Source organism: Roseateles puraquae (assembly GCF_002205845.1).
Taxonomy (GTDB): Bacteria; Pseudomonadota; Gammaproteobacteria; order Burkholderiales; family Burkholderiaceae_C; genus Pelomonas; species Pelomonas puraquae.
In genome coordinates this window covers 1-187520 of record NZ_NISI01000011.1, presented here as the reverse complement: position 1 = coordinate 187520, position 187520 = coordinate 1, and the positions used below count along the sequence as shown (strand labels likewise).

165 protein-coding genes and 2 pseudogenes are annotated in these 187520 nt (G+C 69.4%); 85 read left to right on the top strand and 82 right to left on the bottom strand.

Translation table 11 applies throughout. The annotated features are described in order from the left end of the window. Nucleotides 1-367 precede the first annotated feature (367 nt). Complete coding sequence (locus CDO81_RS22315) at nucleotides 368-1486, top strand: hypothetical protein (RefSeq protein WP_088485449.1); 1119 nt, start codon at nucleotides 368-370, stop codon at nucleotides 1484-1486. Nucleotides 1487-1874: 388 nt separating this feature from the next. Here the strand turns inward: CDO81_RS22315 and CDO81_RS22310 are convergent, their stop codons facing one another. From CDO81_RS22310 to CDO81_RS22290, 5 genes are all read right to left on the bottom strand, one after another. Then, on the bottom strand, nucleotides 1875-3245 hold the full coding sequence (locus CDO81_RS22310) for a YfjI family protein (protein WP_088485448.1): 1371 nt from the start codon (nucleotides 3243-3245) through the stop codon (nucleotides 1875-1877). Beyond that, nucleotides 3245-4126, bottom strand: a complete 882-nt coding sequence (locus CDO81_RS22305) for a plasmid partitioning protein RepB C-terminal domain-containing protein (protein ID WP_088485447.1) — start codon at nucleotides 4124-4126, stop codon at nucleotides 3245-3247. The genes CDO81_RS22310 and CDO81_RS22305 overlap by 1 nt, the downstream gene beginning before the upstream one ends. Next, nucleotides 4123-5022 carry a plasmid partitioning protein RepB C-terminal domain-containing protein gene (locus tag CDO81_RS22300; protein ID WP_088485446.1) on the bottom strand — a complete coding sequence of 300 codons (900 nt, stop codon included), beginning with the start codon at nucleotides 5020-5022 and terminating at the stop codon, nucleotides 4123-4125. Before CDO81_RS22300 ends, CDO81_RS22305 begins: the two co-directional genes overlap by 4 nt. Beyond that, a complete protein-coding gene (locus CDO81_RS22295; RefSeq protein WP_088485445.1) occupies nucleotides 5019-6581 on the bottom strand; it encodes a recombinase family protein in 1563 nt (520 codons plus the stop codon). The genes CDO81_RS22300 and CDO81_RS22295 overlap by 4 nt, the downstream gene beginning before the upstream one ends. Nucleotides 6582-7851: 1270 nt before the next feature. Next, nucleotides 7852-8721, bottom strand: coding sequence for an alpha/beta hydrolase family protein (locus CDO81_RS22290; protein ID WP_088485444.1), 870 nt, complete (start codon nucleotides 8719-8721; stop codon nucleotides 7852-7854). 90 nt (nucleotides 8722-8811) lie between these two features. Between CDO81_RS22290 and CDO81_RS22285 the strand changes: the two genes are divergently transcribed. Then, nucleotides 8812-10179 (top strand): ethanolamine ammonia-lyase subunit EutB, encoded by a 1368-nt coding sequence (locus tag CDO81_RS22285; RefSeq protein WP_088485443.1) that lies wholly within the window; start codon nucleotides 8812-8814, stop codon nucleotides 10177-10179. Beyond that, nucleotides 10176-10985, top strand: coding sequence for an ethanolamine ammonia-lyase subunit EutC (gene eutC / locus CDO81_RS22280; protein WP_088485442.1), 810 nt, complete (start codon nucleotides 10176-10178; stop codon nucleotides 10983-10985). The genes CDO81_RS22285 and eutC overlap by 4 nt, the downstream gene beginning before the upstream one ends. On the opposite strand, the gene CDO81_RS22275 is transcribed toward eutC, so the two are convergent. From CDO81_RS22275 to CDO81_RS22265, 3 genes are all read right to left on the bottom strand, one after another. Continuing rightward, a complete protein-coding gene (locus CDO81_RS22275; RefSeq protein ID WP_088485441.1) occupies nucleotides 10967-11170 on the bottom strand; it encodes a hypothetical protein in 204 nt (67 codons plus the stop codon). The genes eutC and CDO81_RS22275 overlap by 19 nt on opposite strands. 96 nt (nucleotides 11171-11266) lie before the next feature. After that, nucleotides 11267-11617 carry a PRC-barrel domain-containing protein gene (locus CDO81_RS22270; protein WP_088485440.1) on the bottom strand — a complete coding sequence of 117 codons (351 nt, stop codon included), beginning with the start codon at nucleotides 11615-11617 and terminating at the stop codon, nucleotides 11267-11269. 164 nt (nucleotides 11618-11781) lie between these two features. After that, nucleotides 11782-12474, bottom strand: a complete 693-nt coding sequence (locus CDO81_RS22265; RefSeq protein ID WP_088485439.1) for a hypothetical protein — start codon at nucleotides 12472-12474, stop codon at nucleotides 11782-11784. A 108-nt stretch (nucleotides 12475-12582) separates the two neighbouring features. On the opposite strand from CDO81_RS22265, the gene CDO81_RS22260 reads away from it, so the two are divergent. After that, nucleotides 12583-13074 carry an MOSC domain-containing protein gene (locus tag CDO81_RS22260; RefSeq protein WP_088485438.1) on the top strand — a complete coding sequence of 164 codons (492 nt, stop codon included), beginning with the start codon at nucleotides 12583-12585 and terminating at the stop codon, nucleotides 13072-13074. A gap of 8 nt (nucleotides 13075-13082) precedes the next feature. Here the strand turns inward: CDO81_RS22260 and CDO81_RS22255 are convergent, their stop codons facing one another. Both CDO81_RS22255 and CDO81_RS22250 read right to left on the bottom strand, forming a co-directional pair. Then, entirely contained in the window at nucleotides 13083-14534 is a 1452-nt protein-coding gene (locus tag CDO81_RS22255) for an aminotransferase-like domain-containing protein (RefSeq protein ID WP_088485437.1), read from the bottom strand. Next, nucleotides 14534-15118 carry a LysE family translocator gene (locus CDO81_RS22250; protein WP_088485436.1) on the bottom strand — a complete coding sequence of 195 codons (585 nt, stop codon included), beginning with the start codon at nucleotides 15116-15118 and terminating at the stop codon, nucleotides 14534-14536. The genes CDO81_RS22255 and CDO81_RS22250 overlap by 1 nt, the downstream gene beginning before the upstream one ends. Before the next feature lie 323 nt (nucleotides 15119-15441). On the opposite strand from CDO81_RS22250, the gene CDO81_RS22245 reads away from it, so the two are divergent. Further along, nucleotides 15442-16104, top strand: a complete 663-nt coding sequence (locus CDO81_RS22245; protein ID WP_088485435.1) for an MSMEG_1061 family FMN-dependent PPOX-type flavoprotein — start codon at nucleotides 15442-15444, stop codon at nucleotides 16102-16104. On the opposite strand, the gene CDO81_RS22240 is transcribed toward CDO81_RS22245, so the two are convergent. Continuing rightward, the gene (locus CDO81_RS22240) at nucleotides 16098-17339 is read right to left on the bottom strand and encodes a hypothetical protein (protein ID WP_088485434.1); all 1242 of its coding nucleotides are present in this window, start codon (nucleotides 17337-17339) and stop codon (nucleotides 16098-16100) included. The two genes, CDO81_RS22245 and CDO81_RS22240, sit on opposite strands and share 7 nt — an antisense overlap. Before the next feature lie 58 nt (nucleotides 17340-17397). Continuing rightward, nucleotides 17398-20967 carry an L-glutamate gamma-semialdehyde dehydrogenase gene (locus tag CDO81_RS22235; protein ID WP_088485433.1) on the bottom strand — a complete coding sequence of 1190 codons (3570 nt, stop codon included), beginning with the start codon at nucleotides 20965-20967 and terminating at the stop codon, nucleotides 17398-17400. An 87-nt stretch (nucleotides 20968-21054) separates the two neighbouring features. Between CDO81_RS22235 and CDO81_RS22230 the strand changes: the two genes are divergently transcribed. Continuing rightward, nucleotides 21055-21519 carry an Lrp/AsnC ligand binding domain-containing protein gene (locus tag CDO81_RS22230; protein ID WP_088485432.1) on the top strand — a complete coding sequence of 155 codons (465 nt, stop codon included), beginning with the start codon at nucleotides 21055-21057 and terminating at the stop codon, nucleotides 21517-21519. Between the two features lie 39 nt (nucleotides 21520-21558). Then, on the top strand, nucleotides 21559-21852 hold the full coding sequence (locus CDO81_RS22225) for a hypothetical protein (protein ID WP_088485431.1): 294 nt from the start codon (nucleotides 21559-21561) through the stop codon (nucleotides 21850-21852). A gap of 82 nt (nucleotides 21853-21934) precedes the next feature. Here CDO81_RS22225 and CDO81_RS22220 read toward each other — a convergent pair whose 3' ends face one another. Beyond that, complete coding sequence (locus CDO81_RS22220; protein WP_088485430.1) at nucleotides 21935-23584, bottom strand: HDOD domain-containing protein; 1650 nt, start codon at nucleotides 23582-23584, stop codon at nucleotides 21935-21937. Between the two features lie 180 nt (nucleotides 23585-23764). Between CDO81_RS22220 and CDO81_RS22215 the strand changes: the two genes are divergently transcribed. After that, entirely contained in the window at nucleotides 23765-24304 is a 540-nt protein-coding gene (locus CDO81_RS22215; RefSeq protein ID WP_088485429.1) for a hypothetical protein, read from the top strand. Between the two features lie 3 nt (nucleotides 24305-24307). On the opposite strand, the gene CDO81_RS22210 is transcribed toward CDO81_RS22215, so the two are convergent. Continuing rightward, nucleotides 24308-25003: a dienelactone hydrolase family protein gene (locus CDO81_RS22210; RefSeq protein WP_088485428.1), complete on the bottom strand. Its 696-nt coding sequence runs from the start codon at nucleotides 25001-25003 to the stop codon at nucleotides 24308-24310. A 145-nt stretch (nucleotides 25004-25148) separates the two neighbouring features. Between CDO81_RS22210 and ribA the strand changes: the two genes are divergently transcribed. The 6 genes from ribA (at nucleotide 25149) to CDO81_RS22180 (ending at nucleotide 36253) form a co-directional block, all read left to right on the top strand. Continuing rightward, on the top strand, nucleotides 25149-25754 hold the full coding sequence (ribA, locus tag CDO81_RS22205) for a GTP cyclohydrolase II (protein WP_088485427.1): 606 nt from the start codon (nucleotides 25149-25151) through the stop codon (nucleotides 25752-25754). Between the two features lie 127 nt (nucleotides 25755-25881). Beyond that, on the top strand, nucleotides 25882-28146 hold the full coding sequence (gene bglX, locus CDO81_RS22200; RefSeq protein ID WP_088485426.1) for a beta-glucosidase BglX: 2265 nt from the start codon (nucleotides 25882-25884) through the stop codon (nucleotides 28144-28146). A 102-nt stretch (nucleotides 28147-28248) separates the two neighbouring features. After that, nucleotides 28249-29976, top strand: coding sequence for an ABC transporter permease (locus CDO81_RS22195; RefSeq protein WP_088485425.1), 1728 nt, complete (start codon nucleotides 28249-28251; stop codon nucleotides 29974-29976). A gap of 128 nt (nucleotides 29977-30104) precedes the next feature. Next, nucleotides 30105-31400: an ABC transporter ATP-binding protein gene (locus CDO81_RS22190; protein ID WP_088485424.1), complete on the top strand. Its 1296-nt coding sequence runs from the start codon at nucleotides 30105-30107 to the stop codon at nucleotides 31398-31400. 102 nt (nucleotides 31401-31502) lie between these two features. Beyond that, nucleotides 31503-33431 (top strand): acetyl-CoA hydrolase/transferase C-terminal domain-containing protein, encoded by a 1929-nt coding sequence (locus tag CDO81_RS22185; RefSeq protein ID WP_088485423.1) that lies wholly within the window; start codon nucleotides 31503-31505, stop codon nucleotides 33429-33431. 224 nt (nucleotides 33432-33655) lie between these two features. Next, complete coding sequence (locus CDO81_RS22180; RefSeq protein WP_088485422.1) at nucleotides 33656-36253, top strand: hybrid sensor histidine kinase/response regulator; 2598 nt, start codon at nucleotides 33656-33658, stop codon at nucleotides 36251-36253. Between the two features lie 7 nt (nucleotides 36254-36260). Here CDO81_RS22180 and CDO81_RS22175 read toward each other — a convergent pair whose 3' ends face one another. The 3 genes from CDO81_RS22175 to CDO81_RS22165 form a co-directional block, all read right to left on the bottom strand. Beyond that, nucleotides 36261-36539: a hypothetical protein gene (locus tag CDO81_RS22175; protein ID WP_088485421.1), complete on the bottom strand. Its 279-nt coding sequence runs from the start codon at nucleotides 36537-36539 to the stop codon at nucleotides 36261-36263. Nucleotides 36540-36740: 201 nt separating this feature from the next. Then, the gene (locus tag CDO81_RS22170) at nucleotides 36741-37286 is read right to left on the bottom strand and encodes a PEP-CTERM sorting domain-containing protein (protein WP_088485420.1); all 546 of its coding nucleotides are present in this window, start codon (nucleotides 37284-37286) and stop codon (nucleotides 36741-36743) included. A gap of 166 nt (nucleotides 37287-37452) precedes the next feature. Beyond that, nucleotides 37453-38223, bottom strand: coding sequence for a helix-turn-helix domain-containing protein (locus CDO81_RS22165; protein WP_158218386.1), 771 nt, complete (start codon nucleotides 38221-38223; stop codon nucleotides 37453-37455). A gap of 111 nt (nucleotides 38224-38334) precedes the next feature. Here CDO81_RS22165 and CDO81_RS22160 point away from each other — a divergent pair, with 111 nt between their 5' ends. Continuing rightward, nucleotides 38335-38646, top strand: coding sequence for a DUF2834 domain-containing protein (locus CDO81_RS22160; RefSeq protein ID WP_088485418.1), 312 nt, complete (start codon nucleotides 38335-38337; stop codon nucleotides 38644-38646). Between the two features lie 147 nt (nucleotides 38647-38793). Beyond that, on the top strand, nucleotides 38794-40494 hold the full coding sequence (locus CDO81_RS22155; protein ID WP_088485462.1) for an AMP-binding protein: 1701 nt from the start codon (nucleotides 38794-38796) through the stop codon (nucleotides 40492-40494). A gap of 51 nt (nucleotides 40495-40545) precedes the next feature. Here the strand turns inward: CDO81_RS22155 and CDO81_RS22150 are convergent, their stop codons facing one another. Next, nucleotides 40546-41451: a LysR family transcriptional regulator gene (locus CDO81_RS22150; RefSeq protein ID WP_088485417.1), complete on the bottom strand. Its 906-nt coding sequence runs from the start codon at nucleotides 41449-41451 to the stop codon at nucleotides 40546-40548. 157 nt (nucleotides 41452-41608) lie between these two features. Here CDO81_RS22150 and CDO81_RS22145 point away from each other — a divergent pair, with 157 nt between their 5' ends. After that, complete coding sequence (locus tag CDO81_RS22145) at nucleotides 41609-43783, top strand: malate synthase G (RefSeq protein WP_088485416.1); 2175 nt, start codon at nucleotides 41609-41611, stop codon at nucleotides 43781-43783. Between the two features lie 78 nt (nucleotides 43784-43861). On the opposite strand, the gene CDO81_RS22140 is transcribed toward CDO81_RS22145, so the two are convergent. Together CDO81_RS22140 and CDO81_RS22135 are read right to left on the bottom strand one after the other, a co-directional pair. Beyond that, nucleotides 43862-44260 carry a hypothetical protein gene (locus CDO81_RS22140; RefSeq protein WP_158218385.1) on the bottom strand — a complete coding sequence of 133 codons (399 nt, stop codon included), beginning with the start codon at nucleotides 44258-44260 and terminating at the stop codon, nucleotides 43862-43864. Between the two features lie 131 nt (nucleotides 44261-44391). Continuing rightward, the gene (locus CDO81_RS22135; RefSeq protein ID WP_088485414.1) at nucleotides 44392-47364 is read right to left on the bottom strand and encodes a TonB-dependent receptor; all 2973 of its coding nucleotides are present in this window, start codon (nucleotides 47362-47364) and stop codon (nucleotides 44392-44394) included. 400 nt (nucleotides 47365-47764) lie between these two features. Here CDO81_RS22135 and CDO81_RS28440 point away from each other — a divergent pair, with 400 nt between their 5' ends. Further along, on the top strand, nucleotides 47765-48313 hold the full coding sequence (locus CDO81_RS28440) for a hypothetical protein (RefSeq protein WP_088485413.1): 549 nt from the start codon (nucleotides 47765-47767) through the stop codon (nucleotides 48311-48313). A gap of 15 nt (nucleotides 48314-48328) precedes the next feature. Here CDO81_RS28440 and CDO81_RS22125 read toward each other — a convergent pair whose 3' ends face one another. Then, complete coding sequence (locus tag CDO81_RS22125; protein WP_158218384.1) at nucleotides 48329-50155, bottom strand: tetratricopeptide repeat protein; 1827 nt, start codon at nucleotides 50153-50155, stop codon at nucleotides 48329-48331. Between the two features lie 101 nt (nucleotides 50156-50256). Next, a complete protein-coding gene (locus CDO81_RS22120; RefSeq protein WP_206602152.1) occupies nucleotides 50257-53157 on the bottom strand; it encodes a TonB-dependent receptor domain-containing protein in 2901 nt (966 codons plus the stop codon). 375 nt (nucleotides 53158-53532) lie between these two features. Between CDO81_RS22120 and CDO81_RS22115 the strand changes: the two genes are divergently transcribed. Beyond that, nucleotides 53533-54768 carry an NAD(P)/FAD-dependent oxidoreductase gene (locus CDO81_RS22115; RefSeq protein ID WP_088485410.1) on the top strand — a complete coding sequence of 412 codons (1236 nt, stop codon included), beginning with the start codon at nucleotides 53533-53535 and terminating at the stop codon, nucleotides 54766-54768. Between the two features lie 92 nt (nucleotides 54769-54860). Here the strand turns inward: CDO81_RS22115 and pcaF are convergent, their stop codons facing one another. Genes pcaF through CDO81_RS22100 form a run of 3 tightly spaced genes read right to left on the bottom strand, consistent with a single transcriptional unit; the run spans nucleotide 54861 to nucleotide 58305 of the window. After that, entirely contained in the window at nucleotides 54861-56063 is a 1203-nt protein-coding gene (gene pcaF / locus CDO81_RS22110; protein WP_088485409.1) for a 3-oxoadipyl-CoA thiolase, read from the bottom strand. Further along, entirely contained in the window at nucleotides 56060-57511 is a 1452-nt protein-coding gene (locus CDO81_RS22105; protein ID WP_088485408.1) for a 3-hydroxyacyl-CoA dehydrogenase, read from the bottom strand. Before CDO81_RS22105 ends, pcaF begins: the two co-directional genes overlap by 4 nt. After that, nucleotides 57508-58305, bottom strand: a complete 798-nt coding sequence (locus CDO81_RS22100) for an enoyl-CoA hydratase-related protein (RefSeq protein WP_088485407.1) — start codon at nucleotides 58303-58305, stop codon at nucleotides 57508-57510. Before CDO81_RS22100 ends, CDO81_RS22105 begins: the two co-directional genes overlap by 4 nt. A gap of 115 nt (nucleotides 58306-58420) precedes the next feature. Between CDO81_RS22100 and CDO81_RS22095 the strand changes: the two genes are divergently transcribed. From CDO81_RS22095 to CDO81_RS22085, 3 genes are all read left to right on the top strand, one after another. Next, complete coding sequence (locus CDO81_RS22095; protein ID WP_088485406.1) at nucleotides 58421-59479, top strand: sensor histidine kinase; 1059 nt, start codon at nucleotides 58421-58423, stop codon at nucleotides 59477-59479. Beyond that, nucleotides 59476-60237 (top strand): LytR/AlgR family response regulator transcription factor, encoded by a 762-nt coding sequence (locus CDO81_RS22090; protein ID WP_088485405.1) that lies wholly within the window; start codon nucleotides 59476-59478, stop codon nucleotides 60235-60237. The genes CDO81_RS22095 and CDO81_RS22090 overlap by 4 nt, the downstream gene beginning before the upstream one ends. A gap of 120 nt (nucleotides 60238-60357) precedes the next feature. Further along, nucleotides 60358-62076: a M14 family metallopeptidase gene (locus CDO81_RS22085; protein ID WP_088485461.1), complete on the top strand. Its 1719-nt coding sequence runs from the start codon at nucleotides 60358-60360 to the stop codon at nucleotides 62074-62076. On the opposite strand, the gene CDO81_RS22080 is transcribed toward CDO81_RS22085, so the two are convergent. Beyond that, nucleotides 62073-63071 carry a substrate-binding domain-containing protein gene (locus tag CDO81_RS22080; protein WP_241517097.1) on the bottom strand — a complete coding sequence of 333 codons (999 nt, stop codon included), beginning with the start codon at nucleotides 63069-63071 and terminating at the stop codon, nucleotides 62073-62075. The genes CDO81_RS22085 and CDO81_RS22080 overlap by 4 nt on opposite strands. 711 nt (nucleotides 63072-63782) lie before the next feature. After that, on the bottom strand, nucleotides 63783-64640 hold the full coding sequence (locus tag CDO81_RS22075) for a 23S rRNA (adenine(2030)-N(6))-methyltransferase RlmJ (RefSeq protein ID WP_088485404.1): 858 nt from the start codon (nucleotides 64638-64640) through the stop codon (nucleotides 63783-63785). A gap of 148 nt (nucleotides 64641-64788) precedes the next feature. Here CDO81_RS22075 and CDO81_RS22070 point away from each other — a divergent pair, with 148 nt between their 5' ends. Continuing rightward, nucleotides 64789-65865: an alkene reductase gene (locus CDO81_RS22070; RefSeq protein ID WP_088485459.1), complete on the top strand. Its 1077-nt coding sequence runs from the start codon at nucleotides 64789-64791 to the stop codon at nucleotides 65863-65865. Here the strand turns inward: CDO81_RS22070 and CDO81_RS22065 are convergent, their stop codons facing one another. Both CDO81_RS22065 and CDO81_RS22060 read right to left on the bottom strand, forming a co-directional pair. Then, nucleotides 65866-67014 (bottom strand): right-handed parallel beta-helix repeat-containing protein, encoded by a 1149-nt coding sequence (locus CDO81_RS22065; protein ID WP_088485403.1) that lies wholly within the window; start codon nucleotides 67012-67014, stop codon nucleotides 65866-65868. Then, nucleotides 67011-67577: an MOSC domain-containing protein gene (locus CDO81_RS22060; RefSeq protein ID WP_088485402.1), complete on the bottom strand. Its 567-nt coding sequence runs from the start codon at nucleotides 67575-67577 to the stop codon at nucleotides 67011-67013. Before CDO81_RS22060 ends, CDO81_RS22065 begins: the two co-directional genes overlap by 4 nt. 101 nt (nucleotides 67578-67678) lie before the next feature. On the opposite strand from CDO81_RS22060, the gene CDO81_RS22055 reads away from it, so the two are divergent. The 3 genes from CDO81_RS22055 (at nucleotide 67679) to CDO81_RS28240 (ending at nucleotide 70789) form a co-directional block, all read left to right on the top strand. Continuing rightward, nucleotides 67679-68950, top strand: coding sequence for a cation:proton antiporter (locus CDO81_RS22055; protein ID WP_088485401.1), 1272 nt, complete (start codon nucleotides 67679-67681; stop codon nucleotides 68948-68950). Further along, nucleotides 68947-70065, top strand: a complete 1119-nt coding sequence (locus CDO81_RS22050; protein ID WP_088485400.1) for a YbdK family carboxylate-amine ligase — start codon at nucleotides 68947-68949, stop codon at nucleotides 70063-70065. Before CDO81_RS22055 ends, CDO81_RS22050 begins: the two co-directional genes overlap by 4 nt. Before the next feature lie 115 nt (nucleotides 70066-70180). Beyond that, the gene (locus tag CDO81_RS28240; RefSeq protein WP_158218383.1) at nucleotides 70181-70789 is read left to right on the top strand and encodes a hypothetical protein; all 609 of its coding nucleotides are present in this window, start codon (nucleotides 70181-70183) and stop codon (nucleotides 70787-70789) included. Between the two features lie 159 nt (nucleotides 70790-70948). On the opposite strand, the gene CDO81_RS22040 is transcribed toward CDO81_RS28240, so the two are convergent. Both CDO81_RS22040 and CDO81_RS22035 read right to left on the bottom strand, forming a co-directional pair. Then, nucleotides 70949-73810, bottom strand: coding sequence for a protein kinase domain-containing protein (locus tag CDO81_RS22040; RefSeq protein ID WP_088485398.1), 2862 nt, complete (start codon nucleotides 73808-73810; stop codon nucleotides 70949-70951). 159 nt (nucleotides 73811-73969) lie between these two features. Beyond that, nucleotides 73970-75205, bottom strand: coding sequence for a cysteine desulfurase-like protein (locus tag CDO81_RS22035; protein WP_088485397.1), 1236 nt, complete (start codon nucleotides 75203-75205; stop codon nucleotides 73970-73972). 172 nt (nucleotides 75206-75377) lie between these two features. Here CDO81_RS22035 and CDO81_RS22030 point away from each other — a divergent pair, with 172 nt between their 5' ends. Beyond that, nucleotides 75378-75611, top strand: coding sequence for a hypothetical protein (locus CDO81_RS22030; RefSeq protein ID WP_088485458.1), 234 nt, complete (start codon nucleotides 75378-75380; stop codon nucleotides 75609-75611). A 24-nt stretch (nucleotides 75612-75635) separates the two neighbouring features. Here the strand turns inward: CDO81_RS22030 and CDO81_RS22025 are convergent, their stop codons facing one another. Further along, on the bottom strand, nucleotides 75636-76916 hold the full coding sequence (locus tag CDO81_RS22025) for an MFS transporter (RefSeq protein ID WP_088485396.1): 1281 nt from the start codon (nucleotides 76914-76916) through the stop codon (nucleotides 75636-75638). A 49-nt stretch (nucleotides 76917-76965) separates the two neighbouring features. Here CDO81_RS22025 and CDO81_RS22020 point away from each other — a divergent pair, with 49 nt between their 5' ends. Next, the gene (locus tag CDO81_RS22020) at nucleotides 76966-77442 is read left to right on the top strand and encodes a MarR family winged helix-turn-helix transcriptional regulator (protein WP_088485395.1); all 477 of its coding nucleotides are present in this window, start codon (nucleotides 76966-76968) and stop codon (nucleotides 77440-77442) included. 260 nt (nucleotides 77443-77702) lie between these two features. Here CDO81_RS22020 and CDO81_RS28235 read toward each other — a convergent pair whose 3' ends face one another. After that, a complete protein-coding gene (locus tag CDO81_RS28235; protein WP_241517096.1) occupies nucleotides 77703-78110 on the bottom strand; it encodes a Fic family protein in 408 nt (135 codons plus the stop codon). On the opposite strand from CDO81_RS28235, the pseudogene CDO81_RS28910 reads away from it, so the two are divergent. From CDO81_RS28910 to CDO81_RS21990, 6 genes and pseudogenes are all read left to right on the top strand, one after another. Further along, a pseudogene (locus tag CDO81_RS28910) lies at nucleotides 78063-78290 on the top strand (hypothetical protein); the annotation flags it as partial. The gene CDO81_RS28235 and the pseudogene CDO81_RS28910 sit on opposite strands and share 48 nt — an antisense overlap. Before the next feature lie 67 nt (nucleotides 78291-78357). Beyond that, on the top strand, nucleotides 78358-80667 hold the full coding sequence (locus CDO81_RS22010) for a DUF5682 family protein (RefSeq protein WP_144397355.1): 2310 nt from the start codon (nucleotides 78358-78360) through the stop codon (nucleotides 80665-80667). Beyond that, nucleotides 80664-81785, top strand: a complete 1122-nt coding sequence (locus tag CDO81_RS22005) for a VWA domain-containing protein (RefSeq protein WP_088485392.1) — start codon at nucleotides 80664-80666, stop codon at nucleotides 81783-81785. Before CDO81_RS22010 ends, CDO81_RS22005 begins: the two co-directional genes overlap by 4 nt. After that, nucleotides 81782-82585 (top strand): SWIM zinc finger family protein, encoded by an 804-nt coding sequence (locus CDO81_RS22000; protein WP_088485391.1) that lies wholly within the window; start codon nucleotides 81782-81784, stop codon nucleotides 82583-82585. The genes CDO81_RS22005 and CDO81_RS22000 overlap by 4 nt, the downstream gene beginning before the upstream one ends. Then, nucleotides 82509-83873 (top strand): hypothetical protein, encoded by a 1365-nt coding sequence (locus tag CDO81_RS21995; protein ID WP_088485390.1) that lies wholly within the window; start codon nucleotides 82509-82511, stop codon nucleotides 83871-83873. The genes CDO81_RS22000 and CDO81_RS21995 overlap by 77 nt, the downstream gene beginning before the upstream one ends. Before the next feature lie 334 nt (nucleotides 83874-84207). Continuing rightward, nucleotides 84208-86082 (top strand): phosphoenolpyruvate carboxykinase (GTP), encoded by a 1875-nt coding sequence (locus CDO81_RS21990; RefSeq protein WP_088485389.1) that lies wholly within the window; start codon nucleotides 84208-84210, stop codon nucleotides 86080-86082. Nucleotides 86083-86157: 75 nt separating this feature from the next. Here CDO81_RS21990 and CDO81_RS21985 read toward each other — a convergent pair whose 3' ends face one another. The 4 genes from CDO81_RS21985 to CDO81_RS21970 form a co-directional block, all read right to left on the bottom strand. Continuing rightward, nucleotides 86158-86373, bottom strand: a complete 216-nt coding sequence (locus CDO81_RS21985; protein WP_088485388.1) for a hypothetical protein — start codon at nucleotides 86371-86373, stop codon at nucleotides 86158-86160. A 142-nt stretch (nucleotides 86374-86515) separates the two neighbouring features. Next, nucleotides 86516-88261 (bottom strand): coagulation factor 5/8 type domain-containing protein, encoded by a 1746-nt coding sequence (locus CDO81_RS21980; protein WP_193466529.1) that lies wholly within the window; start codon nucleotides 88259-88261, stop codon nucleotides 86516-86518. A gap of 107 nt (nucleotides 88262-88368) precedes the next feature. Next, on the bottom strand, nucleotides 88369-88911 hold the full coding sequence (locus CDO81_RS21975; protein ID WP_088485387.1) for a DUF924 family protein: 543 nt from the start codon (nucleotides 88909-88911) through the stop codon (nucleotides 88369-88371). Next, nucleotides 88908-89129 (bottom strand): hypothetical protein, encoded by a 222-nt coding sequence (locus CDO81_RS21970; protein ID WP_088485386.1) that lies wholly within the window; start codon nucleotides 89127-89129, stop codon nucleotides 88908-88910. Before CDO81_RS21970 ends, CDO81_RS21975 begins: the two co-directional genes overlap by 4 nt. A 124-nt stretch (nucleotides 89130-89253) precedes the next feature. Here CDO81_RS21970 and CDO81_RS21965 point away from each other — a divergent pair, with 124 nt between their 5' ends. The 8 genes from CDO81_RS21965 (at nucleotide 89254) to CDO81_RS21930 (ending at nucleotide 99392) form a co-directional block, all read left to right on the top strand. Then, nucleotides 89254-90024, top strand: a complete 771-nt coding sequence (locus tag CDO81_RS21965; RefSeq protein ID WP_158218380.1) for a CPBP family intramembrane glutamic endopeptidase — start codon at nucleotides 89254-89256, stop codon at nucleotides 90022-90024. A gap of 48 nt (nucleotides 90025-90072) precedes the next feature. After that, nucleotides 90073-90966, top strand: coding sequence for an AAA family ATPase (locus tag CDO81_RS21960; RefSeq protein WP_088485384.1), 894 nt, complete (start codon nucleotides 90073-90075; stop codon nucleotides 90964-90966). Nucleotides 90967-90985: 19 nt separating this feature from the next. Next, nucleotides 90986-92164, top strand: coding sequence for a vWA domain-containing protein (locus CDO81_RS21955; RefSeq protein ID WP_241517094.1), 1179 nt, complete (start codon nucleotides 90986-90988; stop codon nucleotides 92162-92164). A 115-nt stretch (nucleotides 92165-92279) separates the two neighbouring features. Further along, complete coding sequence (locus CDO81_RS21950; protein ID WP_088485383.1) at nucleotides 92280-92603, top strand: BON domain-containing protein; 324 nt, start codon at nucleotides 92280-92282, stop codon at nucleotides 92601-92603. Between the two features lie 85 nt (nucleotides 92604-92688). Further along, a complete protein-coding gene (locus tag CDO81_RS21945; protein WP_088485382.1) occupies nucleotides 92689-93255 on the top strand; it encodes an SRPBCC family protein in 567 nt (188 codons plus the stop codon). A gap of 209 nt (nucleotides 93256-93464) precedes the next feature. Beyond that, the gene (locus CDO81_RS21940; protein ID WP_088485381.1) at nucleotides 93465-94550 is read left to right on the top strand and encodes an acyltransferase family protein; all 1086 of its coding nucleotides are present in this window, start codon (nucleotides 93465-93467) and stop codon (nucleotides 94548-94550) included. An 80-nt stretch (nucleotides 94551-94630) separates the two neighbouring features. Then, nucleotides 94631-96610 carry a ferritin-like domain-containing protein gene (locus CDO81_RS21935; protein ID WP_088485380.1) on the top strand — a complete coding sequence of 660 codons (1980 nt, stop codon included), beginning with the start codon at nucleotides 94631-94633 and terminating at the stop codon, nucleotides 96608-96610. Then, entirely contained in the window at nucleotides 96591-99392 is a 2802-nt protein-coding gene (locus CDO81_RS21930; RefSeq protein ID WP_088485379.1) for a PAS domain-containing hybrid sensor histidine kinase/response regulator, read from the top strand. The genes CDO81_RS21935 and CDO81_RS21930 overlap by 20 nt, the downstream gene beginning before the upstream one ends. Nucleotides 99393-99440: 48 nt before the next feature. On the opposite strand, the gene CDO81_RS21925 is transcribed toward CDO81_RS21930, so the two are convergent. Then, nucleotides 99441-100130 (bottom strand): helix-turn-helix transcriptional regulator, encoded by a 690-nt coding sequence (locus CDO81_RS21925; protein WP_088485378.1) that lies wholly within the window; start codon nucleotides 100128-100130, stop codon nucleotides 99441-99443. Between the two features lie 81 nt (nucleotides 100131-100211). Here CDO81_RS21925 and CDO81_RS21920 point away from each other — a divergent pair, with 81 nt between their 5' ends. Then, complete coding sequence (locus CDO81_RS21920) at nucleotides 100212-100421, top strand: hypothetical protein (protein WP_088485377.1); 210 nt, start codon at nucleotides 100212-100214, stop codon at nucleotides 100419-100421. Here CDO81_RS21920 and CDO81_RS21915 read toward each other — a convergent pair. Together CDO81_RS21915 and glpK are read right to left on the bottom strand one after the other, a co-directional pair. Continuing rightward, nucleotides 100367-100762, bottom strand: a complete 396-nt coding sequence (locus CDO81_RS21915; protein ID WP_088485376.1) for a VOC family protein — start codon at nucleotides 100760-100762, stop codon at nucleotides 100367-100369. The genes CDO81_RS21920 and CDO81_RS21915 overlap by 55 nt on opposite strands. A gap of 83 nt (nucleotides 100763-100845) precedes the next feature. After that, complete coding sequence (gene glpK / locus CDO81_RS21910; RefSeq protein ID WP_088485375.1) at nucleotides 100846-102312, bottom strand: glycerol kinase GlpK; 1467 nt, start codon at nucleotides 102310-102312, stop codon at nucleotides 100846-100848. Between the two features lie 27 nt (nucleotides 102313-102339). Between glpK and glpD the strand changes: the two genes are divergently transcribed. Together glpD and CDO81_RS21900 are read left to right on the top strand one after the other, a co-directional pair. Further along, the gene (glpD, locus tag CDO81_RS21905; RefSeq protein WP_088485374.1) at nucleotides 102340-103818 is read left to right on the top strand and encodes a glycerol-3-phosphate dehydrogenase; all 1479 of its coding nucleotides are present in this window, start codon (nucleotides 102340-102342) and stop codon (nucleotides 103816-103818) included. Between the two features lie 94 nt (nucleotides 103819-103912). Beyond that, a complete protein-coding gene (locus tag CDO81_RS21900; protein WP_088485456.1) occupies nucleotides 103913-104878 on the top strand; it encodes a DMT family transporter in 966 nt (321 codons plus the stop codon). On the opposite strand, the gene CDO81_RS21895 is transcribed toward CDO81_RS21900, so the two are convergent. Together CDO81_RS21895 and CDO81_RS21890 are read right to left on the bottom strand one after the other, a co-directional pair. Next, nucleotides 104865-105623, bottom strand: a complete 759-nt coding sequence (locus CDO81_RS21895; RefSeq protein WP_088485373.1) for a metallophosphoesterase — start codon at nucleotides 105621-105623, stop codon at nucleotides 104865-104867. The genes CDO81_RS21900 and CDO81_RS21895 overlap by 14 nt on opposite strands. Nucleotides 105624-105809: 186 nt before the next feature. Further along, nucleotides 105810-106571, bottom strand: a complete 762-nt coding sequence (locus CDO81_RS21890) for a YecA/YgfB family protein (protein ID WP_088485455.1) — start codon at nucleotides 106569-106571, stop codon at nucleotides 105810-105812. A gap of 209 nt (nucleotides 106572-106780) precedes the next feature. On the opposite strand from CDO81_RS21890, the gene CDO81_RS21885 reads away from it, so the two are divergent. From CDO81_RS21885 to CDO81_RS21870, 4 genes are all read left to right on the top strand, one after another. Further along, complete coding sequence (locus tag CDO81_RS21885; protein WP_088485372.1) at nucleotides 106781-109300, top strand: TonB-dependent receptor; 2520 nt, start codon at nucleotides 106781-106783, stop codon at nucleotides 109298-109300. Between the two features lie 649 nt (nucleotides 109301-109949). Continuing rightward, nucleotides 109950-111188, top strand: a complete 1239-nt coding sequence (locus CDO81_RS21880; RefSeq protein ID WP_088485371.1) for an MFS transporter — start codon at nucleotides 109950-109952, stop codon at nucleotides 111186-111188. Next, nucleotides 111181-112686 (top strand): alpha,alpha-trehalase TreF, encoded by a 1506-nt coding sequence (gene treF / locus CDO81_RS21875; protein WP_088485370.1) that lies wholly within the window; start codon nucleotides 111181-111183, stop codon nucleotides 112684-112686. The genes CDO81_RS21880 and treF overlap by 8 nt, the downstream gene beginning before the upstream one ends. Before the next feature lie 13 nt (nucleotides 112687-112699). Continuing rightward, on the top strand, nucleotides 112700-113395 hold the full coding sequence (locus CDO81_RS21870; RefSeq protein WP_088485369.1) for a CAAX prenyl protease-related protein: 696 nt from the start codon (nucleotides 112700-112702) through the stop codon (nucleotides 113393-113395). A gap of 22 nt (nucleotides 113396-113417) precedes the next feature. On the opposite strand, the gene CDO81_RS21865 is transcribed toward CDO81_RS21870, so the two are convergent. The 7 genes from CDO81_RS21865 to CDO81_RS21835 all read right to left on the bottom strand — a co-directional run bounded on the left by CDO81_RS21865 (nucleotide 113418) and on the right by CDO81_RS21835 (nucleotide 121500). Then, the gene (locus tag CDO81_RS21865) at nucleotides 113418-115088 is read right to left on the bottom strand and encodes a long-chain-fatty-acid--CoA ligase (RefSeq protein ID WP_088485368.1); all 1671 of its coding nucleotides are present in this window, start codon (nucleotides 115086-115088) and stop codon (nucleotides 113418-113420) included. A 16-nt stretch (nucleotides 115089-115104) separates the two neighbouring features. Beyond that, nucleotides 115105-115962, bottom strand: a complete 858-nt coding sequence (locus CDO81_RS21860) for a DMT family transporter (protein ID WP_088485367.1) — start codon at nucleotides 115960-115962, stop codon at nucleotides 115105-115107. Between the two features lie 39 nt (nucleotides 115963-116001). Beyond that, nucleotides 116002-116259: a cysteine-rich CWC family protein gene (locus CDO81_RS21855; protein WP_241517093.1), complete on the bottom strand. Its 258-nt coding sequence runs from the start codon at nucleotides 116257-116259 to the stop codon at nucleotides 116002-116004. Continuing rightward, nucleotides 116256-116669, bottom strand: coding sequence for a DUF1801 domain-containing protein (locus tag CDO81_RS21850; RefSeq protein ID WP_088485365.1), 414 nt, complete (start codon nucleotides 116667-116669; stop codon nucleotides 116256-116258). The genes CDO81_RS21855 and CDO81_RS21850 overlap by 4 nt, the downstream gene beginning before the upstream one ends. Before the next feature lie 6 nt (nucleotides 116670-116675). Further along, on the bottom strand, nucleotides 116676-119348 hold the full coding sequence (locus CDO81_RS21845; protein ID WP_088485364.1) for a DUF3857 domain-containing protein: 2673 nt from the start codon (nucleotides 119346-119348) through the stop codon (nucleotides 116676-116678). Between the two features lie 40 nt (nucleotides 119349-119388). Beyond that, entirely contained in the window at nucleotides 119389-120090 is a 702-nt protein-coding gene (locus CDO81_RS21840; RefSeq protein ID WP_088485363.1) for a hypothetical protein, read from the bottom strand. Nucleotides 120091-120189: 99 nt separating this feature from the next. Beyond that, nucleotides 120190-121500 (bottom strand): DUF4397 domain-containing protein, encoded by a 1311-nt coding sequence (locus tag CDO81_RS21835; RefSeq protein WP_088485362.1) that lies wholly within the window; start codon nucleotides 121498-121500, stop codon nucleotides 120190-120192. Between the two features lie 190 nt (nucleotides 121501-121690). Between CDO81_RS21835 and CDO81_RS21830 the strand changes: the two genes are divergently transcribed. After that, nucleotides 121691-123742: an oxidoreductase gene (locus CDO81_RS21830; RefSeq protein WP_088485361.1), complete on the top strand. Its 2052-nt coding sequence runs from the start codon at nucleotides 121691-121693 to the stop codon at nucleotides 123740-123742. Nucleotides 123743-123946: 204 nt separating this feature from the next. Here the strand turns inward: CDO81_RS21830 and CDO81_RS27795 are convergent, their stop codons facing one another. The 3 genes from CDO81_RS27795 to CDO81_RS28905 all read right to left on the bottom strand — a co-directional run bounded on the left by CDO81_RS27795 (nucleotide 123947) and on the right by CDO81_RS28905 (nucleotide 125663). After that, nucleotides 123947-124162: a hypothetical protein gene (locus CDO81_RS27795; protein ID WP_144397353.1), complete on the bottom strand. Its 216-nt coding sequence runs from the start codon at nucleotides 124160-124162 to the stop codon at nucleotides 123947-123949. A 160-nt stretch (nucleotides 124163-124322) separates the two neighbouring features. Beyond that, entirely contained in the window at nucleotides 124323-125012 is a 690-nt protein-coding gene (locus CDO81_RS21820; protein WP_088485359.1) for a DNA alkylation repair protein, read from the bottom strand. 33 nt (nucleotides 125013-125045) lie between these two features. Further along, entirely contained in the window at nucleotides 125046-125663 is a 618-nt protein-coding gene (locus CDO81_RS28905; protein ID WP_088485358.1) for a PEP-CTERM sorting domain-containing protein, read from the bottom strand. A 155-nt stretch (nucleotides 125664-125818) separates the two neighbouring features. Here CDO81_RS28905 and CDO81_RS21810 point away from each other — a divergent pair, with 155 nt between their 5' ends. From CDO81_RS21810 to CDO81_RS21795, 4 genes are all read left to right on the top strand, one after another. Beyond that, nucleotides 125819-127384, top strand: coding sequence for a thioredoxin family protein (locus CDO81_RS21810; protein ID WP_088485357.1), 1566 nt, complete (start codon nucleotides 125819-125821; stop codon nucleotides 127382-127384). A 7-nt stretch (nucleotides 127385-127391) separates the two neighbouring features. Further along, nucleotides 127392-128501, top strand: coding sequence for a DUF3667 domain-containing protein (locus tag CDO81_RS21805; protein WP_144397352.1), 1110 nt, complete (start codon nucleotides 127392-127394; stop codon nucleotides 128499-128501). Nucleotides 128502-128654: 153 nt separating this feature from the next. Then, nucleotides 128655-128972 carry a hypothetical protein gene (locus CDO81_RS21800; RefSeq protein ID WP_088485355.1) on the top strand — a complete coding sequence of 106 codons (318 nt, stop codon included), beginning with the start codon at nucleotides 128655-128657 and terminating at the stop codon, nucleotides 128970-128972. A gap of 5 nt (nucleotides 128973-128977) precedes the next feature. Beyond that, nucleotides 128978-129346 (top strand): hypothetical protein, encoded by a 369-nt coding sequence (locus CDO81_RS21795; protein ID WP_144397351.1) that lies wholly within the window; start codon nucleotides 128978-128980, stop codon nucleotides 129344-129346. A gap of 18 nt (nucleotides 129347-129364) precedes the next feature. Here CDO81_RS21795 and CDO81_RS21790 read toward each other — a convergent pair whose 3' ends face one another. Continuing rightward, nucleotides 129365-129574, bottom strand: a complete 210-nt coding sequence (locus CDO81_RS21790) for a hypothetical protein (RefSeq protein WP_088485353.1) — start codon at nucleotides 129572-129574, stop codon at nucleotides 129365-129367. A gap of 157 nt (nucleotides 129575-129731) precedes the next feature. Between CDO81_RS21790 and CDO81_RS21785 the strand changes: the two genes are divergently transcribed. From CDO81_RS21785 to CDO81_RS21770, 4 genes are read left to right on the top strand one after another with little or no spacing between them, the layout of a single operon-like run. Then, nucleotides 129732-131219 carry an alpha/beta fold hydrolase gene (locus CDO81_RS21785; RefSeq protein ID WP_088485352.1) on the top strand — a complete coding sequence of 496 codons (1488 nt, stop codon included), beginning with the start codon at nucleotides 129732-129734 and terminating at the stop codon, nucleotides 131217-131219. After that, nucleotides 131216-131998, top strand: coding sequence for an ABC transporter ATP-binding protein (locus CDO81_RS21780; RefSeq protein ID WP_088485351.1), 783 nt, complete (start codon nucleotides 131216-131218; stop codon nucleotides 131996-131998). Before CDO81_RS21785 ends, CDO81_RS21780 begins: the two co-directional genes overlap by 4 nt. After that, nucleotides 131995-133158, top strand: coding sequence for an ABC transporter permease (locus CDO81_RS21775; protein ID WP_088485350.1), 1164 nt, complete (start codon nucleotides 131995-131997; stop codon nucleotides 133156-133158). Before CDO81_RS21780 ends, CDO81_RS21775 begins: the two co-directional genes overlap by 4 nt. Nucleotides 133159-133169: 11 nt before the next feature. After that, on the top strand, nucleotides 133170-133670 hold the full coding sequence (locus tag CDO81_RS21770) for a hypothetical protein (RefSeq protein WP_088485349.1): 501 nt from the start codon (nucleotides 133170-133172) through the stop codon (nucleotides 133668-133670). Here CDO81_RS21770 and CDO81_RS21765 read toward each other — a convergent pair. Both CDO81_RS21765 and CDO81_RS21760 read right to left on the bottom strand, forming a co-directional pair. Beyond that, a complete protein-coding gene (locus CDO81_RS21765) occupies nucleotides 133667-134482 on the bottom strand; it encodes a PEP-CTERM sorting domain-containing protein (RefSeq protein WP_158218379.1) in 816 nt (271 codons plus the stop codon). The two genes, CDO81_RS21770 and CDO81_RS21765, sit on opposite strands and share 4 nt — an antisense overlap. Before the next feature lie 8 nt (nucleotides 134483-134490). After that, on the bottom strand, nucleotides 134491-135138 hold the full coding sequence (locus CDO81_RS21760; protein ID WP_158218378.1) for a PEP-CTERM sorting domain-containing protein: 648 nt from the start codon (nucleotides 135136-135138) through the stop codon (nucleotides 134491-134493). Nucleotides 135139-135271: 133 nt separating this feature from the next. Between CDO81_RS21760 and CDO81_RS21755 the strand changes: the two genes are divergently transcribed. The 3 genes from CDO81_RS21755 (at nucleotide 135272) to CDO81_RS21745 (ending at nucleotide 138968) form a co-directional block, all read left to right on the top strand. Continuing rightward, on the top strand, nucleotides 135272-135802 hold the full coding sequence (locus CDO81_RS21755; protein ID WP_158218377.1) for an ECF-type sigma factor: 531 nt from the start codon (nucleotides 135272-135274) through the stop codon (nucleotides 135800-135802). Nucleotides 135803-135861: 59 nt separating this feature from the next. Further along, entirely contained in the window at nucleotides 135862-138651 is a 2790-nt protein-coding gene (locus tag CDO81_RS21750; RefSeq protein ID WP_088485346.1) for a serine/threonine-protein kinase, read from the top strand. Between the two features lie 92 nt (nucleotides 138652-138743). Beyond that, a complete protein-coding gene (locus CDO81_RS21745; protein ID WP_088485345.1) occupies nucleotides 138744-138968 on the top strand; it encodes a DUF2061 domain-containing protein in 225 nt (74 codons plus the stop codon). On the opposite strand, the gene CDO81_RS21740 is transcribed toward CDO81_RS21745, so the two are convergent. The 3 genes from CDO81_RS21740 to CDO81_RS21730 form a co-directional block, all read right to left on the bottom strand. After that, on the bottom strand, nucleotides 138956-139234 hold the full coding sequence (locus CDO81_RS21740) for a YkgJ family cysteine cluster protein (protein WP_088485344.1): 279 nt from the start codon (nucleotides 139232-139234) through the stop codon (nucleotides 138956-138958). The genes CDO81_RS21745 and CDO81_RS21740 overlap by 13 nt on opposite strands. A 34-nt stretch (nucleotides 139235-139268) precedes the next feature. Then, nucleotides 139269-139463: a YgaP family membrane protein gene (locus tag CDO81_RS21735; RefSeq protein ID WP_088485343.1), complete on the bottom strand. Its 195-nt coding sequence runs from the start codon at nucleotides 139461-139463 to the stop codon at nucleotides 139269-139271. A 67-nt stretch (nucleotides 139464-139530) separates the two neighbouring features. Then, nucleotides 139531-140169: a Crp/Fnr family transcriptional regulator gene (locus tag CDO81_RS21730; protein ID WP_088485342.1), complete on the bottom strand. Its 639-nt coding sequence runs from the start codon at nucleotides 140167-140169 to the stop codon at nucleotides 139531-139533. A 122-nt stretch (nucleotides 140170-140291) separates the two neighbouring features. Between CDO81_RS21730 and CDO81_RS21725 the strand changes: the two genes are divergently transcribed. Together CDO81_RS21725 and CDO81_RS21720 are read left to right on the top strand one after the other, a co-directional pair. Next, nucleotides 140292-141110 carry an SOS response-associated peptidase family protein gene (locus tag CDO81_RS21725; protein ID WP_088485341.1) on the top strand — a complete coding sequence of 273 codons (819 nt, stop codon included), beginning with the start codon at nucleotides 140292-140294 and terminating at the stop codon, nucleotides 141108-141110. Between the two features lie 14 nt (nucleotides 141111-141124). Next, a complete protein-coding gene (locus CDO81_RS21720) occupies nucleotides 141125-141397 on the top strand; it encodes a hypothetical protein (RefSeq protein WP_088485340.1) in 273 nt (90 codons plus the stop codon). Nucleotides 141398-141487: 90 nt separating this feature from the next. Here the strand turns inward: CDO81_RS21720 and CDO81_RS21715 are convergent, their stop codons facing one another. Then, entirely contained in the window at nucleotides 141488-141751 is a 264-nt protein-coding gene (locus CDO81_RS21715; protein WP_088485339.1) for a hypothetical protein, read from the bottom strand. Between the two features lie 154 nt (nucleotides 141752-141905). Beyond that, nucleotides 141906-142361, bottom strand: a complete 456-nt coding sequence (locus CDO81_RS21710; protein WP_088485338.1) for a MerR family transcriptional regulator — start codon at nucleotides 142359-142361, stop codon at nucleotides 141906-141908. 658 nt (nucleotides 142362-143019) lie between these two features. On the opposite strand from CDO81_RS21710, the gene mnmG reads away from it, so the two are divergent. The 7 genes from mnmG to CDO81_RS21675 all read left to right on the top strand — a co-directional run bounded on the left by mnmG (nucleotide 143020) and on the right by CDO81_RS21675 (nucleotide 149614). After that, the gene (gene mnmG, locus CDO81_RS21705) at nucleotides 143020-144969 is read left to right on the top strand and encodes a tRNA uridine-5-carboxymethylaminomethyl(34) synthesis enzyme MnmG (protein ID WP_088485337.1); all 1950 of its coding nucleotides are present in this window, start codon (nucleotides 143020-143022) and stop codon (nucleotides 144967-144969) included. 118 nt (nucleotides 144970-145087) lie between these two features. Continuing rightward, complete coding sequence (gene rsmG / locus CDO81_RS21700; RefSeq protein ID WP_088485336.1) at nucleotides 145088-145714, top strand: 16S rRNA (guanine(527)-N(7))-methyltransferase RsmG; 627 nt, start codon at nucleotides 145088-145090, stop codon at nucleotides 145712-145714. A gap of 124 nt (nucleotides 145715-145838) precedes the next feature. Continuing rightward, nucleotides 145839-146612 carry a ParA family protein gene (locus tag CDO81_RS21695; protein ID WP_088485335.1) on the top strand — a complete coding sequence of 258 codons (774 nt, stop codon included), beginning with the start codon at nucleotides 145839-145841 and terminating at the stop codon, nucleotides 146610-146612. 20 nt (nucleotides 146613-146632) lie between these two features. Further along, nucleotides 146633-147148: a GNAT family N-acetyltransferase gene (locus CDO81_RS21690; RefSeq protein WP_088485334.1), complete on the top strand. Its 516-nt coding sequence runs from the start codon at nucleotides 146633-146635 to the stop codon at nucleotides 147146-147148. Nucleotides 147149-147158: 10 nt separating this feature from the next. Further along, on the top strand, nucleotides 147159-147899 hold the full coding sequence (locus CDO81_RS21685; RefSeq protein WP_088485333.1) for a GNAT family N-acetyltransferase: 741 nt from the start codon (nucleotides 147159-147161) through the stop codon (nucleotides 147897-147899). Beyond that, nucleotides 147896-148396 carry a GNAT family N-acetyltransferase gene (locus CDO81_RS21680; protein ID WP_088485332.1) on the top strand — a complete coding sequence of 167 codons (501 nt, stop codon included), beginning with the start codon at nucleotides 147896-147898 and terminating at the stop codon, nucleotides 148394-148396. Before CDO81_RS21685 ends, CDO81_RS21680 begins: the two co-directional genes overlap by 4 nt. A gap of 186 nt (nucleotides 148397-148582) precedes the next feature. Beyond that, complete coding sequence (locus CDO81_RS21675; RefSeq protein WP_088485331.1) at nucleotides 148583-149614, top strand: OmpA family protein; 1032 nt, start codon at nucleotides 148583-148585, stop codon at nucleotides 149612-149614. A 3-nt stretch (nucleotides 149615-149617) separates the two neighbouring features. On the opposite strand, the gene CDO81_RS21670 is transcribed toward CDO81_RS21675, so the two are convergent. From CDO81_RS21670 to argC, 4 genes are all read right to left on the bottom strand, one after another. Continuing rightward, on the bottom strand, nucleotides 149618-150139 hold the full coding sequence (locus tag CDO81_RS21670) for a DUF6622 family protein (protein ID WP_338139993.1): 522 nt from the start codon (nucleotides 150137-150139) through the stop codon (nucleotides 149618-149620). 117 nt (nucleotides 150140-150256) lie between these two features. Next, on the bottom strand, nucleotides 150257-151627 hold the full coding sequence (locus tag CDO81_RS21665) for a DUF7379 domain-containing protein (protein ID WP_088485329.1): 1371 nt from the start codon (nucleotides 151625-151627) through the stop codon (nucleotides 150257-150259). Continuing rightward, nucleotides 151624-154041 (bottom strand): hypothetical protein, encoded by a 2418-nt coding sequence (locus tag CDO81_RS21660; RefSeq protein WP_088485328.1) that lies wholly within the window; start codon nucleotides 154039-154041, stop codon nucleotides 151624-151626. The genes CDO81_RS21665 and CDO81_RS21660 overlap by 4 nt, the downstream gene beginning before the upstream one ends. 73 nt (nucleotides 154042-154114) lie before the next feature. After that, nucleotides 154115-155062, bottom strand: coding sequence for an N-acetyl-gamma-glutamyl-phosphate reductase (gene argC, locus CDO81_RS21655; RefSeq protein WP_088485327.1), 948 nt, complete (start codon nucleotides 155060-155062; stop codon nucleotides 154115-154117). A 51-nt stretch (nucleotides 155063-155113) separates the two neighbouring features. On the opposite strand from argC, the gene CDO81_RS21650 reads away from it, so the two are divergent. Both CDO81_RS21650 and CDO81_RS21645 read left to right on the top strand, forming a co-directional pair. Then, nucleotides 155114-155653 carry an RBBP9/YdeN family alpha/beta hydrolase gene (locus CDO81_RS21650; protein WP_088485326.1) on the top strand — a complete coding sequence of 180 codons (540 nt, stop codon included), beginning with the start codon at nucleotides 155114-155116 and terminating at the stop codon, nucleotides 155651-155653. A 16-nt stretch (nucleotides 155654-155669) separates the two neighbouring features. Then, complete coding sequence (locus tag CDO81_RS21645; protein ID WP_088485325.1) at nucleotides 155670-156578, top strand: ParB/RepB/Spo0J family partition protein; 909 nt, start codon at nucleotides 155670-155672, stop codon at nucleotides 156576-156578. 22 nt (nucleotides 156579-156600) lie between these two features. On the opposite strand, the gene CDO81_RS21640 is transcribed toward CDO81_RS21645, so the two are convergent. Next, a complete protein-coding gene (locus CDO81_RS21640) occupies nucleotides 156601-158817 on the bottom strand; it encodes an SUMF1/EgtB/PvdO family nonheme iron enzyme (RefSeq protein ID WP_088485453.1) in 2217 nt (738 codons plus the stop codon). Between the two features lie 454 nt (nucleotides 158818-159271). Here CDO81_RS21640 and CDO81_RS21635 point away from each other — a divergent pair, with 454 nt between their 5' ends. The 3 genes from CDO81_RS21635 to CDO81_RS21625 all read left to right on the top strand — a co-directional run bounded on the left by CDO81_RS21635 (nucleotide 159272) and on the right by CDO81_RS21625 (nucleotide 164193). Then, nucleotides 159272-161194, top strand: coding sequence for a PrkA family serine protein kinase (locus tag CDO81_RS21635; protein ID WP_088485324.1), 1923 nt, complete (start codon nucleotides 159272-159274; stop codon nucleotides 161192-161194). Nucleotides 161195-161314: 120 nt separating this feature from the next. Beyond that, nucleotides 161315-162595 carry a YeaH/YhbH family protein gene (locus tag CDO81_RS21630; RefSeq protein WP_088485323.1) on the top strand — a complete coding sequence of 427 codons (1281 nt, stop codon included), beginning with the start codon at nucleotides 161315-161317 and terminating at the stop codon, nucleotides 162593-162595. Then, nucleotides 162592-164193, top strand: coding sequence for a SpoVR family protein (locus tag CDO81_RS21625; protein ID WP_206602150.1), 1602 nt, complete (start codon nucleotides 162592-162594; stop codon nucleotides 164191-164193). The genes CDO81_RS21630 and CDO81_RS21625 overlap by 4 nt, the downstream gene beginning before the upstream one ends. Before the next feature lie 50 nt (nucleotides 164194-164243). Here CDO81_RS21625 and CDO81_RS21620 read toward each other — a convergent pair whose 3' ends face one another. From CDO81_RS21620 to CDO81_RS21590, 7 genes are all read right to left on the bottom strand, one after another. Further along, a complete protein-coding gene (locus CDO81_RS21620; protein ID WP_144397349.1) occupies nucleotides 164244-164879 on the bottom strand; it encodes a hypothetical protein in 636 nt (211 codons plus the stop codon). A 70-nt stretch (nucleotides 164880-164949) separates the two neighbouring features. Beyond that, nucleotides 164950-165273, bottom strand: a complete 324-nt coding sequence (locus CDO81_RS21615) for a TM2 domain-containing protein (protein ID WP_088485321.1) — start codon at nucleotides 165271-165273, stop codon at nucleotides 164950-164952. An 87-nt stretch (nucleotides 165274-165360) separates the two neighbouring features. Next, nucleotides 165361-165675 carry a quaternary ammonium compound efflux SMR transporter SugE gene (gene sugE, locus CDO81_RS21610; RefSeq protein ID WP_088485451.1) on the bottom strand — a complete coding sequence of 105 codons (315 nt, stop codon included), beginning with the start codon at nucleotides 165673-165675 and terminating at the stop codon, nucleotides 165361-165363. Nucleotides 165676-165677: 2 nt separating this feature from the next. Further along, nucleotides 165678-166349 carry an energy transducer TonB gene (locus CDO81_RS21605; protein WP_088485320.1) on the bottom strand — a complete coding sequence of 224 codons (672 nt, stop codon included), beginning with the start codon at nucleotides 166347-166349 and terminating at the stop codon, nucleotides 165678-165680. A 46-nt stretch (nucleotides 166350-166395) separates the two neighbouring features. Continuing rightward, nucleotides 166396-167109 (bottom strand): ArsR/SmtB family transcription factor, encoded by a 714-nt coding sequence (locus CDO81_RS21600; protein ID WP_088485319.1) that lies wholly within the window; start codon nucleotides 167107-167109, stop codon nucleotides 166396-166398. After that, nucleotides 167106-167429 (bottom strand): antibiotic biosynthesis monooxygenase family protein, encoded by a 324-nt coding sequence (locus CDO81_RS21595; RefSeq protein WP_088485318.1) that lies wholly within the window; start codon nucleotides 167427-167429, stop codon nucleotides 167106-167108. The genes CDO81_RS21600 and CDO81_RS21595 overlap by 4 nt, the downstream gene beginning before the upstream one ends. After that, the gene (locus CDO81_RS21590) at nucleotides 167426-167737 is read right to left on the bottom strand and encodes an NIPSNAP family protein (protein WP_088485317.1); all 312 of its coding nucleotides are present in this window, start codon (nucleotides 167735-167737) and stop codon (nucleotides 167426-167428) included. The genes CDO81_RS21595 and CDO81_RS21590 overlap by 4 nt, the downstream gene beginning before the upstream one ends. 278 nt (nucleotides 167738-168015) lie before the next feature. On the opposite strand from CDO81_RS21590, the gene CDO81_RS21585 reads away from it, so the two are divergent. Continuing rightward, nucleotides 168016-170220: a TonB-dependent receptor gene (locus CDO81_RS21585; RefSeq protein WP_088485316.1), complete on the top strand. Its 2205-nt coding sequence runs from the start codon at nucleotides 168016-168018 to the stop codon at nucleotides 170218-170220. A 59-nt stretch (nucleotides 170221-170279) separates the two neighbouring features. Here the strand turns inward: CDO81_RS21585 and CDO81_RS21580 are convergent, their stop codons facing one another. Continuing rightward, entirely contained in the window at nucleotides 170280-170678 is a 399-nt protein-coding gene (locus CDO81_RS21580; protein ID WP_088485315.1) for a VOC family protein, read from the bottom strand. A gap of 100 nt (nucleotides 170679-170778) precedes the next feature. After that, nucleotides 170779-172185, bottom strand: coding sequence for an FAD-binding oxidoreductase (locus CDO81_RS21575; protein ID WP_088485314.1), 1407 nt, complete (start codon nucleotides 172183-172185; stop codon nucleotides 170779-170781). 89 nt (nucleotides 172186-172274) lie between these two features. On the opposite strand from CDO81_RS21575, the gene CDO81_RS21570 reads away from it, so the two are divergent. The 3 genes from CDO81_RS21570 (at nucleotide 172275) to CDO81_RS21560 (ending at nucleotide 173584) form a co-directional block, all read left to right on the top strand. Further along, entirely contained in the window at nucleotides 172275-172499 is a 225-nt protein-coding gene (locus CDO81_RS21570) for a hypothetical protein (RefSeq protein ID WP_088485313.1), read from the top strand. A gap of 69 nt (nucleotides 172500-172568) precedes the next feature. Then, on the top strand, nucleotides 172569-173153 hold the full coding sequence (locus CDO81_RS21565; protein WP_088485312.1) for a cob(I)yrinic acid a,c-diamide adenosyltransferase: 585 nt from the start codon (nucleotides 172569-172571) through the stop codon (nucleotides 173151-173153). A gap of 14 nt (nucleotides 173154-173167) precedes the next feature. Continuing rightward, nucleotides 173168-173584, top strand: coding sequence for a GFA family protein (locus tag CDO81_RS21560; RefSeq protein ID WP_088485311.1), 417 nt, complete (start codon nucleotides 173168-173170; stop codon nucleotides 173582-173584). Nucleotides 173585-173600: 16 nt separating this feature from the next. On the opposite strand, the gene CDO81_RS21555 is transcribed toward CDO81_RS21560, so the two are convergent. The 4 genes from CDO81_RS21555 to CDO81_RS21540 all read right to left on the bottom strand — a co-directional run bounded on the left by CDO81_RS21555 (nucleotide 173601) and on the right by CDO81_RS21540 (nucleotide 175668). After that, nucleotides 173601-173903 (bottom strand): hypothetical protein, encoded by a 303-nt coding sequence (locus CDO81_RS21555; RefSeq protein WP_088485310.1) that lies wholly within the window; start codon nucleotides 173901-173903, stop codon nucleotides 173601-173603. Continuing rightward, nucleotides 173900-174286: a phage holin family protein gene (locus tag CDO81_RS21550; protein WP_088485309.1), complete on the bottom strand. Its 387-nt coding sequence runs from the start codon at nucleotides 174284-174286 to the stop codon at nucleotides 173900-173902. Before CDO81_RS21550 ends, CDO81_RS21555 begins: the two co-directional genes overlap by 4 nt. Before the next feature lie 13 nt (nucleotides 174287-174299). Further along, a complete protein-coding gene (locus CDO81_RS21545; protein WP_088485308.1) occupies nucleotides 174300-174608 on the bottom strand; it encodes an ElaB/YgaM/YqjD family protein in 309 nt (102 codons plus the stop codon). 91 nt (nucleotides 174609-174699) lie between these two features. Next, entirely contained in the window at nucleotides 174700-175668 is a 969-nt protein-coding gene (locus CDO81_RS21540; protein ID WP_088485307.1) for a helix-turn-helix transcriptional regulator, read from the bottom strand. A 39-nt stretch (nucleotides 175669-175707) separates the two neighbouring features. On the opposite strand from CDO81_RS21540, the gene CDO81_RS21535 reads away from it, so the two are divergent. From CDO81_RS21535 to CDO81_RS21510, 6 genes are all read left to right on the top strand, one after another. Beyond that, entirely contained in the window at nucleotides 175708-176835 is a 1128-nt protein-coding gene (locus CDO81_RS21535) for a hypothetical protein (RefSeq protein ID WP_088485306.1), read from the top strand. Between the two features lie 95 nt (nucleotides 176836-176930). Continuing rightward, nucleotides 176931-177707: a PEP-CTERM sorting domain-containing protein gene (locus CDO81_RS21530; RefSeq protein ID WP_158218376.1), complete on the top strand. Its 777-nt coding sequence runs from the start codon at nucleotides 176931-176933 to the stop codon at nucleotides 177705-177707. Between the two features lie 203 nt (nucleotides 177708-177910). Beyond that, nucleotides 177911-179089, top strand: a complete 1179-nt coding sequence (locus CDO81_RS21525) for a tyrosine-type recombinase/integrase (RefSeq protein WP_206602149.1) — start codon at nucleotides 177911-177913, stop codon at nucleotides 179087-179089. Next, on the top strand, nucleotides 179086-179559 hold the full coding sequence (locus CDO81_RS21520) for a helix-turn-helix domain-containing protein (protein ID WP_088485303.1): 474 nt from the start codon (nucleotides 179086-179088) through the stop codon (nucleotides 179557-179559). Before CDO81_RS21525 ends, CDO81_RS21520 begins: the two co-directional genes overlap by 4 nt. A gap of 13 nt (nucleotides 179560-179572) precedes the next feature. Next, nucleotides 179573-180862: a hypothetical protein gene (locus CDO81_RS21515; protein ID WP_144397347.1), complete on the top strand. Its 1290-nt coding sequence runs from the start codon at nucleotides 179573-179575 to the stop codon at nucleotides 180860-180862. Nucleotides 180863-180875: 13 nt separating this feature from the next. After that, nucleotides 180876-181160: a GIY-YIG nuclease family protein gene (locus CDO81_RS21510; RefSeq protein ID WP_206602148.1), complete on the top strand. Its 285-nt coding sequence runs from the start codon at nucleotides 180876-180878 to the stop codon at nucleotides 181158-181160. Here the strand turns inward: CDO81_RS21510 and CDO81_RS21505 are convergent. From CDO81_RS21505 to CDO81_RS21490, 4 genes and pseudogenes are all read right to left on the bottom strand, one after another. Next, nucleotides 181107-181907, bottom strand: coding sequence for a hypothetical protein (locus tag CDO81_RS21505; RefSeq protein ID WP_088485300.1), 801 nt, complete (start codon nucleotides 181905-181907; stop codon nucleotides 181107-181109). The two genes, CDO81_RS21510 and CDO81_RS21505, sit on opposite strands and share 54 nt — an antisense overlap. A gap of 6 nt (nucleotides 181908-181913) precedes the next feature. Then, on the bottom strand, nucleotides 181914-185039 hold the full coding sequence (locus tag CDO81_RS21500; protein WP_277596124.1) for a type I restriction endonuclease subunit R: 3126 nt from the start codon (nucleotides 185037-185039) through the stop codon (nucleotides 181914-181916). Beyond that, the gene (locus CDO81_RS21495; protein ID WP_088485299.1) at nucleotides 185036-186325 is read right to left on the bottom strand and encodes a restriction endonuclease subunit S; all 1290 of its coding nucleotides are present in this window, start codon (nucleotides 186323-186325) and stop codon (nucleotides 185036-185038) included. Before CDO81_RS21495 ends, CDO81_RS21500 begins: the two co-directional genes overlap by 4 nt. Next, a pseudogene (locus tag CDO81_RS21490) lies at nucleotides 186315-187436 on the bottom strand (N-6 DNA methylase); the annotation flags it as partial. The gene CDO81_RS21495 and the pseudogene CDO81_RS21490, both read right to left, overlap by 11 nt. Between the last annotated feature and the right edge of the window lie 84 nt (nucleotides 187437-187520).

The window sequence follows — 187520 nt, the reverse complement described above, 5'->3', positions numbered from 1 at the left end:
CCGTCTTCCTGCGCTTCCCGGGACACGCTCACCTCGTTAGCGATCTGCGCGTCCCCTAAACGCGGCCGTCAACATGACTTCGCTGAGCGCTTACCCTGCTTTAGCTCGGCCTGACAGAGCTGGGCGTAGTGGCGGCGAGCACCGTCCGCTAACGTCATAAGCGCGGTCTCTCGCCCATGGCGTGTCCGCGGCAGGGTGAAGTCAGGACTTCGATCACCTGAGCCGCCAGCGCATCCACCCGATCTCGCGGTGCACGTCTTGGGAAGGCTTCGATTCGCGTGCGCTCACCACAGACCATCAGGAATCGGCGACGAAGGACTCGTGACTGCGCGGTTAAAGTGCTGCACCACACCGCCGCTGACCGGAAATGCTGTTCTGGAACGTCAAACTTCCCATCTTCGAGCACCAATCTGCTGACGTTCGTGCGAAGGATGGGAAGGCGCTCGTGAGTGTCCCCGCCGGCAAAGCCCTTTCGGCGGGTCCGCTGCGCATCGCCGGTGCCATCGCGAAGACACTCTACGCAAATCCGCAGATGTCAGTTGGAACTCAGGCGACGCTTTCGGGGCTCGCGTTGGCGCAGTTGCAATGGCTGTCGACATCCACTGCGGCCAGCGAACTCCGACTGCTTGCACAGCACACCACCAACGAGATCGGGTTGCGCGACTTTTCTCGCGGCAGTCGCATTGGCGAGTACGGGCAGGGCCTTTGCGCGCTCTTCGTGCAGGATGAGCTGGGACTGCCCATCGTGCTGGACTTCGGTGTTTTATGTGATCTGCTCGCCGTACCAAGGCCGAAGAAGACCGATCCACAGCCCGACTTTGGTGGGTGGTTGGGGCCGCGTTACGCATTGGTTGAGTCCAAGGCGAGTCTGGAGGCCGGATCGATCAAGACTGAGTTGAGGGAGGGTCTTGAGCAATGTGATGCTGGAGTGGACCACCTCGACGCGTACACAAAGTTTCTGCCCGTCAACATCTATTCGGTACTCACCGCCTTTCAGACGGACATGGCGGCCAGTGGAAGTGCGATCCACTTTGCCGATCCGACGCGCGACGTACCGTCGATTCCGGACAAATTGCATGACCTCGTCGCCAAGCACTACTACCGAAGCGCGTTGACTGCATTAGGTGCGCGGCAGCGCACACTCGACGACATGCTAGCGAACCGGCCGTTCCGAGCGTTCACCAGGCGATCGCTGCCGGCTTCCTCGTTCGAAGGGGTCCCGTCCCGTCAGCCGCCAGCTTTCTTGCTTGGCTCTGGTGTCCCATTAAGCGACTTTGGAACGGCACGCGTCTACGTCGATCGGCAGATCATGGATGCATTGCGCTCCGGTGTGGCCGCCCGATATGAAGCTGCTGTCAAGCAGTGGCGCGCCGCATTGGATGAGAGCGATTTGCAGCCTGATGGCCATGTGGTGGCGTGGGGCGATGGAATTGTTTTGGAACTCCAAGCAGGTCGCGGAGAACGGCTTCCCGAGTTCCTGAGGTGAAGTTGCAGCGGGGCCGCTATCGGTAGCGCCATCATTAAACGTGACGCCGCACTCATCTGCCTGCAACGTGATCCTGGCGCCCTCGCTGCTCGGCAACTTCTTTGCTCACCCGACGACGCCAACGTCGAGTACCTGGGCCCTCCTTGCTGGTTCGCGCAGTGGCTCCGTTCGTGCTTGGCGTAGCGCACGGAACCAGATATGGCTAGGCATGACCTCGGCATCGTATTGCGCGGGCCGTGTATGGGGCTGTCGTAGGCGGCATCTCGTTCAAGATGGCTTTGCCGGACGTTGAGTCTGCAACGTTCGCGCATTGCATGCGCGCGAACTTTGCGAACATTGCGAACTTAGTCGCCTGACAACGACTTACGCGAGACCGATGAGGTGCGAACTAATTCGGCTCTCGCGGCCTCACGAAGCGGTACACGGTTGCAGGCCGACCGGGACCAGATCGCGACCTTGCCTGCACCTCAACTTGGACGGTGGCAGGTGCGGTATCGATCAGATGCGCGATCGCCGCATCGACAACCGCTGCAGGCTGGTGTCGACCAAAGCAATCCACCACCAAATCTCTCCGCGATGCAGAGCCCTTCGATGCCAAGAAGGCCGAGATACGTTCTGCTGCCCACTCAACCTGATGCTGTGATGGCGACCCCTTGCCACCTGCCAAAACGAAGCCTACCGAGTAGGTCGCATAGTTGATCCAGGCCATCGCTGCCTCGATGTGCCGCGCCTCGATGAGCCATTGCCGGTCGGTCAGCGCGAAGACCATGGCAAGCCGCAGCAGCATCGGCGCCCTTCTCTCCAGCACGCTATCGACCAACGCGCTCCCGAAGTCTTGATTGAGTTCAGCGTGGTAAAGCTGGGCGTAGCGTCGGCGAGCCTCGTTGGTCATTGTCATCAACGCGGTCTCCCGGCTGTTCTCCGCCCGAGGACGTGTGAACTCCAAAATGTCCATGACCGCTGTGGCAAGCCCCTCCACGCGTGCCTGCGGTGCCCGGCGTGGGAAAGCCTCGATCCGCGTGCGCTCACCCCAGATCATGAGGAAGCGGTTCACGAAGCCGTTGAGCAGGTCCCGTCGCTGCACCAGCGCCAAGAGCTCGACAGGAGAGATCGCGGCGCTCAGGCAGACGTGCGGCTCGGTCGCATGCACCCGGTTCGTCTTGGTCGCAGGCTTGAGATCGACCCCGTCCCAGCAGTCCCGCAGCGCTGCCGACAACGTGTTGCCGCCTCGCCTGCTCTGCTGCAGAACGTTCGCGAATTCGGACTCGACTACCCAGAGCCGCTTGTCCGCGATCGCCGGGACCTCCTGCTGGCCGACTCGGTAGCCGTCGTGGATCAGGGTAGCCAAGCCTTCCCGCGTCGACAAGCCGCCTCGATGGATCTGTGGTGCCAAATGGGGACGCTGCGCCCTGACGGCCTCATCGATACGCGTGACCAGCGAGACCGCATCCCCCTTCCTGCCCCGCCCTGACCGACCGACGTGCAGGAAGAACAGGCGCGCGTGATGGCTGGTGTTGCCCACCGCTAGATACGGCATGCGCCCGATCGCGCACGACAGGTAGGCGATGAAATTGCCGGCTATCGCGATGGGATTGGTCTCGGTCCGATCGCTGCCCTCCCTGGCCACCTCGCCGATCAGGCCATACAGGCAAGTCGGGTCGGGAACCGGCTGCGGCCTGTTTGAGTCCGCGCCATCCGACCATCGAAGCAGGGCATCGGCCTGAGCGGCGCTCAGCGTCCTGCGAGGTGGATCGTCCATCACTTGTCCAATGCATCGACCTCGACGAGGCTGGAGAACTCCCTCAGCACGTCAGGCTGGCGCATGGACAGGAACCGGAAAATCGCCTGGTTGTCCAGCAAGTTCTTGAGGTAGCCCTTGGCCAGCACCAGGTTCAGGACATCCTGGCCGTAGGTGTGCTCGATGGACTTGTACTGCCCCTGCAGGTTGCCCATCTCCTTCTCCATCTTGGCCATCTGCTCGGCGCTGACGCCGGACATTTTCCGGGGCTTGCGCTCACTGACGAGCATGGCGGCGGGCGTCGCGGCCAGCAGCGCGTTTGCGTAGGCCGTCGTCACGTTGTTGGCGGCCACCATCAACTCGACGCACTCGATCTGCCGCGTCGGCTTCATCTTGCGGATCACGGCGCCGAGGTTGGGAGAGAAGCGCTGGTCCTTGAGCAGGCCAGCCGCCTCGGCGCAGATGCCATCGAGCAAGTTGAGCTTCTTCTGAATGTGACTGATGTCGACCTTCAAGTCGTTGGCGATCCGCTCCGGCGTGACACCGCGCTCGACGGCGCGGCGGATCATCATGTGCTCCTGGATCGTAGATAGCCGATTGACCCGGTTGTTGTAGGTGTAGCTCTCGTCGTCCAGCGCGACCAAGCAGGGTGCGTCGTGGAAGTCCAGCTCCTTCATCGCATGGACGCGGATGTGTCCGTCCCTCAAGACATGCATGCCGGTGGCCTTGTCGGCTGCACCAATCGTCAGCGGCTCAATGAGCCCGATCGACTCGATCGAGGCCTTGATCTGCAGGTATTTCTTGGAGCCATCCAACCCGAGGGGAAGCTTCTTCGACGGAAGCAGCTTGTCGAACGGCACGGTGATCGGGTCGGGCACGAAGCCCAGCAGTGGATTGCTCATGCAGCCCTCCCCAGCGGCCAGACGCGGTCGTTCAAGTACTTGGGTAGCGTGTCGAGGCCTTCTGCCCTCAGGAGGTTGCCGAAGTCTTCGTCGGTCAGCAGTTGACGCAACGCCTCGGTCACGAAGAGAAGCCTGTGATGGACCAGTTCCGCCTTCTTCACCATGCGCTTCTGACGGTCGACTTCCTCCTGATAGGTGCGGATCAGACTGGCCGACGTGACGTTGGTGCCCTTGCGCGGAGCGTTGCGGGCCACGGAGCGGCCCAAGGTGCGACGCCGCTCGATGATCTTGCGGGCCTGCAGCAGCTGGCTGCCACGCAGCTGGCCGGTCTCGTAGGCCTCCTGCAGCGCGGCCTGGATGTCCTTGTCGTTGGAGCCGGCCCCGGCGATCGCGAGGGCCGCATTGAGCGGGATGTGCCCGCGCTCGACGGCGACCAGCAGCCGCTCCTCGCCGTTCTCCAACAGTTGCAAGATGCCGTAGACGTATTCCTGGCTGAGTCCGGTCTTCTTCGCGATCTCGCGTTTGTCGTAGCCCTGCTTCTTGAGCTGGTCGATGCCGGCCAGCAGCTCGAGCGGCCGCCCCTGGCGCCGGGCGATGTTCTCGGCCAGGCTCATGATGAAGGCGTCCTCGTCGGTGACGTGGACGACCATGGCCGGGATCTCGGTCTGTCCGAGGGTTCGGAACGCTTTGAGCCGTCCCTCGCCACAGATCAGCAGGAAGTACTGCCCGCCCGCGTCGGTGCGCGGCGTGACCGTCACAGGCTTTTTCAGTCCCAGTGCCTTGATGTTGCCGACGATTTCCTCGAAGACCTGCGTGTTCCGATCCCTTGGATTGAGCACGCGGATTCGGTCGATGGGGATCATCTGCAGCTCACCGGGTGGGTGTTCCCGGCTCATGCCACCCTCCTCAACCGGGCGCGCTCGGCCATGCGGTACAGATAGTCCAGCGTGTCAAACCGATAGCTCTCGAACTCGATGCCGTTGTGGTCGGCCAAGCTGATCCTCGGCAGCCCGAAGTCCAGCCTCGGCAGCAGGTAATAGTCCTGGATGCTTTGGTTGCCCGGAGCAAGCCGCACGGCCACCGTGATGTCGGGCGCCAGGCTGGTGTCAAAGCGGACCTTCCAGCGCCTGCGGCCGTCGTCATGGCTCTGGCAGCGCGCCAGCACGATGGACACGCTGAACTCGCGGTTGACGTCCAGCAGGTCGGTCGCCGGGTCGCGGACTAGCGTCCCGCCTAGGTTCGCGATCTCGCGCTCCGTGCCCGCGACGACCTCCGGATGCAACCGGCGCAGGAACTTGTTGACCTCGAGGAACTGGTAGTCACGGTCGGGCGTGAAGCCGACGGCCTGGTAGGCCCTGATGAGGCTGCCGAAGCGATGGATGTACGCCGCCGCGGACGGCATGCCTTCCGTCTCGTCGATGACCAGGCCAGACAGGAAGCCGCGGCGCTCGTAGAGCCCGCGCAGCTTCTCGATCAGTTCCGCATCGCTGAACCGACGGGCGCGTGCCCGAATGATTCCTTGCGCCGTGTAGAACGCCTCTTGCGACACGACCGCCTCGAAGGCGCTGTCCTTGCGGATCCACATGTCCGGCCCGTTGATGACGCGCAGCTTTTTGAGCTTGAACGAGATGCGGTTGTAGACGTTGTTGCCGATGTACTTCTCGTTGGTCAGGATCTCCCGCACAGTGGCGCGTGTCCAGTTGCGCCCCATGTCAGTAAGTACTCCCTGGTCGTTAAGTCGTTTGGCAATCTCGACTTCGTGCTGCCCCTCGTCGGTGAACCAGCGATAGATGTCCCGCACGATGCGGATTTCCCGGTCCGGGCCTGGCGTGAGGATCACCCGATCGGTCTGCAGGCTCTTGTGCTCGCCACGCGAAAGCTCGCTCTTCACGTTGCCGGCCTGGTCGACCAGCACGCGGCGCAGGCCGAAGCCTGCCGGGCCCCCTTGCCGAAACCCCATCTCGATGAGCCGGCACTGGCCGGCGAACACCTTGGCCGACAACTCGCGGCTGTACTCGCCAGCCATAGCCCGCTTGACGCCCTTCACGATCGTCGACACCGGCGAGCCGTCGTTCTCAAACTGCTCGGCGCAGTAGCAGACCTGGATGCCTGCTCGCCGGCAAACGTACTCGTAGTACGCGCTTTCGTCGGCGTCCTGGAAGCGCCCCCAGCGGCTGACGTCATAAACGAGGATCACGTTGAAGTCCGCGTTGCCGGACTCGACGTCGCGCAGCAGGGCCTGCAGCGCTTCGCGGCCATCGATCCTCAGCCCGCTCTTCCCCTCGTCGGCGTAGGTCCGGATGATGCGGATGCCGCGCCGTTCGGCGTACTCGCGGATCTTGTCCGCCTGGTTCTGGGTCGAGTACTGCTGGTGCTCCGTGGACATGCGAACGTACTCGGCAGCGCGGAAATCGCTGGTTCGTTCTTCGCCGGGTTGTAGGTCTTCTGGCTGCATGACCGTCTCCGCTCAATGAGCGACGTGGAGGCACGCACCTCGGACCTTGAGAGGCAGATCAGGCGTCCCGCCGAACGCTCACCGGGATTTCGAAGCCGTGCAACGGGACATTAGGCGGCGATCACGTCGCCATCCACGAGTCCTCTCTTTGCACGCGTCCATCTTTGCAAACCTGAGGACGCGTCATTGCCATCTCGATTCGCCAGGCCAGAGGTTTTCCGTCCCTGTCATAGGAGAGAACGTCGATCCAGCAGCGGCCGGCGGCGGGGTCTGCTCCGCAAAATGACGCGTCACTTGTTGCACGCGCCGTCCGAGGTGCCCTCGGCGGGGCGGCCGGCTGCTTTCGCCCGCGGTAAGCTTGCCAGTACCCTGGGTTGCGGGCGTGCCAGGCTCGCTGAGCTGCCAACTGGTTGGCCCGATAGTCGTGGTCGGCTTCGAGCTTGGCCCGATTCCAGCACCGGCGCCGCTCGCGTTGGCATTCGGGTGCCGAGCAGTAAGTCTGCTTCGGCGATTGCGGACGAACCGTGACCTCGCGGCCGCAGGAAGCGCAGACGATCTGAGCCATGGCTGCTCCTATCGGAACTGCAGGCTCGATAGCGTTGATTCTTCGGGGGAGCCTGGGAAGGCGACCTCCCCGTTTGACCCACGAACTTTGCCCGTCTTGGTGGACCGGCTCAAGCACGCGTTCGCCCGTTCGGCCTGGTCAAAACCCGCGCTTGAAGACGCGCCAAGAAGCGTGTGCAAGAACTTTGGCGCGCTCGTAGGTCAGTCGCAAGAACTCGTGCTTCGCCTGGTTGAAGGCTGTGGCGCGGGACCCGCCAAGTCCTTGATCCACAATCCGCGCCAGTGCAAGTACTTTGGCGCCCTACGGAATCCGTAGGGCGCCAGATTAATTGCGACTGGCGCCACTCAAATGCGACTGTGTGCCAGGGTTGTTGCGACCGGCCGACGCGCTTTTGCGAGAAGGAAATTGCCCCTAGTAGCGGCGCGTCGGTTCGTGGCTGAACGCGCCGTTCCGCTTTAGACCCTCCGGGGGCCGCCGCAGCTGAGGTGCAACGCTGGTTCTACGGGCGAGCCGTGAACGCTCGCTAACATCGCTTTCATTGAAAGGGAGCGACATGACGGAGCCGGCGAAGCTGTACGGGTCAGGGCTTGGAAGTAGCTGAGGCTGTTGCAAGGCGGCACTGACCTGCTGCTCCAGTGCCCCATGTGCCCCATGTGCCCAGTGTGCCCACCGCCCGCCCGCGCGCAAGCCGCTCGGGCTGATCACTCAAGCGCTTGACTGCCGCGCCTCGGCGCCCGCGGGCAGCGACAGCCAGCGCCCGAGGCAGCCCATGGCTTGCGGCGTGCGCGCGAGGCTGCGGTGGTTGGTGCCCGGCAGCTGCGCCACCGTCACTGCACAGCCGGCGTCGCGTAGACGTTGTGCCAGGCGCAGCGAATGGCGATGGGGCACCTGGCGGTCGCGCGCGGCCAGCAGCACGAGCACGTCGCAGGCCAGCGCTTGAGCCGCAGCCCCCGAGTCCATGGGCGAACGCAGCAGCGGCGCCACCGGCATCAACAAGGGGTTGCGGGCGAGCAGGCCCTTGAGGCTGAGGAAGGGCGAGATCAGGCAGAGGCCGCTCGGCGGGTGCCCGCGTGCGGCGCGGCGCGCCGCCAGCTGCATCGCCACCCCGGTGCCCAGGCTGCGGCCGGCCAAATGCAGCGCTGCCGGCGGCAGGCCGAGCTCAGCGAGCCCCCAGGCGGCGATGGCCTCGGCGTCGTCCACGCAGGCAGTCTCCCCAGGCCAGCCGGTGCTGCCGCCCAGGCCGCGGTAGTTGAAGGCGAGCAGCGCACAGTCATCGGGCAGCCAGCCGGCGAGGTCGGGCGTCCAGGCCACGTGTTCGTTGCGGCCGCCGAACCACAGCAGCAACCGGCGCGGCGCGTGCCCGGTGGGCAGCGTCAGCCAGCCCTTCAGGCGCACGCCGCCGGGCCGTTCAACGCTCGCGGCCCGGGTGCGGCGCCGGTGGGCCGCCGGGCCCGGGTGCGTGCGACGGATGCGCCAGGTGCGGCCGAACAGCAGGCGACCCTGGGCCAGCACGATGAACAGCATCAGCAGGGCCCACGCCAGCGTGGCCCAGGCCCAGACAGGGAGGGTCGACATCAGCGGCGAGCCTAGAGCTGCGGCGTGACAGCCGCATGAGGGTCACCGAATCGTCATGCAGCCGCCGCCGGGCCGGCGCACACTCGGCGCATGGCCTACACGCACACCGTTGGCGGCGAGCGGTTCCGCTTCGATGACCTGCGCACCCTGCTGGCGCGCGCCAGCCCCCGCCGCTCGGGCGACGAGCTGGCCGGCGTGGCCGCCGCCTCGGCGCGTGAGCGGGTGGCCGCGCAGCTGGCCCTGGCCGACCTGCCGCTGCAGGCCTTCCTGAACGACGCGGTCGTGCCCTACGAGACGGACGAGGTCACGCGCCTCATCCTCGACACCCACGACGCCGCCGCGTTTGCGAGCTTCAGCCACCTGACCGTCGGCGGCCTGCGCGACGCCCTGCTGGCTGGCACGCTGGCGCCGGCCGACATCGCGCCGGGGCTGACGCCCGAGATGGCCGCCGCCGTCAGCAAGCTGTGCCGGGTGCAGGACCTGCTGCTCGTCGCCCAGCGCTGCGAGGTGGTGACGGCCTTTCGCAGCACCCTCGGCCTGCGCGGGCGCCTGGCTACGCGGCTGCAGCCCAACCACCCGACCGACGACGAAACCGGCATCGCCGCCAGCCTGCTCGACGGCCTGCTGATGGGCGCGGGCGACGCGGTCATCGGCATCAACCCCGCGACTGACAACCTGCCGCAGGTCATGCGCCTGCTCACGCTGCTGGACAACGTCATCTCGCAGTACGGCATCCCCACGCAGAGCTGCGTGCTGACACACGTGACGACCACGCTGGAGGCCATTCGCCGCGGCGCGCCGGTGGATCTGGTGTTCCAGTCCATCGCCGGCACCGAGGCGGCCAACCGCGCCTTCGGCATCGAGCTGGCGCTGCTGCAGGAGGCGCGCGACGCGGCGCTCGCCCTGCGCCGCGGAGGGCTGCAGGTCATGTACTTCGAGACGGGCCAGGGCAGCGCGCTGTCCAGCGCAGCTCACCACGGCTGCGACCAGCAGACGCTGGAATGCCGCGCCTACGGTGTGGCGCGCCACTTCCAGCCGCTGCTGGTGAACAGCGTGGTGGGCTTCATCGGGCCGGAGTATTTGTTCGACGGCAAGCAGATCCTGCGCGCGGGCGTGGAAGACCACTGCTGCGGCAAGCTGCTCGGGCTGCCGATGGGCGTGGACGTGTGCTTCACCAACCATGCCGAGGCCGATGTCGACGACCTCGACAGCCTGCTCACGCTGCTGTGCAGCGCCGGCTGCAACTACGTCATGGGCGTACCGGGTTCGGACGACATCATGCTGGGCTACCAGAGCACCAGCTTTCATGACGCGCTGGCCATGCGCCGCATGCTCGGGCTGCGGCCGGCGCCTGAGTTCGAGGCCTGGCTGCAGCGCGTGGGCATCTTCGACGGCGCGCTGGCGCTGGCTGACGGCCTGCCCGAGCGCTTTGCCGCGTTGCTGGAGGCGGCGCCATGAAGCCGCCCGTCACACCGCAACCCTGGGCCGCGCTGCAGCGGCACACGGCCGCACGCATCGCCCTGGGCCGCGCGGGTGCGAGCCTGCCCACCGCTGCGCACCTGGCCTTCCAACAGGCCCATGCCGCCGCGCGGGACGCCGTGCACCGGCCGCTGGACGACGAGGCGCTGCGGGCCGCCCTGCGCCGGCTGGGTGAGGCGCCGCTGCAGGTGCACAGCCAGGCGGCCGACCGCGCCACCTACCTGCAGCGGCCCGACCTGGGCCGGCGGCTGAGCGACGCGAGCGCGGCACAGCTGGCCGCTGTGCAGGCCCCGACTGTGGACCTGGCCTTCGTGCTGGCCGACGGCCTCTCGGCGCTCGCCCTGGAGCGCCAGGCCCCGCCGTTGTTCGAGGCTTTGCGTGCGCGCCTGGTGGCCGAGGGCGACTGGACCTGGGCACCGCCCGTGGTGGCGCATCAGGCGCGTGTGGCGCTGGGCGACGAGGTCGGTGCGCTGCTCAATGCGCGTTGCGTGGTGGTGCTGATCGGCGAGCGACCCGGGCTCTCGGCACCGGACAGCCTGGGCGTGTACTTCACCTGGGCCCCCCGTCCGGGGCGGACGGATGCCGAGCGCAACTGCCTCTCCAACGTGCGGCCTGAAGGCCTCTCGCCCGCGGTGGCCGCCGTGCGCCTGCTGACCCTGCTAAGGCAGGCGCGAACGCGCCAGCTCAGCGGTGTGCTGCTGAAGGATGAGTCCGACGAGCCCAGGGTGCCGGCCGCATCGGCCGCCCCTGCGCTGCTGCAGCTGCTCTACCGGGGTGGCGACTGACGTGCGTTCGGCTTCGGCGTGAGGGTGTCGACGCCAGCGCCGGGGTCTTCCTCACCGGCCACGGAGTCGTCAAAGGCCCCCTCCTTCACCTCTCGTGCGGGATGGGTGGGCGTGGCCGGCCGATCGGGCTGCACCGGGGGCGGCGGCGGGTCGGTCGGCGGGGTGCGGGTGGGATCGTGGTGCATGCGTCCGCTCCAACAAAAAAGGGGCGGCCAGGCCGCCCCGTCAATTGAACTCATGCGAGCTCACCGAAGGGATTGGGAGACGAGCGAAGGTCTGGCTTACATCCACCAGGTGGAGCCGTAGTAGTCGTAGACCTTGCGGCCGTACTCGTCGTTGTAGTTGGGCGTCTCGTCCATCGCGTAGCGCGGGGCGCGTTCGAGCTGGGCCTTGTCGATGTTGACGACATAGCCGTCCTTGGCGGTGTCGTACTTGAGCTGGTCCCAGGGCAGCGGGTAGCGGTCGGTGCCCATGCCGAGGAAGCCGCCGAACTCCAGCGCCGCATAACGGACGCGGCCCGACACCTTGTCGATGACGAGGTCGTCGATGGAGCCGAGCTTGTCGCCGCTGGGGCTGTAGACGTTGGTGCCTTCGACCTTGGACGAGGAAATGGTGGGGCTGACGCTGGCCATGGTGGGTCTCCTGAAGCGGTTGAACACAGGGCACGGGGCCGGGCCCCGCGGGGTGAAGATCACCCATGCGCTCACTGTGCCCGCCACCGCTCGACCGATCGGTCAGGCCAGGCGCCCCGGGCCTGTAGGAGGTGGCTGATGACGAGGTGACCCGCGCGGCGCGGTCAGTCCCCCAAGCCCTGTCGCCACACCCGCTCGGCCCCGTCGAACAGGCTGCTGCCGGCGAGGGCCGCGGGTGTGGCCGCGAGGCGCAGCCAGGCCAGGGTGTCGTGGTGGCTGCCCGGCAGGCCTTCAGCCTCGCGCTGCTGCACCAGCCAGGCGTGCAGCGGGCCGTACAGCGAGGCGTGGCGCTCGCGGGTCCAGGCCAGGCCGACCAGGTCGCCATAGGCTTCTTCGCGGCGGGTGGTGCGCATGTCCAGCCAGGCCTGCTGCAGCTCGGGGCTCAGGCGCGCGGGCGCGGCGGCCGCCACGAAGCCGGCGGGCATGCCGTGCCAGGCACCGTCGAGGTAGCGGCGGCAGTGGCCCAGCTCGTGGGCGGCCATCAGCTCCAGCGCCGGGCCGCGCAGCTCGGGCGGCAGCGACTCGACCGGGCGCTCGGCCTCGGCATTGCCGCGCATCGACAGCACGAGCTTGCAACGCCCGTCAACAAAGCCCAGCGCCAGCGGCGCCGCGCCGGGCGCGTCCTGCGGCTGCACGATGACGTCCAGCGGCAAGCCGAGCTGCTGCCGCGCATGCTGCACGACGGGCGCGATGCCCTGCAGCCAGCGCATCTCAGGCGCGGTCAGTTCAGCCGCGGGCGCGGCCAGCGGGCAGGCCGCCACCGCGAAAGACAGTGCAAGGGACAGGCGACGCAACACGACGGACACTCCTTGCCGTCGATCTTCGGGCGAAGGCGCCGCGCGCTGAAGGCGCCACCCGAGGCCCTCCGTGAACTATGCGGCTCCGCGCGGGGCCAAGGTGTATCCATGAAGAGCGTGCGCGACCTGATGATCCCGCCGGCCCACATCCAGGGTCGGGTTGAAGCCCTGGTGGTGCGCGGCCAGCCGCGCGAGCGCGCCCGGCGCATCGAGCAGACGGTGGCGCTGGCCGACATCGGCCTGGCCGACGACCGGCTGGGCCAGCGCGGCGAGGCCGAGCTGTCCACGCGCCAGGTCACGCTGATCCAGCACGAGCACCTGCCGCTGATTGCCGCGCTGGCGCGCAGTGCGCCGCTGGACCCGGTGGACCTGCGCCGCAACATCGTGGTGTCGGGCATCAACCTGCTGGCGTTGAAGAAGGCCCGGCTGCGGGTGGGCGAGGCGGTGCTGGAGATCGTCGGGCCCTGTGCGCCGTGCTCGCGCATGGAGGAGGTCATCGGCCCGGGCGGCTATGCGGCCATGCGCGGCCACGGCGGCATGACGGCGCGCATCCTGGAAGGTGGTGCGATCCGGGTGGGCGACACGGTCAGCGTCGGCTGACGCTGGCATCAGCGGGCTTGAGCCCGCTCCCGGGCGCGCTCCACCACGCGCTGCGCGCTGGTGGCGGCGCTGAGCTGCTCGCGCAGGAAGTCGGCGAGCCGCGGCTGCTGGCTGAAGGCGGCGTTGAAGCGCAGGTGCGGGTCGGCCGCGCCATCGGCCGCGAAGGTGGCGCCACGCACCAGCAGGATGCCGCTGCGAAACGCGTCGCGTACCACGCCGTCCACGTCCACCCCCGCTGGCAGCGCGCCCCACAGGAAGAGCCCGCCTTCGCCGGGAGGCTCCAGCAGCACGCCGGCCTCGCCCAGCTGCCGGGCGGCCTCCACCCGCGCCTTGGCCAGGCGCTGCTGCAGCCGCTCCAGGTGCTTGCGCCAGCGGCCGGCGGCCAGCACCTCCAGCAGCACGCATTCGCTCAGGGCCGAAGTGGTCAGCACCGACACGATCTTCTCGCGCAGCAGCGCCTTGATGAGGGCCGGCTCAGCGGCCACATAGCCCAGGCGCAGCGCCGGGCTCATGGCCTTGCAGACGCTGGAGTAGTAGATGACCCGCTGCAGCCCCGACAGCTGGGCCAGCCGCGTGGGCGAGCCGGGGTGGAAGTGGCCCTGCACGTCGTCTTCGGCGATCAGCAGGTCGTGCCGCTCGGCCAACATCAGCACCCGGTGCAGGTTGGCCGCGGTGCTGCCCCAGCCGGTGGGGTTGTGCAGCACGCTCTGCAGGAAGAGCAGGCGCGGCCGGTGGCGGGTGCAGGCGGCGTCCAGCGCGTCCAGGTCGATGCCGTCGGGCCGGCGCGGCACGGGCACCACCGTCACGCCGGCCTGGCGCAGGCGGTCGAACAGCAGGAAGTAGCCCGGCGACTCCACCACCACCGCATCCCCCGGGCGCAGGAGGGCGCGGCAGATGAGGTCGATGGCATGGGTGCCGCCATAGGTGGTGAGCACCCGGCTCGCATCCACCGCGATACCTTGCCCGCGCAGCAGCGTGGCCAGGCGCTCGCGCAACTCGGGCAGGCCCTGCGGCGGGCAGCGCGAGGCCATGCCGGCGGAAGCCCGCGCCAGGCCCCGCTGCACGGCAGTGGCGGGAATGGCGTCTTCCAGCCACGTGGCCGGCAACGCGCCGCTGCTGGCCAGCAGCACGCCGGCCTTCTGGTCATTGGCCTGCTGGGCGAGCCACACAGCCTCCTGCTCCTCGCCGGCCTCCACGCGGTTGGCATCGGGCATCACGCCGGCCGGGCCGTCATGCACGAAGAAGCCAGCGGTGCCGCGTGAATCGACCAGGCCGGCGGCCACCAGCCGGTCGTAGGCCACGACCACGGTGTTGGGGCTCACGCCCAGGCGCTGCGCCAGCTGGCGGATGGAATTGAGCCGTGCGCCCGGCGGCAGCTGGTGCGTGGCGATCAGGCCGTGCAGGCGCTGTTCGATCTGGTCGGCCAGCGGGGTGGGGGAATCGCGGTCCAGCGAGAACATCAGCGCATCAACGACAGGGCGAGCAGCACCAGGGAGGCGGCCATGATGACATTGAAGACCCGCCGCCGCCCCGGGCTCGACAGGAAGCGGCCGATGCCGGTGCCAAACAGCGCCCACATCGAGATGCACGGGAAACCCACCACCGCCCCGAGGCCGCTGGCCAGCAGCGCGCCGGGCAGCAGGCCCAGCTCGGCCGGCATGAAGACCGACGCCACCGTCACCGCGCGAATCCAGCTCTTGGGGTTGACCACCTGGAAGGCCGCCGCGCGCACAAAGCCCAGCCGCTCAGGCGCCCGATCGGCCGCCACCGGCGCGCCGGCCAGCTGCCAGGCCAGCCACAGCATGTAGGCGGTGCCGGCCAGCTTGAGCGCCGCATGCAGCGGCGGCCACGCCAGGAAGAGCGCACCCAGCCCCAGGCAAGCCGCGAGGGTGAGCGTGGCCACACCACACACCATGCCCAGGATGGCCGGCACCGTGCGCCGGTAACCATGGTGAGCCCCGCTGGCCACCAGCATCATGTTGTTCGGCCCGGGGGTGCCCGACATAAGCGCGCAATAGCTCAGCAGGGGCAGCAGCTCGTTCATGCCGCCATTGCAGCGGCGGGGCGCCGCGCCGTGAAGCGACAAGTCCCGCAACGGCGCACTGCGCTGTATCAATGCCCGCGCCGACACAGCCGGTGCGGACTGTGAACAACTCCTCAACTCGTGGGGGTTTTGTCACACTAAACAAGCCGTGTTCGTATATGCTGCATCGCAACATTGCAACGCTGCAATGACCGCTTGTCTCCTCCACCGCCTTTTGGTGGATTTGGCCCTCTCCCGTGGCTCCGCCGCAGCAGAGGGCCTTTTTCTGGGCGCTCGCCGGGTACGGGCCAGAATCGGCCACCCCCACCCCACCAGCCGCGCCCATGACTGCCCCGCTCCCCCAACGGCTGACGCACCGGCTCACCGCCGACATCCTGCAGGACGAGGCGCAGCTGCGCGCGCTCATCGGCGAGCCCGCGCCACTGACCTGCGCCAAGATCACCGACCGCCTCAACCACGCCACGCGCGTGTTCGTCGAGCGCGCGCCGCTGGTCTGCCTGGCCACCAGCGACGCCCAGGGCCGCTGCGACGTGAGCCCCCGCGGCGACCCGGCCGGCTTCGTGCGCATCCTGGACGACCGCACCCTGCTGCTGCCCGAACGCCCCGGCAACCGCCTGGCCGACTCCCTGCGCAACCTGCTGGCCAACCCGCGCCTGGGCCTGCTCTTCATCATCCCGGGCGCGACCGAGACCTTCCGCGTCAACGGCCGCGGCCTGCTCACCACCGACGCCGCGCTGCTGGCCCCCAGCACGCTGGAGGGCAAGGCCCCGCGGCTGGGCGTGATCGTCGACATCGAGGAGGCCTACACGCAGTGCTCCAAGGCCTTCCTGCGCTCGCACTTCTGGAACCCGAGCCGATTCATCGACCCGGCCGAGCTGCCCACCGGCGGCCAGATCCACCGCGCCATCCAGGGCGACACCTTTGACGCCGCCCAGTACGACGCCGAACGCGCCGAGCGCTACCGGCGGCGGGAGGGCTTCTACTGAACTGGGTCCACGCGCGCGTCAGGCCCGCAGTTGCCCATCGCGTCGCGACCCTCGCCGGCATCGAAACGCGCTCGCAGCGCGTCCTGCGCTGAGGCCGTGGGCGACACTGCCTGACCCGGGTCGAACACCACCACCTCCGCCCCCCGGGCCGACAAGGCGCGCGTGACGCTCGCCTGCTGGGCTGACGAAGCGGCGACGTACAGCCGCGAACCCTGGAGCGCCGCCGCCGGCAGCGTCGCCAGCACGCGCTGGGCGGCGGGCCACAGCACCGCGGGGTCCGGGGCGATCAGCAACACCTCGCTGGGGGTCTCGCGCGCCGCCTTGAAAGCCGCGCGCAGACAAGCCTCGACCTGGTGGCGATCGGCCAGGGTCTGGGCATTGAACACGCAGGTTTCCAAGGGCAGCTCCGACCCCGGCCGCAGGCGCTTGATGACGTCGTAGCCGTACTGTGTCCAGTCCGCCTGCGAGGCCCGAGGCGACGGGGGCAGGCGCGGCGCGAGTTCACGTTGGAACCACGCCACCTCTTCGGCGCACAGCACCGCGTCGGCCTGCCGGGCCTGCGCCAGCGCCTGAGCCCAGGCCACGGGCGCTTGCGGGGCCACACGGCCGGTGTCGGCCTCGACGAGCAGAGTCACCAGCGGCGGCCTCTCGTCGCCGGGCCGCGGCCTGGACGGATCGGCGTCGGGCACCACCACCTGGAGCTGCAGCGACTGGCCGTCTGCCGTGAATGCGTGCTCGCCCCCCCACAAGATGGAGCTCACGGACTGCGGCAATGCATGCACGTAGGTGCGGGGCAGGAAGTCCGCCAGGCCCATCTGCCGCACGAGGCGGCCCTGCGTGTCGAACAGCACGACCACATCGTCACCCCAACCCACGCCGTGCCAGTTGTCGAACGTGGCCACGCGGCCCGTGTCCGACACGGCGGCCTGGACCGGGCTCACCTCGTTCGAAAGCTCGTGCGCCCAGACGGGCACCCAGCGCCCGCCCGTCTGCCTCTCCAAGGTGCCGGTGGCTCGATGCAAGCTGGTCAGACGACCGACGAACTCGGGCTGATCGGCCGCGCGCGTGCAGCTCAGGGTATCGAGCGGGCCACGGGGCATCACGATGAACCGATAGGCCCCCGAAGGCGCCAGATAGGCCTTGGGGCAGGCGGGCAGCCAGCTGTCCGCACGCGCAGCGCCCAGGCTGGCCAGGCCCAGGCAGGCGGCCAGGGTCCATCGTCTTGCTGCTGTCATCCCGCCTGCTCCGCTGCCGTCATGGCGCAAGGTTAGCGCAGGCGGGCGACACCGTGCCTCAGTGCACGCCCGCCAGCAGCGCCGCGTTGCCGCCGGCAGCGGCGGTGTTGACGGTCAGGGTCTGCTCGGCCGTGAAGCGGTAGAGCTGGCGTGAATGGCCGGCTGCGGTCACGAGCGGCAGGATGGCGCCGGGCCGGGCCGCCAGGGCCAGGGCCAGCGGGTGGGCCAGGGCGGGGTCCGACGAGGCCAGGGCCACGCCCGCGAGGTGGCTGGCCGCCAGCAGGCGCGGCAGCACCGCGTCGGGCAGCAGGGTCAGGGCGTTGGCCGGCAGGCCCGCACGCAGCAGGGCCTGGCGGGTACGCTCGTCACCGCCCAGCCAGATGGCGCTGTTGCCAGCCAGCAGCGCGCTGACCGCCGCAGCCAGGCCGGCCTCACCGCGGCCCAGCACCGCGAACACGCCCCGCGCATGGTGGCGCAGGGTGTTGCTCTCGCCGGTGGGGCCGGGCAAGGTCTGGTCGGCAAACAGCGCCTGGGCGGCCGGAAAGAGGCTGCGCAGGGCCAGGGCTGCCGGCGCGTCCAGCGTGTCGGCCGCACGGCGCAGCGTGGCGATGCGATCGGCCAGCGGCGTGTCGCGCCAGGTGGCGTCGGCCGCCACGGCCAGGGCGCCTGCATCCGCCGAGGGCAAGGCGTCCAGCACCACGGCCGGGGCCGGGGCGTCGAGATGCGGCTCGGTGCAGAAGCGGCGCAGGTAGTCCGGCCCGCCAGCCTTGGGGCCGGTGCCCGACAGGCCCTCACCGCCAAAGGGCTGCACACCAACCACCGCGCCAATGATGTTGCGGTTGACGTAGACGTTGCCGATGCGCGCGGCGTCGGCCAGGCGCTGCGCGCGGCTGTCGATGCGGGTCTGGATGCCGAGCGTCAGCCCATAGCCCAGCGCATTGATGTCGGCAATGACCTCGTCCACCGAGCTCTCGAAGCGCACCACGTGCAGCACCGGGCCGAAGATCTCCTCGCCCAGGTCTGCGATGCGCTTGAGCTCGAAGGCCACCGGCCGGATCTGCCGCGGCAGCGGCTCGGCCACGGGCGCCTCGGCGATCAGCCGGGCCTCGCGCTTCAGGCGCTCGACATGGCGGGCGATGTTGGCATGCGCCTCGTCGTCGATGACCGGGCCGACGTCGGTGGCCAGACGCGCCGGCTGGCCGACGTGCAGTTGTTCCAGCGCACCCTTGAGCATCTCGATGACGCCGTCGGCGATGCTGGACTGCACGCACAGCAGGCGCAGCGCCGAGCAGCGCTGGCCGGCGGAGCGGAAGGCGCTTTGCACCACCGCGTCGATCACCTGCTCGGGCAGGGCGGTGGAGTCCACCACCATGGCATTCAGGCCGCCGGTCTCAGCGATCAGCGGGATGGGCGCGTTGGGCTTGCGGGCCAGGGCCTTGTTGATGATCTGCGCGACCACCGTCGAGCCGGTGAAGCACACGCCCGCGGTGTGCGCATGGGCCACGAGGCCCGCGCCCACGGTCTCGCCGGCGCCATGCAGCAGCACGAGCGCATCGGCCGGCACGCCGGCCTCGTGCAGCAGCTCGACCATCTTCAGCGCCACATAGGGCGTCTGCTCGGCCGGCTTGGCGGCCACCGTGTTGCCCGCCACCAGCGCGGCCACGACCTGGCCGGCAAAGATGGCCAGCGGGAAGTTCCAGGGGCTGATGCAGACGAACACGCCGCGGCCCTGCATGGCACCGGCATCGGCCTCGGCGTTGTCCGCGTAGTAACGCAGGAAGTCCACGGCCTCGCGCACCTCGGCCACGCAGTCGGCCTGGGTCTTGAAGGCTTCCTTCACGAGCAGGGCGCAGAACTCGGCCAGGCGCGCATCCAGCGCATCGGCGGCGCGGCGCAAGATGGCCGCGCGCTGCGACACCGGCGTGGCGCTCCAGGCCGGGAAGCCCGCCTGCAGGCGCGCCATGGCGGCATCCACCTGCTCGGGCGTCGCCTCGGCCACCGGCTGCACCACCACGCGGTCAAGCGCAGCCTGCAGCGGGGCACGGTGGGCCGGGGCGGTCAGGTCCAGGCCTGTGGAGTTGCGGCGGCCCCGGCCATCGGCGTCCAGGTAGAGGGCCGGCGGCAGCGGCAGCGCGCCGGTGCTGCGGATGTCGGCCAGCGGCGAGCCGAGCAGCTCGGGCACCTGCACGGCCGGGTCGGCCAGCTGGTGCACGAAGGAGGAGTTGGCGCCGTTCTCCAGCAGGCGGCGCACCAGGTAGGCCAGCAGGTCGCGGTGCTCGCCCACGGGGGCGTAGACGCGGCAAGGGATGCTGCCGTCCTTCAGCACCTCGCGGTACACCCCTTCGCCCATGCCGTGCAGGCGCTGCATTTCGAAGGCAGCACCGGCAGCGCGCGCCATCTGCACGATGGCCGCGATGGTGCCGGCGTTGTGGCTGGCGAACTGCGGGTAGATGACGTCGGCATGCTGGATCAGCGCGCGGGCGCAGGCCAGGTAGGACACGTCGGTGTGCTGCTTGTGCGTGAACACCGGGTAGTGGGCCAGGCCCAGTTCCTGGGCGCGCTTGATCTCGCCGTCCCAATAAGCACCCTTGACCAGCCGCACCATGAAGCGCAGCCCGTGCTTGCGCGCGATGGCAGCCACTTCGTCCACCACGGCCAGCGCGCGGGTCTGGTAGGCCTGCACCGCCAGGCCGAAGCCCCGCCATTGCGGGTAACGCTGGGCGATGCCGGCAGCCAGGGTGTCCAGCACGTCGAGCGACAGCTCCAGGCGATCGACCTCCTCGGCGTCGATGGTGAGGTTGATGTTGGCCTCGGCGGCCAGCTCGATCAGCTGCCACACGCGCGGCAGCAGCTCGGCAAACACGCGCTCGCGCTGCAGCACCTCGTAGCGGCTGAAGAGCGCGCTGAGCTTGATGGAAATGCCGTCCGAGCCTTCGGGCGACTCGGCCTGGCGGCCGGCACTGATGGCCTTGATGGCGTTGACGTAGGCGGCCTGGTAGCGGCGCGCGTCGTCTTCGGTGCGGGCGCCCTCGCCGAGCATGTCGTAGCTGAAGCGGAGTTGACGCTGCTGCTTGCGCGCGTCGTCCGCCTCGCCCATCGCCTCGCCGATGTTGCGACCCAGCACGAACTGCCGCCCCAGCAGCTGGATGGCCCGCACCGTGGCGGCCACCACGGTCTGCGCACCCAGGCGCTTGAACAGGCCGCCGTCGTCGTCGGCGCCCGGCAGGAAGCGCTTGGACATCGAGATCGCCGAGGCCGACAGCGCGGCCAGCATCTTGTGCGGGCTGCCTTCGCTGGCACCGTCGAAATCCGCGCGGCCGAGCTGGTCGGCGGTCAGCGCGATGGCGGTGGGCGCGTCGGGCACGCGCAGCAGGGCTTCGGCCAGGCGCATCAGGGCCAGGCCCTCGGCGCTGGTGATGGGGTATTCGCGCAGCAGCGACTCCATCGCCCAGAACGGCGCCGGGTTGCGGCGCACCTGCTCCACCCACGGGCCGGCCATCGCGATGACCTGGGCCCAGTCCAGCGCCCCGCCCACGCGGTCGGCCAGGGCCTGCACCACGCCGGCTTCAGCCCGGTAGGGGTCGGGCAGGCGGGTCTGTTCGGTGGGGGCGGCGAAGGGGATGGACATGACGGCTCCTGGTGAGAACTCGCACTCTATCGACGGTGAAGGTGGATTAAATTCCAAGCATTCGCATTCCCGCCGAGGAAAATCCAGATGACCGACGAGCTGGACAAGATCGACCAGCGCATCCTGCGGGTGCTGCAGGCCGATGGCCGCATCTCCAACCTCAAGCTCGCCGAAGCCGTGCACCTGTCGCCCACCGCGGTGCTGGAACGCGTCAAGCGCCTCACGCGCGACGGCTTCATCCTGGGCTACGAAGCGCGCCTGAACCCGGCCAAGCTCGGCGCCGCGATGCTGGTCTTCATCGAAGTGCACCTGGACCGCACCGTACAGGACGTGATGGACACCTTCAAGGCCGCCGTGCAGGCCCGCCCCGAGATCCTGGAATGCCACCTCGTGGCCGGCGGCTTCGACTACCTGCTCAAGACCCGCGTGCGCGACATGGGCGCCTACCGCGAGTTCATCGGCAGCGTGATCTGGAGCCTGCCGGGCGTGCGCGAGACGCGCACCTACGCGGTGATGGAGGAGGTGAAGTCGACGAATGCGTTGCCGATCTGAGGCCGGCCTGCCCATCAGCCCTTACCCAGGTACCGCGCCATGAATGCACTCGCTCGCTACCTTCTGCTCAGAAACTGGTCAAACACGGCGGGGGATTTCGGCAGCAGCGTCTTTCGCGCCGGCAAGGTGATCGGCATCCTGGGCCGGGTGCTCGGCCTCTTGTTCCTGCCGCTGGCGATCGTGGGGTCGATGGCTTCAACGACCGTGTTGTTCTTCGTCGGCTACGGCACCACCCTGGTGGCCATCGCGGCGGTGCTCGTCGAGCTGTTCGCGCGCCTGCTGATGCTGGCCGGCAATGCGCTCTCGCAAGCACGGCAGCGGCGCGGCCCTTAGGCCTCGTCGATCCTGCAGGTCTCGGGTGTTCATCGAGAACGCCTGTTGGGCTCTGGAGCCCACGCGGGCTGGCGTAGCGCCCTCATCGCCTGGGCATCACCACCGCATTGAGCACTTGCTGCCGCAGATCCCGCAGCAGGGCCAAGCCGCGGTCGTGCAGGACGAGGTCGCCGGGTTGGCGCTGGTCGCCGTAGAGCATGCCCAGCACCTGCTGGTTGGACGTGACCAAGGGCAGCACGAGGAAGGTGCCCGCACGCACGCGCTCGCCGAACCAGGCGGGCAGGCGCTGGGCAATGACGGGGTCGCCGACGTCGCGGATCAGGGTGTCGGCGTTCTTGGCACACAAGAGTCCGAAGAGGTCGGCGGGCGGTCGAAGCGGGATGTCGAAGAAGGGCGCGAGCACCACCGCTTTGTCGCCCACGCCCATGCGCCCGCGCAGAGCGCCCGCGGCGGGATCAACCAAGCAAGCCACGGCGCGCTGCAGGCCCAGCGCTTTGGTGAGAAGTTCGAGCGCTGCCTCCAGCACCTCAGGCAGCGGAGCCGCGCGGCGGTTCATGCGGCGCAGATGCTCGATGGCATCCGCCAGTTCGTCGGCAAGGTTCTGGCGGTAGGCGCGTGAGTTGGGGTCAAGCTTCGTTCGAGCCACCACCACCGCCCCCCCCGGCGCCAGCAAGGTCACGCCCAACGCCTTGAGCAGCTCGAGCCAGCCGGCATGGGTCTGCTCGATGACGTCGGGCAAGGTCTCGGGGTCCAGTCCCAACGGCTCGGACAGACGCACCGCAAAGGCACGTGCCAGGCGTGCACGCGCTGCGGCCTGTTCCTCCGGCGTGCCCGCGCGGGGCAGGCGCATCAGCTCGCCAGCCAGCGTGTTGGCGCCGGTGCACAGCGCGCGGGCGTAGTCATCGCCACCCAGCAGCTCATCGGCAGACTCCGGATGCAGGCTGCGCATGAGGGCCAGCAGATCGGGCGGCCAGCCCCAACTCCGTGCCACCTCGTGACCCATCTCCTCGATGGTCAGCCCCCAGCGCGCGCGGGCCAGGCGGTCGCGCTGGCGATGGCGTTGGGGGGACTCGGGCGGCAGCTCCTGCAGGTCGAGCTGATCATCGATGACCTGGGCCTCGTCGCGGAAGTGAAGGCCCGCCAGCAAGTCGCCCAGGCGCTGGAAGAGCGCGGCCAGCGGCACGTTCTCGGCGTGCCGGCGGCTGACACACAGTTGCTGGGCCAGCAAGGCCGCGAGTTGCGCCCTCGCGAACTCCTGCTGCAGTCGCTGCCCCTGGGCTGTTGGCGGCAGCGTCTCGAACAACCTCAGCGAGCTGGCCAGCATGCCCACCTTCTGGAAGCCGAGCAGGTGCACGGCGCGCGCCATGCTTGTGATCTCGCCGCCGCCCACCGAGCGGTAGAAGGCCGCGTTCACCAGGCGCAGCAACTTGGCGAGCATGGCGGGGTCGTCGTGGATCAGCGCAGTCAATGCGCGCACGTGCGAGCGCTCGGACCGGCTGAGCTGCTGCAGGTTCAACATCGAGACCTTGACCGCCGTGAGGTCAGGTTGGGCCTCAATGCTCTGCATCACGCGCACACGTCGCTGCTGACGCAGCCGCTCCTGCTCGGCCTCACGCGCTTCGTCGGCCGTCGGGGCCGCTGAGGTTGCCGGCGGAACGCACACAGGTTCAGGCGAGGCGAAGGCCTCGGCGCCCGCCAGGTCCTGAATTTCGCTGTCGCGATCGTCCTGCATGCTAGGTAGAAGCGCGTTTGTATCGCTTTTATCGTTTATATGGGCGCGACACTATCATATTTGTGTTGAATGCCGGTGTGGCTGAACCCGGCGCACGACACCGGGTGAGAACAATGCACGGCCGCGGTGGGCCTCCGGCGGTCGGCAGAATCGCGAGGTTGTCGCTACCCTGCCCTGCCCATGTCCGTCCGCTCCATTGCGCTGGCTCCTTGCCTCGCCGCCCTGCTCGCCACCGCGGCCGGTCCCGCCGCGGCGGTGTCGGTCACCGCCGAAGTGACGGCGGAGTCGGCCTTGGTGGGGCTCAAGCTCGCCGCGCGCCAGAGCGCGGCTCGCGGCACGCTGACCGCGGCGCAGAACGACTGCTTCCAGGCGCTGGCACCGAGCGAGTACTTCGAGGCGGCCGAGCAGATCGTCAACGCGGCGCTGAGCCCGGCGGAGTTGGCGGCGGCCGACACCTTCTTCACTTCGGCCACCGGCCGCAAGTACGCGCTGCACGGCCTGCTGGGCCTGTACGTCGCCCTCAACCTGAAGACGCCCGAGCCGCTGCCTCGCTTCACCGCCGAAGACATCCAGGCCATCGAGGCCTTCACCGCCACACCGGTGGGCGAGGCGCTGGTCAAGCGCCAGGTGCTGGAGTCCCCGGCGGCACGGGCGGCGCTGGATGGGCGATCGCAAGCGCTGGTGAAGCGCTGCAAGCCGCCCGTGGCGGCGGCGAACTGAGGGTCAACCGAGCTGCTGCCCGAAGAAGCGCATCGTGCGGTCCCAGGCCTGTTCGGCCCAGGCGGCGTCGTACTGGGTTTGCGGCAGGCGGTGCGGGCCCTGGGCGGTTTCGTTGGCGAAGGCGTGGTGAGCCAGGTAGCGGTGGGCCTCGTAGCGCACGCCGGCCTCGGCGAACTTGGCCTCCAGCGCATCCACGCCCTCGATCTTGAAGAAGGCGTCCTGCGTGGCCCAGTGCGCCTGCACGGGGATCTTGATCTGGCTGGCGTCCACGAACTCCAACGGCGGCATGCCGTACCAGACGACCGCGGCCGCGGCTTCCGGCACCATCGTGGCCGACAGCACGGTCAGTGCGCCGCCCATGCAGTAGCCGGTCACGCCAACCTTGCCGCTGCCGACCTTCAGGCCCTGCAGGTACTGCACCGCGCCGCGCACGTCCTGCGACGCGGCCTGGCCGAAGTCCAGGCCCGACATCAGGTGATGGGCCTCCTCGGCTTCCACGGTGGCTTTGCCCCGGTAGAGGTCGGGCACCAGGGCCGTGAAGCCGGCACGGGCGAAGCGGTCAGCCACGCCGCGGATCTGGTCGTTCAGGCCCCACCACTCCTGGATGACGACGACGGCGCCGACGGGGCGGTTGGCTTCGGCGAGATAGCCGGTCACGGTCTGGCCATCGGGGCGCTGGAAGTGGACGGTCTGGCTCATGAAGGATCTCCTGATTGCTGAGGGCCGGCAGGCTAACGCAGGACCGCCGTCCGAGGAGGATGCCCGGCTTTTGCCCGCCTCCCCACCGCTGGGCTGCGGGTTTCTCCCGGGGCGGCGACAATGCGCCCTCGTCTGCCCTCGCGCCATGAAACTCGAACACATCGTCTCCACCCGCCTGCCGACCCCCTACGGCGAGTTCGTCATCCACGGTTTCCGGGAGGACGACAGCGGCCAGGAGCATGTCGTGCTCAGCATGGGCGAGCTGACGGGCGACGAGCCGCCGCTGGTGCGGGTGCACTCCGAGTGCATGACCGGCGAGGTCTTCGGCTCGCTGCGCTGCGACTGCCGGCCCCAGCTCGAAAGCGCCATGAAGCGCATCGCCGCGCAGGGTCGCGGCGCCATCGTCTACATGCGCGGCCACGAGGGCCGGGGCATCGGGCTGGTGCAGAAGCTGCGCGCCTACGCCGAGCAGGACGCGGGCAAGGACACCATCGAGGCCAATGCGGCGCTGGGCCTGCCCATCGACGCGCGCCGCTATGACGCCGCCGCCTGCATGCTGCGCGCGCTGGGCGTGCACCGCATCCGGCTGCTGACCAACAACCCGCTGAAGATGGCCGCACTCGCCGAGTTCGGCATCGAGGTGGTGGTGCGCGAAGCCTCCCTCACCGCGCCGGGCCCCGAGAACGAGAAGTACCTGCGCACCAAGGCCGAATCCATGGGCCATCACGACCTGGGGCATCTGTTCGAGTGAGGCGCCCGATTCGCTGGCGCCGCCCTGGCCGATAACGCCATATCCCGCGGGCAGTCTTCCCTGTAGGCTTGCGGCCAGCCGCCATTCGAGCGGCCCCTGCTGACAAGACCCCGAGGAGACACCCCCCATGGCCCGAACGTTCCTGCCGGCGGCAGCCCTGCTCGCCGGCGCGCTGCTGGCCGGCCCGGCCGCCGCCCAGTCCGACCCCATCACCCGCCGCGCTGACGCCCTGATCGCGCGCATGACGCTGGACGAGAAGCTCGGCCAGCTGACCCAGCTCGGCGCCGAGGTGCCCGGCCCGAACGGCGAGACGGCCGAGCAGCTCATCCGTGCGGGCAAGGCGGGCTCGGTGCTGTGGACGTTTGATTCCGACCTGATCGCCCGGCTGCAGCGCGTGGCCGTGAAGGAGAGCCGGCTGGGCATCCCGCTGCTGTTCGGCTACGACGTGATCCATGGCTACAAAAACGTGTTCCCGGTGCCGCTGGGGCTGGCCGCGACCTGGGACCCGGCGCTGGTCGAACGCGCCCAGGCGATGGCCGCCAAGGAATCGTGGGTGGCCGGTGTCAACTGGACCTTCACGCCCATGGTGGACATCGCCCGCGATGCGCGCTGGGGCCGCATCGTCGAGGGCGCGGGCGAGGACACCTTCCTGGGTGTGGCCATGGCGCGCGCCCAGGTGCGCGGCCTGCAGGGGCCGCAGCTCGGCACGCCCGAGCGGGTGCTGACCAGCGTCAAGCATTTCGCCGCCTACGGCGCGGCCGACGGCGGGCGGGACTACGACTCGGTCTACGTGCCCGAGGTGCAGTTGCGCAATGTCTACCTGCCGCCCTTTCAAGCCGCGATCGACGCGGGCGCGGGCACGGTGATGTCGGCCTACATGACACTCAACGACGTGCCCGCTTCGGGCAACCGCTGGCTGCTGCGCGACCTGCTGCGCGGCGAGATGGGCTTCAAGGGCTTCGTCATCAGCGACGCCTTTGCGGTGCAGTCGCTTCAGAACCACGGCTTCGCCGCCGACAACCCCGATGCGGCGCGACGTGGCCTGCTGGCCGGCGTGACCATGGACATGGCCAGCAACAGCTATCTGCGCCAGCTCCCTGCCCTCGTGAAGGCCGGCAAGGTACCGATGCGCCAGGTGGACGAGGCCGTCCGCGAGGTGCTGCAGGTCAAGCTGCGCATGGGGCTGTTCGAGCGGCCCTACGGCGCCCCCGAACGCAAGGCGGCGGTGTTCAACGACCCCGCCCACCGCGCCGCCACGCGCGAGGCGGCGCAGCGCTCGATGGTGCTGCTGCGCAACGAGGGCGGCGCGCTGCCGCTGGCGGCCTCGCTCAAGCGCATCGCGGTGATCGGGCCGCTGGCGGACAGCGGCGAAGACATCCTCGGCTCGTGGACCGTCGAGAAGGGCGTGGGCGTGACGGTGCTGCAGGGCATCCAGGCGCGCTGGCCGCAGGCGCAGGTGACGTTCTCGCGCGGCGGCGACATGCAGCGTGCCTATCCCCTGCCCTGGGACGCCGACCAGGGCAAGCCCGCACCGGCGCTGATGCCCGCGGTGGACCAGCAGACCGAACTTGCCCGCGCGGTGGACGCCGCACGCCAGGCCGAGGTGGTGGTGCTGGTGCTGGGCGAACGCGCCAACATGAGCGGCGAGGCGGCCTCGGTGGCGTCACTGGCCCTGCAGGGCAACCAACAGGCGCTGCTGGAGGCGGTGGTGGCCACGGGCAAGCCGGTGGTGCTGGTGCTGCTCAATGGCCGGCCGCTGGACATCAGCTGGGCCAGCAGCCGGGTCCCGGCCATCCTGGAAGCCTGGTTCCCGGGCAGCGAGGGCGGGCACGCGGTGGCCGACGTGCTCAGTGGCGCCGTCAACCCCGGCGGCAAGCTGCCGGTCACCTGGCCGCGCAGCACCGGCCATGTGCCGGCCTACTACAACCACAACCGCACCCATGCCGACGAGACCGCGCGCACCTTCACGTCGCGCTACTCGACGGACGCGCCCTCCTCGCCCCTCTACCCCTTCGGCCACGGCCTGAGCTACACGAGCTTCAGCTACGGGGCGGTGACGCTCGACCGCAGCAGCGCCCGCGTCGGCGAGCCGGTGACGGTGAGCGTCACTGTGCGCAACACCGGCGCGGTCGCGGGCGACGAGGTCGTGCAGCTCTATACCCACCAGCGCTCCGGCAGCGCCGCGCGGCCGCAGCGTGAGCTCAAGGGCTTTCAGCGCGTGCACCTCGCGCCGGGCGAGGCGCAGACGCTGCGCTTCACGCTGGGGCGGCGTGAGCTGCAGTTCTGGAGCCCCGTCACGCGCGCCTGGGGTGCGGAGCCGGCGGGCTTCGACGTGTGGGTGGGCGGCAGCTCGGCGGCCACGGCCCATGCCGAATACACGCTGACCCGCTGAGGCCGGCACCCCGGCGCAAGCCGGATGCAAGCCCGCGGACAGCGGATGTCACGGCGGGGTGACACTTGGCCTCTAGGCTGGCGGGCTTCGCTCGTGCCGACCATGTCCAATCGCCGCTTCTTCCCGCGCCCTGCCATCGAGGCCAGCTTCAACCGCTGGGACTGGGCCCTGCTGCCCTTGGTGCTGGCGGTCCTGGTGCTGCTGGCCATGGCCGCGGCCCAGATGGCCAAGCCCTTTCACCTGGGCGAGGCGCTGCCGCTGTCGCTGGACCCGGCGCACCTGCCCTACTACTTGCTGCGCACCACGCTGCGCATGTTCATCGCGCTGGGCGCCTCGGTGGTGTTTGCCTGCGTCTTCGCGGTGCTGGCGGCCAAGGTGCGGGCGGCCGAGAAGGTGCTGGTGCCGCTGCTGGACATCCTGCAGTCGATTCCCATCCTGGGCTTCCAGGCGATCGCGGTGGCCCCCTTCATCGCCCTCTTCCCCGGCAACCTGTTCGGGGTGGAGCTGGCCGCGTTGTTCGCCATCTTCACGAGCCAGGCCTGGAACATGGCCTTCAGCCTGTACCAGTCGCTGCGCACGGTGCCGGGCGAACTGCAGGAGGCCGCGCGCATCTTCCAGCTCTCGGGCTGGCAGCGCTTCTGGCGGCTGGAGCTGCCGTTCGCGATGCCCGGCTTGCTGTGGAACATGATGATGAGCATGAGCGGCGGCTGGTTCTTCGTCGTCGCCTCCGAGGCCATCTCGGTGGCCGGGCAGGACATCAAGCTGCCGGGTGTGGGCTCCTACATCGCGGTGGCCATCGAGGCCCGCGACCTGGGCGCCATTGGCTGGGCCATCCTCGGCATGCTGATCGGCATCCTGCTGTACGACCAGCTCTTCTTCCGCCCGCTGCTGGCCTGGGCCGACAAGTTCCGCTTCGAGGGCAGCAGCAGCGACCAGGCGCCGCAGTCCTGGCTGCTGACCTGGCTGCGCCGCACGGCTCTGCTGCAACACCTGGGCGCCTGGCCGGGACGCTGGATCACGGCGAGCTTCGTGCATTTCAGGAAACGCTTCGACGGCCGCTCCATCCGCGCCCGCGCTGAAGCGCCCAACCCGCTGTGGTCGCGCGCCTGGGATGCCCTCATCGCCGCCCTCGTGCTGTTTGCCATCTGGCGGCTGGTGAGCTTCATCCACTCCGAAGTGGGTTGGGGTGAGGCGGCACATGTGTTCAAGCTGGGCTTCTACACGCTGGCGCGGGTGCTGCTGCTGATTGCGGTGGCCTCGGTCATCTGGGTGCCCATCGGGGTGTGGATCGGGCTGAACCCGCGCATTGCCGGCCGGGTGCAGGCGGTGGCGCAGTTCCTGGCGGCGTTCCCGTCCAACCTGGTGTTCCCGGTCGCGGTGCTGTTCATCGTCAAGTACAAGCTCGACCCCGACCTGTGGCTGTCGCCGCTGATCATCCTGGGCACGCAGTGGTATTTGCTGTTCAACGTGGTGGCCGGCGCGGCCACCATCCCGACCGAGCTGCGCCTGGCCGCGCAGAACCTGGGCCTGAAAGGTTGGCTCGCCTGGCGGCGCTACCTGCTGCCGGCCATCTTCCCGAGCTTCGTCACCGGCGCCATCACCGCCAGCGGCGGCTCCTGGAACGCCAGCATCGTGGCCGAGTACGTGAGCTGGGGCGACACCCAGCTGCAGGCCGCCGGCCTGGGCAGCTACATCCAGCAGATGACCACGGCCGGGGACTTCCCGCGCATTGCGCTGGGCATCGGCGTGATGTGCGTGTTCGTGATGGCCCTGAACCACTGGGTCTGGCGCCGGCTGTACCGCATCGCCGAAGAGCGCATGCACTTTTAGCCCACCCCGTACCGGCTGCGCCGGCCCCCTCAAGGGGGCGCTCCCGGCAGCCCGGCAAAGCCGGATCTGCGGGAGCCGCTGGAGAAACGGCCTGCCTGCGGCGGCCTCGAAGAAGCAAGGATGAACGCATGGAAGCACTCCTCGAACTCAAGCAAGTCGCCAAGGGCTTCAAGTCGGCCGATGGCAGCCTGCGCAGCGTGCTGCAGGGCGTGGATTTCACGCTGGCCAAGGGCGAGATCGTGGCGCTGCTGGGGCAGAGCGGGTCGGGCAAGAGCACGCTGCTGCGCATCATGGCCGGCCTGATCACGGCGGATGCGGGTGACGTGCACTACGGCGGCCAGCCGCTGTTCGGCCCGGCGCAGGGCATTGCGATGGTGTTCCAGAGCTTCGCGCTCTTTCCCTGGCTCACGGTGCAGCAGAACGTGGAGCTGGGCCTGGAGGCCGCAGGCGTGCCGGCTGCGGAGCGGGCGCGCCGGGCGGCCGACGCCATCGAGCTGATCGGCCTGGCCGGCTTCGAGGGCGCGTTGCCGCGCGAGCTGTCGGGCGGCATGCGCCAGCGCGTGGGCCTGGCGCGGGCCCTGGTCATGCAGCCGGCGGTGCTGCTGATGGACGAGGCCTTCTCGGCCCTGGACGTGCTGACCGGCGAGCGGCTGCGCAACGAGATCCTGGAACTCTGGGACGGCGGGCAGATGCCGACGCAGGCGATGCTCGTCGTCTCCCACAACATCGAAGAGGCCGTGATGATGGCCGACCGGGTGCTGGTGTTCGCGAGCAACCCGGGCCGGGTGCGCGCCGAGCTGCCGATCACACTGCCCCGGCCGCGCCGGGCCGACAGCGCCGAGGTGAGGCTGCTCATTGACGAGGTCTACCGCCTGATGACCAGCGCCACCGCCGCCCCAGGCGCGGTGGAAACGGCGCCCAAGCCCCACCTGGGTGAGCGCCTGCCCGAGGCCGAAGTCGGCCGCATGGAGAGCCTCTTGGAGCTGCTGGCCGACGAGCCCTTCCAGGGCCGCGCCGACCTGCCGCAGCTGGTGGAGGAGAGCGAGCTGACCGACGAGGCCGTGCTACCCCTGGCCGATGCGCTGCACCGCCTGGGCCTGGCCCAGCTCAGCGGCGGCGACCTGCTGATGACCCCGCTGGGCCGCAAGTACGTGGAAGGCACGCACGAGTTCCGCCGCGAGATCTTCGGGCAGCAGTTGCTGGCGCATGTGCCGCTGGCCGCGTTCATCCGCCACAGCCTGGAGCAGGAGGCCGATGGCCAGCTGAAGGAAGAGCCCTTCCTGAAGCTGCTGTCCGCCCACATGGAACCGGCCGAGGCCGAGCAGGTGCTGCGCGTGGCCATCGAATGGGCGCGCTATGGCGAGGTGTTCGAGTACGACTTCCACACCGGCCTGATCCACCTGCCTGAAGCGGGCGAGGACTGAAGCCGGTGGGGACTGAAGCGCGCGGCGACTGACGCAGGGCTTGCCCCAGCGCAAGCCCTGGCCCCGCGCCAGCGGGCACACTGGCCGGCGAGGAGACATCGCATGACACACGAGAGCCTGCCCACGGTGGACGCTGCCGTGGACGCCGTGCTCGCGCGCATCCCCGGCACGCTGGTGCTGGCGCTGCCGCTGGGCATCGGCAAGCCCAATCCCTTCGTCAACCGGCTGTACGCGCGCGTCGCGGCCGACCCGTCGCGCCGGCTGGTCATCGTCACGGCGCTGAGCCTGGAGGTGCCCACCGGCGCGAGCGAGCTGGAGCGGGCATTCCTGGCGCCCATCGTCGAGCGTGTGTTCGGCGGCTACCCGGATCTCGACTATGTGAAGGCCGCCCGGGCCGGCCGGCTGCCGCCCAACATCGAGGTGCGGGAGTTCTTCCTGAAGACGGGCGACTACCTCGGCAACGCCGCGGCCCAGCAGCACTACATCAGCACCAACTACACCTTTGCCGCCCGCGACATGCTGGCCCACGGCGTGAATGTGCTGGCCCAGGCGGTGGCCTCGCAACACCAGAGCACGCCGGGCTGGCAGCTGAGCCTGGCGTGCAACCCCGACGTCACGCATGAACTGAAGGAGCGCGCCGCGGCGGCCGGTCAGCCGGTGCTCAGCGTGGGCTGCATCAACCGCGAACTGCCCTTCATGCACGGCGATGCGGTGGTGGCACCGGGCTTCTTCGACCTGATCGTGACTGACCCCGCGTGCAGCCACACCTTGTTTGCGCCGCCCAATGCCAAGGTCAGCACCACCGACCACGCCATCGGCCTGCATGCCAGCCGCCTGGTGCAGGACGGCGGCACGCTGCAGATCGGCATCGGCTCGCTGGGCGACGCGATTGCGCATGCGCTGCTGCTGCGCCACGAGCGCAACGCCGACTACCGCCGGCTGCTGCAGGCGCTGGACGGACCGGCACCGCCCCGTGAGGCGCCTGAGGCCGACCTCGCACCTTTCCGCCGGGGCCTGTACGGCTGCTCGGAGATGTTCGTGAACGGCTTCCTGAAGCTGATGACCGCGGGCGTGGTGAAGCGGCGGGTGTTCGACGACCTCGCCACCCAGCAGGCCGTCAACCGCGGCGAGCTGGACCCGGCCAGCCTGCCCGGCGGCGTGGTGATGACGGGCGGCTTCTTCCTCGGGCCGACCGACTTCTACGCCGCGCTGCGTGCGCTCACCCCGGCGCAACGTGCGGCCATCCGCATGGACCGCATCGACCGCATCAATCAGCTCGACGGCCCCGGGCCACTGGACAACGCGCTGCGCCGCGCCCAGCGCGTCCAGGCCCGCTTCATCAACACGACGATGAAGGTGACGCTGCTCGGCGCCGCCGCCTCGGACGCGCTGGAGTCGGGCCAGGTGGTGTCGGGCGTGGGTGGACAGTACAACTTCGTGGCGATGGCGCATGCGCTGCCGGATGCGCGTTCCATCCTCGTGCTGCGCGCCTGCCACGACACGCCCGACGGCCCGGTCAGCAACATCGTCTGGCAGTACGGCCACTGCACCATCCCCCGCCACCTGCGGGACATCGTGGTGACCGAGTACGGCGTGGCCGACCTGCGCGGGCAGAGCGACGCCGAGGTCATCCGGCGCCTGCTGCGCATCGCCGACTCACGCTTTCAGCCCGCGCTGCTGGAAGCCGCGCAACGCGCCGGCAAGCTGCCGGCCGATTGGACCTTGCCCGTCGCCTGGACCCGCAACACGCCCGAACAACTCGACGCGGCGCTGCATCCGCTGACCCAAGCCGGCCTGCTCCCCGGCTTCCCGTTCGGCACCGACCTGACCGACGACGAGCTGCGCATCGTGGCGGCGCTGCGACGCTTGAAAAAGAGCCTGCAGCATCCGGTGACGCTGGTGACGACGGCCCTGCGCGCCGTGTGGACCGGCCAGACCGCGCCCCCCGCCTACCTCGAGCGCCTGGGGCTGGACGAGGCGCGCGGCTTCAAGGCTCTGCTGCTCAAGCGGCTGTTCGCGGGCAATCTCTGAGGCTCGCCAGCGCCGCGGTGGCGGCTGGCGGCTGGCGGCTGGCGGCTGGCGGCAAGCCGCGCATAAGGAGTTCTTCAAATTCTGTCAATGAACCCCCACGCCCTGAGCGCGGGGGCGCCACCGCCCCATCGACCGTGAGACGCTGAGCGCCTTGCGGGCCGCCCGTGCGCGACGCGGCCCAAGACACCGTCGATGTGTTGGGCAGGCTGACAAGGGGGCTGGCGATGGCGAGGTATGAATCGAGGCGGGCAGGCGGGCGCTGGCGCGGCTGGCTGGCCTGCCTGCTGTTGCCGGCGCAGGTGGCGCTCGCGGCACCGTCGGGGGGCTCCATCGATCAGGCATGGCGGGATCGCTTCGTGATGGGCAGCTTTGCCGATGCGATGCGGCATGCCGCACGCGCCGAGAAGCGAGCCGCAGCGGCCCTGGAAGCGGCCAAGGGCAGCAGCGATCCACGCACCCGCCTGCGCGCGGCCGCTGACTACCTGATGGCCACCAGCGCCACGGCCACGGATTGCCGCCTGACCGATGAATCCCTCGCCCTGGCCCGGTCCCTGGGGCCCGCGTACGAGCGGGAGCTGTTCGACCTGTCAGCCGCGGCCAGCATCGTCAACCGCAAGCCTTGCAAGACTGAACTGACGGTGACCGAGTTCGACGCGCTGGGCCAGCGCCTGGGCGACCCGGCACGCCAGTACTTCGTGCTGCAGGCCAAGGCTGCCGAGGCAAGCCGCGCCGGCCGCTTCAATGACGCCATTCAGTTCACCGCCCAGCAGCGCGAGCAGGCGATCACCGACGTCCAGACCGCCTACGCGCTCTACCAGATGGCCCTCACCGACTCCGTGAGCACCACCCTGGGCGACCGCACCGACAACATGCGGGGCTGGCTGCAGCAAGCGCTGGCGTTGGTGGAGCACAGCGACTTCGAGGCCATCCGGGCCTCGATCATGTTCCTGCTGTTTCGGGTTGAATTCGGCGCCGGCCATCGGGACACCGCCTTCGCCTTGATGAACCAGGTGCAGCCCCTGCTGCGCGGCGGGGCGCTGGGCGACGAAACCGGTGCCTTCACCGCCATCCAGTTCGCGCTCGCGCTGGCCATCGCCGGCCGGCTGCCGCAAGCCCTGGCCCTGTACGACGAAGGCGCCCGCTGGCCCACCCAGGAGCCGAACACACTGGCCATGCGCAACTCCACGCTGCTGGAGATCCTGGGCCGCGTGAAGACGCCCGAGGCCCACCGGCGCGGCCTGGAGGCCTTGCAACAACTGCAGCAGGTGATGGCCGATCCGGCTTTTGGCATCCCCTCCCGGGTAGCCATGAGCAAGCGCTACGCGGCCCGGTTCCATGAGGCGTTTGGCGACTACCGCGAGGCGCTGGCCGCGCTGAAGGCGGCCAACGAGGCCAGCACCGAGGCGCAGGCGCTTGCCAACGAAACGGCGCGCGCGGAGTTGCGTGAGAAGCTGGACGTGGCGGCCAAGGAGCAGGAGAACGCCCGGCTCAAGGCCGACGCCGAGCTGCAGGCGGCCCGCCAGCGCGGCTGGATCGTCGCGTTTGCCATCGCCGCCGTGGGCGTGCTCGCCACCGGCGCGGCCCTGGCCCTGGCGGTGCGGCGCGGACGGCGGCTGGCCGCGGTGTCTGCCGAGCTGGCGCAGCGCAACACCGAGCTGGAGCAGCTCAGCGCGTCGCGCATCCGGATGCTGGCCGCCGCCTGCCACGACCTGCGCCAGCCTGCCCATGCCTTGGGCATGCTGGCGGAGCTGGGGGCCGACGCCCAGCGCGATCCGGACCGCTTCGGCACCTGGCTGGCGCGCGTGCAACGCAGCACCGCGGCCTTGGCCGAGATGCTCGATGAACTGATGGACCTCGGCCGCCTGGACGGCGGCCACTACGCCCCGCAGCTCAGTCCGGTGTCGATGCACGAGCTGCTGCAGGAGGTGAAGCTGCACTTCGAGGGGCTGGCCGCGCGCAAGGGCTTGAGGCTGGAGGTGCTGCCGGCGCCGGGCCTGGCGGAGGTCGACATCGTCTCCGACCGCCATCTGCTGCGCCGGATCGTCTTCAACCTGGTGTCCAACGCCGTGAAGTACACCGACACGGGCTTCGTGCGCGTGAAGCTGAGTGCCGACGCGACCGGCCGTGCGGTGCAACTGGCGGTGCAGGACAGCGGCCCGGGCATCCCGCCCGACAAGCTGGACGACGTCTTTCGCGACTATGTGCGGCTGAACCCGATGCAGGCTGCAGAGGGGCTGGGCATCGGACTGTCGATCGTGCGCCGGGCCTCGGAGCTGCTGGGGCATTCGCTGCAGCTGGTGTCACCCCCCGGCGAAGGCACGACCGTGAGCCTGCGCCTGCCCCTGAGCGACGCCCCGCATGCCGCGGCAGCGGCCCCCGTCAGCACCCCGGTCGCCACGGGCCACGGGCCCCGGGGCGTGCTGGCGGTGCTCGAGAACGATGTCGACGTGCGCGAAGCGATGGCGGCCCTGCTGCGGCGCTGGGGTTACACCGTGCACGCCGGCGGCGATGCGCAGGCGCTGCTGGCGCAGTTCGGCGGCGGTGAAACGCCAGACCTGGTCGTCACCGACCTGCACCTGGACGGCAGCGACGGACTCGCCGAGCTGGCGCGGCTGCGGCAGGCGCTGCACTTGCCGGGCCTGCCCGCGCTGCTGGTGACCGGCGACCTGGACGCTGCCATCACCGAGCAGGCGCAAGCCGCCCAGGTGTGCGTGGCGCACAAGCCGCTGGCGCCTCGCAAGCTGTCGGCGCTCGTGCAGCGGCTGCTGACGCCCCCCGCGGGCGACGGCAACGGCCCGGGCGCCTTGACGGCGTCGGCCTGAGCGGCCGTCAGCTCAGCAGGTGGCCGATGCCGGCATGCGCATAGACGTCGCGCACGGGGTCCGGCACGGGATGGTGGGCGTCGGGGGCCATGCAGCGCACGAGGCCGCCTTCCGCCACGATGCGACGCAGCTCGGTGGCGCGAGCGGCGGCATCGGCCCGGGCGCGGGCGGGGTCGGCAAAGGCGTCCAGCAGCGGCTGGGTGTCGGCCCACCAAGGTGCCGGGTACCAGGTCTCATCGCCCGCCTGCAGCCAGTACCGGGGGGTGAATGTGATGCCGCTTGCCATGGACTGCCTCCTCTCCTGCGTCGCGCCAACCGGGCGCCTGCAGTCATTCTGAAGAGGCGCATGCGCCGCGGGTGGTGAACATCACCCAGGCCAGGCCCCGCGAATGGGGCGGGCGGGCGCGCCACGCCGCATCGCCTCACACCGGGCCGCGCCATGAAAAACGCCGCCCGCAGGCGGCGCTGTCCAGCAGGGCCGGGCCGATCAGGCGCGGCGGCGGCCGGCGAAGCCCAGGCCGGCCAGGGCCAGACCCACCAACGCCAGGCTGCCCGGCTCGGGCAGCGGGGTCTCGGTCACGGTGGCAAAGGTCACGAAGGACCAGGGCGTGCCGGCGCTGCGCAGGGCGCTGGCTTCGGCACTGACGCCGACGTCGATGTTGTCCTCGACGTCCGGACGGACCGTGTAGAAGCTGTAGTTCGTCGGCGTGAGCCCAAAGACCACGTTGAAACCGATGACCTCGGTGCCGCTGTAGCCCGGTGCCGAGTCGAAGCCCGTGGCCTCGACGGCGGCGCGGAGTGCGTTGGCAGCGACCAGGCCGGTGACGTTGTTCTCGAAGGTCAGCGCCGGCGAGGTGCCCGCACCGAACACATCGTCGAACGAGGTGGTGCCCGAGTCATCCTGCGTGAAGGTCACGTTGTAGGTGGTGCCGCCGATGACCACGTTGCTCAGCGTCGTGCTGACGAGGGCGGCTTGGGCGCTGGCGGCGAGGGCCAGGGCGGCCAGGGCGGCGGCGATGCGGGACAACTTCATGATGTGCGACTTCCGGATTTCAGTTGCCTGGTCAAAAGCAAATTTCGCGCCACAACGGCCGAAAGCCGTCCACACGCCTGGGGAAAGGCCGCTCAACGGGCGCAACGGGGTCGGGTCGGTCGCCTGACATTGTCAAGAAATCCGACACCACGCCAGGCGCATCGCGTCAGTCGCTCTCGGCCGCCAGCAGGGCCTGCCGCGTCAGGTCATCGGTCGGGAACAGGTGCTCCACCTTGAGGGACGCCAGCGTGATGTCCAGCGGCGTCCCGAAGCTGGTCAGCGCGGAGAAGAAGCTCAGCACCCGGCCGTCCGCGGCACGCAGGCGAAAGGCCAGCACGGGCAGCTGGCCCGCCGGCTCGGCCGCAAACCAAGGTTGCAGACCTGGGCGCAGCTCATCGAGCAGCGCGCGCAGCCGCGGCAGATGCTCGGACTCGCGCACCGCCCGCGCCCACATCTCGTTGCATAGCCAGGCCTCGTCCACGCACAAGGTCCTGAGGCCGCCCGGCGCGAAGACGGCGCGCAGCAGGTTCATCGGCCCCTGCAGCATCTGCGGCGGCAGGCCCAGCAGACCGAGCAGCCGCGACAGGCCCGCGTTCGCCATGACGACGTTGTACTCGCCATCGAGCACGAGGGCTGGCGTGGCGGCACCGCTGGCCTGCAGCAGCTGCTCCAGCGCGCGGCGCACCGGCGCCATCTCGGGTGCGTCCAGCGCGCGCTCGGCGTGGGCGGGCGCGTAGCCGGCGGCCAGCAGCGCCTGATTGCGCTCGGTCAGGGTGGCGCCCATCGCGTCCAGCAGCGCGACGAGGGTTTCGCGGCCGGCGCGGGCGCGGCCGGTCTCGATGCAGCTCAGGTGGCGTTGCGAAACCCCGGCGCGCAGCGACAGCTCCAGCTGGCTGAGGCGGCGGGCCCGGCGCAGGGTGGCGAGGGTGGCAGTCATGCGGCGCATTCTGGGCTGCGGCCGCCACGGCGGCGATGACCTCCGACGTCATTGCGGCCACGCGCGCCGCTGCCGAGCATGAAGGCCTGTTCAACCCACTGGAGACTTGTCATGCGAACCGTTCTCTTCCTCACCCTCGCCGCGTTCGGCGCCTTCTCGACCTACGTGATGTGGCAGGTCGGCTACCTCGGGATCTGGCAGGCGGGCATGGCCAGCCTCGGCGCGTGGCAGGTGCTGCTGGACCTGGTGCTGATGTCGTGCATCGCGCTGGGCTTCCTGTGGCAGGACGCGCAGCGCAGCGGCCGCACCTGGTGGCCCTTTGCGCTGCTCACGCTGGCGGCCGGCTCTTTCGGGCCGTTGCTCTACCTGCTGCTGCAGCCGTCGGGCGCCGCCCGCAACCCTCGACCGGCCACGGCGTCTTGACCCCATGCCAAGACAGGGCTTCTAGAGCCCTGCCTCTAGGCCTCCTGGGCAGCAGGTCACGATGCAAGGTGTTTTCCCGTAGGAACTGGGTGTTTAACCCGGTTAACTTTCGGGATCCGAAAAATGAACCTTGAGGAGACGCTGTTCATGGCCACCATCGCCGCCGACCATCTCGCCCTGCAACGCCTGTATCACTGGGAGCGCACGGCCGGCAACCAGGTCACGTTGACCCAACCCATGGGCGGCGCTGCCGTGCAGGACTTCACCTGGGCCCAGGTGGGTGACCAGGTGCGCCGCATGGCGGCCTTCCTGAAGGCCAAGGGCCAGGCGGAGGGCTGGCCGGCGGATGCCAAGGTGGCCATCCTCTCCAAGAACTGCGCCTGGTGGCTGATGACGGACCTGGCCATCTGGATGGCGGGTTATGTCAGCGTGCCGCTGTACCCGACGCTGGCACCCGAGACCATCACGCAGATCCTGGAGCACAGCGAGTCGCGCTTCATCTTCATCGGCAAGCTCGACGGCTGGGAAGGCATGAAGCCCGGCGTGCCGGCGGGCCTGCCCGGCGCGAGCTACGCGCTGTCGCCCGACGACGCCAAGAAGACCTACGAAGGCTGGGACGCCATCTGCGCCCGCACCCAGCCCCTGAAGGACTCGCCGGTGCGCGGCGCCGACGAGCTCTGCACCCTCATCTACACCTCCGGCACCACCGGCCTGCCCAAGGGCGTGATGCACACCTTCGGCGCCTTCGCCTGGGCAGTGGACGCGGGCCTCAAGCGCATCCCGATGAGCGGCTCCGACCGCATGCTGTCCTACCTGCCGCTGGCCCACGTCGTGGAGCGCACGCTGGTGGAGCACGGCTGGCTGGCGCGCGGCATCAAGATCTTCTTCGCCGAGTCGCTGGACACCTTCGCGGCTGACCTGCAGCGCGCACTGCCCACCGTGTTCTTCTCGGTGCCGCGCCTGTGGGTCAAGTTCCAGCAGGGCGTGCAGGCCAAGATGCCGCAGCAAAAGCTCAACAAGCTGCTGCGCCTGCCGATCATCGGCGGCCTGGTGCGCAAGAAGGTGCTCAAGGCCCTGGGCCTGAACGAATGCAAGTTCGCCGCCGGCGGTGCGGCGCCCATGCCCGTGGCACTGCTGGAGTGGTATGCGGCCCTGGGCCTGCACATCAACGAGGGCTACGGCATGACCGAGAACCTGGCGCTGTCGCACCTGACCCTGCCCGGCAAGAACCAGCGCGGCACCGTGGGCCCGGCCTACGAAGGCGTGCAGGTGCGCATCGACGCCACCACGGGCGAGCTGCAGATGCGCAGCCCGGCCGTGATGCTGGGCTACTACAAGGCGCCCGAGCAGACCCGCGACAGCTTCACCGAAGACGGCTGGCTCAAGACCGGCGACAAGGCCAGCCAGGACAAGGACGGCTGCGTGCGCATCACCGGCCGCGTGAAGGACCTGTTCAAGACGAGCAAGGGCAAGTACGTGGCACCCGCGCCCATCGAAGACCGCCTGGGCATGAACCCCAACGTGGAGGCCTGCTGCGTGGCCGGCGCCAACATGGGCCAGCCGCTGGGCATCGCGATGCTGTCACCCCAGGGCCTGCAGCGCGCCAGCAGCGAGGCCGAGCGCACCGCGCTGATGGCCGAGCTCTCCAAGCACCTGGACGACGTCAACGCCCGCCTGGACCCGCACGAGCAGCTGGATGCACTGGTGCTGATCAAGACCCCCTGGACGGTGGACAACGGCTTCATCACCCCGACCTTCAAGGTCAAGCGCAACCGCATCGAGGAAGCCTACTCGGGCAGCTTCGAGGGCTGGGTCAGCAAGAAGAGCAAGGTCCTCTTCGGCGATTGAGCGACGCCAGGCGGGCGGTGCTTTGTGCACCGTCTCGCAGGGGCCGAGGGATCAAGCCTGCCAGTACGCTGCCCGCCCGTAATGCGCCCGCAGATGCTCCACCCACAGCCGCGTGCGCAGCGGCAGGTGGCGTGACTGCGGAAAGATCGCGTAGATGCCGTTGGGCGGCGCCGCGAAGTCGTCCAGCACGCTGACCAGCCGGCCGGCGGCCAGGTCGGCCTCCACCTCCCAGGTGCTGCGCCAGGCCAGGCCCAGGCCGGCCACGCACCAGTCGTGCAGCACCTGGCCGTCGCTGCAGTCCAAACGCCCGGTGGGGCGCAGGTGTTGCACGGCGCCGTCGATCTGGAAAGCCCAGCCACGCGTCTGGCTGGCTTCGGAGCTGAGCGTCAGGCAGGCGTGGCGGGCGAGGTCGTCAGGGTGGCGCGGGATGCCGGCGCGCTTGAGGTAAGCCGGCGCGGCCACGCACAGCCGCCGGTTGTCGGCCAGCCGGGTGCTCACCAGGCTGGAGTCAGGCAGGTCGCCCACGCGCACCGCGCAGTCGAAGCCCTCGTGCACGATGTCGACCACACGGTCGCTGAGGTTGAGCGACAGGCTCAGGTCGGCATGCGCGGCCAGGAAACCGGGCACCAGCGGTGCCACGTGGCGGCGGCCGAAGCCGGCCGGCGCAGTCACGCGCAGATGGCCGCTGGCCTTCAGGCCGCCGGCGCTGACCGCCGCCTCGGCATCGGCCACCGAGGCGATCAGCCGCTGGCAGTCCTCCAGAAACGACTGCCCCTCGGCCGTCAGCGTGAGCCGCCGCGTGGTGCGCAGCAGCAGCTTCACGCCCAGGCGCGCCTCCAGCGCATCCAGCCGCCGGCCCATCACGGCCGGGGCCACGCCTTCAGCCTGCGCGGCAGCGGTGAGGCTGCCTTTGGCCGCCACCAGCACGAAGGACTCCATCTGCTTGAGCTTGTCCATGCCGCCGATTGTGCTGGGAGGGAAGCGCAAAGGAAGCGTTTTCAAGGCTCATCTTTGCGTTTTGGTCACAGATTCCTTGCAAGCCCCACAGCGAATCGGCCCACGCAAGCCGGCTAGATTGGCACCATTCGTCGTTGCCTCTCGCAGGAGCTCCACCATGCCTCGCACCTCCCTTCACCGCCTGCAGGTCGATGCCGACCTGGCCCGCTTCATCGACACCGAAGTGCTGCCCGGCACCGGCGTGGCGCCGGACGCCTTCTGGGCCGGCTTCAGCGCACTGGCGCATGAACTGGCGCCCAAGAACCGCGCGCTGCTCGCCGAGCGTGACCGCCTGCAGGCCGAGCTCGACGCCTGGCACGAGGCCCACCCCGGCCCGATCACCGACATGCCGGCCTACCAGGACTTCCTCAAGCGCATCGGCTACCTCGTCGACGCGCCCGCACAGGTCAAGGCCACAACCGCGAACGTGGACGCCGAACTCGCCATCCAGGCCGGCCCGCAGCTCGTGGTGCCCATCCTGAATGCGCGCTATGCGCTGAACGCGGCCAACGCCCGCTGGGGCTCGCTGTACGACGCCCTGTACGGCACCGATGCCATCCCCGAGACCGACGGCGCCACCCGTGAGGGTGGCTACAACCCGGTGCGCGGCGCCAAGGTCATTGCCTTCGCCCGCCAGGTGCTGGACCAGGCCGCACCGCTGGCCAGCGGCTCACATGCCGACGCGACCGGCTACCGCGTGGAGGGCGGCCAACTCGCGGTGACGCTGGCCTCCGGTGCCACCACCGGCCTGCAGGACCCCACCGCCTTCGCCGGCTACCAGGGCGAGGCCGCCGCGCCGAGCAGCGTGCTGCTCGTGCACCACGGCCTGCACCTGGACATCCGCATCGACCGCAGCACGCCCATCGGCAAGACCGACGCCGCCGGCGTGGCCGACGTGGTGCTGGAAGCCGCCCTGTCCACCATCCTCGACCTGGAAGACTCGGTCGCCGCGGTGGACGCCGAAGACAAGCTGCTGGCCTACCGCAACTGGCTCGGCATCCAGCTCGGCACGCTCACCGAAGAGGTCGCCAAAGGCGGCAAGACCTTCACCCGTCGCCTGAACGCTGATCGCGTCTACACCGCCCCGAACGGCGGCACGGTCACGCTGCATGGCCGCTCGCTGATGTTCGTGCGCAATGTCGGCCACCTGATGACCAACCCGGCCATCCTGCTGGACGACGGCAGCGAGATCCCCGAGGGCATCATGGATGCAGTCGTCACGACGACCATCGCGATGCACGACCTGAAGCGCCGGGGCAATTCGCGCACCGGCTCGGTCTACATCGTGAAGCCCAAGATGCACGGCCCGGCCGAAGTGGCCTTCGCCGCCGAGCTGTTCACACGCGTGGAGCAGCTGCTGGGCCTGCCGGACAGCACCGTCAAGCTCGGCATCATGGACGAGGAGCGTCGCACCTCCGTCAACCTGCAGGCCTGCATCGCCGCCGCCGCCAGCCGCGTGGCCTTCATCAACACCGGCTTCCTGGACCGCACCGGCGACGAGATGCACACCGCCATGCGCGCCGGCCCCATGCTGCGCAAGGGCGACATGAAGACGTCGAGCTGGATCCAGGCCTACGAGCGCAGCAACGTGCTCACCGGCCTGGCCTGCGGCCTGCGCGGCCGCGCCCAGATCGGCAAGGGCATGTGGGCCATGCCCGACCTGATGGCCGAGATGCTGAAGCAGAAGATCGGCCACCCCAAGGCCGGCGCCAACACCGCCTGGGTGCCCTCGCCCACCGCCGCCACGCTGCATGCGCTGCACTACCACCAGGTCAGCGTGGCGGCGGTGCAGCAGGACCTGGAGAAGGTCGACCTCGCCGCCGAGCGCGAGGGCCTGCTCCACGCGCTGCTGACCATCCCGGTCGCGCCCGAGGCGAACTGGACGCCCGAGCAGCGCCAGCAGGAGCTGGACAACAACGTGCAGGGCATCCTCGGCTATGTGGTGCGCTGGATCGACCAGGGCGTGGGCTGCTCCAAGGTGCCCGACATCAACGGCATCGGCCTGATGGAAGACCGCGCCACGCTGCGCATCAGCAGCCAGCACATCGCCAACTGGCTGCGCCACGGCGTGGTGACGCCCGAACAGGTGCGCGAGACCTTCACGCGCATGGCCAAGGTGGTGGACGCCCAGAACGCGGGCGACGCGGCTTACCGGCCCCTCGCGGCCAACCCGCAGGGCGCGGCCATGCAGGCGGCGCTGGACCTCGTCTTCAAGGGCGAGGCGCAGCCCAGCGGCTACACCGAGCCGCTGCTGCATGCGTGGCGGTTGAAGGTGAAGGCCAGCCAGCCGTGAGGTGGCGGGCACGTTGAACGCGGCTCAGGGGTGTGCCCGGCGCCGCGCCTGAACGCGCCGACCGCGCGCCCCAAGCGGTCAGGTCGCGCTCGCCCGCGGCAGCCCGTCGATTTCGCTGATGGTTTCAACCGTCAGCACCACGTTCACGATGAAGAGCTCATCCGCGAACAGGCCTGTGAAGCACCAGACGTTCTGCAGGCCGTTCAACGCCACCGGATCGGGCGCCGCCTTGAGCAAGGCCTTCACGAAAGCCGCCGTTCTGCGCTGCAGGGGCTTGTCTTGGCGCAGCTGAGCGGCCCACGCATCGCAGGCCTGTGAAAACGTATCGCCGGCACCTTGGCCGGTGTAGTTGCCGCCGTCGTAGTCGACGAGGAATGTCCAGAGTGGCATGGCGGGCGCGTGTTGTTGTTGCGGGATCAACCCCTGAACACTATCAACGACATTGCCAGGCCGCTCGACGTCCGAGCGATGCGACACCACAGGCGTGACATCCCGTTCGCTGCGCGGTGAGTCCCAACAAGTCGTGCATGAAAAAGGCCCGCTCGATGAGCGGGCCTTGCTGCCTGGCCTCGCCCACCGACAAGCGGCGGGCAAGGCTACAGCTGGACTCAGAACTCGTACTGCGCCAGGAAGCGCACGCGGCGCGGCGCCTGGATGCTGGACGCACCGGGCTGACCGTAGCTCGGCGACGGCGTGCCCAGGGCTTCTTCGCCGGCTTCGTTGATGGCGCGCACAGTGCGGGTGTTGAAGACGTTCAGCAGGTCGACCGACAGCGTCGCACCCTTGAGCCAGTTCGGCGTGTAGGTGGCTTGCAGGTTGACTTCCTTGAACCACTTCAGGCGACCAACGCTGCCACGCGGCACCAGCTTGCCGCCGCAGTAGAACGACGACGAGCCGTAAGCGATGGACACATCGTCCAGCGTACCGGCGTAGTAGCCCAGGCAGTTCTTGGGACGGCCGCTCTGGATCATCACGTTGGCACCCACGCGCACTTCATCCGTGGCGGCATAGCTGCCCCAGAATTTGAAGGTGTGGCGACGGTCGTTGGGCAGATAGCCGTTGGCACCTTCCATCAGGCCGGGGTAGTCCCAGTCCTGGCTGATACCGGCGTCATCCTGGCCGATGTCGGACTTCACATAGCCCTCGGTGTTGCCCTTGCTGAAGGCCAGCACGTAGGAGCCTTGGAAGCTCCACTTCTTGTCCCAGGCGCGCTCGAAGGTGAACTCGAGAGCGTCATAGGTACGCTTGGGCTTCTCGGGGAACAGCAGCGCCGAGTTGGGGATGGTGACCGCCACCAGCTTGCCGTCGCCATTGAGGTCGACGTTGGCCGTCAGGTCGCGGCCGGGATTGCCGAGGAAGCAGTGGTCGACGGTGTCGCCGATCGCAGCGGCCTGGTCGGCGGTGTAGCCGTTCTTGGCCGCCCAGGCGGCCGCGCCAGCGCCGAAGCAGATGTCGTCCATCGAGCTCTTCAGCACGCGGTGCGTGTACTTGACGCCCACCGACCAGCGGTCCGCCAGCGCCTTCTGGAAGCCGGCGATGAACTCGTCCTGGTACATCGGCTTCAGGTTGGGGTCGACGATGGTGCGCGGATCGGGCGCTGCACCCGGCGAGTTCACGACCTCGCCGCCCAGCTTGGTACCAAGGCCCGGCACCTGGAACTTGTCGTTGCTGTTGGTGCCGGTGTAGGCGTAGAAGTTGGTCTTGTCGAGCTGCTGGCCCGACAGGCGCACGTTGGTGTTGGCATACACCGGGATGTAGTAACGGCCGACGTTGGAGTAGACCTTCAGGTCGGCATTGCCCATCACGTCCCAGGCAGCCGCCAGACGAGGTGCGTAGGTGTTCTTGACCTTCACGAACGGAATGCCATCCGCATTCTTGTTGGTGAACGACTCATTGCGCAGGCCGATGTTGACCAGCAGGTTCTTGGTCACCTGCCAGTTGTCCTCGACGTACCAGGCGGCGTTTTCGGTCTTGAAGGTACCGCCGTTGAAGTACTCGCGCACCTGCACGTAGTCGATCGGCGTGGCACCGTTGACGTAGCCGTTGGACAGGCGGGAACCCGCGCCCAGGCGACGGATCTGGTAGAGCTTGCGCTCGGGGCCAGGGTAGACCGAGCCGTCGACCGTGTCGTAGACCTCGGAGTCCAGACCGGCGCGCAGGGTGTGCTGGGCGTTGATCGAGTACTCGGCATCCACGCGGTAGGCCGTGCGCTTGTCGTTGGCGTTGGGGTCGCTGATGGGAATGGTGGTGGCGCAGCCGAGGATCTTCGTCGGGGCGGTGCGGCGGTCTTGCACGTAGGGGCAGCCGGCCGATTCGACGACGGAGGTGCGCTTGTACTTGCCCACGCCGTACAGGGCCGAGAGGGTCAGGTCATCGGTCAGCCAGCCGGTCCACTTCAGGATGTTGGTATCACCGCCGGTCGTGTACTCGTCGGTACCGAGCGAGTCGCCCTTGGCCGTACCGTTGGCCGTGACCTGCTTCCAGTTCTGGATCTTGTCGGTCGACTTGTCGCTGAACGAAGTGAACTCGAGCGTGTTGTTCTTGTTGATGTTCCAGTCCAGCTTCAGCAGGTACTGGGGCGTGTCGTTCTTGGTCTCCGACTGCTGGCTGGTGCCGTAGGAACGGATCTTCTGGCCACCGGCCTGCACCAGGGCGAACGCGTAGAGCGTGTCGGCAATCAGCGGGCCACCCGCCCACAGATTGGTGCGCAAGGTCTCGTTGTAGCCCGGGCCCTTGGCCAGGTACCAGTCGTTGGGATTGGTGCTGGTCGGATCGTCCTTCTTGGAAAAGACGGCTGAGCCGCGCAGGGAATCAGGCTCCCAGGTCACGTTGGCGCCACCGTGCCATTCATCGGTGCCGCGCTTGGTGGTCACCGAAATGACGCCGCCCAGCGAACGGCCGAACTCCGCACCATAGCCGCCGGTCTTGACCTGCTGCGAGCCCACGCCTTCGAAGGGCACCGAGTTGAACGCCACACCGTTCACGATGTTGGTGACGTTGAAGCCGTTGATGTAGTAAGCGTTCTCGGCCGGGGATGCGCCGCCCAGCGAGGGCACATTGCCCGCGCGCGAACTGGTGGAGCCGATTCGGCCGTCGCCCAGCGTGGCGCCCGGGGCGAGCATCGCGATGGCGGTGGTGTTGCGAGCCACCGGGATGCGGTCGATTTCAGACTTGGACAGGATCTGCACCGACTCGGCCGACTTGACGTCGATGGTCTTGGTGGCCAGGCCGGTCACGACGACCTGCTCCAGCTGCTGCACATTCACATTGGCGCTCTGGCCCGGCTGCACGCTGACGTTGCGGGTCACGGTCGAACCGTCTGCGCGCTTGATGGTGACGACATAGTCACCTGCGGGCAGCTGGCTGAAGGAGACAGCACCGTCCTTGTCGGCCACCTGCTCACGGGTGATACCGATGGCCTTGCTGACGATGGTGACCTTGTCACCCTTGCCGGCCAGCGCGTTCAGGGAGCCGCTGGTCTGCTGGGCCTGGGCGGCGGAGAACATCAGCAGGCCGACTGCCAGCGCGGTGGACGACAGTGCGCAACTGCGTCGCGGGAACAAGCGCGATGAATATGACATCGGAGGGTCCTTTCGGTGTTGGATGGAGAACAAGAGCACCCGCGCCTCGTAGGCGCGTTCGGCTTTGCCGTGACGAGTTTCATGGGTTACTTCTGTCACCTCCGAGGGGGAAAGCCCTCGCGCTGGTCGGCGGCGTTTCCGAGCGCGCCGGCCGGGTTAACGCGCTGTTTGCAGGCGCTGATCAACCTAACTCCTTGCTGCTGAAGGATTTCTGCAAGCTTGCGCGTCTCGCTGACATGGCCGCGCCATGGCGCCGTGTGCCTGCTCGATCAAGGCAAACCCCGAGGAGGGCATTGATGTATGCGTGCAACGCTCCGGGTTTGCATCCCACTGCGACGGCGCGCAGCCTCATTCAACGCCGGACCGACGACAACGCCCGGCCCCTGCTAGCCTCCCCCCCATGCGCACACTGACCCTCCTCTCGCTGGCCCTGGCCAGCCTGCCCGTCCTGGCCCAGGACGGCCTGCAACGCTGCCGCGCGATGAGCGATGGCGCGGCCCGGCTGGCCTGCTACGACGCCCTGGCCGACGCGGCCCGTGCCGCGGCTGCGGCGCCCGCGAGGCCGCCGGTTGCAGCCGCCCCGGCAGCGCCCCCTGCTGCGGCAGCCGCACCGGCGGCGGCTGCGGCGCCGGCAGCGCTGGCCACGCCGGCTGCGGCCACTGCCCCCGCGCCATCACGCACGGCCGAGGCCACGTTCGGCCTGCCTGAGACGCGGCGGCCGGATGCGGTCGATGCGGTCAACAGCACCGTCGGCCCCCGCTTCAGCGGCTGGGGGCCCAATTCGCGCATCCGGCTGGCCAATGGCCAGGTCTGGCAGGTGACGGACGGCACGTCGGTCGAACTGCCCGAAGGGCCGCGCAAGGTCAGCGTGAAGCGCGGCGCGCTCGGCTCCTACTACCTGGACTTCGAAGGCCTGAACACGTCGCCGCGCGTGCGCCGCGTGGAGTAACCGCGGCGGCCGGTCTCAGTCCGGCACCACGTCAAAGGCCACCGTGAGGCGGAAGGCGTCGTCCTGGAAGGGCGTGGTGCCATGCCACAGGTAGGACGGGAACAGCGCCAACCGCCCCGGCTGCGGTGCTTCCATGCGCCCGGGCGGCAGGCGCTCGCGCAAGGGCGCGGGGAGGTCGGGCTCGCCGAACTTGATCCAGCCATCGCGGCTGCCCTCGCGCAGGGCGCTGGGCGGCGTGGCGACGTAGTAGCAGCTGCTCAGCCAGCCGTGGCCGTGGATGTGGTTGGTATGAAAGCCCGCGCTGCGCAGGCGCGAGCTCCAGCTGTCGGTGAAGTGCCAGGCGCCGGCGGGCTGCGGCAGGCGGCCGAAGAAGGGGTGCCCGGGCTCCGCTGACCGCGTGGCCAGCCAGGTGGTGATGGCCTGGGCGATCTGGTGCTTGAGCGCCTGCACCAGCGGCAGGTCGAGGTCGAAGAGGTTGCCGCGCGTCTGCGTGCCGTGGCGCAGGGTCTGGTCGATGGGCGCTTCGGCGTCGGTGTGCAGGCGGGTCAATTCCTCGGCAAGCGCGGCGTTGAAGCTGTGGATGTCAGGCCAGCCGGGCGGCGGCGAGATGTCGAGCACGGCCACGCAGCGGTCCAGGTCGTTCAGCCACGCTGCACGAGGGTCGCCCGTCAACCGCCAGCCGGTGCCGAGCAGGGCGATGGCGTGCTGGTCGGCCGGCGCCGCGGCGCAGGCGCGCTCCGCCAGGGTCAGGCCTTCGGCGGCATGACCCGCCGCGTAGAGGCTGCGGGCCGCGTTGCTGAGCACGGCCGCGTTGTCGGGCGCCAGGGCCACCGCCTGGCGGTGCGCGGCACAGGCCGCGTCGTGCTGGCCCAGCAGGCTCAGCGACTGGCCGAGGCCATCGGCGTAGGCTGCATTGGTGGGCGCCAGCGCCGCCGCGCGGCGGTAGGCGGACGCCGCGGCTTCGGCGCGCTCGGCCCGCAGCAGCAGCAACCCGAGCAAGCTGGGCGGCACGTCGGACTGCGGGGCGGCGCGCTCAGCCGCTTCGAGCTCGGCCGTGAAGTCGCCATGCCCCAACGCCCAGCGCAGCTTGGCCAAGTCGTACAGGCTCAAGGCATGCAACGGCTGCAGCACCAGCGCGCGCCGGTAGGCGGCGAGGGCTTCGTCAGCCCGGCCCAGCGCCTGCAGCGTGTTGCCCAGGTTGTAGTGCGCCTCCGCCACGTCCAGGCCCAGGCCGTGGGCGCGCTGGTGCGATGCCAGGGCCTGGGCATGCCGGCCCAGGCGGTACAGCACGACGCCACGGTTGTGATGCAAGGCTGCACGGTCAGGGGCCAGCAGCAGGGCTGCATCGAGCGTGGCCAGGGCCTCGGGCAGCTGGCTGCACTCCTCCTGCAGCATGGCCAGCAGTTGCAAGGTGTTGGCATCCTGCGGCGCCAGCCGGGCGGCCTGCTGGGCGGCATGCAGGGCACGCTCCCGCTCGCCCAGGTCGCGCCGCAGGCGGGCATGCTGGTAGTGGGCAGCGGCCAGTTCCGGCGCATGGCGGGCCGCCTGGTCGAAAGCCTCGGCGGCCGCGGCGGGCTGCTGCAGCATCTCCAGCATCTGGCCGCGCGCCAGCCAGACGCGCGGCTGGTTGGCCTGCAACTGCAGCGAGCGCAGGAACCAGGCCTCCGCCTCGGCCCACTGCTGGCGCTGGGCAGCGAGCTGCCCCAGGGCGGCGGGAGGTTGCGGTGCCGCGGGTTGCTCGCGCAGCGCCTGCTCGAGCAGCGAGCGGGCGGCGTCGAGTTGACCGGCCGCCATCGCGCGCAGGCCTTGGCCGAGGGAAGAAGCGGGTGAGATGCCAGCCATGGTCAAGGAGTTGATGCGCAGATTCTGCGCGCCCATGAAAAACGGGCCCCGAAGGGCCCGTCGATGGTGCCACCCCGAAGAGTGGCCCTGCCTGACTTCGATCAGAAGTTGGCTTGCAGCGTGGCCGTGTAGCGGCGGCCGATCACGTCGTACATGCTCGGGAAGGTGTTGCCGAAGTTGGTGGCACCGGCACCGATACCCGTGCCGACCAGCGGCGGCTGCTTGTCGAACAGGTTGTTGACGGTCATCGACAGCTTCCAGTTCTTGGTGATCTGCCAGGAACCGTTCAGGTCGAAGTAGTCGTAGGCCTTGATGCTGTTGGCCGGGGTGTAGGTGGACTCGCTGCCCGGGGCGACGCTGGTGCCGCCGATGTGGCGCCAGGCCAGGCCGACGGTGTAGTCACCCAGCGTCCAGCTGGTGCGCTGGTTGAAGCGCAGCTTGGCGTACGGGTTGCCGTCGTCGAAGGCGGTGCTGTAGTAGCCGGCCTGCTCCAGCGTGGCGACGCTAGGCAGCGACTTGAAGTCAGCCTTCTTCATGTAGGCAACCTGCATGGACAGATCCACGCGACCCCAGTTGGGCAGACCCACCTTCTTCAGCGGCAGACGGTAGTTCGCACCGACGTCCACGCCCGAGTAGTTGTAGGTGCCCAGGTTGGAGGACTGCGTGCTCACGCCACGGCTGCCCGTGCCGTTGAGGCCGCCGTTCAGCGGGTCACGCTGGATCAGCTGGCAGAAGCTGTTGTAGGTGAAGCCGGGGTTCAGGGCGGCGGTGTAGCAGCCGTCCACCACCTGGCGAGCCGACGGCGACGAGACGGCGCCGTTGATCTTGATCTTCCAGAAGTCCAGGGTGACCGACAGGCCGTCCACGAAGTCAGGCTCCCACACCAGGCCGAGGGTCGTGGTGTCAGCCTTCTCGGGGCCGAGGTTGGGGTTGCCGCCAGAGGTGTTGTTGATCTGGTTGGACGACGGTGCGGCGACGTTGCCGATCTGGGCCGCCGGCACGCCGGTGAGTTGGCACAGATTGGTCAGCGTGCCGGCCTGGCCCGCCTGGCCAGCGCTGATGCTGGCGCCCTGGCAGGGGTCGACCTGCAGCGTGGCCAGACCGGTCGTGACGGGCGCGTAGAGCTCGTTCACGTTCGGAGCGCGGGTGGCGCGCTGGCTTTCGCCGCGGAAGCGCAGGCCCTTGATGGGGGCGTAGTCGAACGACTTCTTCCAGCTGCCGTAGCTCTTCACACCGCCGATGGAGTCGAACTCGGTGTTGCGGTAGCCGTAGCCGATGTTCATCGAGTAGATGAACGGCTTGTTGTTGACCAGCGGCAGGGTGGCTTCGCCGTACAGCTCGCGGAACTTCAGCGTACCGCTGCGGTCAGGCGTCGGAGCGCCGGAGCCCAGCAGTTCGCCCTGCGTCTGCACCACGGCGTCGGAAGCATTGCCGCCGAACACCTTGCGGTCTTCGTAACCGATGGCCACGCCCAGCGGGTTCTTGGCCCAGGGGCTCTTGGCGATGGCGACTTCACCGCTGGCCGAGCCGGCGATGACGGTCTGCTCGACGCGCGTCGTCTGGAAGGTCGGCGTGGCGATGAAGGCCAGCATGGCCGGCGTGATCGTGCCGGCGGCGCCGAACAGGTTGATCGGCACGCAGCCGCCCGTCGTCACGGTACAGGCCGTGGTGCTGGTGGCGCGCACGGCCTGCTGCAGCTTGCTGGCCGAGAAGCCGTTGCCGGTGCGCTGGATCTGGTCCGAACGACCCGTCTGGTAGTAGGTGTCGTAGGTCCAGCCTTCCAGGATCGGGATGTCACCGCGCACGCCAGCGGTGTACTGGGTGGTGGTGTTGTCGTAGCTGTAGATCCGCGGGCCGGCTTCAACGAAGCGGCGGGCGATGTTGGCGCGGAACTCGGTCGTGCTGCCCGGCACGCAGTTGGAGGCCGAGATGTTGTAGGCCGCGCACAGCTGGGCGCGAACCGCCGGCGTGATGTAGGGGTTGCCGATCGGGATGTTCAGCGCCGCGCCGAAGGTGCCCGAGGGTGCCAGGTTCAGCGTGACGTTGGAGCGGGTGTGGAACACCTCGCCGTAGACCTCGGCGTAGTCATTGATCTGGAAGCGGCCCATGCCGGTGGCCTGGGTGCGCGTCAGCGGCGTCTCGAAGTAGTTCGGCGGGTTGGTGTTGTAGCCGTCCGGCGGCCCGCTGGAGACGGCGTTGCGGAAGACGCCGGAGGTGGCGTCGATCACCTTCGAGCCGGCGAGCGTGCTGGGCATGCCCGACCAGATGGCCGGCACCGAGGTGCCCGAGAAACCGCCCGGCAGACCGGTGCCCGACGAGATCGCGGTCACGGCGTAGTCACGCTGGGCGAGCTGCAGGGGGCTGGTGCGGGTGGTGCCCACGTGCACGACGACGTTGCCGCGACCGTCGGCCAGGTTGGCACCGATGGTCAGGTCGTTCTTGTAACGCTGGGCGTCACCCTTCTCGGAGGCGCTGTACAGCGAGGTGGCCTCGACGCCGGAGAAGTTGCGCTTGGTGATGAAGTTCACCACGCCGGAGACCGCGTCCGCACCGTACACAGCGGAGGCGCCGCCGGTGACCAGGTCCACGCGCTCGAGCAGCGAGACCGGGATGGTGTTGGTGTCGACCACGCCGCCCAGGGTGGCGGGCACGATACGGCGGCTGTTGACCAGCACCAGGGTGCGGTTGGAGCCCAGGCCACGCAGGTTGATGGAGGCCGTGCCGTTGGAGCCGTTGTTCACGTTCGGGCCGATGGCCGGGTAGGCCGAGGGCAGGCCGCGCACCAGCTCTTCAACCGCCACCGGCTGCTTGATGCTGATGTCTTCCTTGCCGACCGAGGTGATCGGGCTGCTGGACTCGGCACCGACCGACTTGATGCGGGAGCCGGTGATCTCGATGCGCTCGAGCTTCTCGGGCGAAGCCTCCTGGGCGAAGGCGGAGACGGCACCCAAGGTGCCGATCATCGCCAGCGCGGCGGCGCTTCGGGCGTTTCGTTTAAACATGACTACTCCTTCGTGAGGACGTTCTCAACGCTGTTGTTGCAGGTGATTTGGAAATGCGAGTCCAGAGCGGAAAAACGCTTTTTCGCGTCGCGAGTCTGGCGACTGCCACACCCCCCACCGATCCGGGTAGCCCCCAATAGACCTCGTTACAACCCCATCAAACAGCTTTACACGCCAGAAACCTAGGGGAATCCCCGTCCCTCTGAAGGGTGACTGAAGGCATGGGCGTTGTGACATGACCACACAAATCCAAAACCCCCAGTTCGAGCAGGGCGGCCACCGGTGCCGACACCCCGGAAGCGGGGGCGGACCGGGCGTTCCAGGCGGTTGAAGGGCACTCCTAGAATCCCCGACCTTTCTCCCCTGCCCTCGCCCGTGACCCCTGAACGACAGCCCGATGGCGCCGCCCACTCGCCGGATTGCGATGTGCTCATCGTTGGCGCCGGCCCGGCCGGCAGCGCCTGCGCGCGCGTGCTGGCCCTGGCCGGTTGGCGCGTGCGGCTGGTCGACCAGCACCCGGCCGGCCGCGACAAGACCTGTGGCGACGGCCTGATTCCCGACGCCCACAAGGCCCTGCAACGCCTGGGCGTGCTGGACGAGGTGATGCGCATGGCGCAGCCGGTGACGCACGTGGGCTGCATCGGCCCGCGGGGCGGACGCATCGACGTGCCGGGGTCGCTGGCCGTGCTGCCGCGCCGCGAGCTCGATGCGCTGCTGTTGCGCGCGGCGCAGGCCGCTGGCGCCGTGTTTGAGCAGGCCCGTTTCGAGGCGCCGCTCGAAGACGCCGGCCGCGTGGTGGGCGCCCGCCTCAAGCGCGGCGATGACCTCATCGAGGTGCGCGCCCCCTGGGTGGTGTTGGCCACCGGCGCCGTGCCCAAGGCCCTCACCGCCGCCGGCATGTGCGAGCGTCACACGCCCAGCGGCGTGGCGCTGCGCGGCTACGTGAAGGCGCCGCAGATGGTGGGCAAGATCACCGCGCTGGAGGTGGTGTGGGACAAGTCCGTGCGCCCCGGCTACGGCTGGATCTTCCCGGCGCCCGGCGGCCACTTCAACATCGGCGTCGGCGTCACCGACAGCCATCGAGACCTCGGCGGCGGCAAAGGCCAGAAGAAGGACGTGAACCTGCGCGCCATCTTCGACGCCTTCGTGGCCACCTACCCGCCGGCGGCGGAGCTGATGCGCGTGGGCGAACTGGTCGGCGAGCTCAAGGGCGCGCCGCTGCGCTGCACCCTGACCGGCGCCCGGTGGAGCCGCCCGGGCCTGCTGGTCACCGGCGAGGCCGCCGGCAGCACCTACAGCTTCACGGGCGAAGGCATCGGCAAGGCGATGGAGACCGGCATGCTGGCGGCCGACGCGCTGCTGGCCCACCGGGTGGACGATGCCGCTGCGCGCGCGCAGTACGAAGCAGCGCTCACCGCGCTCAAGCCCAAGTTCGACCTCTACGAACGCGCCAACCGCGTGAACGCCCACCCCTGGCTGGCCGACCTGCTGATCTGGCGCGCCAAGAAGAGCCCGCGGCTGCTCCAGCGCATGAGCGGCGTGCTCAACGAGACCAGCAACCCAGGCAATCTCGTGAGCCTGAAGGGCATCTCCAGGCTGTTCTTGGAATAGCAGGAACACAGCCACAGAGGCACAGAGACACAGAGGAACCTCGCTGTCTCTGTGCCTCTGTGTCTCTGTGGCTGTGTTGATTCAGTCGTCGTTCAAACGCGCTCGAGGATCAGCGCGATGCCTTGGCCAACGCCGATGCACATCGTGCACAGCGCGTAGCGGCCGCCGGTCACTTCGAGCTGGTTGACCGCCGTGGTCACGAGCCGTGCGCCGCTGGCGCCGAGCGGGTGGCCCAGGGCGATCGCACCGCCGTTCGGGTTCACACGCGCATCGTCGTCGGCCAGGCCCAGGTCGCGCAGCACGGCCAGGCCCTGGGCCGCGAAGGCCTCGTTGAGCTCGATGACGTCCATCTGGGCCAGCGTCAGGCCCGTCAGCGCCAGCACCTTGCGCGTGGCCGGTGCCGGGCCGATGCCCATGATGCGCGGCGCCACACCCGCTGTGGCCATGCCCACCACGCGGGCCCGTGGCGTGAGGCCGTGGCGGGCCGCCTCGGCTTCACTGGCCAGCAGCAGTGCGCAGGCACCGTCATTCACGCCGCTGGCATTGCCGGCCGTTACGCTGCCCTCGGGGGTGACCACGCCTTTCAACTTGGCGAGGGCCGCCAGGCTGGTCTCGCGCGGATGCTCGTCGAGCAGCACCTGCACCGGCTCGCCCTTCTTCTGCGGCACGTCCACCGGCACGACCTCGCGCGCGAAGAAGCCGCGCTGCTGGGCCGCGATGGCCTTGGTCTGCGAGGCCAGGGCCATGCGGTCCTGCGCCTCGCGCTCGATGCCGAAGTCGCGTGCGACGTTCTCAGCCGTCTCGGGCATGGAGTCCACGCCGTACTGCGCCTTCATCAGCTTGTTGACGAAGCGCCAGCCGATGGTCGTGTCGTAGACCGCATTGGCGCGGCTGAACGCCGATTCGGCCTTGGGCATGACGAAGGGCGCGCGGCTCATGCTCTCCACACCGCCGGCGATCATCAGGCCCGCCTCACCGGCGCGGATGGCCCGCGCGGCGCTGCCCACCGCGTCCAGACCCGAGCCGCACAGGCGGTTGATCGTGGCGCCGGGCACGTCCACCGGCAGGCCGGCCAACAGCGCGGCCATGCGGGCGACGTTGCGGTTGTCTTCACCCGCCTGGTTGGCGCAGCCGTAGAGCACGTCGGTGACCTGGGACCAATCCACCTTCGGGTTGCGGGCCATCAGCGCCTTGAGCGGCAAGGCGCCGAGGTCATCGGTGCGGATGCTGGACAGCGCGCCGCCGTAGCGGCCGAAGGGCGTGCGGATGGCGTCGCAGATGTAGGCGTGGGTCATGGCGTGGTGTGGCGGAGGTAGGGGCTCACGCGGTAGCGCTCGCCGCGGTGAAAGGCATCGAGTCGGTCCAGCAGGGCGGTGACGGCCGAGCCGCCCCAGAGGCCCAGCCACTCGAAGGGCCCGGCGGGGTAGTTCACGCCGAGCTTCATCGCCGCATCGGCGCCGGCTTCGTCGCAGACGCCCTGCTGCACGGCGTCTGCGGCTTCGTCGATGAGCATGGCAATGGTGCGGGCGACGATGAGGCCGGGCACATCCGCCATCTCGACGGGCTGAAAGCCCGCTGCGGCCAGCCACGCCACCGGATTGCTGACGTCGCCCGACTTGGCGTAGGCCAGATGCGAAGGCTCGCCCAGCGGCAGGTCGAACACCACCACCGGCGCCTGCAGCTCGCGCGCAGCCGCGATCTCGCGGGCCGTGCGGCCGTCGGTCAGGCGCAGCTGCGCGAGGTCGGCCTCCAGGCCCACCCAGTCGCTGGCCGGCTGGCGCTCGGCCTGCGGGAAGGCGGCGGCGAAGCGATCTGCAACAAAGCCCTGGCCGTGCACCACGAGCCGCTGTGCGGTCGGTGACGCGAACCTCTCGACGGGCACCGGCGGCGCGCCTTCGGGGTAGCGGTAGAACCCCCGCCCGCTCTTGCGACCGAGAAAGCCCGCATCCACCAGCTCCTGCTGCACCAGGCTCGGCGTGAACCGGCGGTCGAAGAAGTTGGCCGCGAACACCGAGTTCGTCACCGCAAAATTGGTGTCGTGCCCGATCAGGTCCATCAGCTCGCACGGCCCCATGCGAAAGCCTGCCGCGCGCAGACAGGCGTCGATCACCTCGGGGGCCGCCGCGCGCTCCTGCAGCAGCATCAGCGCCTCGGCGTAGTAAGGCCGGGCGATGCGGTTGACGATGAAGCCCGGCGTGGAGCGCGTGTGCACCGGCGTCTTGCCCCAGCGGGCCGCCAACGTCTCGATGGCCTGGGCCACGTGGGGGTCGGTGCCCAGCCCCGAGACCACCTCCACCAGCTTCATCAGCGGCACCGGGTTGAAGAAGTGCATGCCCACCAGGCGCTCCGGCCGCTTCATGCCCCGCGCCAGTGCCGTCACGGAGATGGAGGAGGTGTTGGTGGCGATGATGGCGTCGTCCGCCAGCAGCGCTTCCAGCTCGGCAAAGAGCGCGCGCTTGATGTCGAGGTGCTCGACGATGGCTTCGATGACGAGGTCGGCTGGCTGCAGGGCGGCCACCGGCGTGATGCGGGCCAGCGTCGCCGCCACGGCGTCGGCGGTGAGCTTGCCCTTGGCGACCAGACCGTCCAGCGTGCTGGCAAGCTTGGCCTTGGCGGCCTCGGCAGCGCCGGCGCGGGTGTCGAAGAGGGCGACCTCATGGCCGGCCTGGGCGGCGACCTGGGCAATGCCGGCGCCCATCAGGCCGGCACCGACGACGAGGAGGCGGGCAGAGTCGAGATTCATTCGGAGGCGTTCCAGTTCGGCTTGCGTTTGCCCAGGAAGGCGGCGAAGCCTTCGCGAGCCTCGGGCGTGGTGCGCACGCGGGCAATCGTCTGCGCGGTCAGCTCGCGCACCTCGGGCGTGATCGGGCCGGGGGCCAGGCGCGCGTAGAGCTGCTTGATCTCGGCCTGCGCGGCGGGGCCGCAGGCGAGCAGGTCGGCGACACAGGCTTCGACGGCGGCGTCCAGGCCCTCGGCCGGCACCACGCGCTGCACGAGGCCCACGCGCAGCGCCTCGGCGGCATCGATTCGGCTGGCCGTCAGCGCAAGCCGCCGCGCCTCGCGCAGACCGACCGCGTTCACCAGATGCGGCCCGATGACGGCCGGCAGGATGCCCATGCGGGCCTCGCTGACCGAGAAGGTCGCCGCGTCGGCGGCCACGGCCATGTCGCAAGCGCAGGCCAGGCCCACGCCGCCGCCGAGGGCCGCGCCCTGTACACGGGCCAGCGTGGGCTTCGGGCATTCGGCGATGCGCGCCAGCATGGCCGAGAAGCGCCGCGCGTCGGCCAGGTTGTCGTCCTGCGAGGCGGCGGCGGCGCGCTGCATCCACTGCAGGTCAGCCCCGGCGCTGAAGTGCTTGCCGGCTCCGGCCAGCACGATGACACGCACGGCAGCGTCGGCGCCCAGCGTGGCGAAGGCATCGTCCAACTCGGCGATCAGCGTCTCGTCGAAGGCATTGAACACGGCAGGCCGGTTCATCGTCAGCACGGCGACACCGTCGGGTCGGCGCGCGAGGTCGAGGGAGGTCCAGGCAGGCATCCGATGATTCTGCCTTTTCCCGACCGAGCGGTCGATTAACCATTCATGCGCCCCGGGCTGCCATTCGCCGCAGGCCCGGCCGCGCGCCCCGAGGCGCCCCCTAGACTCCGCCGCCATGGCCTCCTTCCTCGACAGCCTGCACTGCAGCCAGTGGCTCTATCCCGGGCCCAAGCGGGTGTTCACGCCTGAAGAAATGGCCAACGCAGGCCAGCAGCCCTGGCCGCGGGCCGTGGACAGCTACCTGACGATCAACATGATCACGCTGCTGCCCGCCATGCTCTACACCCGCCACGGCCGGGGCTGGATGACCGAGTTCGGTTGGTGGCTGTTCTGGTGCGCGCTGGCCGCCCTCGCACTGGTGGGCGCCCGCTCGCTGTGGCGCCACCCCACGCGCAAGCGGCTGAACCTGTACTGCTACGGCGTGATGTTCGTGCTCGGCCTCGTGGTGGGCGTGCTGCTCAAGCGCGGTGTCGTGGAGGTGCGTTGGGTGCTGGACCAACAGATCACCATGATTGCCGCCATGACCGCCGTGCTCGGCGCCTGGTGGATGGTGACGCTCTTTCGCGTGCAGCAGATCGAGGCACGGCTGCGCGAACTGGCTGACCAGGACGCCGCCCTGCGCCTGTCCACGCGGCTGGCGGCGGCGCAGATCCAGCCGCATTTCCTGTTCAACACCCTGGCCTCGCTGCAGCACTGGGTGGACACCGGCGACGCTCGTGCCGCGCCGCTGCTGCGCGACTTCACCGCCTACCTGCGCGCCACGCTGCCCATGTTCGAGCGCGAGCTGCAGCCGCTGGCCGACGAGATCGAGATGGTGCGGCGCTACCTGGCCATCATGCAGGCCCGGCTGGGCGCTCGGCTGCACTTCGAGATCGACTTGCCGCCCGATGCCGCCGCCGACCTGCCGCCTGGCATCGTGCTCACGCTCGTGGAGAACGCGATCGCGCACGGCATTGAGCCGCAGCTGCGGGGTGGCGAGATCCAGGTGGCAGCACGTCGCGAGGGGGATCGGGTGGTGGTCACCGTGCGGGACGACGGCCCCGGCCTCGCCCCCGGCAGCAGCGACGGTGTGGGCCTGTCCAACACCCGCCGCCGGCTGACCGCCGCCCTGCCCCGCGCCACCCTCCACATCACCGACGCCGCCCCCGGCTGCCTGGCCACGCTGACCCTATGAACCCGACCCTCACCGCGCTGATCGCCGACGACGAAGAAGCCCCCCGCGAGCAGCTGCGCGCCGCCCTGGCGCGGCTGTGGCCCGAGCTGGCCATCGTGGCCGCCAGCACCAATGGTGTCGAGGCCTGGGACGACTGCCTGGCCCACGAGCCGGCCATTGCCTTCCTGGACATTCGCATGCCGGGCCTGACCGGGCTGGACGTGGCCCGGCGCCTGTCTGCGCTGGCCACGCCGCCGCTGATCGTCTTCGTCACCGCCTATGACGACCATGCGCTGGCCGCCTTCGATGCCGGCGCCATCGACTACGTGCTCAAGCCCGTGGACGACGAGCGCCTGGCGCAGGCCCTCGCGCGACTGCGGGCCCGCGTGGCCCAGCCGGCGCCTGACGTGACGGCGCTGCAGCGCCTGCTGGCCAGCCTGCCGCAGGCGCGGCCGGCCGCGCGGCCCATCCAGGCCAGCGTGGGTCGCGAGGTGCAGCTCATCCAGCCCGAGGACGTGCTGTTCTTCGAGGCCGACCAGCGCTACACCCGCGTTGTGCACCAGGGCGGCGACGCCCTCATCCGCACGCCGCTGCGCGAGCTGCTGACCCAGCTCGACCCCGACCAGTTCTGGCAGATCCACCGCAGCGTGCTGGTCAACAGCCGCTGCATCGCCAAGGCCATCCGGGTCGATGAAGGCACCATGGTCGTGACCCTGCGCGGCCGCGAGGAACGGCTGCCGGTGTCGCGCCAGTTCCAGGCCCTGTTCAAGGGTCAGTAGGCCGTCCGCGAACACCCGCCAAGGGCAAACCCTTGGGTGGGCGCTCAGGCGGGGTCCACACAATCCGCGGCAATCCAAAGACCCCTAGTTTTGGGGTTGTCGCCACCGGACCTTGACGCCATGCCCAGCCCCTTGCCCACGCCGCGCTTCGACCACTTCTACCGCTACGAGGAGCTCACCGCCCTGCTCTTCGCCTACGCCGAGTCGCGGCCCAACCTGGTGTCGGTGCGCTCCATCGGCAAGAGCTACGAAGGCCGCGACATCTGGGTCGTGGTGCTGACCAACCTGGCCAGCGGCATGGATATTGACAAGCCCGCGCTCTGGGTGGACGGCAACATCCACGCCGCCGAACTGACCGCCTCCACCACCTGCCTGTACTACCTGCACCAGCTGGTGAGCCTGCATGGCGGCAGCGGCCCGGAGAGCGCCCAGATCAACCGCCTGCTGGACACGCGCACCGTCTACCTCGTGCCGCGCCTGAACCCCGACGGCGCCGAGCTCGCGCTGGCCGACCGGCCGCGCCACATCCGCAGCTCCACGCGCCCCTATCCCTACACCGAAGAGCCGGTGGACGGCCTCACGCCGGAAGACATCGACGGCGACGGCCGCATCCTGACGATGCGTGTGCCCGACCCGCACGGCGGCTACAAGAAGCACCCCACCGAGCCGCGCCTGATGGTGGCGCGCGAACCGGGCGAGTTCGGCGGCGAGTACTACCGCCTCATCCCCGAGGGCTTCATCAAGAACCACGACGGCCTGACCGTCAAGGTCAACCCCGACCGTGAAGGCCTGGACCTCAACCGCAACTTCCCCGGCGAATGGCGCCAGGAGTTCCAGCAGCTCGGCGCCGGCCCCTACCCGACCAGCGAACCCGAGGTGCGGGCCATGGTGGACTTCATCGTCCAGCATCCCAACATCGGCGCGGCGGTGAGCTTTCACACCCACAGCGGCGTCATCCTGCGGCCCTGCGGCACCCGCAGCGACAAGGACATGACGCCGGAAGACCTGTGGCTGTTCCAGAACTTCTCGGCCCTGGGCGAGAAGCACACCGGCTACACGGCCATCAGCATCTACGAGGACTTCCGCTACCACCCCAAGGAAGTGATCACCGGCACGCAGGACTGGGTCTACGAGCACCTGGGCGCGCTGTTCTGGGTGGTGGAGCTGTGGTCGCCCAACAAGGAAGCCGGCGTGCACACCGACAAGTGGATCGACTGGTACCGCCAGCACCCCGTCGAAGACGACCTCAAGCTGCTGAAGTGGAGTGACGAGCAGTGCGGCGGCCAGGCCCATGTCGACTGGACGCCCTTCCAGCATCCGCAGCTCGGCGCCGTCGAGATCGGCGGCTGGGACAAGATGAACTACTGGCGCAACCCGCCGCCCGCCCTGCGTGAGCGCGAGGCGGCGCGCTTCCCCGGCTGGCTGAGCCAGATCGCGATGAGCCTGCCCCAGCTGGAACTTATCCGCACCGAAGTGCGGGCCCTGGGCCCCGACATGTGGCGGGTGCGCATGGCGGTAGCCAACGCCGGCTACCTGCCGGCCTACGTGACCCAGCGGGCGCTGGAGCGCAAGACGGTGCGCGGGGTGATGTTCGAGATCCACATGCCCGTGAACGACCCGGCCATCAGCCTGGTCAACGGCAAGGAACGCATCGAAGGCCCGCAGCTCGAAGGCCACGCGCCCAAGCAGAGCCAGCTGGCCTTCCTGTTCAACAAGCATCCCACCGGCGACCGCGCCGTGGCGGAGTGGGTCGTGCGTGCGCCGGTGGGCACACGGCTGGCGCTGTCAGCCAGCGCCGAGCGGGCGGGTGTGGTGCGGACGGAGGTGGTGCTGGACTAAGTCCCGCGCACCACCAACTCCGTCGGCATGATCTCGCTGGCCGCGTCGTGGCCGGCGATCAGGTCCAGCACCTTGCGCGCCAGCAGCACGCCGCCGTGGTGCCAGTCCTGGCGCACGCTGGTCAGCGGCGGCGCGAAGCTCTGGGCGGCGGGCGAGTCGTCGTAGCCGATCACCGAGACCTGCTCGGGCACGGCCAGGCCGGCGTCGGTGAAGGCACGCACGGCGCCCATGGCCAGCAGGTCGCTGGCGGCGAAGAGGCCGTCGGGCACCTTGCCGCTGCGCCCCAGGCCCGCCAGATGGGCCTGCACCGCCGTAAAGCCGGCGCCGAAGGTGAAGGCGGCGGGCGTCAGGGTTTGGGCCTTCAGGCCAGCCTTCTTGAGGGCCTTGGCGAAGCCCTGCTGGCGGTCGCGGATCTCGGCATGGCGCACATCGCCCAGGAAGAGCAGCTCCCGCCGACCCAACGCCATCAACCGCTCGGCGGCACTCGCACCGCCATGGGCGTTGTCGCCTCCGACGACCACCGCATCGCCGCGCCCATGTTCGGCACCCCACACCACCAGCGGCAGGCCCATGGCCGCCACCGACTTCACGGCCGAGCCATGCGCGCCCTGGCCCAGCAGGATGACCCCGTCCGCCGACGCCGCCATGCCCTGGCCCGGGCTCTGCAGGGCCGACAGCAGCACGCTGTAGCCGCGCGAGGTCAGCTCCTGGGTGATGCCCCCGAGCAACTGCAGCGGGTAGGCGTCGGTCATGGGGCGGTCGGTGTCGGGCTGCATCTCCAGCATGACGGCCACCATGTGGCTGCGCCGCAGCCGCAGGTTGCGCGCATGGTGGTTGAAGCGGTAGCCCGCCGCCTCGGCCAGTGTCTTGATGCGCTCGCGCGTGGCCGGCGTCACCGACGGGCTGTCGCGCAGCGCCCGCGAGACGGTGATGGTGGACACCCCCGCCAGGGCGGCGATCTGCTCCATCGTGACGGGTTTGGTGGGGTCGCTCATGGGACGGCGGGGCGGGGGAACTGTGCGGGGCGCAGCTTAATTCAGCCGCTGGGAGGGGCGCGGGATCCTGGAGGGGTGGGTGGGTCGCTGGGGGCTTTTGCGGAGAGCCTTTCGACTCGGTGCACCGTGCCGGGAGTTCGCCCCGGCGGGCGAGTAACTTTTCTCTGTCGCGCCAGAGAAAAGTCACCAAAAGAGAGGCGCTGAACCGCAAGTCATCGGGCTGGCGCTGAAGCTCACGCGCGAAAACTCCTGCTCGGCTTGTGCGCCGAAGCGACCCGCTTCGCTCTCGCTGCTGTCCCTCTCACGAGCACCATCCATCGCACCTTCACGCCCGTTAACGCCGGCTGCACGCCGGGCTCACCAGTGAATGCGCCACATGCCTCGACGCGCCGTCGACGGCGCTTGACTTCAACTCGTGAGTTCGGCGTGCAGCCGACGTTGACCGCACCGGCGGTGGATGACGCAGGCTCTGGATAGGGTCAGCAGCGAGAGCGCAGCGGCTCGCCTCGGCTAAGGCTCTGAGCATTTGTTTTCGCGCGATGTCCGTCGCAGGCCAGAGGCGACTTGCGGTTCAGCGCCTCTTCTTTGGTGACTTTCTTCTGGCGCAGCAGAAGAAAGTTACTCGCCCGCCGGGGCGAACTCCCGGCACGGTGCACCGAACGGCAAAGGCTCCCAGCAAAAGCCTCCCGACACCGAACGCCAATCGCAGCGTCAAACCGCCTTCTGCTCCAACACGTAATTCGCCCCGTCATACTGCCCCAACCGCTCCACCAACAGCGGCAGGCACTCGGCCAGCTCGTCATGCAGCGTGAACGGCGGGTTGGCGATGAACATGCCGCTGCCCATCATGCCGAAGCCGCGCTCGTCGGCCTGGGTCACGGTCAGGCGCACATGCAGCCAGCCCTTCTTGGCCGCGGCATCGGCGCTGGCCTTGAGCCGCGTGGCGAGCTGGGTGGACTCCAGCAGCTGCAGCTGCGGGTACCAGACCATGACGACCGTGTCGGGCGCGCGCTCCAGCGCCTCGCGCAGCGCAGTCAGCACCTTGGCGTAGTCGGTCTTGATCTCGTAGGGCGGGTCCATCAGCAGCGCCGCGCGCCGCGTGGGCGAGGGCAGCTCGGCCTTGATGGCCGCGAAGCCGTCACGGTCGCTGACCTGGGTGTTGGGCCGGCTCTCCAGGTAGCTGGCCAGGATGCGGTGGTCGGTCGGGTGCAGCTCGTAGGCGCGCAGGCGGTCGGTGTCGCGCAGCACGAAGTTCGCGATGGCGGGCGAGCCGGGGTACTGGCGCAACTGGCCGTCGGGGTTGAAGTCGCGCACCAGCTGCACGTAATCGGCCAGCGGGGCGGGCAGCTCGTCGACATCGTCGTAGAGCTTGGCGATGCCGGTGCCGTACTCGGCGTTCTTCTGCGCGTAGCGGCCCTCGACCGAGTAGCCGCCGGCGCCGGCATGCGTGTCGATCAGGGTGTAGGGCTTGTCCTTTTCGCCCATGTAGCGCAGCACGCGGGTCAGCACGAGGTGCTTGAGGACGTCGGCATGGTTGCCGGCATGGAAGGCGTGGCGGTAGGCGAGCATGAGGTGATTGTCGCCAAGGTGGCGGCTTGTCTTTGGCCAAGTTGCCAGCATCTGTGGGCGTACCACACGCCGAAGCAACCGCACGAGCCGCAGGGATGGTGCGGTCTGCTTAGGCTTCGCCCCCTTGTCTTACCTGCTCTACAACTCCATGCCTACGCTTTTCGACCCCGTCCGCCTCGGTGACATCGAGCTTGCCAACCGCCTCGTCATGGCCCCGCTCACGCGCAACCGGGCGCGCAACCAGGTGGTCGGTGACCTGCACGTCGAGTACTACCGCCAGCGCGCCAGCGCCGGCCTCTTGATCACCGAGGCCACTCAGATCCGCCCCGATGGCCAGGGCTACTTCGACACCCCCGGCATCTACACGCCCGAGCAGGTCGCTGCCTGGAAGCGCGTGACCGACGCGGTGCATGCCGAAGGCGGCAAGATCGTCGTGCAGCTGTGGCACGTGGGCCGCATTTCCGTGAAGCGCCTGCAGCCGGGCGGCCAGGCGCCGGTGTCGTCCACGAACCGTGCCGCCAAGACGCGCACCTATGCCGCCCACGGCGAACTGGTGCCGACCGATGAGCCCCGCGCCCTGGCCACCGACGAGATCCCGCAGCTGGTGGCCGACTACGCCCAGGCCGCCCGGAACGCCATCGCCGCCGGCTTTGACGGCGTGGAGGTGCACAGCGCCAATGGCTACCTGCTGGAGCAGTTCCTGCGCGACAGCACGAACGACGGCACCGATGCCTATGGCGGCTCCATCGAGAACCGCGCCCGGCTGCTGATCGAGGTGATGACGGCCGTGGCCGTGGCCATCGGCCCGGGCCGCACCGGCTTGCGCGTGTCGCCGGTCACGCCGGCCAACGACATCGGCCAGGACAGCAACCCACAGGCCCTGTTCAACCATGTGGCGGAGCGCCTGAGCACGCTCAAGCTGGCCTTCATGGAAGTGGTGGAAGGCGCCACCGGCGGCCCGCGTGACAACGCGCCGTTCGACTACGCCGAGCTGCGCCGCCGCTTCAACGGCCCGTGGATCGTCAACAACGGCTATGACCGCACGATGGCGCTGGATGCCATCAGCGGCGGGCATGCCGACGCGGTGGCCATCGGCCGGCCCTTCATCAGCAACCCCGACCTGGCAGAGCGCATCCGCGCCGACCTGCCCTGGGCCGCCCCGCAGAAGGAGACCTTCTACGGCGGTGGCGAGCAGGGCTACACCGACTACCCGCGCGCGGCCTGATCAGCGCTGGAAGGCCCCCGGGCTCAGCGGCGCGCTGCCGTCCCACGGCAGGGTGCCGCGGGGGTGCCGGTACTCGCGGGTGGGGGTGAGCTTCAGGCCACCGCCCTCGCCCGCTGGCTGGGCCTTGCCGCGCAGCGATGAACCCGGCTTCAGCCGGAAGTCGTCGCGCGCGGCGAGCACGAACTCGTCCCAGTCGGCCTCCAGGTTGGCGCGCCGCACCCAGTGGCCGTCGGCCGCGAGCTTCGGCCCGCCGACGAGCAGGTTGTTGGCCAGCACCACCTCGGCCTGGGGCGGTGACACGCGCAGCCAGATGCCGCCGCTGGGCCGCTGGTCCACCAGCGTGTTGTTGACGAGATAAAGCGCCTGCTTCTCCCAGGTGGCGCCCTCGGCACCGAAGGAGATCACGTGCGGGTTCTCGGTGGTGGAGCTCTGCGCGATGAGGTTGCCCATCACGACCGCCACCCCGCCGTTGGCGAACTCCAGCTCGTAGCTCGCCCGCCCGCCGATCTCATCAGTCAGGCGGTTGTAGAGGATGTGATTCAGCGCCGCGCGGCTCTTGAGCAGATGGCCCTTGAAGCCGTGGTGGAACCAGCTGCCGCTGACCGCCAGTCGCTTGATCGCGCCGACATACAGGTTGTGCGTGCGCCCCTCGCCCGGCAGGATGGGGCCGAAGTCGCAATCGATGATGTCCAGCTCGATGCTGCCCTCGTTGGCCGACAGCAGGCCGTTCTGGTTGTCCTTGAAGGTGCAGTCCACCAGCGTCAGCGAGCCCGCCTCCAGCCGGATGCCGGCGCCGTTGCGTTCAGGCACGGTGGCGCCGCTGAAGTCGAAGCCCTCGATGCGCTGGCGCCGCCCGCTCGTCACGAACAGCCCCTTGCCCTGCACGTGCGCGCCCGCGCCGATGACGCGCACCCGGCCGCCCACGGCGCGCAGGGTCAGGTCATGCTGGGGCCAGGCGGCGACGTCGGCGGTGTAGTCGCCGGCGTCCACCTCGATCACGTCGCCATCACGCGCCTGGCGTGCGGCCGCAGCGAGCGACTTGATCGGCCGCGTGGGCCCCACGCGCAGCACCGGCGCTGCGCCGGCCGCCCAGGGCAGCGCACCGGCTGCGAGCAGCAGATGGCGCCGCAGCCAGCGCGCACCGCTCACGCCTTCTTCCTCATCTTGGCCTTGAAGAGCTCGACGATGCCCACCTCGCGCGGGCCGGGGACGAGCTCGAAGGTCTGGCCTGCCGCGATCGAGCCCTCACGCTTCACCGCGAGATAGAAGCCGCAATAGCCGCTCTGCACCATCAGCTTGGCGGCCTGGTTGAAGCCCATGTGGGCATTGAACTTGAAGCAGGGGTAGCGCGGCTCCGACACGAGCAGCTCGCAGTCGGGGAACCGCAGCACATCGCCGATCCAGACCTGGCTTTCGAGCAGGCCCGCCAGCGTGAGGTTCTCGCCGCAATCGCCCGGCTGCAGCTCGCCCGCCACCTTGGCCTGGCCGCGCACCGTCTGCCAGAAGGCGTAGTGGGCCTGCGGGTAGGCATACACCGCCTTGGCCAGGCCGCCGTGCACGCTCGGGTCGGCCTGCTCATCGCCGGCCAGGCCCAGCGGGCCCACGGCCACGGCGCCGTCGCGGGCGCGTTTGCGGATGGCCGAGGTCACGGCCTCGCCGTTGGTGGCGACGAAGGATTCGACCCGTGCGGTGTTGAGGCTGATGAGCTGCATGGCGCGCAATTGTCCAGGAAGCTTTCGGCGTGTTGGCCTACACGCGGCCGCGCCTGCGCCCCCTAGGCTTGCAACCAAATCTTTCAAGACCAGGGAGACGCATGAACGCTCTCGATACCGGAGCCCGCATCTGGGCCGGTCTCGCCGTCGCCCCGTCCAGCGCACTGATGTTTGTCGTCGGCGTGTTGCTGGCCGGCGCACTGGCGGGCGAATTCATCGCCGCCACGACCCGCCTGCCCCGCGTGGTGGGCTACACGCTGGCGGGCTGCGTGGCCGCCGCCTTCGGGCATGGCGTGGGCATGCCGCTGTCCGGCGCCGCGCAGACGGTGACCGACCTCGCCCTGGGCCTGCTGCTGTTCGAGATCGGCAGCCGCGTGCACCTGCGCTGGCTGCGCCGCAACCCGGGCCTGGCCGCCACCAGCCTGCTGGAGGCCTCGCTCAGCGCGGTGGCCGTGGCCGTGGTGCTGCGCTTCTTTGACGTGAGCTGGCAGACGGCCATCGCCTGCGCCATCCTGGCCATGCCCGCACCGGCCGCGGTGTCCGGGCGGGTGTCGATGGAACTCGGCGCCGAGGGTCAAGTCACGCAGCGCGCTTCGCTGCTGACGGCGCTGAACACGCTTTACGCCGTGATTGCACTGACCCTGATGCGCACCTGGTGGGCGGCCGACGACGGCGGCAGCCTGCCCCAGGCGCTGGCGGGCTTGTCGATCTCGCTGATCACCACGCTGGGCCTGGCCGCGCTGCTGGCCGGGGCGGTGTACCTCGTCGCCCGCCGGCTGGACCTGCGCAACGAAAGTGCGGTGCTGCTGCTGTTCGGCCTCGTCGCGTTCTCCATCGTCGCGGCGCGGGCGATTGGCGTGTCCACGCTGCTGATGCCGCTGGTGGCCGGCCTGCTGCTGCGCAACACCAGCGACCGCCCCTGGGTGTGGCCGCGCCACTTCGGCACCTCGGGCGGCGCGCTGGTGCTGATGCTGTTCGTCATCGTCGGCTCGGCCTGGTCGCCCAAGATCCTGGTGGCCGGCGGCTTTGCTGCGCTGGCGCTGATGGCGGCGCGCTTCGTCGCCAAGACCATCGCCATCGTGGCGCTCGCACCGTGGGCCAAGGCCAGCTGGCGGCAAGGCCTGGCCCTGTCGATCACGATGACGCCGCTGTCCGCCACGGCCCTGGTGATGCTGAGCGAGCTGATGCGGGCCGAGCCTGAGCTGGCTGCGGGCGCCGTACCCATCATCCTGGCCAGCATTGCGGTGCTGGAGTTGATCGGGCCGATTGCGGTGCAGTTCGCGCTGCGCCTGGCGGGTGAGCTGCCCCCGGCACCGCCGCGCCGCCGCCGCAACGAATCTGGCAAGCAACCTGGCACGGAGGGCCGCCCATGAGCCTTGGCGTCTTCGCCCAATCGCAGCCGCTGACGCTGGGCGTCGAGCTGGAGCTGCAGATCGTCAACAGCGACGACTACGACCTGGCCCCCGTGTCAGCCGACCTGCTGCGCCTGATGGAAAAGCGCAGCATCCCCGGCGACGTGAAGCCCGAGATCACCAGCAGCATGATCGAGCTGTCCACCGGCGTGTGCGCCGGCTTCGGCCAGGTGGTGTCGGAGCTGGGCCAGATCCGCGATGCGCTGGTGGATTGCGCCGAGACGCTGGACGTGATGCTCTGCGGCGGCGGTACCCACCCCTTCCAGCACTGGACGCGCCGGCGCATCTTCGAGACCCCGCGCTTTCATGAGCTGTCGTCGCTGTACGGCTACCTCTCCAAGCAGTTCACGGTGTTCGGCCAGCACGTGCACATCGGCTGCCCGAGCGCCGACGAGGCGCTGGTGCTGCTGCACGGCATGAGCCGCTTCATCCCGCACCTGATCGCGCTGGCGGCCTCCTCGCCCTTCGTGCAGGGCGAGGACACGGGCTTTGACTCGGCACGGCTGAACTCGGTGTTTGCCTTTCCGCTGAGCGGCCGCGCGCCTTTCGTGCAGACCTGGAGCGACTTCGAGGTCTTCTTCAACAAAATGACCCGCACCGGCGTGGTCTCGGGCATGAAGGACTTCTACTGGGACATCCGCCCCAAGCCCGAGTTCGGCACCATCGAAGTCCGCGTGCTGGACACGCCGCTGACCATCGAGAAGGCTGCGGCCCTGGCCGGCTTCATCCAGTGCCTGGGCCAATGGCTCACGCGCGAGAAGCCCTTCAAGCTCAGCGAGGACGACTACCTGCCCTACACCTTCAACCGCTTCCAGGCCTGCCGCTTCGGGCTGGACGGCACCTTCGTCGACCCCGAGACCGGCGAGCACCGCGTGCTGCGCGACGACCTCATCCGCGTGCTCTCGCGCCTGGACAGCCACGCCGGCGACCTGCATGCCGAAGGCGCCTTGCAGTACCTGCGCCGCGAGATCAACGGCCTGGGCAACGATGCCGCGTGGCTGCGGCAGGTGGAAGACGAGCAGCACCTGCTGCCCGAGATGGTGAGGCGCGCCGCGATGCGCTGGCACGGGCGCTAGCGCCCCGCACCTTCGGTGCGCCGGGCTGGCCGCTCGGTGGGCCATGTCTGACTTTCCTGCCGCGTTGCGTACTTCGAAGAAGGGAATCCCCTTCACCGATGACAGGAGCTCTGACATGTCTCATTCACTTGCTCACCCTCGCTCGGCCCTGCTCGCCGCGGGCATGGCCGCCCTGCTCGGCGCATCGCCGCTCGCGCAGGCCCAGGAAACGTTCACGCCGGCCTTCGGTGGCACCGGCGGGCAACAGTTCATCGCCAGGTGCCCGGCCGGCACCCAGGTCACCGGCGTATTCGCGCGCACCGGGGCCTACGTCAACTACATCGCGCCGCTGTGCAACGGCCAGCCGATTGCTGGCGGCGGCGGCAGCGGCACGCGGCGCAGTGCGGCCTGCCCGGCCGGGTCAGTGGTGCGGTCCATGGCGGTGACGTCGCTGCGCAGCGACAACCACCTGCTCAAGGCGCTGGTGCTGGACTGCGCCGCGCGCGGCAGCGAGACCCGCACCGCCTCCGTGCCGCTGAACACCCCGGGCGCCTTCACCTCCCCGACGGGCCCAATCGGCAACATCGCCCTCTTCGTCACCGGGCCGGTTGGCGCGCTACGCATGATGGACAACGTGAACTCCCACTACCCCAAGGGCACCCTGACCTGCGACGACAAGGCCATCGTCGGGCTGCAAGGGCGCGCCGGCGCTGCGGTGGACGCGGTCGGGCTGATCTGCCGCTAGTGTGGTGTCCCGCGGATACGTGCACAAAATGAAATCGAGGGCTTCGAGCCCAGGGCAAGGCGCAAACCGCAGCGATACCCGGTGGTATCGCGAGGATTTGCAACGCCGCCATGGGGTTGAAGACGCGATTTCATGTGCACGTATTTGCGGGACACCACACTAGGGCGCTCGTCGCTGCGCCGTGGCCAGCGCGGCGCGCACGGCCGCCACCTCGGGGCTGTGGTCGGCATCGAAGGCGGCCCGGTGCAGCGCGAGGGCCTGCTGAAGCACGGGCAGCGCGTCGGCGGGTCGGCCCTGGCTCAGCAGGGCCTGGCCCTGCACGGCCGTCATGCGCGCCTGCACGTCGTCGCTGAAGCCCTGCTCCGGCAACTGGCCCATCGCCGCCAGCACGGCCGAAGCGGCGGCATGGGCCTCGGCAGGGCGCCCCACGGCCAGCAGCAGCGTGGCCTGCTCGGCCTGGCGCCGCAGCCGGGTGAAGGGGGTGCTTGCCTGGTCGACCTGGGGCGCATGGGCCTCGAAGTCAGCGAGGGCGTCTTGCGCCTTGCCCACGGCCACCCAGTAGCGGCGGCGCACCGCCCGCACCGACTCGGTGTTGCGGTCCACCCGGTCGCCGATCAAGGCCGCGGCCTGGTCGAGGTCGGCCGCCGCATCGGCGGTGCGGCCGAGCGCGAGCATCGCCTCCGCATGCGTCGCCAGAAACGGCCCCAGCACATCGGGCAAGGCCGCCGGCAGGCGCTGGCGTGCATCGTCCAGGTAGCCCAGCGCGCGCCGCGCGTCGCCGTACACCAGCAGCACCCGGCCATAGCTGCCGATCATCACGGCCGGCCCGGCGCCGAACTCATGGTCGCCCTTCAGCGACTGCGCCCAGGCGGCGGCGGCGCGGCCGGATTCGATCGCGTCGCGCGCGCGGCCGTTGGCCACCAGAAAGCGCGACAGCTTCAGGCCTGCGATGTGCAGCGTGTACGGATCGCTGCCGCGCTGGGCAAGGTCGTAGGCGCGCGACAGCGTCGCCCGCGCATCGCCAAGCTGGCCGAGCCGCGCGTACACGTCGCCCAGCGTGCTCAACACCAGCGGCAGCACCGCGACCGTCTCGTCGGGCCGGCGGTCGATGCGGGCCAGCGCCTCGGCCAGCGCGTCCCGGGCTTCGACCAGGTTGCCCGTGGCGTTGGCCGCTTCGCCCAGCATGTGCAGCGCGCCGACCGAGCCTTGCGACGGCGGCTGTTGCCGTGCGATGGCCGCAGCGCGGCGCGCGCGCGCCAGGCCTTGCGGCGGGTCCGAGTTGAAGTAGTGGTAGGCCAGGGTGGTGTCGATCTCCATGCGCGCCAGCGCATCCTCCTGGCCGCGCGCACGCAGCGCCTCGTCGGCCTGCAGCAGCAGCTTGAGCGAGGCCTCGCGATCGCCCACTTCGGCCAATGTCTTGGCCAGCGACACCGAGGCGTTGATCGCCTCCAGGCTGCCGGCCCCGAAGTGGCGGGCCGCCAGCGCAGCGCCACTGCGGCGCAGCGCCAGCGAGCGGTCGTTCAAGGCCATGTGAAAGTACATCTCGCCCAGCAGCTCGTACAAGCGCAGCTGCGCCTCGGGCGCCTGGGCGAGGTCCTTCTCGATGCGCTCGGCGCCGCGGTCCAGCAGCTCGCGGGCGGTGGTGGCACGGGCGCGTTCAGGGTCGGGCTGGTTGGCCGAGTTCGAGATGAACACCGATTCCATGAAGCCCTGCACCGCCTTGGCCGTGGCGGCTTCAGTCCGGGCCTGGGTGGCGGCCAGTCGGGCCTCATGCGCCTGCCACAGCGCGACCGACGCCCCACCGGCCAAGGCCAGCATCACCACCCCGCCGGCGGCCACCTGCAGACGATGGCGCCCGATGAACTTGGCCATGCGATAGCCGGCGCTGTCGGGCCGCGCCTGCACCGGCTCACCATCGCGCCAGCGGCGCAGGTCCGCGGCGAAGGCGTCCATCGTCGGGTAGCGTTCCTCGGGGCGCTTCTTGAGGGCCTTGTTGAGGATGGCATCCAGGTCGCCGCGCAACTGGCGCCGGGTGGACGCGTCCGTGGCCGTGTCGCTGGCGCGGGGCGCCTGCGCGCTGGCAATGGCCTCCTCCAGCTCGGCCGCACTGCCCCGGGCAAGCCGGTAGGGCCGCCCGCCGGTCAGCAGCTCGTAGGCCACCACCGCCAGGCTGTAGATGTCGCTGGCGGTGCCCAGGGGCTCGCCGCGGATCTGCTCCGGGCTGGCGTAGTCCAGCGTCAGGGCGCGGCCGGAGACGGCGGTCAGCGCGGTGTCGCGCGTCTGGTCACCATCCAGCAGCTTGGCGATGCCGAAGTCCAGCAGCACGACGTTCCCGTCCGCCCCCACGAGGATGTTGCCGGGCTTGAGGTCACGGTGCACCACCAGCCGCGCATGCGCATGTGCCACCGCTGCCGCCACCTGCAACAGCAGCGCCACGCGGCTGCGCAGGGGCAAGGCGCGCTCGCGGCAGTAGACATCGATCGGCTGCCCCGCGACATAGGCCATCGCGAGGAAGGGCCGACCATGCGCGTCCACGCCCGCGTCGTAGAGACGGGCGATGTGGGCGTGGTCGAGCGCCGCGAGGATCTCGCGCTCGCGCACCAGGCGTTCGGTGAAGGCGTCGCCCCAGACGGCGTGCGGCAGCTTCAACGCCACCTGCCGCTTGACCGTGCCGTCGGCGCGCTCAGCCAGCCAGACCTCGCCCATGCCGCCGCGGCCGATGCGCTCGATCAGCCGGTAGGCGCCCACGAGCTGGCCGCCGGCATGGGCATCGCCGGCCTCGCTCGCCACGCCCGGCAAGGCCGGCAGCTCGGCCAGGAAGTCCCCGGTTTCGATCTCCGCCTGGGTCGCGAGCAGCGCCTGCAGGGCCTCGCGGTGGATGAGGTGCTCACCGTCCAGCGCGTTGAGCCAGGCCTCTCGCTCGGCGGGTGGCAAGTCCAGCGCCTGGTCGAGCAGGTCACTCAGCGCGGCCCAATCCTGGGCGCGCATGGCGGCCAGCGGCATCACGAGGGTGCCGTCCATCAGGCATCGGCGCCGCGAGGGCGGTGAGGAGCGCCATGAGGGCCGGCGCGGCGGGTGAAGGCGCATGAAGGCATGCCGTGGGCTCCCAGAAAAGCAGTCTCTGACCTCCTGATGTACGTGATCAGCCCGCCGCGTCAGACATCCCGCGGCCCCGGCCGATCACGCCATCGCCGCGTCCAGCGCCACCAACAGGCGCCCGATCTCTTGCGCCGTGTTGTAGTGCGCGATGGACACACGCACCACGCCGCCATAGGCCTGCAGCCCGAGCGCCTCAATCAGGTGCCGCGCATAGAAGTCGCCGAAGCGAATGCCGATGCCGTGGGTGTCCACCTGCCGGACGATGTCTTCGGACCGCCGGCCTTCCACGACGAAGCTGACCGTCGGCACGCGCGCGCCGCCCGCGGCCGACGGCAGGCCGATGATGCGCACGCCGGGCCGCTCGCGCAGCCACGCGAGCAGCTGCTCCGCCAGCGCGTCTTCATGCGCGGCAAAGGCGTCGAACGCGGCTTGCATGCGGGCCCGGTCGCTGCCGGTGGCACCGAGCGCCGTGCCGACGTCGCGCAGGTAGTCGACGATCCCGATGCAGCCGTAGGACAGCTCGTAGTTGACGTTGCCGCGCTGCAGCTTGTAGGGGATGACCTCGCGGCCGATGAAGAAGTGGTTGAGGCTGGGCAGCTGCAGCAGCAGCTCGCGGCGCACCCACAGCACCGCATAGTGCGGGCCGAACACCTTGTAGAAACTGAACACCACCGCGTCGGCGCCGCTGGCCTGCACGTCCACCAGGCGGTGGGGCGCGTAGGCCACGGCATCCACGCACAGCTTCGCCCCGGCCGCATGCGCGCGGCGCGCGACCTCGGCCACCGGGGTGATCGTGCCGAGGACATTGGAGGCCTGCGTCATGGCGATCCACTTCGTGCGCGGGCCGATCAGCGGGTCCAGGTCCTGCAGCCGCAGGCCGAGGCTCTCGGCATCCACCCGCCACACGCGCACGACCACGCCGATGTCGGCCAGTCGCGTCCAGGCCCCGATGTTGGCTTCGTGGTCGGACTCAGTCACGATCACTTCATCACCCGACTGCAGGTCCGGCCGCAAGGCCTCGACCAGCGTGCCGATCAGCGCCGTGGTGGACGGCCCCATGACGATCTCGTCGTCGTGCGGCGCATTCACCAGCAGCGCCACCGCGCGCCGTGCGGCCAGCACCCGTTCGCCGGCCTGTTGCGAGGCGGCGTAGCTGGCGCCGAGCTGCACGTTGTCGTGCAACAGGTAGTCGCGGATGCGGTCGGCCACGCGGGCGAGCACCTGCGAGCCGCCCGCGTTGTCCAGAAACACCGTGCCGGCGGCCAGCGCCGGAAACTCGGCGCGGATGCGTGCGAGGTCAAGGGGAGAAGTGGGCAAGTGCGGCTCCTTGGATCGGCTCCTCAAGATCGGCGGATTGTGGCGGCAGGTGCCCACTGCGCGTGTGAACGCAACCCGCCGGCCAGCGCCTGCCGTGGTGAGTCAAAACGTCCAATACCCAGCCGGCGTGTTTGTGGTCAAGATGCCGGCTTGCGTCATGGCCGGGAATGCTCTGGTGGATTGGGTTCTAGTCGTCTTCGTTCTGTTCAAGGGCGCCGTGTTCGCCGCGGGGATGTACTTCGCCATCAAGTGGCACTTCGACCGCGAGAAGCAGTGGGCCGACCGCGGCGCGCTGCTGCGCATGGGCGCCAAGTTCGCGGTCGCCTTCGTGCTGCTGCTGGTGGCCGTGCTGGCGCTGACCTTCGGCGTCGCCCGGGCGCTTGGCATGGACTTGAGCCTGCCTTGACGCCCGGCGCCCCGGCCGCGTCTGTCAGGCGGCGGCCGGCGCCGCCCGGCGGATGCGCATCACCAGCACTGCCGCCACCAGGCAGGCCGCACCGGCCGCAAACAAGGCCGGGTTGTAGGTGAGCAGCAGGGTGCGCGTGAGCCCCGCGCCGTAGGCCGCCGCGGCGGCACCCAGCTGGTGGGCGGCAAACACCCAGCCGAACACCAGCCCGGCCTTCTCCTTGCCAAAGGCCTGCGCCGCCAGCTTGACCGTGGGCGGCACGGTGGCGATCCAGTCGAGCCCGTAGAACATCGCGAACAGCGACAGGCCGTAGAGCGTGAACGTCGAATACGGCAGCCAGAACAGCGACAGGCCGCGCAGCGCGTAGTACCAGAACAGCAGCTTGCGGTTGTCAAAGCGGTCCGACAGATAGCCCGACAGCGTCGTGCCCACCAGGTCGAAGGCGCCCATCATCGCCAGCACCGACGCCGCCGGCACGGCCGTCAGGCCGTTGTCGCCGCACAGCGAGATGAAATGCGTCTGCACCAGGCCGTTGGTGCTCAAGCCGCAAATGAAGAAGGTGGCCGCCAGGATCCAGAAGGTGCGGTGCCGGGCCGCCTCGGCCAGCACCCTGAACGGCGCACGAAAGTCCAGCGGCGCGGCCACCAGCGGCGCCTCCAGCGGAGCATCCGCCGGCTCGCCCACCGGCCGCAGGCCCACGTCGCGCGGCTGGTTGCGCACGAACAGCAGCGCCATCACCGCCACCGCGATGCACGCCACCACCACCGGCAGCACCGCATAGCGCCAGCCCAGGTGTTCAATGATCCAAGCGGCCGCCGGCAGGAAGATCAGCTGCCCCGTGGCCGCACTCGCGGCAAACAGCCCCACCACCAGGCCGCGGTGCTGCGTGAACCACCGGTTGGCCACCATCGCGCCCAGCACCAGCGCCGTCAGCCCCGTGCCGCACCCCAGCACCAGGCCCCACAGCACGAACAGCTGCCACAACTGCGTGACCTGCGTCGCCAAGCCCATGGCCATCGCGATGAAGCTCGCCGCCACCACCATGATGCGGCTCAGCCCGAAGCGCGCGATGAACAGCGCCGCGAAGGGCCCGAGCAGGCCGAACAGCGCAAACCGCACCGCGAACACCGACGCCAGCTGATCCGTCGACCAGCCGAACTCCCGGCTCAGCGGCTGCAGCATGGCGCCGGGCAGGCCCAGCGCCGCCGACGTGGTCAGCATCGCCAGGAAGGTGACGGCCGCCACCACCCAGCCGTAATGAACACCACGCCGGCCCAAGGCCCCGGCCAGTTGTTGAGCGATCATGGGCACGCCTTAAAGTTGTAGCTGCAATCATTGTAGATACAATGATTCAATGCTCCCAGCCAAGCACGCCCTTTCCGCGGCCGAAGCCACAGCGCCCAAAGGCTGCAGCAGCCTCAAGCTGCGCCAGCTGTCACGACGCGTGAGCCAGCTGTTCGATGCCGAGGTCAGCAGCGCGGGCCTCAAGACCACGCAGTACTCGCTGCTCTCCCACATCGTGCGCCTCGGCCCCGTGCGCCCCGGCCAACTGGCCGCCGTGATGGAGATGGACGCTTCCACCCTCACCCGCAACCTGCAGCCCCTGATCGCTCAAGGCTGGGTCGAGGTAACCCCCGGCGACGACGGCCGCAGCCGGCAGGTCGACGCCACCCCAGCCGGCAAAGCCATGCAGGCCCAGGCGCGCAAGGCCTGGCAGCGGGCGCAGCAAGGGTTCAACGAGCGCATGGGGCCTGAGCGGGTGGCTCGGCTGCATGCGGTGATTGATGAGTGCCTGGGGCTGCTGAATGAGGTGGGGGAGGGGGAGGCGTGAGGCGGGGCGGGTTGACGAGGAGAGCCGTCAACGACAGTGATGTTCGTCCGGGTCAGCAGCCAGGCAGTCCGCGAGTGGCTCAAGCCTGTTCGCAGGCGATCTTTATGTGGTCTTGCTGGCGCCCTGACTGATTTCGAACAGGCTGCCCTTTGGGTACCGTCACCCAGCCGAGATCCGCGCCACTGCAATGGAACTAGGCCGAACGCCCCCTTCGGAAGTTCGATCTGCCACCGGGGCCGTTGGGCCGCAGAGGTCTCGCCTTAGTGCCGCTTCAAGCGAGACCGTAGCGCCGCCTCCAGGACGCGCGAATGCCCGGCCGCTGCGCAACGCACCGCGTAGTACAGCTCGCTGCGACTGAGGCTCGACCAGTCCAGCACAAACCCTTGGCGTTCGCAGAGTGCCGTTGCGAACGCCATCGCAGTACGCCGGTTGCCGTTCAGGAACGGATGGATGCGCAGGAAGTCCATGAACAACGTCGCCACGCGAGCCGCCAGTCGACCCGCATCCGCTTCGGCCCGCATGGCGGCGACGTTGTCAAACAACTCTTGCATCGCTTCCGGAATCTGCTGCCAAGCCAGCAAAGCCGCGGTGCCGTGCAGGTTGATTTGGCGGTAGGTGCCATGGAACGGCGACCCAGGAGCGCCGAGGCTGCGATGACCGTCCAACACCGCAGCCAGGCTGGGCTCAGGAATCTTTGGCGGCTCGAGGCTGCCTCCGCCGATGAGGCCGCCAATGAAGCCATCGTCGTCACCGACCGCAAGGACCTGCAAGGGCAGTTGTCGGTCACCGCCACGCTGACCGGCGAGGTGGTGGAGGTGGCCGAGAGCGCCAACGGCGTGAAGGCGCTGGCGCGGCGCAAAGGGCCGGGGCTGATCTTTGCAACGATCCAGAAATACCGTGACCCCGATACGGCCGGTGTCGACGGTGCTCGTGGAAGGGCCGCGCAGCTTCACGCGGCTGGTCCCGCAGCTCACGCATGCGCAGGCCCGCATGCCGCTGGCGGTCTACGGCTACTGCGTGTTCAAGGCGCAGGGCGAGCGGCCTGCGCGCCGGTATGCGGCCTACTACCCGTTCTGCGACCACTCGCCCGAGCTGGTCGCGCTGCGCCACGCGGCGACGCACGGGTTGCCGGCCCGCTTCATCGACCTCGACGTGGCCGAGCAGGCCAGCCTGGACCCGCAGGAGCATGACGATGAGCTCGCCCGCTCCGGCCCGGACGAACGCCATCTGCAGCGCAGCCAGTACCTCGCGCACCTTGCCCGCCAGCTCGGCTGCCGCGACCACGAGGAGCTGTGGGAACACCTCTTCGAGGCCCCGGCGCTGACGCGCGGCACCACGGCGCACATGGCCGACCTCGTGGCCTACTGCCAGCTCTCGCGCAGCGAGCACACCGAGGACGAGCTGCGCGCCGACGGCACCCTCGCCCGTGAGGCCGAGATGGCGGCGGCCGTCCGCGAGGCGCTTGCCGAGCGGTCGCCCGGCGCGGGCCCGGTGCTGGCCGTCGTCGGTGGCTTCCACGCGGTCGTGCTGCCCGCGCTGGTGGCGGCCGGCACGAAGCGGCCGACGGTCCAGACGGCGGCCATCGGCGACCAGGCCTCAGCTCTCATCCGCTATGGCCTGGACCGGCTGGATCGCCTCAACGGCTACGGCGCCGGCATGACCTCGCCGGCCTGGCACCAAGGCCTGTGGGAGCGCATGCTCCAGCGCGACAAGGCCGGCGTGACGCTGGGTGCGCGTCTGCGCCAGGAGCAGACGCTCGCCCTGCTGTTCGACATCGCCGCCGAGCTGCGCGAGAAGCACCGGCTGCCACTGCCTATGCCTACGCTCGCTGCGGCCTACGAGCAGGCCCTGCGCCTGGCCGCGCTGCGCGGGCGCGACGCGCCCTTGCGCGAGGACCTGCTGGATGCCGTGACGAGCTGCTTCGTCAAGGGCGAGCTCGACGCCGAGGGGATGCTGGTGCTGGCCGTCACGCGCCGCCGCCTTGCAGGGCAGGCCGTCGGCCAGGTGCCGCCCGGCACCGACCGGCCACCGCTGCTGCGCGACTTCGAAGCCCGCGCGCGCCGCCAGCGCCTGAAGATCGACGACCCGAAACCGCGCCGCCTCGTGCTGGACCTCTACCGCCGCCCCGATCACCGCCTGACCAGCCGGCTGCTGCATGGCGTGACCCTGCTAGGCGTGCCGCTCGCGACGCGGGTGTCGGGGCCGGACTTCGCCAACGGGCTGGGCCTGGGCAAGCTGCAGGAGCAGTGGGAGTACAGCTTCTCGGCGAGCACCGAGGCCGCCCTCATCGAGGCCTCGGTCTACGGCACGACGCTGCCGCTGGCCGTGGCGCAGCGCTTCGAGGCCCGGCTGCAGCGCCTCGTCGACGGCGATGAACCGCGCCATGCCGGTGCGGCGGCAGCATTGCTGGTGCAGGCTTGCGTGCTCGGGCTGCATGACCATGTCCGGCGCGTCATGGCGACGCTGGTGCAGGTGGTCGCGGAGGACGCGGCCTTCGAGTCCGTCGCCACCGCCTGCAGCGTGCTAGGCCTGCTGTGGGAGTCGCGCGAGCCGCTGGAGGCCCGTGCCTTGACCGAGGTACCGGCGCTGCTGGCATCGAGCTACCAGCGCGCCCTCTTTCTCGGTCGCAGCCTGCAGGGGGCGGCGGGCGACGGCAGCGGGCTCATCGAGGCGCTGTCACGGCTGCGCGAACTGCTGATCAGTGCGGCTGGCCAGGCGCTGGACGCCGGCCTGTTCTGGGACCTGCTCGACCACCTGCAGGCCCGGCACGACCTCGCCCTCATCCGCGGGGCAGCCGCCGGTCTGCGGCACGGCGCTGGCCGGCTGGACGAGGCGGGCCTGCAGACCGTGCTGGCGGGGCACCTGCAAGGCGGCGTCACGCCGGTCGAGGCCGTGGCCTTCCTGCGCGGGCTGCTCAGCACTGCACGCGAAGCCGCCTGGCAGCAGCCGCGCCTGCTCGACACGCTCGATGCCCGGCTGCGCGAGTGGGACGAAGCGGCTTTCGTCGCCGTGCTGCCCGAGCTGCGCCTGGCCTTCGCCGAGATGACGCCCAAGGAGACCGACCGCATTGCCCAGGCGGTGGCCGGCCTGCACGGCCAGGGCGATCTCGGCCGCCTGGTACGCCACGACCTCGATGCTGCCGAGGTGCAGGCCCACGTTGCGCGCTCCGCGCAGCTGCTGGCGCGCCTGCGCGCGGATGGCCTGTCCGGATGGCTGCAGTCATGAGCACCTTGAACCGCTGGCGCCTCGTGCTCGGCCGATACGCCGAGCGGTCCCTGAGCCCGCAGGGCCTGCAGGGGCAGGACAAGCGGCGCGACCTCGCGCTGGACCAGCTCTATGGCCGCGAGTACCAGGGCCGCGGCCTGCGCGAGGACGGCGAGCGCGGCCCGGGTTCGCTGGACGCTTCGCAGCCCCACCTCGTCACCTGGCTCGGCGAGGTGCGGGAACTCTTCCCGCGGGACACCGTCGAGATCATCGAGAAGCATGCGTTGGACCGTTACGGGCTCACGCAGCTCGTCACCGACCCGCAGACCCTGGAACGACTGGAGCCCAACCAGCAGCTGTTGCGCACCCTGCTCACGCTGCGCGGCCACCTGCATGGCGATGTGCTGCAGCTGGCCCGGCGCATCATCCGCCAGGTGGTGGACGAGCTGCGGCGCCAGCTCGAAGCCGAGGTGCGTCAGGCGCTGTCCGGCCGCCTGAACCGCAACCGCCATTCGCCGATGGCCGTCGCGCAGAATTTCGACCCGCGCGGCACGCTGCGCGCCAACCTGAAGCACTACGACACCGAGCGGGCGCGCCTCGTCGTCGAGCAGATCAAGTTCTTCGAACGCAACAGCCGCCGCCTGCCCTGGGACATCATCCTTTGCGTCGACCAGAGCGGCAGCATGGTGGACTCGGTCATCCACAGTGCGGTCATGGCCGGCATCTTCGCGGCGCTGCCGGCCTTCCGCGTGAAGCTGGTGCTGTTCGACACCAACGTCGTCGACCTCAGCGAGCATGCCGACGACCCCGTCGAGGTGTTGATGCAGGCCCAGCTCGGCGGTGGCACTGACATCGGCAAGGCCGTGCGCTACTGCAGCCAACTCGTGGACGTACCGCACCGCACGGTGCTCGTGCTCGTCACCGATTTCTGCGAGGGCGCGGCGCCGTCGGAGCTGGTGCGTGCCGTGCGCCAGCTGGCCGAGGCACGCGTGCGCATGCTCGGCCTCGCGGCGCTGGACGGCAATGCCCATCCGGTCTATGACCGGCAGATGGCCGAGCGTCTCGCGGCCTGCGGCATGGAGATCGCTGCGCTGACGCCGCAGCGGCTGGCGCAGTGGCTGGTCAAGGTGATCTCATGAGCCGCCTGCTTGCGCAACTGCAGGAGCAACTGACCCGCTTCGACGATGAGGGATTTGCCGCGCTGGCCAACCGAGGCCTGCTGCGCCGCGCGCAGAAGGACCTGGAGCGGCTGGCCGTTGAGATTGAGCAGCAGAGCGACACCGAGGTTGTCGTCAAGGTGGGTGAGCAGCACATCCGCTTTGATGCCCGCGGTCCGGCGCAGGCGAGCTGCGACTGCCCGGCCGCGGGTGTGTGCCAGCACATCCTGGCAGCGGCCATCGGCCTGAAGCAGCGGGCCGGCGAGGCGCCCGCACCCGTTGAAGACCCGCTTACGCCCTTGCGAGAGAACTTGCTCGCCATCCCGACAGCGGAGCTGGTCAAGCATGCCGGCAAGGCCGGCTATCGCTGGGCGTGGCAGTACCTGCACGATCTCGCCGAGGGCGAGGCGCTGCAGGTGACCGGCGAGAAGCATCTCGTGCTCGCGCTCCAGCGCCCGCGTCTAACTCTGCGCTACATGGGCGGCGGCCTGGCGAACCTGATCGCCGATGTCGAGCTGCCGCAGATCGAGAAGTACCGCGTCGCTGCCGTGCTGGCCTTGCGCCGCGCACTGGGGCAGGACGTGGCGCCGCCGGAGCCGGCAGCTGCGCCGCGCACGCAGGCGCTCGATCTAGGCGCTCGATCTAGGGGCGGACCATCAGCTCGCGGGGAGCGGTGCCGCGGCGCTGGAGGTCTCGCGGCAGCGCTTGCGGGAGAGTGCGCGGCGGCTGTTCGGCGAGTCGGTCGAGCTCGGGCTGGCGCACCTGTCGAGCGGCATGCATGAGCGCTACACCACGCTCGCCGTCTGGGCGCAGGGGGCCGAGTACCACCGCCTTGCGTTGCTGCTGCGCCGCATCGCCGACCACATCGAGTTGCTGCTGGACCGTGCCGGCGGGGCCGACGAGCACCGGCTCCTGGACGAGATCACGCTCTCCAACGCGCTGGTCGACGCGCTGGAGGCGGCCGCTGCCAGGGGCCTGGCGCCGACGGAGCTGCTCGGTCGTGCGCGCACGCGCTACGACGAGACCGGAGCGCTGGAAGTGCTGGGGCTCGGGGCTCGGCCCTGGCGCTCTGCCAGCGGCTATCTGGGCTTGACGATGCTCTTCTGGTCGCCACGCGACGGCTTCATGTCATGCACGGACGCCCGGCCGGAATCGCTGCGCGGCCTCGACCCCATCGCCCGCTACAAGGCGTCTGGCCCCTGGAGCGGGCTCGGTGCGCCGCAACGCGCCACGGGCCAGCGCCTGTCGCTGGTCGGCGCGCACCTCAACGAAGCCATGCGCCTGTCGGCGCGCGACAGCACCAGCGCCACGGTCCTGCCTGCCGATTCGGCCGCCTGGTCTGCGAGTCAGCTCAAGCCCTGGACGCGCTGGGCTGACCTGCTCGCAGCTCGCGGCGCGCAGCGCAGCCTGCTGTCGCGCGCCTCGCCGATGCAGGACTGGGTGTTCCTGCAACCCAGCCGCGTCGGCCCTTGCCGCTTCGACGACGCTCGCCAGGCGCTGATCTGGCCGCTGTGGGATGCCGACGGCGCCGCGCTGATGGCCGAGCTGCGCTTTGACCGCTTCACCGAGCATGCGATGGAGCGCATCGAGGCGCTGCCGGCAGGTGAGGTGAGCGACGGCCTGTTGCTGGTCGCGCAGCTGCAGCAGGTCGCAGGCGCTGTGGTAGCCGAGCCCCTGAGCTTGATCCGCCCGCAGGCGACGCCGCCGGTGGATGCGCTCTTCTTCGACGCCAACCTCGCCGGCGGGGGGCTGCTCGCTCGCTGGCGGCAGGCCTGGGCAGCGCTGGGCTCCGCGCCTGCTGCGGCAGTCGGCACGAGCACAGAGTCTTCAGCCCTGGCCGAGGTACGCCGAAGCCTGCAGCAGCTCGCCGAACGCGGCCTGCCCGCCGAAAGCCCCGGCGGTTGGCCCGCACAACACCAGCGTCTTCTCGACCAAGCCAGTGCTGCTGGCCTCACGGCATTTGCTGCACTCAAGCCGCTCGACCGGGGCGGCGAGGCCTTGCTGCGGATGAACCATCTGCGTCTGACCTATGAGGCACTCTCGGGGCGAGAGATTGACCCGCTGGAGTGATGCCGCCGGGGCGAGCTGCAGCGCCCGGTTGGCGACAACGGAGTTGGCACCGACTGAAGTTCGGCCCCCAGGGGCGTCATGACCTTGCCCGAAAGTCCCCCAAAGTTGCGTCGAATTACACACCCCCTTCGCGTAAACCCGAGCCCCACTTCGCCACCGGCGTGAGCCGTAAGCCCGCGCCGGCATAGTGTTATTCCGGTTTTGCATGACCCACACGAGCCGGGTGGTTACGGCGTGATTACATTGGATTCGACAATCCACCCTCTCAGGCGCGGTGTGCTTGGGCCAGCCGCTCGGTTGCCCCAAACACATTCCCATGATTGGAGCTTTCGCCATGAACCAACCCGCCATGCAGGGCCTGCGCCTGAGCCTGCCTGCCTATGTGAAACACGCCCGGCTGATTGCCTGGGTGGCCGAGATTGCGGCGCTGACCGAAGCGGCCGACGTCTACTGGTGTGACGGCAGCACCGACGAGTACCACCGCCTGTGCGAGCAGCTGGTGGCCGCCGGCACGTTCAAGAAGCTCAACCCCGCGCTGCGCCCGGGCAGCTTCCTGGCCAACTCCGACCCGAGCGACGTGGCCCGCGTGGAAGACCGCACCTTCATCTGCTCCGAGAAGAAGGAAGACGCCGGCCCCACCAACAACTGGATGGCGCCGGCCGCCATGCGCGAGCTGCTGCAGACGGGCGCGCAGGCCCTGTTCAAGGGCTGCATGCGCGGCCGCACGCTCTATGTGGTGCCGTTCAGCATGGGGCCGCTGGGCTCGCCCATCGCGCACATCGGCGTGGAGCTGAGCGACAGCCCCTACGTGGCCGTGAACATGCGCACGATGACGCGCATGGGCCGCGCGGTGATCGAGCTGCTGGGCACCGACGGCGAGTTCGTGCCGTGCGTGCACACCGTGGGCGCGCCGCTGGCGGAGGGCCAGACGGACGTGGCCTGGCCGTGCAACCCGACCAAGTACATCGTGCACTACCCCGAGACGCGCGAGATCTGGAGCTACGGCTCGGGCTACGGCGGCAATGCGCTGCTGGGCAAGAAGTGCTTTGCGCTGCGCATTGCCTCCACCATGGGCCGTGACCAAGGCTGGCTGGCCGAGCACATGCTCGTGCTGGGCGTGCAAAGCCCCGCCGGCAAGAAGTACCACGTGGCAGCCGCCTTCCCGAGCGCCTGCGGCAAGACCAACTTCGCGATGCTGATCCCGCCCAAGGCTTTCGCGGGCTGGAAGATCACGACCATCGGCGACGACATCGCCTGGATCAAGCCCCATGCGGATGGCCGCCTGTACGCCATCAACCCCGAGGCGGGCTACTTCGGCGTGGCACCGGGCACCAACGCCCACACCAACCCGAACTGCATGGCCAGCCTTGAGCGCGACGTGATCTTCACGAACGTGGCGCTGACCGATGACGGCGACGTGTGGTGGGAAGGTATGACGGACACCCCGCCCGCCCACTGCATCGACTGGCAAGGCAAGGACTGGACGCCCGAGATCGCCAAGACCACCGGCGCCAAGGCTGCCCACCCCAACGCCCGTTTCACGGTGGCCGCCACCAACAACCCCGCGCTCGACCCCGCCTGGGATGACCCGGCCGGCGTGCCCATCGACGCCTTCATCTTCGGCGGCCGCCGCTCCACCACGGTGCCGCTGGTGACTGAGGCTCGCGACTGGACGGAAGGCGTCTACATGGCCGCCACCATGGGCAGCGAGACCACCGCCGCGGCCGCCGGCCAGCAGGGCGTGGTGCGCCGCGACCCGTTCGCGATGCTGCCCTTCATGGGCTACAACATGAGCGACTACTTCCAGCACTGGCTGGACCTGGGCGCCAAGCTGCAGGCCCAGGGGGCCAAGCTGCCGGCCATCTACTGCGTGAACTGGTTCCGCAAGGGCGCCGACGGCAAGTTCGTCTGGCCGGGCTACGGCGAGAACATGCGCGTGCTGAAGTGGATGCTGGACCGCCTGGAAGGCAACGGTGGCGGCGAAGAACACGTGTTCGGCGTGACGCCCGGCTATGGCGACCTGAACTGGGACGGCCTGGCCTTCTCGCGCGAGCAGTTCGACACCGTCACCCGCATCGACGCGGCCGAATGGCAGGCCGAGCTGAAGCTGCACGACGAGCTGTTTGCGCAACTCGCCCACCACCTGCCCGCCGCGCTGCCTGCCGTCAAGGCACGCATCGAGGCACGCCTGGCCAAAGAGCTGGGCTGAGCACCAAGTTCCCTTCGACCTTTCCGGTGACACACCTTGACGGGCGCCTTCGGGCGCCCGCTTTTTTGCGTGCAATCAGCGGCGGCCGAACACCAGCAGCAGGCCGCCGATGGCGATGGCGCCCACGCCCAGCCACACCGGCAGGTTGACCTGCTCCTTCTCCTTGGCCGAGACCTCCAGCGAACCGACCTTCAGCACCGTCTGGTCCTTGGTGTAGCTGAAGCCGCCCATCGCAAGGCTGGCCGCGCCGACGACGAGCAGCAGGATGGCAACGATCTTGGTGGCGCCCATGGCGACCTCCTGAGGTTGAGAGGCGCTCAGGCTAAGGCCGCAGGGCTGTGACGAAAGGTGACGGACGGCGCAAGCCGCTGTCGGACAAGGCCGACAACCGCCGTCGCACCTCAGCGCGCCTCAGCCGGGCCTCAGCCGGGCTTCAAGGCCAGGCCTTCAGCGTTGCCGTGTTGCTGCCGCCCCGGCAGCGCGCCGGCTCACCCGCGTCGTTGATGATGCGTTCGATGCTGCCCTTGTCCACGAGGCAGACGGTGATCATGTGCTGAAAGCGCACGCCCGGCGCCCGCGGCGCCTCGATGGCCCGGTCCAGCACCACGCCCGGCTGCAGGAACACGCTGTAGATGCCCAGCCCCCAGGCTTGGTGCCGCGTCACCGCCGGGTCGACCAGGTAGGACGGGTGGCCGCGGCCGGTGGGGCTCTGCCACGCGGCTTGCGTGGGCGGGTCATAGGGCAGCTCCGACTGGTAGAAGTACACCCGCCCGCCATTGCCACGCCAGACCACCTGCGCCTGCTGGAAGTGCTCGACGAAGAGGCCGTAGACGGTCACGTCCTCGGCCTCCACCCAGAGGCCGTGGGCCGACGGGTTGCTGTCCCAGCCCACGCCCTGGCCATGATCGGCGCGCCACAGCCAGGTGTGATCGACCAGCGTGTCGTGCGCATGGATGCGCAGCGCCGTGTGGACCTGCCCCGGCGCGGCACCGCCGATGCGGAAGAACAGGTCATGCAGCACGATCGGGTCAGCGCGATGGCGCTGGCGGCTGCCCGGCTCGCCCACGGCCATCAGCACGCCCGAGTCCTGCAAGCCGGCGTCGAGGAACAGGCCCGCCACGGTCAGCCCGTCGACATCGGCCGTCTGCACCAGGGGCTGGCCGTTGTCGGAGCGCAGCGTGGGCAGGCCGATGCCCAGCACCACGGTGCCGGGGCGGGTGATGCGCAGGGTCTCGGTGAGCAGGTACTCGCCCGGCGTGAAGAGCAGATGCTTGCCCGCGGCCAGTTGCGCGTTGAGCGCCGCCGCGGTGTCACCGGGCCGGGCGATGTGAAAGCGCGAGATCGGCAGGGTCCGCCCCGGTTCGATGCGGCCGCCCGCCCAGGACACACCTACGCTGTTGCGCTTGAGGGCCGGCACCCGCACCGCGTAGGCGCCCTTGGCGTCGATGAAGAGGTAGGGCTTCTCGCGCACGAGGGGCGTGCGCTCGACCTGGGTGAAGCGCTGCCCGGGCGTCGGGAATTCGCCCGCGGGCGGGTTGCTCACGCCGACGAACACCATGTTCCAGTTGGACCCCGTCCACCGGCCCCAGGCGCTGTTGCGCGACAGCCATTGCTGCTGGGTGGCCGAGTTGACGACGCCGTCCACCTTCACGTCGGCGAACCACCCGCCGCTGGACCAGCCCTCGCGCTGGTTCAGCCGCATATTGCCGCGCACGTGCATGCGCCGGAACGGGATGGCCTGCGACACCGCCCACTGCAGCGTGTTGTCGCCGATGCCGAGCGTGGGCGTCACGGAAAAGTTCTCGGCGCCACGCCAGAAGTTCTGCGTCGCGTTGTCGTTCTCCAGGAAGGCGGTGGAGCGCAGGTCGCCGATGACGTGCACCTCGTCCGGATGCTGGCCCAGGCCCAGCACCTGCGTGAAGAAGCCCACCGGGATGCGCAGGTCGCGGTAGGTGCCGGGCTTGAGCAGGATGGCGTCACGCCGCGGGCCGAAATGGTTGGTCTGCTGCGCCGCGTAGATGTCGTCGATGCGCTGCTGGATGCCAGGCATGCCGGGCGCCAGCACGTGCACGTGGGGCCCGAAGTCGGGCTCGGCAGCCTGCGCCGGCAGTGCGGCCACGGCACCGGCCAGCATCAAACCCAGCCACGCGCCGGGACGGCGATCTGTCCTGCCTTGCATGCTTGTCTCGTCCTTGCCGGCTTGAACGCCGGATGGTTTTGGAATCGGTTCCAAACCGATTGGAACATGCGCGTCAGACCGCGGGATTCAGGGTTAGTCCGACGGGTTCAGAAGCTCGACCCGGGTTCCTTCAGGAAAGCCTCTTCCTCCGCCGTGGAGGTGCGCCCCAGGATGGCATTGCGGTGCGGATACCGGCCGAAGCGGTCGACGATGGCCTTGTGCCTGAGCTCGAACTCGTGCGTGTGCGCGGGTGTGCGCTCGCGCATCAGCGGCTCGGCCCAGGCATGGATGGCACGCGACTCGCTGTGCATGCAGGGCATGTACAGGAAGGCGCGCTGCTCCGCCGGCAGCGCCAGGTCCGCGCCGGCCGCAACTGCTTCCTGCGCCAGGGCCAGCGCCAGCGGGTCCGCCGAGAAGGCGTGTGGCGTGCCGCGGAACAGGTTGCGGGCGAACTGGTCCAGCACGATGACCTCGGCCAGCCGGCCCTCCGGTGTGGCGCGCCAGCTGAAGAGCTCGCAGCGCCGGGCGGCGTCGTGCAGCGGCGCAAAGCGATCGGCGACCTGCGCGTCGAAGGCCGGGTCGACCTTCCACCACTGGGCCGGGCGAGTCTGCACGAACCAGAAGTCGAGCACCTCGGCCACGGCGCTCATCGCTTGCGCCCGCCCAGCACCAGCAGCAGGCCGCCCGCGGCGATCGCCCCCACGCCGAGCCACACCGGGAGCTTGACCTCTTCCTTCTCCTTGGCCGAGAGCTCCAGCGGGCCGAGCTTCACAACCGTGCTGTCCTTGGTGTAGCTGAAGCCCCCGGTCGCGAGGCTGGCGGTGCCGGCAATCAGCAACAGCACGCCGAGGATTCGTGTGAAGTTCATGGCAAAACGCCCGGTAAGCCTGGGAGCCGCCAGCTTAGGGCATGGCACTGCCGCGCGGGCCGTTAGAGTCGCGGCCATCGAGAACAGGGAGGAGGACGCCGCCGCGCCGCGTCCGTGCCGAGCCATGCCGCAACCGCGCGACACGTTTCCGAATGCCTTCGAGGCCGCCTTCATGGTGGCCTTTCTGTTCGTGCTGGAGTTCGTCATCGGCAGCGCGCTGTATGACGCGCGCTCGCTGCTCGGCATCCCGGTCGACGACCTGATGAGCCTGGCCCTCGTGCTGGGCAACGGGGTGCTCATCACCACCACGCTGCAGCTGACGCAGCTCAGCTATGGCCAGCTCTTGCATCCGTCGAGCCAGTCGCCCCAGGCCGTGATGGGCCTGTTGGCCCTGCCCTTGCTGTGCCTGCTGCCGGGGCTCTATGTGGCGATGGGGGTGGTGGACATGCTGGTGGTCGCCGTCTTCCCGATGTCGACGGCCGATGTGGCGATGTTCGACCGCATGAGCGCGCACACGCCCATCACGGTGCTGATGGTCTGTGTCATCGCGCCGCTGGTGGAGGAGATGCTGTTTCGCGGCCTCATCCTGCGCAGCTTCCTGCGTCAGTACCCGCGAGGCCATGCCATCCTGGGCAGCGCCCTGCTCTTCGGTGCGGCCCATCTGAACGTCTACCAGTTCGCGGCGGGCACCCTGATCGGCTTGCTGCTGGGCTGGCTGTACGAGCGCACCCGCTCGCTGTGGCCCTGCATGGCGCTGCACGCGGCCTACAACCTGAGCGTGACCTGGGGCGACGGCCTGCAGGCGCTGTCATCCCTGCAGTGGGGCCTGGCGCTGGTGCTGCCGGTGTTCGGCATCGTCATGCTGGGCCGACTGCTGCCGCCGCCCCGCGACTGAGGCACGGGCCGATACTCGGGCTCCTCCGGTTCACGAGGGCCCGCCCACATGACGCCGTCCCCGGCCAGCATCGACGCCACCGCCACCGCGCTGCAGGCGCAGGGCTACCTGCCTTCACGCGAGCTGGCCACCGCCGCCTTCCTCGCGCTGCGCCTGGCGCGCCCGCTGCTGCTGGAGGGCGCACCCGGCACCGGCAAGACGGCCATCGCCAGCGCGCTGGCAGCTGCGCTGCAGCGGCCGTTGATCCGCCTGCAGTGCTACGAAGGCCTCGACCTCGCCAGCGCCGCCTACGAGTGGAACTACGCGCGGCAGATGATCGAGATCCGGCTCGCGCAGGCGGGCGGCGCGCAGCGCACGGCTGACGAGCTGTTTGCGCGGCGCTTCCTCATCGAGCGGCCGCTGCTGCAGGCCCTGACCACCACGCCAGCCCCCGTGCTGCTGATCGACGAGCTCGACCGCGCCGATGCGCCCTTCGAGGCCTTCCTGCTGGAGTTCCTGGCCGACTTCCAGCTCACCATCCCCGAGCTCGGCACGATCACCGCCGCGACACCGCCGCTGGTGGTGCTGACGAGCAACCGCAGCCGCGAAATCCACGACGCCGTGAAGCGCCGCTGCCTCTACCACTGGCTCGACTACCCCGACGCCGACCGTGAGCTGGCCGTGCTGCGCGCCCGGCTGCCGGGCATCGACGCCCAGCTGGCGGCGCAGGTGGTGGCCTTCGTGCAGGGCCTGCGCCAGCTGGACCTTTACAAGCTGCCCGGCCTGGCCGAAACGCTGGACTGGTCGCGCGCCCTCGTCGAGCTCAACGCGGTGAGCCTGGACCCGGCGACCGTGCAGTCGACCCTGGGCGTGCTGCTGAAGTACCAGGACGACATCGCCCGCGTGCAGGGCAGCGAGGCGGCCCGGTTGCTGGCCGAGATGCGCCAGGTGGCGCGGGGCTGACCCGCCAGGAGCGCGCCGGGTGGACCATCTCGCGGCCAACCTGATGCACTTCGGCCGCGTGCTGCGCACGGCCGGCCTGCCGGTGGGCACCGACCGCCTGCTGCTCGCCGCGCAGGCCCTGCAGGCGGGCGCGCTGGCGTCGCGGCAGGACTTCCGCGCGGCGCTGGCCGCCTGCCTGGTGGACCGGCCCGAACACCGGCCGCTGTTCGACCAGGCCTTCCACGTGTTCTGGCGCGACCCCGATCTGCTGGGCCGCATCATGGCCCTGCTGCTGCCGCAGGCCGAAGGCCGCGCCAGCGCACCGCCCCCGCCCGAGAACCGCCGACTGGCCGAAGCGCTCTTCCCCGCGCCCGCCCCCGAGCCCGCGCCGGCGGCGGAGCAGGTCAGCGTGGACGCGCGGCTGGCCGTCAGTGACCGCGAGCTGCTGCAGCGGCGGGACTTCGACACCATGACCGCCGCCGAATGGGCGGCCGCCCGGCAGGTGCTGGCCGCGATGCAGCCCGTGCTGGCGCGCCAGCTCACCCGCCGCAGCACACCCGCCGCGCGCGGTCACATCGACTGGCGCGCCAGCCTGCGCGCCGAAGCCCGGCATGACCTGGCCCCACCGGCCCACCAGCGCCCGCGCAGCCGATCACGGCCCCTGGTGCTGCTGGCCGACATCTCCGGCTCGATGGGGCGTTACTCGCGCGTGCTGCTGCACCTCGCGCAGGGGCTGCTGAACCCCGGCGGCGGGCTGCGCGAGCCCCCGGTTGTGGAAGTGTTCGTGTTCGGCACCCGGCTCACGCGGCTCACCCGCCAGCTGCGCAGCCGCGACCCTGACGTGGCGCTGGCCGCCGCCTCGGCCGCGGTGCCCGACTGGGCCGGCGGCACGCGCATCAGCGCCAGCCTGCGGGCCTTCAACCGCGACTGGGCCCGCCGCGTGCTGGGCGGCGGCGCGGCCACGGTGCTGCTGGTCACCGACGGCCTGGAGCGCAACGACGACCCCGATCACCCCGACGTTGGCGCCCGCGCGCTGGCCGCCGAGGCCGAACGGCTGCGGCTGTCCTGCCGCGAGCTGATCTGGCTGAACCCGCTGCTGCGCTTCGACGGCTTCGAGCCCCGCGCCGCCGGCGTGCGAGCCCTGCTGCCCGAAGTGACTCGCCATCTGCCGGTCCACAACCTCGACAGCCTCGCGCAGCTGCTGGCCGCGCTGCGCTGAGCCGTCGTCCTACAGGCCCGTGGCGTGCCGGCCGGTGCGGGTCAACGGACAGCGTCATTAGATTTCGGACTCAGCGACGCGCATCCGGCGCGTCCCCGCACTGAAAGGACCTCCCATGAAGCTCTCCAAGCTCGCCGCCCTCGCCGTCATCGGCGCCCTCGCCGCCCCGCTGGCCAGCCAGGCCCAGGACACCAAGCCCGCCGGCACCGCCAAGGTGTGGGTGAAAGACTCGGTCGTGACGACCAAGATCAAGGCCCAGCTCGCCGCCAGCAAGGTCAGCTCGCTGGCCAAGGTCCACGTCGACACGGACGCCGACGGCTGGGTGCAGCTGACGGGCAAGGTCGCGACGCAGGCCGAGAAGGACCGCGCCGAGTTGATCGCCAAGGCGGTGGACGGCGTGAAGTCGGTCGACAACCAGCTGACGGTCACCGGCAAGTAAGTCGCCCCCCGGCCCCTGCCCAAGGCCCGCCGGCCATGCCGCGCGGGCCTTGGCTTTTGCGGCGGGCGGCAGTCAGAATCGCCGCATGAACCTCACCGGCCAGCAAGTCCTGCCCGTCACCCAGGCCGAGGCCTGGGCGGCCCTGAACGACACCGCCATGCTGCAGGCCGCCGTGCCGGGCTGCGAGGCGATCACCGCGACGGGCGAGCACAGCTTCGAGGTGCTGATGGCCGTGTCCGTCGGCCCGGTCAAGGCGAAGTTCAAAGGCAAACTGCAGCTGTCCGACCTGAACCCGCCGCAGAGCTACCGGCTCAGCTTCGAAGGCTCGGGCGGAGCCGCCGGCCACGGCAAGGGCAGTGCCGAGGTCACGCTGCAGGCCCTGGCCCCGCGCGAGACCCAGCTCGCCTACACCGTGACGGCCAGCGTGGGCGGCAAGCTGGCCCAGATCGGCTCGCGGCTCGTGGACGCCGCGGCCCAGAAGTTGGCGGAGGACTTCTTCGCGCGCTTTCGCACGGCGCTGCTGCAGCGCCACCCGGCGGCGGCTGATCCGGCCCCCACCGAACCCGCCACCGCAGCACCGGGGCCATCGCCATTGCCATCGCCCGGCTTGTTCGCCCGTCTGCTGGCCTGGCTGCGGCGTCTGGCGGGCTGAACCCGTGTCGAGGGTGTCGCCAGGCTTGCAAAGTCTTGCAAAGGGCTGGCGCGAGATCGTGACCACCTGAAACGGTGGGGTTTTCCATGAGTTCCGGTCAGTAGAATTTCACATGTCTGACACCACGGGCCTGCGCGAGCGGGCCCGTTGTCTTTCAAGCGTTCTTTCCGCCCCCCTGTTGCCCCGAGCTCCGGCCCCGAGACTGGCCCATGTCGTCGTCCCTTTCCCGTCGCCTGCCCCACATCGATGCCCTGAAAGCCCTGGCTGCCCAGGTCATCGTGCTGCACCACCTCGTCAGCTACGGCCCGATCGCAAGGGCGGCTCACGAGCTGCTGCCGGCGCTGTCCGGCGCGCTGCACCAGTACGGGCGCATGGCGGTGCAGGTCTTCCTGGTGGTGGGCGGCTACCTGAGTGCGCGTGGCCTGTCGCCGCGCGGCCAGGCCCTGCAAGCCGGCCTGCCCGAGCTGCTGTGGCGGCGCTACCTGCGGCTGGTGCTGCCCTTCCTCGCCGCCCTGACGCTGACGCTGGGCGCGTGCAGCCTGATCGCGTCGTCCTGGCCTGAGCTGGTGCCGACCGACATCACGCTCGGCCAGCTGTTCGCCCATGCCTTGCTGCTGCACGACGTGCTCGGCTATGAGGCGCTCACCGTGGGCGCCTGGTACGTGGCCATCGACCTGCAGCTGTTCGCGCTGCTGGCGGGGCTGCTGTGGCTGGCGCGGCGCGGCTGGCATCACCCGAGCCGCCTCGTGGTGGGGCCGGTCCTGGTGGCCGGCATGGTGCTGGCCTCGGCCTTCGTCTTCAACCGCCAGTCAGCGCTGGATGCCTACGCGCCCTACTTTTTCGTCTCCTATGGCCTGGGCGCGCTGGTGCACTGGCTGGGCTTGTGGCGCCACCGTCGCGCCGGTCTGGTGTTGCTGACCGTCGCCATGGCGGCCGCGCTGGCCGTGGCCTGGCGCGACCGCCTCGCGCTGGCCCTGGTGACGGCGCTGTGGCTGGCCTGGGCCCAGCAGCGCCACGCCGAAGGCCGGCCGGTGGTGCCTGCGGCTGCAGCCCACGCGCTGGCCCGCGCGGCCACGCCGTCGTATGCCCTCTTCCTGCTGCACTTCCCGGTGCTGCTGCTCACCAATGCGCTGCTCGCCCAGCTGCCCGGTGCCACGCCAGAGGTGGGCGCCGTGATGCTGCTGGGCACCTGGCTGCTGGCCAACTGCCTGGCCGTGCCCTTCCACCGCTGGGTGGAAGCTCCCGCCGCGCGTTTCGACCCGCTGGCCTGGCTGCCGCGCCTTCGCACTGCCTGACAACCCCGGGGTGGCCTGCCCCGGCTGCGTGCTAATGTCGCGCGCAACCGGCCCCAGGGCCCGCACCAGGACGCGCTCCCATGACGACTGCCCCCGCCTCGCCGAGTCGCGAACAGCTGCTGCACAACCTCTACGAGGCCGCCGAGCTGGAGCACAACCTGATGTGTACCTACCTCTACGCAGCCTTCAGCCTGAAGCAGGGTGAAGCCGAAGGGCTGTCGGCCGGCGAAGCCATCGCCGTGGCCCGCTGGCGGCGCGAGATCATCGCGGTCGCCGTCGAAGAGATGGGCCACCTGGTCGCGGTGTGGAACATCACGGCCGCCCTCGGTGGCGCGCCGCGTCTGGGCCGCGGCAACTTCCCGCTCGACCCCGGCTACCTGCCGGCCCGCGTGGTCGTGAAGCTCGCGCCCTTCAACGACGCCACGCTGCAGCACTTCATCTACCTGGAGCGCCCCGAGCAAAGCGACGAGGCCGACGGCGACGGCTTCGCGGCGGAGCGGTTGTTCACCCGCGGCACCGACGCCAAGCGCCTCACGCCGATGGCGCGCGACTACGACACCGTCGGCCACTTCTACGCCACGCTGAGCGCCGACCTGCGCGCCTTCGTGGCAGAGCATGGCGAAGACGCCGCCTTCTGCGGTGACCGCTGGCTGCAGCTCGGGCCCGAGGAGCTGACCCTCGGCGGCGCGCGGCATGTGTTGTGCAGCAAGACGGCCTTGGCCGCCTTCGATGCCATCGTGCGCCAGGGAGAAGGCGCGCCCAGTGACAGCGAGCAGTCCCACTACCAGCGCTTCGCCGCCATCCGCACCGAGCTGGCCGCGCTGCGTGCGGCCAACCCCGGCTTCGATCCCGCGTGGCCGGCCGCCACCAACCCGGTGCTGCGCCGCCCGCCGCGCCCCGAGGGCCGCGTGTGGCTGGAGAACCCGGCCGCCGCCGAGACCGTGGACGTGGCCAACGCCAGCTATGGCTTGATGCTGCGCCTCCTGGCCCAGAGCTACCTGATGCCCGGCCCCAGCGCCGAAAAGAGCCTGCACGTGGATCTCGCGGTCAGCCTGATGCGGGCCTTCACGCCGCTGGCCGAGCATGCCGCCCGCCTGCCCGCGGGTGACAGCCACCCCGGCTGCCACGCGGGCGTGAGCTTCACGGCGCTGCGCGACACCGCCGCCATGCCGCCGGGGCCTGCCGCGCGGCGCTTCGTGATCGAGCGCCTGGCCGAGCTCGCGCGCAGCGCCGCCGCGCTGCACGACGACCAGGGCGCCGAACGCACCGGCCAGGCCGCACGGCTTCTGAAAGCCCTGCAGGAACGCGCCGAGCGCGGGCTGGACCTGAACACGCCGTTCAACGCCCCGGCGCCGGCCGTCGCCCCGGCGGCGGCAGCACCCGCGGTCGCCGCCCCGCCGACCGAGACGGTCGACGGCATCGAGGTCGTGCAGGGCGAAAAGCTCGAGCTGCGTTTCGAGGCCAAGCGCTGCATCCATGCGCGCTTTTGCGTGACCGGCGCGCCGCAGGTCTTCCTGGCCAATGTGCAGGGCCCGTGGATCCACCCCGACGCGATGCCGGTGGAGCGCCTGGTGGACATCGCCCATGCCTGCCCCTCGGGCGCCATCCAGTACCGCCGCAAGGATGGCGAGGCTGACGAGGCGCCGCCGCCGGTCAACCTGCTGTCGGTGCGCGAGAGCGGGCCTTACGCGCTGCGCGGCGAGCTGAGCCTGCGTGGCGAGCCCCTGGGCACGCGCGCCACGCTGTGCCGCTGCGGCGCCAGCAAGAACAAGCCCTTTTGCGACGGCAGCCATCACGACATCCACTTCGCCGCCACCGGCGAACCGGAGACCGGCCTGCTGGGCCTGCCCACCGACATGCCGGCCCGCCGCTCAGGCCCGATCGCCATCGAACCCGAGCCCAACGGGCCGCTGCAGCTGCGCGGCATCGTCGAGGTGCTGAGCGGCACGGGCCGCATGGTCTGCCGCGTGTCGCAGGCCCGGCTGTGCCGCTGCGGTGGCAGCCAGACCAAACCCTTCTGTGACGGAACCCACGCGCGCAATGGCTTCACCGCGGATTGACACGCCCGGCAGTCCGCAGGCCCTGCAGGACAAGGCCGCCAGCACGCTGGTCTGGATCGTCAGCTGCGTCGGCCTGATCGCCTTCGTGGTGGGCTGCGTGATGGCGGGCCTGGCGGGCATTGCGCCCTGGCAGAGCCAGCGCGTCAACATCGGCGCGATGCTGCTGGCCCTGGGGGGCATCGCCGCGCTACTGCGCCGCCATGACCACACGCGCTCGGCCATGACGGTCGTGCTGGCCGGCACGCTGCTGGTGCTGGTGGGCAATGCGGCGCAGGCGGGCCTGGGCGTGCACACCTTCTCGCTGGCCGCCGGGCCGCTGCTGGTGGCGGTGGCCGGCGGCGTGGCCGGCAATGCGGCCGCCTGCGCGCTGGCGCTGCTGCATGTGCTGGCCATCTTCCTGCTGGCGGTGCTGGAGACGCAGGGCATCATCCCGGGGCGCGGCGGCGTGATGCAGCCGACGCTCGAAGGTCGCGTCAGCGCCCACCTGCTGCTGACCGTGGGCGGCCTGGCCTCGGCCCTGCTGCTCAACCGCATCCTGGGCGCAGCCCTGCGCCGCGCCATCGGCGAGGAGGCCCGGCTGGCCCGGCTGGTGCAGGCCGCCAACAACTGGGCGTGGGAAGCGGACGCGCGGTTTCGCATCACCCATTTGTCGGAGGAGTTCGAGACCCTGTCGGGCCACAAGCGCGAGGACTTCCTGCGCCTGGGCGAACCCGGGGGCGCCACGCTGGTGAGGGACGCCGAATTCCAGGCCCTGCTGGAGGACGTCCGCGCCAAGCGCCCCTACCGCGACCGCATCAATGGCTTTCGCGCCCCGGACGGCCGGCTGCTATGGATCCTGGGGTCGGGCGAGCCAGTCTTCGATGCCGCCGGCCACCACATCGGCTGGCGTGGGGTCAGCCACAACATCACGGGCGAGCGGCTCGCACTGCAGCAGCACCAACGCACCGCCGCCATGCTGGACCGCGTGCTGCGCGCCAACCCCGACGCCATCTGCGTGGCCCAGGCCAGCACCGGCCGCATCCGCTTCGCCAACTCGGGCTTTTGCGCGCTGGTGGGCCAGCCGCGCGAGGCGCTGATGGGCCGCTCGGGGGTGGAGCTGGGCATCTGGCCCGATGCCCGTGAGCCGCAGCGTCTGGCCGAGGCGCTGGCAGGTTCGGGCCTGGTGCGGGACTTCCGTTCCGCCATCGTCGTCAGCGGCGAATGGCGCGACCTGCTGCTGTCGGCCGCCTCACTGGACTGGGAGGGCGAGCCGGCCATGATGCTGATCGCCCGTGACATCACCGAACACGAGCGCGACCGCATCGAGACCGAGGCCATCCTGGAGCACGCCAGCGTGGGCATCGCGCTGACGCGTGACGGCCGCTTCGGGCGGGTGAACCGCCATTGGCAGGACATCTTCGGCGGCATCGAGCCGCAGCTGGCCGACGGCCAGCCCGAGCTGCCCGCGGCGCAGGAGATCGCCCAGTCCGCGCTGGCCTTCGAGCGCGAGTTCCTGCGACCCGACGGCCGGCGCATCACCGTGCAGTTCAACGCCCGCGGCCTGCCGGGCTCGCTGCCCGGGCGCCACGAAGCCACAGCGGACCACCCCACGCTCTGGGTCGCCGAGGACGTGACCGAACGCCGCCGCCAGGAAGCCGAACTGCAGGCCGCCAAGCAGCAGGCCGAAGGTGCCAGCCACGCCAAGAGCGCCTTCCTCGCGACCATGAGCCACGAGATCCGCACGCCGCTCAACGGCGTGCTCGGCCTGGCGCGGCTGCTGCAGCAGGGCGGGCCTGACGAACGCCAACCCCAGTACATCGCGCATCTCGTGGCGGCGGCCGAATCGCTCAATGAGATCGTGTCCAACGTGCTCGACCTCTCCAAGATCGAGGCGGGTCACCTGGAGCTGGAGAAGATCGAGTTCGACCTGCACGCGCTGGCCCAGGCCAGTTTCGAAGGCTGCGCAGCGCTTGGCCGCGAACGTGGGCTGGACATGCAGATCGAGCTCGAACCCGGGCTGCCGCGCCTGGTCATCGGCGACCCGCTGCGGGTGCGGCAGATCATGGCCAACTTCCTGGTCAATGCGCTCAAGTTCACCGAACGCGGCCACGTGCGGCTGAAGCTCTCGGCAGCGGGCGAGGGGCGGGTGCGCATCGTCGTGCAGGACAGCGGCATTGGTGTGCCGCCGGAGCTGCAGCACCGCCTCTTCCGCCCCTTCGCCCAGGCGGACGACTCCACTACCCGGCGCTTCGGCGGCACCGGGCTGGGCCTGTCCATCTGCCGCGAACTGGCCTCGCGCATGCAGGGCCGCGTGGGCGTGCAAAGCGACGGCCACAGCGGCTCCAGCTTCTGGGCCGAGCTCGCCCTGCCCACCGCGCTGACGGCGGACGACACCGCCGCGCGCATGCGCATCCCGGCGCCGCCGCGCTACCCGCTGGCGGGCCAGCGCCTGCTGGTGGCCGAAGACAACCCGGTCAACCGCCTCATCATCACGGCACTGCTCCAGCGCCTGGGCGCCGAAGTGGTGGAAGCCGAAGACGGCGAAGCCGCCATCCGCCTCGCACGCGACCAGGCGACTCGGCTGGACGGCGTGCTGATGGACCTGCACATGCCCAAGGTCGACGGCCTGAAGGCCACGCAGCTGCTGCGCGCCGACCCGGCCACCGCCCGCCTGCCCATCCACGCCTTCACCGCGGCCGTGCTCGACCAGGAACGCCAGGCGGCTCTCGCCGCCGGCATGGACGGCTTCATCGCCAAGCCCGTGGCCGAGGCGGAGGTGATCCGGGTGCTGGGCCGGGCCTGAGGCCGGCACCGCAGCGGTTCGGCTGGCCGGGGCCCAACTCGCCCTAGCTCATGAACACCCTTCAGCGTCCCGCTGACGGTTCATGTCGGCCAGGGTCTTGCCGGGTTCATCGCGGAAGGTCTCGTCCAGCACCTGCAGCGTCTCCACGCGGTCGACGCGGAAGCTGCGGAAGTCCTGGCGCAGTTCGCACCAGGCGGCCAGCGTCCAGACCGGGCCCCAGAACAGGCACGCCAGCGGCCGCACCACGCGCTCGCTGCGCACGCCGCCGAGGTCCAGATAGCCCACCTGCAGCTTGCGCCGCGCCTCGGTGGCCTCGCGCATGGCGGTGAGGTGGGCGCTGGTGGCCGGGTCCAGCGCCGGCAGGGGTGCGTAGAGGGCCAGGCTCTCGGCCGCGGCCCGCGCGTCCAGCGGCAGCACGGCGAGGATCTTGGACAACGCGTTCTCGGCCTGGCGGGCGAGTGCGGCGTCCAGCCGCGATTCCGAGATGCGCACCGTGGCCACCAGGGCCTGGGCTTCCTGCTTGCTGAACATCAGCGGCGGCAGGTCGAAGCCCGCCCGCATGCGGTAGCCCACGCCCGCCTCGCCCTCGATGGGCACGCCCTGCTGGGCGAGCGCGGCGATGTCGCGGTAGACGGTGCGCATCGACACCTCCAGCCGCTGGGCCAGGTAGTCGGCCGTGGTGAGGCGCCGGCCGCGGATGAGCTGGACGATCTGGAAAAGTCGGTCGGCACGTCGCATAACGATTCATTGTGGGCCATGCGCTTCAGGCACGCCCCTTGCAAAAGACATGGGTCAACGACAACGACGTCGAGCACCACCATGGCCATCTACGCCTCCTTCCAGGCCCGCGCGACCCGCGGCGCCGAACTGGCCACGCTGGGCGCCATCAGCGCCCCGCTGCCCTCCCTGGCCCAGGACCAGCTGTTCATCGCGCGCGCCGCGACGGGGCGCAGTCGCCCCGCCAAGGGGCGTGCTCAGCCCATGGCCGTGCAGAGCTCCACCAGCGTGCCGTCCGGGCAACGCACATAAGCGACGGTCTGCCCCCAGGGCTTGGTCAGGGGGGCCGCCAGCGGGCGCGCGCCGGCGGCCACGGCCCGTTCGTAGGCGGCCGGCACATCGGCCACCGTGAAGCCGATTTCCATGCCCAGCGGCTGGGGGCTCGCGTCCGCCGCGACGTAGTCGTGCTCCACGCTGTCACGGGCGGTGGCGTGGTCGACGAAGGCCAGCGTCGTGCCGCCGGCCCCGGTGTCTACCTCACCGTAGGCGCCGCTCTCGTGCAGGAAGCGGGTCGGCAGGCCGAAAGCGCGCTCGAAGAAGGCCAGCGAGGCGGCCACGTCTGTCACGTAGACGAGGGTGTAGGCGAATTTCATGCGGGCTCCCGGTGGGTTTCAAGGCGCGCATGGTGCACCGCCCCGCCTGCCAGGGCGTGTCAGCAGAACGGACGCCGCAGCGCCTACTCGGCCAGCACCTGCCGCACCGCACGGTCCCAGGCCGCCAGCCGCGCGCCCGCCTCGTCACGTGACATGCGCGGCTCGAAGGCGCGGTCGAGCTGCCACAGGGCCCCGATGGCCTGCGTGGAGGCGAACAGTCCCGTGCCGAGCCCGGCCAGCAACGCGGCGCCCAAGGCGGTGGTCTCGATGACGCGCGGCCGCAGCACCGGGATGCCGAGCAGGTCGGCCTGGAACTGCATCAGCAGGTCATTGGCACAGGCGCCACCGTCCACGCGCAGCTCCATCAGGCGCCCGGCCGGGCCGACATCGGCATTCATCGCGGACAGCACGGCCGCACTCTGAAAGGCGATGCTCTCCAACGCCGCACGCGCGATGTGCGCCTGGGTGGTGCCGCGGGTCAGGCCCAGCAGCGCGCCGCGCGCATCCGGCCGCCAGTAGGGCGCGCCCAGGCCGGCAAACGCCGGCACGAACATCAGCCCGCCGGCATCGGGCACGCTCTCCGCCAGGGCCTGCACCTCGCCGCTGCCGCCGATGGCGCGCAGGCCGTCACGCAGCCACTGCACCACCGCGCCGCCCACGAAGACGCTGCCCTCCAGCGCGAATTGCGCCTCGGCCCCGACCTGCGCAGCCCGGGTGGTCAGCAGCCCCTGGGTGGAGGCATGCGGCTTCGCGCCGGTATGCATCAGCAGGAAGCAGCCCGTGCCGTAGGTGTTCTTGGCCTGGCCGGGCGCGAGCGCCGCCTGGCCGAACAGCGCCGCCTGCTGGTCTCCCGCGATGCCGGCGATGGGGGCGCCGAACTCGGTGGCCTCGCCAAAGACGCCCGCCGATGGCCGCACCTCGGGCATCAGCGCCCGTGGGATGTCGAAGGCCGCCAGCAGCTCGTCGCTCCAGTCGCTTCGGTGGATGTCGAACAGCAGGGTGCGCGACGCATTGCTGACGTCGGTGGCATGCACGCGGCCACCGGTCAGCTGCCACAGCAGCCAGCTGTCCACGGTGCCGAAGGCCAGCTCCCCGCGTGCGGCGCGCTCACGTGCGCCGGGCACGTGGTCCAGCAGCCAGCGCAGCTTGGTGGCCGAGAAGTAGGGGTCGATGACCAGCCCCGTCAGCGCCTGCACCCGGGGCTCCAGGCCCTGGCGCTTGAGGTCGTCACAGAAGGCGGCGGTGCGGCGGTCCTGCCAGACCAGGGCACGGTGCAGCGGCTGGCCGGTCTGGCGGTCCCACAGCACCACGGTCTCGCGCTGGTTGGTGATGCCGATGGCGGCCACTTTCACGCCGGCCTTCGCCACCGCCTCGCGGGCGCAGGCGAGCTGGTCGGCCCAGATCTGCTCGGCGTCGTGCTCCACCCAGCCGGGCTGCGGGAAGTGCTGCGTCAGCTCGCGCTGGGCCACGGCCAGCAGGCGGCCGGTGCGGTCGAACACCAGCGCGCGTGAGCTCGAAGTCCCCTGGTCGAGCGCGAGCAATGCATCCATGGCGGTGCTTCACTTAGAGTCGTTGACATGGACGATTTTGACGTCGTGGTGGTGGGGGGCGGCATCAATGGCACAGGCGTGGCGCGCGACCTTGCCGGGCGCGGCTGGCGCGTGCTGCTGGCCGAGGCGCACGACCTGGCGCTACACACCTCGTCGAGCTCCACCAAGCTCATCCACGGCGGCCTGCGCTACCTGGAGACCTACGAGTTCTCGCTGGTGGCCAAGGCCTTGCGCGAGCGCGAGGTGCTACTGCGCAGCGCGCCGCACATCATGTGGCCGCTGCGCTTCGTGCTGCCGCATGCGCCTCACCTGCGGCCGGCCTGGATGATCCGCCTGGGCCTGTTCCTGTACGACCACCTCGCCCGCCGCGAGCTGCTGCCAGGCTCCCACGGCCTGCGCCTGGCGGGCACGCCCTTCGGTGACGCACTCAAGCCCGAGTTCACGCGCGGCTTCGTCTACTCCGACGGCTGGGTGGACGACGCCCGCTGCGTGGTGCTCAACGCGATGGACGCCCGGGCACACGGCGCCGAGGTGCTGACCCGCTGTGCGGTGACCGCCGCGCGCCCCTCGCCCAACGGCTGGGCCCTGCAGCTGCAGGACGGGCGGCAGCTGCGCAGCCGGGCGCTCGTCAATGCGGCGGGCCCCTGGGCCGAGCGCTTCCTGCGCGACCAGGGCCTGCCGGTGCGCGGGCTGCGGCTGGTCAAGGGTAGCCACATCGTGGTGGCGCAGCGATTCGCGCACGACCATGCCTACATCTTCCAGAACCCCGACGGCCGCATCCTGTTCGCGATTCCCTACGAGGGTCGCTTCACGCTGATCGGCACCACGGATGTCGAGCTGCCCCATGACCAGTCGCCGCCCGACCGCGCCGAGATCAGCGCCGCCGAGACGGCTTACCTGTGCGAGCAGGCCAGCCGTTATCTCGCAGAGCCGGTGCAGCCCGCCGACGTGCTGTGGAGCTACGCCGGCGTGCGCCCGCTGCTTGACGAAGGCGGCAGCGCGTCGGCCGTGACGCGCGACTACCTGCTCGAAACCGCCCGGCCCGACGGCGCGCCGCTGCTCAACATCTGGGGCGGCAAGCTCACCACCTACCGCAAGCTCGCCGAAGACGGCGCCACGCAGGTTGGGCAGCTGCTGGGCGACACGCGCCGACCCTGGACGCAGCACGCCCACCTGCCCGGCGGCGACCTGGGTACGCACGGCGTGGACTTCGCTGGCTTCTGCGCCGCACTGCAGGCCCGGCATGCGGCACGGCCGCCCGCCCTGGTTGCTCGCCTGGCCCGTGCCTACGGCAGCCTGGCCGAGACGGTGCTGACGGCGGCACCGGGCGAGCAAGTCGCGCCGGGCCTGTTCGAGTCGGAGCTGCAGTATCTGGTCCACCAGGAATGGGCCTGCACGGCCGACGATGTGCTGTGGCGGCGCAGCAAGCTGGGGCTGCACTTCACGCCGGCTGAGCGCGAGGCGGTGGCGGGCTGGTTCGCTCGCGAGGTCGGCACGGCGGGCTGAAGCCGCTCGCACGCGACGTGAACGTGAGGGTGGCTGCATGCCTGGCGAAGCATGACGGCTTGCGGCGCCCCAAGCGCGAGGGATGATGCAGCCCATGTTGCTGGGTTTGCTGTTCGCCCTCGGGGCGGGACTGATGTGGGGGCTGGTGTTCGTGGCGCCCGTGATGCTGCCGGGCTATGCGCCGGCCTTGCTGACCGTGGGGCGCTACCTCGCCTTCGGCCTCATCGCGCTGCCGCTGGCGCTGCTGCTGGACCGGCGCGCGCTGAAGGAGCTCGCGCCGGCGGACTGGTGGGAGGCCGCGCAGCTGAGCCTGGTGGGCAACTTTGCGTACTACCTGTGCCTGTCGGCCGCCATCCAGCGAGCCGGCGCGCCGCTGCCGACGATGATCATCGGCACGCTGCCGGTGGTCATCGCCGTCTGCGCCAACCACCGCAACCGGGTGCGCGACGGCCATCTGCCCTGGGCGCGGCTGGCGCCGTCGCTGGCGTTGATCGCGGCGGGTCTCGCCTGCGTCAACCGCGACGAGCTGGCCGCGCTGCAGGCCCAGGCCGGTGACCCGCGCCGCTATGCCGAGGGCGCGCTGCTGGCCGTGGCCGCCGTGGCCTGCTGGACCTGGTACCCGATCAAGAACGCCGACTGGCTGCGCGCCCATGGGGACCGCAGTCCGCGCGCCTGGGCCACGGCGCAGGGGCTGGTGACGCTGCCGATGGCGCTGCTCGGCGCCCTGCTGCTCGCGGGCCTGCACCTGGCCGCGCCTGGCACGCTGATCCCGGCCGGCTACGCGGCGCCGCTGGGCGAGCGGCCCTGGGCCTACGTCGGGCTGATGGCGGCCATCGGCCTGTGCTCGTCATGGCTGGGCACGCTGTGCTGGAACGAAGCGAGCCAGCGGCTGCCGACCTCGCTGTCGGGCCAGCTCATCGTGTTCGAGACGCTCGCGGCGCTGGCCTATGCCTTTGCGTGGCATCAGCGGCTGCCGCCGCCCACCACGCTGGCCGGCGTGGGGCTGCTGGTGGCCGGCGTGGTCTGGGCGCTGCGGATCAAGCCCGTCAGAACACACTGACCAGGCGCGCCGCGTCAAAGCCATCGGCCTCGCCCTTGCGCACATGGCCGCGCGCATTGCTGACGATGCGGGTATCGCCCAGCCGGTAGTCGTGCCGGCAGTGCAGGTGGCCGTGCAGCCAGAGCTGCGCCAGCGGCAGCAGGTCTTCGTCGTTGTTGCAGAAGCTGGCGGTGCCGGGCTGGCGGCCATAGCGCGGGTCGGCGCTCTTCAGGCTGGGCGCGAAATGGGTGATGGCCACGGTGGCGTCCCAGTCGCCGGTGCGCGCGAGCTCGGCCGCCAGCCAGGTGCGGCTCTCGACCGCGAGCGCACGCACGGCGTCGACATCGAACGCCTCGCCGTGCCACGTGGACTGCATCACCTTCTGGAAGTAGCCCCCGGCGCGCATCGCCCGCTCGCGGCCCGACGGACCGAAGGCCTCAAAGTCGGTCCAGCGCGTGCAGCCCACGAAGCGCACCCGTCGGCCCTGCGCATCGGTCAGCACGACCGACTCGTCATCCAGCATGCGCAAACCCAACGCCTGCACATGCGCCCGCAGCGCCTCGCGCGCGTCGTCCACCTCCCGCCGGTCGAACTCATGGTTGCCCGGCACGAACAACACCGGCACCGGCCAGCCACGGAACAACTCGAAGCTGCGCCAGGTCGTGTCGATGTCACCCGCCAGCACCAGCACCTCCGCGCCCGGCGCCGGCTCGGGCACGAAGCTCTCGGTCTCCAGATGCAGGTCGGACAGCAGTTGTAGTTTCACAAGCTCACTCCCGGTCCGCGCACAGCGCCGGACCTCCTCCAGCAGCTGCCATGGAACCGGCTTTGCCGGGCCATCGGCAGCGCCCCCTTGAGGGCGCGCGCAAACGCGTAGGGGGTGGTCTCATCTGCACAAGATCCTCAACGCACCCAACCGTGCCAGCCCGCGCGCAGCGCGTAGGGGGTGGTCTCAATTACTACCGTGGCACTGCTTGTACTTGCGCCCCGAGCCGCACGGGCAGGGGTCGTTGCGACCAACCTTGGGCGTGTCGCGGCGGATGGTCTCGACGCGGTAGCGCTCGGCCTCGGTCAGGTCGGCCAGGTCGGCCACCGTCACGACGAGCTCCTCGATGGCGTCGTCCAGGTCCTTCAGCGGATGCTCGCGGTTGAGGGTCTCGACGACTTCCTTCTCCTCGGGCGTCTCGGCGGGCAGGTGTCGGTACAGGCGCGCGAGCGCGGCGGCGATGGCGTCGTCGGGCATGTCGGCCAGCTCGGGGAAGCACAGCGCCGCATGCTGGAAGCCGGCGACCCAGGGCATGAGCGCGCGGGAGATCGGGCCGAGCGCGTCGTAGCTGGCGCGCGCGGTGCGCTCTTCCTCGGTCGCGTCTTCGGGCAGGGGCTCGGGCGTCTCGTTCTCGTCGACATCGAGGATGACGGGATCGAACCAGCCGTCTTCCACCAACCCGCGGTTCAGCGCGGCGTGGCGGCGCTGGACCAGCTCGGTCAGCTTGTCGAGCCAGGCGGCATCGACCGTCTCGGGCAGCAGGCCGCCGTCGTAATCGAAGATGTTGGGCAGCCACTCATCGAGCTCGATGAGGCGGGGCTGCACGATGACGCCGCACAGGTAGCCGTCCAGCATGGAGGCGTCCAGCGGCTGCAGGGGCTCCGGCGTGGCGGCGAGGAGTTCGTCGAGTTCGGCGAACTCGGCGTCGGTCAGGTCTTGCGTGCTCATGCGCGGATTGTCGGGGGTGGGCACGATCATGGGTTCACGACGCGGTGGGGCGGGCCGGCGCGCACCGCAATCGATGTCATCGATGTCAACACATCACCACACTGGTATTTACCCAAATGACATCGATAACATTTGCGCTCAAAGTCCCGCTCATCGAAAGTGGCGACGGCCGCGCCGGCTTTCGGGACCCATAACAACGGAGACATCTCATGACCCATGCCCAGCCGCGCGCCGGCGTTCGTCGCCTGCGCCCCCAACTCATCGCCCTGGCCGCCGCCAGCCTGTGCGGCGCCGCCTTCGCGCAGGAGGCCGCCAAGCCGGCCGACAAGTCGCCCGAGATGAAGGAACTCGACGCCGTCGTCGTGACCGGCACCGCACGCCGCGAGGGCGTGCGCAAGCTGGAGGCCGGCTTCTCCATCACCACGGCCACCGAAGAACAGATCAAGCAGGCCGCGCCCACCAGCACCGCCGACATCCTGAAGACCGTGCCGGGCGTGTTCGTCGAGACCTCGGGCGGCCAGGCCGGCGCCAACATTCGCGTGCGCGGCTTCCCGACCCCGGGCGACGGCCCCTACTCGACCTTCCAGCTCAACGGCGCACCGCTCTACCACCTGCCCACGCTCTCCTTCTTCGAGCACTCGCAGCTCTTCCGCCTGGACGACACCATCGAGCGCATGGAGGTGCTGCGCGGCGGCCCGAGCCCGGTGTTCGGCAGCGGCCAGCCTGGCGTGACCGTCAACTTCATCCAGAAGGACGGCCGCAACCCCGAGGCCAGCCTGCGCCTGACCACCGGCACCGGCAACCTCAAGCGCCTGGACGGCGTCTATGCGGGCCGCTTGAGTGACCAGTGGAACGTGATGGTCGGCGGCTTCTGGCGCCGCAGCGACGGCGTGCGCGACACCCAGTTCCCGGCCGACGACGGCGGCCAGGCCAGCGTGGTGCTCAGCCGCAAGCTCGACGCCGGCAGCCTGCAGCTCTATGCCCGCGCGCTGCATGACCGCAATGCCTTCTTCACCGCCATCCCGGTGGTGGGCGGGGCCGACGGCAAGAGCGTGTCGAGCTACCCCGGCTTCAATGCCAGCAAGGACTACTTCTACGGCAACGAGCTGCGCAACATCGTGCTCGAGACCGGCCGCGCCACGGGCCGGCTGCTTCCCAATGGCAAGCCCGAAATCCAGCGCACCACCGTCACCAAGGACCTCGCCGACGGCCGCGGCGCCGATGTGCAAACCTACGGCGCCAACCTCGACACCAAGGTGGGCGACTGGACGCTGACCAACAAGCTCAGCCACACCACGGGCGACGTGCCGACCTACGCCCTCTTCTCCGGCGCCAACCCGCAGACCCTGTCCAGCTACATCACCCAGCAGGTCACGGCCGCCAATGGCGACGCGGCAGTCGTCGCCGCTGCCGGCAAGGTGGCCACCACCGGCACGGCCACCTTCGCCAACGGCGGCGGTGCAGTGACCGGCAGCACGCCGGTCATCGTCAACGGCATGTGGGTGGTGGACAAGGCGCTGCGCTCCACCAGCAACGAGACACGGCTGTCCCGCGAGATCGCCCCGGGCAACAACCTGACGCTGGGCCTGTACCTGGCCGGCTACAGCTCGCACGACGTCTGGACGCTGGGCCAGGCGCAGTTGATGACGGTGCAGTCGCACGCCCGCCTCATCGACGTGCAACTCGACAACGGCGTGCGCGCCTCGCGCAACGGCTACGTCACGCCGCCCTTCTCCTTCAACCTCGACGCGAGCTACAGCGGCAACACACACGCCTTCTTCGTGGCCGACGAGTGGCAGCTGAGCAAGGAACTGCGCGTGGACCTCGGCGCCCGCCGCGAGACGCAGCGCATCACCGGCACCATCGCCAACGTCAGCAATGGCGACCTCGACGCTGACCCCACCACGCTCTACAACAACAACCTGGCCTACTTCAACGGCACCAACACGCTGATCGACAGCAAGCTCAGCCGCACGTCCTTCACCGGCGGCGCGAATTACGCCTTCAGCCGCGAGTTCAGCGCCTTCGTGCGCATGAACAAGGGCCACCGCCTGCCCGACTTCGACGTGCTGCGCGGCCGCGGCGCCAACGAGAGCCGCGACTCGGTGGAAGACATCACCCAGTTCGAGATCGGCCTGAAGACCGCGACCAAGCTCTACAGCGCCTTCCTGACGGCCTACCAGAACCGCCTCACCAACTCCCAGACCCAGCAGTTCACCAACGCTGGCAACGTGGTGCTGCGCCCGAACAGCCGCGCGACCGGCCTGGAGTTCGAGCTGGCGCTGCGGCCGGGCGACTGGCTCAAGGGCTTCGAGCTCACCGCGACCGGCAACTTCCAGGACGCCAAGTACCGCGACTTCCAGCAATACACCGGCAACCGCGTGGAGCGCGCGCCGAAGTTCCAGGCCCGCCTCACGCCGAGCTGGCAGACGCAGACGGGTTACGGCCAGCTGCGCACCTTCGCGACGTTCAGCCATGTCGGCGAGCGGTTTGCCGACCAGACCAACACTCTGAAGCTGCCGGCCTACCGCACGATCGACGCGGGCGCGGTGTTCGCGATGGACAACGGGCTGGAGCTGCGGCTCACCGGCACCAACCTGACCAACAAGATCGGACTGACGGAGGGGAACTTCCGGGTGCCGGGGCAGGGGGTGGGGCAGGATGGGGTGTTCTTGGCAAGGCCGTTGTTTGGGCGCGCTTATGAACTGTCGGTTGGGTTCCAGTTCTGAGCCCCGGCGCGGGGTGGCCGTTGTCGGGGGGTGATGCGTTGATTGCCTTTGCGCAGAGCCTTTGCCACTCGACGCACCGTGCCGGGAATTCGCCCCGGCGGGCGAGTAATTTTTCTCTGCTGCGCCAGAGAAAAGTCACCAAAAGAGAGGCGCTGAACCGCAAGTCGCCTCTGGCCGGCCACCGACATCGCGCGAAAACAGCCGCTCGTGTCCTTAGCCGAGGCGAGCCGCTGCGCTCTCGTTGCTGTCCCTGTCCGGAGACCGAGTCATCCACCGCTTGTGCGGTCAACGTCGGCTGCACGCCGAACTCACGAGTTGAAGTCAAGCGCCGTCGACGGCGCGTCGTGGCGCTTGGTGCATTCACTGGTGAGCCCGGCGTGCAGCCGGCGTTGAACGTGGTGAAGGTGCGGGTGCTGCCGCTCGTGCAAGGTGGGAGGCGAGAGCGGAGCGGGTCGCTTCTGAGCAATGGGCGAGCGGCTGTTTTCGCGCGTGAGCTTCACGCCTCAGCCCGCTGGTGTGCGGTTCAGCGCCTCTTCTTTGGTGACTTTCTTCTGGCGCGACAGAAGAAAGTTACTCGCCCGCCGGGGCGAACTCCCGGCACGGTGCACCGAGTCGAAAGGCTCGTGGCCACAGCAACCAACAAAGTCACATGACCGCGGCCAAACATCCCGTAGGCACCTTGCCCATCAAGGCCGCCATCACCCTCACCTACATGCTCTTCGGCGCCCTGCTCAACAGCGTCGGCGCCGTGAACCTGCTGGTGGTCGAGACCCTCGGCGTCCCTCGCGAACAAGCCGCGCTGCTCGACGCCTGGAAAGACCTGCCGATCGCGATCACGTCCTTCCTCGTGGCCTCCCTGCTGCCCCGCCTCGGCCTGAAGCGATCCATGCTGCTCGCGCTGGCCGCCATCGGTGCCGCCTGCCTGGCCATGCCATCGCTGCAGGCCTTCTGGGCCATCAAGCTGCTGTTCGCGACCGTCGGCGCCGGGTTTGCGCTGGTGAAGGTGAGCGCCTATTCCATGATCGGCCTCGTCACGCACGACCGCGCGGGCCATGCGCGCTTCACGAACCTGCTCGAAGGCCTGTTCATGGTCGGCGTGCTGGGCGGCTTCCTGCTGTTCAGCCAGGCGTCGCACAGCCCCGGCACGGGCTGGCTGGGCGTCTACCCGTCGCTCGCCGGCCTCGCCGCGGCCGCCTTCGTGCTGTTGCTGCTGAGCCCACTGGACGAAGGGCCGATCCAGTCGCCCGGCACGACGCTGCGTGAAGACCTGCTCGCGATGGCGCCACTGCTGCGACTCGGCCTTGTGGTGGTGTTCCTGCTGTCGGCCTTCCTGTACGTGCTCATCGAGCAGGGTCTGTCCACCTGGCTGCCCAGCTTCAACCAGCAGGTGCTGCACCTGCCCACCGCGATGAGCGTGGGCCTCGCGGTCATCATGCCGGCCACCACGGCGCTCGGCCGGCTGGCGAGCGCGGCGGTGATCGGCCGGCTGGGCTGGTTCGCGGTGGTGATGACCTGCCTGGTGGGCATTGCCGGGCTCATCCTGGCCACGCTGCCTCTCACGCGTGGCCTCGCGCCGCTGCCGGCGGGCGCCGGCTGGCTCAATGCGCCGCCCGCGGCCTACCTGCTGCCGCTGACGGGCCTGCTGCTGGCACCCATCTACCCCGCCATCAACTCGGCCATGCTGAGTGCGCTGCCGCAGCGCCAGCACGCCGCCATGACGGGGCTGATCGTCGTGTTCTCGGCGCTCGGCGGCACGCTGGGCAGCTTCATCACCGGCCGCCTGTTCGCGGCCTTCGACGGCGCGACCGCCTTCGGCCTGCTTCTCATTCCTACTGCCGCGCTTGCCGTGGCCCTGACCCGCCTGCGCGCCCGGCTGAGCCATGCCTGACCCGACCCCCTACGAGCTTTACGGCGACCTCTTCGTGGCCGTGCAGATGGGCCGCCTGTGCGATGACGGCAAGACCTTCGTCGACGCCCGCCCGCGCGGCGAACCGGCCGCCATCCGCGCGCGCTATGAGGCCGAGCGGGGCGAGCCCGGCTTTTCCCTGGCCGACTTTCTGCACGCCCATTTCACGCTGCCGGGCCATGGCGACACCCCGCCAGGGCCGCGCGTCGGCATCCGCGAGCACATCCGCGCCCTGTGGCCGCTGCTGGTGCGCGAACACCGCACGGCGCTGCCTGGCGACAGCCTGCTGCCACTGCCCGAGCCCTACCTCGTGCCGGGCGGTCGCTTTCGCGAGCTTTACTACTGGGACAGCTACTTCACGATGCAGGGCCTGCTCATCGACGGCCGGCGCGACCTGGCCGAGGCGCTGCTCGCCAACTTCGCTCACTTGCTGGGCACCTACGGCTTCATCCCGAATGCCACGCGCAGCTACATGCTGAGCCGCTCGCAGCCGCCGTTGTTCTACAAGATGGTGGCGCTGCTGCACGCCGATGACCCGGCCGCAGGCTTCGCGCGGCATCTGCCAGCGCTGCGCATCGAGCACGCTTTCTGGATGGCGGGCGAGGACCGCGTCGGCCCGGGCGAAGCCCACCGCCGCGTGCTGCGCCTGGCCGACGGCGCGCTGCTGAACCGCTACTGGGACGAGCGCTGCACACCGCGCGAGGAGAGCTGGCGCGAAGACGTGCTCACATCGCAGGCGGCCCATGGCCGCGTGCCGACCGAGGTCTGGCGTGACCTGCGGGCCGGCGCCGAGAGCGGCTGGGACTTCTCCGGCCGCTGGTGTGCCGACCCCACCGACATGGCCACCATCGAGACCACGGCCATCGCCCCCGTCGACCTCAATGCGCTGCTGGCCGGTCTGGAGGGCGCCATCGCGCAGGGCGCCGCGCGCCAGGGCGACGCGACGCTCGCACGCGACTTCAAGCAGCGGGCCGACACACGCCGCGCCCTGCTGCACACCCGCTTCTGGCGCGGCGACGCCGGCCATTTCGCCGACCTGCACTGGCGCCATCCCGAACGGCCCCGGCCGCTGACGGCGGCCGCCCTCGTGCCGCTGTACCTGGGCCTGGCCCGCCCCGAGCAGGCCCATGCCCTGGCCGCTCAGGTGCAGCAACATCTGCTCGGCCCCAATGGCCTGTTGACCACGCCGCTGCACACCGGCCAGCAATGGGATGCCCCCAACGGTTGGGCCCCGCTGCAGTGGATGGGTGCGCAAGGCCTGGCACGCTACGGCCACACGGCGCTGGCGCGCGACATCGCCGAGCGCTGGTGTGCCAGCGTGCACCGCGTCTACCTGGACACCGGCCGGCTGCTGGAGAAGTACGACGTGACACAGGACCGCCCCGGCGGTGGCGGCGAGTACGAGACGCAGGATGGCTTTGGCTGGACCAACGGCGTCTACGTGGCATTCCGGGAGGGCCTGCTGGCGGCTTGCGGCTAAGCTGCCGAGCGCCATGCCCGCCAACACCCCCGCCACCCCGCCCGCCTTCAGCCCCGCGGCCCTCGCGCGCTGCGTTCCGTTCGTGGTCTTCATGGCCCTGCTGGCCCTGCGCGGCTATCTGCCGCCGGGCCTCGGGCTGGATGCACGCTGGATCTACGGCGCGCAGGCCGTCATCGTCGCCGGCCTGCTGGCCTGGTACTGGCGCGACTATGGCGAACTGGTGCGGCAGACCCTGCCCGACGCCCGTGAAGCCGGCTGGGCAGCGGCGGTGGGCATCGCGGTGTTCGCGATCTGGGTGCAGCTGGATGCACCGTGGATGCAGCTCGGCTCGGCCACCGCGCCTTTCGTGCCGCTGGATGCCGACGGACACCTGATCTGGCCGTTGGTGCTGCTGCGCCTGGCGGGCGCGGCCCTGGTGGTGCCGGTGATGGAAGAGCTCTTCTGGCGCAGCTTCCTGATGCGCTGGGTGCAGCACCCCGGCTTCGAGCGCGTGGACCCGCAGACCGTGGGCCTCAAGGCCATCGTCGTGTCGACCTTCATCTTCACGCTGGCCCACACCCTGTGGCTGGCCGCGGTGATCGCCGGCCTGGCCTATGCGTGGCTCTACCGCCGCACCGGCAAGCTCTGGACGGCCGTCATCGCGCACATGGTGACCAACGCGCTGCTGGGCGTGTGGGTCATCGCGACGGGGCGCTGGGAGTTCTGGTGAACGCCGCCCGGCGCTCACGCATTCAACCGTTGGCCTTCTCGCGCTCCTGCAGCGCGCGCCACATCACCTTGCCAGCGCCGCTCTTGGGCAGCGTGTCGACGAACTCCACCAGCGCCGGCACCTTGTAGGCGGCCATGTGGGCGCGGCACCAATCGCGCAGCTCGGCTTCGGTCAGGCCCTCGTGGCCGATGCGGCGCACCACCACGGCCTTGACGGTCTCGCCGCGGTAGGCATCGGGCGCGGAGATGATGCAAGCCTCCGCAATGCCCGGGTGGGCGTGCATGAGGTTCTCGACCTCGCTGGGCCAGACCTTGAAGCCGCTCGCATTGATCATGCGCTTCAGGCGGTCGGTCATGAAGAAATAGCCGTCGGCATCCACGTAGCCGATGTCGCCGCTGCGGAAGAACCGCTTGCCCTCGAACTCGACGAAGGCCGCGGCCGTGGCGTCAGGCCGGCCCCAATAACCGTCGAACACCATGGGGCCGTGGATGATGATCTCGCCGCTCTCGCCCACGGGCAGCTCGCGCAGGGTGTCGGGGTCGACCACGCGCGCATCGCAGCTCAGGTAGGGCACGCCCAGGCATTGCTGCTTGGGCGCGTCGTACGGGTTGCTGTGGCTGGGGGCGGCGGTCTCGGTGAGGCCGTAGCCCTCCATGTAGCGCAGGCCGAAGCGGCTCCACAGGCGCTCGGCAATCGCCTGCGGCATGGCGGCGCCACCGCCGCCGATGGAGACCATGCTGCTGAGGTCGAAGCTCTCGACCTCGGGGCTGGCCAGCAGGTCGATGACCATGGTGGGGATGTTGGTCCAGCGGGTCACGCGGTGGGTGGCAATCAGGCGCGCGGCGTACTCGCGCTGCCAACGCGGCATCAGCACCAGGGCCGCGCCGCAGGCCAGCGTGCCGTGCAGCACCACGACCATGCCGGTGATGTGGAACATGGGCACCACGCCGAGCACCACGTCCTCGTGGCTGGCATTGCTCCAGAAGCCGCCCGCCCAGACGTTGTGCTGCAGGCTGCGATGCTTGTGCATGCAGCCCTTGGGGTGGCCGGTGGTGCCGCTGGTGTAGGGCAGCAACGCCAGGTCGTCAGCGCCCACGTCCACGGTGGGCGGCGGCGTGGTGCAGGCCATGGCCTCGACCCAGGGCGTGGCGCCGGCAGGCAGGGCGAGGTCGGCGTTGAGCCAGTCGGCCCAGCCGGCGGGCAGGCCGGCGCCGTCGGTGCGACCGCCGGGCAGCACTTCGGCCAGGCGCGTGATGAGCAGGCGGCCTGCGGCCATGCCCGCCGACAACCATTCGGCGCTGAGGTCGACGCTGGTGACGGCGAAGACGGCGCCGCTGTCGTCAATGAGGTGCTTGATCTCCGCCGCCCGGCACATCGGGTTCACCGGCACCACCACCACGCCCAGGCTCAGCAGGGCGTAGTGCGAGATGACGAGCTGCGGGCAGTTCTGCAGGTCCACCAGCACGCGGTCGCCCTTGCGGATGCCACGCTGCGCGAACCAGCCCGCCAAACGCTGCACCTGAGCGGCAAGCTCGGCATAGGTGATGGTGTGGCCCAGGAAGATGAGGGCCGCCCGGTGCGGGAAGCGGCGCGCGTTGACGACGAGGTTGTCATGCAGCCCGGTGGCCGGCGGCTCGATGGCGTGCGGCACGCGGGCGGGCCAGAACTTGTGGTGGGCGCGGGTCGTCGTCATCGGGGCTGTCTCCGGTCTACTTTCTCGCCACCACGAGATAGACGCCCAGCAGCGTCACGCCCATGCCGGCAATGGCTTGTGCCCCGAGTGTCTCGCCGAACAGCAGCCACGCCATCACCGAGGTGACAGAGGGCACCAGATACATCGTGCTGCTGACCGCCGTCACGCGGCCGTGGCGCAGCATGTAGAACATCAGGCTGATGCCGCCGGCCGTGAGCACGAACACGCTCCAGGCCATCGCGAAGATGACATCGGCGTTCCAGACGATGCGCATCGGCTCCAGCCACCAGGCCATGGGCAGCGTGACCGCCAGCGAGGCCGCAAACTGCACCACCTGGCCGGTGCGCAGGTCGAACTGCGGCACGAAGCGCTTCTGGTACAGCGTGCCGGCGGTGATGGCCAGCAGCGCCATCAGGCTGAGCAGCAGCGGCGGCCCATAGCTCGCGCCCAGGTTGAGCTTGTGCCAGATGACGAGCACCACGCCCGCCAGGCCCAGGGCCACGCCGCCCCACTGGCGCGGCGACACACGCTCGCCGATGAGGGGCGCAGCCGCGGCCACCAGCACTGGCTGCAGGTTGACGATGAGGGCCGCCGTGCCCGCCGGCAGGCCCTGGCGGATCGCGACCCACACGCCGCCCAGGTAGAGCGCCTGGATGCCCAGGCCCGACAGCGCCAGGTGCAGCATCGCCCGCGACGACGGCCACGGCGCGCGGGCCACCAGCGCCAGGGCCAGCATCAGCACGACCACACCGGCGTAGCGCCAGCTCAGGAAGGTCAGCGGGTCGGCGTAGGGCGCCGCGAGCTTGGCGGCGATGTAGCCGGTGGCCCAGATGAAGATGAACAGCGGCGGGGCGATGCGGTCGAGCAGGGGCATGCGGCCATCATGCAGCAGCGCCGCACCGGCGACCGTTCGTCAGCCGTGAGGGTCGGCCTGCGAGGGCGGCTTGGCAGGCGGCTCGGCGGGGGGCTCGCCCGCCACGCGTCGCGCATCGGCTTCGATGAGGGCACGCAGGCACGGCAGGCACAGACAGCCGCGGTAGCGCTCCGCCAATTGCACCCGCAGCCGCTCGGTCAGCCGGATGCCGAAGCAGGCACAGTGCCCGGCCTGGAAGCCGCACTCGAACCCGCCGCCGCAACGCGGGCAGTTCACATCGACCAGGCCGGCGCTCACGCGCGCTTGTGCCGCACGGCGGCGGCGCAAAGAGCCTCGAGCACCGCCAAGTCCACATCGGCCAGGCGCTTGAGGTAGACGCAGCCCTTGCCCTGGCGGTGCTTGCCCAGGCGCGCGAGCAGCGGCTCGCTCTCGGCCGCGAAGGCGCCAACATCCAGGTACAGGCTCAGGTCGCCCTTGCCACCGGCGCCGCTGGCGAATCCGATCTCGAAGGTATCGCCTTCACGGCCGCTGTCGTAGACGTAATGGTGCTGCCCGAAGCCCACCATGCGCCCCCACAGCCGCGGCGGATGCCCGCTCACGCGCTGCATCAGCGCCACCAGTGCCTCGCAGTCGCGGGCGCGGGCTTCGGGCTGGGCGGCCAGCAGGGCTCGGACGTCGGCGGCGGCGATCTGATCGGCGGCAGGCATGGGATGTCAGGCAGGCGGGACTGGCAGCGATTGTGCGTCCGCGGTGGGGCGGGCCTCGCGGCGCAGCACGAATGTCCGCTGCACGCGCTCGGCATGCAGGAAGTAGGCGATCCAGATGCCGCCGAAGACGCAGGTGCGCACCAGCGTGCCGGCCTCCTTGCTCGTCCAGGCCTGTGACATGGCTGGAATGACCTGCGCGGCCACGGCGTCCAGCACGACGCCTGTGATCGCGAGCGACATCCAGCCGATGTAGATCATCGGCATGTTGCTGCGGCGCTGGTAGGCCAGAAGCAGCAGCAGCGGAGCACCGGCCACCAGGGCCAGGTTGATGATGAACTCCACCATGAACACCGGGGCCAGCAGCGGGTGGTAGCCAGGGGTCGACGGCAGGGTGAGCGTGCTCCAGCGCTGCACGGTCATGGCCGGCAGCGATTCGACCAGCTGGGAGCCCGCCATCAACGGTGTCACCGCCAGCCCGAACAGCGGCAGCCAGAGCCAGCCGCCCAGCGGCCAGGGTGTGGCTTCGGGGCTGAGTTGCGGCGCGGGATGCGGGTCCCAACGATACAAACGCTGCATCAGCAACCCCAGGCCGCCGGCCGCTGCCAGTCCCACCAGAAGCGGCAGCCAGTGCGGCGAATCACCGCCGAGGCTGCCTGGCGCCTGAGCCGCGTCCTCTGGTGCGGCGGCCACTGCGGCCGCGCCGTCTGGGTGATAGAGGTTGTAGGCGACGGCAGACCGCGCCTTGTCGAGCTGGGCGACGTAGGCAGCCATGCCAGACGCCGGCACATGATCGGCACGGGTCTGGAAGCGGTCCGTCAGCACCACGGTGCTGCGGCTGCGCCAAACCTCCTCGCGCTTGAGCACGAAGGCCGGGTCTTCGATCACCACGTTGTCCGGCTTGACATCCCAGGCCTTGGGCAGCCGGTACTCGCTCACCAGCGTGAAGTCCACCGGGTGACGCAAGGCCAACGGTCCCTCGCGGTTCAGCGCCTTGGGCCGACGCAACCATTCGAGCAGGTCAGGCACCTCCAGGTCGCCCGTCCAGCGGCCGCGCTTCTCGTCGTGAACCCAGTAGGCCGGCATGCGGTAGTGCTCGACGAGTTCCACCACGTTGGCCTCGGCATCGTCACGGCTCGTGAAGGGCTGGTCGACGGCCAGGCCGGGGTAGCTCGCGGCATAGAAGTCGAGATACTGCTTCTGCAGATCCTGCTGCGCCTGCGTGGCCAAGGCCTGGCGCAGCTGCTCGGCGGCTTCGCCCTCGGCACGGGTGGTCACGGTGAGCGTGGCCGGCTTGTCGAAGCCTGCACTGGCGTCGAGTACGGCATGCAGCTCGCGTTTGAGGGTGCGCGCCTGCGCGCCAGCCATGGGCACAAGTTCGCGCGTGTCGGCACTGACCAGCAAAGCCCGGCCGAAGTCGGACTGCACCCATTGCGCCACGCCTTTGCCGCCTTGCGGCGCGCGTGTCGGGTCCAGCCACACGCGGCGCCCGCCCAGGTCGGCCTGCACCAGCACGTGGTTGAAGGCCCAAGGCGTGGGCAGCCGCTCCGCCGTGACGTGCCGCAGGCCGGTATGCACCAGTGCCGGCCTCGCGGGAATGCCCAGCCCACGCAGCAGAGCCAGGCTAAGCAAAGTCTTGTCTTTGCAGTCACCGAAGCGGCGGTCCAGCACGAGCTCGGGCCCGTGCGGTGCATGTGAGTTCACGCCCATCTCGATGCCGAGATAGCGCACCTCGCGCTGCACGAAGCGCAGCGCTGCCAGAAGGCGCTGTTCGGGATCGCTCGTCTGCGCAGCGATGCGGGCGACTTCACGGTCGACAGCAGGCATCGGTCCCTCGGGCAGGCGATAAAGCGGCAGCGCCCACCGCGACACGGCAGCCCAATCAGGAAACTCCCCCCACTCCGCCCACACATAGGGGTCGTACCAACCCGGACTGTTGTCGTCGACCATGCGTGCGGGCACGTCGCGCAGCCGCCAGCGGTGGTCCAGCTCGGCCCCCACCGGGGTGACGCTGGCGGCCTGCGCTCCGTTGTGCAGCTTCCAGTACAACGGCCGGCCCTGGGGCCACAACAGCCGCGCATGCCGCAGCGCCACCGGCACGCCCCAGTCGAAATCGAAGCTGCCGAAGCGGTACTCACCGAACACGGGGTTGCTGCCTTGTCGGCTGTAGACGGTCTCCACGACGTCACCGACGCGCACATCCTTGAGGGCCACATGGGCGGTGATCCGGCCGTCGTAGATGAGCGATTCCAGGCTGGATTCGCGCTGCAGCAGTTTCAGCGCACCTGGCGCCACGCGCGAGACCTCCCGCCCGTCGCGCCGCACAACGATGCGGTGCACCTGCAAGCTCTGGTAGCTCGGATCGAAGGTGATCTGCACGTTGGCGATGTCCTCCACGCCGCGCTCGTTGACCGCTCGTGTGGCCGTGTGCCGATAGTCGACCAGGGTCGAGCCCACGACCCGCACCTGCTGGTCGGCCAGCAGGTGGTGACGGCCGTCTGCCAGCCCCGACGCGGGGGGTTTTGCCTCCAGCGGCGCCTGCTGGGCATCCACCCAGGCAGGCACGGGCGCGAAGCTCATGCGCTTCTCGGGGGCCATGACGCCGGCCGCCCGCGCGCTCGTCATCAGGACGAGTGCTCCCAGCACGGCTGCTGCCGCGCTGACCTTCCAACTGCGCAGCATCGCGCCTCCCTTTTTTGTGCGCGCGGATTATGGTCAGGGCTCAGGCCAGCTGGCCTTGGGGGTCCTCCGGAGGCAGCAAAGGCGTGGCGCGGGCCAGGGCCATCCAGGTGGCGAAGTCGGGCTTGCAGGCGCGCCGCGGTGCCGGGCGGGCGAGTTCGAGATGCGTCTCGTGGCCGATGAACACGCCGTACTCGGGCGGGATCTCGTCGGGCTCGGCGATGCCGGCCTTGATGACGAACCAGCATTGGCCGCACAGCGCGCGGTAGGCCGCCGACTTGGCCGGGCGGCGCAGCTCGCCGAGCAGGTCGGCGCGGCTGACCTTGATCTCGTGGATGGCGGGTTCGAGGTAGTCCTCGACGGTGCTGTGGCGGATGGAATAGACGTCGGGCATGGCGTTGACCCAGACGGTCTTGCCGCCGTCATCGCCCTCGGCCGGGGGCAGGCCGGCGCGCAGGCTCAGGCCGCGCCAGGCGATGCGCCCGGCGCGCTGCATCTCGGTGGCCACGCGTTCCACCAGCTGCTCGTGCGCATCCCGCGCGGCGCGGTTGCGGTTCAGCGATGCGGCGATATGGGCGATGCCGGCATCGGTCAGGCGCAGCCGCTCGCGGCCATCGGCTTCCAGCAATCGCTCGACCCAGCCGGCCGCCAGCAGCTCGACCTCCACCAGGTCCTGGCAGGGCCAGCCGGCGCTGCGCCAGAGCTGGCGCAGGCGCTGCAGGTGAAGGCGGCTGGGGGTGCTCATGGCGTGATCTTCGCGCCCGGGGCGGGGCGGTGGCCACAAAAAAAGCCCCCGGGCCGGATGGCGCGGGGGCTCTTCAGAAGGCGGGCCTTCGTGGCGCGATCAGCGGTCCTTGCTGAACTTGCCCTTCGGGGCAGCCGGGTCGCCCATCACGAAGATGGTGTAGACGCCGTTGGCCGTCAGCGGGGTCAGGCCGGAGCTGGTGCCGGCAGACGGGTTGTACAGCGCGTCGGACTGCAGCGGCGAGTTGACGGTCACGACGGAGCCGGTGGACGAGCTGATGTTGGCCGGCGTGGAGCTGGTGCCGGGCAGCACGTTGTTGGCTTGCGACTGGTAGTCGACGTTCAGCGTGGCCACGGTGCCGGGGACCGACAGGCCGTTGATCAGGCGCATCTTCACGTTGCCGCTGACGGTGGGCAGGCGGTTGTCGTCGCTCAGCACCGACAGCTGCGGCGCCGAGGCGGTGCCCCAGATCAGCAGGGTGTAGTCACCACCGGCGGCGAAGGTCGGCGAGGTGATGTTCAGCGGGATGCTGTTGACGGTGATGTTCGTCGTGCTGGCACCGGCCGTGAAGCTGAAGTAGTTGCTGGTGTTGGGCGGCAGCGAGGCGGGCAGGATGTTGTTGCCGTTGACCGTGGTGGCCACGATCGGCGTGCCGGCCAGAGCGTTGACGGCGCGCACGCGGGTCAGCGTGTTGGGGTAGTTCTTGACCGCGCCCTTTTGCACCAGGTGCATGCCGTTCACGAGCACGCCACCGCTGGTGGAGGTCAGGATCAGCCAGTTGACGCTGGTGGAGTCGAAGGTGACGGCCGGGATGTCCAGGCGCAGGTCTTCGCCCTTCTTGGAGTAGCCCGTCACGCGGATGCGGAAGGTGCCCGAGTTGATCAGGTTGTAGCCGCTGCCGGCGCCGCCCGTCAGATTGGAGGTCAGGGGCGTGGCGGTATCCAGCGCATCGCCGGTGGCGGTGACGTAGATGTCCAGCGCGCCAGCGTCGGGCGCCAGGTTCAGCACAACCAGCTTGGCCTTGTTGGCATCAGCGGCGGCTTGCGACTCTTCCAGCAGCGAGGTGCGCACGGCACCGGCGAAGCCGTAGGAGACGTAGGTGTAGTTGGTGCCGCCAGCCAGCGTCGGCGTGGTGGCCGAGATGCTGGTGCCCACGCTGCTCTCGAGCACGCGGGTGGCGGTGTTGGCGGTGTCCACGCCGCCGTAGTCGCCCACGGTGGCGTAGGCGACCTTGCTGTTGATGGTCTTGTCGTTGACCGTCAGGTCCAGCTGCGCGTAGGACTGCGTTGCGTTGAGGAGGCGGACCTGCGCCGTGCTGCCGCTACCGCCGCCACCGCAGGCGGTCAGGAAGGCCGTGGCCGACAGGCTCAGCGTCAGGACCAGTCGGGTGGCCCAGGGGGTGAATCGCATCGAAAAGTCTCCGAAAAAACCAAACCGCCGGGCTGAATCCCAAATACGCGGACGCGTGATTAGAACTCAAGCCGAGGATGTCACGATTACCGCCGCCTAGCGGCGGGTGAAGAACTGTTGCTGCAACCGCACCGCCGGTCTGAGGAGAACCCTCCAATCCGCGCCGGGCTCCGGTCGCTAGCATCGCCGGATGCACTATCCCCACCTCCTCGCCCCCCTGGACCTCGGCTTCACGACACTGAAGAACCGCGTGCTCATGGGCAGCATGCACACCGGCCTGGAAGACGGCCGCAAGCATTTCGAGCGCATGGCCGCGTTCTTCGCCGAGCGCGCCCGCGGCGAGGTGGGGCTGATCGTCACCGGCGGCTTCGCGCCCAACATCGAGGGCTGGGCCAAGCCCTTCGCCGGCACGCTGGCCACCTCGGGTGCTGCGCGTCGCCACCAGACCATCACCAACGCCGTGCATGCCGAGGGCGGCAAGATCGCGCTGCAGATCCTGCACACCGGGCGCTACGGCTATTCACCGTTGTGCGTGGCGCCGTCGCGCATCCAGTCGCCCATCACGCCGTTCACGCCGCGGGAGCTTTCCGCGCGGGGCATCGAGCGGCAGATCCGGGCCTTCGTGCGGTGCGCCAAGCTGGCCCGCGAGGCCGGCTACGACGGCGTGGAGGTGATGGGCAGCGAGGGTTACTTCATCAACCAGTTCCTGGTGGAGCACACCAACCAGCGCACCGATGCCTGGGGCGGCAGCTATGAGAACCGGATGCGGCTGCCGCTGGAGATCCTGGCCCGCATCCGCGAGGCGGTGGGGCCGGACTTCATCGTCATCTACCGCCTGTCCATGCTCGACCTCATTCCCAACGGCAGCAGCTGGGACGAGGTGCTGGCGCTGGCCCGCCGCGTGGCCCGTGGCGGCGCGACCATCATCAACACCGGCATCGGCTGGCACGAGGCGCGCATCCCGACCATCGCCACCAGCGTGCCGCGCGCCGGCTTTGCCTGGGTGACGGCCAAGCTGCGGGCGCAGCTGCGCGCCGAAGGCATCACCACGCCGCTGATCACGAGCAACCGCATCAACACGCCGGAGGTGGCCGAAGGCGTGCTGGCCGACGGCAGCGCCGACATGGTGTCGATGGCGCGGCCTTTCCTGGCTGATCCGGCCTTCGTGCAGAAGGCCCGTGAAGGCCGGGCGGACGAGATCAACACCTGCATCGCCTGCAACCAGGCCTGCCTGGACCACACCTTCGCGCAGAAGATCTCGACCTGCCTGGTGAACCCGCGCGCGGCCTACGAGCAAGAGATCGTGCTCAAGCCGGTGAATGGCGCCCGCAAGCGCATCGCCGTCGTGGGCGCCGGCCCGGCTGGCCTGGCAGCGGCCACCACGCTGGCGGAACGCGGCCACACGGTGACGCTGTTTGACGCAGCGGCCGAGATCGGCGGGCAATTCAACATGGCGCGGCGCATTCCCGGCAAGGAGGAGTTCAGCGAGACGCTGCGCTACTTCCGCCGCCGCATCGAGATCACCGGCGTGGACCTGCGCCTGAACGCGCGGGTGTCGGCGGACGATCTGAAGACCTTCGACGAGGTGCTGCTGGCCACCGGCGTGAGCGCGCGCGACCCGAAGATCCCGGGCCAGGCCGAAGGGCTGGCCCGGGGCCAGGTGCTGAGCTACATCGACGTGCTGCGCCACGACAAGCCGGTGGGCGCGCGCGTGGCCATCGTCGGCGCGGGCGGCATCGGCTTCGACATGGCCGAATACCTGCTGGAGGCCGGCCATTCACTGACGCTGGACGCCGCCGCCTGGCGCCGCCACTGGGGTGTGGGCGACCCGGAGCAGGTGCGCGCCGGCCTGGCGCGGCCCGCGCCCGAGGCCCCGACACGCCAGATCACGCTGCTGCAACGCAAGGCCGGCAAGCCCGGCGCGGGCCTGGGCAAGACGACCGGCTGGATTCACCGCGCGGCGCTGAAAATGAAGCAGGTGGACATGCTCTCGCGCGTCAATTACGAACAGATCACGCCCGAGGGGCTATGGGTGAGTTTTGGGGAGAAGCGGGAAGACGCCCAGCTGATCGAGGCCGACACCATCGTGCTGTGCGCCGGCCAGGAGCCGTTGCGCGAGCTGGAGGCGCCGCTGAAGGCGGCGGGCGTGAGCGTGCACCTGATCGGCGGCGCGCTGGAGGCGGGTGAGCTGGACGCCAAGCGCGCCATCCTGCAGGGCACCACCCTCGCCTGCAGGCTCTGAGGCAGGACCGAGAACCGTGCCTGCGCACGGTTCGACGCCTGCCGAAGGACAGGCCGCCTGCATGCGGGCTGGCATGAGGCAGGACCGAGAACCGGCCTACGCACGGTTCGACGCCTGCCGAAGGACAAGCCGCCTGCATGCGGGTTGGCATGAGGCCAGACCCAGAACCGTGCCTGCGCACGGTTCGACGACCGACATCCGGCCTCAGTGGCGGGCCAGCGTCCAGAGTTGGTAGAGGGCGTCGTCGTCCTGCTCGACGATGTCCAGGCCCCGGGCGAGATCGAAGCTGGAGTCGTACCAGCCGCAGTCCATCTTGCGGGCCGCGGCAAGAGCCGCCGGGGCCTGGGTGCGGCCGGCGACCTCAAGGCGGCCTTGCGTCAGGGCGATGCTGGTGGCGGGGGACGAGAGGCGGTGTTGCATGGCGGGCTCCGTGTCGGGGGTGTCCGGCGTCGCGTTCAACGCCATGCCGTCAGCATCGCGGCCCGCCATCCGCGCGCCCATCACCCGGACGGCTACCCGCCGGGGGAGGCCGCCCATCCGCCCCCCACCGTGCCCCTCCAAGGAGGGAATGAAAATGGGGTCAGAGTCGATTTTCTCTGGCGGCTTGCGCCACGCGCAGCAGCTCCCGCCGCGCGTCGTGCCCTATCCATCGCGCTGACCGCGGTTCTTGTAGGCACAGCTTTTCCGCCAATGTGAGCGCAGGCTCACGCAGCATCGGGCTGCGCTTGCCGATCTGGCGCAGCGCCCAGTTGACCGCCTTCTTGACGAAGTTGCGGTCATCGCCGGAAGCCGCCTCAATCAGAGGAAGCATGGCCAGAAAGTCCTCGTCAGGCCGCGACTTCTGGTGCACCGCCGCCACAGCCAGCAGCGAGAAGCCGGCCCGCCGCTCGAACGCCGTCTCGCGTGCCGCCCAGCGCGGGATGGCCGCCCAGGCCAGGGGGCTTTTCACGAAGGCATTGAGGCAGGCTTGGTCACAGACATCCCACGCCTGCAGACCCGCCACCCACTGGTCCATCTGGGCGACCGTGAAGCGGGCGGGCTCGGCCACGAGGCTGGCCAGGATCTGTGCGTCGGGAATGCCGGTGTCCCACAGGGCCAGGGCGAGCGGATGGTCGCGCCGGAACTCGCGCCCCAGCGCACGCAGCGTGGGCACGGCCAGCCCGAGCCGGGTGTCCCCGGTCAGGCCGAAGCGGGCCATGGCGGCGAGCTGGTCGGGCCGCGCCGCGGCCTGCAGTCGGGCCAGGGCTTCGTCGAGTCGGGCGGCGGGCATGGCCCGGCACTCTAGCGCCGGGCCCGCCACAGGTCAGCCGGGGCGGCGCCGGCGCTGCCAGGCCACCCACCCCAGGCCACCGGCCAGCGCAAGGGCCGCCGTCGACGGCTCGGGCACTGCGCTCACCGCCGTGACCGACACGTTGTCGATCAAGCCGCCCGCCATGTCTGACGTGCCCACGGCCGCAAAGCGCAGCACGGCGCTGCCGCTGCTGCCCAGGTCCACCTGGGTGCTGAAGCGCTGCCATGCGGGCGTCGGCCCGATGCCGGTGGCGGTGTCCATCACCACGCTGGAGAAGCTGCCCAGGCTGACCTCGATGCCCTGCGTGCCGGCGCCCCAGCCGATGCGCGGCTTGAACCAGAAGCTCAGTTCCACGAGGCCGCTGGCGTTCAGTGTCTGGCTCATGGCGCTGTTGTAGAAGGTGTCCAGTTCGACGAGCTGCACGCCGTCCTGCGCCACATTGCCCTCCAGGTCGTGCTGCAACTCGATGTCGGGCGCACCGACCCAGCCCGTGATGGTGGGGCGGATGCTCCAGCTGTTGAGAGGGATCAGGTCGGCCTCGAAGCTGCCATTGACTACCAGGTTGGGGCCTGCGGCCCATGCGGTGGTGAAGGACAGGCCTGCCAGGGCGGCGACGACAGCAGATTTCATGGCGCAGATGAGAAATGAGGCGCGACGAGTCTAGGCAGGACTGCGGGATTGCGCTCTCCCTATGAATGCACAGACCGCAGATGCTCATGCGCTTGCCGCACTGACGCCCGCGCAAAGCCAAGGACAATTCCGCCACCGCATCCACGCTGCCTGCCATGAAGCTGTACCCCGCGTTCTCGTCGCTCGCACTCGCACTCGCTCTCGCGCTCACGGCGCTCACCAGCCCGCCGCTGCACGCCAGCACCGGCCCCGGCGTCGCCTGGCAGGCTGCGGCCGCCGATGCGGACATCGACCGCTACTTCGTGCAGGCCAAGGCCGAGAAGAAGCCGGTGCTGCTGTACTGGGGCGCCAAGTGGTGCCCGCCGTGCAACCAGCTCAAGGCCACGCTGTTCAACCGGGCTGACTTCATCGAGCAAAGCAAGGCCTTCGTGGCGGTGGGCATCGACGGCGACGGCCCCGGCGCGCAGAAGCTGGGGGCGCGCTTCAAGGTGCGCGGCTACCCGACGCTCATCCTCTTCAGCCCCGCCGGCAACGAGATCACCCGCCTGCCCGGCGAGGCCGATGCGGCGCAGGTGATGAAGGTGCTGCAACTTGGCCTGTCCAGCGGCCGCCCGGTCAAGGCCGTGCTGGCCGATGCGCGCGCTGGCAAGAAGCTCAATGCCAATGAGTGGCGCCTGCTGGGCTTCTATGGCTGGGAGACCGACGAGCAGCAACTGCTGCCCGCCACCGAGCGCGCGGCCACGCTGGCCCAGCTCGCCAAGGCCAGCGAAGGCGCCGATGCCGACACGGCCACGCGGCTGTGGCTGAAATCCGTCGGGTCGATGGCCGAGGGCAAGCCCGCCGACCCAGCCGGCCTGCCGCGCCTGCGCGCCGTGCTGACCGACGCCGCCCAGGCCCATGCCCAGATGGACGTGCTGACGAACGAAGCCCCCGACCTGGTCAAGGCCCTGACGCCGCAGCCGGGCGACGCCCGCACCGCGCTGCTGGCCGACTTCGACGCAGCGCTCAAGCGGCTCAATGCCGACACCAGCCTGTCGCGCGCCGACCGCCTGAATGCACTGCAGGCCCGCATCGACCTGGCCCGCATCGACGCGCCCAAGGATGACCCGCAGCCCAAGGGCATCCCGGCCGCGCTGCTGGCCGAAGCCCGCGAGCAGGCCGGCCGTGCCAACCGCGAGGTGACGGACGGCTACGAGCGCCAGGCCGTGGTGACCGAAGCCGCGCATCTGCTCGGCCGCGCCGGCCTCTGGAAAGAGAGCGACGACCTGTTGAAGTCGGCCCTCGCGCGCAGCCACTCGCCCTACTACCTGATGAGCCAGCTCGGCGGCAACGCCAGGAAGCAGGGCAAGAAGCAGGACGCGCTGCGCTGGTACGAGGAGGCCTTCAACAAGAGCGAGGGCCCGGCCACGCGGCTGCAGTGGGGGTCCAACTACGTGGCCGCGCTGTTCGAGCTGTCACCCGAAGACACGCCGCGCATCGAGAAGGCCGCCGCCCAGCTCTTCGCCGAAGCCGAGAAAGACCCGGGCGCCTTCTATGAGCGCAGCGAACGGTCGCTGAAGAAGGTGGCCAGCCTGCTGGCCGGCTGGAGCCAGTCGCCCGCCCAGACCGCCGCCTACACGCGGCTCAAGACCCAGCTCGACGGCGTCTGCGGCAAGCTCGACCCGAGCGATGCCAAGGCGAAGTCGGCCTGCGACGGGCTGCTCAAGACCAAGAAGGCCTGAGGCCGCTGTGGACGAACTCAGCGGACTCTCCGGCAGCGCGGCTGCCGTGGCGGCGTCGGCCGAGGCTGCAGGCCTGGCGGGCGGCGGCAGCCAAGGTACCCAGGCGGGTCACACCGCGCATGGCCACGGGCATGGCCATGGGCACAGTGGGCGCTGCCTGAACTGCGACACCGTGCTCGCCCCCGAGGCGCGCTTTTGCAGCCAGTGCGGCCAGGACACCGCCAACCACCCGCCCTCGCTGCTGGAGTTCGTGCACGAGTTCGTCAGCCACTACATCGCCGTCGAAGGCACGCTCTGGAAGAGCCTGTGGGGCCTGATGGCCCGGCCCGGCTTCCTGACGCGTGAGTACCTCATCGGCCACAAGCAGCGCTATGTGCTGCCGCTGCGCCTGCTGCTGACACTGGGCCTGCTGTTCTTCCTGGCCTTGAAGTTCATGCCCGGCAGCACCAAGACGCTGGGCCTCGAGAAGGAAGGCGATGCCGAGGTAGGCGAGGTGATCGTTGCGAACTCGCCGTCTGAAGCCGCTTCGGCGCTGGCAACGGCCGCCTCGGCGGCGTCGGCCGCGGCGTCGTCGCCCCAATCGGCCAAGGCCGCCGAGAAGCTGGACCGCGCCGCACGGCGCATCGCCGAACACTCAGGCGACGCCAAGATCCTCGACGAGAAGATCAGCGAACAGCTGCCACCGGCCCTGCAGGCCCGCGTCGCGCGCGCCGAGGAGCACTGGCGGGCCGACCCCAAGGGCTCGCTCAAGACCATGGGCGCCACCATGCTGGGCCTGGCGCCCTATGCGGTGCTGTGCTCCCTGCCCTTCTTCGCCGGGCTGCTGAAGCTGCTGTTCTGGCGACAGCCCTACGGCGCGCATTTCGTATTCGCGATGCACCTGCACGCCGCCTGGTACGGCATGCTGCTGCTGGCGGTGCTGCTGCCGTGGGGCGGCGTGGCCTTTGCGGCCTGGCTGTGGTCCAACATCTACCCGGTGGTGGCGCTCAAGCGCGTGCACGAGGCGAGCTGGTGGACCACCTTGCTGCGCGCAGCGCTGCTGGCGGTGCTGCACTGGGTCATCATCGGCCTGGGGCTGCTGGCGCTGGTCCTCGTGGGGGCCTTGGCCACCGCTTGAACCCGGCCTCAGACAAACCTCAGAGAACCTTGAGGACGCCGAACCCGAAAGCGACCACCATGGCGGCCACCGACGTGTGAAGCCGCCCGAAGCGCATGCCGCTGCGAGCGGGCGCCGCCTGCCGTCGGCCCGTCAACGCACCCGGAGCCCGCCATGGCCAAGTTCACCGTCAACGTCCCCGTCGAAACCAACACGCCGAACGTCGTGGTGGACGCCGACCCCCAAGCCGCGCTGCCGCCCGGCCGGCACCGCTTCAGCCTGGTGGTGGTGGACGACTCCGGCAACGAAAGCACGCCCGACACGGTCGACGTCATCGTGGCCGACCGCGATCGCCCCACCGCCGTGCTGCAGGGGCCCGACGTCGCCTCCGCGGGCAAGCCGTTCACGCTGAGCGGCGCCCGCTCCTTCGACACCGGCGGCGGGATCATCAAGACCTGGCGCTTCACCTACCTCGGCCTGGCCACGCGGTGAAGACCATGACCCTCCTGCGGCGTCGACTGACCCTCGCAGGCCTGCTCGGCATGGCCGGCCTTGCTTCGGCACAGCAGCCCGACAGCGCCCGCCCGCCGGTGTTGGTGGGGCACTGGCGCCGCACCCGCATCGTGCTGGAGGAACCCGTCGACGACCATCTCACACTGGGCGCGGACGGCCGCATGACCACCTGGCAGGTGAAGGCGACCTCACGCAGCACGCCTCAGGCGGGCCGCTGGCGCGTGCTGGAGGGCCAGTTGATGCTGCAGGTCCCGGGCGAAGCCGAGGGCGGTGCGCCCTATTTCATCCACGAGGGCCGTCTGGTCTTCCCGAACATCCCCAATCGCCGCCAGTTCTGGGAGCGGATGCCCTAGCCACTGCAGGCCGCGGGCTCAGTCCAGCTCGCCCAACCCCACCGGCTCACGCCGCAGGTCGGCATCCACATCCATCAGCACGCTGGCCAGCTCCAGGCTGCGCCACAGCGCCTCGGGCATGGCCAGGATGCCCTCCGGCGTGCGCGCCTGGCTCACCCAGGCGCCGATCTCGGCATGCTGCTGCGGCGTGAGCAGGCAGCGGTCGCGCATCTCGTCCAGGGTCTGCATGCCGGGCCTTTCTGGCGATGGAGTTGGCGCAGCATACGCCGCCGTTCATGCAACAACAGCCACCGTCCAACGCACGGCCCCGCCAGTCATCCCAACTCGGTCACGCCACCGGCGCAGCGCCCGGATACTGCCAGCCATCCGATTCCTGGAGCCTGTCATGCCCTTCCCCGCCCGGCGCGCCTGGACGCTCGCCGCCGCCCTGGCCCTGAGCGCCCCGCTGGCGCATGCCGCAGGGTCGCTCAAGCCCTGCCGCATCGACGGCATTCCCAACGAATTGCAATGCGGCAGCCTGCAACGCCCGCTCGACCCCGCGCGGCCCGACGGGCCGAAGATCGACGTGCATTACCTCGTGGTGCCGGCGCTGGCGCGCAACAAGCAGCCCGACGCGGTGCTGGTGCTGGCCGGCGGCCCCGGGCAGAGCGCGATCAAGCTCGCCTCGCGCGTGATGCCGCGCCTGTCGCGCCTGAACAACCGGCGCGACATCGTCTTCATCGACCAACGCGGTGTGGGCCGCTCGGCCCCGCTCGACTGCCCGGACGACAGCAAGCTGCCGGTGGCCGAACAGCTGGACGACACCGCCCGCTACGCCCGCATCGACGCCTGCCGGGTGGCGCTGGAGAAGCTGCCCTACGGCCGTGACGGTGGCCTGGGCTTCTTCACGACCACCCTGGCCATGCAGGACATGGACGCCATCCGCGAGCAGCTGGGCGTGCCGCAGTGGAATCTGTTCGGCGCCAGCTACGGCACGCGCGCCGCGCTGGAGTACCTGCGCCTCTTCCCCACCAAGGCGCGCCGCACCGTCATCGACGGCGTGGCGCCGCCCGACATGGTGCTGCCAGCCAGCTTCTCGACCGACGGCCAGGCCGCCCTCGACAAGCTCTTCGAGGCCAACGCCAAGACCCACCCGACGCTGAAAGCCGACTGGCACCAGCTGCTCGCCTCGCTGCCCCGCGAGGTGAGCGTGCAGCAACCGCTCACCGGCGTGCCCGAGCGCTTCAGGCTGGAGCGCAACCTGCTGCTGAGCGCCGTGCGCGGCCCGCTGTACCAGCCCTCGCTCGCCTCGGCGCTGCCGGCGGCCATCGAGGCCGCCGCCCGCGACGGCAACTTCGCCGGCCTCTTCGGGCTCACCAGCGCCTTCGGCAGCAGCCCGTCACTGCGCCTGGCCATGGGCATGCATTTCTCGGTGGTGTGCGCCGAGGACGTGCCGCGCCTGGCCGAGGCCACCGACCCGCCCGGCGCCGACTTCCGCACCGCCAACGCCGAGATGTACACCCGCGTGTGCAAGACCTGGCCCCGCGGCGCGGTGTCGCCGGGCTTCTACAAGATCGCGCCCGCCCCCAGCCCCGTGCTGCTGCTCAGCGGCGGCGCCGACCCCGCCACGCCACCGCGCCACGGCGAGCGCGTCGCCCAGGCCCTTGGCGTGACCGACAAGGCCCGGGTGCAGCACATCGTCGTGCCCGAAGCCGGCCACGGCGTGATGCCGGTGGGTTGCATGCGCGACCTGATCTTCCGCTTCATCGACGCCAAGACCGACGGCACCGCCCTGCCCCAGGACGCTGCCTGCGCCACGCGCATCCCGCGCCCGGTCGCCTTCCAGCCCATCCAGCCCCCCGAGTCCGCCACCCCCCAAGGGGCCACGAAATGATCGACATCCAGGACGTTCACAAGCAGTTCACCGCCCAGAGCGGCGGCAGCCTGTTCAAGCGCGGCGTCAAGCGCACGGTGCATGCGGTGCAAGGCGTGACCGTGCGTGCCGGCGACGGCCGCATCACCGGCCTGCTCGGCGCCAACGGCGCGGGCAAGACCACCACGCTGCGCATGCTCGCGGGCCTGTTCCCGCCGGACTCGGGCCACATCAGCGTGGACGGCATCGCGGTGAAGGACGCGCCGCTGAAAGCCATCGCCCGCATGGGCATCCTGGGCGACGCCCACGGCCTGTATCCGCGACTGTCGGCGCGCGAGAACATCATCTACTTCGGCCGCCTGCAGGGCATGACGCCGGACGCCGCCAACGCCCGCGCCGAGGAGCTGGCCCGGCTGCTGGACATGCAGGCCATCCTGGACCGCCGCGCCGACGGCTTCAGCCAGGGTGAACGCATGAAGACCGCGCTGGCCCGCGCCCTGGTGCATGACCCTGCCAACATCGTGCTCGACGAACCCACCAACGGCCTGGACGTGCTGGCCACCCGCGCACTGCGCGAAGCGCTGCGCTGGCTCAAGAGCCCCGAGGGTGGGGCCAAGTGCATCGTCTTCTCCACCCACATCATGCAGGAGGTGGAGCAACTGTGCGACGAGGTCGTCGTGGTGTCCAAGGGTCGCAGCGTCGCCCGCGGCAGCGTGCCCGCGCTGCTGAATCAAGCCGGCGAATCCCGCTTCGAGGACGCCTTCGTGAAGCTCGCATTCCCGGAAGAGGTGGCGGCATGAAACAAGCCCTGATCGTTTTTGCCAAGGAGCTCTCCGACGCCCTGCGCGACCGCCGCACGCTGATGCGCCTGCTGATCCCGGCGCTGCTGATGGGGCCGCTGCTGCTCACCGCGCTGTCGGGCCTGATCGCCTCGCTCGAGGAGCGGGCCGAGAAGCGCGAGGTGATGGCCGTGGGCATTGACGCCGCCCCGACGCTGAAGAACTTCATCGAGCGCCAGACCTACAGCTTCAAGCCCGCTCCCTCCGACTACGAAGCCCGGCTGCGCGCCGCCACGCTGTCGGAGCCGGTGCTGGTGGTGCCGGCCGACTTCGAGGCCAAGCTGCGGGCCGGTGAGGCGCCGACGGTGGAGGTCGTCAGCGACAGTGCCAACCAGCGCGCCAACGCCGGTGTGGGCGCCATCAAGAGCCTGCTGTACGGCTTCAACCGCGAGCGCGCGTCGCTCAACCTGGCCCTGCGCGGCGTCTCCACCGAACTGCTGGAGCCGGTGGACGTGCAGGACCGCGACCTGGCCAGCGCACAAGCCCGCGCGGCCCGGCTGACCGTCATCATCCCGATGTTCATCATCATGGCCGTGCTCTACGGCGCGCTGACCGCCGCGCTGGACAGCACCGCCGGCGAGCGTGAGCGCGGCTCGCTGGAGCCGCTGCTGATGAACCCGGCTCCCCACGGCGCGCTGGTGGTGGGCAAATGGGCGGCGGTGGCGCTGCTGGGCATGGCCGTGGCGCTGCTTTCGTCGCTGAGCTTCGTGCCGGCGCAGTGGCTGCTCAAGAGTGATGTGCTGCAGGCCCAGTTCAGCTTCGGCACGGGCGAAGTGCTGGCCTTCTGGCTGCTGCAGATCCCGCTGGCCGCCGGCCTGTCCGCCCTGCTGATGGCCATGGCCATCCGCTCCAAGACCTTCAAGGAAGCCCAGGCCGGCAGCACCCTCGTCATCACCGCCATCACGCTGATGCCCATGGTCAGCATGTTCAACCCGGGCGGTGAGGCCGCCTGGTACTTCTGGGTGCCGGGCCTGGCGCAGAACACGCTGATGATGAGCGTGCTCAAGGGCGAGGCGCTGCGCTGGAGCCAGGTGCTGCCGGGCGTGATCGTCGGCTTCGCGATGGCGGCAGTCGCCCTGGTTTACGTCGCGAAATCGATGCGGGCGGCGGTGGCGCGCTAAGCTGCGCGCCGATGAAACCCCGTGCCCTACCCCTGCTCGGCGCGCTCCTGCTGGCCGGTTGCGCCAGCTTCGAACCCGCCACGCCGCCTGACTACACCGGGCCCACCGCCAACGTCGCCGACCAGGCTGTCGTGATCAGCGGGCAGCGGCTGCACATCTTCGAGATGTCGGCGGTGGACGGCCGGCGGCTGTCCAGCACCAGCATCGCCACCGTGGGCGCGAACCAGGGGCGCGGCCTGTCGATCGCGCCGGTGCCGGCCCTGACCAACGAGCTGCCGCTGCAGCCCACCCGCGTGCGCCTGCAGGCCGCCACGCAGTACGCCGCCCCCATCCTCGCGATGACGAACCCGACCTGCCGCGCCCAGGGCGAGGTGGACTTCACGCCAGAGGCCGGCAAGGCCTACCGCGTGACCGGCCGCATCGCCGCCGACGCCTGCGAGGCCTGGATCGAAGACGCCGCCACGCAGCAGGCCGTGACGGCCAAGGTCAGCGGCAAAGGCACGGGCGGCTAGGCCCGCCGGCGCTTGAAGAGCGCCACCATCCCCACACCCAATCCCATCAGCGCCCAGCTCGCCGGCTCCGGCACCGCCGCGGCGGTGAAGTCGTGGCCGCTCAGGCCCACCACGTTCAGGCCAGCGACTGACGGCGTGAGGCTGTAGAGGGCGGAGTGGTAGAAGTCGGCCTCCGCAAAGCGGGCGTTGATCGAGTTGCCTTGCACGCGCGCGCCGGTCTGCAGCGAGGCATTGATCAGCAACGAAGAACCGACGACCGTGTTGAGGGTCAGGGAGTAGATGCCGGTGGCGTCGCGCCGGTTGTCCCAGTTCATGAACACCGACTTGCCCGTGACGTAGTCCTGCAGCGAGACCGACGCGGTGCCAAAGGCGCCAAAGGTCGGATCGGGCTGCACGCCCAGCACCGAGCCGGAGATGCTGAAGTCCAGCCGGTAGCTCACCGGCGTGCCCACGGCCAGCCCGCCACCCGTGACGCGGATCTCGTCATAGAAGCCACCCGAGGCGGTGCTGGTCGCGAGGCCATCGCCGCCGCGCGGGTAGGTCGCGCTGGCATAGGCCTTGAGCACACCCACCTGGCCCAGGAAGCGCGCGGTCGCCTCGCTGCCGGGGCCGAGCCTGGCCGTGCGGTCCACGGCCTGCAGCGAGGCGGCCAGCGGGTCGCCGTCAAGAAACACCTCGCCCCGCTTGATGTCGCCCGCCGGAAAGTTGGTGACCTCGGTGTAGACAAAGCCCGACAGGCCATAGGACGCGGCCTGCGAAGTGCCCGGCAGGGTCAGCGCCACCAGCCCCAGCGCGGCAACGGCATGCAGCACGGCGGCCCTCATTGCGCACCCCCACGGCGGCGCAGCGCGACCAGGCCGAGGCCCGCGCCCATCAGCAGCCAGGTGCCGGGCTCGGGCACGGGCGAGGTGGTCATCTCCACGCGCAGGCCGGTGGGGCTGACGGTGGAGGCCGTCGTGAACTCCAGCGTGTTGAGCCCCGGCAGGATGCCGCTGGTGATGTTGAAGGTCGTCCAGCGGTCGGCCTGGGCCACTGCCAGGCCGGGCACGACGACGCCGTTCAACCGGATCGTCAGCCCGCTGTCGTCGGCTGCCCAGCGGCCATCGATGCGCCAGCCCGGCGCACTGAAGGCGCTGAGGTCGAACTGGGTGCGGTAGGTGATGGTGTCGGTGATGCCGGGCTGGTCGGCAAAGAAGAAGTCCACCGCCGGCACCAGCCAGGTCGAGTTGGCCGAATCGTTGACCCAGGCCAGGTTGTCGATGGGCGCGCCGCTGCGCTTGGCATAGGCCGCCGGGCCGAAGACCGACGAGCCGACGATGACGTAGTGCGGGTCGACCGCATCCTGGGCGAGCTGGGCGCCGCTGGCGTCCAGGCCCGTGCCGAAGGGCCCGGGATTGGCCGCCAGCGCGGGCGCGGCGAGCAGCGCGGCCGCCAGGGCCAGCGCGGTGGGGAAGGCAAAGCGTTGCATGACAAGTCCTCTGTGGGTGCAGCCGAAGGTTCGACCTGCCAGAGCCAACGCAGCCTCATCCTCAAGCCGGACAGGCCCGCCCTCCCCAAGGTGTGGGGGAGCGCGGGTGCATCCGCATGAGACGATGACCCGCATGGACGCTGCGCCCCGCCCCGTCACCGACATCTGGCCTGCGGCCTGGCAGGAGGTCTACCCCGAGCTCAAGAAGATCGCGCGGGCGCGGCTGCATGCGGCGGGCCCGCAGGCCGGGCTCAATACGACGGCGCTGGTCCATGAGAGCTATCTGCGGCTGGCCCAGCGCTTGGGCCAGGTGGAGTTCGCCAGCCCCGGGCATTTTTATGCCTATGCCGCGCAGGTGATGCGCTCGGTGATCGTCGATGAACTCCGCGAGCGCCGGGCCGAGCGCCGCGGCGGCGGGGCGGACCCTGTCACGCTGGACACCCATGTCGCCGGGCAGCTTGTCGAGGACAACGACGAGGCCCTGAAGGTGGACGCCGCGCTGACCGCGCTGGCCCGCGTGGAACCGCGCCTGGCCCAGGTGGTGGAGATGCGCTATTTCGGCGGCATGAGCGACAGCGAGGTGGCCGCGGCACTCGGCATCACCGACCGGACCGTGCGGCGCGACTGGGACAAGGCGCGGGCGTTGCTGCGCACCATGCTCTGAGGCCCTGAGCGTCTGGCACCCATGTCCGCTTGCCCCACCGTTTCACGTTGGTGTCAGCGATGAAGCTGCCCTGCCCGCCTGATGCCTGGCCGCGCTTTTCGGCGCGCCTGGATGAGATGCTGGCGCTGCCTGAAGGCGAACGAGAGGCCTGGCTGGCGTGCCTGCCCGCAACCGATGCCGACCTGCGCGATGGCCTGGCTGAGGTGTTGCAGGGCCTGCCCGGGGCCGGCGGCGCCTTCCTGGACAGCCTGCCAGCAGTGACGGCGACCGACGCCACGCGGCCCGGCGAACCCGGCGCCGTCGTCGGCCCCTACCGCCTGCTGCGGGAACTCGGCCGCGGCGGCATGGGCGTGGTCTGGCTGGCGCAGCGCGCCGATGGCGCCTATGCGCGGGAGGTGGCGCTGAAGCTGCCGCACGCCCACCTGCTGGCCGGCGCGCTGCGCGAGCGCTTCGACCGCGAGCGCGACATCCTTGCGGCGCTGGACCATCCGCACATCGCCCGCTTCTACGACGCCGGCCTGGCCGCCGACGGCCAGCCCTACCTGGCGCTGGAGGCGGTGGACGGCCGCCCGATCACCGACTGGTGCCGTGAGCGTGCGCTGCCGCTCCCCGCCCGGCTGGCGCTGTTCGCGCAGGTGGCCGATGCCGTGAGCCACGCCCACGGCCAGTTCATCGCCCACCGCGACCTGAAGCCGGCCAATGTGCTGGTGACGGCAGACGGCCAGGTCAAGCTGCTGGACTTCGGCATCGCCAAACTGCTGGCCGCCGACGAGGGCGACGGCGCCGCCACCGACAGCACCGCCCTCACCCGCGCACAGGGGCTGCTCGCCACACCGCGCTATGCCGCGCCCGAGCAACTGGCCGGCGGGCCGGTCAGCGTGGCGACCGACGTCTACGCGCTCGGCCTGATGCTCTACGAGCTGCTGACCGACCAGCCGCCGCCCGCCCCAGGCGAGCCGCTGCCAACGCCCTCGCGCGTCGTGACCGACGCCGCCCGCCGCAAGGCCCTGCGCGGCGATCTGGATGCCATCGTCGACCGCGCGCTGCAGCCGCGCCCGCAGGACCGCTACGCCTCGGTGGCGGCGCTCGCGGACGACCTGCAGCGCCATGCCGAACACCGGCCCATCCAGGCCCGGCACCTGGGCGCGTGGTCGCTCACCTGGCGGTATGCACGCCGCCACAGGGTGCCGGTGGCGATGGGCTCAGCGCTCGTGCTGGCGCTGCTGCTGGGCAGTGCGGGCGTGGCCTGGCAGGCGCACGAGGCGCGCGCCCAGGCGCAGCGGGCTGAAGCGGTGAAGGACTTTCTGCTCGGCGTGTTCAGCGCTGCCGACCCGCGCCTGGCCGGAGGCAAGCCCGATGGGCAGACCACCGCCAAGACCCTGCTGGACCGCGCCGCCGCGCGCATCGACGCGCAGTTCGCGGGCGACCCCGACCTGCGCATTGAACTGCTGCGCACCGCTGCCGACATCTACCGCGAGCTCGGCGAGGACGAGGCCTACGAGCTGCTGCAGCAGCGCCAGCTCGCACTCGTGCGCGAACGTTTCGGCCCGCTGCACTCGAACGTCATCGACGGCCAGATCGAGGCCGCCGTGCGGGCCTACCAGCGCGGTGACCTCGCCGCCTGCCGTGCGCGGCTCGACGAGGCCGACGCCGGCCTACGCGCCACCGGGCAGGACCGCTCGGTGCCGCGCGCCCACTGGTGGACGACGCGCGGCATCTGCCTGCGCGACCAGAACGACCCAGCCGAACGACGCGCGGCGCTGGAGCGCGGCGTGGCCCTTTTTGCGCAGGTCGAGCCCGGCCAGCGCGGCCACGTCACGGCGCTGGCCGAGCTGGCGACCGACCAGAACGGCCAGATGCAGTTGCGCGAGGCGGTCGACACGAACGGACGCGCCATCGCGATGGCCCAGGCGCTGCCCAGCCGCAACGAGGCGGAGCTGCAGACCCTGCACGCCAACCGTGGCCTGGCCTTGATGCAGCTGGGCGAGTTGGCCGGGGCGGCCGAGGCCCTGGGCCAGGCCGCCGCCATCGCCGAGCGCACCAGTGGCCCGACGGCCAACGCCGCTCTGCTGCCACGCAGCCGCCACGCCCGCACGCTGCACCTGGCGGGCGAGCGCGAGCAGGCCGACGCCCTCTTCACCCGGCTGCTTGCCGACCTCGACGCGCGCGCGCAGGGCCCGTCCGGTCTACCCGCCGACGTCACCGTGGCCATCGAGGACGCCGGCGAGCGGCTGGCCGCGGAAGGCCGCCCCGAGGCCGGCCTGCCCCTGCTGCGGCGCGCCCAGGCCCTGTACGCGACGACCTCGCAGAACGAGTTCGACCACCGCCGCATCGGCCGCCATGTGGGCGACGCCCTGGCCCGCCTCGGCCGGCACGATGAAGCGCTGGCCGTGCTGCAGGCCACGATGCGCGAGTTCGAGGCCGCCGACCCGCCCAACCGCCAGCCCACCGCCGCCTGCCGCGAGCGGCTGGGCCGGCTGCTGCTGGACATGAAGCGGCCCGACGCCGCTCGCGCCCAGTTGCAGCGGGTGGTGGACGACGCGGCCACCAAGACCTGGAGCCACGTCGTGCTCGCCCGCGCTGGCCTTGCCCGGGCGGCGCTGCTCCAGGGCGACCTCGCCGCGGCGCAGCGCCTGAGCGCCGCCGCGGTGGGCGACTGGGCGGCCGTGACCGGGTTCCGGGACGTGCGCATGCAGGCCTACCTCTGGCGCGTGCGTGCCGCCGTGCTGGCCGCCTCGGGTGATCCGGCCGGCGCGCAAGCCCTGCGCGACCAGGCGCTGGCCGCCGCGAAGCGCACCGATGCGCCCGAGAGCCCCACCGTGCGCGACCCGGTCTATGTCGGGCTGTGAGCGGTTATCGCCGGGATAGGACGATTCGATTGGCCGCCCCAGATGCGAATCATTAGCATTTAGCTATTCGCAACGATGGATCGATAGACATCATGGCCAAGACCCTCAGCTTCGGCGTCATGCACCTCGGCACGTCCTTCGGCGTGACCTACGCGCTGACCGGCAGCGTGGCCGTGGCCGGCGCGGTGACCTTCATCGAGCCGGTGGCGAACACCGTGCTGCACTACTTCTTCGACAAGTACTGGGACCATCCGCGCTTTGAGGCCTGGCGTGAGCGCCTGGCGCATCGCCGCGCGCCCCAGGCTCAGCCGGGCTGATCCGGCGTGGTGTGGGGTGCGGTTTCGCGCTCCATCCAGCCCAGCCAGCGCATCGCCTGCTCGCGGCTGTCGCCGCACATCAGCTCGCTGGGCTGCAGCGAGCCGCACACCGCCGGGCGCTCGGGGCGGCCGAAGATCTTGCAGCGGTCGTCGTCATCGAGCTGCACGCAGCGCACGCCGGCCGGCTTGCCCTGCGGGTGGCCGGGGATGGGCGAGCTGATCGACGGCGCGATGCAGCAGGCAGCGCAGCGGGGGCGGCAATCCATGGCGGGATTGTCGGCCGCTCGCGCGCCGCTCGGCTCAGGTCTTCACGGGACAGGTGTTGAAGCCGAGTACCGAGTACAGCGGGCAGGTGCTCAGCAGGCCGGTGGCCAGCGGCACGAGGCCGATCCAGCCCCAGACACCGATCACGCCGGTGAGGGTCAGCGCGAGCAGCACGAGGCCGGCCAGGATGCGGGCGATGCGGTCGAGGCCGCCGACATTGGTCTTGAACATCAGTCTCTCCTTGGCGAGTGGGTGATGTCATCTTCGACACGACGACGGCGACTGTCGGTGACCGCGGTCACACAGCGTTTGCGCCAGCGCAAACCCGCTGCAGCGCGGCCGGGTCCAGCACGTCGATGCGCTCGCGCCCCAGCGCCACCCAGCCGTCGCGCTCGAAGCGGCGCAGCAGCCGGCTGACGATCTCGCGCACGGTGCCCAGCTCATCGGCCAGCTGCTGGTGCGTGGTGCGCACCTGCGGCCCGCGGGCGCCGAGCAGGGCCGCGAGGCGCTGGTCCAGGCGCTGGAAGGCCACGGCTTCGACGAGGGCCATCAGGTCGGCCAGGCGTTCGGCCATCAGGCCCATCACATAGCGGCGAAGCACGGCGTCACGTTCGCAGACGGCCTCGAAGTCGGCCGGACTGATGAGGCGCAGGACGGTCTCGGTGCGCGCCTCGCCGCTGGCGGTCGCCGCGCGGTGCGCGAACAGGCAGGTGGCCGACACCACGCAGACCTCACCCGGCTCGACACGGTAGAGCTCCAGTTGCCGCCCGTCGGGCGCCATCAGCGACACGCGCACGCTGCCCGCGTCCACCAGCGGGAAGCCGGGGCAAGGCTGCCCGGCGTCGAACAGACGGGTACCGGCCGGCACACGCAGGGTCTGGGCGCGGGCGGCCAGCTCGGCCAGGGGCGCCAGCGCAGGATCGGTCGGAAACGGCATGGCGGGATTGCAGCACGCCGACTCTCGTCCGCCGCCCTGGATGTTTGAACACCTGTTTTTGTATACAGTACCATCCGAGCCAGCCAGCTTTGGAACGCTGAGGTTGGCAAGAGGCCCCCACCATGCATCCGCATTACGTACCCGTCACCGACGCCGCACTGCTGCTGGCCCGCTTCGGCTCGGCCCTGCCGGAGGGGGGCAGCCCGTGCCCGGAGGCACCCGGCGAGCTGGACATGCCGCTGCTGATGCCCGCCCCGACGAAGCCCGCCGGCGCAGTGGGCGAGGTGCGCCTCGGCCGGCTCGGGCTGCTGTCGCGCCGGGCTGTCGACCTGAGCCTTGGCGGCCAGGCCACGCACTGCGCCATCGAGACGATGAAGTCACTCGCCACCTTCCGGGAGAGCTGGTGGGCGGGGCAGCGCTGCGTGGTGCCTGTCATGGGCCTGCAGGCCTGGAGTTTTTCGACCGGCCAGCCCCAGCGCTGGACCGTGCAGCAGTCGGCCGGCCTGCCGCTGGCGCTGGCCGGCCTGTGGAACACCTGGACGGGACCGGACGGCGCCGAGCTGCTCTCCTTCTGTGTGCTGACGCGTCCGGCGGACGGCCATGAGGTCTTCCGCCACCTGGCCTCGCCCGGGCAGGCGGCGCGCATGCCGGTGCTGCTGCCGCTGGAGTCGCTGGCGCCCTGGCTGGACGGCGGGCTGAAAGACGCCGAACGGCTGCTGCAGCGGCCCATGGCCGAAGCCCTGCAGGCGGCGCCGCTGGCGCAGGCCGACACACCCTGGCGCGAGCCGGCGAGCTGGTCGGTGGTGCCGGACATGTTCGCCCATGAATGGCATGCGATGGCCGCCCAGGCCCCCGCGGCCCCCACCCGCCGGGCTTCGCCGCGCCTGATGCGCCCCCGGTCCCCCGAGCCCGCCGGCCCGACCACGGCCGACCTTTTCTGAGCAGGAGCCTCCTGATGCAACTCGACCTGAGCAATGTGGACAGCATCGTCGCCTGGTGGCGGGTCTTTCCCGAGCGGCATGACAGCTACCTCGACTTCAAGCTGGCGGCCAGCCCGGAGTTCGCGCACAGCATCCTGAGCGCCCGGCGCCTGATCGACGCGCGGCCCGACCTGCGCGCCCTCAAGCCGCTTGCGCCGCTGGCCCCGCCGTCAGCCCTGGGCTGGCGCGTGCCGGTGGCCGACGCCATCGACGACCTCGCCTGGATCGAAGCCGACGCTCAGGACTGAACCTCGCACGAAGCTTCAACTGCTTGAGCGCTTCAGCGCCCGGCCAGACTGAGACTTCGAGAATTGGGCCTAGCTGCGACTTTGAAAAGGTCAGGACTGGCATGACTGATGCCAGTGCACCGCCATGTCGAGGTCGCTCTGGGCGATCTGTTGAACCAGAAAGCCGCCCAGGCCGAAGCGGGTGTAACCCTCTCGCATTGCCTGCTCTTGCGAGTCGTGGATGCCCTCAAGGTGCGCGTGACCGATGAGCGCGAACTTGCCCTCGCTGGTTCCCAGCAGCCTCGGCAGTTCCTGCAGGTATGCGGCGACGTCGTTTTCGAACGCCGATGCTTGACCTGTAATTCCAATCGTCATGTCGACACCCCCTTTGGCAGTCGTCTTGCACTGAGGGCCTGAAAGTGAGCCAGTTGTCTCAGCCAGAAGCCGAGAGCCACGCCTGCGTCGGCCGGCCTCTCCGGTCGATTCATCAAGCACTGCACTCATTTTGTCAGACCCAGGTTCCCTGCCGCTACGCGGCGAGGCCAATCAGGGAGGCAACCTCCCGCTGCAGCGTCGTCAACTCCACTACGAATGCGAACGCGAATTGCCCGTCAAACGCCCGCTCGATGGGGGCGTCCCTGTGCCGCAGGTACAGCTCGCTCCCGTTAGTAACAATGTGGCTACCCGGCAGCGACGTCAGCGTGATTTCCGGATGGTGCTTGCGCAACCCCAGGAGGCCGTGTCGCAGCCGCAGAGGACTCACCCCGGTAGCCGATAGCTTGGCAACGAGCCTCAGAGCGACCACGTCCCCGAAGGTGTATCGGCGGCTCCTTCCATGACCACGCTGCGCTCCACCGGACGGGACCACCACATCGTTACGGCACAGGTAGTTCACCATCGCCAGCGTGAGGCCCGAAAGCTGCGCAGCTTGCCCTGCAGAAAAGAACTCGGCAGGTCTGCGCGCGGGATCGGCCACTTTCGCCATAAATATAGTATGGCGCTAAACCGTATTTTTTGAAACCAGCCGGTTGCCCCACCGCGCGACGCCGGCGAAGCGCACCGGGACGACCGACTTACGGCTCGAACTACCGCAACGGCTGAGGCAGTCGGTATCGAGGAGTACCGGTCCTCGCCGGGCTATACTGATTCGGAGTGCCACGCACTCCCTTCAGAGGTCAAACAACGCGCGATTCATCGGAACAGTCCAGAGCACCGAGGGCAATGAGGCCGGTCAAGACTTGAATGTCATTCCGACTTTCCGGACCGGTTTGTTTGTCACCGCGGTTTCGGTGCGGATTGAAGGAACAGCCTGATTCGCAAGGGCTTTATGCATTGGAACTCAGGCGCAACGGCCAGTTCGGTTCGCTAAGGGGGCCGAATTCGAGGACTGCGCACGGCGGCTTGGAAGCCCTCGACGGTCGCAGATTTCCCTTGCAACACAGGCACTTGTTGAAGCCGGCTGGTCAGGGCTATTTGTCGAAACGGGCCAGTCACGACTGTTTGTTCCGGACCGGGACTCTTTTGTTCCGAATCAGCGGGCCCGCCGTCGAGAAATCCGACGGGTGACTTATCCACAGGGGGTTCGTAAAATTCGGGGTTTGCCCGGGCACCCGGCCCGGGGGCCATGTTCTTTCAGGATCGAGATGCTCTACCCCAAGGAATTCGACGTCATCGTCGTCGGTGGCGGCCATGCCGGCACCGAGGCGGCGCTGGCCGCGGCGCGCATGGGTGCGCAGACGCTGCTGCTGACCCACAACATCGAGACCCTGGGCCAGATGAGCTGCAACCCCAGCATCGGCGGTATCGGCAAGGGCCATCTCGTGAAGGAGGTCGACGCCCTGGGCGGCGCGATGGCGCTGGCCACCGATGAAGGCGGTATCCAGTTCCGCATCCTGAATGGCTCCAAGGGCCCGGCCGTGCGCGCCACCCGCGCCCAGGCTGACCGCATCCTCTACAAGGCCGCCATCCGCCGCCGCCTGGAGAACCAGCCCAACCTGATGCTCTTCCAGCAGGCCGTGGACGACCTGATGGTGGAAGGCGACCGCGTGGTGGGCGCCGTCACGCAGGCCGGCATCGCTTTTCGCGCCCGCGCGGTGGTGCTGACGGCCGGCACGTTTCTGGACGGCCGCATCCACGTGGGCCTGGAGAACTACAGCGCCGGCCGCGCGGGCGACCCGCCGGCGGTGTCGCTGTCCGCGCGCCTGAAGGAGCTGAAGCTGCCGCAGGGGCGGCTCAAGACCGGCACGCCGCCGCGCATCGATGGCCGCACCATCGACTTCTCCAAGTGCGAGGCCCAGCCCGGTGACTTGACGCCGGTGCCGGTGTTCAGCTTCATGGGCAACGCCACCATGCACCCGCAGCAGGTGCCCTGCTGGATCACCCACACCAACGCGCGCACGCACGAGATCATCCGCAGCGGTTTCGACCGCAGCCCCATGTTCACTGGCGTCATCGAGGGCGTGGGCCCGCGCTACTGCCCGAGCATCGAGGACAAGGTGAACCGCTTCGCCGACAAGGACTCGCACCAGATCTTCCTGGAGCCCGAGGGCCTGACGACGCACGAGTTCTACCCCAACGGCATCTCGACCTCCCTGCCCTTCGACATCCAGCTCGCCGCGGTGCGCAGCATCCCGGGCCTGGAGAACGCCGACATCCTGCGCCCGGGCTACGCCATCGAGTACGACTACTTCGACCCGCGCGGCCTGAAGGCCTCGTTCGAGACCAAGGTCATCCAGGGGCTGTTCTTCGCGGGCCAGATCAACGGCACGACGGGCTACGAAGAGGCAGCCGCCCAGGGCCTGTTCGCCGGCCTGAACGCGGCGCTGCAGGTGCGCGGCGATGGCCCCTGGACGCCGGCACGCGACCAGGCTTACCTCGGTGTGCTGGTGGACGACCTCATCACCAAGGGCGTGACCGAGCCTTACCGCATGTTCACCAGCCGCGCCGAGTTCCGCCTGCAGCTGCGCGAGGACAACGCCGATGCGCGCCTGACCGACGTCGGGCGACAGCTCGGCCTGGTGGACGACGAGCGGTGGGCTGCGTTCAACCGCAAGCGCGACGCTGTTTCACGTGAAACCGAGAAGCTCAAGAGCACCTGGGTGCACCCCGGCATCCTGCCGGCGGCGGACGCCGAACGGTTGGTGGGAAAGGCGCTGGAGCGCGAATACAACCTGGCGGACCTGCTGCGCCGGCCGGGCGTCGGCTTCGACACCGTGGCTGAAGTCGCGGCCATCGCCAAACCAGGCTCCGGTGTTTCACGTGAAACCCTCGCTTCGGAACTGGGCGCCGAGCTGGCCGACCTCGTGGCTGAGCAGGTCGAGATCAGCGTGAAGTACGCCGGCTACATCAACAAGCAGGTGGACGATGTCGCCCGCGCTGCGCACTTCGAGCATCTGAAGCTGCCTCAAGACCTGGACTACAGCCTCGTCCATGCCCTCTCCTTCGAGGCCCGCCAGAAGCTCAACGCCCACCGCCCCGAGACCCTGGGCCAAGCCTCCCGCATTTCCGGCATCACGCCAGCCGCCATTTCGCTGCTGCTGGTGCACCTGAAGAAGGGCAAGTTCAAGGGCTTCACCGAAGCGGAGGCGGCATGACCTTCGCGATGCTGAAAAAACACAGCCACAGAGGCACAGAGACACAGAGCCGCTCGGTTGGCGCCAAACCTGCCTCTCTGTGCCCCTGTGCCTCTATAGCTTGGTTCGAGGGCCGCCGATGAGAGCAACCCTGGAACAAGCCGCGCAACAGCTCAGCCTCGACCTGTCGCCCGCCCAGATCGACCAGCTGCTGGCCTATCTGGCCCTGCTCCAGAAGTGGAACAAGGTCTACAACCTGACCGCCGTGCGAGACCCGGCGCAAATGCTGAGCCACCATCTCGTGGACAGCTTGTCGGCCATCCCGCCGCTGCTGCGCCACGGGGCGCCCGCTCGGCTGATGGACGTCGGCGCGGGCGGCGGGCTGCCGGGTGTGGTCATTGCCATCTGCTGCCCCGGCACCGACGTCACCTGCGTGGACGCGGTCGCCAAAAAGGCCACTTTCATCCAGCAGGTGGCCGCCGAGTTGAAGCTGCCCAACCTGCATGGGGTGCACAGCCGGGTTGAGCAACTGACGGCCGAGCCCTTCGGCGTGATCACCTCGCGTGCGTTTGCGTCCCTGGTGGACTTCACCACCCTCACCCGCCAGCACCTCGCGCCGGGTGCGGTCTGGCTGGCGATGAAGGGCCAGCACCCGGCGGACGAGATCGCCGCCCTGCCTGACGATGTGACGGTGTTTCACGTGGAACAACTCAACGTGCCCGGGCTGGACGCCCAGCGTTGCATCGTCTGGATGAAGCCACAGTAGAAACAGCGCCACACAGACACAGAGGCACTGAGAAATCCATACCTCTCTCTCTGTGACTCTGTGCCTCTGTGGCTGTGTTCGCGCTTATCCTCCCGGTTCGACTCAGCGCCCGGCACAACAAGAGATGGCCAAGATTTTCTGCATCGCCAACCAGAAGGGTGGCGTCGGCAAGACCACCACCACCGTCAACCTCGCCGCCGGACTGGCGCAGATCGGGCAGCGCGTCCTCGTCGTCGACCTCGACCCTCAAGGCAACGCCACCATGGGCTCCGGCATCGACAAGCGCAAGCTCGAGACCACGGTCTACGACGTGCTGCTGGAGTCGTCCTCCATCCCCGAGGCCAAGGCCCGCGCCGAGAAGGCTGGCTATGACGTGCTCGGCGCCAACCGCGAACTGGCCGGCGCCGAGGTGGACCTGGTGGCCCTGGAGCGCCGCGAGGCCCGGCTCAAAGCCGCCTTGGCCGAGGTGGGGCCCGACTACGACTTCGTCCTGATCGACTGCCCGCCGTCGCTGTCCATGCTCACGCTCAATGGCCTGTGCAGCGCCCACGGCGTCATCGTGCCGATGCAGTGCGAGTACTTCGCGCTTGAAGGCCTGACCGACCTGGTCAACACCATCAAGCAGATCCACGCCAACCTGAACAACGACCTGCAGATCATCGGCCTGCTGCGCGTGATGTTCGACCCGCGCATCACGCTGCAGCAGCAGGTCAGCGACCAGCTCAAGGCGCACTTTGGCAACAAGGTCTTCGACACCGTCATCCCGCGCAACGTGCGCCTGGCCGAGGCCCCGAGCTACGGCCTGCCGGGCGTGGTGTTCGACCCTACCTCCAAGGGCGCACAGGCCTTCGTCGATTTCGCCAAGGAAATGGTCAAGCGCATCGAGACGATGAAGTGAGCGCGCCCGCGCTTCGCCCCATGAACCCGGCCGACGCCGATGCCGTCGCCGCCCTGCACGTGGCCAGCTGGCGCGGCGCCTACCGGGGCGTCTTCACCGACGACTATCTCGACCATCAGGCCGAAGCCGAGCGACGCGAGGCCTGGCACGCCCGGCTGAATGCGGCCACAGGCGCCGACTGGGGCGTGGTGGCGCAAGACGACACCGGCCGCGTGCTGGGCTTCGCCTGGGTCATGCCCGACCACGACCCCACCTGGGGCGACTACATCGACAACCTGCATGTGGCCCCCGACCTCAAGGGCGGCGGCATCGGCCGGCGGCTGATGCAGGCGGTGGCACAGCGGCTGCTGAGCAGCGGCTCGCAACGCCCGTTGTATCTCTGGGTGCTGGACGTCAACACGGCCGCCCTCGGCTTCTACGAGCGGCTCGGCGCCGAGGTGCGCGACCTGCAGCTCAGCGACCCGCTGGCCGGCCAGCAGCATCCGGTGTGGCGCTGTGTGTGGCGCGACCCGCAACGTCTGGCGGCCCATGACTGACGCCCGCCTCATGTCCCTCGCCCTGCGCGCCGAAGCTGCCGGCCTCGACGCCAGCGCGCCCCCCCAGCAGACCGACATCGACGGCTGGCTGATCCGCCTGTCGCCGGGCAAGGCCAAGCGCTCCCGCTGCATCAATGCGCTGCGCGCAGGCACGCTGCCGCTGGACGAACTGCTGGCCCGCTGCCAGCGCGCCTTTGACGCCGCCGGGCTGCCGCTGGCCGTGCGCGTGACGCCCTGGAGCCAGCCCGCCGACCTGGACACCCAGCTCGCCGCCAAGGGCTGGGGCGCCTTCGATGCGGCCGACGTGATGGTGCTCGACCGCCTCACCCCTGAACCGTCGCCCGCCCCGCTCCAGGCGCTGGATGCGCCCGCCTACGCCGCCCTGGTCGGCGGCCTGCGGGGGTCGAGCGCCACCGCCATCGCGGCGCACGCCGAGCGCATCGCCAGCGCACCGGTGCGCTACCAGGGCTATGCGCTGAACGACTCCCACGGCCAGCTGCTCGCCTGCGGCCAGATGGTGGTGGCCGGCGACCTCGTCGGCCTCTACGACATCGCCAGCGCCGTGCCGCGCCAGGGCCATGGCGAGCGCCTGTGCCGCGCGCTGCTGACGCTGGCACAAGCCCAAGGCGCACGCCAGGCCTATCTGCAGGTGGGCAGCGACAACAGCGTGGCACAACGCCTCTACGCCCGCCTGGGATTCGTGTTCGCCTACCGCTACCACTACCGCAGCCCGGAGGCTGTGCTGACATGAGCCTGCGCCGCCTCGCCCGCACGGACCTGGCGGCCTTCCAGGCCTACCGCCACGATCCCGAGGTGGGCCGCTGGCAAGGCTGGCAGCCGCAGACCGACGCCCAGGCCACCGCCTTCCTGGACGAGATGGCCAGCTGCGCCTTGTTCGAGCCCGGCTGCTGGACCCAGCTCGCGATCGCCGACGACCTGACGGGCCATCTGATCGGCGACATCGGCATCCACATCAGCAACGACGCCACCGAGGCCGAGTTCGGCTTCACCCTCGCCCGCACGGCCCAGGGCCGCGGCCTGGCCAGCGCCGCAGTGCGCGAGGCCATCCAGCGCGTGTTTGCCGAGACCCCGGTGCAGCGCATCCACGCGCAGACCGACGCCCGCAACACCGCCTGCCTGCGCCTGCTCGACCGCCTGGGTGCGGTTCACCTCGCACGCATCGAGACCGAGTTCCGCGGCGAACCGTGCGTCGAACACCGCTACGAGCTGGCGCGCTGCAGCCGCTGACACGGGCTAGGCGTCAGGCCTTGCCTTCGGCGCTTACATCTGGCGACAAAAACCTCGCCTCCCGAACTGCACCGTCCCTCGTTTGAAGGCCATCACGACCCGCGCGCTGCGCGTTGACGGCGGCACCATCGCGAGCCATCGCACCGTCGGCGACGGTCCGCCCGCCTAACTCTTCCACCAAGCGCCATGAGACTTCACCATCGCCTCGCCACCATCCTGGTCGCTGCCGCCAGCCTGCTGACGCTGCCGGCCCGCGCGGCCGAAGGCTTCGCACCCGATGTGCCGGGTGCGGCTGACCACCCGCTCATCAAGCGCTTCAACGGCTCATGGCTGGCCGGCCAGCGCGTCAGCGACTGGGACGCCGCCGCTGTACCCGCCGCACCCGAATTCCAGAAGGCCGACAAATACAAGTTCAAGGACCTCATCGAGCTGGAGGGCAAGATCACGCGGCTGCTCTACGTGGCCCCGCGCGGCAAGTCGGCGCTGGAGGTGTGGCGCAACTACGAGCAGGCGCTGAATGCCGCCGGGTTCAAGAAGCGCTTCGCCTGCGAGCGCGACTGCAGTGACCTCTACTTCGCGTGGTCACGCCAGCTCGACCCCACCAAGGGCTTCACGTGGGCCAAGGGCGACCTGGACACACCTACCGGCAGCCGCTACAGCCTGACCTCCGCGCTGAGCTTCGACCAGGGCCGCATGCTGGTGGGCACGCTGGGCAAGCCCGGGCAGGAGGCCACCGTGCTGCTCTACACCTCGCTGGCGGCCAACGCCACGACCGGGCTGGTCGCCACGTACCTGCAGGTGGTGGAGCCCAAGGCCATGGCCACCGGTCAGGTCACGGTCGACCCCGCCGCGCTGCAGGCCGGCCTCGCGGCCGAAGGCCGCGTCACGCTGACGGGTCTGTTCTTCGACACCGGCAAGACCGAGCTCAAGCCCGAGTCCAAGGCCCAGCTGGACGCCATGGCCGAGCTGCTGAAGAGCCAGCCGGCACTCAAGGCCTGGATCGTCGGCCACACCGACAACGTCGGCCCCTTTGACGCCAACGAGAAGCTCAGCTTCGCCCGCGCCCAGGCCGTGGTGGCCGCCCTCACCGCCGCGCCCTACAAGGTGGACGGCAAGCGTCTCACAGCCAGGGGCCTCGCCTCTTTGGCACCGCTGGCCGGCAATGGCGACGACGCCGGCCGCGCACGCAACCGGCGCGTGGAGCTGGTGGCGCAGTGAGGCTCAGGCGGCGGCAGCGCTGACGGCGCGCCGCACCGCCGCGGCACGTGCCGCGAAGGCACCGCTGAACAGGCCGAAGCTCAGGCTGGCCGCAGCCACGAACCAGGCCTCGTGCACGACCGGCGAGCCCACGCCAGCCGCAACGCCGAGCACGAACTTGTCCGCAAAGATGCCCAGCATCAGCGCCAGCGGCAGCCAGCTGCCCTGCAGCCGCACCGCCATCCCTTCACGCGCCAGGATGCGTGGCGCCAGCGCATGGCGGCCCAGCGTCAGCACGGCAGACAAACCCGCCGCCCAGGCCAGCAACGGCAGCGCTTGCACGCCGAAGGCAGAGGCCACCCCGTACAGCGACAAGGCCAGCATGATGACGGCCAGCCGCACCAGCGTCTTCGGCTGCACCAGGCGGTCTCGGGACTGGCGCCATCCCAGCGCGATCAGCAGGGCCAGGATCAGCAAGGGCCAGAGGGGGAAGGCGGCGGCGGTGGAAGTCATGGCGTTCACTCGGTGCGTTGCAATGACGGCCACTGTGACGAAGCCCGCCACCCCCGGCGAGCGGTGTGCGATGAATCGACAGCCGACGGCGTGAACGCACGACCCACCCACGTCAACGGGCCCCGGCACCGGGTAGCCGCCAGCCGCCGCTCAGCGCAAAAGTGCGTCCAGCCAGGCCAGCACCGCCCCGTCCTGGAAGTAGTTGCAGTGATGCGTCGTCGCGCTCTCGCCCAGGTCGCGCCACTGGGGCGCGGGCAGCGTGAGGTCGCCCAGGCGGTTCATCGCGGCGCTGTCGACCACCAGGTCATTGGGCTGGTCAAAGATCAGGTCGGCCCCGTAGTACAGGCCCTGGTCCTTCAGGTGGGTGACGCGCTTCCAGAGCTTCCACAGCGGCTCGTCCACCTCGGTGGGCTTGAAGCTGCCACCGGTGGCGTGCAGGGCTGCGCGGGTCTGCAACGGCCATAGCTGCGCCAGTTCGAGGTTGTTGGCCACGCGCCCCTGCGCCAACAGCCCCGGCACCAGCCCGACCGCCGCATCGGCCAGCGGGCTGCGGGCGCCCAACTGCAGCACGCGCGCCAGCGCACAGGCCAGGCCGGCCACGCCAAGGGCCAGTGGCCCCACACCCGGCGGCGCGGCCGCGCCGGCACGGGCTGCCGTGGCCGTGAGGGCATCGGCCAGGCTGGCGAGCGTGTCCAGCGCCTGGCGCAGCTTGTCAGGCGCTGCGAGCGAGGTGCCCGCCAGCGGTGAGCCGACGAAGACCGCCTGGCGCGCACGCAACGCCGGAGCCATGCGCAGCAGCCAGGCCACCACCAGCCCGCCACGGCTGTGGCCGACAAAGTCCAACTCGGCCGTGCAGCCGGTCAGCGCATCACACAAAGCCAGCGCATTGAGCCAGGGCGAGACCGACAGCGTCGGATGATCAAAAGCCAGCAGGGCGGCATAAGGCGCCCCCGCTTGCCCACAGCGCGCCCACAGCGCACGGCCAGCCGGCGTCGCGGCGAACTCCTGGGCGTACATCGCGCTCGCACTGAAGGTGCCGTGCACCAGCACCAGCACGCGCCCCGTCAGCCCGGCCAGGAAGCCCGCCGGCAGCGGGGCCCAGCCATGGCCGTCCCAGCGCCGCAGGCCCGCGGCCGGCCGGTCCAGGCCGGCAAGCACCGGGTTCAGGCGCTGATCCAGCCGTTGCAGCGCCGCCGTCACCTGGTTGTCGCCCAACTCGGGAATGGGGAAGCGCTGCACCGTCTGGCGCGGCTGAAGGGCATCCACCCGCCAGCTGCGCCGGCCCGCTGACGCCGCCGCGCGTGGCTCCGCGGGCTCATAGACCCAGCGCAGCAGCCCCTCCTCGCGCACGAGACTCAGTGCCCCTTCGGCCGGTGCCGGCGCCCGCCGTCCGGCCGAGGCCGCGGCAGGCACCGGCACCGCGGCCAGCGACGCCGCCACGCCCGCCCACAGCGTGCTGGACGCCTGCGCGTCGACGGCTTGCCCTGCACGCGTTGTTCGCGTTGCGCGCGTCGCGCTCATGCGCCACCTCCGATCAACGGCAGTGGCGTCACGAGCGCCCGGCGTGCCGCCATGATGTCCAGCAGTGACTCGAAGCGATTGCCCGCGCCCAGGGCGCCGATGCCGGCTTCGATGGCCTCGATGAAGCCGCCGTGCTGCGTCAGCTTCACGGCCTCCAGCGGCACCAGCTTGCGCTCCTGGATCCAGGTCGCCACCTCGGGCCAGCTCGCGCGGCCCGCCTGCCAGGGCACGCCCTGCGCCGGGTCGGCGCCGGTGTCGGCGGCCGCCTCGGCCAGGCCGGCCTGGCTCATCTCGCGCAATCCGAGGTATTCGTCGCGGAAGCTGGCGTGGCGCCACCAGCCCGGCATGGCATGGCCGTCGAGCAGGAAGATGACCGGGTGGATGTCGATGAACTCCAGGCAGGCCGCGAACAGCAAAGCCAGGTCGATGCAGGTGCCCGAACCTTCGGCCTGCACGGCGGACGGCGTGCGCAGCCGCTGCGAATCGCGCCCCTCGCTGTAGGCCGGCGGCGGGTTGATGTAGCTGAGCCGGGCGTCGTGCAGCAGCGCGGCCCACACCGCCTCGACCTGGCAGTCCACCCGCCGCAGCAAGGCTTCATCGACGCGCGCTCCGCGGCCCAGTGCCGTGAACGGCACGCCCTGGTAGCCCTCGAAGCCGGCGCTGGGGTCGTCGCGCAGCACGCGGTTGTAGCGCTGGGCCTGCTGAACGATGCGGCTGACCGCCGGGTCACGCGGGAGCACGAAGGACGGCAGCCAGCGCCCGTCGTGGGCGTTGTCGCGCCACTGATCGACCGGCAGCAGACGCAGGCGGTAGCTGTCGTCGTGCAGCACCTGCTCGCCCTGGGCCACGCGCACCCGCAGCGTCGCCTGCACGGCCTCGCGGATGCTGCGCACCGTGTCGGCGGCCAGCGGCAGATGGATGCGGTCGGTGAGCTTCTCACGCTGCAGCTGCAGCGTGACGTGGCGCTGGAACCGCACCTGTTCGGTCCCCAGGTCCAGCACCACGTCCACGTCCACCGGCGCCGCCCGCGCCGGCTCGTCGCAACTCAGCACGAACTGGCGGAACAGCGGCTGCCCGTTGTGCAGGGCGGCGTAATTGAGTTCGGCCAGCGGCTCGACCTGGCACTGCACGCTCGGTGCCGCGCGCTGCACGGCCGGCTGAGGCCGCGGCACCACCGCCCGGCGACGGGTCGCAGCCGCAGGCGGCGCGAGCACGGGCGCCCCGGCCCACAAGGTGACGCCGGTGGCATCGACCGCGCCGGGCAGCTCGCGCACGATGAGCCAGGCCCGCTCGAAGGCCCTCGGCAGGTCGAAGCCGTTGGCGAACAGGCCCTGCAACAACTGCACGAGCATGAACTCCGCCAGCGCGTCGTCAAATGCGTCCTGAAAGCCCACGGCGGCCAGCGAGGCGCCCTCGCCCACCATCAGCGGCGCCAGGCGCGCCGCGCTGTTCCACACGTTGAAGGTGGTCAGGTAGACCGGCACCTCCGCGCCCCGGGCGGCACCCGCCGCCGCCCGCGCCAGCGCTTGTGCCGGCACCAGCTGAGGCCGGCCGCCCGAGCCTCGCAACAGCAGTCCGTCGACACGCTGATGCCGGTCAGCCAGCAGCGCCTGGAGGGCCCAGTCGCGTGGCGTCGCGCCGGCGTCGCTGCCCAGCACCTGCACCACCCGGCCGCCGCCCGCCACGCGCTGCAGTTCACGCAGGCCCTGGTGGGCGTCCACGCCCGCGATGTGCAGCAGGGTCGGCTGAAAGTCCCGCAGGACCTGGCCGAATTCGTCCAGGCTCGGATAGTCGAGCACCCGCAAGGCCACCACATCGGCCGGTAGCGCGCGGCGGAACTGGGCCAGCTCGGCGTCCACAGGCCAGGTGGTGCGCAACTCGGGCGGCAGCGCGGTCACGAACAGCGCCCGCGGCTGCGACGGCAAGCTCACGCGAGGCTGCGAGCGCACGGTCCAGCGGCCCTGGTCTTCGAGCTGCACCTGCAGCTCGCGGATGACGGTCAGGGGGCGCGGCCGGCCCGTGGGGCTGCGGCGGCGGCCACGGGTGGCGGCGGCGAGCAGGTATTCCCAGGGCAGCACCCGCCCTTCCCAGCCCAGCGCTTCGTGCCGATAGGGCATGCGCACCACCACCAGAGGCTCGCGGGCCAGGGCCTGCAGCGCCTCCTCGCTCACACCCAGCGCAGCGAGGCTGTCGCGGGCCGAGGCCTCGAGCTGCTCGCGCAGGGCGGGGTCGTGCACCCAACGCTGGCGCGAGCGCACGACATAGGTCCAACGCAAGGCCTGTTGGGCCAGCAGCTGGCGCCCGTCATCAGAAGCCTCGGCGACCGAGCGGCCGTGGCGGTCGGCCGCGCTGGCCAGATGCACGCCGCCCAGCAGCGGCTGCAGCGCCTGCGGCGATGACCTCGCTGTCCCCATCCGTCGCCTTCCCTGCGCCTGTGTGGTTATGGATGGCCGCAGTATCGCCATCCGCGCGGGCGCCGGCCTCGGGTCAGACCAGACCCAGCGTCTCCTCCACCCCGAGGTGGACGTTCATTGCCTGCACGGCCGCGCCGCTGGCGCCCTTGCCGAGGTTGTCCAGCCGGCTCATGACCAGCACTTGCGTGTCAGACGCGAAGACGAACAGGTCCACGCGATTGGTGTCGTTGCAGGCCTGCACGTCGAAGAAGCCCGCCTCCAGCGTGGCGGCGTCGCGCAGCGGCATCACGTTGATGAAGCGCTCGCCGGCGTAGTGTGCAGCCAGGGCGGCGTGCACGGCCTCAGGCGTCGTGCCGGGCGCAAGCTGGCTCAGCTGCAGCGGCACGCTGACCGTCAGGCCCTTGTAGAAGCTGCTGACGATGGGCATGAACACCGGCGGCGTGGCCAGGCCTGTGTGAGCCATCATCTCGGGCAGGTGCTTGTGCTTGAGGCCCAGGCCATAGGGGCGCGGCGCCTGCAGGTGGGCCGGCAGCGGCTGCTGCTGGTACTCCGCAATCATGCTTTTGCCGCCGCCGGAGTAGCCGGTGATGGACGTGGCCGTCACGGCCGCGTCGCGCGGCAGCAGGCCGGCGTCCACCAGGGGCCGCACCGCCAGGATGAAGGCGCTGGCATGGCAGCCCGGGTTGGCAATGCGCTTGCTGGCCTGGATGGCGCCGCGCTGGCCGCGCGCCAGCTCCGGCAAGCCGAAGGCCCAGCCCGGCGCGGTGCGGTGCGCGGTGCTGGCGTCGATCAGGCAGGTGTTGGGGTTGTTGACCATGAAGGCCGCCTCGCGCGAGGCGGCGTCCGGCAGGCACAGGAAGGCCACGTCCGCCGCATTCAGCAGGCGCGAGCGCTCGGCAGGGTCCTTGCGCTTGTCGGCGTCGATCTTCAGGACCTCGATGTCGCTGCGCGCGGCGAGGTATTCATGGATCCGCAGACCCGTCGTGCCCTCTTGTCCATCCACAAACACCTTGAACGTCATCGCCGCTGCTCCAACCGCTGAGAATCGAGCCCGTCAGGATAAGGGCAAACCATGAATTCATCGCGCGTCTTGCTGCTGCCCGGGTGGCAGAACTCCGGCCCCGAGCATTGGCAAAGCCGTTGGGAGCGCCTGCATGGCGACCAGCGGGTGGAACAGCACGACTGGCACTGGCCCCGGCGCGGCGATTGGATGGCCCGGCTGGACGAGGTGCTGCTGCAGGACGACGCGCCGGCCGTGCTGGTGGCGCATTCGCTGGGCTGCCAGCTGGTGGCGAGCTGGGCCGAGCATTCGCAGCACACCGCCCGTGTGAAGGGCGCGCTGCTGGTGGCGCCACCCGACACCGAGCGTGAAGACACCCCGCCGCAGCTGCACAACTGGCGGCCCATCCGTCGCACGCGCCTGCCCTTCCCGAGCGTCGCGGTCATCAGCAGCGACGACCCCTACGGCGCCGCCGAGCGCAGCACCCAGATGGCGGCCGACTGGGGCAGCAGCGTCGTCATCGCGGGGCCGCGCGGCCACCTGAATGCCGACTCGGGCCTGGGCGACTGGCCCGAGGGCCGCGAGCTGCTGCACGGCCTGTTGAAGGGCTGAACGACAATCCGCCCCCATGGCGACCAAGAAACCCAAAGGCCTCGGCCTCGGCCTCGAAGCCCTGCTCGGCCCCAAAGTCAGCGACACCCCCGCGCCCGAACGCGAGGGCACGCCCAGCACGCTCAAGCTGGAGCAACTGCAGGCCGGCAAGTACCAGCCGCGCACCCGCATGGACGAAGGCTCGCTCTACGAGCTGGCCGAGAGCATCAAGGGCCAGGGCATCATGCAGCCGATTCTGGTTCGCCCGATCACGCCCAACGGCGCGGTGGGCTACGAGATCATCGCGGGCGAGCGGCGCTTCCGTGCAGCGAAGCTCGCCGGGCTGCGCGAGGTCCCGGTGCTGGTCAAGGCGGTGCCCGACGAGTCAGCCGCCGCCATGGCCCTCATCGAGAACATCCAGCGCGAAGACCTGAACCCGCTGGAAGAGGCCCAGGGCCTGAAGCGCCTGACCGAAGAGTTCGGCCTCACGCACGAACAGGCTGCGCAGGCGGTGGGCCGCTCGCGCAGCGCCGCCAGCAACCTGCTGCGCCTGCTCAACCTGGCCGCCCCGGTGCAGAACATGCTGATGGCCGGCGACCTGGACATGGGCCACGCCCGCGCCCTGCTGCCGCTGGATGGCGCCACGCAGATCACCACGGCCAGCGAGATCGCCGCCAAGAAGCTCAGCGTGCGCGAGGCCGAGAAGCTCGTCGCCAAGGCCCAGGGCTCGGCCCGCCAGACGCCGCTGCTGCGCGTGAAGACTGACAAGAGCCGCGACGTGCTGCGCCTGGAAGAAGAGCTGGCCGACGCGCTCGGCGCCACGGTGGAAGTGCGCGTCAAGAAGCGCACCAAGAAGGGCGGCCAGAGTGGCGAGCTGGCTATCCACTTCGACTCCCTGGACGCCCTCTCCGGCATCCTCGACAAGCTGCGCGGCGAAGCGAGCTGACCCCGCCGGGCCCCGCGCGGGCTCAGGTGTCAGCCACGCAGCGAAAGCCGATCAGCCCCGAGCGGTCCTTGGACGGGGCCATCAGCAGCAGCTTGCCGTGCTGGTCCAGGCGCTGCGTGTTCGGGAAGTACCAGGACGCGCCCTGCGGCTGGTAGGGGCTGCCGCCCCGCACGATGGCGGCGCGGGTGCGGTCGTCCTCGAACTCGTCCGTCCACTGCCACAGGTGCCCCACCAGCTCCTGCACGCCGAAGGGGCTGGCCGCCTGCGGGTACTGGCCCACCTCGGCGAGCACGGGCAGGCTGCGTGCGGTGTGCGCGGCCGGCGTGTGGCCTTCGCGCCAGTCATTGCCCCAGGGGTAGCGCCGCCCGTCCAGGCCCTGGGCGGCGTACTGCCATTCCCACTCATGCGGCAGGCGCTTGCCGGCCCAGCGGCAGTAGGCGCGTGCATCTTCCAGGCCCACCCAGGTGACCGGCCGGCGCAGGTCGGCGGGTGCTGGTTGGCCGCTCGACCAATGCGTCAGGAAGTTGTGCGCATCCGCGGGCCGGTAGCCGCTGGCCTGCAGGAAGCGGGCGAAGTCCTGGTTGGTGACCGGATGCCGGTCGATGTGGAACGCCGGCACGGCCATGCGGTGCACATGCTCGCGCCGCGCGACCGACTCCCACGGGTACTGCACGTCGAGCCCCGGCCGGTTCTCGCCTTCGATCTGCAAGCCGCTGACGCGGAAGTCGAAGGCCTGGGTTGCCGGCACGGTCACCATGCCCGGCGGCGGCACCTTCACGCGGGGTGTCGCCGCCTGCGGCACGAGGCGCTGCGGCAAGGCCTTCCATTCGCGCGAGTAGGCAGCCAGCGGCTTGGCCGCCATCGCCCGCTGCGCCTTCAGCACCGGCGCGGCGGCGTCAAAGGCGGCCGGCGTGCGCACCTGCACCAACGCGGCATAACCACGCGGCTCCAGTGACAAGGTCACCCGGGCCAGGCCGTCGGCGCCGACCTCGGCCTGCAGCTCGCGGCCGTTCCAGGCATCCAGGTAGCGCGCGCCCGCCACATGCGCCACGCGCAGCGGCAACTCGGCCACGGCAAAGTCGTTGCGGTTGACCACCGTCCACAGCGTCTCGGCCTCGCCGGGGAAGCGGCTGGCATAAACACCGTACTGACCGGTGGGCACATGGGGCTCCCAACCGGCACTCGACAGCAGGGCCGGCCAGCCGCGGTACACACCCGCGATGCGCTTCAAGGCCGCAGCGTCGCGCGGCGTGATGCCGTTCCACCAGCCCCAGACGTTTTCCCAGCTTTGAATGCCCGCGCCGTTGAAGAAAGCGGCCTGCAGCAGGTCGCTGCGGTCGGTGGCCCAGCGATCGCACACATGCACCATGTGGCGCGGTTCCAGCCACTTCCATTTGCTCACCATCGGCACGAAGGGCGTGGCCCAGTAGCCCCAGCTCAGCGTGTTGAAGGCGAGCATGGCGTCGTCCTGCAGCGGCAGCTCGGGCTCCAGCGCGAGCGCCAGGCCGCGCGCCTCGGCGGCCCGCAGGAAGTCGATCGGCAGGCCGGGCATGGTGTCACCGTTGACGCCATCCGCACCAATCGCGGCCAGCAGCGCCACCGTCGCCTCGGCTTGGCTGAGGCCTTCGTCGCGCGTGCCCACATCCCAAGGCATCGTGGGGAAGAACACCCGCACGCCCTGGCGCTGGAAGTCCTGCACCATCGCCTTCACGCCGGCCACACCACCGGGCATGTCGCGCAGCAGGTCCCACTGGTTGCGGTGATCGACGCCGCTGTTGGGGTAGACCGGCCACAGCAACACGCTGTCGATGCCACCGTAGCGCTGGCGCAGGTCGTCGAGCAGGCGTGACACGGTGTACACGCGCTTGACCGGGTCGTAGAGCAGGCGGTCTTCCACCATCACCTGCGGCTGCACGAAGCTGCGCTGCGTCCACTGCAGCTCGGGCCGGCGGTACTGGGCATCGTCGAAGCCGATGCGGCGGCGCTCGGCCTCGCGCCAGGCTTGCATCGCCTGCAGCCAGGCCGCATGCGTGCCGGCGGGATCGCGCCGCCAGTTGTTCATGCGCGCCAGCCAGTCGGGCTCGCCGCGGTCGTCCTGGTCAGGGCCGGCGATCTGGGTGCCTTGCACGGTGATCTTCATGGGCGAGCGGGCGGTGTCGGCCGGTGCTGCGAAGGCGCAGGCAGTCGATGCCGCGCAGGCCAAGGCGGCGGCGTGGCGCAGCAGGTGTCGAGGTCGCATGGCGGACAGCAGTGGCAGGCGCCGCGCGTCGCTGGCAGACGCGCAGTCACCCTGGGTTTGAGAGCCTTCTGAAAACGCTTTCATGATGCTAGCGTCACCTTGCCACGGCAGCGTTCGTAACAACCCGGCTTCGGCGAATCACGCACACCGAAGCCTCGCTGTGCGAAACCCCGCAGCTGGGTGTGGTTTGCACAGGAAGTGACAGGTCTTGCCTCGCCCGCGGGCGTATGCTGGGCCGCACCCTGTCAACGAAAGCCCGAGCGGATTTGTTGGTGGGTTGGCGGCGGCTTATTCTTGGGATCAGGCCGTCGCGCCAGCGCGAAGCTGGTCGCCAGGCCGGCGATGGAGAGTTCTGATGACGCCTTGCAGTTGAGGCGCGATCAGAACCCCCCAGTCCCCACGGGCACGGATCGTGCCTGTGGCCCTGTGGAGTTCACACCGCAGGAGATCGGGCATGGACGTCATCAGCCATTTCGCAGCGCGCTACGAGCGCAGCAAGGTCGAGGAACTCACGCTGGAGGAGTACCTGGCCGAATGCAAACGCAACCCCCTGGCCTACGCCACCGCCGCCGAGCGCATGCTCAAGGCCATCGGCGAGCCACAGATGCTGGACACGCGCAACGACCCGCGGCTGTCGCGCATCTTTGCCAACAAGACGATCAAGATCTACCCGGCCTTCGCCGAGTTCTATGGCCTGGAAGAAGCCATCGAGCAGGTGGTGTCCTATTTCAGGCACGCTGCGCAAGGGCTGGAGGAAAAGAAACAGATCCTCTACCTGCTGGGCCCGGTGGGCGGCGGCAAGAGCAGCATCGCCGAGCGGTTGAAGACCCTGATGGAGCACGTGCCCTTCTACTCGCTGGCCGGGTCACCGGTGAACGAATCTCCCCTGGGTCTGTTCGACCCGCTGGAAGACGGCCCGCTGCTGGAGCGCGACTACGGCATCCCGCGCCGCTACCTCAACCGCATCCTGTCGCCCTGGGCCGTCAAGCGCCTGGACGAGTTCGGTGGCGACATCCGCAAGTTCAAGGTCGTGAAGCGCTACCCCAGCGTGCTCAAGCAGCTCGGCGTGGCCAAGACCGAGCCGGGTGACGAGAACAACCAGGACATCTCCAGCCTCGTCGGCAAGGTCGACATCCGCAAGCTGGAGACGTTCGCACAGGACGACCCCGACGCCTACAGCTACTCCGGCGGCCTGTGCCTGGCCAACCAGGGCCTGCTGGAGTTCGTCGAGATGTTCAAGGCACCCATCAAGGTGCTGCATCCGCTGCTGACCGCAACGCAAGAGGGCAACTACAAGGGCACCGAAGGCTTCGGCGCCATTCCCTTCGATGGCATCGTGCTCGCGCACAGCAACGAGAGCGAGTGGAAGACCTTCCGCAACAACAAGAACAACGAGGCCTTCCTCGACCGCGTCTACATCGTGAAGGTGCCCTACTGCCTGCGCGTCAGCGAAGAGGTCAAGATCTACGAGAAGCTCATCCGCGGCTCGTCGCTCGCCGAGGCCAAGTGCGCGCCCGGCACGCTGAAGATGATGAGCCAGTTCGCGGTGCTCACGCGGCTGAAGGAGCCCGAGAACTCGTCGCTGTACTCCAAGATGCAGATCTACGACGGCGAGAACCTCAAGGACACCGACCCCCGCGCCAAGAGCTACCAGGAGTACCGCGACTACGCCGGTGTCGATGAAGGCATGAGCGGCATCAGCACGCGCTTCGCCTACAAGATCCTGTCCAAGGTCTTCAACTTCGACCCCGCCGAGGTCGCGGCCAACCCGGTGCACCTGATGTATGTGCTGGAGCAGCAGATCGAGCGCGAGCAGTTCCCGAAGGAGCTGGAGGAGAAGTACGTCGGCTTCATCAAGGAGCAGTTGTCGCCGCGCTATGCCGAGTTCATCGGCAAGGAGATCCAGACCGCGTACCTGGAGAGCTACAGCGAGTACGGCCAGAACATCTTCGACCGCTACGTGACCTATGCCGACTACTGGATCCAGGACCAGGAGTACCGCGACACCGACACCGGCGAGGTCTTCGACCGCGCGGCGCTGAACGCCGAGCTCGAGAAGATCGAGAAGCCCGCGGGCATCTCCAACCCCAAGGACTTCCGCAACGAGATCGTCAACTTCGTGCTGCGGGCGCGCGCCAACAACGCGGGCAAGAACCCGCTGTGGACCAGCTACGAGAAGCTGCGCACCGTCATCGAGAAGAAGATGTTCTCCAACACCGAGGAACTGCTGCCCGTCATCAGCTTCAACGCCAAGGCCAGCGCCGAGGACGCCAAGAAGCACGAGAACTTCGTGCAGCGCATGGTGGACAAGGGCTACACCGCCAAACAGGTGCGGCTGCTGTGCGAGTGGTACTTGCGCGTTCGCAAGAGCTCCTGATGGCCTGACGCGATGAACACAGCCACAGAGACACAGAGGCACAGAGACATCGGGCTCTGTGAACCGGTGCGCGTTCTCTGTGTCTCTGTGCCTCTGCGGCCTTGTTTGGACTGAGTCTGCATGTCCCTCCAGCAAATCATCGACCGACGGCTGTCGGGCAAGAACAAGTCCATCGGCAACCGCGAGCGCTTCCTGCGCCGGCACAAGGAGCAGATCCGCGAGGCCGTCAAGCGCGCGGTGGACGGGCGCGGCATCCGCGACATGGAGCGCGGCGAAGAGGTGCACATCCCCAAGAAGGACTTGTCAGAGCCCGTCTTCGGCCATGGGGACGGCGGCGTGCGCGAGGTCGTGCGGCCGGGCAACCAGGAGTATGTGAAGGGCGACCGCATCGCCAAGCCCAAAGGTGGGCAAGGCGGCGGCGGCGGGGGTGGCCAGGCCAGCGACCAGGGCGAGGGGGAGGACGACTTCGTCTTCCACCTCAGCAAGGAAGAGTTCATGCAGGTCTTCTTCGATGACCTGGCCCTGCCCAACCTCGCCCGCACGACGCTCGCCGACACGCCCGAATGGAAGAGCCAGCGCGCGGGCTTCGTGTCGGACGGCACGCCCACCAACCTGCACGTGGTGCGCTCCATGCGTGGTGCCCTGGGCCGGCGCATTGCGCTCGGCATGGACAAGCGCCGGGAGCTGCACGAGCTCGAAGCCCGCGAGCAGGAGCTGCTCAAGGAAGACCGCCCCGAAACCCCGCGCCTGCTGGCCGAGACCCGTGAGCGCATCACGGTGCTGCGCGCCCGGCTCGACGCCATCCCCTTCCTCGACCCCATCGACCTGCGCTTTCGCGCGCGGGTGCGCATCCCGGTGCCCACCACGCGGGCGGTGATGTTCTGCCTGATGGACGTCTCCGGCTCGATGGACGAAAGCCGCAAGGAACTCGCCAAGCGCTTCTTCATCCTCCTCTACCTCTTCCTCACGCGGCACTACGAGAAGATCGACGTGGTCTTCATCCGCCACCACACCCAGGCGCAGGAGGTGGACGAACAGAACTTCTTCCACGCGACGGAAACCGGTGGCACGGTGGTGTCCAGCGCGCTGGTGCTGATGGAGCAGATCATCCGCGAGCGCTACTCGCCCACCGAGTGGAACATCTACGGCGCGCAGGCCAGCGACGGCGACAACTGGCACCACGACAGCGGCCGCTGCCGCGAGTTGCTGGCCGACAAGATCCTGCCGCTCACCCGCTACTTCGCCTATGTGCAGGTCGCCGAGCCCGAGCAGAACCTGTGGGAGGAGTACGAGAAGCTGGCCGAGGACGTGCCCCACTTCGCGATGCGCAAGGCGGTGGAGGCCTCGCAGATCTATCCCGTCTTCCGCGACCTGTTCAAGAAAGAGGGGGCCGCTGCATGAGTTCACTTGAAGACCGCCGCCACCCCGAGCGCGTGGCCAAGCCGCCGCCCGGCATGGCCGAGCGCCGCCAGCGCGACCCCCTGCGCCAGATGCTGCCGCTGCTGCAGCGGCCCGGCCAGCCCCTGCCCTCGCCCAACGACTGGACCTTCGACCTCATCGAGGAGTACCACGCCGTCATCAAGCAGACGGCCGAGCGCTTCGGACTGGACACCTATGCCAACCAGCTGGAAGTCATCACTGCCGAGCAGATGATGGACGCCTACGCCAGCGTGGGCATGCCCGTGAACTACCGGCACTGGAGCTACGGCAAGGAGTTCATCGCCACCGAGCGCAACTACAAGCGCGGCCAGATGGGCCTGGCCTACGAGATCGTCATCAACTCCGACCCCTGCATCGCCTACCTGATGGAGGAGAACACGCTGGCCATGCAGGCGCTGGTCATCGCGCATGCCTGCTACGGGCACAACTCCTTCTTCAAGGGCAACTACCTCTTTCGCATGTGGACGGACGCCTCGTCCATCATCGACTACCTCGTCTACGCCAAGAACTACGTCGCCGACTGCGAGGAGCGCCATGGCCTGGACGCGGTGGAGACCCTGCTCGACAGCTGCCACGCGCTGATGAACCACGGCGTGGACCGCTACCGCCGCCCGGCCAAGCTATCCCTCGCCGAGGAACGCGCACGCCTCAAGGACCGCGAGCACCACGCCCAGATGCAGGTCAACGACCTCTGGCGCACGCTGCCGAAGAAGCCCGACCGGCCCGATGAGGCCGCCGAGAGCCGCCGCTTCCCCGAGGAGCCGCAGGAGAACCTGCTGTACTTCATCGAGAAGAACGCACCACTGCTGGAACCCTGGCAGCGCGAGATCGTGCGCATCGTGCGCAAGATCGCGCAGTACTTCTACCCGCAGCGCCAGACCCAGGTCATGAACGAAGGCTGGGCCACCTTCTGGCACCACCGGCTGCTCAACCAGATGTACGACGACGGGTACCTCTCCGACGGCATGATGATCGAGTGGCTCAAGTCCCACACCAACGTCGTCTACCAGCACCCCGGCGCCAACCTCAACCCCTACGCGCTCGGCTTTGCGATGTACACCGACATCAAGCGCATCTGCGAGGCGCCGACGGAAGAAGACCGCGCCTGGTTCCCCGACATCGCCGGCAGCGACTGGCTGCCCACGCTCGACCATGCGATGCGCAACTTCAAGGACGAGAGCTTCATCGGCCAGTACCTGAGCCCGAAGGTCATGCGCGACTTCCGGCTCTTCGCCATCCTCGACGACGAGGCCAAGGCCGAATACGAGATCTCGGCCATCCACGACGAGACCGGCTACCGCCACCTGCGCCAGGCGCTGTCACGCCAGTACGACCTCTCCACCCGCGAGCCCAACATCCAGGTCTGGAACGTCAACCTGCGCGGCGACCGCTCCCTCACCTTGCGCCACATCCAGCACCTCAACCGCCCGCTGCACGACAGCGCACAGGAAGTGCTCAAGCACGTCGGCCGGCTGTGGGGCTTTGCGGTCAACCTGGAAAGCGTGAACGCCCGCGGCGACGTGACGCGGCGCTGGAACGTGCCGGCCCAGGCGCATTGACGCCGGCCCATCCGCCTTGTCGAACAGCACGCGCAGGAAAGCGCTCAACATCACCCATCGCTCGGCGGCGACTTGTTGAACGCGGCCGCCTGGCGCCTGGGCTCGGTATCGCGTGTCCAGAAGGCCAGCCGCACGTACAAGGACAACGCGATCAAGTACGGCAGCAGCGACATCACGAAAAGCCCACCCGCGGCCAAGAACCAATGAAACGATGTGTTCGGCGCTGGGCAGCGCGTGCAGCTGCCCGGGTCCGGGCTCCACAGGGTGCCCCAGAAGAAAAGGCAAAACGAGAGCACGGCGCCCACTTCATAGAACCTGTGCGGGCGTGAGTTGCTCTTGAGCTGTGTTTGCGCAACCTGATGTCGCAGCGGCCACAACACCCAGAACACGCCAGCAACAGCCGCCGGAAGCAACACCAGCGAAAGACCGGCGATCAAAGCGTGCGGCGGCAACGGTGGCGGCAAGGCCTCCATCGGAGGTCGAGGCCACCCGCTTGGCAGCTTCGGCACCGATGGGTGGTACAGCCATCGGGCGACGTCGTGGATGAAAGGCACGGACCGGAGGTGCTCCGCCTTGCCCGACATGCCCAGGTAGTAGACCAATGCGGGCGCCCCGTACCAAGCCGGATTCAGCAGGGGTAAGCCACGACGCCAGGAGTCCGAACCGCCGGACGAGCTATCTTTCATGCGGGCCAGATGCTGAGGTGGGCTTTGCGGTCAACCGGGATGGCGTGAACGCCTGGGGCGCCGCGGCCCATCAGACCCACTGCGTGAGCTTGCGGCCCGACTTGTCGGTGAAGGCCCCGACGATGATCATGATGAAGTCGATCAGGTACCAGATACCCAGGCCGCCGAAGGTGATGATCTGCAGGATGCCGGTGCCGATCTTGCCGACGTAGAACCGGTGCACGCCCAGCCAGCCGAGGAAGAAGCAGAGCAGGAACGCCGGCAGGATCTTCTTGTCGGACACACCCGCCGCCTGCTGCGGCGCGCCACACTGCGGGCAGGTCACCGCCGTGACGTGGAGCTGCTTTCCGCAACCCCGGCAATACACCATCGATCCATCCATCACTGCGCTCATGTCGTGTCCTCCAGGCGCGACTATGCCGGCCAAAAACCAGCACCAGTCGCGCGCATGCGACAGCGGGAAAAAGCACGCCCGCCGGCCTCAGCTGGCCAGCTTCAACCCCACGATGCCCGCCACGATGAGCGCGAGACTCACCAGGCGGCCCACCGTCGCCGGCTCCTGGAACAGCACCATGCCCAGCGCGGCCGTCCCGACCGCGCCCACACCCACCCACACCGCGTAGGCCGTACCCACGGGCAGGGTCTTCATGGCCACGCCCAGCAGGCCCACGCTCGCGACCATGGCAGCCACGGTGGCAGCCGTGGGCAGCGGGCGCGTGAAGCCCTCGGTGTACTTCAGGCCGATGGCCCAGCCCACCTCCAACAACCCGGCGACGACGAGCAGCAACCAGGCCACGCTCACTTGCCCTTCAGCAGGCGCTGGAACTTGTCCTGGCGGAAATCCTCAGGCGCCGTGTCGAGCGTGTTCAAGCGCATGACGAGCCGGTACTCCGACTCGACCGGCTTGCCGTCCACTTCCTGCGGCTCGAACTGCCAGCCATCGAGCGACACCTTGGCATAACGGCGAACGCTCTCGGGCATGCCGGCCGTGGCCAACACATCCACCACACGGCAGCGTCCATTGGTGCCGATGGTGCACACACCGGTCACCTCGCCCTCCCATCCGCCGGTGGCGGCGATGTCGGCCGGGTAGGCGGCCAGATAGCGCTTGACCGGCAGCGCCCCGACGGTGAGGCCATCCACCCGCACCTGGGCGCCGCCTTCCGGCTTGGGGCTGATCACGAAGCGCATCTCCACGCCCGAGCGCAGCGTGACCGGTTTGCCGTCCACCACCGGCGGCTGGATGGTGGCCTGGGCGACGCGCTGCTTGACGTTCTGCACGAAGCCCGCGGGGTACTGGTCCGCGTCCACCACCTCCAGCGTCTGCGGCTTGCCATCGGGGCCGAACAGCACGCGGCTCCAGACGGACACGGGGTAGGGCGCCAGGGGATCTGCCGCCGAGGCGGGCAGGGCGGCCCATGCAGACAAGCCCGCCAGGGCCAGGACGACGATGCGCGTGTTGAGCTTCATGCAGCGCATTCTGCCGCTGCTTGAACCACTGGCCAGTGTCGTTAGCTCACCCGCCCTCCAGGCGTGTCGACAGGGCCACGGGCCAGGCCGCATGACCCGGTGGCAGCAGTTGCAGCGCACGCGAGCCTGCGGTGCGGCGCAGCCAGCCCTGGGCCAGCATCGCTTCCAGCCACGCCACGGCCAACGGGCCGGCGAAGTGGTCACGGCGCTCAGACCAGTCCACGCAGTCATAGAGGCGCCGGCCTGCGGCTTCCGGGGCCACCACGCCGGGCAGCAACTCGTCCAGCACCGCCTGGCCGGCCGGCGTCACGGCATAGCCCCCTTGAGGTTCGGCCCGTACCCAGCCACGCGCGAGCAGCCCCTCCCGCCACTGCACGCCCAACTCGCCGGCCAAATGCCCGTAGCAGCTGCGTGCGTGGCGAAGCGCCCGCATCTGCGGCCGCTGCCAGCGGCGCAGGTCAGCCGCAGGCGCCGCGGCCGGCCCCTCGGCCACCCGCAACAACGCTTCCAGCGCATGCGCCACATCGCCATCGGCCAACGCGTAGTAGCGATGCCTGCCCTGCGGGCGCACCCGGGCCAGGCCTTCATCCAGCAGCAGCTTCAAGTGGGCCGACATGGTCGGCGCGGTCACGCCGGCATGCGCGGCAAGCTCGCCCGCCGTATGCAGGCGGCCATCCAGCAGGCGTGCAAGCACCCGGGCGCGCGTGGGGTCGGCGATCGCCGCGGCCACGCGGGCCAGACGGGGCTCCGCCAGGCTCAACGCGGCACCTGCGCGCGGTCGTGCAGGCCGTAGTCGCGCACCACCTCGGCGACACGCAGCCGGTAGTCGTGGAACAGCCCCTCGCGGCCTGCCGCCTGGGCCTCACGATGCCGGCCCAGTTCGCGCCAGCCGCGCACCGCCGCCTCGTCGCGCCAGTAGGACAGCGACAGCAGCCGCGCCGGGTCGGCCAGGCTCTGGAAGCGCTCCACCGACAAAAAGCCGTCGCGCGCCTGCAGCAACGGCTGGAGCGCCTGCGCATGGGCGAAGTAGGCGGCACGGCCGGCCTCGGTCGGCTGCACCTCGAAGATCACGGCGATCATGGCTGCACATCCTCGCAGAAGGTGCGCTCCTCGCGCCGGATGAAGCGCTGCGACTGCGCGAACGCGAAGTTGGCCTGCGCCTCGGCATCGGCCTTGAGCCGCACGCGGTAGGCCTCGTAGGCGGCCAGCGAGTCGAAGCCCACCAAGCCCCAGGCCTCGTCATTGGTGCCTTCCCACGGGAGCCAATAGCCCAGCAGCCGCCCGCCCAGGCGCGGAATGATGCGGCCCCAGGCCTGGGCATAGGCCCGGAAGGCCTCGCGCTGGGCGGGGTCCAGTTCGTAGCGGATGAAGCAGGTGATGGCGGACATGGCGGTTCCTCGAAATGAACGAAGCTGACTGTGTGCGCTCAACACCCGCCAACGATTCGCCACGTGTCGAATCAAGGCCCCGCCCGCCTCGTTCTCGTGCAACCGCACCCCGTGCTGGTGCATGGCGCGATGACGGGTTCGAGGCAGCCGTCTAGAAACTGACCAACCCGTCAGACTCGCGCAACACCTGGCCGCCTGAGGTCTGTCAGGTGGCGTGTGAGTCCGCACAATCGCCGCCGGCCCCGAGGTTGGGGCCCATTTTTTTGGAGTCGTCGTCGATGTTCGTCCCCCGTCTCTCTCTGCTGACCCTGGCGCTCAGCGCCGCCCTGCCCGCCCTGGCCCAGGAAGCCCCCGCCAAGGATCGCAGCCAGCTTGAAACCGTCGTCATCACGGCCGAGCGCCGCGCCGAGAACATCCAGGATGTGCCCAACGCCGTCAGCAAGATCAGCGGCGAAAAGCTCGATGTGCTCGCCTCCGGCGGCCAGGACCTGCGCTTCCTGTCGGGCCGCGTGCCCAGCCTGAACATCGAGTCCAGCTTCGGCCGCGCCTTCCCGCGCTTCTACATCCGCGGCTATGGCAACACCGACTTCCGCCTGAACGCCTCGCAGCCCGTCAGCGTCATCGTCGACGATGTGATCCAGGAGAACCCCATCCTGAAGGGCTTCCCGATCTTCGACACCGCCGCGGTCGAAGTGGTCGCCGGCCCGCAGGGCACGCTGTTCGGTCGCAACACGCCGGCTGGTGTCGTCAAGTTCGACTCCGTCAAGCCGAGCCAGAAGCAGGACGGCTACGCCAGCATCACCGTGGGCAACTACGGCACCCTCAACCTCGAAGGCGCCGCCAACCTGCCGCTGTCCGGTGACTGGGCCGCCCGCATCTCCGCGCAGAGCCAGCGCCGCAGCGACTGGGTCGACAACACCGCCCCCGGCGCGGCCACGCCCAAGACCGAGGGCTACCGCGACACCGCCGTGCGCGCGCAAGTGCTGTACGAGCCGCACAAGCAGTTCAGCGCCCTGGCCAATGTGCACGTGCGTGACCTGGACGGCAGCCCGCGCCTCTTCCGCGCCAATGCGATCAAGCGCGGCACCAACGACCTGGCCGACGGCTTCAGCACCGACACCGTCGCCTTCAACGGCGTCAACGAGCAGACCCTGAAGCAGACCGGCGGCAGCCTGCGCCTGAAGTGGTCGCTGCCCGAGCTGAACATCTACTCCATCACCGGCGGCGAGCATGTGAAGCCGCTGTCCCGCGGCGACATCGACGGCGGCGTGCCCGGCCAGGCCGGCGTGCCCTTCCAGTCGGAAACCGGCAGCGGCATGAACGGCCACCGCCAGCTCACGCAGGAAGTGCGTCTGGAGTCCAACACCACCGGGCCTCTGGCCTGGCAGGCCGGCGTGTACCTCTTCGACGAGAAGTACACGATCGACAACATCACCTACAACACCACCACCCACGCCGACATCGACCACATCTACACCTCGCAGACCAACAAGGCCTGGGCGGTGTTCGGTTCGGTGAACTACACCGTCAGCAACGAGCTCAAGCTGCGCGCCGGCCTGCGCTACACCAAGGACAAGAAGGACCTGTCGACCACCCACGCCGGCAGCGGCCTCTTCAACACGTCCACCGGCACCTCGGCCAGCACGGACGACGGCAAGTGGAGCGGTGATCTGTCCGCCACCTACAAGCTGGACAGCACGACCAACCTGTACGCCCGCTACGCCAACGGCTTCCGCGCCTCGTCGATGCAGAACGCCTCGGCCTTCGCCGGCCAGTCGCAAGCCGGCCCGGAGAACGTCAACTCCTACGAGATCGGCTTCAAGAGCGAACTGCTCAAGCGCACCCTGCGCCTGTCGGGCTCGCTGTTCAGCTACACCGTCAAGGACCTGCAGCTCACGGCCGTGGGCGGCAGCAACAACGCCACCCGCCTGCTCAACGCCAAGAAGGCCACGGGCAACGGCGCCGAGCTGAACCTCGAGGCCCTGATCACGCCGGACTTCCTGGTGACCTTCGGCGGCTCGCTGAACAACACCAAGATCAAGGACACCGGCCTGGGCGTGCCCCCGGGCGGCTCGCTGCGCGTGGGCACGGGCTTCCCGACCGTGCTGGACCCGATCGTCAACGGCAACGCGATGGTCGACGGCAACCCGCTGCCCAACGCGCCGAAGTGGACCGCCAACCTCACCGCCCGCTACAGCATCCCGCTGGCCAGCGGCGACGAGGTCTACGTCTACACCGACTGGGCCTACCGCTCCAAGGTCAACTTCTTCCTGTACGAGGCCACCGAATTCACCGGCAAGGCCCTCACCGAAGGCGGCCTGCGCGTGGGCTACCTCTGGGGCAATGGCAAGTACGAGGCCGCCGGCTTCGTGCGCAACATCACCAACCAGATCCGCGTGACCGGCGCCATCGACTTCAACAACCTGACCGGCTTCATCAACGAGCCGCGCACCTACGGCGTGCAGTTCAAGGCGATGTTCTGAGGCCTGGCTTCAGCCGTGCAAACGCCGCCTTCGGGCGGCGTTTTTCATGCCTGTGCCGTTCAGGCCTTGGGCACGCGCCACACCGCGCAGAGCTTGTTGCCGTCGGGGTCGCGCACATAGCTCAGGTGCATGGCGCCGAGGGCGCCTTCGCGAAGGCCGGGCGGCTCTTCGATGGACTGGCCGCCGTGGGCCACCGCCACGTCGTGGAAGGTCTTGACCTGCTCGGCCGACTCGCACTTGAACGCGATGGTGCCGCCATTGGCGTGGCAGGCCGGATCACCGTTGATCGGCTGGCTGATGCCGAAGGTGTTGCCCGCATGGCGGTAGAACACGCGCTGGTGGCCCGTGGCCGCCGTGTTGCGCACGCCCTCGGGCGCGCCGAGCACGGCGAGCACCGCGTCGTAGAAGCGCTTGCTGCGCTCGATGTCGTTGCTGCCGACCATGATGTGGTTGAACATGGGCTGTCTCCTTGTCAGGCTGAAGGGATGCGAAGGTCGTGATTGTGGCCACACAAGCGAGCCAGAGCGGCCCGATCGGGACCGTCTGCGCCGCCCGCCCTCAGCGGAAGATCTTGCCCGGGTTCAGGATGCCCAGCGGGTCCATCGCCGCCTTCACGGCCCGCATCATGGCCACGGCCTCGTCCCCGGTCTCCTCGACCAGGAAACCCTGCTTGTGCAAGCCGATGCCGTGCTCGCCGGTGCAGGTGCCTTCCATGGCAATGGCTCGCGCCACCATTTGCGCGCTCAGGCGCTCCGCGGTGGCGAGCTCTTCAGGCTGGGTCGGGTCCAGCAGGTAGGCGAGGTGGAAGTTCCCGTCACCCACATGGCCCACGATGAAATAGGGCAGGCCCGCCGCTTCGACCTCCGCAATCGAGGCATTGATGTTCTCGGCCAGGCGCGAGATGGGCACGCAGGTGTCGGTCGTGACGGCGCGGCAGCCCGGTCGCATCTGCAGGCCCGAGAGGTAGGCATGGTGGCGAGCCGTCCACAGCCGCGTGCGGGCTTCGGGCGTGGTGGCCCACTCGAAGGCTTCACCGCCATGGCCGGCTGCAACGTCCTGCACCACCGCCGCCTGCTCGGCCACGCCGGCTTCGCTGCCGTGGAACTCCATCAGCAGCATCGGGGATTCCTTCAGGCCCAGCTTGTCATGCGCATTCACCGCGCGGATGGCGTTCGTGTCCAGCAGCTCGCAGCGTGCGATCGGAATGCCGATCTGGATGACCTGCATCGCCGTTCGCACCGCGGCATCGATGCTCGGAAAGAAGCACACGGCAGCCGATACCGCCTCGGGCAGCGGATGCACCTTCACGGTCAGCTCGGTGATGACGCCCAGCGTCCCTTCACTGCCGATCAACAGCCGCGTCAGGTCGTAGCCCGCACTGCTCTTCTTCGCCCTGGAGCCGGTGCGCACGATCTCGCCGTTCACATTGACGAAGCGCAGCCCCAACACGTTCTCGCGCATCGTGCCGTAGCGCACCGCGTTCGTGCCGCTGGCGCGCGTGGCAGCCATGCCGCCCAGGCTGGCATCGGCGCCAGGATCGATGGGAAAGAACAAGCCTTCGTGCTTGAGCGCCTCGTTGAGCTGCTTGCGCGTAACCCCGGGCTGCACCGTCACGGTAAGGTCTTCCGCATCGATGCGCAGCACGCGGTCCATGCGCGACACGTCCAGGCTGATGCCGCCCTGCACCGCCAGCAGATGGCCTTCCAGCGACGACCCCGCACCATAGGGAATGACCGGCACGCGGTGGGCCGCACACAGCGACACCACGCGCGCGACTTCAGCCTCCGTATCGACAAACACCACAGCCTGCGGCGGTGGCACGTCGAACACCGATTCGTCACGCCCATGCTGCTGGCGCACCGCGAGCGCCGTGCTGCAACGCGCGCCGAACTCGGCCTGCAAGGTGGACAGCAGGCCTGCCGGCAGCGGCGGGGCCACGGCGTCGAGGGCGGCGGGCGCGTTCATTGCAGATCTCCTGATGCAGATCAGGTGATTGTGTTGCAGCCGACCGCCCCGGGTGCCAGCATCAAGCCTCCACAACCGGGAGCTTCACCATGAACTTCACCTGGCTGCTGCTGATCGCTGCCGCTGCGTTGCTGGTGATCGGGGCGCTGCGATGGGACCTGCTCGTGGCCCGCTGGCGCGAGCTGACGGGCTTTGATCGTCAGCCCGCCGAAGCCCCACCCGCGCTGGACCGTGTGCCGGGCAACCCTGGGCTGCGCCCGCATGCAGCACCGGTGCACAAGCCCGGCTTTCACCGCAGCGGCCGCCGTCATTGACCCTGACTGCCGGGCGCGTGGCGCAGGTCGCTGAGAATCCGCGTTTTCCGGCTTCTCACCGCGCCAACCATGGGCAACCGCCTCTCCCAGATCGCCACCCGCACGGGTGACGATGGCACCACCGGCCTCTCCGACGGCAGCCGTGTGCCCAAGACCCACCTGCGCGTGCAGGCCATGGGCGATGTCGACGAGCTCAACTCCCACCTCGGCGTGCTGCTGGCCGAGCCCCTGCCCGATGACGTCCGGGAGTTGCTCATCACCATCCAGCACGAGCTGTTCAACCTCGGCGGTGAGCTGTCCTGGCCCGGTGGCATGCTGCTGAAAGACGCCGCCGTGCTGCGCCTGGACGAAGCCCTGGCCCACTACAACGAACACCTGCCGCGCCTGAAGGAGTTCATCCTCCCGGCCGGCACCCGCAGCGCCGCCATCGCGCATGTATGCCGCACCGTGGCGCGCCGCGCCGAGCGTGCCGTGCTGGCCGTGGCTGCAGCGGAGACGGTCAACACCGCGCCGCGCCAATACCTGAACCGCCTGTCGGATCTGCTCTTCGTGCTGGCCCGCGTGCTCAACCGCGCCAACCTCGACGGCCTGGGCGGCGACGACGTCTACTGGCAGAGCGAGCGCATGAAGCGCCTCGATGCGGCCGACAACTGACCGGCGGACGCCCCATGCAAATCACCGGCCAATGCCATTGCGGTGCCATCCGCTTCACCGCCCTCATCGACCCTGAGAAGGTCTTCGTCTGCCATTGCAGCGACTGCCAGGTGCTGTCGGGGGCGCCGTTTCGCGCGGTCGTCGCCGTGCCGGTCGAGCAGGTGCACATGCAGGGCCAGGCCCGCCACTACGTGAAAGTGGCCGCCAGCGGCAACCGCCGCGCGCAGGCCTTCTGTGCCGACTGCGGCACCCAGCTCTACGCGACCGAGGCCGACACGCCGAAGGTGATGAACATCCGCCTGGGCTGCGTCAATGAACGCGCCGAGATTCACCCGCGGCTTCAGGTGTGGAAGAGCTCGGCCATGCCCTGGCTGCACGACCTGGACGCCGTGCCAGCGCACAGCCGCGGCCGGGACAGCCCGCTGAGCTGACACCCCAGGCCGCGTTTCACCGCGGCCGGCGCCACACCCGCCAGGCCAGCCACGCCCAGCGCAGGCCGCGCCAGAAGCGGCTGCGCTGCTGCGGACCACTCGCCGCAAAGAAGGCCGCGCCACCGCCCGCCGTGGCCAGGACCAACGGATTGGCAAGCAGATTGCGCCAGGCCATCAGGCGCACGGCCCAGCGGTCGGCCCGTTCACCCAGGTCATCGACCGCCAGCGCGGCCTGGCCCCGCATCACTTCAGACGCGAGCAGCAGGTTGGCCTTGCGCTCGGCACGGGCCCCGGGGTCGTCAGGAATGCGCGGGATCATGGCCCGGGCGTGCGCCGCAGCGCGTCTGCATCGGCACGCAATTCACCGATGCTGGCCTGGAAGAGGCTGGCCGGCTGGTCGATCAAGGCCTTCACCTTGCTGACCGCCACAGTCGCCGCCGCGACCAGCACGGCCGTGCCAGCGCCCAGCGCCAGCAGGCGATGGCTGTCCCACAGGGCCACGGTGATCAGCAGGATCACCATGAGAAGCCCGAAGCCCGCCAGCAGCGCCGCCAGCACAGCCCACAGCAGCAGGCTGGCAATGCGCTCCTTCTCCTCCTGCGCCTCGATGGCAAACAGCTCGAGCCGGATGCGCCCGAGTGTCAGCATCGACGCCCCGAGCCGCCGCAGCGGCCCGGAGACGGGTTCCTTGTCGTCGCTCAAGAGCGTCTCGGGATCAGCGGCGGCCGATCAGCACGCCCAACGCCAGGCCGACCGCTGCGGCGACGCCAATCGCCTGCCAGGGCTTGGCATGCACGTAGTCGTCGGTCGCGGTCGCGGCATCCTTGGCACGCTGGATGGCTTCATGCTGGGCGTCCAGCAGCTTTTCCTTCGCGCCGGAGAGGCGGTCCTGGATGCGCTCGCGCAGCGCCTTGACCTCGGTGTCCGCCTTGTTGGTGGTGGCCGTCATCAGCGCATCGATGTCGTCCATCACGGCACGGAAATCGCTGGCCAGCTTTTCCTTGGCTTGGGCGGTATCACTCATCGCAGGCTCCTCATTCAGGGTCAAACATGGCGCAAGACTAACGCGATTGCGCGGCGGCGATATGACCTCGCTCAAATGACGCGGATTTGTCCTACAGCGCCGCCACCGCCTGGCGAAGCCGATGCGCATGGGCCTCGCGCAGCGCGGGTGGGCCCACCACCTCGACCTGGCCCGCATGCCGCAGCAGGTCCATCAGCAGCTCGGTGTCGTCGACATAGGGCAGCTGCAGGCGCCAGCGGCCGTCCGGCAGGAACTCACTGTGCTGGGCCGGGTGCCATTCCTCGCGCGATACCCAGGCTGCCGCCTCGGCACTGAAAACCAGCTCAGCCTGCTTCGGGCTGCCCCCGGCGAAGATGCCGTAGCCCTGGTCCAGCTCCGCCTCCAGTTCGTCCAGCGGTACTGGCTTGGCTGCGGTTTCGAGCAGGCTGGCCGCCTCGATGCCGTCCAGCGCAAATCGGCGGTAGCCCTCGCTGGCATGGCACCAGGCGTCCAGGTACCAGGCGTGGCGGTGATGCACCAGGCGCTGGGGTGACACCTCACGCTCGCTGGCCACGCCATCGCGCTTCTTGCGGTAGCGGATGGCCAGGCGGCGGCGCTTGACGACCGCGCTGCCGACGGTCTCGAAACTGTCGCTGGCCACCCGCCGCCGTGCCGTGCCGATCAGCTTGACGCGCCGGCGCAACTCGTCGGCCTCGGCGGCGTCCACACCCAGCATGCCGGTGATCTTGTCGAACATCGGCTGCAGATGGCGGCCCACCACGCCTTGATCGTCCAGGCCCGCCAGCATCTGCTGCATGGTCAGCAGCGCATGCAGTTCGGCTTCGTTGAACCACACGCCGGGCAGCTCATGCTTGCCGCCGCGCCACTGCTGGCCGAAGCGGTAGCCGTTCTCGACCGCGTCGTACTCGATGGGCGCATCCAGCCGCTCCCGCAGGTAGGCCAGGTCGCGCTTGAGCGTGGCGGGCGACACCTCCAGCGCCTCCAGCAGCACCGCAAACGACACGCAGCCGCGGGAGCGGATCAGGTGCTCGATCTTGTAGAAGCGCTCGGTGCGATCCATGCTGAATAAATCCACAGTGGTTTTGGGGTGGATCATCTCATGAGCGACCTGGCTCAGAGACTGCCGCACAAGGCCCGCGACTTCATCGGCGTGCCTAGCAACCAGGAGCCCGATATGCAAGCCGTCCTCAATCGCACAGTCCCCACGTCCGGCGCCCTCGTCCAGTTCGCGCTGGACATGGACGACACGCCCGCCGCCTCGCGCGAAGCCAGCGCTCACGAGCGCATCGGCCTGGCCCTGGGCCGCGACTACGCCCTGCACGGTGTGACCCCGCCCATCGCCCACCTCTACCCGCAGTCGCCACTGCAGCGCGGCTGGCTCGCGGCCCGGGGCCGCCCGGTGCGCACGCCGGCCAGCCCACAGGTCGAGCAATGGCTGGCCCTGCGCACCCACGCCTGGACGCGCGGTCGCCATTTCGAGGACATCCAGCTCACCCCCCACCACCTCGCCCAGCTGGACACGACCCACTGCCCCATCACCCGCGAGCTGCTGGGCGACGACAACCGCAGCATCGACCGTGTGCGGGACGACGCCGGCTATGCCGCGGGCAACCTGGCCGTCATGAGCCGACGTGCCAACCAGGCCAAGGCCAGCCGCGACCACCAGGCCCTGCAGGCCATGGCCGCCAGCTGCGCTGCCGGCCCGATCACCCGCATCGGCGGCCTGGCCGAAGCCGAATGGGGCCGCCTCACGGTGCTGGCCAGCTTCGTGACCCCATTGAGCCACGAGCAGGCCGCCCAGATCCCGCTGCGCGTGCTGCCGCCGAACCGCCTGCGCCTGTTCAACCCGATCCAGGCGCTGCAGGCCTTCGTCACCCGCCAGCTCGCCACGCCCGGCTGGAGCGCCCGCCTGTCCCGGCTTGAAGCCCTGCTGCCGACCGATGCCTTGCGAGCCGACTTCAACCGCTTCCTGCTGGCCCTGGCGCCGCGGGTGCTGGCGGCGGCCGAACTGCAGGAGCCACATGAAATCCGCTGGGCGCTCGAAGACGCCTGGGCCCTGCCGCTGGTGCAAAAGCGCTGGGCACGGTTCGCCCTGCAGTTGGTGCCCGAACAGGCCGAAGCCCTGGTGGAGCGTGCCGCGGCGAAGAAGCTCAGCCCGGTGCATGTCCAGCGCCATCACGACGGCACCGACGGCTGGGCGCTGGCCACGGGCGGCTACGCGGCATGAAGAACGGCCCCCTCAGCTGAGGGGGCGCATGTCACGGTGAGGTCATGGGCCATGGACAGAGTCGCGGCCGACGCTTTCCCTTCCTGGACTTCACCATGACCAAGACCCTGCTCTCCCTGGCCCTGGCCGCTGCCACCGCGCTGCCGGCCCACGCCGCCCTGACTGCGGGCGACATCGCCATCATCGGCCGCATCAACAACGGCTCGCCCGACTCCTTCGTCTTCGTCGCGCTGAGCAACATCGCGGCGGGCGAGGTGGTGTACTTCACCGACAACGGCTGGAACGGCAGCGCCTTCCGCGGGGCCACCGCCACCGATGGCGACGGCAACGAGAACCTGACCCGCTGGACGGCGACCTCGGCCGTGTCGGCCGGCACCATCATCTCCAGCATCGGCGGTGGCTTCACCACCAGCGGCAGCATCGCCGGCACCACGGCCGGCAGCTACGCCTCGCTGGCGCTGGGCCAGTCGGGTGACCAGATCTATGCCTTCCAGAACAGCAACGCCACCAACCCGCTGTTCAACACCGCCACGCAGACGCACCTGTTCGCCTTCGACGACACCAACGGCTTCGAGAACGCCACCGACTCCGGCTCGGGCAACGTCACCCCGGGCCTGACTGCCGGCAGCACCGCGCTCAGCCTGGCCTTTTCGTCGTCCACCAGCATCCACGTCAAGACGTCAGTGCTGGCCGGCGCGGCCAAGACCAAGGACGAGTGGCTGGCGACCTTCGCCGATGCCCAGAACTGGGAAACCGGCGCCCTGCCCACCGGCAGCATCGCCGTTTCGGCCGTGCCGGAACCCCAGACCTACGCGCTGATGCTGTCGGGCCTGCTGGCCGTCGGCTTCATCGCACGCCGTCGCCGCGGCTGAGTGCCAAGCCACCAGAACGAAAGCGCCCCGCGGGGCGCTTTTTTCATTTCTCACGCATATGCCTCGTTTTGGCGTGCAAGATTTGCACGTTCCGACTCAATAGTCGGGTTTCTGCAACTGAGGCCTGAACCACCACAGCGCGAAACGTGCAGGAATTGCACGTTCTGGCTCTCTGTGCTAACCTCGTGCACAGAATGAACGTTGTGGCCATTTCCAGCACGCTGAATACTGCACCTATCGGGGCAGAAAACCCAGCGCCTGGGTGCGACCCAAGCCTGCCGTTCCTCACCGGCGCGGAGAAGGTCTACGCCAGCAATCTGATCAACGACTGGCAGCGTCAGCTGCAGCATCTGGACGGCGCGCTGCCCAAGACCTGCAAGGGGCACAAGGACGATGTCTTCCGCCTGCTTAACCACGCGAAGGTGCCGCCGTGGGAGCTGAAGAAGGACCATGTCGGCCTGTACCTCGATTCGCGCTGCGATCCGGCAACGGAGACGTTCCTGGCGCCGTCGACGGTGGCTGGCTACTGCTCTGCCTGGCGGTCGTTCCAGAACTACATGCTGGACGCCGACCGGGCCAACGAAATCCTCAGCACCTTCAAGGTTCGGCCGCGAGTCTTCATCAACGAAGAGAACGGCGTCAGCGTCAAGAAGTACAAGGCCAACTGGAAACCCAAGGGATGGGCGCTGACTCCGGATCAGATCGACGCGATCGACGCGACGTTCCGATTCGAAATCCAGCAGGCCTACGCCGGTCGAAGCAAGACTCTGCTGCCGCTCATCCGCGACCGGGTGATGTTTCATGTGGCCATCCACTTCGCGCTGCGCGTCTCGGAGTTGGTGTCATGCCAGATGAGCGCCTTCAAGCCCAGCCATGAGGCGGCGATGGAGCGCTTCGGCAAGCTCGGCAGCCTGACCGTGACGGGGAAGAACCAAGTCACGGGCACCATTCCCATGCGCGAGCAGCAGGTCCACGACCTGCTGGATTGGTACATCCGCACCATCAGGCCGAAGATGTTGCTCCGTCGCAAGATCGGCGATGAAGACACGACCACCTGCACGTTCGAGGGCAAGACCTACCGTGTCGGCGAACTCCTGTTCATCAGCGAACGAGGTGGGGTTGTGTCGCCCAGCACCTTCCGTGTACGGCTGAAGCAGGTTGCGATCGCCAGCGGCGTCATCGCCGACAAGCTGACCCCGCATACCCTGCGCCACTCGGGCTGCACGTTGATGGTCCCGCTGTACTCGCCTGAGACGGCCCAGAAGTACATGAGGCACAAGTTCCTGCACACCACGCTGCACTACTACCACCCCGCAACCCTGAGCGCGGGCAATGAGGTGAATGCGGCGATGGACCTGTTTGACGAAGAGGACGAAGAATGAAGATCAAGCTCAAGAATCGGCTCGACGTGTTGATGCGCGACTCCGGTGTTCGGAGCGTCGAAGAGATGGCGCAGCGACTGACGGACAACCAGAAATACAAGATCACCCGGACGCCGCTGAGCCGCAAGTTTAAGGACGAGGACGTGACGCTCTCGCTCTCGATGATCGAGGCCATCTGCAACGAACTGCAGTGCCTGCCTGGCGACCTGTTCGAGACCGAGGTGTCGGATGCCACGGACGAGTACATCGATGAACTCCGCTCGCGGCTTCAGCCCTTCCGGTATGGATCGATTCGGCTGAAGAAGCCGGGAGCACCAGATTCGACGGATGTGCCGGCGACGGGGTCTGCGCCTGCGCCGAGGGCTGCCCCCGCGAAAGGCAAGAAGCCAGCTGCTGCAGCCAATGACCTGGACGACATCGCCGGGCCGAAGGTGACCCACATGAACGCTGCGGCCCTGAAGAAGCAATGAGGTCGATCTTGCGATGAGGAGATGCCGTCTATGCGAAGGAGAGATCGGGACCAATCGTTCCGACAAGGAGGCGCACGTCTGCATAGTGAAGTCGGCAGTTCGGCCTGATGGCTGCTGGCTGGAAGGGTCTTCAGGCCTCAAGGCCATGTGCGCAGGGGCACTGACGTACACGCCGACCCAGCACTTCGAGGACCGAGCCATTGCGTTCCGCAAGATCGGCGATGCCATCGACAAGTCGGACCTGCACCTCAGGAACGCGCTCCTTTCGCTGACACCAGAGCAGCGTTTCGAGTTGATGCGCAGGGCCTGCCCTGAGCTGAAAGTGAAGCTCTCGCCGCTGCTGGTTGACGTGCAGACCGAGAAGGTCAAGCCGCCTGACCGCGAGCCCTTCATTCCTGACGACCTGCCCGAGGGCCTAAAGGCCGAGTTGATCCGATACCGAGACCGGCTGAAGCGGCGGCACGAACTGCTGCTCAAGCGCGGGCATAGCCGATCGCCGCGCTACCTGTCGGAACTCCTGAAGATGCCGGTGCGCCTGGCGCGCTTCCTTCAGGCCGAGGGCATCACGAGCTGGGACGGGATGCGCAAGCGCGACATCGTCAGCTTCCTGGCCGCGAACCCGCTGGTACGCCCCACGGCGCTCACACGCTTGCTGCGTGCCATTTCCGAGGACAAACCGTTCAGCGAACGACGCGGGCGCTACGTTCGAGGGCGGACGGCGTCCAAGCCCTCACCGCTGCAGGAGGTCCTGTCGCCGGCTGAGCTTGATGCGGCGCTGGCCGGCATCAAGGAGTCGCGGTCCGATGTCGAGTACGCCGCCGCCTGGCTGGTCGGCAAGCTCGGCATGACCGCCGCCGCCGCGCATGGCTTGACCGCCGACCTGTTGAGATTGGATGAGACCGGAAGACTCGTCATCCGACCGGCGAAGGTGTGGGTGGTTGTGCCCAAGTCCATCGCGAAGATTCTGGCGAAGGTCGCCGACGAGGTGGCGCCAGGCTGGAGCGGCGCGAACGCCAACGAATTCGAGTTCATCCGGCTGTTCGACAACAAGCTGCCCAAGCTCGATGACTTCCGCAGCGACGTGCTCGGTGGCGATGCGCGCCGTCTCCGGGCGTCGGCCGTCTACACCGCCATGCTGCGCGGCAACCTCGACCGCGTGACGCTGAACCAGACGATGGGCGTGTCCATCGCCACCATCACGTCCATTGAGCGCCACCTCTCATCGGACCTGCATAGGAAGGTCGCTCCCGAGCTGGTGGCCGCACGCAACAAGGTGCTGCGCGGTGACGACGGCGTCGACTGAGCAGCCCTGGTTCGTGTACCTGCTGCTGTGCAGGTCCGGACGCATCTACACGGGCGTGACGCCGGGTCTGGACCACCGGATGAAGGCCCACAAGACCGGGCGCGGCGCGCTGTTCACCAAGATGGACCCGCCGGTGCGGCTCTTGGCAGCCAAGCCCTTTGCGTCGAAGGGCGAGGCGCTGCAGATCGAGCGGCAGGTCAAGGGCGTCGGCGCCCAGCACAAGCTGACGCTCGCCCGCATCTGGTCAGAACAGCACCCGGTCGATCAGGCCACCCAGGATCGTCTTGCGCTCGCGTAGCGCCTCGTAGCACTGGTACTGGTCCGGCAGGATCACGTTGCCGACCGTGTCCTGATAGACCGTGGCGGCCTCGATCGCCCAGTCGGGCATGCTCACCACCCGCTCGACCATTGCGCCGCAGTAGCGGGCGTTTACGAGCTTCTGGAAGGGGTGAAACGACGGGTAGTCCTGCCGGGACAGCAGGTCGATCGAAGAATCGACCGTCGAGCGGCACGACAGCAGCGACGAGCCCTGGTCCAGCGCAAAGATGACGCCGCGATCGGCGCCACGAATCTGGCCCTTGAAGTTCAGCGCTCGGTCTTCGTTGCCGATCCACAGATCGAAGACGGCGATGGCGGCGGCCTCCAGCGGGTACTTCGCGCACAGCGCAGCCATCGCGCGCACGTGGCCGGTGTTGCGGTAGACGCCAGCAGGTACCTCGATGGCGTCCTGTTCGTCGTCTTCATCGTCACCGTCACCACGGTCCTCGTCAGTGAAGTCGTAGATGTCCAGGCCGGCCTCAGCTACTCGCAGCGCTGCGAAGCGCATGGCGGTGGTCTCGATGGACCGCCTGGCCGGCACGCCGACCAGCACCGGGATGCCCAGGAACATGGCCAGCCGGTTGGCCGCCAGCTCGGAGTACAGCTGCGCACTCGCTTCCTGGTGGTCGCCCTTGAGCACGGCAGCGATGTGGCCGTCTTCGGCGCCCGTGGTGCTGCGCTCGTTCGGCGAAGAGTCGCCGCTGATTTCGTAGCAGAGGATCGGCACGACGGATCAGGGGTGCTCGAAAGCCCAGGTGTCGGCCAGCAACTCGGCCTGAGCGATCACCTTGTCGGTGGCCTCGGCCTGCTTGTCCGGCGGGTACTTGTGCTTGGCGAGCAGCACCTTGACCATGGCGATCATGCGGGCGCGTGCCGACTTGCGGTTCTGCCAGTTGATGGTGGCGGACTTCCGGAGCTTGTCTGTCAGTTCCTGCGCCAGGGCTCGGAGCACTGGGTGCCCGAGTTCACGCACTGCCGACTCGTTCTCCGTCAACGCCTGGTAGAAGGCGAACTCCTCCTCCGACATGTCGTCGGGCGGCCGGGACGAGTTGATCTCACGGGCGAGCCTGATCAGTTCTTCGATCACCTCGACGGTGGTCAGCGCGCGGTTCTGGTACTTGGCGATAGCCTCTTCGAGCTTTTGGGTGAACTCCTTGCCCTGGATCGCATTCTTCTGGCTGCGCGACTTCACCTGGTCGGCGATCAAGCGCTCCAGCAACTCGGCCGCCAGGTTCTTGGTCGGCATCGACTGAATCTGCGCGAGGAACTGCTCGTCCAGCACCGAGATGTCCGGCTTGCCGACGCCGAGCGTGCCGAAGATGTCGTTGACGCCTTCGACGAGCACGCCCTTGGCGACGAGCTGCCGCAGCGCGGCTTCCTTCTCCACCCGCGAGCGCGTCTCGCCGGACCGCGTCAGCTTGATCAGCGACACGCGCACGGCCTGGAAGAAGGCGATCTCGTCGCGTAGCGCCATGGCCGCGTCCAGCGTGCCCGCCAGGGCCTGCGCCTTGTTCAGCTTGGCCACCTGGTCCAGGAAGGCGCGAACGCCACGGTTGCGACCCTTCTCATCGGGCTCGGGGTCCACTTCCAGGATGTGCTCCATCGCCGGGCCTAGCAGCGACAGGGCGCGCTTCGGCTCCTGGAAGCCGCCGTACTCGAAGCCGTGGAAGAACTCCTTGCGGATCACGTCGAGCGTGTCGAGCAGGACTTTGAGGGCCTCGCCGGAGGTGTCGACCGGGTCGCGGTCGCTATGGGCGTCTCGCGTGTACTGGCGGATGGCCTTCTTCAGTTCCTCGCCGATGCCGATGTAGTCGACGATCAGGCCGCCGGGCTTGTCGCGCCAGATGCGGTTGGTCCGCGCGATGGCCTGCATGAGGCCGTGCCCCTGCATCGGCTTGTCGACGTACAGCGTGTTGACCGGAGGCGCGTCGAAGCCGGTCAACCACATGTCGCGAACAATGACGAGGTCGAGCGGATCATCGGCGTCCTTGAACCGCTTCTCGATCTGCTTGAGCTGTCGGGGGTCGGTGCGGTGCGGCTGGAAGTGCGCAGGGTCCGACGAGTTGCTCGTCATCACGATCTTGATGCGGCCGTTGTTGACATCGTCGCCGCGCCATGCCGGGCGGAGCTTGACGATCTCGTCGAACAGCCGGACAGCGGCCTCCCGCGAGATGGCCACGATCATGGCCTTACCCGCCATGGTCTCCTTGCGCGCCTCCCAATGCGCCACCAGATCGGCGGCCAGGGTTTCCAGACGGCCGTCGGCCATCGCGATGGCCTCAAGACGGGTCAGGCGCGAGACGGTCGTGTTCTGGGTGCCTTCGTCCTCGTCCTCGGTGGCTTCGAGGAACTCGTCCATCAGCGACTGCTTCTCGGCTTCGTTGAAGCGAAGCTCGATCACGCGCGACTCGTAGCTGACCGGGACGATGGCCTCGTCTTCCTGCGCGGCCACCATGTCGTATACGTCGACGTAGGTGCCGAACACCGCCTCGGTGTCACGGTCGTCGAGGCTCACCGGCGTGCCGGTCATGCCGAGGTAGATGGCGTTCGGCAGCGCGTCGCGCATGTACTTGGCCATGCCGTAGCGCCTCTTGCCCGTCTCGGCGCTGATCTCGGCTTTGAAGCCGTACTGCGTCCGGTGCGCTTCGTCGGCGATCACGACGACGTTCGAGCGATCGCACAGCACCTGGACGCTTGTCTTGCCTGCCTCTGGAGCGAACTTGTTGATCGTGGTGAAGAAGACGCCGCCGGCCTCCACCGCCGAGAGCTTCTTGCGCAGGTCGTCGCGGCCATCGGCCTGATCGGGCGTGGCACGCAGGGACCAGCTGCAATCGGCGAAGGTCTCAAACAGCTGGCCGTCGAGGTCCTTCCGGTCGGTCACGAGCACGACGGTCGGGTTCTCGAACTCCGGCCTGTCGCGCAGGGCCATCACGTAGAACAGGGCGAGAAGCGACTTGCCCGAGCCCTGGGTGAACCAGATGACGCCGCCCTTGCCGTCCTTCTTGTGCAGCAGCGCATCGACGGCACGGTCGACGGCGCGAAGCACGCCGTGGTACTGGTGCCACTGAGCCACGATCTTGAAGGTGGCGCCGCCATCGGAGCCGCCGAAGGCCACGAAACCTCGGAAGAACGCCAGCAGCGTCGCCGGCTCCAGCAGGCCGCGAATCAGCACCTCCAACTCCAGCATGCCCTTGGCGGCCTTCTTGCCGCCCAGCAGCCGCCATCGCGAGTGCCGGCCGAGGTCTGCGGTGAGCGAGCCGTACCGGGCAACCGTGCCGTCCGAGATGACGTTCAACAGGTTGAAGAAGAACAGCTGCGGAATGTCAGCCTTGTAGGTCTGAATCTGGTTGTACGCGGCCTCGATGTCGGCGTTGATGTCGGCCGGGTTCTTCAGCTCGACCACCACCAGGGGCAGGCCGTTGATGAACAGGACGATGTCAGGGCGGCGAATCTTCTGGCCGTGCACGGTGAGTTGCTGCACCGCGAGCAGATCGTTGTCGCCGTCGAAGTCGAGGACGCGGGCACGCACGATGGTGCGGCGGCCGTCCGGCTCGACCCGATCAATAGGTACGCCGTTGCGCAGCCAGTCGTACACCTCCTTGTTGCCATCGACCACCGACTGCGAGCCGTAGCCGGCGACGAGCGCCACGGCCTGGTCGACTTCCTTCTCGGAGAGGTTGGGGTTTAGCGAGACGACGGCGACGCGGAGGCGCGGTGTCAGCACGACATCGGAGTACCTGCGCCGGGCTTCGTGCTGGCCGCCGGGCGACAGGTCATCGCCGTGAACTGCCGTGTAGCCGAGGCCGGCAAGCCAGTCCAGCATGGCTTGCTCTACGTGCCCCTCGCTGATCCCCGTCATGCGACCGCCTCCCGAATTTCTTCTTGGCATTCTGGCAGGCGAAGCTTGCCGTTGACTAGGCGCGGGAGGAGCGCATCGCGGACCTCTGCAAGCAGCTTTGTGGCCGCAATGTTTGCATGAATCTTCCGGAACAAGGGGCGAGCCACGTCGTCGAAACTCTGTGCAATCGCCTCAGTCGGAACGACCAGATTGAACGCAGCAATATCGTGCCAGCTTGTGCGCGGCATCTTTGCACCATTGGAGAGCTGCGTCGCGTAGGCGATGAGTTCGTCACTTGATGCGTGCATAGCCACAAACCCGAGCCATCTCGCCTCGATTGGCCGAATTACCAGGATATCCGTTGAACAGACTCCACGGCAGGGCGCCAGTCCAACTTTGTGGAAGTACGGCCGGAGTTTTCCGAACAAGACATCATCTGGTTGGAACCAGAACTTGCCACTCTCTAGCCCTTCGGCTGTGCCGGCACTGTCGAGTGCGATGCTCTTTCTCGGGATGTGTTCTAGTCCCATGTAGGGCGTATCCACAGGCAGGTCACCGGGCCTGGCCTGCGCGCGCGGGTTATGACACAGCCCCCCCATCTTGCCGGCTCTCCAGCCCTTGGGAATCACCCCAAGCGCCGAGCTTTCGAACTGGTCGGGGAAATGCGCCGCCGTGCTTGCGTCCATGCCTTCGGGCTCGCGGCCTTCGGCCTTTGCTCGCACCGGGTCGAAATCGATGAACCAACTCTTGAACAGAGATCGGACGAAGGATTCGAGGGTCGCGTTGGTTTGCCGAAACAGGTCGATGCGGTCGTCCAAGCACTTCAATACCGCCGCCACGGCCGCTTGCTCTTCGAATCGTGGAAGCGCCAGCGAAACGCGCCGTAGTTCACTCTGCTTGATGCCCAAAACGGTTGTGCCGCTGGAACGACCGAGCAACTGCGCTTGTACTGGCGCCGACTGAAGGGCGTACAGCAAGTAGTCGTTGTGTAAGACCCCTGCCTTACCTCTCAACGTGACGATTCGCTGAGCAAGCGCAACAGGAAGAGTTCGAATCTGGCCGACCTCGCCGAGAGGAGCTTCGGTAGTCATTACGACATCGCCAACTTGAGGTAGGCCACGAGTCATCCAGGCACCGAAATCCTTGGGATCGATGAACTCGTTGGGAGTTTCGATGCGACCGCCCTTGACCACCTTGGCGGTGATCAACGGAATACCTGCCTCTGTCTTTCGAGGGGTCTTGCCACGATAGTCAATCAACGCGTCGAGGCAATCTTCGAGTGTGTAGGAGACATCGTCAGACCGCATAGCCGAGCGCTCCCAACTTCTCTCGGATCAGAACATCCAGCTCTGCCCCCTTGGCCATTTGCTCTGAAAGCAAGGCGGTGAGTCGATCCATCTTCTCGCCGAACGCCGTGTCGTCGTCATCAACGGTCTCGGCGCCCACATAGCGGCCCGGCGTGAGCACATGGGCATGCTGACCGACCTCATCGAGCGTGACCGACCTGCAGAAGCCCGGCACGTCCTCGTACGCATTTCCATCAGAGAACTCCGATCCCCTCCACCGGTGGTATGTCAAGGCGATGCTCTGCAGGTCTTCGTCTGTGAACTCCACCTGCGTGCGCGAGATGCGGCCGGAGACCGTCTTGCGTGCGTCAATGAACAGCATCTGGTTGCGACGGTCGACTGACCCACTGGCACCAGCGCGCTTGTTCGCGGCCAGGAACCACAGACACGCCGGAATCTGAGTGTTGGAGAACAACTGCGGTGGCAGCGCCACCATGCACTCCACCACATCGGCCTCAACCATGGTCTTGCGGATGTCGCCCTCGCCCGATTGCTGCGACGACATTGAGCCGTTGGCCAGCACGATGCCGGCGCGGCCACGGCTCGACAGTCGTGCCAGCATGTGCTGCAGCCACGCGAAGTTGGCATTGCCCTCTGGAGGTATGCCGTAGACCCAGCGCGGGTCTTCTTTCAGCTTGTCGCCGTCCCAGTCCTTGATGTTGAAAGGCGGGTTGGCCAAGATGTAGTCGGCGCGCAGGGTCTTGTGCTGATCGTTGGTGAACGTCGACCCGTAGGTCTGGCCGATGTCGCCGTCGAGGCCATGCACAGCCAGGTTCATCAGGCAAAGGCGCCGGGTTTGCGCCATCAACTCCTGCCCGTGAACAGCCAGGTCGCCCTTCTTGCCCAGCGTCTTCTGGTGTGCGTCCTTGAAGCGTGCCGACTGCACGAACATGCCGCCCGAGCCGCAGGCCGGGTCGTAGATCGTTCCCTTGAACGGCGCCAGGATTTCGACCAGAAGATTGACGACGCTCTTGGGGGTGTAGAACTCGCCGGCCTTGGCGCCTTCATTCAGTGCGAACTGCCCGAGGAAGTATTCGTAGACTTCGCCGAAAACATCACGACTGAATCGCCCCGGGTATCGCGGAGGCCCGTTGGTTTAAGTCAGACGGTCGCGGCCTGACCAGCGCGTTGTCGATGGTAGTTGGCCTCGAACTCG

What these genes read in the sequence shown, in the direction of transcription:
- CDO81_RS22315 (WP_088485449.1), top strand. Translation starts at nt 368, where the DNA reads ATGCTGTTCTGGAACGTCAAACTTCCCATCTTCGAGCACCAATCTGCT.
- CDO81_RS22310 (WP_088485448.1), bottom strand. Translation starts at nt 3,245, where the DNA reads ATGGACGATCCACCTCGCAGGACGCTGAGCGCCGCTCAGGCCGATGCC.
- CDO81_RS22305 (WP_088485447.1), bottom strand. Translation starts at nt 4,126, where the DNA reads ATGAGCAATCCACTGCTGGGCTTCGTGCCCGACCCGATCACCGTGCCG.
- CDO81_RS22300 (WP_088485446.1), bottom strand. Translation starts at nt 5,022, where the DNA reads ATGAGCCGGGAACACCCACCCGGTGAGCTGCAGATGATCCCCATCGAC.
- CDO81_RS22295 (WP_088485445.1), bottom strand. Translation starts at nt 6,581, where the DNA reads ATGCAGCCAGAAGACCTACAACCCGGCGAAGAACGAACCAGCGATTTC.
- CDO81_RS22290 (WP_088485444.1), bottom strand. Translation starts at nt 8,721, where the DNA reads ATGTCGACCCTCCCTGTCTGGGCCTGGGCCACGCTGGCGTGGGCCCTG.
- CDO81_RS22285 (WP_088485443.1), top strand. Translation starts at nt 8,812, where the DNA reads ATGGCCTACACGCACACCGTTGGCGGCGAGCGGTTCCGCTTCGATGAC.
- eutC (WP_088485442.1), top strand. Translation starts at nt 10,176, where the DNA reads ATGAAGCCGCCCGTCACACCGCAACCCTGGGCCGCGCTGCAGCGGCAC.
- CDO81_RS22275 (WP_088485441.1), bottom strand. Translation starts at nt 11,170, where the DNA reads ATGCACCACGATCCCACCCGCACCCCGCCGACCGACCCGCCGCCGCCC.
- CDO81_RS22270 (WP_088485440.1), bottom strand. Translation starts at nt 11,617, where the DNA reads ATGGCCAGCGTCAGCCCCACCATTTCCTCGTCCAAGGTCGAAGGCACC.
- CDO81_RS22260 (WP_088485438.1), top strand. Translation starts at nt 12,583, where the DNA reads ATGAAGAGCGTGCGCGACCTGATGATCCCGCCGGCCCACATCCAGGGT.
- CDO81_RS22255 (WP_088485437.1), bottom strand. Translation starts at nt 14,534, where the DNA reads ATGTTCTCGCTGGACCGCGATTCCCCCACCCCGCTGGCCGACCAGATC.
- CDO81_RS22250 (WP_088485436.1), bottom strand. Translation starts at nt 15,118, where the DNA reads ATGAACGAGCTGCTGCCCCTGCTGAGCTATTGCGCGCTTATGTCGGGC.
- CDO81_RS22245 (WP_088485435.1), top strand. Translation starts at nt 15,442, where the DNA reads ATGACTGCCCCGCTCCCCCAACGGCTGACGCACCGGCTCACCGCCGAC.
- CDO81_RS22240 (WP_088485434.1), bottom strand. Translation starts at nt 17,339, where the DNA reads ATGACAGCAGCAAGACGATGGACCCTGGCCGCCTGCCTGGGCCTGGCC.
- CDO81_RS22235 (WP_088485433.1), bottom strand. Translation starts at nt 20,967, where the DNA reads ATGTCCATCCCCTTCGCCGCCCCCACCGAACAGACCCGCCTGCCCGAC.
- CDO81_RS22230 (WP_088485432.1), top strand. Translation starts at nt 21,055, where the DNA reads ATGACCGACGAGCTGGACAAGATCGACCAGCGCATCCTGCGGGTGCTG.
- CDO81_RS22225 (WP_088485431.1), top strand. Translation starts at nt 21,559, where the DNA reads ATGAATGCACTCGCTCGCTACCTTCTGCTCAGAAACTGGTCAAACACG.
- CDO81_RS22220 (WP_088485430.1), bottom strand. Translation starts at nt 23,584, where the DNA reads ATGCAGGACGATCGCGACAGCGAAATTCAGGACCTGGCGGGCGCCGAG.
- CDO81_RS22215 (WP_088485429.1), top strand. Translation starts at nt 23,765, where the DNA reads ATGTCCGTCCGCTCCATTGCGCTGGCTCCTTGCCTCGCCGCCCTGCTC.
- CDO81_RS22210 (WP_088485428.1), bottom strand. Translation starts at nt 25,003, where the DNA reads ATGAGCCAGACCGTCCACTTCCAGCGCCCCGATGGCCAGACCGTGACC.
- ribA (WP_088485427.1), top strand. Translation starts at nt 25,149, where the DNA reads ATGAAACTCGAACACATCGTCTCCACCCGCCTGCCGACCCCCTACGGC.
- bglX (WP_088485426.1), top strand. Translation starts at nt 25,882, where the DNA reads ATGGCCCGAACGTTCCTGCCGGCGGCAGCCCTGCTCGCCGGCGCGCTG.
- CDO81_RS22195 (WP_088485425.1), top strand. Translation starts at nt 28,249, where the DNA reads ATGTCCAATCGCCGCTTCTTCCCGCGCCCTGCCATCGAGGCCAGCTTC.
- CDO81_RS22190 (WP_088485424.1), top strand. Translation starts at nt 30,105, where the DNA reads ATGGAAGCACTCCTCGAACTCAAGCAAGTCGCCAAGGGCTTCAAGTCG.
- CDO81_RS22185 (WP_088485423.1), top strand. Translation starts at nt 31,503, where the DNA reads ATGACACACGAGAGCCTGCCCACGGTGGACGCTGCCGTGGACGCCGTG.
- CDO81_RS22180 (WP_088485422.1), top strand. Translation starts at nt 33,656, where the DNA reads ATGGCGAGGTATGAATCGAGGCGGGCAGGCGGGCGCTGGCGCGGCTGG.
- CDO81_RS22175 (WP_088485421.1), bottom strand. Translation starts at nt 36,539, where the DNA reads ATGGCAAGCGGCATCACATTCACCCCCCGGTACTGGCTGCAGGCGGGC.
- CDO81_RS22170 (WP_088485420.1), bottom strand. Translation starts at nt 37,286, where the DNA reads ATGAAGTTGTCCCGCATCGCCGCCGCCCTGGCCGCCCTGGCCCTCGCC.
- CDO81_RS22165 (WP_158218386.1), bottom strand. Translation starts at nt 38,223, where the DNA reads ATGACTGCCACCCTCGCCACCCTGCGCCGGGCCCGCCGCCTCAGCCAG.
- CDO81_RS22160 (WP_088485418.1), top strand. Translation starts at nt 38,335, where the DNA reads ATGCGAACCGTTCTCTTCCTCACCCTCGCCGCGTTCGGCGCCTTCTCG.
- CDO81_RS22155 (WP_088485462.1), top strand. Translation starts at nt 38,794, where the DNA reads ATGGCCACCATCGCCGCCGACCATCTCGCCCTGCAACGCCTGTATCAC.
- CDO81_RS22150 (WP_088485417.1), bottom strand. Translation starts at nt 41,451, where the DNA reads ATGGACAAGCTCAAGCAGATGGAGTCCTTCGTGCTGGTGGCGGCCAAA.
- CDO81_RS22145 (WP_088485416.1), top strand. Translation starts at nt 41,609, where the DNA reads ATGCCTCGCACCTCCCTTCACCGCCTGCAGGTCGATGCCGACCTGGCC.
- CDO81_RS22135 (WP_088485414.1), bottom strand. Translation starts at nt 47,364, where the DNA reads ATGTCATATTCATCGCGCTTGTTCCCGCGACGCAGTTGCGCACTGTCG.
- CDO81_RS28440 (WP_088485413.1), top strand. Translation starts at nt 47,765, where the DNA reads ATGCGCACACTGACCCTCCTCTCGCTGGCCCTGGCCAGCCTGCCCGTC.
- CDO81_RS22125 (WP_158218384.1), bottom strand. Translation starts at nt 50,155, where the DNA reads ATGGCTGGCATCTCACCCGCTTCTTCCCTCGGCCAAGGCCTGCGCGCG.
- CDO81_RS22120 (WP_206602152.1), bottom strand. Translation starts at nt 53,157, where the DNA reads ATGTTTAAACGAAACGCCCGAAGCGCCGCCGCGCTGGCGATGATCGGC.
- pcaF (WP_088485409.1), bottom strand. Translation starts at nt 56,063, where the DNA reads ATGACCCACGCCTACATCTGCGACGCCATCCGCACGCCCTTCGGCCGC.
- CDO81_RS22105 (WP_088485408.1), bottom strand. Translation starts at nt 57,511, where the DNA reads ATGAATCTCGACTCTGCCCGCCTCCTCGTCGTCGGTGCCGGCCTGATG.
- CDO81_RS22100 (WP_088485407.1), bottom strand. Translation starts at nt 58,305, where the DNA reads ATGCCTGCCTGGACCTCCCTCGACCTCGCGCGCCGACCCGACGGTGTC.
- CDO81_RS22095 (WP_088485406.1), top strand. Translation starts at nt 58,421, where the DNA reads ATGGCCTCCTTCCTCGACAGCCTGCACTGCAGCCAGTGGCTCTATCCC.
- CDO81_RS22090 (WP_088485405.1), top strand. Translation starts at nt 59,476, where the DNA reads ATGAACCCGACCCTCACCGCGCTGATCGCCGACGACGAAGAAGCCCCC.
- CDO81_RS22085 (WP_088485461.1), top strand. Translation starts at nt 60,358, where the DNA reads ATGCCCAGCCCCTTGCCCACGCCGCGCTTCGACCACTTCTACCGCTAC.
- CDO81_RS22080 (WP_241517097.1), bottom strand. Translation starts at nt 63,071, where the DNA reads ATGAGCGACCCCACCAAACCCGTCACGATGGAGCAGATCGCCGCCCTG.
- CDO81_RS22075 (WP_088485404.1), bottom strand. Translation starts at nt 64,640, where the DNA reads ATGCTCGCCTACCGCCACGCCTTCCATGCCGGCAACCATGCCGACGTC.
- CDO81_RS22070 (WP_088485459.1), top strand. Translation starts at nt 64,789, where the DNA reads ATGCCTACGCTTTTCGACCCCGTCCGCCTCGGTGACATCGAGCTTGCC.
- CDO81_RS22060 (WP_088485402.1), bottom strand. Translation starts at nt 67,577, where the DNA reads ATGCAGCTCATCAGCCTCAACACCGCACGGGTCGAATCCTTCGTCGCC.
- CDO81_RS22055 (WP_088485401.1), top strand. Translation starts at nt 67,679, where the DNA reads ATGAACGCTCTCGATACCGGAGCCCGCATCTGGGCCGGTCTCGCCGTC.
- CDO81_RS22050 (WP_088485400.1), top strand. Translation starts at nt 68,947, where the DNA reads ATGAGCCTTGGCGTCTTCGCCCAATCGCAGCCGCTGACGCTGGGCGTC.
- CDO81_RS28240 (WP_158218383.1), top strand. Translation starts at nt 70,181, where the DNA reads ATGTCTCATTCACTTGCTCACCCTCGCTCGGCCCTGCTCGCCGCGGGC.
- CDO81_RS22040 (WP_088485398.1), bottom strand. Translation starts at nt 73,810, where the DNA reads ATGGACGGCACCCTCGTGATGCCGCTGGCCGCCATGCGCGCCCAGGAT.
- CDO81_RS22025 (WP_088485396.1), bottom strand. Translation starts at nt 76,916, where the DNA reads ATGATCGCTCAACAACTGGCCGGGGCCTTGGGCCGGCGTGGTGTTCAT.
- CDO81_RS22020 (WP_088485395.1), top strand. Translation starts at nt 76,966, where the DNA reads ATGCTCCCAGCCAAGCACGCCCTTTCCGCGGCCGAAGCCACAGCGCCC.
- CDO81_RS22005 (WP_088485392.1), top strand. Translation starts at nt 80,664, where the DNA reads ATGAGCACCTTGAACCGCTGGCGCCTCGTGCTCGGCCGATACGCCGAG.
- CDO81_RS22000 (WP_088485391.1), top strand. Translation starts at nt 81,782, where the DNA reads ATGAGCCGCCTGCTTGCGCAACTGCAGGAGCAACTGACCCGCTTCGAC.
- CDO81_RS21990 (WP_088485389.1), top strand. Translation starts at nt 84,208, where the DNA reads ATGAACCAACCCGCCATGCAGGGCCTGCGCCTGAGCCTGCCTGCCTAT.
- CDO81_RS21985 (WP_088485388.1), bottom strand. Translation starts at nt 86,373, where the DNA reads ATGGGCGCCACCAAGATCGTTGCCATCCTGCTGCTCGTCGTCGGCGCG.
- CDO81_RS21980 (WP_193466529.1), bottom strand. Translation starts at nt 88,261, where the DNA reads ATGCAAGGCAGGACAGATCGCCGTCCCGGCGCGTGGCTGGGTTTGATG.
- CDO81_RS21975 (WP_088485387.1), bottom strand. Translation starts at nt 88,911, where the DNA reads ATGAGCGCCGTGGCCGAGGTGCTCGACTTCTGGTTCGTGCAGACTCGC.
- CDO81_RS21970 (WP_088485386.1), bottom strand. Translation starts at nt 89,129, where the DNA reads ATGAACTTCACACGAATCCTCGGCGTGCTGTTGCTGATTGCCGGCACC.
- CDO81_RS21965 (WP_158218380.1), top strand. Translation starts at nt 89,254, where the DNA reads ATGCCGCAACCGCGCGACACGTTTCCGAATGCCTTCGAGGCCGCCTTC.
- CDO81_RS21960 (WP_088485384.1), top strand. Translation starts at nt 90,073, where the DNA reads ATGACGCCGTCCCCGGCCAGCATCGACGCCACCGCCACCGCGCTGCAG.
- CDO81_RS21950 (WP_088485383.1), top strand. Translation starts at nt 92,280, where the DNA reads ATGAAGCTCTCCAAGCTCGCCGCCCTCGCCGTCATCGGCGCCCTCGCC.
- CDO81_RS21945 (WP_088485382.1), top strand. Translation starts at nt 92,689, where the DNA reads ATGAACCTCACCGGCCAGCAAGTCCTGCCCGTCACCCAGGCCGAGGCC.
- CDO81_RS21940 (WP_088485381.1), top strand. Translation starts at nt 93,465, where the DNA reads ATGTCGTCGTCCCTTTCCCGTCGCCTGCCCCACATCGATGCCCTGAAA.
- CDO81_RS21935 (WP_088485380.1), top strand. Translation starts at nt 94,631, where the DNA reads ATGACGACTGCCCCCGCCTCGCCGAGTCGCGAACAGCTGCTGCACAAC.
- CDO81_RS21930 (WP_088485379.1), top strand. Translation starts at nt 96,591, where the DNA reads ATGGCTTCACCGCGGATTGACACGCCCGGCAGTCCGCAGGCCCTGCAG.
- CDO81_RS21925 (WP_088485378.1), bottom strand. Translation starts at nt 100,130, where the DNA reads ATGCGACGTGCCGACCGACTTTTCCAGATCGTCCAGCTCATCCGCGGC.
- CDO81_RS21920 (WP_088485377.1), top strand. Translation starts at nt 100,212, where the DNA reads ATGGCCATCTACGCCTCCTTCCAGGCCCGCGCGACCCGCGGCGCCGAA.
- CDO81_RS21915 (WP_088485376.1), bottom strand. Translation starts at nt 100,762, where the DNA reads ATGAAATTCGCCTACACCCTCGTCTACGTGACAGACGTGGCCGCCTCG.
- glpK (WP_088485375.1), bottom strand. Translation starts at nt 102,312, where the DNA reads ATGGATGCATTGCTCGCGCTCGACCAGGGGACTTCGAGCTCACGCGCG.
- glpD (WP_088485374.1), top strand. Translation starts at nt 102,340, where the DNA reads ATGGACGATTTTGACGTCGTGGTGGTGGGGGGCGGCATCAATGGCACA.
- CDO81_RS21900 (WP_088485456.1), top strand. Translation starts at nt 103,913, where the DNA reads ATGTTGCTGGGTTTGCTGTTCGCCCTCGGGGCGGGACTGATGTGGGGG.
- CDO81_RS21890 (WP_088485455.1), bottom strand. Translation starts at nt 106,571, where the DNA reads ATGAGCACGCAAGACCTGACCGACGCCGAGTTCGCCGAACTCGACGAA.
- CDO81_RS21885 (WP_088485372.1), top strand. Translation starts at nt 106,781, where the DNA reads ATGACCCATGCCCAGCCGCGCGCCGGCGTTCGTCGCCTGCGCCCCCAA.
- CDO81_RS21880 (WP_088485371.1), top strand. Translation starts at nt 109,950, where the DNA reads ATGACCGCGGCCAAACATCCCGTAGGCACCTTGCCCATCAAGGCCGCC.
- treF (WP_088485370.1), top strand. Translation starts at nt 111,181, where the DNA reads ATGCCTGACCCGACCCCCTACGAGCTTTACGGCGACCTCTTCGTGGCC.
- CDO81_RS21870 (WP_088485369.1), top strand. Translation starts at nt 112,700, where the DNA reads ATGCCCGCCAACACCCCCGCCACCCCGCCCGCCTTCAGCCCCGCGGCC.
- CDO81_RS21865 (WP_088485368.1), bottom strand. Translation starts at nt 115,088, where the DNA reads ATGACGACGACCCGCGCCCACCACAAGTTCTGGCCCGCCCGCGTGCCG.
- CDO81_RS21860 (WP_088485367.1), bottom strand. Translation starts at nt 115,962, where the DNA reads ATGCCCCTGCTCGACCGCATCGCCCCGCCGCTGTTCATCTTCATCTGG.
- CDO81_RS21850 (WP_088485365.1), bottom strand. Translation starts at nt 116,669, where the DNA reads ATGCCTGCCGCCGATCAGATCGCCGCCGCCGACGTCCGAGCCCTGCTG.
- CDO81_RS21845 (WP_088485364.1), bottom strand. Translation starts at nt 119,348, where the DNA reads ATGCTGCGCAGTTGGAAGGTCAGCGCGGCAGCAGCCGTGCTGGGAGCA.
- CDO81_RS21840 (WP_088485363.1), bottom strand. Translation starts at nt 120,090, where the DNA reads ATGAGCACCCCCAGCCGCCTTCACCTGCAGCGCCTGCGCCAGCTCTGG.
- CDO81_RS21835 (WP_088485362.1), bottom strand. Translation starts at nt 121,500, where the DNA reads ATGCGATTCACCCCCTGGGCCACCCGACTGGTCCTGACGCTGAGCCTG.
- CDO81_RS21830 (WP_088485361.1), top strand. Translation starts at nt 121,691, where the DNA reads ATGCACTATCCCCACCTCCTCGCCCCCCTGGACCTCGGCTTCACGACA.
- CDO81_RS27795 (WP_144397353.1), bottom strand. Translation starts at nt 124,162, where the DNA reads ATGCAACACCGCCTCTCGTCCCCCGCCACCAGCATCGCCCTGACGCAA.
- CDO81_RS21820 (WP_088485359.1), bottom strand. Translation starts at nt 125,012, where the DNA reads ATGCCCGCCGCCCGACTCGACGAAGCCCTGGCCCGACTGCAGGCCGCG.
- CDO81_RS28905 (WP_088485358.1), bottom strand. Translation starts at nt 125,663, where the DNA reads ATGAAATCTGCTGTCGTCGCCGCCCTGGCAGGCCTGTCCTTCACCACC.
- CDO81_RS21810 (WP_088485357.1), top strand. Translation starts at nt 125,819, where the DNA reads ATGAAGCTGTACCCCGCGTTCTCGTCGCTCGCACTCGCACTCGCTCTC.
- CDO81_RS21800 (WP_088485355.1), top strand. Translation starts at nt 128,655, where the DNA reads ATGGCCAAGTTCACCGTCAACGTCCCCGTCGAAACCAACACGCCGAAC.
- CDO81_RS21795 (WP_144397351.1), top strand. Translation starts at nt 128,978, where the DNA reads ATGACCCTCCTGCGGCGTCGACTGACCCTCGCAGGCCTGCTCGGCATG.
- CDO81_RS21790 (WP_088485353.1), bottom strand. Translation starts at nt 129,574, where the DNA reads ATGCAGACCCTGGACGAGATGCGCGACCGCTGCCTGCTCACGCCGCAG.
- CDO81_RS21785 (WP_088485352.1), top strand. Translation starts at nt 129,732, where the DNA reads ATGCCCTTCCCCGCCCGGCGCGCCTGGACGCTCGCCGCCGCCCTGGCC.
- CDO81_RS21780 (WP_088485351.1), top strand. Translation starts at nt 131,216, where the DNA reads ATGATCGACATCCAGGACGTTCACAAGCAGTTCACCGCCCAGAGCGGC.
- CDO81_RS21775 (WP_088485350.1), top strand. Translation starts at nt 131,995, where the DNA reads ATGAAACAAGCCCTGATCGTTTTTGCCAAGGAGCTCTCCGACGCCCTG.
- CDO81_RS21770 (WP_088485349.1), top strand. Translation starts at nt 133,170, where the DNA reads ATGAAACCCCGTGCCCTACCCCTGCTCGGCGCGCTCCTGCTGGCCGGT.
- CDO81_RS21760 (WP_158218378.1), bottom strand. Translation starts at nt 135,138, where the DNA reads ATGCAACGCTTTGCCTTCCCCACCGCGCTGGCCCTGGCGGCCGCGCTG.
- CDO81_RS21755 (WP_158218377.1), top strand. Translation starts at nt 135,272, where the DNA reads ATGGACGCTGCGCCCCGCCCCGTCACCGACATCTGGCCTGCGGCCTGG.
- CDO81_RS21750 (WP_088485346.1), top strand. Translation starts at nt 135,862, where the DNA reads ATGAAGCTGCCCTGCCCGCCTGATGCCTGGCCGCGCTTTTCGGCGCGC.
- CDO81_RS21745 (WP_088485345.1), top strand. Translation starts at nt 138,744, where the DNA reads ATGGCCAAGACCCTCAGCTTCGGCGTCATGCACCTCGGCACGTCCTTC.
- CDO81_RS21740 (WP_088485344.1), bottom strand. Translation starts at nt 139,234, where the DNA reads ATGGATTGCCGCCCCCGCTGCGCTGCCTGCTGCATCGCGCCGTCGATC.
- CDO81_RS21735 (WP_088485343.1), bottom strand. Translation starts at nt 139,463, where the DNA reads ATGTTCAAGACCAATGTCGGCGGCCTCGACCGCATCGCCCGCATCCTG.
- CDO81_RS21730 (WP_088485342.1), bottom strand. Translation starts at nt 140,169, where the DNA reads ATGCCGTTTCCGACCGATCCTGCGCTGGCGCCCCTGGCCGAGCTGGCC.
- CDO81_RS21725 (WP_088485341.1), top strand. Translation starts at nt 140,292, where the DNA reads ATGCATCCGCATTACGTACCCGTCACCGACGCCGCACTGCTGCTGGCC.
- CDO81_RS21720 (WP_088485340.1), top strand. Translation starts at nt 141,125, where the DNA reads ATGCAACTCGACCTGAGCAATGTGGACAGCATCGTCGCCTGGTGGCGG.
- CDO81_RS21715 (WP_088485339.1), bottom strand. Translation starts at nt 141,751, where the DNA reads ATGACGATTGGAATTACAGGTCAAGCATCGGCGTTCGAAAACGACGTC.
- CDO81_RS21710 (WP_088485338.1), bottom strand. Translation starts at nt 142,361, where the DNA reads ATGGCGAAAGTGGCCGATCCCGCGCGCAGACCTGCCGAGTTCTTTTCT.
- mnmG (WP_088485337.1), top strand. Translation starts at nt 143,020, where the DNA reads ATGCTCTACCCCAAGGAATTCGACGTCATCGTCGTCGGTGGCGGCCAT.
- rsmG (WP_088485336.1), top strand. Translation starts at nt 145,088, where the DNA reads ATGAGAGCAACCCTGGAACAAGCCGCGCAACAGCTCAGCCTCGACCTG.
- CDO81_RS21695 (WP_088485335.1), top strand. Translation starts at nt 145,839, where the DNA reads ATGGCCAAGATTTTCTGCATCGCCAACCAGAAGGGTGGCGTCGGCAAG.
- CDO81_RS21690 (WP_088485334.1), top strand. Translation starts at nt 146,633, where the DNA reads ATGAACCCGGCCGACGCCGATGCCGTCGCCGCCCTGCACGTGGCCAGC.
- CDO81_RS21685 (WP_088485333.1), top strand. Translation starts at nt 147,159, where the DNA reads ATGTCCCTCGCCCTGCGCGCCGAAGCTGCCGGCCTCGACGCCAGCGCG.
- CDO81_RS21680 (WP_088485332.1), top strand. Translation starts at nt 147,896, where the DNA reads ATGAGCCTGCGCCGCCTCGCCCGCACGGACCTGGCGGCCTTCCAGGCC.
- CDO81_RS21675 (WP_088485331.1), top strand. Translation starts at nt 148,583, where the DNA reads ATGAGACTTCACCATCGCCTCGCCACCATCCTGGTCGCTGCCGCCAGC.
- CDO81_RS21665 (WP_088485329.1), bottom strand. Translation starts at nt 151,627, where the DNA reads ATGAGCGCGACGCGCGCAACGCGAACAACGCGTGCAGGGCAAGCCGTC.
- CDO81_RS21660 (WP_088485328.1), bottom strand. Translation starts at nt 154,041, where the DNA reads ATGGGGACAGCGAGGTCATCGCCGCAGGCGCTGCAGCCGCTGCTGGGC.
- argC (WP_088485327.1), bottom strand. Translation starts at nt 155,062, where the DNA reads ATGACGTTCAAGGTGTTTGTGGATGGACAAGAGGGCACGACGGGTCTG.
- CDO81_RS21650 (WP_088485326.1), top strand. Translation starts at nt 155,114, where the DNA reads ATGAATTCATCGCGCGTCTTGCTGCTGCCCGGGTGGCAGAACTCCGGC.
- CDO81_RS21645 (WP_088485325.1), top strand. Translation starts at nt 155,670, where the DNA reads ATGGCGACCAAGAAACCCAAAGGCCTCGGCCTCGGCCTCGAAGCCCTG.
- CDO81_RS21640 (WP_088485453.1), bottom strand. Translation starts at nt 158,817, where the DNA reads ATGCGACCTCGACACCTGCTGCGCCACGCCGCCGCCTTGGCCTGCGCG.
- CDO81_RS21635 (WP_088485324.1), top strand. Translation starts at nt 159,272, where the DNA reads ATGGACGTCATCAGCCATTTCGCAGCGCGCTACGAGCGCAGCAAGGTC.
- CDO81_RS21630 (WP_088485323.1), top strand. Translation starts at nt 161,315, where the DNA reads ATGTCCCTCCAGCAAATCATCGACCGACGGCTGTCGGGCAAGAACAAG.
- CDO81_RS21625 (WP_206602150.1), top strand. Translation starts at nt 162,592, where the DNA reads ATGAGTTCACTTGAAGACCGCCGCCACCCCGAGCGCGTGGCCAAGCCG.
- CDO81_RS21620 (WP_144397349.1), bottom strand. Translation starts at nt 164,879, where the DNA reads ATGAAAGATAGCTCGTCCGGCGGTTCGGACTCCTGGCGTCGTGGCTTA.
- CDO81_RS21615 (WP_088485321.1), bottom strand. Translation starts at nt 165,273, where the DNA reads ATGAGCGCAGTGATGGATGGATCGATGGTGTATTGCCGGGGTTGCGGA.
- CDO81_RS21605 (WP_088485320.1), bottom strand. Translation starts at nt 166,349, where the DNA reads ATGAAGCTCAACACGCGCATCGTCGTCCTGGCCCTGGCGGGCTTGTCT.
- CDO81_RS21595 (WP_088485318.1), bottom strand. Translation starts at nt 167,429, where the DNA reads ATGATCGCCGTGATCTTCGAGGTGCAGCCGACCGAGGCCGGCCGTGCC.
- CDO81_RS21590 (WP_088485317.1), bottom strand. Translation starts at nt 167,737, where the DNA reads ATGTCCGCCATCACCTGCTTCATCCGCTACGAACTGGACCCCGCCCAG.
- CDO81_RS21585 (WP_088485316.1), top strand. Translation starts at nt 168,016, where the DNA reads ATGTTCGTCCCCCGTCTCTCTCTGCTGACCCTGGCGCTCAGCGCCGCC.
- CDO81_RS21580 (WP_088485315.1), bottom strand. Translation starts at nt 170,678, where the DNA reads ATGTTCAACCACATCATGGTCGGCAGCAACGACATCGAGCGCAGCAAG.
- CDO81_RS21575 (WP_088485314.1), bottom strand. Translation starts at nt 172,185, where the DNA reads ATGAACGCGCCCGCCGCCCTCGACGCCGTGGCCCCGCCGCTGCCGGCA.
- CDO81_RS21570 (WP_088485313.1), top strand. Translation starts at nt 172,275, where the DNA reads ATGAACTTCACCTGGCTGCTGCTGATCGCTGCCGCTGCGTTGCTGGTG.
- CDO81_RS21565 (WP_088485312.1), top strand. Translation starts at nt 172,569, where the DNA reads ATGGGCAACCGCCTCTCCCAGATCGCCACCCGCACGGGTGACGATGGC.
- CDO81_RS21560 (WP_088485311.1), top strand. Translation starts at nt 173,168, where the DNA reads ATGCAAATCACCGGCCAATGCCATTGCGGTGCCATCCGCTTCACCGCC.
- CDO81_RS21555 (WP_088485310.1), bottom strand. Translation starts at nt 173,903, where the DNA reads ATGATCCCGCGCATTCCTGACGACCCCGGGGCCCGTGCCGAGCGCAAG.
- CDO81_RS21545 (WP_088485308.1), bottom strand. Translation starts at nt 174,608, where the DNA reads ATGAGTGATACCGCCCAAGCCAAGGAAAAGCTGGCCAGCGATTTCCGT.
- CDO81_RS21540 (WP_088485307.1), bottom strand. Translation starts at nt 175,668, where the DNA reads ATGGATCGCACCGAGCGCTTCTACAAGATCGAGCACCTGATCCGCTCC.
- CDO81_RS21535 (WP_088485306.1), top strand. Translation starts at nt 175,708, where the DNA reads ATGAGCGACCTGGCTCAGAGACTGCCGCACAAGGCCCGCGACTTCATC.
- CDO81_RS21530 (WP_158218376.1), top strand. Translation starts at nt 176,931, where the DNA reads ATGACCAAGACCCTGCTCTCCCTGGCCCTGGCCGCTGCCACCGCGCTG.
- CDO81_RS21520 (WP_088485303.1), top strand. Translation starts at nt 179,086, where the DNA reads ATGAAGATCAAGCTCAAGAATCGGCTCGACGTGTTGATGCGCGACTCC.
- CDO81_RS21515 (WP_144397347.1), top strand. Translation starts at nt 179,573, where the DNA reads ATGAGGAGATGCCGTCTATGCGAAGGAGAGATCGGGACCAATCGTTCC.
- CDO81_RS21500 (WP_277596124.1), bottom strand. Translation starts at nt 185,039, where the DNA reads ATGACGGGGATCAGCGAGGGGCACGTAGAGCAAGCCATGCTGGACTGG.
- CDO81_RS21495 (WP_088485299.1), bottom strand. Translation starts at nt 186,325, where the DNA reads ATGCGGTCTGACGATGTCTCCTACACACTCGAAGATTGCCTCGACGCG.